The sequence below is a fragment of the Variovorax sp. PAMC28562 genome, assembly GCF_014303735.1.
In the GTDB taxonomy this organism is placed as follows: Bacteria; Pseudomonadota; Gammaproteobacteria; order Burkholderiales; family Burkholderiaceae_C; genus Variovorax.
Map to the genome: position 1 here is coordinate 3879307 of NZ_CP060296.1, position 230686 is coordinate 4109992.

206 protein-coding genes, 5 tRNA genes, 5 pseudogenes and 1 riboswitch (2 of these 217 running past the window's edge) are annotated in these 230686 nt (G+C 63.3%); of the genes and pseudogenes, 80 read left to right on the forward strand and 136 right to left on the reverse strand.

Annotation, left to right across the window (positions count from 1 at the left end):
* From H7F36_RS18200 to H7F36_RS18210, 3 genes are all read left to right on the forward strand, one after another.
* On the forward strand, window positions 1-1757 hold the 3' portion of the coding sequence (locus H7F36_RS18200) for an ABC-F family ATP-binding cassette domain-containing protein (RefSeq protein ID WP_187052124.1). 178 nt of this gene lie to the left of the window's left edge; 1757 of the gene's 1935 nt are visible here — the last part of the coding sequence; its start codon lies beyond the left edge, outside the window; its stop codon occupies window positions 1755-1757.
* A 37-nt stretch (window positions 1758-1794) separates the two neighbouring features.
* Window positions 1795-2322: a hypothetical protein gene (locus H7F36_RS18205; RefSeq protein WP_187052125.1), complete on the forward strand. Its 528-nt coding sequence runs from the start codon at window positions 1795-1797 to the stop codon at window positions 2320-2322.
* A gap of 268 nt (window positions 2323-2590) precedes the next feature.
* Window positions 2591-2818 carry a hypothetical protein gene (locus tag H7F36_RS18210; RefSeq protein WP_187052126.1) on the forward strand — a complete coding sequence of 76 codons (228 nt, stop codon included), beginning with the start codon at window positions 2591-2593 and terminating at the stop codon, window positions 2816-2818.
* Between the two features lie 115 nt (window positions 2819-2933).
* Here the strand turns inward: H7F36_RS18210 and H7F36_RS18215 are convergent.
* The 5 genes from H7F36_RS18215 to tolB form a co-directional block, all read right to left on the reverse strand.
* Window positions 2934-3009: transfer RNA gene (locus tag H7F36_RS18215), tRNA-Lys, on the reverse strand.
* 47 nt (window positions 3010-3056) lie between these two features.
* Entirely contained in the window at window positions 3057-3896 is an 840-nt protein-coding gene (locus H7F36_RS18220) for a tRNA threonylcarbamoyladenosine dehydratase (RefSeq protein WP_261802679.1), read from the reverse strand.
* Window positions 3897-3944: 48 nt separating this feature from the next.
* The gene (gene ybgF / locus H7F36_RS18225) at window positions 3945-4703 is read right to left on the reverse strand and encodes a tol-pal system protein YbgF (protein WP_187052128.1); all 759 of its coding nucleotides are present in this window, start codon (window positions 4701-4703) and stop codon (window positions 3945-3947) included.
* A gap of 2 nt (window positions 4704-4705) precedes the next feature.
* Window positions 4706-5218 carry a peptidoglycan-associated lipoprotein Pal gene (pal, locus tag H7F36_RS18230; RefSeq protein WP_187052129.1) on the reverse strand — a complete coding sequence of 171 codons (513 nt, stop codon included), beginning with the start codon at window positions 5216-5218 and terminating at the stop codon, window positions 4706-4708.
* 20 nt (window positions 5219-5238) lie between these two features.
* Complete coding sequence (gene tolB / locus H7F36_RS18235; protein ID WP_187055062.1) at window positions 5239-6492, reverse strand: Tol-Pal system beta propeller repeat protein TolB; 1254 nt, start codon at window positions 6490-6492, stop codon at window positions 5239-5241.
* A gap of 269 nt (window positions 6493-6761) precedes the next feature.
* On the opposite strand from tolB, the gene msbA reads away from it, so the two are divergent.
* Entirely contained in the window at window positions 6762-8546 is a 1785-nt protein-coding gene (gene msbA, locus H7F36_RS18240; protein WP_187052130.1) for a lipid A export permease/ATP-binding protein MsbA, read from the forward strand.
* A 109-nt stretch (window positions 8547-8655) separates the two neighbouring features.
* Here the strand turns inward: msbA and rng are convergent, their stop codons facing one another.
* From rng to H7F36_RS18280, 8 genes are read right to left on the reverse strand one after another with little or no spacing between them, the layout of a single operon-like run.
* Window positions 8656-10182 (reverse strand): ribonuclease G, encoded by a 1527-nt coding sequence (gene rng / locus H7F36_RS18245; RefSeq protein ID WP_187052131.1) that lies wholly within the window; start codon window positions 10180-10182, stop codon window positions 8656-8658.
* Window positions 10183-10190: 8 nt separating this feature from the next.
* Entirely contained in the window at window positions 10191-10790 is a 600-nt protein-coding gene (locus tag H7F36_RS18250; protein WP_187052132.1) for a Maf family protein, read from the reverse strand.
* A 30-nt stretch (window positions 10791-10820) separates the two neighbouring features.
* Window positions 10821-11288, reverse strand: coding sequence for a 23S rRNA (pseudouridine(1915)-N(3))-methyltransferase RlmH (rlmH, locus tag H7F36_RS18255; RefSeq protein ID WP_187052133.1), 468 nt, complete (start codon window positions 11286-11288; stop codon window positions 10821-10823).
* Window positions 11285-11983 carry a ribosome silencing factor gene (rsfS, locus tag H7F36_RS18260; protein ID WP_187052134.1) on the reverse strand — a complete coding sequence of 233 codons (699 nt, stop codon included), beginning with the start codon at window positions 11981-11983 and terminating at the stop codon, window positions 11285-11287. Before rsfS ends, rlmH begins: the two co-directional genes overlap by 4 nt.
* Entirely contained in the window at window positions 11983-12630 is a 648-nt protein-coding gene (gene nadD, locus H7F36_RS18265) for a nicotinate (nicotinamide) nucleotide adenylyltransferase (RefSeq protein ID WP_261802371.1), read from the reverse strand. Before nadD ends, rsfS begins: the two co-directional genes overlap by 1 nt.
* Entirely contained in the window at window positions 12621-13556 is a 936-nt protein-coding gene (hemF, locus tag H7F36_RS18270; protein ID WP_187052135.1) for an oxygen-dependent coproporphyrinogen oxidase, read from the reverse strand. The genes nadD and hemF overlap by 10 nt, the downstream gene beginning before the upstream one ends.
* The gene (purD, locus tag H7F36_RS18275) at window positions 13556-14890 is read right to left on the reverse strand and encodes a phosphoribosylamine--glycine ligase (RefSeq protein ID WP_187055064.1); all 1335 of its coding nucleotides are present in this window, start codon (window positions 14888-14890) and stop codon (window positions 13556-13558) included. The genes hemF and purD overlap by 1 nt, the downstream gene beginning before the upstream one ends.
* A 25-nt stretch (window positions 14891-14915) precedes the next feature.
* Window positions 14916-15641, reverse strand: a complete 726-nt coding sequence (locus tag H7F36_RS18280; protein WP_187052136.1) for a YebC/PmpR family DNA-binding transcriptional regulator — start codon at window positions 15639-15641, stop codon at window positions 14916-14918.
* 155 nt (window positions 15642-15796) lie between these two features.
* On the opposite strand from H7F36_RS18280, the gene H7F36_RS18285 reads away from it, so the two are divergent.
* From H7F36_RS18285 to H7F36_RS18315, 7 genes are read left to right on the forward strand one after another with little or no spacing between them, the layout of a single operon-like run.
* On the forward strand, window positions 15797-17164 hold the full coding sequence (locus H7F36_RS18285) for an NAD(P)/FAD-dependent oxidoreductase (RefSeq protein WP_187055065.1): 1368 nt from the start codon (window positions 15797-15799) through the stop codon (window positions 17162-17164).
* Window positions 17161-18318, forward strand: a complete 1158-nt coding sequence (locus H7F36_RS18290; RefSeq protein WP_315971426.1) for a Rid family hydrolase — start codon at window positions 17161-17163, stop codon at window positions 18316-18318. Before H7F36_RS18285 ends, H7F36_RS18290 begins: the two co-directional genes overlap by 4 nt.
* Before the next feature lie 15 nt (window positions 18319-18333).
* Window positions 18334-19131 carry a lysophospholipid acyltransferase family protein gene (locus H7F36_RS18295; RefSeq protein ID WP_187052137.1) on the forward strand — a complete coding sequence of 266 codons (798 nt, stop codon included), beginning with the start codon at window positions 18334-18336 and terminating at the stop codon, window positions 19129-19131.
* The gene (locus H7F36_RS18300; RefSeq protein ID WP_187052138.1) at window positions 19104-19880 is read left to right on the forward strand and encodes a glycosyltransferase family 2 protein; all 777 of its coding nucleotides are present in this window, start codon (window positions 19104-19106) and stop codon (window positions 19878-19880) included. Before H7F36_RS18295 ends, H7F36_RS18300 begins: the two co-directional genes overlap by 28 nt.
* A complete protein-coding gene (locus H7F36_RS18305) occupies window positions 19877-20602 on the forward strand; it encodes a phosphatase PAP2 family protein (protein WP_187052139.1) in 726 nt (241 codons plus the stop codon). The genes H7F36_RS18300 and H7F36_RS18305 overlap by 4 nt, the downstream gene beginning before the upstream one ends.
* 21 nt (window positions 20603-20623) lie before the next feature.
* The gene (locus H7F36_RS18310) at window positions 20624-20878 is read left to right on the forward strand and encodes an acyl carrier protein (RefSeq protein WP_187052140.1); all 255 of its coding nucleotides are present in this window, start codon (window positions 20624-20626) and stop codon (window positions 20876-20878) included.
* Window positions 20875-22101, forward strand: a complete 1227-nt coding sequence (locus H7F36_RS18315; RefSeq protein ID WP_261802372.1) for a beta-ketoacyl-[acyl-carrier-protein] synthase family protein — start codon at window positions 20875-20877, stop codon at window positions 22099-22101. Before H7F36_RS18310 ends, H7F36_RS18315 begins: the two co-directional genes overlap by 4 nt.
* Before the next feature lie 125 nt (window positions 22102-22226).
* Here the strand turns inward: H7F36_RS18315 and fabG are convergent, their stop codons facing one another.
* From fabG to H7F36_RS18365, 10 genes are read right to left on the reverse strand one after another with little or no spacing between them, the layout of a single operon-like run.
* The gene (gene fabG / locus H7F36_RS18320; protein WP_187052141.1) at window positions 22227-22973 is read right to left on the reverse strand and encodes a 3-oxoacyl-ACP reductase FabG; all 747 of its coding nucleotides are present in this window, start codon (window positions 22971-22973) and stop codon (window positions 22227-22229) included.
* Complete coding sequence (locus tag H7F36_RS18325) at window positions 22970-23434, reverse strand: hydroxymyristoyl-ACP dehydratase (RefSeq protein ID WP_187052142.1); 465 nt, start codon at window positions 23432-23434, stop codon at window positions 22970-22972. Before H7F36_RS18325 ends, fabG begins: the two co-directional genes overlap by 4 nt.
* Window positions 23431-24198 carry a class I SAM-dependent methyltransferase gene (locus H7F36_RS18330; RefSeq protein WP_187052143.1) on the reverse strand — a complete coding sequence of 256 codons (768 nt, stop codon included), beginning with the start codon at window positions 24196-24198 and terminating at the stop codon, window positions 23431-23433. The genes H7F36_RS18325 and H7F36_RS18330 overlap by 4 nt, the downstream gene beginning before the upstream one ends.
* On the reverse strand, window positions 24195-25031 hold the full coding sequence (locus tag H7F36_RS18335) for a polysaccharide deacetylase family protein (protein WP_261802373.1): 837 nt from the start codon (window positions 25029-25031) through the stop codon (window positions 24195-24197). Before H7F36_RS18335 ends, H7F36_RS18330 begins: the two co-directional genes overlap by 4 nt.
* Before the next feature lie 16 nt (window positions 25032-25047).
* Window positions 25048-27477 (reverse strand): MMPL family transporter, encoded by a 2430-nt coding sequence (locus H7F36_RS18340; protein ID WP_261802375.1) that lies wholly within the window; start codon window positions 27475-27477, stop codon window positions 25048-25050.
* Window positions 27474-28103 (reverse strand): LolA-related protein, encoded by a 630-nt coding sequence (locus H7F36_RS18345; RefSeq protein ID WP_222620398.1) that lies wholly within the window; start codon window positions 28101-28103, stop codon window positions 27474-27476. Before H7F36_RS18345 ends, H7F36_RS18340 begins: the two co-directional genes overlap by 4 nt.
* Window positions 28075-29070, reverse strand: coding sequence for an acyl-CoA synthetase (locus H7F36_RS18350; RefSeq protein WP_187052144.1), 996 nt, complete (start codon window positions 29068-29070; stop codon window positions 28075-28077). The genes H7F36_RS18345 and H7F36_RS18350 overlap by 29 nt, the downstream gene beginning before the upstream one ends.
* A complete protein-coding gene (locus tag H7F36_RS18355; RefSeq protein ID WP_261802376.1) occupies window positions 29067-30818 on the reverse strand; it encodes an AMP-binding protein in 1752 nt (583 codons plus the stop codon). Before H7F36_RS18355 ends, H7F36_RS18350 begins: the two co-directional genes overlap by 4 nt.
* Window positions 30815-31453 (reverse strand): hypothetical protein, encoded by a 639-nt coding sequence (locus H7F36_RS18360; RefSeq protein ID WP_187052145.1) that lies wholly within the window; start codon window positions 31451-31453, stop codon window positions 30815-30817. The genes H7F36_RS18355 and H7F36_RS18360 overlap by 4 nt, the downstream gene beginning before the upstream one ends.
* A 5-nt stretch (window positions 31454-31458) precedes the next feature.
* On the reverse strand, window positions 31459-31773 hold the full coding sequence (locus H7F36_RS18365) for a phosphopantetheine-binding protein (protein ID WP_187052146.1): 315 nt from the start codon (window positions 31771-31773) through the stop codon (window positions 31459-31461).
* Between the two features lie 100 nt (window positions 31774-31873).
* Between H7F36_RS18365 and H7F36_RS18370 the strand changes: the two genes are divergently transcribed.
* The 5 genes and pseudogenes from H7F36_RS18370 (at window position 31874) to H7F36_RS18390 (ending at window position 37214) form a co-directional block, all read left to right on the forward strand.
* On the forward strand, window positions 31874-33412 hold the full coding sequence (locus H7F36_RS18370) for a helicase HerA-like domain-containing protein (RefSeq protein ID WP_187052147.1): 1539 nt from the start codon (window positions 31874-31876) through the stop codon (window positions 33410-33412).
* Window positions 33413-33594: 182 nt separating this feature from the next.
* Window positions 33595-33795 (forward strand): annotated as a pseudogene (locus H7F36_RS18375) (DNA helicase II); the annotation flags it as partial.
* A 58-nt stretch (window positions 33796-33853) separates the two neighbouring features.
* Window positions 33854-34795 (forward strand): hypothetical protein, encoded by a 942-nt coding sequence (locus tag H7F36_RS18380; protein WP_187052148.1) that lies wholly within the window; start codon window positions 33854-33856, stop codon window positions 34793-34795.
* A gap of 2 nt (window positions 34796-34797) precedes the next feature.
* Window positions 34798-36534, forward strand: a complete 1737-nt coding sequence (locus H7F36_RS18385) for an RNA-directed DNA polymerase (protein WP_187052149.1) — start codon at window positions 34798-34800, stop codon at window positions 36532-36534.
* Between the two features lie 170 nt (window positions 36535-36704).
* Window positions 36705-37214 (forward strand): DUF1993 family protein, encoded by a 510-nt coding sequence (locus H7F36_RS18390; RefSeq protein ID WP_187052150.1) that lies wholly within the window; start codon window positions 36705-36707, stop codon window positions 37212-37214.
* A 67-nt stretch (window positions 37215-37281) separates the two neighbouring features.
* Here the strand turns inward: H7F36_RS18390 and H7F36_RS18395 are convergent, their stop codons facing one another.
* The 5 genes from H7F36_RS18395 to H7F36_RS18415 all read right to left on the reverse strand — a co-directional run bounded on the left by H7F36_RS18395 (window position 37282) and on the right by H7F36_RS18415 (window position 44566).
* Window positions 37282-38457, reverse strand: coding sequence for an ATP-binding protein (locus tag H7F36_RS18395; protein WP_187052151.1), 1176 nt, complete (start codon window positions 38455-38457; stop codon window positions 37282-37284).
* Between the two features lie 89 nt (window positions 38458-38546).
* Window positions 38547-42014, reverse strand: coding sequence for an AAA family ATPase (locus tag H7F36_RS18400; RefSeq protein WP_187052152.1), 3468 nt, complete (start codon window positions 42012-42014; stop codon window positions 38547-38549).
* Window positions 42011-43246, reverse strand: a complete 1236-nt coding sequence (sbcD, locus tag H7F36_RS18405; RefSeq protein WP_187052153.1) for an exonuclease subunit SbcD — start codon at window positions 43244-43246, stop codon at window positions 42011-42013. The genes H7F36_RS18400 and sbcD overlap by 4 nt, the downstream gene beginning before the upstream one ends.
* Before the next feature lie 85 nt (window positions 43247-43331).
* A complete protein-coding gene (locus tag H7F36_RS18410; protein ID WP_187052154.1) occupies window positions 43332-43973 on the reverse strand; it encodes a DUF1109 domain-containing protein in 642 nt (213 codons plus the stop codon).
* Entirely contained in the window at window positions 43970-44566 is a 597-nt protein-coding gene (locus H7F36_RS18415; protein ID WP_187052155.1) for a sigma-70 family RNA polymerase sigma factor, read from the reverse strand. The genes H7F36_RS18410 and H7F36_RS18415 overlap by 4 nt, the downstream gene beginning before the upstream one ends.
* Before the next feature lie 110 nt (window positions 44567-44676).
* On the opposite strand from H7F36_RS18415, the gene H7F36_RS18420 reads away from it, so the two are divergent.
* The 7 genes from H7F36_RS18420 to H7F36_RS18450 all read left to right on the forward strand — a co-directional run bounded on the left by H7F36_RS18420 (window position 44677) and on the right by H7F36_RS18450 (window position 51221).
* Window positions 44677-46077: a GTP cyclohydrolase II gene (locus tag H7F36_RS18420; protein ID WP_222620399.1), complete on the forward strand. Its 1401-nt coding sequence runs from the start codon at window positions 44677-44679 to the stop codon at window positions 46075-46077.
* Complete coding sequence (locus tag H7F36_RS18425) at window positions 46074-47498, forward strand: URC4/urg3 family protein (protein WP_187052156.1); 1425 nt, start codon at window positions 46074-46076, stop codon at window positions 47496-47498. Before H7F36_RS18420 ends, H7F36_RS18425 begins: the two co-directional genes overlap by 4 nt.
* 90 nt (window positions 47499-47588) lie before the next feature.
* Window positions 47589-48632 carry an SAM-dependent methyltransferase gene (locus tag H7F36_RS18430; protein WP_187052157.1) on the forward strand — a complete coding sequence of 348 codons (1044 nt, stop codon included), beginning with the start codon at window positions 47589-47591 and terminating at the stop codon, window positions 48630-48632.
* 29 nt (window positions 48633-48661) lie between these two features.
* On the forward strand, window positions 48662-49216 hold the full coding sequence (locus tag H7F36_RS18435) for a DUF2878 domain-containing protein (protein WP_187052158.1): 555 nt from the start codon (window positions 48662-48664) through the stop codon (window positions 49214-49216).
* Entirely contained in the window at window positions 49209-50036 is an 828-nt protein-coding gene (locus H7F36_RS18440; protein WP_222620400.1) for a DUF1295 domain-containing protein, read from the forward strand. Before H7F36_RS18435 ends, H7F36_RS18440 begins: the two co-directional genes overlap by 8 nt.
* Window positions 50033-50719 (forward strand): DUF6134 family protein, encoded by a 687-nt coding sequence (locus H7F36_RS18445; protein WP_187052159.1) that lies wholly within the window; start codon window positions 50033-50035, stop codon window positions 50717-50719. The genes H7F36_RS18440 and H7F36_RS18445 overlap by 4 nt, the downstream gene beginning before the upstream one ends.
* Before the next feature lie 76 nt (window positions 50720-50795).
* Window positions 50796-51221 (forward strand): DUF2177 family protein, encoded by a 426-nt coding sequence (locus tag H7F36_RS18450; RefSeq protein WP_222620401.1) that lies wholly within the window; start codon window positions 50796-50798, stop codon window positions 51219-51221.
* Window positions 51222-51264: 43 nt separating this feature from the next.
* On the opposite strand, the gene H7F36_RS18455 is transcribed toward H7F36_RS18450, so the two are convergent.
* Together H7F36_RS18455 and H7F36_RS18460 are read right to left on the reverse strand one after the other, a co-directional pair.
* Window positions 51265-51921 carry a ChrR family anti-sigma-E factor gene (locus tag H7F36_RS18455; protein WP_187052160.1) on the reverse strand — a complete coding sequence of 219 codons (657 nt, stop codon included), beginning with the start codon at window positions 51919-51921 and terminating at the stop codon, window positions 51265-51267.
* Window positions 51918-52577, reverse strand: a complete 660-nt coding sequence (locus H7F36_RS18460; RefSeq protein WP_261802377.1) for a sigma-70 family RNA polymerase sigma factor — start codon at window positions 52575-52577, stop codon at window positions 51918-51920. Before H7F36_RS18460 ends, H7F36_RS18455 begins: the two co-directional genes overlap by 4 nt.
* Before the next feature lie 134 nt (window positions 52578-52711).
* Between H7F36_RS18460 and H7F36_RS18465 the strand changes: the two genes are divergently transcribed.
* From H7F36_RS18465 to H7F36_RS18485, 5 genes are all read left to right on the forward strand, one after another.
* Complete coding sequence (locus H7F36_RS18465; RefSeq protein ID WP_410003043.1) at window positions 52712-54133, forward strand: NAD(P)/FAD-dependent oxidoreductase; 1422 nt, start codon at window positions 52712-52714, stop codon at window positions 54131-54133.
* Window positions 54130-54960: a DUF1365 domain-containing protein gene (locus H7F36_RS18470; protein WP_187052161.1), complete on the forward strand. Its 831-nt coding sequence runs from the start codon at window positions 54130-54132 to the stop codon at window positions 54958-54960. Before H7F36_RS18465 ends, H7F36_RS18470 begins: the two co-directional genes overlap by 4 nt.
* Window positions 54957-56261, forward strand: coding sequence for an SAM-dependent methyltransferase (locus tag H7F36_RS18475; protein WP_187052162.1), 1305 nt, complete (start codon window positions 54957-54959; stop codon window positions 56259-56261). The genes H7F36_RS18470 and H7F36_RS18475 overlap by 4 nt, the downstream gene beginning before the upstream one ends.
* 162 nt (window positions 56262-56423) lie before the next feature.
* On the forward strand, window positions 56424-57053 hold the full coding sequence (upp, locus tag H7F36_RS18480; RefSeq protein ID WP_187052163.1) for a uracil phosphoribosyltransferase: 630 nt from the start codon (window positions 56424-56426) through the stop codon (window positions 57051-57053).
* A 33-nt stretch (window positions 57054-57086) separates the two neighbouring features.
* On the forward strand, window positions 57087-58370 hold the full coding sequence (locus H7F36_RS18485) for an amidohydrolase family protein (RefSeq protein WP_187052164.1): 1284 nt from the start codon (window positions 57087-57089) through the stop codon (window positions 58368-58370).
* Here H7F36_RS18485 and H7F36_RS18490 read toward each other — a convergent pair.
* The 3 genes from H7F36_RS18490 to H7F36_RS18500 all read right to left on the reverse strand — a co-directional run bounded on the left by H7F36_RS18490 (window position 58348) and on the right by H7F36_RS18500 (window position 60769).
* Window positions 58348-59211: an NAD-dependent protein deacetylase gene (locus tag H7F36_RS18490; protein WP_222620402.1), complete on the reverse strand. Its 864-nt coding sequence runs from the start codon at window positions 59209-59211 to the stop codon at window positions 58348-58350. The two genes, H7F36_RS18485 and H7F36_RS18490, sit on opposite strands and share 23 nt — an antisense overlap.
* A gap of 80 nt (window positions 59212-59291) precedes the next feature.
* Window positions 59292-60011: a hypothetical protein gene (locus tag H7F36_RS18495; RefSeq protein WP_187052166.1), complete on the reverse strand. Its 720-nt coding sequence runs from the start codon at window positions 60009-60011 to the stop codon at window positions 59292-59294.
* A complete protein-coding gene (locus H7F36_RS18500; RefSeq protein WP_187052167.1) occupies window positions 60008-60769 on the reverse strand; it encodes a winged helix-turn-helix domain-containing protein in 762 nt (253 codons plus the stop codon). Before H7F36_RS18500 ends, H7F36_RS18495 begins: the two co-directional genes overlap by 4 nt.
* Before the next feature lie 198 nt (window positions 60770-60967).
* On the opposite strand from H7F36_RS18500, the gene H7F36_RS18505 reads away from it, so the two are divergent.
* Window positions 60968-61699: a response regulator transcription factor gene (locus H7F36_RS18505; protein ID WP_187052168.1), complete on the forward strand. Its 732-nt coding sequence runs from the start codon at window positions 60968-60970 to the stop codon at window positions 61697-61699.
* Between the two features lie 47 nt (window positions 61700-61746).
* Here the strand turns inward: H7F36_RS18505 and H7F36_RS18510 are convergent, their stop codons facing one another.
* From H7F36_RS18510 to clpS, 5 genes are all read right to left on the reverse strand, one after another.
* Window positions 61747-62079, reverse strand: coding sequence for an FHA domain-containing protein (locus H7F36_RS18510; RefSeq protein WP_187052169.1), 333 nt, complete (start codon window positions 62077-62079; stop codon window positions 61747-61749).
* Window positions 62080-62427: 348 nt separating this feature from the next.
* A complete protein-coding gene (gene sbcB, locus H7F36_RS18515) occupies window positions 62428-63867 on the reverse strand; it encodes an exodeoxyribonuclease I (protein ID WP_187052170.1) in 1440 nt (479 codons plus the stop codon).
* A 1-nt stretch (window position 63868) separates the two neighbouring features.
* Window positions 63869-65314 carry a cardiolipin synthase gene (gene cls / locus H7F36_RS18520; RefSeq protein WP_187052171.1) on the reverse strand — a complete coding sequence of 482 codons (1446 nt, stop codon included), beginning with the start codon at window positions 65312-65314 and terminating at the stop codon, window positions 63869-63871.
* Between the two features lie 177 nt (window positions 65315-65491).
* Window positions 65492-67813 (reverse strand): ATP-dependent Clp protease ATP-binding subunit ClpA, encoded by a 2322-nt coding sequence (clpA, locus tag H7F36_RS18525; protein ID WP_187052172.1) that lies wholly within the window; start codon window positions 67811-67813, stop codon window positions 65492-65494.
* A gap of 76 nt (window positions 67814-67889) precedes the next feature.
* A complete protein-coding gene (clpS, locus tag H7F36_RS18530; protein WP_187052173.1) occupies window positions 67890-68249 on the reverse strand; it encodes an ATP-dependent Clp protease adapter ClpS in 360 nt (119 codons plus the stop codon).
* 365 nt (window positions 68250-68614) lie between these two features.
* On the opposite strand from clpS, the gene H7F36_RS18535 reads away from it, so the two are divergent.
* The 3 genes from H7F36_RS18535 to H7F36_RS18545 all read left to right on the forward strand — a co-directional run bounded on the left by H7F36_RS18535 (window position 68615) and on the right by H7F36_RS18545 (window position 69835).
* Window positions 68615-68932: a cell envelope biogenesis protein TolA gene (locus H7F36_RS18535; RefSeq protein ID WP_187052174.1), complete on the forward strand. Its 318-nt coding sequence runs from the start codon at window positions 68615-68617 to the stop codon at window positions 68930-68932.
* Between the two features lie 155 nt (window positions 68933-69087).
* Complete coding sequence (locus H7F36_RS18540; protein ID WP_187055160.1) at window positions 69088-69282, forward strand: hypothetical protein; 195 nt, start codon at window positions 69088-69090, stop codon at window positions 69280-69282.
* A gap of 130 nt (window positions 69283-69412) precedes the next feature.
* The gene (locus H7F36_RS18545) at window positions 69413-69835 is read left to right on the forward strand and encodes a DUF192 domain-containing protein (protein ID WP_261802680.1); all 423 of its coding nucleotides are present in this window, start codon (window positions 69413-69415) and stop codon (window positions 69833-69835) included.
* Window positions 69836-69915: 80 nt separating this feature from the next.
* Here the strand turns inward: H7F36_RS18545 and H7F36_RS22315 are convergent, their stop codons facing one another.
* Window positions 69916-70497, reverse strand: a complete 582-nt coding sequence (locus H7F36_RS22315) for a superoxide dismutase (RefSeq protein WP_261802378.1) — start codon at window positions 70495-70497, stop codon at window positions 69916-69918.
* Between the two features lie 48 nt (window positions 70498-70545).
* Window positions 70546-71859, reverse strand: a complete 1314-nt coding sequence (gene xseA, locus H7F36_RS18550; protein ID WP_261802379.1) for an exodeoxyribonuclease VII large subunit — start codon at window positions 71857-71859, stop codon at window positions 70546-70548.
* Window positions 71860-72169: 310 nt separating this feature from the next.
* Between xseA and H7F36_RS18555 the strand changes: the two genes are divergently transcribed.
* From H7F36_RS18555 to adk, 6 genes are all read left to right on the forward strand, one after another.
* Complete coding sequence (locus H7F36_RS18555) at window positions 72170-72802, forward strand: MotA/TolQ/ExbB proton channel family protein (protein WP_187055077.1); 633 nt, start codon at window positions 72170-72172, stop codon at window positions 72800-72802.
* Window positions 72803-72820: 18 nt separating this feature from the next.
* Window positions 72821-73246 (forward strand): ExbD/TolR family protein, encoded by a 426-nt coding sequence (locus H7F36_RS18560; RefSeq protein WP_187052176.1) that lies wholly within the window; start codon window positions 72821-72823, stop codon window positions 73244-73246.
* A 2-nt stretch (window positions 73247-73248) separates the two neighbouring features.
* Entirely contained in the window at window positions 73249-74241 is a 993-nt protein-coding gene (gene lpxK, locus H7F36_RS18565) for a tetraacyldisaccharide 4'-kinase (protein ID WP_187052177.1), read from the forward strand.
* A complete protein-coding gene (locus H7F36_RS18570) occupies window positions 74222-74404 on the forward strand; it encodes a Trm112 family protein (RefSeq protein ID WP_187052178.1) in 183 nt (60 codons plus the stop codon). The genes lpxK and H7F36_RS18570 overlap by 20 nt, the downstream gene beginning before the upstream one ends.
* Window positions 74405-74484: 80 nt before the next feature.
* Complete coding sequence (gene kdsB / locus H7F36_RS18575; protein ID WP_187055078.1) at window positions 74485-75285, forward strand: 3-deoxy-manno-octulosonate cytidylyltransferase; 801 nt, start codon at window positions 74485-74487, stop codon at window positions 75283-75285.
* A gap of 148 nt (window positions 75286-75433) precedes the next feature.
* Window positions 75434-76090, forward strand: coding sequence for an adenylate kinase (gene adk, locus H7F36_RS18580; protein WP_187052179.1), 657 nt, complete (start codon window positions 75434-75436; stop codon window positions 76088-76090).
* A 77-nt stretch (window positions 76091-76167) separates the two neighbouring features.
* Here adk and H7F36_RS18585 read toward each other — a convergent pair whose 3' ends face one another.
* Window positions 76168-77187 carry an asparaginase gene (locus H7F36_RS18585; RefSeq protein WP_187052180.1) on the reverse strand — a complete coding sequence of 340 codons (1020 nt, stop codon included), beginning with the start codon at window positions 77185-77187 and terminating at the stop codon, window positions 76168-76170.
* Between the two features lie 72 nt (window positions 77188-77259).
* On the opposite strand from H7F36_RS18585, the gene lexA reads away from it, so the two are divergent.
* From lexA to H7F36_RS18605, 4 genes are all read left to right on the forward strand, one after another.
* Complete coding sequence (gene lexA / locus H7F36_RS18590) at window positions 77260-77934, forward strand: transcriptional repressor LexA (protein ID WP_187055079.1); 675 nt, start codon at window positions 77260-77262, stop codon at window positions 77932-77934.
* A 140-nt stretch (window positions 77935-78074) separates the two neighbouring features.
* Entirely contained in the window at window positions 78075-78440 is a 366-nt protein-coding gene (locus H7F36_RS18595; RefSeq protein WP_187052181.1) for a hypothetical protein, read from the forward strand.
* 83 nt (window positions 78441-78523) lie between these two features.
* Entirely contained in the window at window positions 78524-79531 is a 1008-nt protein-coding gene (locus tag H7F36_RS18600) for a D-2-hydroxyacid dehydrogenase family protein (RefSeq protein ID WP_187052182.1), read from the forward strand.
* On the forward strand, window positions 79528-80703 hold the full coding sequence (locus H7F36_RS18605) for an MFS transporter (RefSeq protein WP_261802381.1): 1176 nt from the start codon (window positions 79528-79530) through the stop codon (window positions 80701-80703). Before H7F36_RS18600 ends, H7F36_RS18605 begins: the two co-directional genes overlap by 4 nt.
* A gap of 24 nt (window positions 80704-80727) precedes the next feature.
* Here the strand turns inward: H7F36_RS18605 and H7F36_RS18610 are convergent, their stop codons facing one another.
* A complete protein-coding gene (locus H7F36_RS18610) occupies window positions 80728-82953 on the reverse strand; it encodes a hypothetical protein (RefSeq protein ID WP_187052183.1) in 2226 nt (741 codons plus the stop codon).
* A gap of 145 nt (window positions 82954-83098) precedes the next feature.
* On the opposite strand from H7F36_RS18610, the gene H7F36_RS18615 reads away from it, so the two are divergent.
* From H7F36_RS18615 to H7F36_RS18635, 5 genes are read left to right on the forward strand one after another with little or no spacing between them, the layout of a single operon-like run.
* Window positions 83099-84619 (forward strand): 3-hydroxyacyl-CoA dehydrogenase, encoded by a 1521-nt coding sequence (locus H7F36_RS18615; protein WP_187055081.1) that lies wholly within the window; start codon window positions 83099-83101, stop codon window positions 84617-84619.
* A gap of 11 nt (window positions 84620-84630) precedes the next feature.
* Complete coding sequence (locus tag H7F36_RS18620) at window positions 84631-85410, forward strand: oxepin-CoA hydrolase, alternative type (protein WP_187052184.1); 780 nt, start codon at window positions 84631-84633, stop codon at window positions 85408-85410.
* A gap of 59 nt (window positions 85411-85469) precedes the next feature.
* The gene (locus tag H7F36_RS18625; protein ID WP_187052185.1) at window positions 85470-86189 is read left to right on the forward strand and encodes a Crp/Fnr family transcriptional regulator; all 720 of its coding nucleotides are present in this window, start codon (window positions 85470-85472) and stop codon (window positions 86187-86189) included.
* 7 nt (window positions 86190-86196) lie between these two features.
* The gene (locus tag H7F36_RS18630; RefSeq protein WP_187052186.1) at window positions 86197-87303 is read left to right on the forward strand and encodes a phosphotransferase; all 1107 of its coding nucleotides are present in this window, start codon (window positions 86197-86199) and stop codon (window positions 87301-87303) included.
* Window positions 87304-87331: 28 nt separating this feature from the next.
* Entirely contained in the window at window positions 87332-88603 is a 1272-nt protein-coding gene (locus H7F36_RS18635) for an acyl-CoA dehydrogenase family protein (protein WP_187052187.1), read from the forward strand.
* A gap of 56 nt (window positions 88604-88659) precedes the next feature.
* On the opposite strand, the gene H7F36_RS18640 is transcribed toward H7F36_RS18635, so the two are convergent.
* The 6 genes from H7F36_RS18640 to H7F36_RS18665 all read right to left on the reverse strand — a co-directional run bounded on the left by H7F36_RS18640 (window position 88660) and on the right by H7F36_RS18665 (window position 94754).
* Complete coding sequence (locus tag H7F36_RS18640) at window positions 88660-89139, reverse strand: GNAT family N-acetyltransferase (protein ID WP_187052188.1); 480 nt, start codon at window positions 89137-89139, stop codon at window positions 88660-88662.
* Window positions 89136-89678 carry an MOSC domain-containing protein gene (locus H7F36_RS18645; protein ID WP_222620492.1) on the reverse strand — a complete coding sequence of 181 codons (543 nt, stop codon included), beginning with the start codon at window positions 89676-89678 and terminating at the stop codon, window positions 89136-89138. Before H7F36_RS18645 ends, H7F36_RS18640 begins: the two co-directional genes overlap by 4 nt.
* A gap of 8 nt (window positions 89679-89686) precedes the next feature.
* Entirely contained in the window at window positions 89687-91024 is a 1338-nt protein-coding gene (glmM, locus tag H7F36_RS18650; protein WP_187052189.1) for a phosphoglucosamine mutase, read from the reverse strand.
* Complete coding sequence (gene folP, locus H7F36_RS18655; protein WP_261802382.1) at window positions 91021-91914, reverse strand: dihydropteroate synthase; 894 nt, start codon at window positions 91912-91914, stop codon at window positions 91021-91023. Before folP ends, glmM begins: the two co-directional genes overlap by 4 nt.
* 75 nt (window positions 91915-91989) lie before the next feature.
* Window positions 91990-93909, reverse strand: a complete 1920-nt coding sequence (gene ftsH / locus H7F36_RS18660; RefSeq protein WP_187052190.1) for an ATP-dependent zinc metalloprotease FtsH — start codon at window positions 93907-93909, stop codon at window positions 91990-91992.
* A gap of 176 nt (window positions 93910-94085) precedes the next feature.
* Complete coding sequence (locus tag H7F36_RS18665; RefSeq protein WP_187052191.1) at window positions 94086-94754, reverse strand: RlmE family RNA methyltransferase; 669 nt, start codon at window positions 94752-94754, stop codon at window positions 94086-94088.
* A gap of 20 nt (window positions 94755-94774) precedes the next feature.
* On the opposite strand from H7F36_RS18665, the gene H7F36_RS18670 reads away from it, so the two are divergent.
* Together H7F36_RS18670 and H7F36_RS18675 are read left to right on the forward strand one after the other, a co-directional pair.
* A complete protein-coding gene (locus H7F36_RS18670) occupies window positions 94775-95254 on the forward strand; it encodes a YhbY family RNA-binding protein (RefSeq protein WP_187052192.1) in 480 nt (159 codons plus the stop codon).
* A 62-nt stretch (window positions 95255-95316) separates the two neighbouring features.
* Complete coding sequence (locus H7F36_RS18675) at window positions 95317-96036, forward strand: glycosyltransferase (RefSeq protein ID WP_261802681.1); 720 nt, start codon at window positions 95317-95319, stop codon at window positions 96034-96036.
* A gap of 59 nt (window positions 96037-96095) precedes the next feature.
* Here H7F36_RS18675 and H7F36_RS18680 read toward each other — a convergent pair whose 3' ends face one another.
* The 21 genes from H7F36_RS18680 to rpsB form a co-directional block, all read right to left on the reverse strand.
* Complete coding sequence (locus H7F36_RS18680) at window positions 96096-96521, reverse strand: DUF4149 domain-containing protein (protein ID WP_187052193.1); 426 nt, start codon at window positions 96519-96521, stop codon at window positions 96096-96098.
* Window positions 96522-96556: 35 nt separating this feature from the next.
* Complete coding sequence (greA, locus tag H7F36_RS18685; RefSeq protein WP_187052194.1) at window positions 96557-97045, reverse strand: transcription elongation factor GreA; 489 nt, start codon at window positions 97043-97045, stop codon at window positions 96557-96559.
* Between the two features lie 62 nt (window positions 97046-97107).
* On the reverse strand, window positions 97108-97977 hold the full coding sequence (locus H7F36_RS18690) for a Kdo hydroxylase family protein (protein ID WP_187052195.1): 870 nt from the start codon (window positions 97975-97977) through the stop codon (window positions 97108-97110).
* Window positions 97978-98006: 29 nt separating this feature from the next.
* Complete coding sequence (carB, locus tag H7F36_RS18695; protein WP_187052196.1) at window positions 98007-101234, reverse strand: carbamoyl-phosphate synthase large subunit; 3228 nt, start codon at window positions 101232-101234, stop codon at window positions 98007-98009.
* Complete coding sequence (gene carA, locus H7F36_RS18700) at window positions 101227-102411, reverse strand: glutamine-hydrolyzing carbamoyl-phosphate synthase small subunit (protein WP_187052197.1); 1185 nt, start codon at window positions 102409-102411, stop codon at window positions 101227-101229. Before carA ends, carB begins: the two co-directional genes overlap by 8 nt.
* A 148-nt stretch (window positions 102412-102559) precedes the next feature.
* Window positions 102560-103339, reverse strand: a complete 780-nt coding sequence (locus H7F36_RS18705; protein ID WP_261802383.1) for a TrmH family RNA methyltransferase — start codon at window positions 103337-103339, stop codon at window positions 102560-102562.
* Window positions 103336-104055, reverse strand: a complete 720-nt coding sequence (gene rnhB / locus H7F36_RS18710) for a ribonuclease HII (RefSeq protein WP_261802384.1) — start codon at window positions 104053-104055, stop codon at window positions 103336-103338. The genes H7F36_RS18705 and rnhB overlap by 4 nt, the downstream gene beginning before the upstream one ends.
* A complete protein-coding gene (lpxB, locus tag H7F36_RS18715; RefSeq protein WP_261802385.1) occupies window positions 104027-105178 on the reverse strand; it encodes a lipid-A-disaccharide synthase in 1152 nt (383 codons plus the stop codon). The genes rnhB and lpxB overlap by 29 nt, the downstream gene beginning before the upstream one ends.
* A 41-nt stretch (window positions 105179-105219) precedes the next feature.
* The gene (gene lpxA / locus H7F36_RS18720; RefSeq protein WP_187052199.1) at window positions 105220-106008 is read right to left on the reverse strand and encodes an acyl-ACP--UDP-N-acetylglucosamine O-acyltransferase; all 789 of its coding nucleotides are present in this window, start codon (window positions 106006-106008) and stop codon (window positions 105220-105222) included.
* Window positions 106009-106021: 13 nt separating this feature from the next.
* Window positions 106022-106504, reverse strand: coding sequence for a 3-hydroxyacyl-ACP dehydratase FabZ (gene fabZ / locus H7F36_RS18725; protein WP_187052200.1), 483 nt, complete (start codon window positions 106502-106504; stop codon window positions 106022-106024).
* Window positions 106501-107490: a UDP-3-O-(3-hydroxymyristoyl)glucosamine N-acyltransferase gene (lpxD, locus tag H7F36_RS18730; protein WP_187052201.1), complete on the reverse strand. Its 990-nt coding sequence runs from the start codon at window positions 107488-107490 to the stop codon at window positions 106501-106503. The genes fabZ and lpxD overlap by 4 nt, the downstream gene beginning before the upstream one ends.
* A 13-nt stretch (window positions 107491-107503) precedes the next feature.
* The gene (locus tag H7F36_RS18735) at window positions 107504-108046 is read right to left on the reverse strand and encodes an OmpH family outer membrane protein (protein ID WP_187052202.1); all 543 of its coding nucleotides are present in this window, start codon (window positions 108044-108046) and stop codon (window positions 107504-107506) included.
* The gene (bamA, locus tag H7F36_RS18740) at window positions 108046-110484 is read right to left on the reverse strand and encodes an outer membrane protein assembly factor BamA (RefSeq protein WP_187055086.1); all 2439 of its coding nucleotides are present in this window, start codon (window positions 110482-110484) and stop codon (window positions 108046-108048) included. Before bamA ends, H7F36_RS18735 begins: the two co-directional genes overlap by 1 nt.
* 38 nt (window positions 110485-110522) lie before the next feature.
* Window positions 110523-111893 (reverse strand): RIP metalloprotease RseP, encoded by a 1371-nt coding sequence (rseP, locus tag H7F36_RS18745; protein WP_187052203.1) that lies wholly within the window; start codon window positions 111891-111893, stop codon window positions 110523-110525.
* Between the two features lie 23 nt (window positions 111894-111916).
* On the reverse strand, window positions 111917-113107 hold the full coding sequence (ispC, locus tag H7F36_RS18750) for a 1-deoxy-D-xylulose-5-phosphate reductoisomerase (protein WP_187052204.1): 1191 nt from the start codon (window positions 113105-113107) through the stop codon (window positions 111917-111919).
* On the reverse strand, window positions 113094-113978 hold the full coding sequence (locus H7F36_RS18755) for a phosphatidate cytidylyltransferase (RefSeq protein ID WP_187052205.1): 885 nt from the start codon (window positions 113976-113978) through the stop codon (window positions 113094-113096). The genes ispC and H7F36_RS18755 overlap by 14 nt, the downstream gene beginning before the upstream one ends.
* Window positions 113979-113993: 15 nt before the next feature.
* A complete protein-coding gene (gene uppS, locus H7F36_RS18760) occupies window positions 113994-114728 on the reverse strand; it encodes a polyprenyl diphosphate synthase (RefSeq protein ID WP_187052206.1) in 735 nt (244 codons plus the stop codon).
* Between the two features lies 1 nt (window position 114729).
* Window positions 114730-115290 carry a ribosome recycling factor gene (frr, locus tag H7F36_RS18765; RefSeq protein WP_187052207.1) on the reverse strand — a complete coding sequence of 187 codons (561 nt, stop codon included), beginning with the start codon at window positions 115288-115290 and terminating at the stop codon, window positions 114730-114732.
* A gap of 13 nt (window positions 115291-115303) precedes the next feature.
* Window positions 115304-116026 (reverse strand): UMP kinase, encoded by a 723-nt coding sequence (gene pyrH, locus H7F36_RS18770; protein WP_187052208.1) that lies wholly within the window; start codon window positions 116024-116026, stop codon window positions 115304-115306.
* 44 nt (window positions 116027-116070) lie between these two features.
* Window positions 116071-116994, reverse strand: coding sequence for a translation elongation factor Ts (gene tsf / locus H7F36_RS18775; protein ID WP_187052209.1), 924 nt, complete (start codon window positions 116992-116994; stop codon window positions 116071-116073).
* 81 nt (window positions 116995-117075) lie between these two features.
* Entirely contained in the window at window positions 117076-117834 is a 759-nt protein-coding gene (rpsB, locus tag H7F36_RS18780) for a 30S ribosomal protein S2 (RefSeq protein WP_187052210.1), read from the reverse strand.
* A 301-nt stretch (window positions 117835-118135) separates the two neighbouring features.
* On the opposite strand from rpsB, the gene H7F36_RS18785 reads away from it, so the two are divergent.
* From H7F36_RS18785 to H7F36_RS18795, 3 genes are all read left to right on the forward strand, one after another.
* The gene (locus tag H7F36_RS18785; RefSeq protein ID WP_187052211.1) at window positions 118136-119461 is read left to right on the forward strand and encodes an amidase; all 1326 of its coding nucleotides are present in this window, start codon (window positions 118136-118138) and stop codon (window positions 119459-119461) included.
* An 85-nt stretch (window positions 119462-119546) separates the two neighbouring features.
* Window positions 119547-120803 carry a D-amino acid dehydrogenase gene (locus H7F36_RS18790; RefSeq protein ID WP_187052212.1) on the forward strand — a complete coding sequence of 419 codons (1257 nt, stop codon included), beginning with the start codon at window positions 119547-119549 and terminating at the stop codon, window positions 120801-120803.
* Window positions 120804-120817: 14 nt separating this feature from the next.
* A complete protein-coding gene (locus tag H7F36_RS18795) occupies window positions 120818-122323 on the forward strand; it encodes an NAD(P)H-hydrate dehydratase (RefSeq protein WP_187052213.1) in 1506 nt (501 codons plus the stop codon).
* A gap of 18 nt (window positions 122324-122341) precedes the next feature.
* Here H7F36_RS18795 and H7F36_RS18800 read toward each other — a convergent pair whose 3' ends face one another.
* Both H7F36_RS18800 and rnr read right to left on the reverse strand, forming a co-directional pair.
* Entirely contained in the window at window positions 122342-123103 is a 762-nt protein-coding gene (locus tag H7F36_RS18800; protein ID WP_187052214.1) for an SDR family oxidoreductase, read from the reverse strand.
* Between the two features lie 47 nt (window positions 123104-123150).
* Window positions 123151-125442 (reverse strand): ribonuclease R, encoded by a 2292-nt coding sequence (gene rnr / locus H7F36_RS18805; RefSeq protein ID WP_261802386.1) that lies wholly within the window; start codon window positions 125440-125442, stop codon window positions 123151-123153.
* 81 nt (window positions 125443-125523) lie between these two features.
* On the opposite strand from rnr, the gene H7F36_RS18810 reads away from it, so the two are divergent.
* Window positions 125524-125608 (forward strand) — tRNA-Leu (locus tag H7F36_RS18810).
* 90 nt (window positions 125609-125698) lie between these two features.
* On the opposite strand, the gene rimO is transcribed toward H7F36_RS18810, so the two are convergent.
* The 8 genes from rimO to H7F36_RS18850 all read right to left on the reverse strand — a co-directional run bounded on the left by rimO (window position 125699) and on the right by H7F36_RS18850 (window position 132984).
* Window positions 125699-127108 (reverse strand): 30S ribosomal protein S12 methylthiotransferase RimO, encoded by a 1410-nt coding sequence (gene rimO, locus H7F36_RS18815; protein WP_187052215.1) that lies wholly within the window; start codon window positions 127106-127108, stop codon window positions 125699-125701.
* A gap of 40 nt (window positions 127109-127148) precedes the next feature.
* Entirely contained in the window at window positions 127149-127697 is a 549-nt protein-coding gene (phaR, locus tag H7F36_RS18820; RefSeq protein ID WP_261802387.1) for a polyhydroxyalkanoate synthesis repressor PhaR, read from the reverse strand.
* A gap of 103 nt (window positions 127698-127800) precedes the next feature.
* Entirely contained in the window at window positions 127801-128196 is a 396-nt protein-coding gene (locus H7F36_RS18825; RefSeq protein ID WP_261802388.1) for a hypothetical protein, read from the reverse strand.
* Window positions 128197-128366: 170 nt separating this feature from the next.
* Window positions 128367-128443: transfer RNA gene (locus H7F36_RS18830), tRNA-Val, on the reverse strand.
* 46 nt (window positions 128444-128489) lie between these two features.
* A complete protein-coding gene (locus H7F36_RS18835) occupies window positions 128490-130694 on the reverse strand; it encodes a RelA/SpoT family protein (RefSeq protein ID WP_187052217.1) in 2205 nt (734 codons plus the stop codon).
* Between the two features lie 57 nt (window positions 130695-130751).
* The gene (locus tag H7F36_RS18840; protein ID WP_187052218.1) at window positions 130752-131699 is read right to left on the reverse strand and encodes an alpha/beta fold hydrolase; all 948 of its coding nucleotides are present in this window, start codon (window positions 131697-131699) and stop codon (window positions 130752-130754) included.
* Window positions 131700-131804: 105 nt separating this feature from the next.
* The gene (locus H7F36_RS18845) at window positions 131805-132494 is read right to left on the reverse strand and encodes an SIMPL domain-containing protein (RefSeq protein WP_410003090.1); all 690 of its coding nucleotides are present in this window, start codon (window positions 132492-132494) and stop codon (window positions 131805-131807) included.
* A gap of 106 nt (window positions 132495-132600) precedes the next feature.
* On the reverse strand, window positions 132601-132984 hold the full coding sequence (locus H7F36_RS18850) for a hypothetical protein (protein WP_187052220.1): 384 nt from the start codon (window positions 132982-132984) through the stop codon (window positions 132601-132603).
* Window positions 132985-133140: 156 nt separating this feature from the next.
* Here H7F36_RS18850 and ompR point away from each other — a divergent pair, with 156 nt between their 5' ends.
* Both ompR and H7F36_RS18860 read left to right on the forward strand, forming a co-directional pair.
* Complete coding sequence (ompR, locus tag H7F36_RS18855; RefSeq protein WP_068632698.1) at window positions 133141-133872, forward strand: two-component system response regulator OmpR; 732 nt, start codon at window positions 133141-133143, stop codon at window positions 133870-133872.
* A gap of 71 nt (window positions 133873-133943) precedes the next feature.
* A complete protein-coding gene (locus H7F36_RS18860) occupies window positions 133944-135380 on the forward strand; it encodes a sensor histidine kinase (RefSeq protein WP_261802682.1) in 1437 nt (478 codons plus the stop codon).
* Between the two features lie 54 nt (window positions 135381-135434).
* Here the strand turns inward: H7F36_RS18860 and ispF are convergent, their stop codons facing one another.
* The gene (ispF, locus tag H7F36_RS18865; RefSeq protein ID WP_187052221.1) at window positions 135435-135923 is read right to left on the reverse strand and encodes a 2-C-methyl-D-erythritol 2,4-cyclodiphosphate synthase; all 489 of its coding nucleotides are present in this window, start codon (window positions 135921-135923) and stop codon (window positions 135435-135437) included.
* A complete protein-coding gene (gene ispD, locus H7F36_RS18870; RefSeq protein WP_187052222.1) occupies window positions 135920-136645 on the reverse strand; it encodes a 2-C-methyl-D-erythritol 4-phosphate cytidylyltransferase in 726 nt (241 codons plus the stop codon). Before ispD ends, ispF begins: the two co-directional genes overlap by 4 nt.
* Window positions 136646-136791: 146 nt before the next feature.
* Between ispD and mfd the strand changes: the two genes are divergently transcribed.
* Window positions 136792-140271: a transcription-repair coupling factor gene (mfd, locus tag H7F36_RS18875; protein WP_187052223.1), complete on the forward strand. Its 3480-nt coding sequence runs from the start codon at window positions 136792-136794 to the stop codon at window positions 140269-140271.
* Entirely contained in the window at window positions 140268-140981 is a 714-nt protein-coding gene (gene serB / locus H7F36_RS18880) for a phosphoserine phosphatase SerB (protein WP_187052224.1), read from the forward strand. The genes mfd and serB overlap by 4 nt, the downstream gene beginning before the upstream one ends.
* Window positions 140982-141003: 22 nt before the next feature.
* Here the strand turns inward: serB and H7F36_RS18885 are convergent, their stop codons facing one another.
* Together H7F36_RS18885 and H7F36_RS18890 are read right to left on the reverse strand one after the other, a co-directional pair.
* Window positions 141004-141546 (reverse strand): Dps family protein, encoded by a 543-nt coding sequence (locus tag H7F36_RS18885; protein ID WP_187052225.1) that lies wholly within the window; start codon window positions 141544-141546, stop codon window positions 141004-141006.
* A gap of 31 nt (window positions 141547-141577) precedes the next feature.
* Window positions 141578-141916, reverse strand: coding sequence for a DUF6172 family protein (locus tag H7F36_RS18890; protein WP_187052226.1), 339 nt, complete (start codon window positions 141914-141916; stop codon window positions 141578-141580).
* 88 nt (window positions 141917-142004) lie between these two features.
* Between H7F36_RS18890 and H7F36_RS18895 the strand changes: the two genes are divergently transcribed.
* Window positions 142005-142232: a hypothetical protein gene (locus H7F36_RS18895; protein WP_187052227.1), complete on the forward strand. Its 228-nt coding sequence runs from the start codon at window positions 142005-142007 to the stop codon at window positions 142230-142232.
* A 3-nt stretch (window positions 142233-142235) separates the two neighbouring features.
* On the opposite strand, the gene H7F36_RS18900 is transcribed toward H7F36_RS18895, so the two are convergent.
* Window positions 142236-143423, reverse strand: a complete 1188-nt coding sequence (locus tag H7F36_RS18900; RefSeq protein WP_187052228.1) for a PLP-dependent aminotransferase family protein — start codon at window positions 143421-143423, stop codon at window positions 142236-142238.
* A 130-nt stretch (window positions 143424-143553) separates the two neighbouring features.
* Here H7F36_RS18900 and H7F36_RS18905 point away from each other — a divergent pair, with 130 nt between their 5' ends.
* The 3 genes from H7F36_RS18905 to nth are packed head-to-tail and all read left to right on the forward strand — an operon-like array spanning window position 143554 to window position 145875.
* Window positions 143554-143814 carry a helix-turn-helix domain-containing protein gene (locus H7F36_RS18905; protein ID WP_187052229.1) on the forward strand — a complete coding sequence of 87 codons (261 nt, stop codon included), beginning with the start codon at window positions 143554-143556 and terminating at the stop codon, window positions 143812-143814.
* On the forward strand, window positions 143808-145193 hold the full coding sequence (locus H7F36_RS18910) for a type II toxin-antitoxin system HipA family toxin (protein WP_187052230.1): 1386 nt from the start codon (window positions 143808-143810) through the stop codon (window positions 145191-145193). Before H7F36_RS18905 ends, H7F36_RS18910 begins: the two co-directional genes overlap by 7 nt.
* 37 nt (window positions 145194-145230) lie before the next feature.
* On the forward strand, window positions 145231-145875 hold the full coding sequence (gene nth / locus H7F36_RS18915; RefSeq protein ID WP_187052231.1) for an endonuclease III: 645 nt from the start codon (window positions 145231-145233) through the stop codon (window positions 145873-145875).
* A 36-nt stretch (window positions 145876-145911) separates the two neighbouring features.
* On the opposite strand, the gene H7F36_RS18920 is transcribed toward nth, so the two are convergent.
* The 11 genes from H7F36_RS18920 to H7F36_RS18970 all read right to left on the reverse strand — a co-directional run bounded on the left by H7F36_RS18920 (window position 145912) and on the right by H7F36_RS18970 (window position 159712).
* Entirely contained in the window at window positions 145912-146475 is a 564-nt protein-coding gene (locus H7F36_RS18920) for a histidine phosphatase family protein (protein WP_187052232.1), read from the reverse strand.
* A gap of 14 nt (window positions 146476-146489) precedes the next feature.
* Window positions 146490-147329 (reverse strand): adenosylcobinamide-GDP ribazoletransferase, encoded by an 840-nt coding sequence (locus H7F36_RS18925; RefSeq protein ID WP_187052233.1) that lies wholly within the window; start codon window positions 147327-147329, stop codon window positions 146490-146492.
* A complete protein-coding gene (gene cobT / locus H7F36_RS18930) occupies window positions 147326-148378 on the reverse strand; it encodes a nicotinate-nucleotide--dimethylbenzimidazole phosphoribosyltransferase (protein ID WP_187052234.1) in 1053 nt (350 codons plus the stop codon). The genes H7F36_RS18925 and cobT overlap by 4 nt, the downstream gene beginning before the upstream one ends.
* A gap of 21 nt (window positions 148379-148399) precedes the next feature.
* A complete protein-coding gene (locus H7F36_RS18935) occupies window positions 148400-149857 on the reverse strand; it encodes a cobyric acid synthase (RefSeq protein WP_187052235.1) in 1458 nt (485 codons plus the stop codon).
* A gap of 97 nt (window positions 149858-149954) precedes the next feature.
* Complete coding sequence (locus H7F36_RS18940) at window positions 149955-151196, reverse strand: hypothetical protein (protein WP_187052236.1); 1242 nt, start codon at window positions 151194-151196, stop codon at window positions 149955-149957.
* A gap of 110 nt (window positions 151197-151306) precedes the next feature.
* On the reverse strand, window positions 151307-151570 hold the full coding sequence (locus H7F36_RS18945; RefSeq protein WP_410003091.1) for a hypothetical protein: 264 nt from the start codon (window positions 151568-151570) through the stop codon (window positions 151307-151309).
* A 214-nt stretch (window positions 151571-151784) separates the two neighbouring features.
* On the reverse strand, window positions 151785-152588 hold the full coding sequence (locus tag H7F36_RS18950) for a class I SAM-dependent methyltransferase (protein ID WP_187052237.1): 804 nt from the start codon (window positions 152586-152588) through the stop codon (window positions 151785-151787).
* Between the two features lie 76 nt (window positions 152589-152664).
* Entirely contained in the window at window positions 152665-154116 is a 1452-nt protein-coding gene (locus H7F36_RS18955; protein WP_187052238.1) for an efflux transporter outer membrane subunit, read from the reverse strand.
* Window positions 154117-154150: 34 nt separating this feature from the next.
* Window positions 154151-157402, reverse strand: coding sequence for an efflux RND transporter permease subunit (locus H7F36_RS18960; RefSeq protein WP_187052239.1), 3252 nt, complete (start codon window positions 157400-157402; stop codon window positions 154151-154153).
* 22 nt (window positions 157403-157424) lie between these two features.
* A complete protein-coding gene (locus H7F36_RS18965; protein ID WP_187052240.1) occupies window positions 157425-158693 on the reverse strand; it encodes an efflux RND transporter periplasmic adaptor subunit in 1269 nt (422 codons plus the stop codon).
* Window positions 158694-158824: 131 nt separating this feature from the next.
* Window positions 158825-159712: an alpha/beta hydrolase gene (locus H7F36_RS18970; protein WP_410003044.1), complete on the reverse strand. Its 888-nt coding sequence runs from the start codon at window positions 159710-159712 to the stop codon at window positions 158825-158827.
* Window positions 159713-159920: 208 nt separating this feature from the next.
* On the opposite strand from H7F36_RS18970, the gene H7F36_RS18975 reads away from it, so the two are divergent.
* Window positions 159921-160838 (forward strand): LysR family transcriptional regulator, encoded by a 918-nt coding sequence (locus H7F36_RS18975; RefSeq protein WP_187052242.1) that lies wholly within the window; start codon window positions 159921-159923, stop codon window positions 160836-160838.
* A gap of 28 nt (window positions 160839-160866) precedes the next feature.
* Here the strand turns inward: H7F36_RS18975 and H7F36_RS18980 are convergent, their stop codons facing one another.
* The 3 genes and pseudogenes from H7F36_RS18980 to H7F36_RS22500 form a co-directional block, all read right to left on the reverse strand.
* Window positions 160867-165378, reverse strand: coding sequence for a beta strand repeat-containing protein (locus H7F36_RS18980; RefSeq protein ID WP_187052243.1), 4512 nt, complete (start codon window positions 165376-165378; stop codon window positions 160867-160869).
* 162 nt (window positions 165379-165540) lie between these two features.
* Complete coding sequence (locus H7F36_RS18985; protein ID WP_187052244.1) at window positions 165541-170073, reverse strand: beta strand repeat-containing protein; 4533 nt, start codon at window positions 170071-170073, stop codon at window positions 165541-165543.
* A 129-nt stretch (window positions 170074-170202) separates the two neighbouring features.
* Window positions 170203-170619 (reverse strand): annotated as a pseudogene (locus H7F36_RS22500) (hypothetical protein); the annotation flags it as partial.
* A gap of 142 nt (window positions 170620-170761) precedes the next feature.
* On the opposite strand from H7F36_RS22500, the gene H7F36_RS22325 reads away from it, so the two are divergent.
* A complete protein-coding gene (locus H7F36_RS22325) occupies window positions 170762-171067 on the forward strand; it encodes a hypothetical protein (RefSeq protein WP_261802393.1) in 306 nt (101 codons plus the stop codon).
* Window positions 171068-171932: 865 nt separating this feature from the next.
* Here the strand turns inward: H7F36_RS22325 and H7F36_RS19000 are convergent.
* From H7F36_RS19000 to H7F36_RS19055, 12 genes are all read right to left on the reverse strand, one after another.
* On the reverse strand, window positions 171933-179615 hold the full coding sequence (locus H7F36_RS19000) for an OmpA family protein (protein WP_187052247.1): 7683 nt from the start codon (window positions 179613-179615) through the stop codon (window positions 171933-171935).
* Window positions 179616-179809: 194 nt separating this feature from the next.
* Window positions 179810-182731 carry a beta strand repeat-containing protein gene (locus H7F36_RS19005; protein WP_187052248.1) on the reverse strand — a complete coding sequence of 974 codons (2922 nt, stop codon included), beginning with the start codon at window positions 182729-182731 and terminating at the stop codon, window positions 179810-179812.
* A 145-nt stretch (window positions 182732-182876) separates the two neighbouring features.
* A complete protein-coding gene (locus H7F36_RS19010) occupies window positions 182877-183524 on the reverse strand; it encodes a hypothetical protein (protein WP_261802394.1) in 648 nt (215 codons plus the stop codon).
* Between the two features lie 658 nt (window positions 183525-184182).
* Window positions 184183-185178, reverse strand: coding sequence for an aminotransferase class I/II-fold pyridoxal phosphate-dependent enzyme (locus H7F36_RS19015; RefSeq protein WP_187052249.1), 996 nt, complete (start codon window positions 185176-185178; stop codon window positions 184183-184185).
* A complete protein-coding gene (gene cbiB, locus H7F36_RS19020; protein ID WP_261802395.1) occupies window positions 185175-186140 on the reverse strand; it encodes an adenosylcobinamide-phosphate synthase CbiB in 966 nt (321 codons plus the stop codon). The genes H7F36_RS19015 and cbiB overlap by 4 nt, the downstream gene beginning before the upstream one ends.
* Before the next feature lie 8 nt (window positions 186141-186148).
* A complete protein-coding gene (gene bluB / locus H7F36_RS19025) occupies window positions 186149-186850 on the reverse strand; it encodes a 5,6-dimethylbenzimidazole synthase (RefSeq protein ID WP_187052250.1) in 702 nt (233 codons plus the stop codon).
* A 2-nt stretch (window positions 186851-186852) separates the two neighbouring features.
* A complete protein-coding gene (cobO, locus tag H7F36_RS19030) occupies window positions 186853-187422 on the reverse strand; it encodes a cob(I)yrinic acid a,c-diamide adenosyltransferase (RefSeq protein WP_187052251.1) in 570 nt (189 codons plus the stop codon).
* A 47-nt stretch (window positions 187423-187469) separates the two neighbouring features.
* Window positions 187470-188252: an ABC transporter ATP-binding protein gene (locus H7F36_RS19035; protein WP_187052252.1), complete on the reverse strand. Its 783-nt coding sequence runs from the start codon at window positions 188250-188252 to the stop codon at window positions 187470-187472.
* Entirely contained in the window at window positions 188249-189268 is a 1020-nt protein-coding gene (locus H7F36_RS19040; protein ID WP_187052253.1) for a FecCD family ABC transporter permease, read from the reverse strand. The genes H7F36_RS19035 and H7F36_RS19040 overlap by 4 nt, the downstream gene beginning before the upstream one ends.
* A 10-nt stretch (window positions 189269-189278) precedes the next feature.
* On the reverse strand, window positions 189279-190115 hold the full coding sequence (locus tag H7F36_RS19045; RefSeq protein WP_261802683.1) for an ABC transporter substrate-binding protein: 837 nt from the start codon (window positions 190113-190115) through the stop codon (window positions 189279-189281).
* A gap of 47 nt (window positions 190116-190162) precedes the next feature.
* Window positions 190163-190801, reverse strand: a complete 639-nt coding sequence (locus H7F36_RS19050; RefSeq protein WP_187055092.1) for a bifunctional adenosylcobinamide kinase/adenosylcobinamide-phosphate guanylyltransferase — start codon at window positions 190799-190801, stop codon at window positions 190163-190165.
* Window positions 190802-190841: 40 nt separating this feature from the next.
* Window positions 190842-192683 (reverse strand): TonB-dependent receptor domain-containing protein, encoded by a 1842-nt coding sequence (locus H7F36_RS19055; protein WP_187052255.1) that lies wholly within the window; start codon window positions 192681-192683, stop codon window positions 190842-190844.
* 93 nt (window positions 192684-192776) lie between these two features.
* Window positions 192777-193032: riboswitch (cobalamin riboswitch) on the reverse strand.
* A gap of 41 nt (window positions 193033-193073) precedes the next feature.
* Here H7F36_RS19055 and H7F36_RS19060 point away from each other — a divergent pair.
* Together H7F36_RS19060 and H7F36_RS19065 are read left to right on the forward strand one after the other, a co-directional pair.
* The gene (locus H7F36_RS19060) at window positions 193074-193301 is read left to right on the forward strand and encodes a cell division protein ZapB (protein WP_187052256.1); all 228 of its coding nucleotides are present in this window, start codon (window positions 193074-193076) and stop codon (window positions 193299-193301) included.
* On the forward strand, window positions 193298-193687 hold the full coding sequence (locus H7F36_RS19065; protein ID WP_187052257.1) for a cell division protein ZapA: 390 nt from the start codon (window positions 193298-193300) through the stop codon (window positions 193685-193687). The genes H7F36_RS19060 and H7F36_RS19065 overlap by 4 nt, the downstream gene beginning before the upstream one ends.
* A gap of 499 nt (window positions 193688-194186) precedes the next feature.
* Here the strand turns inward: H7F36_RS19065 and H7F36_RS19070 are convergent, their stop codons facing one another.
* From H7F36_RS19070 to H7F36_RS19080, 4 genes and pseudogenes are all read right to left on the reverse strand, one after another.
* Window positions 194187-194960, reverse strand: coding sequence for an enoyl-CoA hydratase/isomerase family protein (locus H7F36_RS19070; protein ID WP_410003045.1), 774 nt, complete (start codon window positions 194958-194960; stop codon window positions 194187-194189).
* A gap of 8 nt (window positions 194961-194968) precedes the next feature.
* Window positions 194969-195073: pseudogene (locus H7F36_RS22330) on the reverse strand (tripartite tricarboxylate transporter substrate binding protein); the annotation flags it as partial.
* Window positions 195074-195091: 18 nt separating this feature from the next.
* Window positions 195092-195922, reverse strand: a complete 831-nt coding sequence (gene lgt, locus H7F36_RS19075; RefSeq protein WP_187052259.1) for a prolipoprotein diacylglyceryl transferase — start codon at window positions 195920-195922, stop codon at window positions 195092-195094.
* A gap of 66 nt (window positions 195923-195988) precedes the next feature.
* Window positions 195989-196927: a LysR family transcriptional regulator gene (locus tag H7F36_RS19080; protein WP_187052260.1), complete on the reverse strand. Its 939-nt coding sequence runs from the start codon at window positions 196925-196927 to the stop codon at window positions 195989-195991.
* 97 nt (window positions 196928-197024) lie between these two features.
* On the opposite strand from H7F36_RS19080, the gene ilvD reads away from it, so the two are divergent.
* A complete protein-coding gene (ilvD, locus tag H7F36_RS19085) occupies window positions 197025-198719 on the forward strand; it encodes a dihydroxy-acid dehydratase (protein WP_187052261.1) in 1695 nt (564 codons plus the stop codon).
* A 33-nt stretch (window positions 198720-198752) separates the two neighbouring features.
* Here ilvD and H7F36_RS19090 read toward each other — a convergent pair whose 3' ends face one another.
* On the reverse strand, window positions 198753-199010 hold the full coding sequence (locus H7F36_RS19090) for a TIGR04438 family Trp-rich protein (protein WP_187052262.1): 258 nt from the start codon (window positions 199008-199010) through the stop codon (window positions 198753-198755).
* A 102-nt stretch (window positions 199011-199112) separates the two neighbouring features.
* Here H7F36_RS19090 and H7F36_RS19095 point away from each other — a divergent pair, with 102 nt between their 5' ends.
* Entirely contained in the window at window positions 199113-199427 is a 315-nt protein-coding gene (locus H7F36_RS19095; RefSeq protein ID WP_187052263.1) for a c-type cytochrome, read from the forward strand.
* A 25-nt stretch (window positions 199428-199452) separates the two neighbouring features.
* Here H7F36_RS19095 and H7F36_RS19100 read toward each other — a convergent pair whose 3' ends face one another.
* The gene (locus H7F36_RS19100; RefSeq protein WP_187052264.1) at window positions 199453-199923 is read right to left on the reverse strand and encodes a LapA family protein; all 471 of its coding nucleotides are present in this window, start codon (window positions 199921-199923) and stop codon (window positions 199453-199455) included.
* Window positions 199924-199947: 24 nt separating this feature from the next.
* Window positions 199948-201942, reverse strand: a complete 1995-nt coding sequence (gene acs / locus H7F36_RS19105) for an acetate--CoA ligase (RefSeq protein ID WP_187052265.1) — start codon at window positions 201940-201942, stop codon at window positions 199948-199950.
* 159 nt (window positions 201943-202101) lie between these two features.
* On the opposite strand from acs, the gene H7F36_RS19110 reads away from it, so the two are divergent.
* Complete coding sequence (locus H7F36_RS19110) at window positions 202102-202716, forward strand: YqhA family protein (RefSeq protein WP_187052266.1); 615 nt, start codon at window positions 202102-202104, stop codon at window positions 202714-202716.
* Window positions 202717-202765: 49 nt separating this feature from the next.
* On the opposite strand, the gene fumC is transcribed toward H7F36_RS19110, so the two are convergent.
* Entirely contained in the window at window positions 202766-204151 is a 1386-nt protein-coding gene (gene fumC / locus H7F36_RS19115; RefSeq protein WP_187052267.1) for a class II fumarate hydratase, read from the reverse strand.
* A gap of 205 nt (window positions 204152-204356) precedes the next feature.
* On the opposite strand from fumC, the gene H7F36_RS19120 reads away from it, so the two are divergent.
* From H7F36_RS19120 to H7F36_RS19135, 4 genes are all read left to right on the forward strand, one after another.
* The gene (locus H7F36_RS19120) at window positions 204357-205613 is read left to right on the forward strand and encodes a branched-chain amino acid ABC transporter substrate-binding protein (protein ID WP_187052268.1); all 1257 of its coding nucleotides are present in this window, start codon (window positions 204357-204359) and stop codon (window positions 205611-205613) included.
* Between the two features lie 67 nt (window positions 205614-205680).
* Window positions 205681-207234, forward strand: coding sequence for a fumarate hydratase (locus H7F36_RS19125; RefSeq protein ID WP_187052269.1), 1554 nt, complete (start codon window positions 205681-205683; stop codon window positions 207232-207234).
* A complete protein-coding gene (gene murI, locus H7F36_RS19130) occupies window positions 207231-208103 on the forward strand; it encodes a glutamate racemase (RefSeq protein WP_410003046.1) in 873 nt (290 codons plus the stop codon). Before H7F36_RS19125 ends, murI begins: the two co-directional genes overlap by 4 nt.
* Before the next feature lie 5 nt (window positions 208104-208108).
* Window positions 208109-208942 carry a hypothetical protein gene (locus H7F36_RS19135; RefSeq protein ID WP_187052271.1) on the forward strand — a complete coding sequence of 278 codons (834 nt, stop codon included), beginning with the start codon at window positions 208109-208111 and terminating at the stop codon, window positions 208940-208942.
* An 18-nt stretch (window positions 208943-208960) separates the two neighbouring features.
* Here the strand turns inward: H7F36_RS19135 and H7F36_RS19140 are convergent, their stop codons facing one another.
* Together H7F36_RS19140 and H7F36_RS19145 are read right to left on the reverse strand one after the other, a co-directional pair.
* Complete coding sequence (locus tag H7F36_RS19140; protein ID WP_187052272.1) at window positions 208961-209602, reverse strand: DUF6806 family protein; 642 nt, start codon at window positions 209600-209602, stop codon at window positions 208961-208963.
* Window positions 209603-209624: 22 nt separating this feature from the next.
* Window positions 209625-209707, reverse strand: a tRNA-OTHER gene (locus H7F36_RS19145).
* A gap of 137 nt (window positions 209708-209844) precedes the next feature.
* Between H7F36_RS19145 and H7F36_RS19150 the strand changes: the two genes are divergently transcribed.
* Window positions 209845-209931 (forward strand) — tRNA-Leu (locus H7F36_RS19150).
* Window positions 209932-210157: 226 nt separating this feature from the next.
* Here H7F36_RS19150 and H7F36_RS19155 read toward each other — a convergent pair.
* On the reverse strand, window positions 210158-211369 hold the full coding sequence (locus H7F36_RS19155; protein WP_187052273.1) for an MFS transporter: 1212 nt from the start codon (window positions 211367-211369) through the stop codon (window positions 210158-210160).
* A 94-nt stretch (window positions 211370-211463) separates the two neighbouring features.
* On the opposite strand from H7F36_RS19155, the gene H7F36_RS19160 reads away from it, so the two are divergent.
* Both H7F36_RS19160 and H7F36_RS19165 read left to right on the forward strand, forming a co-directional pair.
* Window positions 211464-212072 carry a TetR/AcrR family transcriptional regulator gene (locus tag H7F36_RS19160; protein WP_187052274.1) on the forward strand — a complete coding sequence of 203 codons (609 nt, stop codon included), beginning with the start codon at window positions 211464-211466 and terminating at the stop codon, window positions 212070-212072.
* 115 nt (window positions 212073-212187) lie between these two features.
* A pseudogene (locus H7F36_RS19165) lies at window positions 212188-212574 on the forward strand (transposase); the annotation flags it as partial.
* 149 nt (window positions 212575-212723) lie between these two features.
* On the opposite strand, the gene H7F36_RS19170 reads toward H7F36_RS19165, so the two are convergent.
* From H7F36_RS19170 to H7F36_RS19210, 10 genes and pseudogenes are all read right to left on the reverse strand, one after another.
* Complete coding sequence (locus tag H7F36_RS19170; RefSeq protein WP_187052275.1) at window positions 212724-212990, reverse strand: BrnA antitoxin family protein; 267 nt, start codon at window positions 212988-212990, stop codon at window positions 212724-212726.
* Window positions 212974-213273 carry a BrnT family toxin gene (locus H7F36_RS19175; protein WP_187052276.1) on the reverse strand — a complete coding sequence of 100 codons (300 nt, stop codon included), beginning with the start codon at window positions 213271-213273 and terminating at the stop codon, window positions 212974-212976. Before H7F36_RS19175 ends, H7F36_RS19170 begins: the two co-directional genes overlap by 17 nt.
* A gap of 61 nt (window positions 213274-213334) precedes the next feature.
* A pseudogene (locus H7F36_RS22335) lies at window positions 213335-213472 on the reverse strand (integrase); the annotation flags it as partial.
* Between the two features lie 7 nt (window positions 213473-213479).
* A complete protein-coding gene (locus tag H7F36_RS19180) occupies window positions 213480-213617 on the reverse strand; it encodes a hypothetical protein (RefSeq protein ID WP_187052277.1) in 138 nt (45 codons plus the stop codon).
* Between the two features lie 61 nt (window positions 213618-213678).
* Window positions 213679-214263, reverse strand: coding sequence for a hemerythrin domain-containing protein (locus H7F36_RS19185; protein ID WP_187052278.1), 585 nt, complete (start codon window positions 214261-214263; stop codon window positions 213679-213681).
* A 95-nt stretch (window positions 214264-214358) separates the two neighbouring features.
* Window positions 214359-214721, reverse strand: a complete 363-nt coding sequence (locus H7F36_RS19190; RefSeq protein ID WP_187052279.1) for a hypothetical protein — start codon at window positions 214719-214721, stop codon at window positions 214359-214361.
* A gap of 59 nt (window positions 214722-214780) precedes the next feature.
* The gene (locus H7F36_RS19195) at window positions 214781-216136 is read right to left on the reverse strand and encodes an FAD-binding oxidoreductase (RefSeq protein WP_261802397.1); all 1356 of its coding nucleotides are present in this window, start codon (window positions 216134-216136) and stop codon (window positions 214781-214783) included.
* Window positions 216126-217346 carry an SAM-dependent methyltransferase gene (locus tag H7F36_RS19200; protein ID WP_187052281.1) on the reverse strand — a complete coding sequence of 407 codons (1221 nt, stop codon included), beginning with the start codon at window positions 217344-217346 and terminating at the stop codon, window positions 216126-216128. Before H7F36_RS19200 ends, H7F36_RS19195 begins: the two co-directional genes overlap by 11 nt.
* Window positions 217343-218959, reverse strand: a complete 1617-nt coding sequence (locus tag H7F36_RS19205) for an AAA family ATPase (protein WP_187052282.1) — start codon at window positions 218957-218959, stop codon at window positions 217343-217345. Before H7F36_RS19205 ends, H7F36_RS19200 begins: the two co-directional genes overlap by 4 nt.
* A complete protein-coding gene (locus tag H7F36_RS19210) occupies window positions 218959-219336 on the reverse strand; it encodes a hypothetical protein (RefSeq protein ID WP_187052283.1) in 378 nt (125 codons plus the stop codon). The genes H7F36_RS19205 and H7F36_RS19210 overlap by 1 nt, the downstream gene beginning before the upstream one ends.
* A 237-nt stretch (window positions 219337-219573) precedes the next feature.
* Here H7F36_RS19210 and H7F36_RS19215 point away from each other — a divergent pair, with 237 nt between their 5' ends.
* Window positions 219574-221010, forward strand: a complete 1437-nt coding sequence (locus H7F36_RS19215; RefSeq protein WP_261802398.1) for a trypsin-like peptidase domain-containing protein — start codon at window positions 219574-219576, stop codon at window positions 221008-221010.
* Window positions 221007-222098, forward strand: a complete 1092-nt coding sequence (locus H7F36_RS19220) for a hypothetical protein (protein ID WP_187052284.1) — start codon at window positions 221007-221009, stop codon at window positions 222096-222098. The genes H7F36_RS19215 and H7F36_RS19220 overlap by 4 nt, the downstream gene beginning before the upstream one ends.
* Window positions 222099-222106: 8 nt before the next feature.
* Here the strand turns inward: H7F36_RS19220 and H7F36_RS19225 are convergent, their stop codons facing one another.
* From H7F36_RS19225 to H7F36_RS19240, 4 genes are all read right to left on the reverse strand, one after another.
* On the reverse strand, window positions 222107-222802 hold the full coding sequence (locus H7F36_RS19225; protein ID WP_187052285.1) for an ABC transporter ATP-binding protein: 696 nt from the start codon (window positions 222800-222802) through the stop codon (window positions 222107-222109).
* Window positions 222795-224033, reverse strand: coding sequence for an FtsX-like permease family protein (locus H7F36_RS19230; RefSeq protein WP_187052286.1), 1239 nt, complete (start codon window positions 224031-224033; stop codon window positions 222795-222797). Before H7F36_RS19230 ends, H7F36_RS19225 begins: the two co-directional genes overlap by 8 nt.
* Entirely contained in the window at window positions 224030-225409 is a 1380-nt protein-coding gene (locus H7F36_RS19235) for an efflux RND transporter periplasmic adaptor subunit (protein WP_261802399.1), read from the reverse strand. The genes H7F36_RS19230 and H7F36_RS19235 overlap by 4 nt, the downstream gene beginning before the upstream one ends.
* A 156-nt stretch (window positions 225410-225565) precedes the next feature.
* Window positions 225566-226204, reverse strand: coding sequence for an NAD(P)H-dependent oxidoreductase (locus H7F36_RS19240; RefSeq protein ID WP_261802400.1), 639 nt, complete (start codon window positions 226202-226204; stop codon window positions 225566-225568).
* 141 nt (window positions 226205-226345) lie between these two features.
* On the opposite strand from H7F36_RS19240, the gene H7F36_RS19245 reads away from it, so the two are divergent.
* Complete coding sequence (locus H7F36_RS19245) at window positions 226346-226714, forward strand: TraR/DksA family transcriptional regulator (protein WP_187052287.1); 369 nt, start codon at window positions 226346-226348, stop codon at window positions 226712-226714.
* A 9-nt stretch (window positions 226715-226723) separates the two neighbouring features.
* Here H7F36_RS19245 and H7F36_RS19250 read toward each other — a convergent pair whose 3' ends face one another.
* Entirely contained in the window at window positions 226724-229297 is a 2574-nt protein-coding gene (locus tag H7F36_RS19250; protein WP_410003092.1) for a cation-translocating P-type ATPase, read from the reverse strand.
* A gap of 162 nt (window positions 229298-229459) precedes the next feature.
* Between H7F36_RS19250 and H7F36_RS19255 the strand changes: the two genes are divergently transcribed.
* Both H7F36_RS19255 and mgtA read left to right on the forward strand, forming a co-directional pair.
* Entirely contained in the window at window positions 229460-230089 is a 630-nt protein-coding gene (locus tag H7F36_RS19255) for a hypothetical protein (RefSeq protein ID WP_261802401.1), read from the forward strand.
* A gap of 35 nt (window positions 230090-230124) precedes the next feature.
* A protein-coding gene (mgtA, locus tag H7F36_RS19260; RefSeq protein ID WP_187052288.1) for a magnesium-translocating P-type ATPase crosses the window boundary here: on the forward strand, window positions 230125-230686 show its start. It continues 1976 nt past the right edge of the window; the window shows 562 of its 2538 coding nt (coding positions 1-562); its start codon is at window positions 230125-230127; the stop codon falls past the right edge of the window.

Below are 230686 nucleotides of genomic sequence, written 5' to 3' on the forward strand. Positions count from 1 at the left end.
TGCCCAAGCAATGGCGCATGGCACAGGTAGCGCAGGACATGCCCGAGACCGACGAGTCGGCCACGGAGTTCGTGGTCGGCGGCGACACGCGGCTGGTCGAAGTGCGCAACACCCTGGCCGCCATCGAGGCCGCATATGAAGCCAATCCGGACGATGCCGACATCGGCATGGAACTGGCACACGCCTACACCGACCTGGCGGACGCCGGCGAGCACGACGCGGTGCCGCGCGCGCAGGCGCTCATTCAGGGCCTGGGTTTCAAGACCCATGAGCTCGACGGGCCGGTCAACAGCTTTTCGGGCGGCTGGCGCATGCGCCTGCAACTCGCGCGGGCCCTCATGTGCCCGAGCGATTTGCTGCTGCTCGACGAACCGACCAATCACCTGGACCTCGACGCCTTGGTCTGGCTCGAAGCCTGGTTGCAGCGCTACCAGGGCACGATGATCGTCATCAGCCACGACCGCGAATTCCTCGATGCGGTGACCGACGTGACGCTGCACATCGCCAACGCACAGCTCACACGTTACGGCGGCAACTACAGCGCCTTCGAGACGCTGCGCGCCGAGCAAATGGCACTTCAGCAAACGGCATTCGGAAAGCAACAGGACAAGATCGCGCACTTGCAGAAGTTCATCGACCGCTTCAAGGCGAAGGCCAGCAAGGCCAAGCAGGCGCAAAGCCGGGTGAAAGCCCTGGAGCGAATGGAAAAGATCGCACCACTGCTGGCTGAAGCCGACTTCACATTCGAATTCAAGGAGCCGGGCAACATCCCGAATCCGATGCTGTCGATCAGCAAGGCGAGCTTCGGCTATGTGGTGGACGACGTTCCCAAGACCATCCTGACGGATGTAAGCCGTTCTGTGCAGGCTGGCCAGCGCATCGGCATCCTGGGCGCCAACGGCCAGGGCAAGTCGACGTTGGTCAAGACCATCGCGCGCGAAATGGGCGCGCTGGCCGGCGAAGTGACCGAAGGAAAGGGCCTCAACATCGGCTACTTCGCACAGCAAGAGCTCGACGTGCTGCGCCCGCAAGACAATCCGCTAGAACACATGATGCGCATGGCGCGCGAGCTCGGCAGCGCGGTCAAGGAGCGCACCGGCGAACAAGACCTGCGCAGCTTTCTGGGCAGCTTCAACTTCAGCGGCGACATGGTCAAGCAGGCGGTCGGCACCATGAGCGGCGGCGAAAAAGCGCGACTGGTGCTGGCGATGATGGTGTGGCAACGCCCTAACCTGCTGCTGCTCGATGAGCCTACAAATCACCTGGACCTGGCAACGCGCGAAGCACTGGCCGTCGCCCTCAACGAATTCGAGGGCACGCTGATGCTGGTGAGCCATGACCGCGCACTGCTGCGTTCGGTCTGCGACGAGTTCTGGCTGGTCGGGCGTGGCGCCGTTGCCGACTTCGACGGAGACCTGGACGACTATCAGCGTTACCTCTTCGAAGAAGCCAAGCGACAGCGCGAAGAAGCCAAGGTCGCCACGCGCGAGGCGGCGGTTGCCGTCAAGCCGATCGTTGCAGCGCCGGCGCGTGTCGACCAGACCAAGCCGATCCGCAAGGAGCTGGCGCAAGTCGACGAGAAGCTGGCGACAGCCGGCGCCGAGAAGACTTCGCTCGAAGCAAAAATGGCGAAGCAGGGCAAAGCCGCGGACATGGCGGACGCCGGCAAGCGTCTGAAAGCGGTCAACGAAGAGATCACCAAGCTCGAAGAGCGGTGGCTGTCGCTGTCGGATCAACTCGAGGGGCTGTTAGCCTGATCGGCATCACGACGGCCACGACGAAGGAACAGCATCCATGCCCTCCGCCCTCGAACTCGCCAAAGGCAACGCCGACCTGATCGCGGCGGTACAGCGCAGCCGCCGCCTGCTGGCACGCAAGGCGCTGCTCGCCGCAGCGGCGAGCGCTGTGCCGCTGCCAGGCGTCGATTGGGTCGCCGACGCCGCGCTGCTGTCACGACTGGTACCGCAGATCAGCGCGGAGTTCGGCCTGTCGGTCACGCAGATCGAAAACCTGGCGCCGCACAAGCGCGAGCGCATTCAAAAGGCGGCCGCCGCCGTCGGCGCGTTGCTGATCGGACGACTCGTCACGCGCGATCTGCTGCTCTTGCTAGCGCGCCATGCCGGGATGCGGCTGACGATCAAGCAGGCGACCAAATACGTGCCGCTGGCCGGCCAGATCGTGTCGGCTGCGCTGGGCTACGCAGCCTTGCGCGCGCTCGGCGAGCAGCACATCAAGGATTGCGTGAAGGTAGCGTTGTCGGTGCAGCACCTGTTGCCGCCGTCGTCGCGCGGCACGCTTGGGTCGACGATCAACCTGCACTGAACTCGCGTGGGCGGATGCGCGTGCAAGCGATTACGCCTGCAGAACTTTCGTACTCAAATCCTTGCGTGGCTTATCCTGCAAGCGTAGCGGTCGCCAACGTGCGGGCCTGACAACGGGAACTGGTGTGAAATACACCCTTGTGTATGCGGTATATCCGCGACAGACTCACTTGCGTCAGTCAGGTACTGGTCAACTCGATAACTAGAAAAGTAACCAGAGACAAAATTGTTCCTCCTGCGCAGCTCAATCGGAGGAACGGGAAAAGCCAATGAATGAATCGGACCTTGCAGCATCGGTCGAGCGTCTCATGGAGCGGGTGGACTACTACCTGCACTGCGAGCTCGACGACGAATACGACCATGAACAGCCAGAGACTGCTCGCAGCGTGCTCGAAGCGGCACTCAGGTCGGAGTTGCTGCGTGCCAGTGCCATCGGGATCATTTCGGCCATTGCTTCTCCGACGCATTCCTCGAAGGATGATGACCAGGTCGCTTGATCCTTCACCATCAGGCGAGCCAACGGACTCGTTGGTGTTTCTTTGCTCTTCGAACCCAAAGAAAAAGCCTGCTATCGATTAAATAGCAGGCTTTAGCGCCCCGATACGGGGAAATTGGTGGGACGTGCGGGGGTCGAACCCACGACAAACGGATTAAAAGTCCGCTGCTCTACCAACTGAGCTAACGTCCCGGACTGAGCTTTTCTGTTTTGCCGGCGGGGTCCAGCAAAGCCTCTGATTATAGCTTGCCGCCGCTGGCAATTTCGTCGAGAACCCACCCAGCAGCACATTGACCGAAAGTTGCAGTGACGGTCACGACGGAACCGTATCCATGACAGTTGAGAGTGCCGTCGCTGTCGGCACCTTGGTCTATCGCGCAGGAGGCGTCGGGTGGCGCCACGCTCTCGCGGCTGAACACGCAGGTCACGCCCATTTTCTTGCCTTCGCGAGGCGCGCCATGCTCTTTGCGAAGTCGCTGGCGCAACTGAGCCAGCAACGGGTCGTGCGTGACGAGTGACAAATCTTCGATGTCGACCCGGTGTGCCATGCGCTTGCCGCCTGCAGCGCCGACCGTGACGAAGCGTGCGCCGGCCTCGTTGAACTCTCTGCTGTCACGACGCCGTGCCCACGCCGCCATCGCCACCTTGGCGCGGACCTGATCGCAAGCATCGATCAGTGCCGTCACCGGTCCCTGTGCCGTCTGTGCTGCATCGAAAAGCGCAAGCCAGTTGTCGGGCTCGACGAAGTCATCGACCGTGTACACCTTGCATTCGGGATTGATGCTGGCAATGCGGTCCCGCATCGCTTCGACCTTGGCCTGTCCCAGCGTGCCGGTCAGCGCATGAATCTGCCGATTGATGTTCGACTCGGAGATGTGATCGAGATCGATGAGTGTCAGCCGTCCGACGCCGCTGCGCGCCAGCGCCTCGACAGCCCACGAACCGACGCCACCAATGCCGGTGACGACGACATGCGCATTGCGAAGTCGCGCGGCGCCAGTGACGCCATAAAGTCGGTCGAGCCCGCCGAATCGACGTACCAGATCAGGCTTGTCCTCAACCGAGGCCTTGGGCACGATCTGGACTGCAACGTCGAGTGGAGTCGGAGCGCCCAACGGCAAGCCTGCCTACTTCAAGCGCGCCAGGCGCTCGCGTCCAGCCTGAGCGGCTTCGGACTGCGGATAGGCTTTGGTCAAGTCTTCCAGCGTGCGACGAGCCGCGCGGGTGTCTTTGAGCTCGATCTGGCAATTGGCGATCGACAGCACGGCTTCCGGCGCCTTCGCGTGATCGGGCGCCAGAGACAGCATCGACCGGAAATTAGCAATCGCTTCGTTGTAGTTGCGCGTCGCGTATTGCGCATTGCCCAACCAGAACAAGGCCGACGGGTTGTAGCCGCTTTGCGGATGGGCCTTCACGAAGCCGGCGAAAGCCGTTTGGGCCTGCGCAAACTGACCACCGCGAAAGACGCCGAGTGCAGCATCGAACTCCGCTTTTTCTTTAGGGTCAGCGGTGAACTCGCGTCCGTCGACGGCAACGGTCGAGGGTTCACTCTTCTTCAAACGATCGTCGACATCCGTCTGCTTTTGCTGCATGTCGGACACGGTGCGGGTCAGCTGTTCGTTCTGGCCGGTCATGCGAGCGAGGTCGCCGCGCATGGCCTCGATCTGACTCTGCAGATCGAGCAGACTGCGCCGCAATTGACCGTTTTCGTCAGTGAGCCGTTGGTTGGTGGCCTCGCGCATCGCTTCGACACGCTGCCGCAAGTCCAGGATGGCACGGCGCGCCTCGTCATCCTCGAACAGCGCAGCATGCGCGCCGACCGATGCAAGCGACGCGCATGCCAACGCCGCAGCGGCGAGCGCGTGCCGCATGACAACACTGCGCATGATCACTTGTAGAAGATTTCAGCGCGGCGGTTTTGCGCGTACACCGCTTCGCCGGCGCCAGTTGCAGCAGGCTTCTCTTTGCCGAAGCTCACGGCTTCGATCTGGGCATCATTCACTCCCAGGAGCACCAGCGAGCGACGCACGGCTTCTGAGCGCTTTTGACCCAGCGCCAAGTTGTACTCGCGACCACCGCGCTCGTCGGTGTGACCTTCAATGGAAACGCGACGCTGTGCGTTCGCCTTCAGGAAGCGTGCGTGACCATCGATGAGCGCCTGGTACTCGGGCTTCACCGTGTAGCTGTCGTAATCGAAGTAGATGATCCGTGCGACTCCGACCGGGCCTTGCGCGTTCTGCGCGTTCGGATCGATCGTGACAGGTGCCACGCCGCTCGCCGAGCCCTGTCCCATGCCGCCACCAGTGCGGTCGACAACGGGTGCGTCGTTCAGCTTGGTGCCAGACGAGCAGCCTGCGATCAAAGCCACGATGGCCAGCGAATAAATCGTACGTTTCAACATTTTCGAACTCCTCAAGTTAATCATTGCTTTTGAAACGGACCCCAGTCCGGTTCTCTGATGTCGCCCGCTTGCCCCGCAAGGCGTGCCTTAATTTTTCCGTCCAGCGTGGTGGTCATCAGTGCCTCGCGGCCCTGAAGCTGCGTTGCGTAGACGATCAGCTTGCTGTTCGGAGCAAAACTCGGGCTCTCGTCGGCTGCGGTGTCGGTAATCGCGTTGACCGTGCTGGTCGACAGCTCCATCACGTGGAGTTTGAACGCACCACCCACCCTGGAGATGTAGGCCAACCACCGGCCATCGGCGCTGATGGACGGAGAAATGTTGTAGGTGCCGCTGAAAGTGACCCGTGTCGGGTTTCCGCCGCTGGCACCCATCTTGTAGATCTGCGGTGCGCCGCCGCGGTCGCTGACGAAGTAAATGGTACTGCCGTCGGCCGAATACACGGGCTCGGTATCGATGCTGTTGCTCTGCGTCAGCCGGCGCGGCTCGCCACCGCTCGCAGCAATTGTGTAGAGCTGCGAGCCGCCGTCACGGCTCAGCGTCACCGCCAGCGAATTGCCATCGGGCGCCCATGCCGGGGCGCTGTTCGAGCCGCGGAAGTTGGCCAGCAGTCGCCGCTGCCCGCTCGCCACGTTGTGCACGTAGACCACCGGCTTGCGCGACTCGAACGAAACGTAGGCGAGCTGTTGTCCATTGGACGACCAACACGGCGAAATGATGGGCTCGGGGCTTGCGAGCGCTGCCTGGGAGTTCTCGCCGTCGGCGTCTGCCACCCACAAGGTGTAGCGGCTGCCGCCCTTGGTCACGTAGGCGATGCGCGTCGAGAAAATGCCTTTTTCGCCGGTCAGCTTTTCGTAGACATAGTCGGCGATACGGTGCGATGCGAGGCGCAAGTCGCCCTGTGGCACGGTATAGCTCTGGCCGCCGAGGTCCGCGCCGCGTACCACGTCCCAAAGACGGAATTTGATGTCGTAGCGGCCATCGGCAAGCTTGGTCACGCCACCGGCCACGAGCGAATCGGCCGTACGTTGGCGCCACAGAGTGAGGTCAGGACGCGATGTTTCGTCGAGCGCCTGGCCCGACGCATCGACGCCGCGGAACTGGCCGCTGCGCTCGAGATCGGCCTGAACGATGGCGGAGATTTTTTGCGGGGAGGCGTCTTGTCCTTTGAAAGGGACGAGCGCAATGGGCAGCTGCGTCAGGCCGACGCCCGACACCTCCACCCGGAACTGGGCAAGAGCGGAAAGCGCGGGAGATGCAGCGAGGGCCGCAATCAAGGTGCGGCGTGCGGTGAACGAGGAAGAAGAAGTCGAAATAAGAGCTGGCAACGGCTTGTTCATGCAGTTCGGAGAAGTTTTCGGGGCAAAAGTTTCCCCGATCTGAAGCGAGGCTCAATGGTACACATAGCTCCGAAGGGGTCGTCACAAAACGTGAGCGCCTCTTGTGGACGTGGCAAAAGGGCGAATGTCAACGGGAAAAACGTCAATGAGGACCCATGGAGGAACTCATAAAGAGTCAACAGTCCACGCCCGTAGAATCCGCCGCCATGCCTTCCGCCCCCTCAGACGCCCCCGTGCGTGCCCCCTTGATGCGCCGTCTTTCGCGGCTCATGACCTGGTTCGGGCAGTCTCGTCGCTGGTGGACCATAGGGGTCGTCGCAGCCATGATCGCGGCACTCACCGAGCCGTTGATGCCGGCGCTTTTGAAGCCGCTGCTGGACCGCGGTTTTTCGCGCGGCCAGCTCGCGTTGTGGACCGTTCCGGTCGTGCTCATTTCGCTGTTCGCGGTGCGCGGACTGGCGCAGTTCGTCTCGCAGTACGCCCTGGCACGTATCGCCAACGAGGGGATGCAGCGGTTGCGCCGTGTGCTGTTCGACCGGGTGCTGGCGGCAGAGCTGGCATTGTTCTCTCGGCAGTCGGCTAGCGCACTGTCGAACACGGTCGTGTACGAGGTGCAGACTGGCGCCATGCTGCTGGTGCAAGCGCTGCTGGGACTGTCGCGCGACGGCTTCACGCTGGTCGCCCTGCTCTTTTACCTTGTCTACCTGAACTGGAAACTGACGCTCATCGTCGGTGTGCTGGTGCCCGGCGTCGCATTCATCATGAAGGTGTTTTCCAAGCGCCTTTACCACCTGACGCGCCTCGGTCAGCAGGCTACAGACGACTTGGCCTACGTCGTCGAAGAAAACGTGCTTGCCCACCGCATGGTGCGTCTGCACGGCGCGGAAGCCGGCCAGGCGCAGCGCTTCGAGGCCCTGAGCCAGAAGCTGAACCGGCTTGCCGTGAAGTCCACCATCGCATCGGCCGCGATGACGCCGTTGACCCAATTGCTCGCGTCCGTCGCGCTGTCCGTGGTGCTCATGATCGCGCTCTGGCAAAGCGGCGAGCAAGGTTTGACTGTCGGCGGCTTCGTCGCCTACATCACGGCCATGCTGATGCTGATCGCGCCGATCCGCCGGCTTGCCGACATGGCCAACCCGATCACGCGCGGCCTCGCCGCACTGGAGCGCGGGCTGGCGCTGATCGACGACATCGCCTCGGAGACGCAAGGCAGCTACACCGCCGACCGCGCGCGCGGCCGCATCGAACTGAAAGACGTGCGAGTGAGCTACCGCGGCGACGACGAAGCCTCTGCCATCGACCGGCTCAGCCTGACGATCGAGCCGGGCGAGGTCGTGGCCTTCGTCGGGCCGTCAGGGTCGGGCAAGACAACGCTCGTCAATTTGTTGCCCCGCTTCGTGCTGCCCAGTGCGGGCAAGGTGCTGCTGGACGACCACGACATCGGCGAATGGCAGCTGTCGAGCCTGCGCGCGCAGTTCGCGATGGTGAGTCAGGATGTCGTCATGCTGAACGACACGCTGGCCGCGAACGTCGCGTTAGGCGGCGACATCGACCGAGACAAGGTTCAGCGCTGCATCGTCGCGGCGAACCTGCAGTCGCACATCGACAGCCTCAGCCAGGGCATCGATACCGTGCTCGGCCACAACGCGGCGCAACTGTCGGGCGGTCAACGCCAGCGACTGGCCATTGCACGCGCACTCTACAAAGACGCGCCGATTCTGCTGCTCGACGAAGCCACCTCGGCCCTCGACACCGAGTCGGAGCGCCTGGTGCAAGACGCCCTTCAGCGCTTGATGCAAGGCCGCACCACACTCATCGTGGCGCACCGCCTCTCCACGATCCAGCACGCCGATCGCATCGTCGTCATGGAGCGCGGCCGCGTGTCCGAGCAAGGCAGCCACGCACAACTGATGGCGCTCGATGGCCTGTACGCCCGCCTGCAAAACAACGCCATTCGCACAGCCCCTCCAGAAAAAGAGCCCACGATCTGACCCTCGATTCCAGAAACATCGCGGAACCGGCTCTGCCGCGCCGCTGATGTTGCTCCGGGTCCAGGGAGTGGGAGTCGCGACACGAAGTGCGCAGCGACCTGGGAGCGAGCTAGAGCAACACGATGTCGTACTGTCCCTGGCCGATCGCAGCTTCGGCCTGCAGGGAAATCGGCTTTCCGATGAAGTCGCTGAGGCCGGCGAGATGCTGGCTCTCTTCGTCCAGAAACAGCTCGATGACCTGCGGCGATGACACGATCCGGAACTCGCGCGGCGTGAACTGCCGCGCCTCGCGCAGGATCTCTCGCATGACGTCGTAGGCCACGCTGCGGGCCGTCTTGACGATGCCCTGACCTTTGCACGCCAGGCACGGCTCGCACAGCATGTGAGCCAGCGATTCGCGGGTGCGCTTGCGCGTCATCTCGACCAGACCCAACTGCGAGAAACCGCCGGCTGTCGTCTTGACGCGATCGCGCATGAGTTGCTTCCTGAACTCCGCCAGCACCTGCTCGCGATGGTCGTCTCGCACCATGTCGATGAAGTCCACGATGATGATGCCGCCCAGATTGCGCAACCTGAGTTGTCGCGCGATGGCCTGCGCGGCTTCGAGGTTGGTCTTGAAGATCGTGTCGTCGAAATTTCGCGCGCCGACGAAACCACCGGTGTTGACGTCGACGGTGGTCAACGCCTCGGTCTGATCGACCACCAGATAACCACCTGACTTGAGTTCGACGCGTCGACCTAGCGCCTTGGCGATCTCTTCATCGACCGCATACAGGTCGAAAATCGGACGCTCGCCTTTGTAGTGCTGCAGCTTGCCAGCCGCCTGTGGCATGAACTCGGCACCGAACTTGTGCAGCACATCGAACTGCTCGCGCGAATCGATGCGAATGGTCTGCGTGTCTTCGCTGGTCATGTCGCGCAACACGCGTTGCAGCAGGCTCAGGTCTTGATGCAGCAACGACATCGCCGGCATGCGAGAAGACGATTCGCGAATGCGCGACCAAGTCTTGCGCAGGTACGCGATGTCTTCGGCGAGTTCGGCGTCGGACGAGTCTTCGCCGTTGGTACGCAGGATGAAGCCACCGGTGGCGGCCGGCACCACACCGCCGCTGTCGGCTGCTGCTGCCGCCTCGATCAGCACCTGCATGCGGGCGCGCAAGGCATCCCGCTGGTCCGACGGAATCTTCTGCGACACGCCGATATGGTTGTCTTGCGGCAAGAACACCAGCAGCCGCCCTGCGATGCTGATCTGCGTCGACAGGCGCGCGCCCTTGGTGCCGATCGGGTCCTTGATCACCTGAACGAGCAACGACTGTCCTTCGAACACCTGCTTTTCGATGGGCACGATCGGCCCGCTGCCGCGATGGTCGCGCTCGGGCACCTGCGTGCTGGCACGTGAGCCCGGCGTGAAGGGAGAAACGATGTCGGCGACGTGAAGGAACGCTGTGCGCTCGAGACCGATGTCGATAAAAGCCGACTGCATGCCAGGCAGCACGCGCGACACTTTGCCGAGATAGACGTTGCCGACCAACCCCCGCTCCAGCGTGCGTTCGACATGCAGCTCTTGCACTGCGCCGTGCTCCACCAGCGCGACGCGGGTCTCTTGCGGGGACCAGTTGATCAGGATGTCTTGCATGGGTTCTTCTAGATCTTGAAACCGGCGCGCCGCAGCAGCTGCGCGGTCTCGAACATCGGAAGACCCATGATGCCCGAATAGGACCCGCCGATGTATTCGACGAAGGCTGCCGCAGCACCCTGCACTGCGTAGGCGCCGGCTTTGCCGAGCGGCTCGCCGCCCTCTACATAGCGCGCGATCTGCGGCCGAGTCAGGGTCGCGAAGCGCACACGCGAGACGCTGAGCGCGGCATCGCGGCGGCGCCCGTGATGTACGGCCACGGCCGTCAGCACGCGATGCGTCGTACCCGACAGGAGACCCAGCATGCGACGCGCGTCGGCAGCATCATCGGGCTTGCCGAAGATGGTGCGGCCGAGCGCCACGGTGGTGTCGGCACACAGCACCGGCGCGTCGGGCAGCCCATGGCGCTTGCGGCGCTCGACCGCGGCGTCGAGTTTGAGCCCCGTCACTCGCTGTACGTAGGCAGCCGGACTCTCGGCACCATGCACGGCCTCGAGCGCTTCGGCGTCCTCGTCGTCATCGGCCAACAGCAGCTCATGGCGCACGCCGAGTTGTCCCAACAACTGGGCACGGCGCGGACTCTGCGAGGCAAGGTAGATGAAGCGCATCGGCGCAGGCAAAAGCAAGTGGTCCAGGCGCTATTCGCGGTGGTACGGATGGCCGGCGTTGACCGACCAGGCGCGATACAGCTGTTCGACCAGCAGCACGCGCGCCATGGCATGAGGCAATGTCAGATCGGACAAACGAATGCGCTCGTGCGCAGCGGCCTTGAAGGCAGGGTCGAGCCCGTCGGGGCCGCCGATGACCAGTGCCACGTCGTCGCCCTCGCCCTGCCAGGCCTGCAGTCGGGCCGCCAGGGCCTTTGTCGTGAGCGAGGTGCCACGTTCGTCCAGCGCGACGATGTGCATGCCGCGGGCGATCGCTGCCTCAATGCGTTCGCGCTCGGCGGCATAGATCGTGTCGAGTGATTTCGAACTGCGTGGCTCTGTCTTGACAGCCCGCAGTTCGAGTTTGAGCTCCGGCGGGAAGCGCTTGGCGTAATCGTCCCAGGCGGTCTGTGCCCAGTCGGGCATGCGTTGCCCGACCGCGACCACCAGGAGCTTCATGCGTTCTTCGGAGCAGCCTTGCGCGCGGGCTTCTTGACCGCGGCGGCGGTCTTGGAGGCAGGTCGGGCTGCAGGCTTCGCGGCCGACCTCGGCGCCGATTTGGCAGCCGCCTTCTTGGCGGCCGGCTTGCCGAACACTTTGACAGGCGTGTTGGCAGAAGCCTTGCGAGCCGGCGCCCTGCGCGATGATGGGCCCTTGGCTGCTTTGGCCTCGAGCTCAGCGGCGCGAATGGCGGTCTTGGCAGCGCTGGACCGGCGCAACGTCGTCGGTTGCTTGACGGCCGGCTTCTTCTCTTCGACGACCTTGGCCGGCGACGCCGGCTTGCTCGATCCGAGCTTGGTACGAACCGGCTTGTCGCCCCAGATTTCTTCGAGGTGGTAATACTGGCGGATGGCCGGCTGCATGATGTGCGCGACCGCCGCGCCGCAGTCCACGATGATCCATTCGCCGTTTTCTTCGCCTTCGATGCGCGGCTTGCCAAAGCCGGCTTCACGCACGGCATCGCGCACGCTCGAAGCCAGCGCCTTGGTCTGTCGATTCGATGTGCCCGAGGCGATGATCACGCGCTCGAAAAGCGGTGAAAGATGCTCAGTGTCGAATACCGCAATGTCCTGCGCCTTGACGTCTTCAAGTCCATCGATGATGGCTCGCTGAAGTTTCTGGGTGTCTTTCTTGGCGGCGGCTTCAGTTGTCATCAGGCAGGTCGGTAGAGGAGATGTTGATCAATATAGCGTGCAACGGCGGGCGGAACCAGTGCGGAAAGGTCTCTGCCACGGGCAGCGCGCTCGCGAATGTCGGTGGCGCTGATGTCCATGGCCGGCAGCTCAAGTCTCTCGAACCGGGCGCCAGCCGGTAGGCCGGGCAAGGCAGATGGATCGAACCGGGCTGCATCGCCCGTCTGTATTGCTCGATGCGCTACAGAAACGATAGCAAGCGCGAGTATACTCTGCCAGCCGTTCCAGGTCGGCAAGGCGCGGGCCTGGTCTTCGCCCATGACCAGCACCCATTGCACGTCGGGCAATTCGTCGTGCAGCTCTTGCAAGGTATTGAGCGTGTAAGTGGGGCCGGGCCGCAACACTTCGCGCGTGTCGACGACAGCGCCGGGCAAGTCCTGAAACGCAAGACGCGTCATGGCGAGCCGGTCTTCGGCACGGGTTAACGCCCTCGCCTTGTGCCAGGCCTGCCCGGTCGGAAAGATGCGTAGCTCCTGCAAACCGAGCTGCGCCAGGGCCGCTGCAGCCAGCGCGACGTGTGCGTTGTGCGGCGGATCGAACGCGCCGCCGAATACGCCGATGCGGATCGACGGCCGACCACTGCCGTTGCCCTGCGCGCTCAAAGCCACTCGCGCCGCACGATGAAGTCGCTGTACAGACTCGCCTCGGGCGTACCGACGTCAGGCATGCGCTGATAAGCCCAACTCGCGAGCGGCGGCATCGACAACAAGATCGATTCGGTGCGACCGCCGGACTGCAGACCGAAGTGCGTTCCACGATCCCACACGAGATTGAACTCGACGTAGCGGCCGCGGCGGTACAACTGGAATTCGCGCTCGCGCTCGCCATACGGTGTTTCGCGGCGGCGCTCGACGATCGGCATGTAAGCAGGCAAGAACGCATCGCCGACGGAGCGCAACATCGCGAAGCTCTGTTCGAAACCGAGCTCCGAGAAATCGTCGAAAAAGATGCCGCCGATGCCGCGCTGCTCGTTGCGGTGCTTCAAGAAAAAGTACTCGTCGCACCACTGCTTGAAGCGCTGATATTTGTCGTCGCCGAAGGGCGCTAGCGCATCGCGGCAAGTCGCATGAAAGTGCACCGCGTCCTCGACAAAACCGTAGTACGGCGTCAAGTCCATGCCGCCGCCAAACCAGCAGACCGGCTCGCCACCTTCGGGCAGCGCAGCCAGCATGCGGATGTTCATGTGCACTGTCGGCACATACGGATTGCGGGGATGAAAAACCAACGACACGCCCATCGCCTCGAAGGGCGCGCCCGACAGTTCGGGCCGATGTTGCGTGGCCGAAGGCGGCAGCCTGGGGCCACGAACCTGAGAGAAGCCGCAGCCTGCGCGTTCGAACAATTTGCCGCCTTCGAGGATGCAGGTGAGCCCGCTGCCTTGAAGCAATTCTTCCGGCGCTTTCTGCCAGGCATCGCTGGCGCACGCACCGCCATCGGCCGCCTCGATCGACGAGACGATGCGTTGCTGCAATCCGCGCAGGTAGGCGGCGACTTCTGCCGGTGTCGTCGTGACCGTTGCAGACGCAACCGCCATCAGCCGCCCTGCCCCCGGCCTTGCGTATTCCCCTGCGTGTGCGCATGCAAGGCGCGATACCCGATGTCGCGCCGGTATTGCGCCCCGTCGAATTGAATGCGCGAAGCCACTGCGTAAGCGCGCTGCTGCGCCAGCTTGACGCTGTCCGCCAGCACGGTGACGCACAACACCCGGCCGCCACTGGTCTGCAATTCCTTGCCCTTGAGCGCGGTACCAGCATGGAACACGACAGCATCGGCCGTCTCCGCCGGCACCCCGGCGATACGGTCGCCTTTTCGCGGATCGAGCGGATAACCGTGCGCCGCCATCACGACGCCCAAGGCGACACGCCGGTCCCATTGCAGTTCGACTTGGTCGAGCGTCCCATCAGTGGCGTGCAAGAACACTTCGAACAGATCCGACTTGAGCCGCATCATGATCGGCTGCGTTTCCGGGTCGCCCATGCGGCAGTTGAATTCCAGTGTTTTCGGGTGACCGGTGCCGTCGATCATCAGACCCGCATACAAGAAACCGGTGAATGGAATGCCGTCTTTTTCCATGCCGCGGATGGTCGGCAGGATGATCTCTCGCATAGCCCGCGCATGCACTTCGGCGGTGACGACCGGAGCCGGCGAATAGGCACCCATGCCCCCGGTGTTGGGGCCTTCATCGCCGTCGAGCAGGCGCTTGTGATCCTGGCTCGTGGCGAGCGCCAGCACGTTCTTGCCGTCGCACATAACGATGAAACTTGCCTCCTCGCCCTGCAAAAACTCTTCGATCACGACGCGCGGAACCGCCTTGCCGTCGCCGATGTCGTTGTGGGCGACGCCGAACTTGTTGTCGACCAGCATGAAGTCGATCGCCTCGTGCGCCTCGGCCGCCGTCATGGCAACCACGACGCCTTTGCCTGCCGCCAGCCCGTCGGCCTTGACGACGATCGGTGCGCCCTTGGCTTCGATGTACGCATGCGCGGCGACAGGGTCGGTGAAGGCCTCGTATTCCGCCGTCGGAATCTTGTGGCGCTTCATGAAGGCCTTCGAAAAAGCTTTGGAGCTCTCGAGCTGCGCGGCCGCTTTCGTCGGACCGAAGATGCGCAAGCCGTGTGCGCGAAATTCGTCGACCACGCCGGCAGCGAGCGGACCTTCAGGGCCGACCACGGTCAGCGCGATCTTTTCCTTGGCCGCCCACTCGCGCAGCGCGACCGGGTCGGTGATGTCGACTCCGATTAATCGCGAATCGGTCGCCGTACCGCCGTTGCCCGGCGCCACATAAATCTTGCTGACGCGCGTCGCCTGTGCAAGGCGCCAGGCCAACGCGTGCTCGCGACCACCGCCGCCAATCACCAGAACCTTCATTCGCCAGCTTTCATTCGAGGATTTTTCATTCCGACAGTGCAGCGTTGTGATAGACCTCCTGGACGTCGTCCAGGTCTTCAAGAATGTCGAGCAGCCGCTGCATTTTTGCAGCGTCGTCGCCAGTGACATCGACCGTGTTTTCGGCCCGCATCGTGACCTCGGCCACTTCGGGCATGAGGCCGGCGGCGTCGAGCGCGTTCTTGACCGCTTCAAAGTCGCCGACCGCCGACAGCACTTCGATGGCGCCGTCTTCGCCCGTCACAACGTCTTCGGCGCCGGCCTCCAGGGCGACTTCCATCACCTTGTCTTCGTCGGTGCCGGGCGCAAAGACGAACTGGCCGCAATGCTTGAACTGGAAGGAGACCGAATTCTCGGTGCCCATATTGCCGCCGTATTTAGAGAAGGCGTGCCGCACTTCGGCCACCGTGCGCACCCGGTTGTCGGTCATGGTGTCGACGATGATCGCCGCGCCGCCGATGCCGTAGCCCTCATAGCGGATTTCTTCGTAGTTGACGCCTTCGAGATTGCCGGTGGCCTTGTCGATGTTGCGTTTGACCGTGTCGATCGGCAGGTTGACGGCTTTGGCCTTTTCAACCGCCAGCCGCAGCCGCGGGTTGGTGCCCAAGTCACCGCCGCCGAGGCGCGCAGCGACCATGATTTCGCGGATCACCCGGGTCCATGCCTTGCCGCGCTTCTCGTCCTGCCGGCCTTTCCTGTGCTGAATGTTTGCCCATTTGCTGTGTCCGGCCATGGCTTCGCTCTCGCTGTCTAGTAGATGTCGAGTTTACTGTCCGTCGCACGCAACGGCCTGCGCCGCACGGCGGGAGCCGCAGTGCTTTTCTGGATAATCCAATGCTCAAACGCCGCTTTCCCGCTGCGGCGCCTGAATTCAACCTGACACTGCGCATGAACATTCTTGACCCGACACCTGTCCAAAGTCATGTCGTCACGACAGACGTCGAGGCTTGCGACGTACTCGTCATCGGCGGCGGCCCCGCGGGCTCCACCGCGGCCGCACTGCTCGCGCAGCAGGGCCGCAAGGTCGTGCTGCTCGAGAAAGCGCACCACCCGCGCTTTCACATCGGCGAATCGCTGTTGCCCGCCAACGTCGCTCTGTTCGACCGACTGGGCCTGCGCGAACAGATCGAGGCGATCGGCATGCCCAAGTACGGCGTCGAATTCGTCTCGCCCGACCACGATCACACGGTGGCGCTCGAATTTGCCGAGGCTTGGGACAAGTCGATGCCATACGCCTGGCAGGTGCGCCGCTCCGAAATGGACGAGATGCTGTTTCGCAATGCAACCGCGCACGGCGCCGACACGCGCGAAGGCTGGCGCGTGCGGAATGTCGACTTCGACGCCGACGGCGCCACCGTGCAGGCCACGCACGACGATGGCGAAAAGCGCACATGGCGCGCCCGCTTCGTCATCGATGCATCGGGCCGCGACACCTTCCTGTCGAACAAGTTCAAGGCCAAGCAGAAAAACCCGAAGCACAACAGCTCGGCTTTGTTCGGCCACTTCGCCAACGCCTTGCGCGGTGAAGGCAAGCTCGAAGGCAACATCACCATCTTCTGGTTCGCGCACGGCTGGTTCTGGTACATACCGCTGGCCGACGGCACCACCAGCATTGGCGCAGTTTGCTGGCCGCACTACCTGAAGTCACGCACCGAGCCGGTCAAGGACTTCTTTGCCGACACCATCGCGCTCTGCCCGCAACTGGTCGAGCGGCTGAAAGACGCCACGCTGGTCGACGACGCGGTGTACGCCACCGGCAACTACTCGTACACCAGCACGCATTGCAGCGGCGAGCGATATCTGATGCTCGGCGACGCGTTCACCTTCGTCGACCCGGTGTTTTCGTCGGGCGTCTATCTGGCGATGCACAGCGCCTTCGAAAGCGTCGATGTCGTGACCGCCGCGCTCGAGCGTCCTGCGCAGGCGGCGGCGCTGATGCAGCGCTTCGAGCGCTACATGCGCAAGGGGCCACGCGAGTTTTCGTGGTTCATCTTTCGGGTCACCAACCCGACCATGCGCGACTTTTTCATGTACCCACAAAACCCCATGCGGGTGAAGGAAGCGCTCATGTCCTTGCTGGCGGGCGACATCTACGGCAAGACGCCGATCTGGCGCTCGCTGCGCATCATCAAGTCGATGTACTGGTTGGTTTCGGCCGGCCATCCCAGGCGGACCTGGCTGGCGTGGACGCGGCGGCGGCGCAACATTCGCGACCTCGGTCCGCTGGTCGGCGAGAACGTGGTGGAGGCCAAGTGAGCGCGCCACTTGCCGACAACTCGGGCTCCTCGGGCTTTCCGTCCCGTCTGCGGGTCGAACGGATGTCGCTGGCCGACAGCCTCGACCTCAGCGCCACCGGCGACGCACCCTTCGGCGCCTTGGGCTACGGCACGCCTGCGCATCTGCACTGGATGCCGACGGTCGACGCGCAGGTGCTGTCGCTGCGCGGTGCCATGGCCGACGTCTGGCATGCGGGCGAGCGCATCGATTCGGGCGCGACCGGCTCGGCCCGTTGGCGCAGCGATGGCGAGTGGCTGCTCGGCGCCATCGATCTTTCCGAAGCGACCGACAAGGCCGATGACGAGGGCTTGTCCGACATGTCGCACCGCGCTTACAGCGATCTCTTCAAGGCGCTCGACGAAGCAGGTACGCCTCACCTGCTGCGCATCTGGAACTATCTGCCGCGCATCAACGGCTTCAACGATTCCGACGACAGCGCCGCGGGGCAAGGCACCGGAGGCACCGGCCTGGAGCGCTACCGCCAATTCAACTTCGGCCGCCAGCAGGCCTTTATCGATGCCGCTCGCCCCGCTTTCGACGGCGCCCCGGCAGCCTGCGCGCTGGGCATCCGGCAAGGCGCATTGAGCATCCGCTTTCTGGCAGGCCGCAAGGCGCCGGTGCCGGTCGAAAATCCGCGCCAGGTATCAGCCTACCGCTACCCGCCGACCTACGGGCCGCGCGCGCCGACTTTCTCACGCGCGGCACTCGCCGAAATGGGCGGCGGCGATGTCGCACTTTTTATCTCCGGCACCGCCAGCATCATCGGCCACGAGACCGTTCACCCCGGTGACGTGCGCGAGCAGACACGCGAGACGCTGCGCAACCTCGCTGCGGTGGTCGCCGCCGCGAACGACGCAGCAGGCAAGCTCGAAGCACCGTACGACGCCGCACACTTCACGGTGCCGGCGCTCGATTGCGTGATCTATGTACGGCATGTCGACGATGTCGTCGCCATCCGCCAAGTGATCGACGAGGTACTGGGCGCGGGCTCGCACTTCGCTGCGCACGCGGTGGTGCTCGAAGCCGACATCTGCCGCAGCGACTTGCTGGTCGAGATCGAGGCACATGCGGTTGCGTCCGGTGTGCAAGGCGCTCGGCACGATGCCTTGCCGGTCGGCTCACTCGATGCGTGAACCGGCGCCCACGCCATGATTCGCGCCCTGCGCTTACTCGCAACGATTCCGCTGGCGCTGCTGCTCTACACGCTGCTGCTGTTCCTCGGCGCCATGTCGCTCGGCTGGAACCTCGTTGCCATGGTGCTGCATCCGGTGTTGCCGGCGCGGCAAGGCTTGCGCATCGGCCGTGCGGGCATCTCGTGGGGCTATCGGCTGTTCTGGAACGTAGCGTCGGCCTGCAGGATGATGCGCATCGACGCGAGCTGCCTCGACGCGCTGCGCGACGAGCCGGGCGTGATCTTCGTGGCCAACCATCCCACCATGCTCGATGCCTTGCTGCTGGTGGCGCATTTGCCCAGAAGCGCCTGCATCATGAAGGCGTCGCTCATGAAGAACGTCTTTCTGGGTGCCGGCGCGCGGCTCGCACAATACATCCGCAACGACTCGGCGCGCACGATGGTCCGGCTCGCCGTCAACGATCTGCGCGACGGCGGCCAGCTGGTCATCTTTCCGGAGGGCACGCGCACCGTCTCGCCGCCGCTTAATGCGTTTCGCCCCGGCGTGACGCTGATCGCAAAGCTCGCGCAGGCGCCGATTCAAACGGTCTTTATCGACACCGACTCGCCCTACCTCGGCAAGGGCTGGCCGCTGTGGCGGGTGCCGCCGCTACCGGTCGTTTTCAAGCTGCGTTTGGGTCACCGCTTTTTGCCGCGACAAGACAGTGCCGCGTTGCTGACGCAGCTCGATCAGTATTTTCGACACCATGTAGAACAACAACAGCGCGACGACACCGCGCCTGCCGAATGCCAGACGTCTCCCCTACACACCTAGTTCTGATCCCTAGCTACAACACGGGCGAGCGCCTTTTCTCGACAGTGAGTGCAGCGCGAGCGCAATGGAGTCCCGTGTGGGTCGTCGTCGATGGCAGCACCGATGGCACCGGCGAGCGGCTGCGGCAGATGGCCGAGGCCGATCCGGGCCTGCGGGTCTGGCTGCTGCCGGCCAACCAGGGCAAGGGTGCTGCAGTGCTGCACGGCTTGCAAGCCGCGCAAGAAGCGGGCTACACGCACGTACTCACCATGGACTCCGATGGTCAACATCCGGCAGACCTCATACCGGCTTTCATGCACGCATCGCTCGCCCGCCCGGAGACCATGGTTCTGGGCCGCCCGATTTTCGATTCCAGCGCCCCCTTGTTGCGCGTGCGCGGCCGCAAGCTGTCGAACGGTTGGACGCATCTCGAAACCCTGTTCGCAGGCATCGGCGATTCGCTCTACGGCTTTCGCGTGTACCCCGTCGCCGGCCTGATCGCTGTCATGAAGAGCCAGCCCTGGATGCGCCGCTTCGACTTCGACACGGAAGCGGTCGTGCGACTCGCCTGGCGGGGCGTCAAACCAGTCAATATCGATGCACCGGTGAAGTACCTCACAGCTGAAGAAGGTGGCGTCTCGCACTTCCGGTATGTGCGCGACAACGTGCTCTTGTCGTGGATGCACACCCGGCTCATGTTCGAGTTCGTTCTTCGCTTGCCGGCCCTCCTGTGGCGGCGTTTTCGAGGTCTGCCACCGTTCCAGCCATGACCGCGACCGCGTCGAATCAGGCCCGTCCCTGGACCGCCGAGATCGCGCTGCGCATGCGCCGTCTTTTCTTGTTGAAGCTGGGCGGCACCATCGCTTTCACCTGGATCTTTTTCATCGGCTACTTTCAGCTGCTGCGGCACCCGACGCAGCAGCCGATCACGATGCCGCTGACCGCGCTCGACCTGCTGATCCCGTTCCAGCCTTACACGTTGGTGGCGTACCTGTCGCTCTGGTTCTACATCGGCTTTGCGCCGGGTTTGCAGCGCAATTTTGCCGAACTCGTCGTCTTCGGGCTGTGGGAAGCTGCGCTGTGCCTTTCGGGACTGGCTGTGTTCTATGTATTTCCGACGGCGGTGCCGGCCCTGACGTTCGACGTGTCGGGCTTTCCCGGCTTCGCAATGCTGCAAGGCGTAGACGCCACCGGCAACGCCTTCCCGTCGATGCACGTGGCGGTCGCCATTTTCACTGCGATGCACGTGGAAGACGTGCTGCGCCGTGCACGCGTACCCTGGACGCTCCGCCTGCTCAACGTGCTCTGGTTTCTCGCCATTGCCTGGTCGACCCTGGCCGTTCGACAACACGTGGTGCTGGACGTGATCGGTGGCGCTATGCTGGGAATGGCTTTTGCAGTGCCGTCGCTGCGCTGGCGACCGCGATCCGATGTGCCGATGGCCCGCGCCGACCCCTTGCCTGCCGCATTTGCCAACCGCACCAACCTCTAACAACACCAAGTTCACCTCACCATGAGTTCGCTGAAAGAGTTGCAGGACCTGATCCAGGAAAAGTACGACATCCCGCCTGAAAAGCTCGCGCCCGATGCGTCGATGCGAGAGACCGGGCTCGATTCGCTCTCGATCGCCGAATTCGTGTTCGCAATCGAAGATCACTTTCACATCGAGCTGCCGGACGACGATCCGAACATCGACACCCTTGGTGAATTGGCCGCGCTGGTCGACCGTGTTCGCGCTGCAAAAGACGAAGTGAAAAAAGCAGCGTGAATTCTTACGCCGTCGTCGTCACCGGCATGGGCGTCGTGGCACCGCACGGCGACAGCATCACTTCGCTGTTCGAAGCGCTGATGCTCGGCCGTTCGGCCATTCGACCCGTATTTCCGGAGCTGCCCAAGCCGGCGGCCGCAGCGACCGTCATCTTCGACGCTTCGCGTTGGTTCACCAAGCTACAGCTGGCCGGGGTCGACCGCGTGAGCCAGTTGGCCGTCGCTGCGGCAGAGCTCGCCATGAAGGATGCTGGCGCCGCGGGAACGGTCGAGGCCGAGCGCATCGGCGTCTTCGTGGGCTGCGGCATGGGCGGTGCGGCGGCTCTCGAGGCCGCGTACCGAAGCGGCAACACGCAGAGCGGCGGCTCCGGCCGCGTGCCGCCGTTGACCATCCCCGCTTTCATGCCCAACGCTCCGGCAGCGCATGTCGCCATGCGTCAGGGCGTTCACGGCCCGGTGCTCACCTATTCGGTCGCGTGCGCATCGTCGTCAATGGCCATCGCCGAAGCCGCCAAGGCAGTGCAGCGCGGCGATGTCGACCTTGCAATCGCCGGCGGCAGCGAAGCGCTCATCGTCCCCGGCGTGGTCATGGCGTGGCAGGCGATGCAGACGCTGGCCTCGTTTGCGCCCGGCGAGGCCGCCGACGCGGTGCGCCCCTTCGCCGCCGATCGCAGCGGCTTCGCGCTGGGCGAAGGTGCGGCTTTCATCGTGCTCGAATCGGCAGAGCGTGCAAAGGCGCGTGGTGCCAAACACTACGCGACGCTCGCAGGCTGGGGCAGCAGCTGCGACGCCACGCACCTCACCAAGCCCGACGCGCCTGGCCAGGCGCGCGCGCTGCGCCAGGCCCTGAAGATGGCCGACCTGGAGCCTCACGACATCGGCTACTGCAACGCACACGGCACCGCGACACGCATCGGCGACGAAGTCGAAGCCAAGGCGCTTGCCGAGGTATGGGGCGCTGATCTCGACCGGCTGCGAGTGAGCTCGACCAAGGCGCTGCACGGCCACTTGCTCGGCGCAGCCGGTGCGATCGAAGCCGTGATTACCGTGATGGCGCTCTACGAGCAACGGCTGCCGCCCAATGCGCACTGCGTCACGCCCGACCCGGCTTGCGCGCTGAATCTGGTGCTCGAACCCGGCTACAGCGCTGCCAATACGCAGGCCGCCATCAGCAACTCATTCGCCTTCGGCGGAAGCAACTCAGTCTTGCTATTCAAGCGCTGAAGCAAACGCGCCTTGTTGGCCGCACTGCGACCCACCGGCCATCGCGACGCTGCCCCCTTCCAGAAACATCGCGGAACCGCCTTCGCCGGGCCGCTGGTGTTGCCCCCGGTCAGGGGTGGGGCGAGCTAAATCATCCCGCCGTTGATCGAGATGACCTGCCCCGTGATGTAGGCGGCTTCGGGGCTCGCCAGAAAACCGGCCAGCGCCGCCACCTCGTCCGGCGTCCCGGCCCGCTTGGCCGGCACCATCTGATTGATCATCGCCGGGTCGAACACTGCATCCGCCATTGGGGACGCGATGATCCCCGGCGCGATGGCGTTGACGGTGACGCCGCGCGCTGCCACTTCGAGCGACAGCGCCTTGGTCGCGCTGTTGAGCGCGCCCTTGGCGGCCGCGTAGTTGACCTGCCCGCGGTTGCCGGTGAGCGACGCGACCGACGAGATGTTCAGGATGCGGCCCCAGCGCGTGCGCAGCATCGGCAGCAACAGCGGCTGCGTCACCCGAAAGAAGCCGTTGAGCGACACGTCGATGACCTTGTGCCACTGCTCGGGCCGCATGCCGGGCATGACCGCGTCGTCGTGCACGCCGGCGTTGTTCACGACGATCTGCACCGGGCCGGCTTCGAGCATGCGCTCGCAGGCCAGGCGCGCTGCCTCGTCGCTGCGCAGATCGAACACCACGCTCTCGGCTTTGCCACCGGCGGCGATGATCGTCGCGGCCAGTTGCTCAACGGCCTCGGGCCTTGAATTGGCATGCAGCAACACAGTGGCGCCGTCGCGCGCCAGCCGCGTCGCGATGGCCGCACCGAGCGAGCCGCTCGCGCCGGTGATGAGGGCGCGTTTTCCTGCGAGAGTGTTGCCTTCGAGAGTCATTGGGGAGCTTCCATCGCCAGTGGCGTGTTGAGGACGACCACGGCGCGGCCTTCGGCGACCGCCCGGCCCTCGCTGTCGGTCAAGTCGAATTCATAGAGCACCTGCCGCGCATCGCCTGACAGCCGACGGGCGCGCACATGCAGCAAACCGGCGATGTCGTCGAGCCGCTCGACAGCCATCCTCACGTTACGTGCGCTCGCCAGAAACCCGGCCGACGGCACGCTGCCCTCGACCGCCAGCACGCCGCCATGCAAGGCCATGGCCTGCGCCGCATATTCGATGGCGTTGGGCGCGAGCAACCCGCTCGCGGTGCGCAACGGGTTGTCGGGCGCCGTGTGGGTGGCGGTAGTGCAGTGGATGGCCTCGGCCGACCAGCTTTCAAGGCGGTCCAGCAGACACATGGTGCCGCTGTGCGGAATGCGTCGGGCGATGGCGGCGCGGTCGAGTGTTTGGGGCGTCATTCTTTGCTTTCAGACAGACAGAGATCGGCGACCAGCAGCACGTTCGCGAACGGCGTGCCCTGGCTCATCGGCACGCTCTGCACTTTGAAGCCGAAGCCTTCGAGCGTGGCGATCCATGCGGCCAGCGGCCGGCCCCAGGTCGGCGAAACCTTGTGGCCGCGAATGCGAGTGACCATCCGGTCGACCCACTGGCTCACTGCAAAGCCGCGTCGGTCAGACGCATCGCCGACACGCAACAACAGGCGCCCTTCCGGCTGCAGCGCATCGCGCACGCGCCGCAGAATATTGTCCTGCGCGGCGATGCCGACGTAGTGCAGCACGTCGAGGATCACGACCAGATCGCACGCCGGCAAATCTGCGTTGCACATGTCTGCACAGAGCAGTCGGGGCGCCGGCCGCAGATGGCCGATCGACGCTTGGGCACGTGCGATGTCCTTGGGCATCAGCTCGATGCCGGTGTACTGCGCAGCTGCAGTGGTGGCGGGCCACGACGCTGGCCATCGGCCCTTGACCTGCATCGCGCTCATCGATGCCAGCAGGCTCGCGAACAGGCCCTGGCCGCAACCGATGTCGACCACGCGCGCATGCCGCGCATCGATCAACCGGCGTTCGATCAGGCCGCGAAAAACCGGGTCGCGCCCCAGCTTGCCGCGCGCGAAACGCCAGGCGAAGTTACCGGCCGTTTTGTAGGGCAGCGTGGCTGCCTCGTGCAGTTCGCGCCATGCGGTGTCGGGCTGCGGAAGCGGCGCGGTGTCGGCATTCATGTGTGGAGCCCTTGAAGTCCTTGCGGCAACGTAACGGACTGCAGCCCTTCGGCGCGCAGGCGGTCGAGCAATGGGGGCAACACGTCGAGCAGCACCGGGCGGCCCGCGGACGTATGCGCGGCATTGCCGTCGTGCAGCAAGAGGATGTCACGCGCCTGCAAGCCACGCGTCAATCGCGCCAGCACCTTGGCCGCATCGCCTTCGCGGGTGTCGAAACCGCGGCGAGTCCAGCTCACGAGCCGCAGCCCGAGCCGATGCAGCACCGGCTCCAGAAACGGATTGCGCAGCCCGGCGGGCGCACGAAAACAGGTCGGTTTATGCCCGATCACATCGGCGAGCATGTCTTGCGCCTGAGCGATCTCGGTGGCAAAACCGCGCGGACCCAGGAAGGAAAAGTTATGCCGATGCTGCGTCGTGTGGTTCTGGATGCTGTGACCACGCGCCACGATCTCGCGTGCCAACGCCGGCTGTGCGCGCACGCGCTCGGCGATGCAGAAGAAGGTTGCGCGCTGGCCGTGCGCATCGAGCAGGTCTAGCACCTGCGGCGTGACGTCAGGCTCGGGCCCGTCGTCGATGGTGATGGCGACCTCACGCCGCGCGGCCGCTGCTTCGGGCAAACGCGTGACGTTAGGGCCGAGCAAACTGCTGCGTGGCGTCAGGCCGGCGCCGGTGATCAGCGCATGGTTCAGTACGATGGCGCCGACCGCCCAGGGCAGTGCGCCCGGGACCAGCACACCAGCGCCGATCGCGGCCACATGCCAGCCGACACTGGCCCGCAGAATGGGCGGCCAGGGCCATGCAGTCCCACGCGTCGAGTCGATAAGTGGTGTCACTTTTAATATTTTCCCATCAGCGGCGACCGCTCGACACCGGCGGCGCTGGCGGCGCGCCCCGTACGAAGGCAGCAGACAACAGCAATGCCAGCATCGCCCCCGGCGCCACCACGCGGCCGATGGCAGACAGCGACGGAATGTTCGAGATCGCGATCAAGCCGAACGACACCACCGTCGTGAGATTGGCCAGCATCAGCGACGCCAGCGTGTCTTCGTCGGCGCGGCCGGTCTCGCGCAACTGATCGAAGAACAGCGCGTAGTTGGACCCCACTGCCACCACGAGCAACATGCCCACGAGATGCAGGATGCCGAGCTGCACCTGCAGCACCGCGAGGCCGCCCAGCGTGAGCACGACAGCAAACACCAACGGCTGGCACACCGCGAGCAGCCGGCGCGGCGATCGCAGATACAGGCCGAGCAGCACCACGACCGCGAGCGCGCCGAGCAGCACCTGAACGAAGGCTTCATGCAAATAGCGATCGTAGAGCGCACCGAGTTCGCGGCCGACGTCGACCACCTGCACATCCGGCACGCCGGCGAGCGCCGATTCGAGCCGAGCCTGATCGAACTTCGTGCCCGGGTGCAGCGCGATCAACGCACCCCATCCGCCGCCCGGCCGCTGGTACATCAACGAGCTGACGATCGGCCCGAGCGGCCCGCTCGCGAGGTCTTCGCGCTGCACCATGGGCTGGTTGCGCGCGGTCTCGACATCGGCAAGAAACGGCTCGAGCCGCGCGACCGGCAGTGGCAGATCTTTCATCGCCTCGTTGAGCCGGGTACGCAGCGTGGCGCTGTCGGGCAGGCTCGCGACGCGTGCTTGCTGCGCCGCTTCGCTCGGCAGAAAGCGCGTGACGGTTTCAAAGCCGGTGAGCTCGCCGCTGTCGACCATCTTTTCGAGGCGGACGCTGGCGGCTTCGGCGTTGCGCAACACGGTTTGCACATCGGCACCTTGCGCGACCACCAGCAAGCCGCCGTCGCTGGCACCGATGTCCGCACGCAGCGATTCGTCGAGTGCCTGCGCTTCCTTGGGCAGCGGGCTCATCGCGCTCAGGTTGGCGCGCCACAGGTCGGCACCGCGCCACGCCAGCAAAGCCAGCGCGGCAAGGCCGAGCGCGAACAGGCCCAGACGCAGCCGCGGCAGTCCGCGCACGATGGCACCGGCGACCTTGGCCATGGTGCGGCGCATGCCCATGCCGGTGGCGCCATCGGGCGCCAGCACCGGGAGCACGTAGCGTGTGGCGAGGGCCGCGGCGACCAGGCCGGCAATCGAGAAAACACCGAGCTGCGCGAGCCCCGGGAAGCCGGAGAAAAGCAGGGCTGCGAAGCCGCACACCGAGGTCAACAGACCGAGGCGCACGGTCGGCCAGTTGAGGTCGCGCCAGCGTTGCCAGCCGGTGCCCGGCACCGCAGCGCCGCGCGCCTGGATCAGGTAATAGATGGCGTAGTCGATGGTCTCGCCGATGAGCGTGCTGCCGAATCCCATCGTCAGTCCGTGCACGTTGCCGAACACCAGGCTGACGGTGGCGGTGCCCGCGACCACGCCGGTCGCGACCGGCAGGAAAGCGATGAGCAAGGCCTTGGGCGATGCGAAGGCCAGCAGCAACAAACAGCCCATCACGATGCCGCCAACGATGGACAGGTGGATCGCCTCGCCCTTGATCTGATCGCGGCTCTGCACGGAGAACACTGGCGCGCCGCTGAGCCGCAGCCGTGGCTTGGCGCCAGTCATGTCACGCGTGGCCGCATCGAAAGCCGACTGCACTTTGGCGATGGCGATGGTCAGCGCGTCGAGGTCGCTGCCGGATGCGTGCGTGGTCGCGAGCAACACCGCGCGTGGTGCCGAGCGCGAGGCCCACACGCCGGCTTCGGTGCGCGGCGCATTGGCGGGGATGAGGCTTTCGGCCACGCCTTGCGTCTCGCCGGTCGGATCGCGGTCGAGCAGCGGCTTGACCAGGTTGCCAGCCGGCGTGCCGAGCAACGACAGCGTGTCGGCGATGGCATCGTGCAGACCAGCAGCGGTGAAGCGCTCGGGCGTAACGGATGTCGACAGTCGATAGCGGTGATCGAACAGCCAGGTACCGGCCGCCTTCCAGTCAGAGGCGTCACCGTTCTGCACCTGGTCGAACAGGCCGCTTTCGCGCATGGCGCCAGCGACCGCGCGCGAGACGACCGCGCGCTGCGTTGCATCGGTGCCGTCCTCGATGCCGATCAACAAGGTGCGCGACGCCACGCCGGTTTGCAGTTGCTCGATGAGCACGCGCTGGCGCGCATCGGGGCTCTGGGGCAGGAAGGCCGACAGGTCGGCGCTGAAATGTGTGCGTGTGATCAAGACCACGCCGGCCGCGACGATGGCAAGCCAGACCAGCAGTACCACGATGCGACGCTGGCGGCTGAGCCCGGACGCACCCGTGGCCGCAGAGGTCGCAACCGGCTGGCGCGATGTCACGGCGCAGGCCGGGTCGGAACGATCGTCATGACAGAGCGGTCGCCACCGACGAACTCCATTTCGAGGCCGAGCACTTCGCTGCCACGGCCGCTCATTCGCACGCTGCGGACTTGCGCGGCGAGGCGGTTGTCGAGCGGTTGCAGGTCGAGCGTCCAGCCGTCCACCGAGCCACCGACGACACTCTTGAAATAGCGGGTGAGCGCGGCCGTGTCGCCGCTCAAGGTGCCACGCATGGCTTCGACCAGGCCTTGCAGTTCGGGCACGCTGTCGAGCGTCATGGTGCGTGTGCGCTCGCCGCGCGACAGCACCATGTTGTTGCCGTCGACGACCATGCTTTCAGGCCGCGGCGTGAGCGTGCGACGCGAGAGTTTGTCGGGCGCAGTGAAGCTCAGCGTACCGCTGGCATTGAGCGGGCCTTCGAGACCGCGCACGAAGCGCTGCTCGGTGAAACGTGCCTCGCCGCTCTTCTGTTTGGCCAGCAGGCCCATCAGGTCTGGCAGCTCGAATGCCCAGGCCGACGACGCGCTGAAAGCCAGCAGAAGCAGGAGCGTGCGGCATACGTCGCGCCATTGCACTGCGCCTGCGCTCCCGCCCAACTCACCGCGAATCTTCGAGCCAGAAATCATGAAAATTGAACCAGTTGTAGGGGTACTTGCGGCACAGCGCTTCGAGCCGCATCACATAGGCTTCGACTGCCTCGCGGATCGCGCGTTCCCGCTCGGCCGGGTCGCGAATGCGTTCGCTGAAATCGGCCAGCGGCTCAAACAGCACATCGTAGCGGGCGCCGCCCACATACAAACCCGCCATGAAGAAGACGCGGCGGCGCAGCAGCGCAGCCAGACGAAACGGCCCGTCGTTGAACAGCGCCGGCTGCCCCAGAAACGGAAGCTCGATGCTGTTGCCGCGCTGACCGGCCTGCTCGACTTGGCCCGGCAGCGTGCGGTCGGCCAGCAGCCCCGCCATGCCGCCAGTGTCGAGCCAGTCACGCAGCTCGAGCATCGAATGTGGCCGGCCCAGCGCGATCACGTGCGGCCGCAGTTCCGGCAGGCTGATCGCATCCAGCATGGCGTTGATCTGCCGCGCGTTGTCCGGGAACATGAGCATCGCCGGACGTAGTTTTGGCGAGTCGGGGCTGAGCCCCTTGCAGGCACCTAGCGCCTCGAAGCTGCCGACATGCGCACCCAGCAAAAAGGCGCCGCGGCCCGCCAGTGCTTCGCTCTCGACCGGCTCTTTGCCGACGACCCGCACATCGAACAGGTCCATGCGGCCGCGCAGAAAGTAGACACGGTCGAGCACGGTGGAGGCGAAGGCGTGCAGCAGCTTGTAGCCGTCGCCCCACCCTGCGTTTGGACCGATCACGCGAAACAGGTACCGCTTGATGTGGCGACGCGGCGCTGGCGAAAAGAGCAGGAAATACAGCGTGACCGGATGCAGTACCAGCCGCGCGGCGCGGCGTCCCATCGTCAATGCGATCCAGCAGATCACCTGAAGTGCCACCTTGTTGGCGCGCTCCGGCGTGGTCGACCAATCGGCTGCAGCGGCCGGCCGATCGGTTTCGGACGCGGGTCTTGTCACGGTCGGATCGGCGCTCATGCAGCCGTGTCTGTACCCGGCATCCAGCGGCCGCTGACCGCGATCTGCGCATTGCAGCGCACCTCGAAGCGCACGCCTCTGGCTGCGCCCGGCTCGGGTTGAAGCTCGATCGTCAACGTGGCGCCGGGCCGTACCGGCGACAGGAACTTGCACGCCGCCAGGGTCGGTTGCCGGCCCAGTCGCGCGACCAATGCCGGCACACCGTGCGCGGCTTCGAGCACCTCGGCCAGCAGCAATGCGCCGGGCACCAACGGCTGGCCGGGGAAGTGGCCGGCAAAGGCAGGGTGGTCGACCGGCACGTCGCGCGTGACCTGCACCGCGGTGCTGTCGTCGGCCAGTTGCGCCAGCGCGAATTCCCGCAACGCACGCACCGTGAGCTTACCGGTGCCCTCCCGCGGCAGCGACGCGACATGCACCACGCGGCGCGGCACGAAGACCGGCTCCAGCCGCTGCCGCAACGCCGCGATGAGGTCACCCGACTTCAACTCCGGCGCGACCACGAAGGCCACCGGCCGCACCACGCCGTCGGCCACTTCGTCGGGCAGCCAGAACGCGCCATCCACCACGCCAGCGACGCTGTTCAGGTGATAGTTCAGATGCCCGAGCGAACTGCGCCGACCGGCCACGTGAATCAGGTCGTTGGCCCGGCCTAACAGGCGAAAGTGCTGCGAATCGATCAACTCCAGCACGTCGGCCATCGGCGTCGGGCGGGGCACGAAATCGCCGCTGAAAACGAAGCGCTCTGCCCCGTCTTCGGTCGGCTCGGCCGTCACCTGGATTTCGCCGAAGGTGTGCCAGACCTCGCTCTCGGTGGTGCGCCGCGTTGCGACCTGGCCCGACTCGGTGCTGCCGTAGATTTCGATCAGCGCGCCGCACATCGCCTGCTCGGCCTGCACGGCGAGTTGCGGCGACAGCGGGGCCGTGGCCGACAGGATCAGGTCGACCGCTGGCAGCGGCACGCCGGCCACCAACAGGGTCTTCAGATGAAACGGCGTGGTGATGAGCGCACGCGGTCGCGGCGACGCCTCGAGCGTGGCTGTGACATCCGCCGGAAAGAACGGCCGGCCACTGTCGAACGATGCGCCGCCGAGCATGGCGAGCAAGGCCGACGATTCGAGCCCGTAGCTGTGCTGTACCGGCACCGTCGTCACCAGCGTCAAGCCGTCGAGCGACGACAGCTTCAGCAAATCGGCGAGCCGCGGCACCGCAGCGCCGACGTCGTCGACCAGCGTGCGCCAACTCTTGGCGTGCGGCTGCGGCACGCCCGTCGAACCCGAAGTCAACAGGCTGACGGCATGGCCTTCGGCGTCGATCATCGGCATCTCTATCGATGCACCGTCGCGCACGGCGACATGCACGCGTGGATCGGTCCAGACCACCGTGATGCCTTGCGGATCGAGGTGCTTGTCGTCGGCGATTGCGAAGAGATTCGGGTTGCCTTCGCGCAGTCGCGACAGCGTCTCGGGCCGGGCGTCTGGCGGCAGCAAACTGGGCAGTCGGCGCACCAGCGCAGCGCCGAGACCGACGGCAAAGGAATAGCGGTCGACGCACAGATTGACCACCGGACCTTGGGCCGGCAACTGCTCGGCGAGAGCGGTGACGTCGGCCAGATACTGCCGTGACGAAATCGGGACGCCGGCGCGCCAGGCGAGCGGCGCGTCGAGGTCGCGTGCGCCCAGCAGCGGAAGGAACTTAGGAAGATCGGACTTCATTTGCGTGGTGTTCGCGGTACCAGACGTACTGTTCATCGCGGCGCACCGTTGTCGACAGGCGCGCCATAAAAGGCTCGCACCGCATCGATCATGCGGGTGCGTTCGAACTCGGGATGCAGCCGATAGCGCATGAAATGTTCGCCGACGAACAGGCACACCACGCTCACCGGCGTCAACACGTTGGCCAGCAACGACCAGGCTGAAAACGGCAGCGTGAGGTAGACGACGACCGAGGCGACAACCATCAACGCGAAGTACACCGTCCACACCAAGGTGACTTGATCGGTGTAGCGCTTCATGCCGGGCACGATCGCATGCACGCGTTGTGCGAATTGCCCGATGAGCGACAAGCCATCACCGCGCAGGGTGCTGCCGAACCAGATGCACAGCACGAAGTTGATGCCCGCGTGCTGCAGCACGTAGAGCCGGTTGGGGTCGCCCGCCTCGCCGCGCAACACCAGCACGAACAATGCGGCGCCGGCCGCGGCGACGATGAGCAGCGCCCACTTGCCGACGCGTGCCGCGGCGAGGCCAAGCGCGGTCAGCCACAGCGGCACGAGCAGCACCACCACGGCCCACGGTTCGGCCGCATGAAAAAGCATCATCCAGTGCGACAACCCTGCGTAAGCAGCGCCCGCCAACAGCAGGAGCGCCAGCCGCCACCTCGACATCGGCTTCAGGTAGCGCTGCGATTCTGTGCGACGTGGGTCGCAAGAGTGCGCAGCGACGTAAAGATCTGCTGGTTGCGCTCGTCGTCGGAACGCAGCTGAAAGCCGTACTTCCGCGAGACTTCCAGCGCGACTTCGAGGATGTCGATCGAGTCGAGTCCCAGGCCTTCACCGTACAGCGGCGCGTCGGGCGCCACGTCGGCCGGCGCGATCTCCAGATTCAGGGATTCGACAAGCAACACGGCCAGCTCGGCTTCGAGCGGCGTTTGTTCCGAAGAAGCATCGCCAACGGCGGGAATGGGGGTTTGTGCAATCGATGACAAAAGGGAGCTCCGGAACTGTTCTACAAAGGCGACAAAGTGCCACTAATTATAGGAGGCGGCCTTCGCTAGACTGTCGCATCGATACGACCCCGGAGTGCCTATGGCCGACCCTCTTTTGATTGCCCGCCACGACACCATCGAGTGCGCCCTGCTCCCTGCGCTCGCCAATCGACACGGCCTCATCACCGGCGCCACCGGCACCGGCAAGACGGTCACGTTGCAGACCATCGCGCAAAAGCTCTCGGGCATCGGCGTGCCGGTGTTCATGGCCGACGTCAAGGGCGACCTCACAGGCATCAGCCAGCCAGGCCATATCGGCGACAAGATGGCGGCCACCTTGAAGGAGCGCGGGCTCGATGCGCCCACGCCGCTGGCCTGCCCGGTCACGCTGTGGGACGTGTTCGGCGAGCAGGGCCACCCGGTGCGCGCCACGGTGTCCGACATGGGGCCGCTGCTGCTCGGCCGCATGCTCGACCTCAACGAGACGCAGGCCGGCGTGCTGAACATCGTCTTTAAGATCGCCGACGACAACGGCTTGCTGCTGCTCGACCTGAAGGACCTGCGCGCGATGCTTCAGCACGTCGGCGAGAACGCCAGCCAGTTCACCACCGAGTACGGCAACATCAGCGCGGCCAGCGTGGGCGCCATCCAGCGCGGCCTGCTGCAGATCGAAACGCAGGGTGGCGGCAAGTTCTTCGGCGAGCCGATGCTGAACATCGCCGACTTCATGCAGACCGTCGATGGCAAGGGCGTGGTCAACATCTTGGCGGCCGACAAGCTCATGAATTCGCCGCGGCTCTATGCGACCTTTCTGTTGTGGATGCTGTCGGAACTCTTCGAGCAGCTGCCCGAAATCGGCGACCCCGATCAGCCCAAGCTGGTCTTCTTTTTCGACGAGGCACATCTGTTGTTCAACGAAGCGCCGAAGGCGCTCGTGGAGCGCATCGAGCTCGTCGTGCGGCTGGTGCGCTCCAAGGGCGTCGGTGTCTATTTCGTGACCCAGAACCCGCTGGACATTCCGGATTCAGTGTTGGCGCAGCTCGGCAACCGGGTCCAGCACGCACTGCGCGCCTTCACGCCGCGCGACCAGAAAGCCGTCAAGGCCACCGCGACGACGATGCGGCAAAAGCCAGGCCTCGACATCGAGAAAGCCATCACCGAATTGGCGGTGGGTGAAGCGCTGGTGAGCCTGCTCGACGACAAGGGCCGGCCCAGCATCACCGAGCGCGTCTACGTGCTGCCACCGGCCAGCCAGCTCGGGCCGATCACACCCGCGCAGCGGCAGGCGCTGCTGGCCAATTCTCTGGTGGCGGGTGTGTACGAGAAGACGGTCGACAGGGAATCGGCTTACGAGAAGCTGAAAGGTCGTACAGAGACGGCGCCGGGTGCGCCAGCGACAACCGGCACGGCGACGATTCCGGGTGCCAGAGGCGACGCGTCAACACCCGACGCTGCAGGCGGTGGCTTGATGGGCGGGCTGAATGAACTGTTGTTCGGGTCGACCGGGCCCCGCGGCGGCAAGCGCGACGGCCTGGCGCAAACCATGGCGCGCTCTGCGGTGCGCACCATGGGCACATCGGTCGGCAAGGAAATCCTGCGTGGCGTGCTGGGCGGTATCTTCGGCGCGAAGAAGCGCTGAGCTTTAGATCGCTATCAATTCGGTAGCAAATCGCGCCTGCAGAACGCGCGCTGCTGGCGCCTTGGCTCCAAAAATGCCACACAAACCCTCATCCGACCGCCTCTTCGGTTTGTAGGTGGCCGCCTACGCGTTTAACTGATGCATGATGTTTGTAAATCATTGCAACAGAGCGCGGAGCACCGATGGCAACACTTATTCCGGCGATAAGCAGCTTCGCATCGCGCATGACAGGCGGCGAAAAGCGCTTGGCAGAGCGGCTTGAGCGAAAGCTCGAAGACGACTACCTGCTTTGGTACGACGTGCTCATCGGACACAGGCACCTGCATCCTGACTTCGTGATGCATCCGCATCTTGATTTCCGACTGTGGAAACAAAGCACCATTCCATCAAGAAATAAATTTCAAAGTTTGGTGATTCTCATGTTATTTGCTCGTCATCACGATGAAAATTAAATACATTTCACCAAATATATGGAATGACGAAATACTTTCCATATCCGCAAATTTGAGCGATTCACATCGGAGTTTTTTGAGCGAGAAGGGCTGGACTGAAAGTTATCAACCAAATTTACCCGGAATAATAGGCGGTGAGATTTCGACCCATGCCCGAGATCACGTCATCAATAGATTTCTAAATTCTGCCGCAAGGATGCAATATGTTTGCACTGACCCCAACAAAGAGCAGCCACATATAAGGCAAATGATTTTGGACCAACTTGCGTTGGGCGAAATTTTCATACTGGATGTCGCCGCCGGAAACGGCGCTGGAACGCTCTCGATACTCTCGTCAATTTGCGAGCTTCGCGAACATAGTATTATTCCAACTCTGCCTCTAAATGTAAGCATTTTTGGCCTTGATATTTCACCAGACGCACTTAGTTTCTATGCAGCCATATTGGGAAAAATTACTCCAAGACTTAAGTCTTGCGGAATTCAAGTTGCAATAGATCTTTGTGTATGCAATCTAAAGATTAGCGGCGAAATTGATCAAGTACTTGATACATTTTTTGATGCGGCCAAAGGGAAAACTTGCAAGAGATTTTTATGTACCATTTCTGCACTATCCGGCGTTAAAAAAGAAGGGATGGCGGAAATGATGGACTCCTTAAAATTAATCGCCGCAAGACTAAGCCACAAGACACGGAGCAGTTCTTGGCTGTGGGTTGAACCAAAGGTTGAAAAAACCTGGCTGAGCGTTTTCGCGAGTGCTGTTAAATTAACTTTCAAACAGCTTATTGGCGCACTAAACATTGCTGCAGAGAAGTCGAACTCAAACGGAATGTCAGGCAAGGCCGAAACTGCTAGAACCTTCAGATGGATCGACCCACTTAACGGCCACCTTACAACAAGTCACGTAATTGTTGTGGAATTCAGGAACTCTTAAATATGCGAGCCAAAGATCAAACTTTGCTCGTTCGGGCATTGAATTCGACCAAACAGAGCTATTTTCCGACGTACGTCGCCCTTCGCCTAATCGGGAAAAATCTGGCCACCGGGACACCAGATTACCTTCAAAATCTTATAGATCGGCGGATTAACGCTGGCGAGACTTGGCGCTACAAGAATTTTAAGCTATATAAAGGCACCAATTCATCGAGCGGCGCACCAGTTCACGAATATCGAGATTGTCTGGCACCCAATCCGTCGACCGCCCTTGCAGGGGCCGCGATTCTCGGTGAGCTCTCCAAAAATCCGGCCTTTGCTTGCTCACAACAGGTATACAGCTACCGTTGGCCGGCAACACAAAATTCAGGTTCGAGTTACCGGTTCTTTGCTGAAGGCTACAAAGAGCGCAATGGTGCGATATTCAACGCCCTTGACAAAGGCGAAAGAATCGCAGTCGTGACCGACATAAAGCGATTCTATCCGTCCGTGCAAGTTGATCAGATACGGGAGAATTTGAATACGCTTTTTCGTACAACACCAAACAGCGAGAAAATTGAAGGAATTTCAGATTTTTTTGTGCAGCTTCTTTCCGCGGGAAAAGGTGGAATTCCGATAGGACCTGCACCAGGACACTTGCTCGGCCATGTAGCGCTCTCAAAAGTTGATCAAGAACTTACCCTTAAGTTCGGATCGAACTATTTTCGCTATGTGGACGACATTGTTGTTGTGTGTGAGCGAAGTGAAAAAGACTTTGTTTTGACACAAATCGAGACATGCGTTCAAAACAGCAACTTCAGTCTAAATACAACAAAGACAGAGTTTTTGAATGGCGACGAGTGGCAAGAAAGCGCCATGAAATCAGACATTCCGGAAGGAGATGACTTCCGATCATTTACTCGAGATCTGAGCATTTATTTGGCAATGTATCCTGATCGCACACAATCTTTGGCCGTGCAATTTTTAGACGCGGGCCTCAGCATCCCAATTACTCGACTTGAGACTCTGGCCAGTTATTCGCCGTTTAAATATTTTATACTCCAATGTAAAAATACCGTCAGAGCAATGCACGCTTTGCGCGTTCTAACATTCGATCTTAAATATTTTACGCAAAGAGCGTTGCGTTTAAAAAATAAGTATGAAGAGTCATTGCGCGACATATGCCAGGAAGCCGATTTATCCCCGCATTTGCGTCGATGGAAAATTCAGCGAGCCCGCAGGATCGTCAATGTACTTTTCTATTTGCGCACTTTTTCTGAATGGAAGACATCGGATCCAGTCTTTTCTAAATTTCCTGAATTGGTTGAACAGGCTGCTTTAGCCTCATCACTACGTAGCGGAGAAGTAAATCACATACTTCCATTTTTTGGCCAAGGTCCTGCAGCTTTTGCTGAGCTCTGGAACGATCACGGACGAGGAAAAGCAGTTCTGAAACCCGAAGAAAATTTGGATGACCCAAAAATAAATTCTTTGATCTTGCTGAAATTGCATGGTGTGGTGACGCAGTCCGAGCTGCCTGCACCAGATGGAAATTTCGATGGAAGACTTCTAAATGCGACATCAGACCTGCCGCCGCTCTCAAGAACTTCTGAAGACCTTTCTTTTGAAGACGAATTCGAGTCTTTGCGGCTCGGGACAACGAGCGAAGAAATATCCAAGCTGGCGCGGACAAGACATTCAGTCTCCGAGGACGCGCCTTTTGAAGTGCTTTCACTGGTGGGCTCCGAGTACATGAGCTAACACGTTGTGCGGGTAAGGGTTACAGTGCCCGCCGGCGCCATCGCAATCGCGAACCAGGCGCCTCATCCCAAGCTGTCCGAACCAAGGCACACGAGCCTCAAAGCGCTTGGCCCCTGGGCGCGGCTGCCCTCACCGTCTTCCACCTCCGCATATCCGCAGAAGCACCCCCCATGACCAGCTCCATGTACACCCACTCCGTCCCCGTCTTCAAGCAGATGCTCACCGCGCTGAAAACCATCCTCGCCCAGGCCAGCGAGCACGCCACCAGCAAGTCGATCGAGCCTGACGCTTACTTGCAAGCGCGGCTGGCGCCCGACATGTTTCCGCTGCTCAAGCAAGTACAGATTGCTGCCGATTTTTCGCGTGGTGTTTCGGCGCGTCTGGCCGGGGTGGAGGTGCCGACCTTTGCAGGCCAGGAGAAGAGCTTTGCCGATCTGGATGTGCTTTTGACCCAAACCTTGGCGTTCTTGGACAGCGTTGACGCGTCGCAGTTTGAAGGCAAGGAAAGCGCCGAAATCGTCTTGCGCCCCGGCACGCCAAAAGAGAAGAAGCTCAGTGGGCAGACCTACCTGGCGAACTACGGTTTGCCGCAGTTCTTCTTTCATGTGACAACGAGCTACGACATCCTGCGCCACAACGGCTTGCCGATTGGCAAGCGTGATTTCATGGGCGCTTACTGAGGAACACCCCCAATGCGCCCTGCGGCGCTGGCGATTGCTGGATGCGCGCCGCAGGCCTATTTGACGTTCAAACGCGCCCCAAAATCTCCACCAGTTCCCCCAACCCCATTCCCACCGCCCCATGCCGCAGCGGTATCCGCTCCTCCCCCGGGTACACCACATAACGCTGCGTGATCTGCAGGTCTTCACACGCAATGGCAAAGCCTTTTTCGGGGCTGGGGGCCATGGAGCGTTTGATCTCTATGGCGATTTCGGGCTGGCCGCCTTTTTCCAGCACCAGGTCGATTTCTGCGCCGACCTGGGTGCGGTAGAAGTTGGGCACGCGGCGGGTGCCGGCGGCTTGCAGCAGGTTCTCGATGCAGTGGCCCTCGTAGCTCAGGCCACACACGGGGTGGCCCAGCAGGTCGTTCACGGTTTCCAGCTCCAGCAGGCCGTGCAGCAGGCCGCTGTCGCGCACGTAGACCTTGGGTGACTTGACGAGGCGTTTTCCCAGATTGCCACCCCATGGCCGCAGACGGCGCACCAGTTGCAGGTCTACCAGCAGGTCGATGTAGCGGTCGATGGTGGGGTTGGCCACGCCCAGCGCGCTGGCGATGCGTGACTGGTTCAGCACACTGCCCTGGTTGTGCGCCAGCATGGTCCACAGACGGCCAATGGTCTCGGCAGGCAGGCGGGGCGCAAACATGGGCACGTCGCGTTCCAGATAGCTGCGGATGAAGTCGCGCCGCCAGTCCAGGCTCTGGGTGTCGTCGGCCGCCAGCAGGCTGTCGGGGAAGCCGCCGCGCAGCCACAGGGTGCTGTCGGTGATGCCCGCCGCAGCGGCCTCAAAGGTGTTGATGGGGGCAATGTCGAGGTAGGCGACGCGCCCGGCCAGCGTCTCGCTGGACTGTCGCATCAGGTCCAGCGCCGCCGAGCCCAGCAGCAGGAACTGCCCGCTGCGCAGCCCGGCCTGCCGGTTGTCGTCAATGATGCCGCGCAAGACTTCAAACACGCCGGGCGCGCGGTGGATTTCGTCCAGGATGACCAGCTTGCCCTGCTGGGCGCGCAAGTACGTGTCGGCGTCTTCCAGCCGCAGGCGGTCTGCGGGGCGTTCCAGGTCGAGGTAGACCGAGCCGCCGGGCCAGTCTTTGGCAAGGGTGCGGGCCAGCGTGGTTTTGCCCACCTGGCGCGGGCCCAGCAGCACGACGGCGGGGGTTTGGGCAAGTTTTTGGCGGACGGTGGCTTCGAATTGGCGGCTTATCATTATTGATATTTTAACTGTTGAAGTTAATTTTTCAATGACAATAGATTCCGTGGAGGCGCTGTGGCTGCATCCGGGGTAAACCCAATGCACTACACCATCAATCTCGAATGCCCAATCCCCCCGCCCTTCTCCACCCGGATCTGCGCGGGGATTCGCTCTTTCAGCGCCTCCACGTGGCTGATGATTCCGATCATCTTGCCGCTGGCGTTCAGTGAATCCAGCGCCGTCAGAGCGATCTCCAGCGTGTCGCCGTCGAGCGAGCCAAAGCCTTCGTCGAGGAACAGCGAATCGATGGACGTTTTGTGGCTCACCAGGTCCGACAGCGCCAGGGCCAGCGCGAGGCTGACCAGGAAGCCTTCGCCGCCCGACAGGGTGCGCGTGTCGCGCGTGACGTCGCCCTGCCACGCATCCACGATGTCCAGCTCCAGTTCCCCGGTGGACTTGAGGCGCAGCAGGTAGCGGCCATGCAGGCGCGCCAAGTGCCGGTTGGCAAGGTGCAGCAAATGGTCGAGCGTGAGCCCCTGGGCAAACTTGCGGAACTTGTCGCCTTTGGCAGAGCCGATCAATCCATCCAGCCGTTGCCAGATATCGGCCTCTGCGGTTTGCGCGCTGATTTGCGCAAACAGGGCTTGCTGGTTTTGGCGGTGCTGCGCATCGCTCGAAAGCAATGCGCGCTGCGCGCCCATTTGCTCACTGAGGGTGCTGCGCTGCGACTCCAGCGTCTCCAGTTGCGCAACGATTTCTTCGGCGGCGAGTGGCGTCATTGCTTGTGCCTCCAACCCCGCTTGTTTCTCGCGTGCGGCCTGCAGCAGTGCGCTGGCCCGCTGTTGCGCAGCGTTCAGTGAATCTTTCAGCGCACTCAAGCGCTGGCGTTCGGGCTCCGACAAAAGTGCGACCTCGAACGCTACCGCGTCGGCGAAAGGGCTGGCGTTCAGGGCGGTGTGCCACGCGCCTTCGGCATCCAGCAAGCCAGTGCGCTGCTGCGCGAGGGCAGCCTCTGCCTGCGCGTATCGGCCCGCCAGGGCGGCGATGGTTTGGGTCAGGATGGCGATGTCGTGAGTGCAAGCGGCGAGCGCGGCCGGCAGTTCATCGGCCGCCACTTCCTTGTGCGCGGGCAATGCCAACGCGGGTTCATCCGCGTGGGCCTGCAGGTCGGTCCATCGTTGCGCCCACAGGTTGGCTTCTGCCTGTGTCGCGTCGCACTGGGCTTGCTGGCGGATGATGGCTTGGGCCAGCGCCTGAAGTTGGCGCTGGGTTTGCTGCCAGTGCTGCCACTCACCGTCTCGCTCTTGTAGCCACGGCTTCGGATCGACTGGCAGCGCGTAGCCGGCCTCGGCCAGTGTGGCTTGCAGGCTCGCCTCCAGGGTCGCGAGCTCTTCCTGATGTGTTCGGCCGGTTTGCATCAGTGCGGCCTGGCGCAACTGCGACTCCTCGGCCGCCTGTTGCAGCAGGGCCAACTGGCCCTGTGCCGCCTGCAACGCCTGAGCGCTTTGGTTGGCGGCTGCCTGCGCGCGCTGAATCGTCTGTTCGCCCATGTCGGCGGCTTGCAGGTCGTTGGTGAGTTGGACGAGTGCCTGCGCAACGGCCTGATGCCCGCCGGCCAAGTGCTCGGCGCTGTGCCAATCGTCTCCGGTCAGTGCGGGCGTGGTTTTCACCTGGCTGATGGACGCGGCCCAATCGGTTTGCCACTGGCTGATGTGCTGGGCGGCTTTCTCTTGACTGTGCAGCCGCTCCGTTTGGCGTGCGTTGCTCGCAGCCAAAGCGGCGGCGGCGATTTCCCCCTGTGTTTTCAGTTTCTCGAGCGCATCTTGTTTGAGCTTCAAGGTGGCGGCGGTGGCTGAAACATCGAGCGCCTGGTAAGCATCGATTGCGGGGTGTTCCACGGCACCGCACAAGGGGCAAGCCTCCCCGGGCTGCAATGCCAGGCGGTGCGCATCCAGGCTTTGAATGCGGCGCTCCTGGTCGAGCAGTTTTTGCTTGTCTGCAACCTGCTCTTTCACCGTTTTGTATTCTTCCCGCAGCGCTGACACCGCAGCAGTTTGCGTCCCTATCGTGGCGTTGCCTTGCTGCACGTCCGCCGCCAGCGTGCCCTGCTGGGTCGCGAGTTCACGACGCTGTGTTGCCAGAGCTTCCAGCTGTTGCCAGCGGTTCAGTTGGCCCTGCTCGGCCTGCCACAGTGAACGCAAACCCACGGGCGTCTGCCCGGCCAATCGCTGGTCCTGTGCGGCCTGCGCCGACTGCTGCGCGGACGCCGATGCGGTTTTTGCCAGCAGCGCTGTATCCACCAGGGCGCTCTGTGCCGTGAGCTTGCGGCTGCGGGCCGCTTGCTCTTCTTGCAGCACCTGCAGAGCCTGTCGCTGTGTGGCAAGACTTTGTTGCAGCCGATGGCGCTGTTCTAACTGCTGCCGCCAGCTGCCCAGGCGCTCGCCCAAGGCGGCGCGTTGTGGGTGGGCGGCGCAAAAGTCGGTGAGCTGCTGGTGCTCGCCCTTCGTCAGCGTCAGTTGGTCTTGCGCATGCTGCGCGATTCGGCTGGCCAGCGTTTGGGCAAGGTGGTGCTGCCGGTAGTGAGCAGTGGTCTCGCGTTGCCGATCGACGCGGAGCGTTGCCAGCACGGTTTCGCTATGGCCGCAAGCGGCTTGCGCTTGTTGCCAAGCGAGGTGCATCGGCTTGAGCGCTTGCGCTGGTTCGCTGTCGGCAAGGCGGCGAAGTTCGGGTGCGGCGGTTTCCCGCGCGGCTGCCGCTGCAGTGCCTTGCGCGTCCGTGGTCTGCACGTCTTGCACACTTTGCGCCAGGTTCATTTGCCATTGGCGTTGCGTTTGGGCGACCTGCTGGGCTGCTTGCACGCCAAGCAGCTCGTCGCCCCAGCGCTTCACATCGCCTTGCATGGCCTCACGCTTGTCTGCGGTCAACAGTTCCACGCCGTCTGCGCGGGCTTTGAGTTGCTCCAGTTGCTGCTTGGCATGCCGCGCTTCGTCGAACACTTTCTTGGAGATCTCGCCGTAGATTTCGGTGCCCGTCAGCTCCTCCAGCAACTCGGCCCGGTCGTTGGCGCTGGCGTTCAAGAATGCAGCAAAGCCGCCTTGGGCCAGCAGCATGGACTTGGTGAAACGGGGGAAGTCGAGGCCGGTGATCTCGGCCATGCGTTTGAGCTTGTCATTGCTTTGGCTGGTAAGGATCGTCCCTGCGCCGCTGGTCCGGTCGACGCTGGCCAGTTCCACCTTGGGAGCCTGCAACGCACCATCGATTTTGTCGCGGGCGCGGCGCTGGCTCCAGAAGGCGCGGTACACAGCGCCCTTCACTTCAAACTCCACCTCGGCCAGGCAATCGGCGGTGTGGCGCGTCATGATGTCGTTGGCCGACGCGGAGATGCTCTTCAGGCGCGGCGTCTCGTGGTACAGCGCCAGACAGATCGCGTCGAGCAAAGTCGACTTGCCCGCGCCGGTGGGCCCGGTGATGGCAAACAGGCTGTTGTCGGTAAAGGGGGATTTGGTGAAGTCGATCGCCCACTCACCTTTGAGTGAGTTGAGGTTCTTCAGGCGCAGACTCAGAATTTTCATGCTGCACCTTCCGTGAGACCGGTCACGATGGCGCGGTAACGCTGGTTCAAGGCCAACTGCAAGTCCGGCGTCAGTTCTTCTTGCGCCAACCTGCGCGCAAATACATCGTGGGGGCTGAGTTCATCCAGAGTCTCGGTCACCTCGCCAGCCATGCTGGCTGCCGCATTGCCACGCTGGCGCCGCACGCGCAAGACCTCCACGGGCAAGCCTTGCGTCATGACCTCGATGCGCGCGGGAAGGTCGGACAAATAGTCGTCTTCCGCGACGGTGACTTCCAGCCAAACCGGTTGCGCAGCAGACCCTTCAAGAGCGGCTGCGGTGATGGCACTGGCCAGCGCCACCAAGTTGCCGCCGACCGAGATCAACGGCTGAAACCGCGGCACCATCAGCGGCGTGATGGCCGTCAGCCCGTCCGCGCCCAGGTCCACCAGCAACATCTCTTTTTGCTGGCGCGCTTCGTCGAACCCCAGAGGGATGGGCGAGCCGCAGTAGCGAATGTGATCGAATCCACCGACCTTTTGCGGCTTGTGAATGTGCCCCAACGCGATGTAGTCCACCGGCGGAAACGCCGACGTGGGATAGGCATCGAGGGAGCCCACATAGATCTCACGGACCGACTCATTGCTGGTGGCGCCCACGGTGGTGAGATGCCCGGTGGCGATCAGCGGAACGACGCGGCCCAATTCGCTTTTCAGTTCCGCTTGCCGCGCACGGCCCGCCTCGTAGACCACTTGGTAATAGGCCTGAATGGCGGCTCGCATGGACTGCTGTTTTTCGTCGGCGCTCTGCCCGGCCTGGCTCTGCAATACGTCGCGCGGGCGTATGAAGGGAATCGCACAGACGATGCCGCCCGGCTCACCCTTTCCGCCCCGCAGCGGCAGCACGACGACTTGGCTTGCGGGATCGTCCACCGTCGCGACCACGGTGGAGCTCAGGCAGGCGAGCAATCCGCGGCTTTCGCCCAGTGTCGCAACCGAATCATGGTTGCCCCCGAGCAGCAGCAGCGCAACACCTGCGCCGTGCAGTCGAACCACCAATTGGCTGTACAGCTCGCGCGCATAACTTGGGGGAGATCCGGTGTCAAAGATGTCGCCGGCGATGAGCACCGCATCCACCGCATGCTCATCGACTTGAAGCAGCAGCCAGTCGATCAGGCATTGATGCTCGGCCTGGCGGCTCTTGCCCATGAAATGCTGGCCCAGATGCCAGTCGGAGGTGTGAAGAATTCGCATCAGCTCTTGTTCCCTGTCGATCTGTGGCTCATTTTCACCAACTCATCTTTTGTACTCCTCCCGCCCCCCACCAACTCCTGCAGCATCACCAGCGCAGCAAGCGCGGCCCCGCGACAGCCCCGATCGCAATCGCCAGGACGATACCGCCCACGTACCAGACCGCCAGGAACGGCGCGGCCAGCTCCATGCAGTGCAGCGCATAGACGCTGCCGCCGATGCCACCCGCCAGTGCACCGGCTGCGGCGCCCGCAAGCGCAGGGCGGGTCGGCGCCAGGCTTCGCAGCGCGACGATCGCCGCGACGAACACCGGCAAGCCGATCAGACAGATGCTCAATGCGCAGGTCTTCCAGGTCTGCCCCATCAGCATCGGCATGCGTGCATCGGCGGGCGCGCCAAGCCAGGCGACGGTCGCCAGCAGCCACACACCCACCGCCGGGAGCACCGCAGCCCACCAGGCACTCCCCACCGGAACGCCGGGCCGCGCCAGCCTCTGCAGCATCACGAAACCGGCGACAGCGATGCAGGCCGGGAAAAGCAGCTTGAACCAGAACATCGGCCAGAACATGACCTCGACAAGATCACGCCGGAGGCCGTATTCGGCAAACAGGATCACCAGCGACAGCGGCAAGCCGACGGCCACCGCCCAGGTCATGCGCCGCGACGCCGCATGCCGTGGCACGGGCGCCACGCCATTGGCGAGCATCGTCACGAGATCGTCGGTCTTCATGGCGCGCTCCTGAATCGTGCAGCCAGCGCCTTCAGGCCGCGGTGCACGTTGACCTTGACGGCCGACTCCGACATGCCGATGAGCCGCGAGGTCTCGGCGACCGACAGCCCTTCGAGCTTGACGTGGACGATCGGCAGGCGTTGCCGGTCGGGCAGCGTGGCGAGCAGGCCGCCGAGGTCGCGCCGGGCATCGCTGGCATCGGTGGCCGAGGCTGCGAACACCTCGATCTCGTCGTCGAGCGGAACGTGCAAGGCCTCGCGGCCCGACTTGGCGCGCAGCAAGTCGATCATCTTGTAGCGGGCAATGGCGTGAACCCAGGCCGTCAGGGGCTGGTCGGACTGGTACGTGTGACGCTGGTTGTGCATTGCGAGCAGGCATTCCTGTACGAGGTCTTCGACCTCATCGGGCCAGCCGAACAGGCGCTTGCCCAAAAACGCGCGAAGGTGCGCGCCGAGTTTCGACAGGAACGCGTGGTACGCCGCGGCGTCTCCGGCAAGTCCACGAAGGAACAAGTCACGAAGGACGGTCTCGACCGTTTCGCCGGCATTGGCGCCGCGCACACCCGTCGCGCTGTCCCTTGTTATTCGTGGCATGGGGTGGAACGGTTACGGCACTGGCGAAAAAAGAGGTCTAAGAATTGTGCCGTGCGCTGGCTTGCCAGTTCACAAGGGGGTCGCTACATTGATGTTTTTGAGGGCTTGCAATGTCTGTTGATGCCGTTTCGATTCCTTCTCTTGTTCCCGCTGCGTCCGCTGTTTCCGGTCCTCCGTCGCTGATGTTTTCTCTTTCGCCCGACATTGCAGTTTCCGTCGACATCCCCGTTGGCGGCGCCTTGCCCTCACCGCTGCCGGCCGTCCCTGCAGCACCAGCTCAACGCCACATCCGGCTCACCTCGCACAGTGGCGGCTTCGGCGCGCTGCCCATCCATTGGGCAGCGGCCAGCGCGGCCGAACGCGGTCCGGTCGTCGGCACCACGACCTCGCGCGCGCACCGCAACGTCATCGGCACCCACAGCGGCTCGTACAGCGTGTATCGCGCGCTCGCCGTCGCGGCCGGCGCACTCAAGCGCGAGCATCGCGCCGACCTGACCAACACCGCGCCGACAGACCTCATCGGCCCCTACCCGCAGTGGAGCGAGCCCGGCAAGATCGTCTCGCTTGACCCTTGGGGCGCGCTGGTGGCCGATGTGTTTTCGGGCGAGCTCGCGGCCGGCTACGACATTCGTCCGACCATCGCGATCACGCAGGCCCACGTCATCCTGCCGGAGGTAATCGAGGCGCTGCAAAGCGGACGCCTCAAGGCCGACGGCAAGTTCCTGACCGCCGGCGGTGCCGCGATGGTGACCAAGGCGGCGATCGAGCCCGTCTGGTTTTTGCCAGACGTTGCCAGGCGCTTCGGTTGCAGCGAAACCGATCTGCGCCGCACGCTGTTCGAAGAGACCGGCGGCATGTACCCCGAGCTGGTCACGCGCTCCGATCTTGAAGTGTTCTTGCCACCCATCGGCGGACAGACGCTCTACATCTTCGGCAACCCGCGCGACCTGGCGAATCCGGAGGTCGAACTCACCGCGCGCATCCACGACGAGTGCAACGGCTCCGACGTGTTCGGCTCCGACATCTGCACCTGCCGACCGTATTTGACCCATGCCATCGAGGAATGCATTCAGGGCGCGCAACGGGGCGGCGTCGGGCTGGTGGCGTACTCACGCAAGGAGGGCCGGGCATTGGGCGAGGTCACCAAGTTCTTGGTCTACAACGCGCGCAAGCGCCAGGTCGGCGGCGACACGGCAGACCAGTATTTCGCGCGGACGGAATGCGTGGCCGGCGTACAGGACATGCGCTTTCAGGAGCTGATGCCCGATGTCTTCCACTGGCTCGGCATCCGGAAGATTCACCGGCTGGTTTCGATGAGCAATCTCAAGTACGACGCCATCACCGGCTCCGGCATCGAGATCGGCGAGCGAGTCAACATTCCGGACGACCTGATCCCGGCCGACGCGAAGGTCGAGATGGACGCCAAGAAAGCCGCCGGCTACTTCACACCAGGCCATGTGCCCAATGCCGATGAGCTGAAGCAGGCCAAAGGTCGGGGGCTCGCGCAATGAGCCGCGACAACTATGGCGTCGACCCCGAGCGGCCGACACACAACGCAGCCGTTCGAAGTGCGGACGCGGAAGGCCATGTCGATCCGATCGTCGAGCTGACCGACGACAGCAGTCATGCGGCGGGCGCTGCGGCGCTGTTGCGCACCACGGCGGCTGTCCGCGAACGCTCGGCCGCCTTGTTGGCACGCGCGCGGCGCGGCGAGTCGGCGTGGTTCACCATCGGCAACGACAGCACCATCGAAGATGCGGCACGGGCCGTGGCAGAAGTAACGCTCGAACGATACCCGTGGGACACGATTCCGTACCACAGCCGCTGGCGCCATTTCGAGGCCGGTGGCGTCGACCGGCTGGCCGAGTTGAACACCCTGTTGGGCGAAGCCGCGACATCCCGTGAACGTGCCCGCGCGCAGATCGATCTGGCGTTGGTCAGCGTGTTGCTCGACGCCGGCGCCGGGCCCGATTGGCGCTATATCGAAACGGCCTTCGGCGACGAAGAAGGGCAGAGCTTCTCGCGCTCAGAGGGCTTGGCCGTGGCGAGCTTTCATGCGTTCACCAGCGGCCTGTTTTCATCGGATCCCGACCGTCCGCTGCAGGCCGACGCGGCCGGTCTGAAGGCACTCGTCACAGACCGTCTCGGCGACGCATTGCAAGTGAGCGAAGCAAATCCGCTGATCGGCCTTGCCGGGCGCGCGATGCTGTTGCGCAGGCTCGGCGAGGCGATGACCGAGCAGCCCGAGGTGTTCGGCGATAGCGGCCGGCCCGGTGGACTGTTCGACGCGCTGGTCGGCCCGTACGGCCCCGCCGCGCCACCGACGGCCGAGGTCACGGCGCACGAGATTCTGTCGCTGTTGCTCGATTCGTTGTCGGGCATCTGGCCGGCATCCAACGCCATCGACAGCCTGGCCGCCGACGGCAGCGACAACGTCGGCGGCTTTGCCTCCAGCGACCGGGCATTGGCGCTCGGCGATTGCTGGCGCCACAGCGCAGTGATCGGCCCCGGCTTGACCAATGGATGGATGCCGTTTCACAAGCTTTCGCAATGGCTGACCTATTCATTGCTGGAGCCGTTTGCGTGGGCCGGCGTCAAGGTGCGGCATCTGGAGACGCTGACCGCACTGCCCGAATACCGCAACGGCGGCCTGCTGATCGACAGTCAGGTCATCGTGCCGAAGGATCCGGCGTTTCTCGAACGCAGCTGGAAGGTCGGCGACGAGTTCATCGTGGAGTGGCGCGCGCTCACGGTGGCGCTGCTCGATGAACTGGCACCGCGTATGCGCAAGTTGCTGAACCGCACGGAAGAAGATATGCCGCTGGCGTGCGTGCTCGAAGGCGGCACGTGGGCAGCGGGCCGCGCATCGGCGCAGCGCCTGCGCAACGGCGCACCGCCACTGATGATCGAGAGCGACGGCACCGTCTTCTAGGGACGAATTCGACCTGCAGATCCAAACGGCATCGGGCTGCGTAACAGCTCTGGAATCACACACATCGTGTGCCCGGAGAAAAAAGCGCACATGTCGCAAAACACTGCCACCGCGATCCATTGGGTCGAACAGGGCTACGTGCCAGACCGAGTCGTGCGGGCAGGCATCCGCCGCCTATTGAAAGCGCGGGTGGTCGAGCTGGAAAGCGCCGACACCGAATCCACGTCTGACCAGACCAACGATTTTCTCGCAACAATGCGCAGTGCTGAACTGGCGCCTCTGCCCGAAAAGGCCAACGAGCAGCACTACGAAGTGCCGGCCGCGTTCTTCGGCGCCGTACTCGGCAAGCATCGTAAATACAGCGGTTGCTATTGGCCCGACGGCGTCGACACGCTCGAAGCGGCCGAGGCGGCCTCGCTCAACGCAACATGCGAACGCGCTGGCCTGAAAGATGGGCAGCAGGTGCTGGAACTCGGTTGCGGCTGGGGTTCGCTGACGCTCTTCATGGCCCAGCGCTATCCCGGCAGCCAGATCACCGCACTGTCGAATTCCAGCTCCCAGCGCGAGTACATCGAATCCGAAGCGACGCGGCGCGGGCTGACCAACGTTCGAGTGCTCACCCGCGACTTCAACGTCTTCAGCAGCGACGAGCAGTTCGACCGCATCGTGTCGATCGAGATGTTCGAGCATCTGCGGAACTGGCCGCGCGCATTCGCCAACGTCGCCTCATGGTTGAGGCCAGGCGGCCGCTTCTTCATGCACGTGTTCGCGCACCGCGACGCGCCCTATCCCTTCGTCGAGCGCGATGCCAGCGACTGGATGAGCAAGCACTTTTTCTCTGGCGGCATGATGCCCAGCGACGACCTTGCATTGCACTGCCAGGACGACTTGCGCCTGCTGCGACGCTGGCGCTGGAACGGCACGCACTACCAGCGCACGTCGGCAGCGTGGCTGCGCAACATGGACGCTCACCGCAGCGAACTGATGCCGCTGTTCGAGAGCACCTATGGTGGTGAAGCCAACGTGTGGTGGACGCGGTGGCGCCTGTTCTTCATGTCGGTCGAAGAGCTGTTCGGTTACGACGACGGCCAGCGGTGGTGGGTCAGCCACTATCTGTTCGAGAAGCGCGCGTGACAGTCGCTCCCGCGCAACCAACGCGCCTCATGCAACTCGCGAACGTGGTGTTGGCGCAGATCGGCTGGTTCGCGGCAGTACTCGGTGCCGCGCACGACCGGCCGCTCTGGGGATTGGCATGCGGGCTCGCGGTGATCGCATGGCACATCGCTGTTTCCTCGCGACCTGCGCAGGAGGCTGCACTCGTTGCGCTGGTTTGCCTGATCGGCTTTGCATCGGAGACGATTCATGTCGCGCTGGGCAACATCGGCTATCCGTCGGGACAACCGTTGGCCCATCTGCCGCCCTATTGGATGATCGGTCTTTGGGGCTTGTTCGCGATCCAGTTGAACGTGACGTTGCGCTGGCTGCGCCCGCGTTTGTGGTTGGCCGCCGTGCTCGGCGCTATTGCCGGCCCAGCCTCTTTTGCGTCGGGCGTGCGGCTTGGCGGCGCATCGTTCATTCATGCCACGCCGGCCGTGGCCGAACTGGTCATTGGCTGGGCCTTGCTGATGCCACTGCTGGTCTGGTTGTCGATGCGATTCGATGGCGTGATCGTCGAGGCCGTCGTACACACCGATATTCCGGAGACTGCTCATGCGTGATGTGATTGCAATGTGGCCGATAGCCTTGACTGGATTGGGCGTTACCGCCGTGCTGGCAGTGTTGACCTGGCTGGTGAGCCTGTCGCGCACCGACGTGAGTCTGGTCGACCGCATGTGGCCGATCTTGATCGCAGGCGCGGGGTGCGTTTACTTCGTGCTGACGCCGGCGCCGGGCGTTCGAAGCGTTTGCATGATCGCCGTCGCGGTCGCGTGGGCATTGCGCCTCAGTCTGTTCATCACGGTACGCAATTGGGGGCACGGGGAAGATCGCCGCTATCAGGAAATCCGCGCCCGCAACCAGCCGAACTTCGGGTTCAAAAGCCTGTACCTCATCTTCGCTTTGCAGGTGGTGCTCGCGTGGATCGTCTCGGCTCCGTTGTTCGTGGGCGTAGTCGCGGGAACGACCGTTGGCGTTGTTGCATCGAACCCGCTCGGCTTGCTCGATGGGGCGGGCATGGCGATCGCGATCTTCGGCGTCGTTTTCGAGGCCATCGGTGACCAGCAGATGGCCACGTTCAAGTCCGACCCCGCCCACAAAGGACAGGTCATGGACCGCGGCCTGTGGCGCTATACCAGACACCCCAACTACTTCGGCGAGGCATGCGTCTGGTGGGGACTGTGGCTGATGGCGCTGTCCGCTGCAGGTTGGGGCGGCGCGTGGAGCGTCGTTTCGCCGCTGCTCATGACGGTACTGCTGCTCAAGGTGTCCGGCGTGACGCTGCTCGAAAAAGACATTGCTGAGCGCCGACCTAAGTACCGTGAATACGTCGAGCGGACCAACGCATTCGTGCCGGGCCCGCCGCGCAAAGGTACGCCATGAAAGCGCTGCATGCTGCCCATGCCGGCAAAACGCTGGCGCTGTCGCTGTCGTTCGGACTGCTGGCAACGGCACCGAGCCATGCGGCGACAGCACCGACCGGCGAATGGAATTTCGTTGCCTCGCTGAACGACAAACCCATTGGGGAACACCGCTTCAATGTGACCGGTTCCGGCGATGAGCGGCGAGTTGTCGGAGAGGCGAACTTCGACGTCAGATTCATCGGCATATCGGCTTACCGCTACCAGCACAAAGTCGTCGAGAAATGGCGCGGCAACTGCTTGACCGACCTCGTCTCGAAGACCGATGACGATGGCAAGATCATGCGCGTGCGCACTCAAACCGAAGGGGATGGCAGCTCTGGAAGCGAAGGGCTCATGGTCTTCGCGGATAACGCGACGGGCCTGCCCGTGCCGGGCTGCGTGATGAGCTTCGCCTATTGGAATCCGGCCCTGCAGACGCAGACACGACTGCTCAACGCGCAGACCGGCAAGCCTGAAAAAGTGCAGATCACACGCGTCGGTAGCGGCGAGATCGATGTGCGCGGGCAATCGACCATGGCGACGCGGTGGCGCATCACGGGCGCAACGAATCCGATCGACGTCTGGTACTCAGCCGCCGGCGACTGGATCGGTCTCGACTCGACTGTCGACGGCGGCCGCAAGCTCAGCTACCGGCTGAAGTAAAAGTGGCGCAAGCATTGCGTCTGGAGTGATCCATGGTCGGCCAGGCGTCGTAACGGTTGCAGGAGAACCACCCACCATGTCCATTCGAAACTTCCTCATCGCCTACCCCATCACGGCCATCATCTTTCTGGGGCTCGATGCCATCTGGCTCACCACCATGGCCGACCGGCTCTATCGGCCGGCTCTCGGCAACATGATGCTGGAGCGCTTTTCACCGGCACCGGCGGTTGCGTTCTACCTGATCTACATCGTGGGTGTCGTGTTCTTCTGCGTGGCGCCATCGGTCAACGGCCGGGCTTGGCTGTCGGCGCTCGGCTCGGGCGCCTTGCTTGGGCTGGTGGCCTATGCGACCTACGACCTCACCAACCAGGCGACGCTGAAAAACTGGCCCGTACAGGTCACCATGGCCGACCTGTGCTGGGGGACTTTCGTGACTGCCGTGTCGGCCGCAGCAGCCTGCTGGATTACCGGGTGGATCAGCGATTTCATCGGCCGCCGCTGATTTCGCTGGAGCTAAAAAAAACCGCTGCAACGCAGCGGTTTTTTTACATCCCGACCAGCCCGCCGAACCAGCGGGCGATCGCACCTTCGAACATCACCTTGCCGCGCACCGATGCCAGGCAGATGCACTCGCCATCGGCGAGAACCACCGGCTGATGAAGGATGGACCCATCGGCCTCGTCGAAATCACCCGGCCCGAACAGTGCCCGGCCATCATGGAAGGTGCCGTACAGCACCTGCGTCAATTCGACTTCACTGTGGCTGTGCATCGGCAGTTTTTTACCTGCGCCTATGCGCAACAAGAACACGTTGGCAGCCCGGTCGTAAGGCAGGGTCACGCGGCTCCAGCGCATGCCGGGGCCAAGCCAACGCCAGCGGGTGGTCGTGCAGCCGTGGAGTGACCGTGGCCACTTCATGCCAACTGGCAATTCGGCGCGAAGCCCCACCGCTGTCGGCGGTTGGAACGCCGGCGGCGATGGTGCGTCGATGGCAGCCAGGGCCTTCGTCAGCGCGTCGGTTGCAAGCACTGCAGGGTCAAGCGCCTCGAGCATGTCGCCGCCGATCGTTTCGAGCACGCGAATGCGCTCCTGGCAGTGCACGCAGCCCTCGACGTGGCTGGACACGACCAGCGAAGGGCCGTTATCGAGATTGCCCGCCGCAAGGGCCAGCAAGAAGTCATCGTCCGGGTGGTGGTTCATCATGGTTCGAGGCCGTCGAGCAATCGACGCAGGTGGTTGACGGCAAGCCGCACGCGCGACTTGACGGTGCCGAGTGGAATGCCCAGCTCGAGCGCAATGCGGGAATGAGGATGCTCTTCGTAGAACGACAGGCGCACGATTTGCGCCTGCTCTGGCGACAATTTGCACATCGCCTCGCGAACGCCCTTTTCGCGCCGGCCGGTCCGCACCTGGTCTTCAAGTGCGGGGGCCGTGTCGGGCATGTCGTCGGCTTCGGTGCCGTCGCCTTGCACCTCGCGCTGACCTTGGCGCCGGAAGTGGTCGACTCGCAGGTTGCGCGCTATGGTGAAGATCCAGGTCGACACCGCAGCCTGAGCCGGATTGAACATGGCGGCCTTGCGCCACACCGAAATCATGGTCTCCTGCACCAGCTCTTCTGCCAGACCCTCTGCCGTACCCGACCGCATCAGGAATGCCTTCACGCGCGGCGCGAAATGCTTGAACAGGGCAGCAAAAGCTTGCCGGTCGCCCGCGGCCGCTATGGCCTGCACCAGGGCGTTCAGTTCTTCGCTTGTCGGCATCGCTCCCCGTGGTTGTTTCAACGTAACGACCGACAGGCGGGCAGCCGTGGCTGGCTGGGCCAGCAAGGCGGCTGCCGTGGACTGTGGTGCGGGGCTCATATCACTCCATACGGCCCGGCCGGGGAATTAGATCACGTCGAATTACAAATGCCGTGATCCAAATGGCCAACTGCCGCGTATTGCCTTCAAGCCCTGTCCTCAGACCTGGCCTCAGGCATTCCAGGAGCCCCAGTATGCAAACGATGTCGATCGCCGCTGCGCCTACGATGCGCGCGCCGCCCCCCGCCCACACAGGTGCGGCACTCGATATCGCTGTCATCGGCAGTGGCATCTCGGGTCTGTCCGCGGCGTGGCTGCTGTCGCAAAAGCACCGCGTGACCGTCTTCGAGGCCGACACCCGGCCCGGCGGGCACAGCAATACGGTCGATGTGCAATCCACGCAAGGTGGTGCTGGCGCGATGATCGCTGTCGACACGGGATTCATCGTCTACAACGAGCCGGCCTACCCCAACCTGACGGCGCTGTTCGCGCACCTCGGCGTCGAGACCAAACCCTCAGAGATGTCTTTCGCGGTGAGCCTGGACGACGGTGCGCTCGAGTACTCGGGCACCGGCCTGGGCGGCGTGTTCGCGCAAAAGCGCAACCTGGTCAGCCTGCGCTTCTGGTCGATGCTGCGCGACCTGGTGCGGTTCTATCGTCAGGCACCGGCGCACGCCGCCAGCGCCGGTTTGATGCCGCTCGACCAGTACCTCGACATGCAGGGCTACGGCAGGGCGTTTCGCGACGACCATCTGTATCCGATGGCGGCCGCTATCTGGTCGACGTCGGCCGCACGCATCGGCGAATATCCGACCGAGGCTTTCGTGCGGTTCTGCGAAAACCATCATCTGCTCAAGCTCACCAACCGGCCGGCCTGGCGCACCGTAGAAGGCGGCAGCCGCCGCTACGTCGAGCAGCTCACCAAGGGAATGGGCGATCGTTTGCGACTGGACAACGCCGCCATCGAAATCCGGCGCAGCGCCGAGGGCGTGCATGTCTGCACCGAAGCCGGCTGGGCGCCCGAGCGTTTCGACCAGGTCGTGATCGCCACGCACGCCGACCAGGCGCTGCGACTGCTGCCGGATGCGCACGCCGAGGAATCGCGTGTACTCGGTGCTTTCGGCTACAGCCGCAACCGCGCCGTGTTGCACAGCGACCCAGCCCTGATGCCGCAACGCCGCGCAGTGTGGTCGAGCTGGAATTACGCGGCCGATCGCACCCGCCCCGATGCCTTGTGCGTGACCTACTGGATGAACCGGCTGCAGGGGATCCCAGACCACACGCCGCTGTTCCTGACACTCAATCCCATGCAAGAGCCCCGCCCCGAACACCTGATTCGCAGCGAGACCTACGAGCATCCGATGTTCGATGCCGCCGCGATCCGCGCGCAAGACCAGCTGTGGTCGCTTCAGGGTCACAACCGCACCTGGTTCTGCGGTGCGTACTTTGGCTCGGGGTTCCACGAAGACGGGCTGCAGTCCGGCTTGGCGGTGGCCGAGGCGATAGGCGGCGTGCGTCGGCCATGGACGGTCGCCAACGAGTCCGATCGCATCCGGCTGAAGACTGTGCTTCGACCTGCGATGGCCGAAGCAGCAACGGATGGTCAAACCGCATGAACACGACACTGCAGCAGTCCGCGCTCTACCCTGGACGCGTCATGCACCAACGGATGCGACCCGCGCGCCACCGGCTTGCCTACCGTGTTTTCTCGCTGTTGATCGACCTCGACGAACTGCCGGAGCTGGCGCAACGGCTGCGCTTTTTTTCCCTGAATCGTTTCAACCTGTTCAGCCTGCATGAAGCCGACTATGGCGCGCGCAAGGGCAAGGACGGCAACGGCCACAACCTGCGCCAGCGGGTCGATGAGCAGTTGACCGCCGCGGGCCTGCTCGCGGGTGGCCCCATCCGCCTTCTGAGCATGCCGCGCATCCTCGGGTACGCCTTCAACCCGCTCAGCGTTTACTTCTGCCACCTACCCGATGGCGAGTTGCAAGCGATCCTCTACGAAGTGAACAACACGTTCGGCGAACGCCACAGTTACCTGATCGAGGTGGACAAGGACCAGCGCGCCCTGAGCACCCAGGGCGTGCCGATCGACCAGCACTGCGCCAAGGAGTTTCACGTCTCGCCCTTCCTCGGCTTGCAGATGGACTACGGCTTTCGCGTGCAAGCGCCTCACGTCGACCAGCCTGAAATGCGCCTTGACATCACCGCGAGCGATGCCGACGGCCCGATGTTGTTCGCACGGCTCGACGCACATCGCCGCGTACTGAACGATGCCGCCTTGTTGCTGGCATTCTTTTCGCATCCCTTGCTCACGCTGAAGGTCGTGGGCGCCATCCACTGGGAGGCATTGCGCCTCTGGGTCAAGGGCGTGCGGTTGCACGTTCGGCCGCCCGCACCGACCCGGTCGGTGACCGTTACCAAAGCCGAAGAATCATGAGCACACCTTCTTCTCCGCCAAACAGCCTCCAAACCGAAGAACCGCGCAGCGGCGTTGCCTCTACCCTGTCGTCGCTCGGAGGCTGGCCGATGCGCCGGCTGCTGACACGACTGTTGCGCGACGTGCGCTGTGGCACGCTCAGCGTCGAGCTACCCGGTGGCGAGCGCATCGAAGGCCGGGGAACTGTGCCGGGCCCGCAAGCTTCGATACGACTGCATCGCTGGCGCCCACTGGTGCGTTTGCTGCTGCAGGGCGACCTGGGCCTGGCCGAGTCGTACCGCGATGGCGACTGGTCGACCACAGACCTCACCGCGCTGCTCGAATTCGGGATTTGCAACGAGGCAAATTGGGGTCGTGCGCTCGAGGCCTCGCTGCCGGCGCGTTGGCTCACGCGGCTGTTTCACCTGATGCACGCCAACTCGCGGCGGGGCAGCCGCCAAAACATCTCGTTCCACTACGACATGGGCAACGACTTTTACGCCCAGTGGCTCGATCCTGACATGCTCTATTCCAGCGCCCTGTACGCCACGGGCGACGAATCGCTCGAAGAAGCGCAGGCTGCAAAGCTGGACCACATCGTGTCGCTGCTCGACGTGCCCGACGATGGCAAGGTGCTCGAAATCGGCTGCGGTTGGGGCGCGCTGGCTTTGGCGCTGGCCCGCAAGCATCGCGCCAGCGTGACCGGCCTGACCCTTTCCACCGAGCAACTGGCCCACGCCAACAAACGAGTCGCCGACGAAGGTTTGACGCAGGCCGTCGACCTGCGGCTGCAGGACTATCGCGATGTGCAAGGCGAATACGACCGCATCGTTTCCATCGAGATGCTCGAAGCCGTTGGCGAGCGTTACTGGCCTGTTTACTTCGAGACGCTGCGCCAGCGACTACGGCCCGCCGGTTCGGCAGTGCTGCAGGTCATCACCATTGCCGACGACTACTTCGATCACTACCGGCGCGGTACCGATTTCATCCAGCGTTTCATCTTTCCAGGCGGCATGTTGCCCTCGGTCAGTGCCATGAAGACACAGGCGGCGCAAGTCGGCATGCGGCTTGAAACAGCAGTGTCTTTCGGCGCCAGCTACGGCACCACGCTGGCGGAGTGGCGCACCCGGTTCCTTCGGGCGTGGCCGTCGATCGAGGCGCTGGGCTTCGACGCCTCGTTCAAGCGCCTCTGGGAGTACTACCTGTGCTACTGCGAAGCCGGATTTAGAACCGGCCGCGTGGACGTGGGCCTGTTCACCGTGGTGCATGCCGATCACGGCGGCCAAACTGGGCACACTGGCATAAGCGCCGCCGCAGCATAAGCGACGCAACGACAAGCCTGACCCTGCCAACAAACGACCGAGTGGCAGCGGTCTGGGGTCGACCGGGCGTTGGCTTGGCTCTTGCTTGACACCTGCTAAAAGAAGGGCGATCTTCAGCCCTCTCTTTTGCAACGCAAGAACACGGAAAGCCTCCGCCCCTCCATGAGCAACGTTCACCTCGTCGACCATCCCCTCGTCCAGCACAAGCTCTCTTTGATGCGTCGCAAAGACGCTTCGACCAACAGCTTTCGCCGCCTGCTCAACGAGCTGAGCATGCTGATGGCCTACGAGGTGACGCGCGACATGCCGATGCAGGACATCGAGATCGAGACGCCGCTCGAAACCATGACGACCAAGGTCATCGACGGCAAGAAGCTCGTGCTGGTGTCGATCCTGCGAGCCGGAAACGGCATCCTCGAAGGCATGCTCACCGTGGTGCCTGGCGCACGTGTCGGCCACATCGGCTTGTACCGCGACCCCAAGACACTGACCGCCGTCGAGTACTACTTCAAGATGCCGAGCGAAATGCAGGACCGCGACATCATCGTGGTCGACCCGATGCTGGCCACCGGCAACTCCGCGATCGCCGCCGTCGATCGACTGAAGGAACTGAGCCCGAAGTCGATCAAATTTGTTTGCCTGCTGACTTGCCCGGAAGGCGTCAAGGCGCTGCAGACCGCACACCCTGACGTGCCGATCTACACCGCAGCGATCGACCGCGAGCTCAACGACCACGGCTACATCCTGCCGGGCCTGGGTGACGCGGGCGACAGAATTTTTGGCACGAAATAAGGCTCGCCCCTCGACTCAGCGGGTTCGCCGACCATGCTCGACCTTATCGTCACCCACGCCACCCTGCCCGACGGTCGCACCGACATGTCGATCGCCGTGCAGCACGGCCGCATCGTTGAAGTGACTAAGGGGTTCGATGCGCCTGCGCACGAAACCATAGACGCCCAGGGGATGCTCGTCGCACCGCACTTCGTCGATCCGCACTTCCATATGGATGCCACGCTCAGCTACGGCTTGCCGCGCGTCAACGAAAGCGGCATGCTGCTTGAAGGTATCGCGTTGTGGGGTGAGCTCAAGCCGTTGCTCAAGGCCGAAGCCTTGATCGAACGTGCCCTCGCCTATTGCGACTGGGCCATCGCCAAGGGCTTGCTCGCGATTCGTACGCATGTCGACACGAGCGACCCGAGCCTGCTCGCAGTCGACGCGCTGCTCGAAGTGAAGCGCCTGGTCGCGCCGTACATCGACTTGCAGCTCGTGGCGTTCCCGCAGGACGGTGTGCTGCGTGCGGCCGGCGGCGTCGACAGCCTGAAGCGTGCGCTCGACAAGGGCGTCGACGTGGTCGGCGGCATTCCGCATTTCGAGCGAACGATGGCCGAAGGCGCTGCGAGCGTGAAGCTGCTGTGCGAGATCGCAGCCGAGCGCGGCAAGCTGGTCGACATGCATTGCGACGAATCGGACGACCCGCTGTCGCGCCATATCGAGACGCTAGCGTATGAGGCGCAACGACTGGGCCTGCAAGGCCGCGTCAACGGATCGCACTGCACGTCGATGCACAGCATGGACAACTACTACGTCAGCAAGCTGCTCCCGTTGATCGCCGGGAGCGGCGTCAGCGTGATCGCCAACCCGCTCATCAACATCACGCTCCAGGGCCGCCACGACACCTACCCCAAGCGCCGCGGCATGACACGCGTGCCGGAGCTGATGGCTGCGGGCGTCAACGTCGCCTTCGGCCACGACTGCGTGATGGACCCGTGGTACGGCATGGGCTCGGGCGACATGCTCGAGGTCGCGCACATGGGCCTGCACGTGGCGCAGATGACGAGCCAGGCCGGCATTCGCGCGTGCTTCGAAGCGGTGACCACCAACGCTGCGAAGGTGATGCACCTCGACGGCTACGGGCTCGATGCCGGTTGCGATGCCAGCTTCGTGTTGCTGCAGGCCCGAGATGCTGTCGAAGCGATAAGGCTGCGCGCCACGCGGCTCAAAGTGTTCAAGAAAGGCAAGCTGCTGGCGGAGACGCCAGCATCGACTGCACGTCTGCATGTGAAAGGTCGCGCGGAGGCGACATCTTTCATGCCGTCGCGCGGTGCCTGAGTGCCTGAACCAGTGCCGAAAGCGTTTCCCCGACCGGTAACTCGACCTTCAGCGTAAAAAAATCGTCCGCGCGGGTACGACCAAGATTGACCGCTGCTACCGGCTTGCCGGCAGCCACCGCCGCCTGCACGAACCTGAAGCCCGAATACACCATCAGCGACGATCCGGTGACGAGCATGGCGTCGGCTTTGCTTAGGGCTGCGAAAGCCGCGGTGACACGATCGCGAGGGACGCCCTCACCGAAGAACACCACATCGGGTTTGAGCATGCCGCCGCAGACGGAACACGGCGGCACGTCGAACGATGAGAAGTCGTGGCCTTCGATGTCGGCGTCGCCATCGGGTGCGGCGCGCGCTTCGAGCGTTGCCCATGCAGGGTTGCGACGGCGTAGTTCGATCTGGAGTTCGGAGCGTGGCGAGCGCGTCTCGCAAGCCATGCAGCGAACGGTGTCGATACGGCCGTGCAGGTCAATGATGTTGCGGGTGCCCGCCGCGTCGTGCAGCCCATCGACGTTTTGCGTGAGGAGGAGTTCGACGCGACCGGATGCTTCGAGTTGCGCCAGTGCACGATGGGCTGGTCCAGGCGTGGCCAGCGCCATGGTTGGCCAGCCGATCAAGCTGCGCGCCCAGTAGCGTTTGCGCGTCGCCTCTTCGCCCATGAAGGCCTGATAGGTGACGGGCGAGGGCCGCTTCCAGTCGCCCTTCTCGTCGCGGTAGTCGGGAATGCCCGATTCGGTGCTGCAACCGGCGCCGCTCAACACGAAGAGCCGACGGTGACGCGTGGCGAAATCAGCAAGTGCGGCAAGTGCAGATACCGGGGCTGCGGCGGCGATGTCATCCATGCGGCGGAGCATACGAGGACGCGCAAGTGCTCACAGCGGCGGGGCTGTTCAGCGACCGCCCCGCGAACCTCGGTGAACCCTCAGTGGGCAGCTGTTCTTTGCGGCGCTCGACCTTGCCCGGAGGTCAGCACATAGCCCGATCGCAAAAGACTCTGCAGGTTGAAGCCGTGCCGGCCATCGAGTTCGAGATGCTTGCGCAGGTGATCCGTCATGGTCTCGGGCGGGCCACCCATCAGCGCAGGGATTTCATCCCAGGAAGACATGTCGAGACGCGCCTCGGACAACGGGGTGTTCTGGTTGCGAAAGAACGTGAGCGCGACGCTGAAGGCGCTGTCGCTCAGGGACTTCAATTCGTTCTCGACGAAGACCTGACCGGGCGGCCGAAACTCGTAGTTGCCGAACGACAGCGGCGAGGGAGCGATGCTGCCGCCTGCCCTGACCTTGGCCAGCACTTGCTTGACCTTGGCCTGAATGGCTTTTTCATCCAGCACGCGCAATGCCGGGTTTTGCGCGAACCCGCCCGAGGGCAAATAACTCGCCTTGTTGACCACCATCAACGCTGTCCGCGGATTGACGAGTAGCCGGATGCGATCGGCGCTTTCAGACGCACCGGCAAGGGTTTCCCCGATGACAATCATCGACAACGCCTTGCCGCTCGCAAGCAATTTCAGGAGGCCCGCCGCCGAGTCGTAGGCCAGCGATGCACAGCAATTTGCTGCAAGCAAGCGTCGCAGCCGGGCGCGTTCCAATGCGTTTTCACTCCATACTGCCGCCACCGGGCCAGCGCCTTTTTCAATCATTGTGCAGCCTCCGCATAGGACGTGCCAATCAACGGCTGGACGTATATTCTGTCGCTCGCGGGTGGTTTCCAGAGTTGTGTTTTATCGATCAGGCAATAGCCTGTTCCGTGTACCGATCGAAGAACGAAACCATGCTCGCCTTTGAGTTCCAGTGCGCTACGCAATTGAGCAATGGCTGTATCGACCACACGTGAATTGGTCATTCGTGGCCATATCGCCTCGTAAATTTCACGACGCGATACCGTGCGGCCAATTCGACTGAACAACAGACGCGCTAGCCGAAATCGCTTTGGTTGGAGATGAACTTCGTGGTGGCCCATATGAATGGTGAACACCGAAGCATCGAATCGGTAGGGCCCGACTTCCAGTGCATCTTCTATTTCGTCGCCTTTGCGACTAAAGACCAACCTGCTGTAAAGCAATTGAATACGGGCCACCAATTCCTCATCGGAAAAAGGTCGCACCAGAAAATCGAAGAACTCTTTGTGGTCGCTTCGTTGTATGTCGTTTATTGCGTTGGGCATGACCACTGCAAGCAGTGGAATGCTGGCGCCGAGGCTGTCGTGCGCCATTTCGACTTCCTCAATCGACGTAGCCTGCTCGCCAAGGCCTAGTACGACGAGGTCGACCACGGCGCCCCACTTCATGGCTTTCGACAGATCTGCGAGCGAAGAAAAAATCTCGGCTTCGCTTGATACTTTCGACAACATTTCTTGAATGATTGCTGAAGGGCGGGGTCCAACGATAGCGATGTTCATGCACCGGATGATTCCTTTGGTTTGCTTTTTCCGCATTGCAAACGCGAGGATTCGAAAGTATTGAACAGTTGTTTTTTACATTTTGTTTAAAAGGTCACAGATCATGAACAGGCTTACCAGAACTCTTACCGCGTTGGGAGATTTTGGTAGATTTGGATGTTGCAATTCGACAAGAATCTAGAGAGAAACTTGGGAGAAATGATGCGTATCGCCTTGCTTGAAGATGAATTGCCGCAAATGCAATTGCTGGTCGCCACCCTGGAGACGATGACTGTGGCCGGTTACGAAAACACGAGCTGCGAGCAGTTCACCGACGGCGAGATGCTCCGGACGGCGCTGCGAACCGATTCGTTCGACCTGCTGATCCTCGACTGGAACGTGCCGGGGCTGGATGGGCTGGAACTCTTGCGATGGCTGCGCGACTACCGCCGATTGACCGTACCGGTCATCATGCTCAGCGCCCGCGGTGCCGAGCGGGATGTGGCCGAGGCACTCAGCGCAGGCGCCAATGACTATGTGATCAAACCTTTCAGGCCGATCGAGTTGGTCGCGCGCGTCAAACGTTTTCGCACGCCGCAGGAAACCGCAAAAGGCTGGGTGGAAACGATCGGCGAATGGAAGTTTTTCCACGAGAGCGCTACCGTAATCCGTGCCGGTTTGCCTCCGCAGCTTTTTACGTTGAGCGAACGTGAATTCAGTTTGGCGATCGCCCTGTTTCGCAACCTGGGACGGGTCGTCTCGCGCTTCTATTTGCTGGAGGCGACCAACCAGGACGCGCGCTCCAGCAGCACGCGAATTCTGGACAATCAGATCTTCAAGGTGCGCCGCAAACTTTCGCTGGAAACCAACGGGTTGCAGCTCCAGACCATCTATGGGCAGGGTTACCGGCTGGCGCCCAGCCATGCGGCCGAGCCCGATGCGGACAGCTGAAAGAGAGACGCCAAGGCCATCCCGCAGATCACTCCGGCAAGTGATCGTCAGGTGCTTTGCATCAACGCCAGCGCGGAGTCTGGTCCGACCGGCGCAGTCTCGAAGAACCTGAAGCGCGTGTTGCCAATCCGGATGACATCGAGATGCCGCAGCTGACCGGCCTTGACCTTGAAGCCGTTCACGTACAAGCCGTTGCGGCTCGACAGATCGAGGATGCCGGACGTGTACCGCGACATGGCGATGCGCACATGCTGACGACTGACGCGCTCGTCGTACACGACCACGTCACACACAGAGTCGCGGCCGATCACCACGTTATTGGATGGAAGTATGGTCAGCTTGGAAAGACCGTGGTCGAGTTGAATCAGGCTGCGTTTCATGGAGCACCTCTGGAGATGGAGACAGGCACGGACGTCAGGCGACCATCACGCACAACGTGAAAGTCATCGCGACGAGCAGCAGAACGATGTGGACTAAGGTTGTCATGCCGCCATCGTCGAACGCCGGGCCGAAATCAGAGATGCGAAAAAAAGGTTCCGATAGGTTTCAAGTAACACAAAGGCACGCGTCGCGCAGAATGTCACGCAGCCAAATGCTCTACTTCTGAAGCGGGGCCCAAAGGTCTAGCCACATGTGAATCTTCGACACAAACGTGCAGACTGGTAGTGAAGGCGTCGGACTGCTGCGTGTAGCGGGCGACGGATCGACACCACTACGTTCCCTGTTGACTAACGCTCCGGCACGATCGCCTCGGCGTACTCGTACAACGCACCGAGCAGTTCTTCGCCACGCTCGTCTGCACTTTCCGACAAGGCATCGATCTCGGTAAAGAGCATGTCGACGCTGCGGGCGCCGCCCTCGCCTTCGAGCAACCGCGCCGCGCGATGCGCTTCCCAACGCTCGGTTTCTTCGGCTGTCAGTGTCTCGGGCCAGTTGCGCGCGCGGTAGCGGAACACGATCTCTTCGAGCCGCGCGTCGTCGAAGCCGACGCGCTCGCGCGCGAGGTCGGCCGGAGACAGGCCGCGCACGCGCAGCAAACGACGACGGTCCGCATCGCCAACAAAGCCGCCGTACAGGTCTTCATCGACGTCAGGAGTCGCCTCTTTGGGCCGCGCATAGACCTGTGGCCAGATCGCGCTCATGTCGGGCAAGCCGCGTGCGATCTCGGCGTTGCGCGAAGCCGCTTCGAGGTCGATGCCCCAGCGTTCGGCCATCGCAGGTGACAGTGTGCGAATCGCGCCCACGACCATCGGCGACTTGTTGAGATGGATGCCCTTGACCGGCAGTCTCACCACGCCTTCCGGCAAGTCTGCAGTGCGCGTGAACAGGCGCAATCGCAACGTTTCGACATCCAGATCGCGCAACTCGGCAGGATCGTATGCAAGATCCCAGGCGATCAGTTCGTTCTTGTTCGTCGGATGGCTCGCGAGCGGCCACATGACGGCCAGGCATCCGCGCTCGGTTGGGAACATGCCCGACACGTGCAGGAAGGGCTTTGCCGTATCACGCGTAGACGGCAGGCCGAGCTCACGCGCGACGCGGTCCTTCTTGTGCAGGCTGAAGGCGAACTCGAAGAGCTTGGGCTGCTTGTCGCGAATCAGGCGCGCCAGCGCGATGGTCGCCCGCACGTCGGACAGCGCATCGTGCGCAGCCTCGTGCAGCAGCCCGTTAGCGCGTGCCAGGTCGCCCAGCTTGAAGCTGGGCTTGCCGTCTTCTTTCTTCGGCCACTCGATGCCGTCCGGGCGCAACGCCCAGGTAAGGCGAACCACGTCGAGCAAATCCCATCTGCCGCAGTCGTTTTGCCACTCGCGGGCGTACGGATCGATCAGGTTCCGCCAGAACATGAAGCGGGTGACTTCGTCGTCGAAGCGGATGGTGTTGTAGCCGACGCCAACGGTACCGGGTTGCGCAAAGGCACGTTCGATCTGCGCCGCAAATTCGTGCTCGGCAATGCCGCGCTCGAGGCACAACTGCGGCGTGATGCCGGTGATCAGGCAGGCCTCGGGACTCGGCAAATAGTCGGGCGCCGGCTTGCAATAGATCATGAGCGGCTCGCCAATTTCATTCAGCTCCGCGTCGGTGCGAATCGCTGCAAACTGCGATGGCCGGTCGCGCCGTGGTACGGCACCGAAAGTTTCGTAGTCGTGCCAAAGAAAGGTGTGGGACATGTCAGAGCAACGGTGAAAAAAGACGAGCGACAGCTTCCCAGAGGCGGCCATGGAAAGTCTGATGGCGGCGGGCACGCACCGCAGCAGAACTGTGCAGATCGGTTTCGAACTGCGCAGCCAGCGGCTTGGCGAGCGCCGGGCCATAGACCACGGCCATCACTTCGAAGTTGAGGCGAAAGCTGCGATTGTCGAAGTTGGCGGTGCCGATCATCGCGCAGTTGTCGTCGACCAGAAGGGTCTTCGAGTGCAGCATGCGCGCCTTGTACTCCCACACCTTGACGCCGGCGGCGATCAACTCGTCGAAGTACGAGCGCGCCGCCGCGCTGACCACCAAACTATCGCTGCGCCGAGGCACCAGCAGGCGCACATCGACACCGCGCAGCGCAGCGCTCGTCAACGCCATGAGCGCCGGCTCGCCCGGCACGAAGTACGGCGTCGTAAGCCATGCGCGCTCGTTTGCCGAATTAATCGCAGACACATGCATGCGATGGATCGCCTCCAATGGGCTGTCGGGCCCACTGGTCACGATTTGCACCGGAATATCGCCTGCCTCGGCGCGCGGTAGCAAGTGCGGCAGGGTGTCGTCCATGTCACGCGGATCTTCGCCGGTCGCGTAGGTCCAGTCTTCGAGAAACGTGGTTTGCAGCCAGCGCACCGCACTGCCCTCGATACGCAAATGCACGTCGTGGTATGCGTCTGCGCGGGTACGCTTGTCTTCCTCGTCGGTGATATTCACGCCGCCGGTGAAACCGGTAAAGCCGTCGCAGACGACGATTTTGCGGTGGGTGCGGTAGTTGATTACCGGACGCAAACGTCGGCCGATGCGCGTGTCATGAAAGAGCGCGACCTTGACGCCCGCCGCGTGCATCGGTGCCATGAACTTGTGGCCGATGCGCTTGGAGCCCAAAGCGTCGAGCAACAGCCGCACCACGACACCTTGCTGCGCCTTGTGCACGAGGAGATCGCGCAGGGCGGTGCCGATGGTGTCGGGCTCGAAGATGTAGTACTCGAGGTGCACATGATCGCGCGCGTTGCGAATGGCTTCGAAGATGGCATCGAAGGTGCGCGCACCGCCAGACAGCAACTCGACATCGGTGGCGCTCGACACCGGCAGGCCGCATGTCGCCGTGCCCAGTCCGGCCATTTGCCGTAACGCAGGCGGGGCGTGCTGGCGTGCTTCGCGAAGCAAGGCGAGGTCGGCCGTGGCGTTGGCACTGGCACGGATTCGCAGACGCTTGAGGCGTTGCTTCTTGAGCCGCTGCGGCCCGAGAAAGTAATAGATGACGAAGCCCGCGAACGGCAGCAGTGCGAGCGACAGTATCCAGCTCATCGTCGACACCGGCGCGCGCTTTTGCATCACGATCCAGATCGACAACACCGCGATGTAGCCGCTCCATGCGAAAGAGAGGCCGGTTTTCCATTCCTGGCTGAGTTCGGGGAGGATCAAAAGATGCGGGCCAAGAACGAGCGGTCAAAAAATGGAGCCGGAAGAACACAAACGAAGAAGGGACCAAGGCAGAAACCGCAAAGGCAGAAACGACAAAGGCCGGGAGCGCATGCTACCGGCCTTTGGAGGCGACGCGACCACGAGGGCCGCGTACAACGTCAAGTCAACGTGTCAGAGTCAACCCGCTGCAGTCTCTTCCGCTTCGGGCTTGGATTTGCCTTCCTTCTTCGACAACGGCTGAATGTCGAGCAGCACTTCGCCCTTGTCATCGACGTCGACCGACAGACGGCCGCCGTCGATCAGGCGTCCGAAGAGCAATTCGTCGGCCAGCGCGCGACGGATCGTGTCCTGGATCAAGCGCTGCATGGGGCGAGCGCCCATCAACGGATCGAAGCCCTTCTTCGCGAGGTGCTTGCGCAACGCATCGCTGAAAGTGACGTCGACCTTCTTCTCGGTCAGCTGCTGCTCGAGTTGCAGCAAGAACTTGTCCACTACGCGCAGGATGACGATTTCATCCAGGGCCTTGAAGCTGACGGTCGCATCCAGACGATTGCGGAACTCCGGCGTGAACAGTCGCTTGATGTCGGCCATCTCATCTCCCGCTTGACGCGGGTTGGTGAAGCCGATGGTCGCCTTGTTCATGGTCTCTGCGCCCGCATTGGTGGTCATCACGATGATCACGTTGCGGAAGTCGGCCTTGCGCCCGTTGTTGTCGGTCAGCGTGCCATGGTCCATGACCTGCAGCAGCACGTTGTAGATGTCCGGATGGGCTTTCTCGATTTCGTCGAGCAACAGCACAGAGTGCGGCTTCTTGGTAACAGCTTCGGTCAGCAGACCGCCTTGGTCGAACCCGACATAGCCCGGAGGCGCACCGATCAGGCGGCTCACCGCATGACGTTCCATGTACTCCGACATGTCGAAGCGAATCAGCTCGATGCCCATGATGTAGGCGAGCTGCTTGGCGGCTTCGGTTTTGCCGACGCCGGTGGGACCGCTGAACAGGAACGAGCCGATCGGCTTGTCTGCACGGCCGAGGCCGGAGCGCGCCATCTTGACCGCGGATGCCAGCACTTCTAGTGCCTTGTCCTGACCGAACACGACACTCTTCAGGTCGCGCTCGATGGTCTGCAGCTTGCCGCGATCGTCATTGCTGACATTGGCAGGCGGAATGCGCGCAATCTTCGCGACGATGTCTTCGACTTCGGTCTTGGTGATGGTCTTCTTGCGCTTGCTCGGCGGCAAGATGCGCTGGGCCGCGCCCGCTTCATCGATGACGTCGATCGCCTTGTCAGGCAAATGACGGTCGTTGATGTACTTCGCGCTCAATTCAGCCGCAGCTTGCAGAGCCGCCACCGCGTACTTGACGCCGTGATGCTCTTCGAAGCGAGATTTCAAGCCCTTCAGGATGTCGACTGTTTCCTGCACGGTCGGCTCGACCACGTCGACCTTCTGGAAGCGCCGCGACAGGGCCGCGTCCTTCTCGAAGATGCCACGGTATTCGGTGAAGGTGGTTGCACCAATGCACTTCAGCTGGCCGCTCGAAAGCGCCGGCTTCAGCAGGTTGGAGGCATCAAGCGTGCCGCCCGACGCAGCGCCTGCACCGATGAGGGTGTGGATCTCGTCGATGAAGAGAATCGCATTTGGCTTGTCCTTGAGCGACTTGAGCACGCCCTTCAGGCGTTGCTCGAAGTCACCGCGGTACTTGGTGCCCGCCAACAATGCACCCATGTCGAGCGAATAAACCTGAGCTTCGGCCAGGATCTCTGGCACTTCGTTCTGGGTAATGCGCCAGGCGAGGCCTTCGGCAATCGCGGTCTTGCCGACGCCGGCTTCACCGACCAACAGCGGATTGTTCTTGCGCCGGCGGCACAGGATCTGGATCACGCGCTCGACCTCGTACTCGCGGCCGATCAGCGGATCGATCTTGCCTTCCTTGGCCAACTGATTCAGATTCTGAGTGAACTGTTCGAGTGGCGAAGCCTTCTCGTTCTTTTCACTCCCGCCCTCTTCGCTCTCGCTCGAAGACGATTCGCCCGCGCCCTTGGCGGCTTCCGGCGGATCGCTCTTTTTAATGCCATGAGCGATGAAATTCACGACGTCGAGGCGCGTGACGCCTTGCTGGTGCAAGTAGTACACGGCGTGCGAATCCTTCTCGCCGAAGATCGCAACCAGCACGTTGGCGCCGGTGACTTCCTTCTTGCCGTTGCCGGTGGATTGCACGTGCATGATCGCGCGCTGAATCACGCGTTGGAAACCCAGTGTGGGCTGCGTGTCGACATCGTCGGTACCAGCCACCTGCGGGGTGTTGTCCTTGATGAAGTTGGTGAGCGACGCGCGCAGGTCGTCGACGTTTGCCGAGCAGGCTCGCAAAACTTCTGCGGCGCTCGGGTTGTCCAGCAAAGCGAGCAACAAGTGCTCTACGGTGATGAACTCGTGGCGCTGCTGCCGTGCCTCGACAAAGGCCATGTGCAAGCTGACTTCCAGTTCCTGGGCAATCATGTGATTTCCTTTTGCCTTGCTGTAAATAAAAACTCAGATGGGTTGGAGCGTACCGAAATCAACAGGTTCATTGCGTTCATTCGATAGGCTCACTCACACATTGCAACGGATGGCCGGCCTGATGGGCCGCCTCCATTACCTGATTTACTTTGGTGGCCGCCATGTCGCGGGAATAAACCCCGCAAACGCCGCGGCCGTCCAAATGGATCTTCAGCATGATCTGGGTGGCCGTTTCGCGGTCCTTGCTGAAGAACTCCTGAATCACGACGATGACGAACTCCATCGGGGTGTAGTCGTCGTTCAGCATGACCACCTGGTACATCTGAGGAGGTGCTGTTTTCTGCGGTCGACGCTCGAGGACGACCGAGTCGCCATCGTCCCGCCGCGGCTTCTGGGCCGGCGGTGTCTTGGGGGTCGAGGGAATTCTGGTTGCCATGAAAAATGATTCTATAGAGCGTGCAAGCGGCGTGCCGGGGTGAGAGGAATTGGTGGCAGCTTGCCGACAAATCAAGGCTTCGGTAGCGTGAACGCTTCAGGGTCACTACAAAAAAGCCCGGAGCCATACGCCGAGACGGTGTCGCGAAGGTGAGAGTTGGATGAAGGCGCACTACACGGTGACCTTTCGGCAAGAAGTGGCGACGTAGCGACAGTGCGTTTTCGGCCGGCTGAATAGCCTTAGAATTTTAGATGCAACCGGAGGAGGCGCGGGTCGCTGTCAACCGCATGCCCAACGGCATCGTTGTTGACTGACCTTCTGCTGGCCGGGAGGCGTTTTAAAATCAATCCACTGAGGAATCCGTAATGAGCAAAGTTCTCGCAGTCATGATCGCCGGCCTGTTCGCAGCCGGTGCCTACGCCCAAGCCACGAAGCCAGGCGAACTCGACCCCACGGCCCAGGGCAAGTCTGCTGCCAAAGCAGAAGCCAAGGTCGCTGCGCGTCCTGCTGGCATGGTCAAGGCGCCAGGCGGCGACGAACCCAAGACGGCCGAAGGCGGCGCCATCGGTACCGGCAAGGCAGCCGCTGCAGGTGAAGCCCGCGCCGAAACGCGCGATGCACGTCGTCGCAACAAGGACGGCAGCCTGAAGCGCCGCAGCACGCAGGGCGGCACGCCCAACTAATTCGGCACCCCGCCGGATTGAAAGAAGCGCTCCTAGGGCGCTTTTTTTTCGCGTGGGCTGTGAGCAAACGTGTCAACCGCTACGCATGGCATTCGTTGAACGTGGGTCCTTCCACAGGGGGAGGGTTCTTAAATCAACGATTCACAGGATTTCTCATGAACAAGCTGCTTGCCGTTCTCGTCGCCGGTCTCTTTTCTGCTGGCGCATTTGCCCAGGCTCCCGCTCACGTCACCGTTCCGATGGCGCATGTCCACACAGTGGCGCACGCGCCGGTGCATCACATGAAGAAGCACAAGGTGATGGCTCGTCATTACCACCACCGCAAGGCCGTTCGCCGCCACGCGATGTAAGCCTCACCGCTTGCCGACGATGCCCGCGCCTGCGGGCATTTTTGTTTGCGCCGAGAATTGCGCCTTCGCGTTTTGAAAGTCCCTGTTCATGTTCCAGCGTTTCGTCGCCTTGCCCGCGCTGTCTGCCTTCATGGCGCTGTTCTTTGCTCTGCCTGCCCAGGCACAAGAGCCGCAACTGGACCTCCGGCGCGTCAAGCTCACGGCCGGCATGTACCAGATAGACACACAGTTGGCGATGACGCCTCAACAGCGCGAGGTCGGCCTGATGTTCCGCAAGGAAATGCCCCAGGCGGAAGGCATGCTGTTCATTTTCGAGCAACCAGCGACGCAGTGCTTCTGGATGAAGAACACGATCTTGCCGCTGACCGCGGCATTCGTTGCCGATGACGGGCGCATCGTCAACCTGGCGGACATGAAGCCGCAGACCGAAGACTCGCATTGCTCAGAAGAACCGGTCCGATACGTTCTTGAGATGAACCAAGGCTGGTTCGTCAAAAAGAACCTGAAGAAAGGAAACAAGCTCGCTGGAGCACCGTTCGAAATGCAGCGTTGATCGGCGGTGCCACCAACTCGACGCCCAAAAAAAAAGCCGACCCGCGAGTCGGCTTTTTACTGTCTCCGCAGAGTACCGGCTTAGCCGAAGTTCTTTGCTGCGAAGTCCCAGTTCGCCAGCTTTGCCAGGAACGTCTCGACGAATTTTGGGCGCAGGTTGCGGTAGTCGATGTAATAGGCATGTTCCCATACATCGACCGTCAGAAGAGCCGTGTCCGCAGTGGTCAGCGGTGTGCCGGCAGCGCCGGTATTGACGATGTCGACCGAGCCATCAGGCTTTTTCACAAGCCACGTCCAGCCTGAACCGAAGTTGCCGACAGCTGACTTCACGAAGGCTTCCTTGAAAGCGTCGTAGCCGCCCCACTTGGCATCGATGGCTTTTGCCAAAGCGCCGGTGGGGGTGCCGCCGCCCTGTGGCTTCATGCAGCTCCAGAAAAACGTGTGGTTCCAGACCTGGGCCGAGTTGTTGTAGACGCCGCCGCTCGACTTCTTGATGATCTCTTCGAGCGTCATGCTCTCGAATTCGGTGCCCTTTTGCAGGTTGTTCAGGTTCACGACGTAGGCGTTGTGATGCTTGCCGTAGTGATACTCGAACGTTTCTTTTGAGTATTCCGGAGCCAATGCGTCCATTGGGTACGGCAGGGGTGGCAGAACGTGTTCCATGTTTTTTTCTCGCGGGTTGGTTGTGGGATAAAGCATTCTAGAAAGGAATTACAACGGTGGTGTCGGACGCGTTCCCGTTGCCCGCACGCCCGTCACGGCAAGGTCGACGGCGCCATCGGCAAGTCGTGCCTCAACCGCGTCCTCCACGTGGAGCTGCGAGACGCTCGTGACGGCGCGGCCATCCGTGTCGGTGAGCCATGCATAGCCGCGCTGCAGCACCAGCGCCGGGTCCAGCAGGCGCAACCGTGAGGCCACGCGCTCCAGCCGCTCACGCCGCTGCGCCTGACTGCGCTTGAGCTGTTGCGGGAAATCCGCCCGCAGCCGAGTTTGAGCCTCTCCCGCCCGCTGCGTTTTAGACAGCACCGCATAGTGCAAACGCTGCGCCTGGTAAGTCAGCCGCAACCTTTGCCGAGCGACAAGGGTCGAAGGACGTGCGAGACGACCGGCCGCCAAATCGAGACGCTGGCTCAAGACATCGATGCGACTGCCCAGCGCACCGACGAGCCGCTCCTCGATCAACCCGAGCGCACCGAGCCACAGCTCCTGCGATGCGGCGACGAGTTCTGCGGCGGCAGTAGGTGTCGGCGCACGAAGGTCGGCACAAAAGTCCGCAATGGTGAAATCGGTTTCATGACCGACGCCGCAGATGATCGGCACCGGGCTTTGCACGATGGTGCGCGCCAGCGTTTCATCGTTGAAGGCCCACAGATCTTCGATCGAACCGCCACCTCGCACCATCAGGATGACATCGACCGGCGGCTGCATTGCGTAGAGCGCCTGCAACGCGCGAACCAGTTCGGCGGGCGCATTCGCTCCCTGCACTGCGGCTGGCGACAGCACGACCGGTATGTGCGGTACCCGACGGCGCAGTGCGGTCACGACATCGTGCAAGGCCGCAGCGCCCGTCGACGTAACCAACCCGATGGCGCGGGGCATCGATGGCAGCGGTCGTTTGCGCGCCGGATCGAAAAGGCCTTCATGTTCGAGCTTGGCTTTGCGCTGCAAAAATTGCTCAAAGAGCGCACCCTGCCCCGCACGCCGCAGACTTTCGACCACCAGTTGAAGGTCGCCGCGCGGTTCGTAAACGGTAAGCCGGCCGCGCACTTCGACCTGATCACCGTCGCGCGGCACGAAGTCGAGCAGGCTCGCAGCGCGGCGGAACATGGCGCTGCGCAGTTGCCCAGATTCGTCCTTCAAGGAAAAATAGCAGTGACCGCTCGACGCCTTGGAGAAACCGGAAATTTCACCGCGCACGGTCACCGGGTTGAAGCGCGCTTCGAGCGCGTCGCCCACGGCGTGGCACAGCGCGCCAACGGCCCATACCCGACCGCTTGGTGCCGAAAAAAGTCCGCTGTCACTCATCACTGTTCACCGTGCCGCTTGTCGACTCGTCCACATTCCACATTGCGATCAACAAACGGGCCTGACAGGCCAGCAAGCCGCCCGAGTTGCGGTGCAACTCGTTGATTCGATTGGAAAAACAGCTGCTCAAAATTCAATCGATCCAGTGGAAGCCACGGCGGGCGTGGTTTCGCATCGGTTGCTCATGGTGTTACTCACAAAGTTATCCACAGAATCTGTGCGTCGGCGCCTACAGCAGGACATTGCACTTTGTGAAGCGGGCTCGGTGGATAATCGCCGCGCATTTGCAATCCACGGGCCGGAGGGTTCTTTGTTTTCGATCATAGTTGCTGCGGGCTGGCCAATCTGGCCGCTGCTCGCCTGTTCAATACTGGCGCTCGCGCTTGTCATTGAACGATTCACCAGCCTGAAAACCGCCCGTGTGCTGCCCCCAAAGCTGCTCGACGAAGCCATTACCGTGTCGCAGACCTCGATCCCGGGGCCCGACGTGGTGACAAAGCTGGAGAACAATTCGTTCCTCGGCCAGGTACTGGCTGCCGGCTTTCGTGCGCTGAACGCGAATCCACGTTGTACTGAAGACGATCTTCGGGGAGCGATGGAGGCGTCCGGTCGCACGGTTGCTCACAAGCTCGAACGCTGGTTGCCGGCACTGGCGACAATCGCTTCGGCAGCGCCGCTGCTCGGGCTGCTCGGTACGGTCATCGGCATGATCGAAATCTTCGGCTCGCAATCGCCGGCCGGCGGGGCGGTCGGGGCGGGCAATCCGGCACAGCTGGCCCACGGCATCTCGATCGCTCTGTACAACACTGCCTTCGGTCTGATCGTGGCCATTCCGACACTGATTTTCTGGCGCTACTTTCGCACCCGGGTCGACGAGTATTTGCTGAATCTCGAACTTGCCGGCGAGCGTTTTGCGCGGCACCTCAACGCGCTGCGCAAGTAAGCGATGAAGCCCGGACGCATGCACTTTCGACACGGCGCGCGCGACGAGCCGGAGATCAACCTGATTCCGTTCATCGACGTATTGCTGGTGGTGCTGATTTTTCTGATGCTGTCGACCACGTACAGCAAGTTCACCGAGATGCAACTCAAGTTGCCGGTGGCGGATGCGGATGCGCAACGCGACTATCCAAAAGAAGTGATCGTTGCGGTGTCGGCCGATGGTCGCTATTCGATCAACAAGAATGTCCTGCCCGACCGCAGCGTGGAAAGCGTAGCGGCTGCGCTGGCTGCTGCGAGTAACGGAGCCAAGGACAACGTCATCATCATCAGCGCGGACGCGATGTCGCCGCACCAGGCGGTCATCACTGTCATGGAAGCAGCACGGCGCGTTGGCCTTATGCAGATCACCTTCGCAACCCAATCGGCCGCGCAGGCGGGGCGCTAGCCTTGCAGACTGGCCTGCAGCTGCAGCGCGAGTGGCTGCGACGCGGCGCATTGGTGCGGCTGCTGCTCCCGCTGGCCGCGCTTTACGGTTTACTCACCGGCTTTCGGTGCCTGCTCTTTCGCTTCGGGATTTTGAAGACCACGCGCGTTGGCGTTCCGGTGATCGTTGTCGGTAACGTGATCGCCGGCGGCTCGGGCAAAACGCCTGTTGTGATGGCAATCGTCAGACATCTGCAAAGCCAGGGCTTGTGCGTCGGCGTGGTGTCGCGCGGCTACGGTCGGACTACGACCGATTGCCTCGAAGTCTCGAACGACTCCGATCCTGCCGAAGTGGGCGACGAACCCGCGTTAATACGGCGTTCGACCGGCGCGCCAGTGGTCGTGGCAACACGACGCGTCGTAGCGGCACAGACGCTGCTGGCGCGCCATCCCGACATACAGGTGATCGTCAGCGACGATGGCCTGCAGCATTTGGCGCTCGCACGCGACATCGAAATCTGCGTGTTCGACGATCGCGGTGTGGGCAACGGCTGGCTGCTGCCCGCAGGCCCACTGCGGGAAACGTGGCCGCGGCGATGCGACCTGGTGCTGCATACGGGAACGCGTCCTGCATTTGCCGGCTTCACGGCCACCCGCGAATTGGGAGGCGACGTAGTGCAGGGCAACGAAATGCGCACGCCGCTCGCCGACCTCGCCGGTCCGGAGGTCGATGCCGTAGCGGCCATCGCCCGCCCCGACGCGTTCTTCGACATGCTGGCAGCCCGTGGCGTGCGGATCGCGCGGCGGATCGCGCTGCCCGACCATCACGACTTCAATGGCTGGGTCTGGCCGCAGCCGCGTGCAACCCGGCTCCTTTGCACGGAAAAAGACGCATTGAAACTTTGGCGCTCAACGCCGGAAGCGGTTGCCGTGCCGCTGGTCTTCACGCCTGAACCCGGCTTCTTCGCAGCGCTCGATGCAAAGCTATCATCGGTCGATGGATACCAAGCTGCTTGAATTGCTCGTTTGCCCCGTGACCAAGGGCCCGCTGACATGGAACGCCGACAAGCAGGAGCTTTCGTCGCGCAGCGCGCGTCTGGCCTACCCTGTGCGCGACGGGATTCCCGTGCTGCTCGAAGACGAAGCCAGAACCTTGTCGGATGAAGAGCTTGGGCTTTGATTCATCCGGCCGATCAGTCGCCTCTTGAGCCTGTTATTGCGCCTGTTATTGCGCCGGTGATTGAGCCCGTTGCTGAGCCGGTGCCCGCGCCAACGCCCAACGCCGCTTTCATAGTCTTGATCCCGGCGCGCCTTGGCTCCAGCCGCCTGCCAGACAAACCCCTGGCCGACATCGCCGGTTTGCCGATGGTCGTGCGGGTCGCGCAGCAAGCGCGATCGTCGCGCGCCGATCGCGTGGTGGTCGCAGCCGATCATCCGAGCATCGTGGCCGCCTGCAAAGCCCACGGCATCCACGCGCTGCTGACGCGCGCCGACCACCCCAGCGGAAGCGACCGGCTGGCCGAGGCCTGCATTCAACTCGGGCTCGCAGACGACGCGATCGTGGTCAACGTGCAAGGTGACGAACCGCTAATCGATCCATCGTTGATCGATGCGGTGGCAGAAACGCTCGCCGCCAACCCTGATGCGCCGATGAGCACTGCGGTGCACGCGATTGATGACCCTGCAGATTTCGTGAATCCCAACGTCGTGAAGGCGGTGCTCGACGCCAAGGGGTTCGCGATGTACTTCAGCCGCGCGCCGATTCCTTGGTGGCGAGACGGCGCCGGCCAGGGCGGCCAAAAAAGCCAGGTCACCACCCCTGCGTTGCCGACGCCACCGCCTCTGCGGCACATCGGCATCTATGGCTACCGGGCCGGTTTCGTGAAACGCTTTCCAAGCCTGCCTCCAGCGCCGATCGAGGCCATCGAGGCACTCGAACAACTGCGCGTTCTGTGGCACGGGTACCGGATCGCCGTTCATGTCTCGCAGCACGCGCCGGGTCCCGGCGTCGACACGCCTGAAGACCTGCAGCGCGTACGCGCGATCTTCGAAAAAGCCTGATCGCGACCGCGACCGCAAGCGGGATTTGCCGGCATTTCAGCACGAAGTCGCATGCTATCCTCGATGCGACTCCGCCCGGCATTGCCCGTAGATCGACGCTTCGGCAGGCTTGGCGCGACACAAATTCCAAGAACCTTCCGAGGACACCATGAGACTGATTTTGTTGGGCGCCCCCGGGGCAGGCAAAGGCACGCAAGCCGCCTTCCTCTGCCAGAAGTACGCCATTCCGCAAATCTCGACCGGCGACATGCTGCGGGCTGCCGTCAAGGCAGGCACGCCGCTCGGTTTGCAGGCCAAGGCGGTCATGGCTTCGGGTGCGTTGGTGAGCGACGACCTCATCATCAATCTGGTGAAGGAACGGCTGGCATTGCCCGACTGCGCCAACGGTTTTTTGTTCGACGGCTTCCCGCGGACGATTCCGCAAGCAGATTCGATGCGTGCAGCGGGCGTCAAGCTCGACTACGTCCTTGAAATCGACGTGCCTTTCTCGGACATCATCGATCGCATGAGCGGCCGCCGCTCGCACCCGGCCTCAGGCCGCACCTACCACGTCAAGTTCAACCCGCCGAAGCGCGTTGGGCACGACGACGTCACGGGTGACGAACTTATCCAGCGCGACGACGACAAGGAAGAAACCGTCCGCAAGCGGCTCGACGTCTACAGCGAGCAAACGCGACCGCTGGTGGACTATTACGCGACTTGGGCCAAATCTGATCCGACGGCAGCGCCAAAATACCGCGCCATCAGTGGCGTGGGCACGGTTGACGAAATCACGCAACGCGCGCTGACGGCTTTGAGCAGCTGAGGTGGCCTTCGGGGCGAACGAAGAAGTCGCTGCGGCGGCTTTTTTTGCGCCTTCGATGGCTTGAAGCCCAGGCCACCTCAGGCCGAGACAGGCGGCGAAGCCAACATCAACTCAAGCATCAACGCGATGCGTGCTTTGACCGGGGACAAGCCGCCGGCGTCGGGCCACGTGTCGTCACCGCGCGGCAGGATGCGGCCGTTGACGCAGCGTGTTGCACGGCGAATTTCGATGCCGGCCGCGTGCGCTCGAGCCGCGGCCGCTTCGATCGCGTGGTGAAGCGTACCGTTGCCCGTCGCAGCGAGGATGAGGCCGCGGACCGGACCGGCCGTCTCCTCCGCGCCATACGCCATCAGCGCATCGATGACTGCACCGGTCGCACCCGCGTGGCTCATGATGATCTCCACGCGCGGCCATTCGACGTCCGCGCTGATCACTTTGAGTTCGATTGCTGCGTCGAGGCCGGCAGCGCTGACATTGGCGGCAGGGGCGGCAGGCCAGTCACGGACGCGGCGCACCGCCCCTTCTTCCACATAGCCAAGCGGCCCGGCATCCCCGGACGCGAAGGCATCGAGCCGGTAGGTATGAACCTTCTGGACATCGATGGCGCTGTGAATGGTGCCTGCACACACCACGGTCACGCCGTGGGCGCCCGCGGTCGCTGCTACGGCAATCGCATCGCGCACGTTTTGCGGACCATCGGGTGCGAGTGCGGAGGCCGGGCGCATGGCGCAAGTCAGCACTACGGGCTTCTCCGCAGGCAACACAGAGTGCAAGAAAAACGCTGTCTCTTCAAGCGTGTCGGTGCCGTGCGTGATGACGATGCCGATCACATCGGGCACGTTCGACCAATGCATGCATCGTTCCGCCAGCTGGCGCCACAGATCGAAGCTCATGTCCTTGCTGTCGAGCTGCGCGACCTGTTCGGCAACTAGCGTCACGCCAGATGGCGCTCCAATCCCAGCGAGCAGATCTGCGACGCCCACCTCGCCCGCGGTGTAGCCGACGTTGTCTCCAGCCGATGCCGCACGGCCGGCGATCGTGCCCCCGGTGCCCAGCACCACAAGGCGACGCACTTCCGATTGCTCTGACTTCATCATCGCTTGCAAACTTTGAAAAACTGTTTAAAAATACAGCTACTGGATATTCAACCAGTGCCGCAAGGAGTTCCCATGCAATTCGCAGTGAAGCTTACCGCCCGCCAGCAACAAATTCTGGACCTTATCCAGAGCGCCATCGCGAGCACTGGTGCGCCGCCCACCCGTGCAGAAATAGCCACCGAACTCGGCTTTAAATCGGCCAATGCGGCAGAAGAACATTTACAGGCCTTGGCACGCAAGGGCGTCATCGACCTCATCAGTGGCACGTCGCGCGGCATCCGGCTTCGGGGCGATGCGCTCCGTTCGCTCAACGAGTCGCGCAACAACCAGTTTTCGCTTTCACTGCCGGGCATGGCTCAACTGGCGCTGCCGCTGATTGGTCGCGTAGCGGCCGGTTCGCCCATCCTCGCGCAAGAGCATGTCGATCGAACCTACTACGTCGAAAACACGCTGTTCCAGCGGCAGCCCGACTATTTGCTCAAGGTCCGCGGCATGTCTATGCGCGACGCCGGGATCATGGATGGCGACCTGCTGGCTGTGCAGTCCACCAAGGAGGCGCGCAACGGGCAGATCGTGGTGGCGCGACTGGGTGATGAAGTGACCGTCAAGCGTTTGCGCCGAAACAAACAAGTCATCGAGCTGCACGCCGAGAATCCGGACTATCCGTCCATCATCGTGCAGCCTGGCGAACCTTTCGAAATCGAAGGTCTCGCCGTTGGCCTCATCCGCAACACGATGCTGATGTGAGGTAGCACCTTTCTTGCGCGCACTCAGCGCGCAAAAACCGGCTGCGACAGGTGGCGGGCGTATGGCGAAGAGCCATCACCCTGGCACAGCCGTTCAAGCAATCCTGCCTGTGTTCAACCTCTGACCTATTTGGAGATCGCATGGGACTCGCTTCGCTTACTTTTTCAGACCTCTTCGCCGACCTATGGATGCCGATGCAATTGTTGGCCGATCGCTGGTTGCCCAACAGAGGGCTCGCCGCATCGCCGCGCAGAAACGCGACCGGCTTGCGCTATGTCGCGGTCAGACCGCCATGTGGTTTGCGGTTATCGGAGCCGGGTTGCGCAAGCGCCGTTTCGCCGTCGCGTCCGCTGCGCGTGGTGCGTGTCGTTGACCCGCAGGAGCCCGGTCGTCGCACGGGCCGCGTGGTGATTTCGGGTCGCATAGCGGACGTGTGCGCCGAACTCGATCGATTGGCCGCACTCGAGGCTGCCGAGACACTCGACGGTCGCCATCGATTTCACTGACGAACATTTCGTTGCCGCCTTCCGTGGCGACAACGACGTCGACTGCCTGTTAAGGCCAATGACGCGAGGCACAATGGCACGCCATGAACATTGTGATCCTCGACGACTACCAGGACGCGGTGCGCAAGCTGCGCTGCGCCGCCAAACTCGACGCCTATGCAGCCAAGGTTTATACAAACACCGTCAAAGGTATCGGACAACTTTCGGTGCGCTTGAAAGACGCCGATGTGATCGTGCTCATTCGCGAGCGGACGCAGATATCGCGGCAGTTGGTCGAGAAGCTTCCCAAGCTCAAACTGATTTCGCAAACCGGCCGCGTCGGCAGTCACATTGACGTCACCGCGTGCAGTGAGCAAGGTATTGCGGTGGCAGAAGGTTCCGGCTCGCCACAGGCCCCAGCCGAGCTGACGTGGGCGCTCATCATGTCGGCGATGCGCCGTCTGCCACAGTACATCAGCAATCTGAAGCACGGCGCGTGGCAGCAGTCAGGCCTTAAATCGGCGTCGATGCCGGCCAATTTCGGCCTCGGCTCGGTGTTGAAGGGCAAGACGCTCGGCATCTGGGGCTACGGCCGTATCGGTCAACTGGTCGCGCGCTACGGCCAGGCATTCGGTATGCAGGTGGTGATTTGGGGCCGTGAGGCCAGCTGCGCCAAGGCGCGCTCCGATGGCTTTCAGGTCGCGCCGAGCCGGGAGGCCTTCTTCATGGCCGCAGACGTGCTGTCGGTCCACCTTCGGCTCAACGAAGAGACGCGCGGCGCCGTCAAGCTGGAGGACTTGTCTCGCATGAAGCCGACCGCCCTCTTCGTCAACACCTCGCGCGCTGAACTGGTCGAGCCCGACGCCTTGCTGGCTGCGCTCAATCGCGGTCGTCCCGGGCTTGCCGCTATCGACGTTTTCGAGAGCGAGCCACCGCTGCAAGGACATGCTCTGCTGCGACTCGAGAACTGCATCTGCACGCCGCACATCGGATATGTCGAGCAAGACAGCTACGAGCTCTATTTCGGTCAGGCTTTCGACAACGTTGTGAGCTTTATCAAGGGCAATCCGACCAACATCGTCAATCCGGGCGCGCTACAGGTTCGACGTTGACATCGGCGGTGCGCCCGCCGCTTCCAGGCGCACTGTGGGCTCTGCTTGCCGGTAACTTCGTCATCGGCACCGGGGTCATGGTGGTGCCCGGCACGCTCAACGAGATCAGCGCGTCGCTGGCGGTTAGCGCAGCGACGGCCGGGCAGCTCATCACGGTGGCGGCCATCGTGATGTGCCTCGGCGCACCGTTGCTGGCAGCCGTGTTCGCCGGGTGGGACCGCCGCGTGCTCCTCGCCTGCACCATGCTCTGGTATGCGGCTGGCCATGCCGTCGGCGCGCTGACGAGCGACCTCGGTGGTTTGTTGCTGGTGCGCACACTGACGGTGATCGCGCCTGCGATTTTCACTGCGCAGTCGGCTGCCTGCGCTGGGCTGCTCGTGCAGCCCGAACAGCGCGGCAGGGCCGTCACCTTCGTTTTTCTCGGCTGGTCGATGGCGTCCGTGCTGGGCCTTCCCATCGGCGCGCTCATTGGAGGTCACTTTGGTTGGCGCAGCGCCTTCATGGTCATCTCGGCACTCTCGGTCGCAAGCGCGATCGGCATCTGGTTCACTCTGCCGGCCCACATTCGTCCGGCTGCCTTGTCACGCGCAGCCTGGGGGCGCGTCTTGAAGAGTCCGATCCTCATGGGCGTGGTGTCGGTCACCGCATTGCAGGGCGTCGGGCAATTCGTGTTGTCGAGCTACTTCGCCCCGATCTTGAAGCAGATGCTGAACGCGGACTCGACATCGCTCAGCCTGATGTGGGCATGGTTCGGCGCGTGCGGTCTCATCGGCAACGTGTTGGTCAGCCGGAACATCGATCGGATGGGCGCGGGGCGCATGGTCATGCTCACCACAGCCATGATCGCTGTGAGCATGCTGCTCTGGCCGCTCGGGATGACCATGGCATCGATGGCCCTGGTTCTGGTGCCTTGGGGTCTGGGCTGCTTTGCTGCCAACTCAGCGCAGCAAGCGCGCTTGGTAGGCTTGGCACCGACACTCGCGTCCGGTTCTGTCGCCCTCAACAGCTCCGGCATCTACATCGGTCAGGCAGTGGGTGCTGGCGCTGGCGGCTGGATGCTTGCACATGACGCGATTGGTGCCATGCATTGGGTGGGCCTCGCGACGGTGCTGGCCGCGATGCTACTGAGCTTTTTGGTCGATCGCGCTCAGAGGGCTGTCGTCACGGCGTAAAACGCCGACGCCTCGAGCCTGACCTCAGCGTTTCGTGTCTGGGGACTTCTTCGGCGCGATTTCGGCTTCGGTTACCGGATCGAAAAGATCAAAGTCGATGATGTGCGGATCTTTCTCGCGCTCCGCCGTGGGAGCGAGTGCCTCGATGGGTGCCGGCATCGTTTCGTAGGCCGTCTTGTCGAACTCGGCCAGGTCCAGATCGACACCCGGTCGATGCGGAGCGCGTGGACGCGCCGCTGGCGGAACGGCAGCAGGGGGCAAAGTGGTGGGCGCCTGAACATACGCCGTGTTGTGCTGCAACCCGTCGTCGATGTCGCCATAGATCGAATCCGGCAACGTCGGCGCACCCTCGATAGCATCGGGTGGCGGCCCCGATTCGAGAGTCTCGAGTGGCATCTCGCGGGTTGGAATTTCGCGATCGATCGGTGCCGGCATCGTCGGCTCGAGCTCGTGGCCGAAGGTATCGACGAACGACAGCGGAGTGACGGGCGCTGGCGGCGCGCTGTCAGGGTCGATAACTTCCTTTGCCACCGAATACAGCAACAGAAGCTCTTGATAGGCGGCCAGGTCGAATGCTTCGTCGCCGTGCGTTCCGGGTTTGCGGAACACGAGCTCTTCGATCAATGCCAGCGTACCAGGTGCCGGCCACTGCGACTCGATGCGTGCCAGCGTGCTGCGATAGTGTTCGAGGCCGCGTCCCGCTTCCGAGAATTTGTCGAATTCCGGCACGTCGGCATTGAAAGCGCGCTCAAACTCGTGGCGCAGGCGCGCGTAGTCATCGCGCCGTCCGAGCGAGTGGAAGATGCGCAGCAAATCGAGGTACGCCAATGCGCTGGTGCCCGGGTTGTCGGCGATGTGTTCGCTCAATACGGCGATGGCTTGGTCGTGCTGCCCTAATGACAAAAAGAAGTCCGACTGCTGCTGCACGTCGAACAACTCCTCGGTGTTGACTGGGCGGACTGGCGCACCATCAGGCGTGCGAACCACTGTGTTTTCCAGCGAGCCGTAGCCGCTGAGATAGGCGGGCTCGATGTCGTCGAGCGGCGCGGGGCGTGACACCGCGGCAACCTGACGCGTCGGAAATGCGCGTGGCTCTGGCAACCGACCAGCGCTGCGAGGCATGCCGCCTGCACCCGGTTCGTCGGGTGCGCGTCCGCCAGCGGCCGGCGCTTCGCCCCACCATGCAGGCGCTGCGGCTCGTTTGGCTAGGCGCCACAGCAACAACATGCCGATCAGTGCCAGCAGCAACAAAGCGATCAACGCGTAGACAAGCGGGTTGCGGTAGCGGCTGTCGCGGGCAGCCGCAAGCTCCTGGCGCATTTCGAGCAGCGTGCGCTGGTTTTGAGCGGTCTGCTCGCGCAAGGCAGCCAACGTCGCTTCGAGCGTTTGCATGCGCTGAGCATCGCGTTGGGCATCTTCGGAAGGCGTACCAACGGCCTTCCAAAGCGCGGCAGCTTCGGCACGCTTGGCAGTATCTTCAACGGGCGCTGCCATCAGTTCGGGAGAAGCCTTCAGGCCCGGGTCGCGTGCCGCTGTCGGCTCCATCGCGTCGAGTTGCAGGCGCGGGCCAACGCTCGCGGCAGGTCTTGCATCAGCAGCAGCAGCGGTTGCGGCTGCTGCAGGCGTGCGAGGCGCGACGGGTGATGCCGCGGGGGGTGCAACAGGTGCGGCAGCGACCACGACGCGACGTGAAGGCGCCGGCGGTTTGGCCGGTGCGGGCCGACGCGGTGCTGCAGCCACGGCGTCAGGATCGCGAGGACGGACGACGCGTGGCGCGGCACTGCGGCGCGCTGTTGCTGCACCGGATGTCGCCCCGTTGAACGATCCATTCGAGTCGCCGCCGAATCTGCTGTCCGAGGAGGAGAACGCTGGACTTCCGGTCGAGCCATCGCTCGACGAGCGCCCGCCGGGTGAAGTCGTTACGCCAGGCACCGCGATATCCGCAGGCACATCGGCAAGCAGCACGTAGCGGCGCGTGGAGCGGGTGGCGCACCCTGCGCTCACTGCAACCGTCACGACCGGCTCGTCGACGATCACCGTCGATCTGACATGCATACGAGGCGTAGCGGCGCTGCTGCCCGGTTCGAGGGATACAGTTACGCGTTTGTCGTCTATCCGCGTGTCGCCTTGCAGAACCTCTGCTCCCAGGCACAGCGAATCCCCGCCATCGCCCTCTTCGAGGGTGAGCGGAATGACGAGATCTACGGGCTTGCCGATCCAGGTCGACCCTTGCGGACGACCGATCGTCAAAGCGAATGATGGGAGCGCAACCCCGATAGAGATCAGAGCGGCTGCGATGCGTCGGAGTTGCAAAATGAGCCCAAAAGCAATCGAAAGTAGACACATTCTGACACGTGCGTCAGAGTCGAAAATTCCCTATGGAGACAATTATCAAATGAGCGTGAATTTTTCCAAGATCGGCGTGGTCGGCGCCGGCGCGATGGGCCGGGGCATTGCACAAATCGCGGCGCAAGCCGGAAGCCAAGTGCTCGTGCTGGACAGTTTCGATGGCGCAGCAGCGCGCGCGAAGGAGGCGCTTGTCGCCCAATGGCAAAAATTGCACGAAAAAGGGAAACTCGACGAAGCCACACGCGATGCCCTCATCGCAAGGGTTCATCCTGTGTCGTCGATGCAACAACTTGCCGATTGCGACCTGGTGATTGAAGCCATCGTCGAAGACCTGGGCCTCAAGCGAGCGCTCTTCAAGGATCTCGAAGCGGTGGTGGCACCTGGCGCAACGCTGGCGACCAACACCTCGTCGTTGTCGGTGACGGCTATCGCTGCGGTGATGGCACACCCGCAGCGCATGGCGGGCTTCCACTTTTTCAATCCGGTGCCACTGATGAAGGTGGTCGAAGTCATTGCAGGCTTCAAGACCGACCCCGCAATTTGCGATCGCCTGGCCGGTTATGCCGTGCAGATGGGCCACAGCGCGGTGCGGGCGAACGACACGCCGGGCTTTATCGTCAACCATGCCGGCCGCGGTTTCGGCACCGAGGCCCTGCGCATCGCCGGGGAAGGCGTCACCGATTTCGCGACCATCGACCGGATCCTGAAAGACCAGGCTGGATTTCGTCTCGGGCCGTTCGAACTGATGGATTTGACCGCGCTCGACGTCTCGCATCCGGTCATGGAATCGATCTACCGCCAGTACTACGAGGAGCCGCGCTTTCGCCCGAGCGTGATCACTGCGCAGCGTCTTGCGGCCGGCGCGCTCGGCCGCAAGACCGGCGAGGGCTTCTATCGCTATGTCGATGGCGTCATGCAGCAAGCAGCGGAACCGCCCGTACCGGTGATCGATGCGACGCCGGCCGTCTGGGTGTCGCCCCGCGCCGCACGCCGCGCCGACCTGCTCAAGCTCATTCATGCGCTCGGCGCCCAACTCGAAAGCGGTGCGACGCCTTCCTCAGCAGCGCTCATCGTGGTCGCGCCGCTGGGCTTCGACGTGACCACCGTCGCAGCGGTGGAACGCCTCGACGCCACCCGCACCATCGGCATCGACCTGATGATCGAAGACGCTGCCACCAAGCGTCGCGTGATTGCGACCAACCCCGCCACGCGGCGCGACATGCGCGACACGGCGCACGCGCTCTTCTCACGCGATAGCAAGCCGGTGAGCGTGATCCGCGACAGCGGCGGCTTCGTGACGCAACGCGTGATCGGCACCATCGTCAACATCGCTGCAGACATGTGCCAGCAGCGCGTCTGCTCGCCAACCGATCTTGAGACAGCGGTGAAGCTCGGTCTGGGCTATCCGCAAGGTCCCCTGGCCATGGGCAATCTGTACGGCCCGACGAACATGCTCGAAGTGCTGTTCAACCTGCAGACGGTCTACGGCGATCCGCGTTATCGACCGAGCCCGTGGCTGCGTCGCCGCGGCGCACTCGGCCTAAGCCTGCTCCATGAAGAAGAGTGAGAACTGACCCGATGACCGCTGAACTCAAGAGCACGAGCGAAGGCCGCACCATGGTGCTGACGCTCTCGAATCCGTCGCAACGCAACGCGCTCGGTCCGGAGATCTATGCCGCAGGTATCGAAGCACTCAACGGCGCCGAAAGCAGCGATGAAATCCGCAGCGTCGTGATCGTCGGCGAGGGCGCATGGTTCTGCGCCGGCGGCTCGCTGCAGCGCCTGTCTGCCAACCGCGATCGAGAACCTTCGGTGCAGGCGGAAAGCATAGAAGGCTTGCACAACTGGATCGACTCGATCCGCACGTTTCCCAAGCCGGTGATCGCCGCGGTGGAAGGCGCGGCCGCCGGAGCCGGGTTCTCGCTGGCGCTGGCATGCGACTTCGTCGTCGCTGCACGCGACGCGGTGTTCGCAGCGTCGTACAGCAACATCGGCTTGTCTCCCGACGGCGGCTTGAGCTGGCATCTTGCCCAACTGTTGCCTCGGCAATTGGCGAGCGAATGGTTGATGGGTGGCCAACGCATCGCAGCCGAACGCCTCCACGAACTCGGCCTGGTGAACGAACTCGCTGGAAGCGGCCAGGCGTTGGCTGCGGCCCTGGCGCTAGCAGAACGTTTGAACTCGCGGGCGCCAAATGCGTTGGCCAGCATCAAGGAGCTGCTCAGCGATGGACGCGGAGCGACTTTGTCGTCACAGCTTTCTGCCGAGCGCGATCAGTTCGTGCGCAACCTGCATCATCCGAACGCCGGCATCGGCATCGCCGCCTTCCTTGCCAAAGAGACGCCGCAGTACCCTTGATCGGGTCCGGTCACTCCCGTGACAACCCTCAGCCTTTCAGTCGCCGACAGGACAGACCAATGGACGACCCCATTCTTACCATCGAAGAACGTGAAGCGATCAACAACGGTCGCTGGTTCTCCTCCCTTTCCCCCTCTCTACGCCACGACATCCTCCGATGCGCTTTCGTCAAACGCTACAAAGACGGCGAACTGCTTGCTGCACGCGGGGATCCGCCAGAGCAGTGGATCGCCTGCGCCAAGGGCGCGGTGCGCGTCAGCTCGACAGCGGTGTCTGGCAAGCAAGTCACGCTGACCTACGTCGAGCCGGGCATCTGGTTCGGCGACGTGGCGATGTTCGACGGGGACCGGCGCACGCACGATGCGTACGCGCATGGCGACACCACGACGCTCAATGTTGCGCGCGCCGACTTCCAGAAGATCCTCGCGGCGCACGTCGAGCTGTACGAAGCCTTGATGCGGCTGCAGGCGCGGCGCATTCGCCAGCTGTTCGGCCTGGTGGAAGACCTGAACACCCTGCCCTTGCGTGCGCGGCTGGCCAAGCAGCTCATTCACCTCGTGCGCAGCTATGGGGTCGCAAGCTTGTCGGACGGCAACCAGATGCGCATCGGTCTTCACCTCGCACAGGAAGAGCTCGCGCAATTGCTCGGTGCATCGCGTCAGCGCGTCAATCAGGAGCTGAAGGCGATGGAGCGCGAGGACGTCATCCGGATCGAGCCCGGTGGCCTCGTGGTGCTCGACCGTCCCGCGCTAATGCGCATTTCCGAAGCCGACGTTTGAGTGCGCCATGACCCAGGACTTCAGTAACTTCATCGGCACCCGCGCGGTGTCCTCACAACATGCCCTCGACATCGATGCACTTTCTGCATGGCTCGAGAAGAACCTCGACGGCTTCAAAGGCCCACTGACCATCGAGATGTTCAAGGGCGGGCAGTCCAACCCGACGTACAAACTATTGACGCCGTCCCAGAGCTACGTGATGCGCGCCAAGCCGGGCCCGGTCGCCAAGTTGCTGCCTTCGGCGCACGCGGTCGAACGCGAATACAAAGTCATGAGCGGTTTGCAAGGCACCGATGTGCCGGTGCCACGCATGTACTGCCTGTGCGAAGACGAAGGCGTGATCGGTCGCGCTTTCTATGTCATGGAGTTCATGGCCGGACGCGTGCTGTGGGATCAATCTTTGCCCGGTATGAGCAACGCCGATCGCAGCGCAATCTACGACGAGATGAACCGCGTGATCTCCGCTTTGCACACCGTCAACTTCGCCGAGCGTGGGCTGGCTGGCTACGGCAAGCCAGGCAATTACTTCGAGCGTCAGATCGGCCGCTGGAGCAAGCAGTACGTGGCTTCCGCTGATGGCAAGGGCGAGATGTCGCAACCTATCGATGCCATGGCGCGCCTGATGGATTGGCTCCCGACGCATATCCCCGCAAGCGCGCGCGACGAAAAGATGATCTCGATCGTGCATGGCGACTACCGGCTCGACAACCTCATGTTCGACGCCAAGGAGCCCCGCGCCATTGCCGTGCTCGATTGGGAGCTTTCGACGCTGGGCCATCCTCTTGCCGACTTCAGCTACCACTGCATGTCCTGGCATATTTCGCCGGGCTCGTTCCGCGGTATCGGCGGGCTGGACCATAAGAGCATGGGCATTCCGACCGAGGAAGAGTACATCGCGAGTTATTGCAAGCGCACGCGGTTCACTACACCCGAGGCGCTCGCAGAGGACTGGAACTTCTACCAGGCCTACAACCTGTTCCGCATGGCGGCCATTCTGCAAGGCATCGCCAAGCGGGTCGAGGCCGGCACCGCGTCGAGCGAGCAGGCCGTAGCGTCTGCCCGCGGCGCCCGCCCCATGGCCGAGATGGCCTGGGACTTCGCACAGCGCGCCTGACCACCCTATTTACCCAAGGAGACAAAAGATGGACTTCGAGTATTCCTCCAAAACCAAGGAACTGCAAAAGCGCGTCAGCGCGTTCATGCAGGAACACATCTACCCTGCCGAGTCCGAGTACACCGCCGAACTGGCCGCTAACACCGCAGCCGGCAAGCGATGGACGGCTCTCAAAACGGTGGAAAAGGTGAAGGAAAAAGCCAAGGCCCAAGGCCTTTGGAACCTGTTCCTGCCAGTCGACAGCGCGTCGGCTTCTGGCTATGACGGCGCGGGCCTGACCAATCAGGAATACGCACCGCTGGCCGAAATAATGGGCGCGGTGCCATGGGCGAGCGAAGCTTTCAATTGCTCGGCACCCGACACCGGCAACATGGAAACCATTGCGCGCTACGGCTCGACAGATATCAAGGCACGCTGGCTCAAGCCACTGCTCGAAGGTCAGATCCGTTCGGCCTTTGCAATGACCGAACCCGACGTCGCGTCAAGCGATGCCACGAACATCGCAACCCGCATCGAGCGCGATGGCAATGACTACGTCATCAACGGCCGCAAGTGGTGGATTTCCGGCGCGGCCGATCCGCGCTGCGCCGTGTTCATCACCATGGGCAAAACCGATCCCGAAGCCGCGAAGCATTCGCAGCAGAGCATGGTGATCGTGCCGGCCGACGCCAAGGGCATCAAGATCGTTCGACCGCTCAACGTGATGGGTTACGACGATGCGCCACACGGCCACGTCGAGATGACGTTCGAGAACGTGCGTGTTCCGATCGACAATATTCTGCTCGGTGAAGGCCGAGGCTTCGAGATCGCCCAGGGTCGCCTTGGCCCCGGACGCATTCACCACTGCATGCGGCTGATCGGCCTGGCGGAACGCGCGCTCGAGCTGATGTGCAAGCGCGCTTCTTCGCGTGTGGCTTTTGGCAAGACCGTTGCGTCGCAAACCGTCACGCAGGAACGCATCGCCGAAGCGCGTTGCAAGATCGACATGGCCCGGCTGCTCACGCTGAAGGCCGCCTGGCTGATGGACACGGCAGGCAACAAGGTCGCCCGCAACGAGATCGCGATGATCAAGGTCGTGGCACCGACGATGGCGTGCCAAGTCATCGACTGGGCCATGCAGGTTCATGGCGGCGGCGGCATGAGCGACGACTTTCCTCTCGCCTACGCCTATGCTGGCGCGCGTACGCTGCGCTTTGCGGACGGTCCGGACGAAGTGCACCGCAATGCAATCGCGAAGTGGGAGTTGGGCAAGTACGCGGTGGAAAAGCGCGACATCGAAGCGCCGGTCACGCGCTTCTAACCTTGAGTTCTGAATCGATACCGCTTTAATTTTCGGTACGACGAGCGGCCACTTTTTTACAGCTTCTTTTGTAGAAAAAGTGCCGTACCGAAGGACGGATCGAGCTGAAACGCAGCAAAGCCCTCACGCTCGTACGCGCGCAGGGCTGGCCGGTTGCCCGATAGCACCTCGAGCGTGAGTTTGCAGGCGCCACGCGTGCGCGCCTCGGCCTCTACGCAAGCGAACATGCGATGCACGAGGTGGTGTCCGCGATGGCTCTCCAACACGACGACGTCGTGAACGTTGACCAATGGTTTGCATGCAAAGGTTGAGAAACCTTCGATGCAGTTGACCAGCCCGATCGGTTCACCGTCGGCAAAAGCCAGCACATTGAACATCTGCGGCCGCTCGGCCAAGGCTGCAGGAAGGTCCTGCTTGATGTCTTCGGCTAATCCAACGCTACCTCCCGCAGGATCGCGTGCGTAGCTGTCCAACAGGCTGACGACTGCGGCGATCTGCGCCGGAATGCGGTAGTCCGCAATGAAAACTTCGATCACACCGGCTCCATTCGTTTCAGTTTGCCTGCGGGCAGCTCGATGCCGATCGGATCGCCTGCGCGCACTTCGCCGCCCGCCACGACGATCGACATCACACCCGCCTTGCGGACCAGACGACCGTCGGCATCCTTGCCCAACGTCGCAGTCATGAGCCCCGGCTGAAATCGATTAAGTTGACTGCATGGATTGCGCAGCCCGGTGACTTGAACCACCGCGCTGCGCCCGATCGCCAGGCGTGCGCCGGTCGGCAGTGCCAGCAGATCGATCCCGCGCGTCGTGATGTTCTCTCCGAGGTCGCCCGGAAACACCGCGAATCCCGCTTCGATCAACTCATCGAACAACTCGGCGTGCAGCAGATGAACCTGCCGCAAGTTGACCGCATGTGGATCTCTGGCAACGCGCGAGCGATGCTTGACGGTCAGGCCGGCATGCGCATCTCCGGCCACTCCGATTCCCGCTATGAGCGTGATCGACGGCTCTGTAAATTTGGAGAAGCTGTGCCCGTCACTTGCGTGCACGGCATTCACCAACGGCACGATCTGCGTGCTCAATCGGCCGTTTCCAGTGTGGCGGCAATGCGCCGCGCAAAGCCCTCGGCGTCTTGCGCGTTGCGCGCCTCGACCATCACGCGCACGACGGGCTCGGTACCACTGGCGCGAATCAGTACACGACCGGCGTCGCCCAACTTCGCTTCAGCGCGTTCGCTTTCTTTCGCGAGCGCCGCATTGGTCTGCCAGTCCTGCCCGGGAGCGACCCGCACGTTGATCAGCGTCTGCGGAAAGAGCGTCACACCCTCCAGCAACTGTGCGACCGTCTTTCCGCTACGCACGCAGGCTTGCAGCACCTGCAGCGCGCTGACGATGCCGTCGCCTGTCGTATGCCGATCGAGGGCGAGCAAATGGCCCGAGCCTTCCCCACCCAGCAACCAGCCGCGCTTTTCGAGTTCTTCCAGCACATAGCGATCGCCGACCTTGGCGCGCACGAATTCGACGCCAAGTTTGCGCAGGGCGACTTCGACGGCTTTGTTGGTCATGAGCGTGCCGACTACCCCCACTGGTTTCTCGCCCCGTCCGATGCGTTCCGCCACCATCAGATACAGCAGTTCGTCGCCGTTGAAAAGACGACCGGTCGAGTCGACGAGTTGCAGTCGGTCGGCGTCACCGTCGAGCGCAATACCGTAATCGGCGCCACGGTCCTTCACCGCCTGGATCAGCGCTTGCGGGTGCGTCGCACCGACGTCCTTGTTGATGTTGAGCCCATCGGGCGCGCAGCCGATGCTGGTGACATCGGCGCCCAACTCATGGAAGACCTGAGGTGCGACTTGATATGCAGCGCCGTGGGCGCCATCGACCACGAGCTTCATGTTGCGCAGCGTCAGGTCATAGGCGAAAGTGCTCTTGCAAAACTCGGTGTACCGCCCCGCCGCATCGCCGAGACGCCGGGCCTTGCCAAGTTGCGCCGAGTCGGCCCACACGGGCGCTTCTTCGAGCGCGGCCTCGACCGCCAGCTCCCACTCATCGTCCAGCTTTGTGCCCTGTGCGCTGAAAAACTTGATGCCGTTGTCGGGAAAAGCATTGTGGCTGGCGCTAATCACCACGCCCAGGCTGGCGCGCTGGGCGCGTGTCAGGTAAGCCACGCCAGGCGTTGGCAACGGCCCTAAAAGCACCACATCGACGCCTGCCGAATTGAAACCCGACTCGAGTGCCGACTCGAGCATGTAACCCGAGATTCGCGTGTCTTTGCCGATAAGCACTCGCGGACGCGATTCGGTTTTCTTAAGCACGCGGCCGACGGCGTGCGCAAGACGCAAGACGAAATCCGGCGTGATCGGCGGCTGGCCGACCGTACCGCGAATGCCATCGGTTCCGAAGTATTTTCTGGTCATGTCGACTGCTCCTGTACTGGTTGTTTTTCTGCTTTCATCGCGCGCCAGACGGCGAGTGCCGCGACGGTTTCGCGCACATCGTGCACGCGCAGGACCGAAGCGCCACGCTCGGCCGCCAGTACCGCCGCAGCGACGCTCGGCACCATGCGCGCCACTGCCGATTCGATGCCCGCTACTGCGCCGAGCGAAGATTTGCGCGACCAACCAACGAGCAGCGGACGACCCACCGCAATCAACTCGCGCTGACGCGCAAGCAATGAAAAATTCTGCGCAACGGTCTTGCCGAAACCGATGCCTGGATCCAGCACGATACGCTCCGCTGCGACCCCCAGCGCCCGAAGCGCCGCTGTCTGCTGCGCCCAAAACGACAGTACCGGCGCGACAACGTCGCCCTCCATCGGCAATGCCTGCATCGTCTGCGGATCGCGGTGCATGTGCATCAGGCAAACACCGCACGACGGATGCGCAGCGATCACTTCCAGCGCACCAGGCTGTCGCAGAGCCCACACGTCGTTGACGATGTCGACGCCCAGATCGAGCGCGGCGCGCATCACTTCGGGCTTGTACGTATCGATCGACACCGGTAGTCCTAACTTCAGCGCCTCGCGCAGCACAGGAAGCACGCGATTAAGCTCTTCTTGCAGCCCAATCGCGGGACTGCCGGGCCGTGTCGACTCGCCGCCAATGTCGAGAATGTCCACGCCCTCTTCGATCAAGTGCTCGCAGTGCCGCAACGCCGCTTCGGTCGAAGCGTGTTGTCCGCCATCGGAAAACGAATCGGGAGTCACGTTGACGATGCCCATCACGCGCGGCTGCCTGAGGTCGACCTTGAAGCGCGTGGTCTGCCAATACGGCCTCGACGACAACGGCTGTTCAGCGAGCGCCGTCATTGGGTCGCCACCCAATGCTTCGCCCCATAAAAAACGGGGCCAGAGGCCCCGTTCATCGCTGCTGCGAATTTCACCTCAGGCCGCGGTCGGCGCCGGATCGGGTTGAACCGTCGGCGCGCCGCCGCTGCCACCACCGCTGCCTGAAGGTGGTACGCGTGGCGTCCAGTCTTTCGGTGGGCGCGGTGCCTTACCGGCCATGATGTCGTCCAGTTGCTCCGTGTCGATGGTTTCCCATTCGAGCAAGGCCTTTGCCATCGCATGCATCTTGTCGCTGTTATCTTCGATCAGCCGGCGCGCCATGGCGTACTGGTCGTCGATGATGCGGCGAACCTCGGCGTCGACCTTTTCCATGGTCTGCTCGCTCATGGTAGTCGTCTTGGTAACCGAGCGGCCCAGGAACACTTCGCCTTCGTTCTCGGCATAGACCATCGGGCCAAGCGACTCGGTCATACCGTAGCGGGTGACCATGTCACGCGCGATTTGAGTCGCGCGTTCGAAGTCGTTGCTCGCCCCAGTTGTCATCTGGTGCATGAACACCTCTTCAGCAATGCGGCCACCAAATAGCATGCTGATCTGATTCAGCATGTACTCACGGTCATAGCTATAGCGGTCTTGGGCGGGCAGGCTCATCGTCACGCCCAGGGCACGGCCCCGCGGAATGATGGTGACTTTGTGCACCGGGTCGCACTTGGGAAGGAGCTTGCCGAGAAGCGCATGACCCGACTCGTGGTACGCCGTGTTGCGACGTTCTTCTTCGGGCATGACCATGCTCTTGCGCTCGGGGCCCATGAAGATCTTGTCTTTGGCCTTCTCGAAGTCCTGCATTTCGACTACGCGCGCATTGCGGCGGGCAGCCATCAAGGCGGCTTCGTTGCAGAGATTAGCCAAGTCGGCGCCAGACATGCCGGGCGTGCCACGTGCAATAACGTTAGGGTTCACGTCCTGGCCGAGAGGCACTTTGCGCATGTGCACGGCAAGAATCTGCTCGCGGCCGCGGATGTCCGGCAGCGTCACATACACCTGACGGTCGAAACGACCCGGGCGGAGCAAAGCAGCGTCCAGAATGTCCGGGCGGTTCGTCGCCGCCACGACAATCACGCCGAGGTTGGTTTCAAAACCGTCCATCTCGACCAACATCTGATTCAAGGTCTGTTCGCGCTCGTCGTTGCCACCCCCAAGACCGGCGCCACGCTGGCGACCAACCGCGTCGATTTCATCGATGAAGATGATACAAGGCGCGTTCTTTTTGGCGTTCTCGAACATATCGCGCACCCGTGCTGCGCCCACACCGACAAACATTTCAACGAAGTCGGAACCGGAAATGGAGAAGAACGGAACCTTCGCTTCGCCAGCGATCGACTTGGCAAGCAGTGTCTTGCCAGTGCCCGGAGGGCCGACCAGCAACAAGCCGCGCGGAATGCGGCCACCGAGTTTCTGGAATCGTGCGGGGTCTTTCAGGAAGTCGACGACTTCCTTCACTTCTTCCTTGGCTTCGTCGCAACCCGCGACGTCGGCGAAGGTAACCGTGTTGGTGTTCTCGTCCAGCATGCGAGCCTTGCTCTTGCCGAAGCTGAATGCACCCCCCTTGCCGCCGCCCTGCATCTGTCGCATGAAATAGACCCATACGCCGATCAGCAGAAGCATGGGCCCCCAGCTGACCAGCAGAGTCATGAGAAGCGAGCCTTCTTCACGCGGCTTGACGTCGAACTTGACGTTGTTGGCGATCAAGTCGCCGACCAAACCACGATCTAGGTAGGTCGCGGTGGTGCGGATCTTTCGGTCATCGTTGGTGACCGCCACGATCTCGCTGCCGCCCTGTCCTTCTTGAATGGTTGCGCTCTTGATGCGGTTACCGCGTACTTCTTCCAGGAAGTCCGAATAACCGACATTGTTGGCGCCTGCCGCGCCGCGTGTGTCGAACTGTTTGAAAACAGTGAACAGCACCATCGCAATGACGAGCCAGACGGCAACTTTTGAAAACCACTGATTGTTCAAACAAAACTCCAGTCAGAAGCGCGTGACAGAAAAATGAAAACGCGCGGTAGACAACGCAATTGCAGCTTATTTTAGGCTTTTCAAGCTGCGAAACCTCGGAAATTACCTATAGCAGCCATAGGGCCGGCACGGGTTTGAGGCAAATTCAAGGGCAATGCCCGAAACAGTGCGCGCCATCACTCCGTACGTGCGCCCAGCAAACCCATGCCGACCAAAAACGTCTCGGAAGATTTGTCCCTCGACGCCTTGGGTTTGATGGGCTTGACCGTTCTGAAGTTCGCTTTAAACAGCTTGACCAGCGTGTCGTAACCTCCGCTGTGAAATACCTTGGCGACCAAGACCCCTTCCGGCTTCATGTGGTGCTGTGCAAACTCGATTGCAAGCTCGACCAGGTGCTCGATTCGAGCGGTGTCGGCCGAAGCAATGCCGGACAGGTTGGGCGCCATATCGGACACGACCACATCTGCCAGTCGCCCGCCCATGGCGATTTTCAATTGGTCGACCACCGCATCTTCCCGAAAATCACCGAGAAGAAAAGTGACGCCCTCGATCGGCTCCATCGGCAGCAAGTCGAGCGCGATGATCGTGCCCTGCAACGCCCCGGCCGCTGCGCCGCCCGGAGACATGCGCCGCCGGACATACTGGCTCCAAGCGCCCGGCGTGGAACCGAGGTCGACCACCAACTGCCCCGCTTTGATCAGCCCCAGCGTCTCGTCAATCTCCTTGAGCTTGTACGCCGCCCGGGCACGATAGCCCTCCCGGGTTGCGAGCTTGACGTACGGATCGTTGATGTGATCGTGCAGCCAAGCCTTGTTGACCTTCTTGCCCGTGGTTTTGGTATTCATCTACGCTCGATAATACGAGGATGCCTGCCATTCAACTTTCCCCCGCACAACGCAAGGTGCATCGCGCCGAAGCGCATCACCTCGATCCGATCGTCATGGTCGGTGGCGACGGGCTCACCCCTGCCGTCTTAAAGGAGGCCGACGCCGCCCTGAAAGCGCACGGCCTTATCAAAGTGCGTGTTTTCTCGGACGACCGCGTCGCTCGCGAAGCCATGATGCAAACGCTGGCCGACGAGCTCAGCGCCGCGCCTATCCAGCACATCGGCAAGCTGCTGGTGCTCTGGCGCCCCAAGGTCGAGAAAGAACGTGAAGTCGACGAAGACCGCATGCCCGGCCCGAGGGACGTCAAGATCGTCAAGTACAGCAAGCGTTTCGGTCAGCGCCCCGAGATCAAGACGCTTCGCGTGCTCGGCAACCAGCGCCTGACCCCCGGCGGCACCATCAAGCGGGCCAAGGCCAAGCGGCCACTGTCCGCCAAGAAGCGCCGCCAGGCAGACTGAGCGTGCTCGCGAGCCCGTCGCTGTCGCCTGCGAAGTCGGGTGGCCAGCGCCACATCCTCTGCATGAAGTGGGGAACGAAGTACGGCCCTGAATACGTCAACCGGCTCTATGCGATGGTGCGGCGCCACCTGAGCGGCGACTTCAAATTTGTCTGTTTGACGGACGATGGCGCCGGCATACGGCCCGAAGTCTTGTGCCTGCCGATCCCTCCGTTGGACCTGAGCCTCGCGCCCGGCCAGCGTGATGGCGCCTGGAAAAAGCTGACCACCTTCTCTGCCGACCTGCACGGTCTGAGCGGTACGGCGCTTTTTCTGGATGTCGACGTGGTCGTCGTGGGCGGTCTCGATGCGTTCTTCGAGCAGCCCGGTGAATTCCTGATCATTCATGACTACGCGCGACCCTGGCGGCGCGAGCGCATCACCGGCAATTCGTCGGTGTATAGATTCGAGTTGGGTGCCCACGCCGATGTGCTCGACTACTTTCGTGCCAATACAGAGAAGGTTCAGGCCGAGTTTCGAAACGAACAGCGCTATCTGTCGGATTTTTTGTACCGACAGCACAAGCTCAACTACTGGCCGACGCAGTGGTGCCCTAGCTTCAAGTACCACGGGATCCCGCCATTCCCGGCCAACTTGTGGCGTGAACCCTTCGTGCCCGACGGCTCGCGGATCATGATTTTTCATGGTGAATGCAATCCGCCCGATGCGCTTGCGGGACGACGCAACCGGCTGTTTCGCTACATCCGGCCCGCGAACTGGGTTGCGCGTTACTGGAAAGAGTAGCGGCTGCGCAGCCGCTCGCGGTCGCTCGGGCTGCAATGGCTCAGCAATGACCCAGCTTTTCAGGCAGCGCGTTTTTGAGCTGAGGGCGCCATACGCCAGAGCAGGACTGCTGTAAGAGCCCATTGCGCCAGATACATGCCGCTGCCGACGGCGTGCCAGAGCTTGAGGTTGTTGCGCGCCAGGATGCGGGGCGAAACGGCGTACTCCTGCATCAGGGCAAGCAAGAGCGCAACAACGATCAAAGAGATCGCGATTCGAACTGCCGGCGCCACGCCATCGACCATCTTCGAACGAAAGTAAGTCAGCAGTGCAATGCCGCAACCCAACGCTACCCAAGTCTGCGCAGCAAACAACTGACCTGCAAAATTGCCGGCGACCACCGGGCTGCCAAGCTTGGCGAATGCCATCGGCACCACCAGAAAGCCAGTCGTCGTCAGGCTACCCCACCAGAAGGAGGCGAGCAGCAGTGCGAAGCGGTCTTTCATTGCGGCAAAAGCCTCGGTTCTCGGAGTCTTCAGAATCAGACGTAGCTGACGCCCATGATCTCGTAGCGCTTCAGCCCGCCAGGCGCTTGCACCTCCGCAGTGTCGCCCTCTTCCTTGCCGATAAGCGCACGCGCAATCGGGCTGGAGATGTTGATGAGCCCGAGCTTCAGGTCGGCTTCGTCTTCGCCAACGATCTGGTACTTGACGACTTCGCCGGATGTTTCTTCTTCTAACTCGACCGTCGAGCCAAAGACGACTTTCCCACCAGCATCGACCTCGGTCGGATCGATGATCTGTGCAGCCGACAGCTTGCCTTCGACCTCCTGGATGCGGCCTTCGATAAAGCCCTGGCGGTCTTTGGCGACTTCGTATTCGGCGTTCTCGCTGAGATCGCCTTGCGCACGCGCCTCCGAGATCGCGTTGATGACCCAAGGCCGTTCAACCGTCTTCAGGCGATGCAGTTCTTCGCGCAGCTTCTCGGCGCCGCGCTTGGTGATGGGGATGGTTGTCGAAAGAGTAGCCACGTTTGTTGCTCCAGAAAACGAAACCGCCGAACGATGCCGTTCGGCGGTCGGTTGGGGACAGGTCAGACGAGATTGCGTCCGGTCAGCCGGCTCAGTATGGCGAGCGGGCTCGAGTTTGGATTGTATTGCTTGGCTGCGGCAAGGTGCAGCGTCTGCTCCAACATGTACTGGCCTGACATGACCGCATGAGATGTCTGGTCCGAAAAGCAGACCCATACCGACCCCGCAGGGAACGACACGGTTTGCTGCGGCGAGGTCTTCTGGTATTCCAGATCGGACTTCATGCCGTCGTGCAACTGCAGCATCAGGTGGTCATATTCGCTGCGCAGCGACTTGGTCACGCGCAAAGCCCGCATCAGCTTGGCCTGCCATCCCACATAGGGCTTGGCCCGCGGCAAGAAGCGGGCAGCCACTGCCTCGAATGGTTCACCCACCCGCCAGACCCGCGGCAGTCCGTCTGGGTTGGCGTTGGTGAACACACGCAGGATGCGCTCGCCATAGTTGGGCCGAGAGGGAAACGAATCGACGTGCAGCCGCTTGTCGTCGGCGCGCCAGGACTGCACTCGCGTCTCCACCTGCGCTGGCCGGTAGCTCGTGGGCGCGAGTCGCAGCGCGGGCGTGTAATGGGGCAACAGCCCGTTGATGAGCTGCTGCGCCTGCTCACGAAATCGCGACACCATAGCGGCGACGGCGCGTTGTACCGCATCGTCGCCGGCTGCGCCCTTGAGCTTGCCATCGGCATTCAGGCTGATATTGCGCACATCGGGCGAAAGAACGGCCGGCGTCAACAAGCCCCGCTCTTCCGGTAGTAACTCGAATGCGAGGCGCGGAAAATAAAGCACCTTGCCCGCTTCCAACGCCGCGATCCACGCACCGTTCGCCTTGGCCGCAGTCCAGTCGGCTAGATCGAGCTCTACGAGCTGCGTGTCCATGGCGCACTCCCTTCGCTCTGCTACAGGCATCAAGCCGCAGCGAGCTGCGCGTGCATTTCCTGAATCGAAATGACACCCAGCTCATCCATGTGCTGCATGCCTTCGACCGCGGCTTCTGCACCGAAAATCGTAGTGAAGGTGGTCACGCGGGCCAGCAGCGCCGACGTGCGGATCTGGCGCGAATCGGTGATCGCATTGCGACGCTCTTCGACCGTGTTGATGACCAACGCGATCTCCTTGTTCTTGATCATGTCGACGATGTGCGGGCGGCCTTCGGTCACCTTGTTCACGACCGCGCAAGTGACGCCTGCTGCCGAAATCGCAGCCGCGGTGCCCTTGGTCGCAATCAACTCGAAGCCCAGCTTGGCAAGGCCACGTGCCACGTCCACGGCGCGCGGCTTGTCGTTGTTCTTGACCGAGATGAACACCTTGCCGGACTTGGGCAAGATCGTGCCTGCGCCGATCTGCGACTTCACGAAAGCCTCGCCGAAGGTCTTGCCCACGCCCATCACTTCACCGGTCGACTTCATCTCAGGACCCAGGATCGTATCCACGCCCGGGAACTTGACGAACGGGAACACCGCCTCTTTCACGCTGAAATATGGCGGCGTCACTTCTTTAGTCATGCCTTGCGACTTGAGCGATTGGCCGGCCATGCAGCGCGCCGCCACCTTGGCGAGTTGAATGCCCGTCGCCTTGCTGACGAAAGGCACCGTGCGCGACGCTCGCGGATTCACTTCGAGCACATAGATGACGTCTTTGCCGTCCCTCTGTTGAATCGCGAACTGCACATTCATCAAGCCCACGACGTGAAGCGCTTCGGCCATCGCGGCGGTTTGCCGCTTGAGTTCGGTGATCGTATCGGCGTTCAGGCTGTAAGGCGGCAACGAGCACGCCGAGTCCCCCGAATGCACGCCCGCCTGTTCGATGTGCTCCATCACGCCGCCGATCAGCGTCGTACCGTCGGCGTCGCGGATGCAATCGACATCGCACTCGACAGCGTCGTTCAAGAAACGGTCGAGCAGCACTGGTGAGTCGTGGCTCACCTTGACGGCCTCACGCATGTAGCGTTCGAGGTCGCGCTGCTCGTGCACGATTTCCATTGCGCGTCCGCCGAGCACATAGCTCGGGCGCACCACCAGCGGATAACCCAAGGATGCTGCTTTTTCAAGGGCTTCAGGCTCAGTGCGCGCCGTTGCGTTCGGCGGCTGACGCAAGCCGAGTTCGTGCAGCAGCTTCTGGAAGCGCTCGCGGTCTTCGGCCGCATCGATCATGTCGGGCGAGGTGCCGATGATCGGCACGCCGTTGGCTTCGAGGTCGAGCGCCAGCTTGAGCGGTGTCTGGCCGCCGTACTGAACGATCACGCCGATCGGTTTTTCTTTATCGACGATTTCCAGCACGTCTTCGAGCGTGAGCGGTTCGAAGTAGAGGCGGTCGCTCGTGTCGTAGTCGGTCGATACGGTTTCCGGATTGCAGTTGACCATGATGGTCTCGTAGCCGTCTTCGCGCATTGCCAACGCAGCGTGCACGCAGCAGTAGTCGAACTCGATGCCCTGGCCGATGCGGTTGGGACCGCCGCCAAGCACCATGATCTTCTTCTTGTTCGTCGGCGCAGCCTCGCACTCGTCTTCGTACGTCGAGTACATGTAGGCGGTGTTCGTCGAAAACTCGGCTGCGCAAGTGTCGACGCGCTTGTAGACCGGGCGCACGCCGAGTGCGCGGCGCTTCTCGCGGACCGCGGTGTCGGTGGTCTTCAACTGGAACGCCAGTCGACGGTCCGAAAAACCCTTCTTCTTCAGCGCCAGCAGAGTGTCTTTGTCGATGTCGTCGAGCGACTTCGTTTCAAGTTCTAGTTCGATCTTCACGATCTCTTCGATCTGCACCAAAAACCACGGATCTATCTTGGTCAGCGCAAACACTTCGTCCACGCTCAGGCCCATCGCGAAAGCATCGCCGACGTACCAGATGCGCTCGGGGCCGGGCTCGCCCAGTTCCTTCTCGAGCACTTCGCGGTCCTGCGTTTTCTCGTTCATTCCATCGACGCCGACTTCGAGACCGCGCAATGCTTTCTGGAACGACTCCTGGAAGGTGCGGCCCATGGCCATCACTTCGCCCACCGACTTCATCTGCGTCGTCAAACGCGAATCGGCCTGAGGAAACTTTTCGAAGGCGAAGCGCGGAATCTTGACGACCACGTAGTCGATGCTGGGCTCGAAACTGGCGGGCGTTGCGCCGCCCGTGATCTCGTTGCGCAATTCATCGAGCGTGTAGCCGACTGCCAGCTTGGCGGCGACCTTGGCAATCGGGAAACCGGTAGCTTTGGATGCGAGTGCCGACGAACGCGACACGCGCGGGTTCATCTCGATCACGACCATGCGCCCGTCCTTGGGGTTGATCGAAAACTGGACGTTGGAACCACCTGTGTCGACGCCGATTTCACGGAGCACGGCGAGCGACGCGTTACGTAGGATTTGATATTCCTTGTCGCTCAAGGTCTGCGCCGGCGCGACCGTGATCGAGTCGCCTGTGTGCACGCCCATCGGGTCCAAATTTTCAATCGAGCACACGATGATGCAGTTGTCGGCTTTGTCGCGCACAACCTCCATCTCGTACTCTTTCCAGCCGAGCAGCGACTCTTCGATCAGCAGTTCGTTGGTGGGCGATGCTTCGAGGCCGCGCTTGCAGATGGTCTCGAATTCGTCGGGGTTGTAGGCGATGCCACCGCCGGTACCACCGAGCGTGAAACTGGGGCGGATCACGGTCGGAAAGCCCAACGTCTTCTGCACGACCCACGCTTCGTCCATCGAATGCGCAATGCCCGAGCGCGCCGACCCGAGACCGATCTTGGTCATCGCGTCTTTGAACTTCAGACGGTCTTCTGCCTTGTCAATGGCCTCCGGCGTAGCGCCGATAAGTTCGACCTTGTACTTGTCGAGAATGCCGTTGCGCCAAAGGTCGAGAGCGCAGTTGAGCGCAGTCTGGCCACCCATGGTCGGCAGGATCGCATCGGGGCGCTCCTTGGCGATGATCTTCTCGACTGTCTGCCAGGTAATCGGCTCGATGTAGATCACGTCGGCCGTGGCCGGGTCGGTCATGATCGTCGCTGGATTGCTGTTGATGAGGATGGTCTTGTAGCCCTCCTCGCGCAGCGCCTTGCAGGCCTGAACGCCCGAGTAATCGAACTCGCAGGCTTGGCCGATGATGATCGGGCCGGCGCCGATGATGAGGACGCTTTTTAGATCGGTGCGCTTAGGCATTGCTGTTCCCTGCTTTGTGCTTTTCCATCAATGCCGTGAAGCGATCGAACAAATAGCCGATGTCGTGCGGACCCGGCGACGCTTCCGGATGACCCTGGAAACAAAACGCGGGCTTGTCGGTACGCGCCAGGCCTTGCAGCGTGTTGTCGAACAGGCTGATGTGCGTCGGTCGCAAGGTGGGTGGCAACGATTTCTCGTCCACCGCGAAGCCATGGTTCTGACTCGTGATGCTCACGCGGCCGTTATCGAGGTCTTTCACCGGATGGTTCGCGCCATGATGGCCGAACTTCATCTTGAAGGTCTTGGCACCGGAGGCCAGCGCCATGATCTGGTGGCCGAGGCAAATACCGAAAACCGGAATACCGGTGTCGATCAACGCACGTGTCGATTCGATCGCGTAGTCGCAGGGCTCCGGGTCGCCCGGGCCATTGGCCAAAAAGATGCCGTCCGGCTTGAGCTTGAGCACGTCGGCCGCCGGGGTTTGCGCCGGCACGACGGTGATGCGCGCACCACGTTGCGCGATCATGCGCAGGATGTTTTTCTTGACGCCGTAGTCGTAGGCGACGACATGGAATTTCGGCGTGATCTGCACGCCGTAGCCGGAGCCGAGCTTCCACTCGGTCTGGTTCCACTCGTAGGCATGCTGCACCGACACCACCTTGGCCAGATCGAGCCCGGCCATATTGGGGGCGCCCTTCGCGGCGGCGATCGCCTTGTCAATGAGCGCCTGCGTCACGGCTTCTCCTTCGGCCAAACCCAGGATGCAGCCGTTTTGCGCGCCGTGGGTCCGCAGATGGCGGGTGAGCTTGCGCGTGTCGATGTTGGCAATGGCGACGGTCTTGCCCGCCACGAGGTATTCGCTCAGCGTAGCGGTCTTGCGGAAGTTGGACGCGATGAGCGGCAAGTCTTTGATGATCAAGCCTGCCGCATGAATCTTGTCGGCCTCGACGTCTTCCTCATTGACACCGTAGTTGCCGATGTGCGGATACGTGAGCGTCACGATCTGCTGGCAATAGCTGGGATCGGTCAGGATTTCCTGATAGCCGGACATGGCGGTGTTGAACACCACTTCGCCGGTCGTGGCGCCGGCGGCGCCAATCGAGTTGCCTTGAAAGACTGTGCCGTCTGCAAGCGCCAGGATGGCGGGTGGGAAAGCTCCCTTTAGAGACAAAAGCACTGGGGTTCTCCGGATGGATGACGCCCAAAACGAACCCTGATTTGACTCGAAGGGTCGCGACTTTCGTCGAGGAGTTGGCTAGCGTTCGCTGTGGGCGGGGTGTGAGCGGGAAAGCCTTTGATTATAGCCGCGAGCTGCTGCCTCGAACTTACAAAACGGACGTCGCAGCGCTCGCATGAAGGCAAATTGCGGCGGCCGCGGCCACGTTCAACGACTCTTCGCCACCCGGTTGCGCGATGCGCACGTGCGTTGTTGCGCGCGCAGCGAGTGCGGCGGACACGCCCTGCCCCTCGTGGCCCATCAGCCAGGCACAGGGATTCGGCAAGCGGAGCTGGTGCAGCCATTCGCCTTGGTGCGAGCTGGTGGCGATGAGCGGCACCTTTAGGGTGTCGAGAACGTCGACCTCGGCGCCTTCGATCAGACGCAAGCCGAAGTGCGCACCCATCCCCGCACGCAGCACCTTCGGCGCCCAAAGCGCCGCAGTGCCCTTGAGCGCTATCACTTGCGTGAAGCCGAAGGCCGATGCGCTGCGCAAAATCGAGCCCACATTGCCCGCGTCCTGCAAACGATCGAGGATGACGGTGGGCGCGTTCGGCAAGAGTACGAGCGGCTCGGGCAGATCGATCACGAAACCCATCGGCGTCGGCGACTCGAGCGCGCTCACTGCGGCCAGCAACGCATCCTCGATCACGATTGTTTTGACTGCCGCGCCGGACCATTCCACCTTGGCCTGCGGCCAGTACGTTTCAGAAAACACGGCGATGGCCGGCCGCACACCACGTTCCAACGCCGCTCGGCAAAGATGATCGCCCTCCAGCCAGAGGCGGCCGAGTCTGCGATAGGCGCCTGCGTCGTGCGACAGCTTGCGCAGGTCTTTCAGGAGCGGGTTGTCGCGCGAGCTGACATGGCTGACGTCGGGCGACGTCACTGCCCGAATCCGAGCATCGAAGGCGTTGTGGGTAAGACGCGCAATTCGATTTGTGTCGGCGTCGTTTCGACCCGAACGCCGATAGCGACAGCGCCCATCCGCACCAACGCCGCCGCGACAGGACTGAATGAACGCCGGTGGTGAATGCATGCACCGTGACGCAGCAATGCCTCTAGGTGTTCGGGCGTGCCGTAGCCCTTGTGGCCGGCAAAGCCGTACTGCGGAAACTCATCGTGCAACTGTTGACAAAGCTTATCGCGATGCACCTTGGCAATGATCGATGCGGCCGAGATCGACTTGATGAATGCATCGCCCTGAATGACCGCTTCGGCCAGCACATCGAGCGTCGGCAACCGGTTGCCGTCGACCAGCACCTTGGCAGGCTTCAGGCGCAGCCCCTCGACGGCGCGACGCATGGCGATCATCGTCGCCTGAAGGATGTTGTGAGTGTCGATCTCTTCGACAGTTGCGTGCGCGATGGAGCAACACAACGCCTTCGCCAGAATCTGCTCGTTGAGCCGCTCCCGCTGCAACGCCGTCAGCGTCTTGGAATCGGCCAGGCCGCGAATGGGTCGCGAATCGTCGAGGATGACCGCGGCAGCGACGACAGGGCCAGCGAGGGGACCACGGCCGGCCTCGTCCACGCCCGCAAGCAGACCTGGCGCGTCCCACACCAGGCGCGCCTGTTCAGCCTTCAAGAACTTTTTGGATCGCATCGGCACACAGTGTCGGCGTATCTCGCTGCAGTTGCTGATGCAGCGTCGTAAAACGTTGTTCGAGCGTACGCACCTTGTCGGGGGCTTGCAGCCATGCCAGCGTAGCCTCGGCCAGAGCCTCGGGTGTGGCAGCGTCTTGCAGCAACTCGGGTACGACGAACTCACCGCAAAGGATGTTCGGCAATCCGACCCAAGGTTGCAACTGCTTCTTTTGCATGATGCGCCACGAGATGCCGTTCATGTTGTACGCGATGACCATCGGACGCTTGAAAAGCGCGGCCTCGAGCGTGGCAGTGCCGCTGGCGATCAAGGTCGCATCGCAGGCAGCGAGTGCCGCATGAGATCGGCCATCGAGCAGCGTTATCTGGTCGGCCATGCCGCTGGCTTGAAGCGCGGCAGCGACATCGGAGCGCAGGCTGGGAATGACCGGCACCACAAATTGCATGTTCGGTTTTGCGCGCTTCATGAGCGCCGCCGCTGCGAAGAATCGTGATGCCAGGTAACGCACTTCGGAGCGGCGACTGCCCGGCAGCAGCGCGACGACCGGCGCATTCGCATCTAGGCCCAACGCCACGCGGGCTGCGGCGCGATCGGGCTTCATCGGAATGACATCGGCCAACGGATGACCCACGTAGCTTGCCGACACGCCGTGCTCGGCCAACAGCGCGGGTTCGAACGGAAAGATGCACAGCACATGATCGGCTGCTGCGCGGATCTTTTCGACGCGGTCTGCACGCCACGCCCAGATCGACGGACAAACGAAGTGCACGGTCTTGATGCCGCGACCTCGCAGGCTTGCCTCGAGGTCGAGATTGAAATCAGGCGCATCGACGCCGATGAAAAGATCGGGCCATTCGCGCAGCAGGCGGGCCTTCAGCTGTCGGCGAATGCCGGAGATCTCAGCGTAGTGGCGCAGTACTTCCACATAGCCGCGCACCGCCAGTTTCTCTTGCGGCCACCAGGTCTCGAAGCCGCGGGCAAGCATGCGGGGACCGCCGATGCCGACCATCTTGAGAGCAGGCCAGCGAGCCCGCAACCCGTCGAGCAGCAGTCCGGACAGCAGGTCGCCAGATGGCTCGCCCGCCACCATCGCGAATTGCCGCGGACCGACCTTGCTGTCCATGCCCGCTTCAGCGGTTCGGGTTTCTGAATGCCTCACCCGGCTCAACGCGCGATACCGCGCGTGACGCTGGACAGAAAGTCGCTCATGAGCGCGGCCTCGGCCGCCGCTTCGGGCAGCTCGGCCGTCAACTCGCTGATGCCGGCACGCGCCTCGTCGAGCGTCTTACCTTGCCGATACAGCAGACGATGCATCTGCTTGACCGCGGCGAGTCGCTCCGGCGAGAAACCGCGCCTCCGCAGGCCCACCAGGTTGAAGCCGCGCACCGCCATCGGATTGCCATCGACCAGCATGAAAGGCGGTACGTCCTGCGACACGGCGGTGGCGAAACCGACCATCGCATGTGCACCGATCTTCACGAACTGGTGGATGCCGACGAGCCCGCCGATCGTCACCCAGTCGCCGAGCTCGACATGGCCCGCGAGCGTCGTGTTGTTCGCCAACGTGGTGTGGTCGCCGACCAAGCAGTCGTGCGCGATGTGGGTGTAGGCCATGATCCAGTTGTCATGGCCCACGCGCGTAACGCCGCCCGCGCCGGGCACACCAAGGTTGAAGGTGCAAAACTCGCGGATCGTGTTGCGATCACCGATGACCAATTTGGTCGGCTCGCCCGCGTACTTTTTGTCTTGCGGCACTGCACCGAGCGACGAGAACTGAAAAATGCGGTTGTCCTGGCCGATCGTCGTGCAGCCCTCGATCACGCAGTGCGCACCGACCGTGGTGTTCGCGCCGATCTTCACGTGAGGGCCGATGACCGTGTAAGGGCCGACCGCGACGGAACCGTCGAGTTCGGCTTTGGGGTCGACGATCGCCGTCGAATGAACCTGCGTCATGCGCCGTTCAGGATCAGTTGATCTGGCGCATGGCGCACATCAGGGTCGCTTCGCATGCGAGTTCGGAGCCTACGAGCGCACGACCCTTGAACTTGGAAATGCCAGCCTTCATGCGCTCGATTTCAACTTCGAGCGTGAGTTGATCGCCGGGCTCCACAGGCCGCTTGAAACGCGCGCCATCGATCGCGGCAAAGTAATAGATGGTGTTCTCGTCCGGCACCATGTCTAGCGAACGGAACGACAGCAACGCGGCGGCCTGCGCCATGGCTTCGAGCATCAGCACACCCGGCATCACCGGCCGGTGCGGAAAGTGTCCGTTGAAAAAGGGCTCGTTCATCGTCACGTTCTTGATCGCCGTGATCCGCTTGCCTTTTTCCATCGACAGCACGCGGTCTACCAGCAAAAACGGGTAGCGATGCGGCAGCAGCTTGAGGATTTGATGGATGTCGAGCGATGTGTCGAGCGCTGAATCGAGCGTGGAGTCGGGCGTTGTCATGGTGCTTTATGGTCTTGCGTAGCCGCTTTTTCAAGCGCCCTGAGTCGATCGCGCAGAGTGTGTAGCTGCCTGACCGTCGCGGCGTTTTTCTGCCAGGAAGCATTGTCGTCGATGGGGAACACACCAGTGTAGTGGCCCGGCTTGAGGATCGACCCCATGACCGTTGTGCCCGCCGAGATATGCACCCCGTCGGCGATGGTCACGTGTCCGATGATGATCCCCTGCCCGCCGATGGTGCAATGCGCGCCGATGCTGGTGCTGCCCGCGACGCCGGTGCAACCGGCCATCGCCGTATGCTTGCCGATTCGGACGTTGTGACCGATCTGGATAAGGTTGTCGAGCTTGACGCCGTCTTCGATCACGGTGTCATCGAGCGCTCCACGATCAATGCACGTATTGGCGCCGATGTCGACATCGTCGCCAATGCGTACCGCGCCAAGCTGCTCGATCTTGACCCACTTCCCTTCGTGCAGTGCATTTCCGAAGCCATCGGCACCGATCACCACGCCCGGATAGAGGTTGCAACGCGCACCAATGATGCAGTCTTCGCTCACCGTCACGTTCGACTTGAGGACAGTGTCTGCGCCGATCCGCACGCCACGCTCGATCACGCAGAGCGCGCCGATACGGGCCGTCGAGTCGATGTCTGCACCGGGATCGATGATGGCGCTGGGGTGGATGCGCGGCGTGTCAGGTCGTGCAAGGTGTGCCTTCCACAACTGCGTGAGCAGTGCGAAGTAATAGTGCGGGTCACTTGCAACGATAAAGGCGCCGCGTGCTGCGGCGAGTTCGCGCATGGCGGGAGCAACGATCACGCAAGCCGCCTTCGATACGACGAGGTCGTCGTTGAATTTGGAGCTGCTGAGAAAAGTGAGCGCGTCTGCCTGCGCGCTTTTCAATGGCGCGAGCCGCTCGATCGAAACCGCGCGGTCGCCATGGAGTTCGCCACCCAGGGCGTCGACGATGGCGCCAAGCGACAGTGACACGGCGCTCGTCCTCTTATTTGCTGGCGGCCGGCGAAAGCGCCGACGAAGGAGCGTTCAACGCCTTGATCACCTTGTCGGTGATGTCGTGCTTGGGGTTGATGTAGATCGCTTCCTGCAGGATCGCGTCGTACTTCTCCGCCTCGGCAACTTGCTTCACGACGCGGTTGGCGCGCTCGTAGACCTGTTGCAGCTCTTCGTTCTTCCGGGCATTCAGGTCTTCCTGAAACTCGCGTCGCTTGCGCTGAAAGTCGCGGTCCTGGTCGACCAGCGTGCGCTGTCGCGACACACGCTGGGCTTCAGACAATGTCGGCGCTTCCCGCTCGAACTTTTCAGAGGCGCTTTTCAAGGCATCGCCCTGCCCCGCCAGGTCTTTTTCACGCTTCGAGAACTCTGCTTCGAGTTTGGCCTGCGCTGCCTTGGCAGGTTGTGCCTCGCGCAGCACACGATCCGGGTTGACGAAGCCGACGCGGAACGTTTCCTGCGCTTGCGACGGCGCACAAACAAGTGCCAGTAAAGAGATCAGCAGCGTACCGGCCGCACGAACCAAATTGCTCATCAGAACGAAGTTCCAATCTGAAATTGCAGGCGTTGAACGCGATCGGCAGGCACCAATTCGATCAGCGCATTATTCGGATCAACGACCTGCTTCTGCTGACGAATCGGGAACGCATAGGCAAGACGCAGCGGTCCGAGCGGCGAAACCCAACTGATGCCCAAACCAACCGAGGCGCGGATCTTTTGCTGGGCTTTCCATTGCGCATCGGTAATGCCGGAAGCGCGACTGGCGAACACATTGCCGGCGTCGAAGAACGAGTACAGACGCAGCGTCCGGTCGTTGCCTGCGCCGGGGAACGGCGTGCTCAACTCGGCGTTGAAGATTGCCTTTTTCGTGCCGCCGAGCGAAGCGCCCGTAACGAAGTCGCGCGGGCCCAAAGAGTTTTGCTCGAAGCCTCGCACCGAACCCAGGCCACCGGCATAGAAATTCTTGAAGATCGGGTACGCCTTGTCGCCATAAGGCCGGGCGTAGCCCAGTTCTCCGTTGACCGAGAAGGTGTACTGCTTGGTGATCGGGAAAAACTGCTGGTACTGGTAGCTCGATTTGAGGTACTTCATGTCGCCGCCAACGCCGACTTCCAGGTTGGCGCGTTGCAGGCGACCACGGGTCGGAACCAGAGCACTGTCGCGATCATCACGCGACCAGCCGATGGTCAAAGGGATGCCGAACACGGATGAATTGGTGCAACTCGTGACGATGCCAGCAGCGCCCGTGGCGCATTTGAAGTAGTCGCGGTACGCCTGCGGCGATGCGCTGTACACATACTGCCCGTTGACCAGGGTGTAGGTGCCGTTCGAGCCCGGATCGAAACGATAGCGCTCGAGCCCGATGCCGAAGAACACCGTGTCGACTTCACTGAACGGCACGCCAAAACTGATCGAGCCTCCTTCGTGCACGAGTTTGTAGTCACCGTCCGCCGCATAGTAGGGACGCGTCGTGGCGGAATACAGGCTGAAGGTCCGAGAGATGCCGTCTGCCGTGAAGTACGGGTCGGTCGCCGTGATGGATACCGTGCGGTTGTACTTACTGGTGTTGACCTGCAAGCCTAAGTAGTTGCCCGAACCGAAAACATTTTCTTGCGTGATGCCGAACGTGAGGGACACCTTCTCTGCGCTAGAGAACCCGGCACCCAGTTGCAGCGTACCCGTCGGTTTTTCAACAACGCTCACCGTCAGGTCGACCTGATCGGGTGTGCCGGGGATTTCGACCGTGTCGACATTAACCTCGGTGAAAAAGCCGAGACGGTCCACGCGATCGCGCGACAGCTTGATCTTGTCGCCGTCGTACCACGACGCCTCGTATTGACGGAACTCGCGACGGACGACTTCGTCACGCGTGCGATTGTTGCCGCCGATGTTCACGCGGCGAACATACACGCGACGCGAAGGTTCGGCCTGCAGCGTCAGGTTGACGCGGTTGTTGACGCGGTCGACTTCGGGCTGTGCCTGCACGCGTGCAAAGGCATAGCCGAAGGTACCGAAATAGTCTGTGAAAGCCTTGGTGGTAGCCGTGACGTCTTCGCCGTTGTAGGCCTCGCCCGGCTTGATGGTGACGAGCGACTTGAACTCTTCATCACGGCCAAGATAGTTACCCGCGAGCTTGACGCCAGCCACGACAAACTTCTCGCCTTCTGTCACGTTGACGGTGACCGACAGATCCTGCCGGTCGGGCGAAATGGCGACCTGGGTCGAGTCGATGCGGAACTCGAGGTAGCCGCGCGTGAGATAGTACGAGCGCAGCGTCTCGAGGTCGGCATTGAGCTTGGCGCGCGAATACTGGTTGGACTTGGTGTACCAGCTCATGAAGCCGCCGCTGTCCTGATCGAACAAGTCGAGCAAGGTCGACTCGCTAAAGGCCTTGTTGCCGACGACCCGGATTTCGCGGATGCGGGCGGAATCGCCTTCGTTCACCGTGAAGGTCAGGTTGACGCGATTACGTTCCGTCGGCGTCACGGTGGTCACGACGGTGGCGTTGTACAGGCTCTTGCTGATGTACTGGCGCTTGAGTTCTTGCTCGGCCTTGTCGGCCAGTGCTTTGTCGTAGGGGCGCCCTTCGGCCAGCCCGACTTCGCGCAGCGCCTTTTGCAGAACGGCTTTGTCGAACTCCTTGGTGCCGGCGAAATCGACATCGGCAATCGTCGGACGCTCTTCGACGATGACTACCAGCACGTTGCCGCTCACGTCGATTCGAACGTCCTTGAACAGCCCCAGATCGAACAGTGCTCGAATCGCAGCAGAGCCACGATCGTCGCTGTAGGTGTCGCCGACACGGAGCGGCAACGACGCGAAGATCGTTCCAGGCTCCACGCGTTGCAGGCCTTCGACCCGGATGTCGCGAACCGTGAATGGCTCGACAGCCCATGCGGCTGTTGCAGCCAGTGCACCGGCGACTACCGCTGCCACGCTACGCAAGCGAAAGCGACTGAAGTGTTTGTTCATCTGTGAAATGGGCCGGCTCGGAAAGAGACGACCGAAAGTTAACCAAGGAGCCGATTTACGTCGTTGAACAGTGCGATCGACATCATGACGAGAAGCAACGCGACGCCGCCGCGCTGAAAGCGTTCCATCCATGCGTCGGATACGCTTTTGCCTGTCAGGCCCTCCCAAAGATAATACATCAGGTGCCCCCCGTCGAGGACAGGCAAAGGCATGAGATTCAGCACCCCCAAACTAACGCTGATAAGCGCCAGAAATATGAGGTATTGGGTGAGCCCCATGCTCGCTGATTTGCCTGCGTAGTCAGCGATGGTGAGAGGTCCGCTGAGATTCTTGAGCGACGCCTCACCGATAACCATCTTGCCCATCATGCGCACCGTCAGAGCAGACACTTCCCATGTGCGAACGACGCCGCGCCAGAGGCCCGTGACCGGACCTTGGCGCACAGTCACCATCTCCGGCGGCGCGCCAACGTAGGCGCCGATGCGACCTACTTTGGCGGTGCCTTCGTCGCGAACGTCGGGAACGACATCGATGCTTATCGAGCGCCCGCCGCGCTCGATTGCCCAAACCTGCATTTTCGGCTTGCCGTCATCCACCGAAGAGCGGATGACCTCGCGCAGTTGCTGCCCGTCCACGATGACCGCCGCACCGATAGATCGCACGAGGTCGCCTTTCTTCAAGCCGGCGCGGTCGCCTGCGCTGCCCACAACGACATCACCGATCTCAGGGCGGGTCAGCGGTGCGATGACGCCTATCTTGCGAAACATCTGCGCGTCGGCATCCTTGGCCTCGACGCGGCTGAGTGGCAGCACCAGCTCGCGCGCAGGCTTACCACCCTCGTCTGCGATTTCGAGCGTCAAGTCGCGACGATCGAGCGCTGCCCGTGTCATGCGCCAGCGCAAGTCTTCGAACGAATCGACCGTGTCGAGCTCGCCGTCGAAGCCGGCACGCGTGATGTGCTCGCCGCCGCGCAGGCCGGCCTGTTCAGCTAAAGATGCTGGCACCGGCCGTGCCAGCGTCGCCACCGGCTCCTGCACGCCGATCCAGTTAACGACGGTATACAGCGCGACCGCCAGAAGCAAATTTGCAATCGGACCCGCCGCCACGATGGCCGCGCGCGAACGGAGCGGCTGGACGTTGAAAGCGCGATGCCGCTCTTCAGGCGCCACCACACCTTCGCGCTCGTCCAGCATCTTCACGTAGCCGCCGAGCGGAAACATACCGATGACGAACTCGGTTTGCTGACCCGGGCGCTGGCTCTTCGGCTGCCACCGGTAGAGCGTCTTTCCAAACCCGACCGAGAAGCGCAACACCTTGACGCCGCAGGCCACCGCGACGCGATAGTGGCCGTACTCATGAACAGCGATGAGTACACCCAGCGCGACGATAAAAGCAACGACTGTGAGCATCGGAATTCTCTCTGTTTGAAACGTCAGGCCGCGGCGAATCGTAGCGCGGCGGCGTTGGCAGCCCGTCGCGCTACCGCGTCGAGCGCCAGCAGATCGGCGAGCGACGACGGTTTGGAGGAAGCAACCACCTCCAAAGTTTCCACGTTCACTGCGTGTATGAGGTCGAAGCGCAGACGTCGATCCAGGAAAGCTTGAACGGCAACTTCATTGGCCGCGTTCAGTACGGCCGTCGTGCCCGGCGCAGCGCGCAATGCCTGCCATGCCAGATCGAGACCTGGGAAAAGCGCCGCATCAGGCGTCTCGAACGTCAAGGCACCCATCGCCCGGAAGTCGAGCCGCGCCGCACCGCTCTCGATGCGCTCAGGCCATGCAAGGCCAACGGCGATGGGCACGCGCATGTCGGGCGTGCCCAATTGCGCGACGACCGATGCATCGGTGAACTGCACCATCGAATGCACCACGCTCTGAGGGTGGATAACCACCTCGATCTGTTCGGGCAAAACACCGAACAGATGACGCGCTTCGATGACCTCGAGCGCCTTGTTCATCATCGTCGCGGAGTCGACCGAGATCTTGCGGCCCATCACCCAGTTGGGATGGGCACAGGCTTGCTCCGGCGTGACCTGGCTCAAGCTGCCGGCCGCGCGTGTGCGGAACGGACCACCCGAAGCGGTGAGGATGATCTTGTCGATGCGTCGACCCCAGGTCGCCGGGTCTTCAGGCAGTGATTGGAAAATGGCCGAATGCTCGCTGTCGATCGGCAGCAATGTCGCGCCTCCCTCGCGCACGGTGTGCATGAAGAGTTCGCCGCCGACCACGAGCGCTTCCTTGTTGGCCAGCAATAGCCGCTTGCCGGCGCGCGCAGCAGCAAGGCAAGCGCCAAGCCCCGCCGCGCCCACGATGGCGGCCATGACTGCGTCTACTTCGTCGTGCGAGGCTATCGCTTCGATTGCGTCCGGCGCCGTCAGCACGCGCGTGGCACTGCCGTTTTGCTTCAGCTTGTCGGCCAGCAGGTCAGCGTGTGGCGCGCTGACCATCACAGCGAAGCGCGGCTTGAAACGCATGCATTGGGCGAGCAGTTCGTCGACCTTTGTCGCGGCCGACAACGCGAAAACCTCGAAGCGATCGAGATGGCGCGAAATCACATCGAGCGTGTTGACGCCGACCGAACCGGTCGAGCCCAACACGGTGATGCGCTGCTTAAGCGTATTCACAGAATGACCACAACATCATCGCGATCGGCAAAGCCGGAAGCAGTGCGTCGACCCGATCGAGCACCCCTCCATGGCCGGGCAGCAGATTGCTGCTGTCTTTGGCGCCAGCGCTGCGCTTGATGAGCGACTCGACAAGATCGCCGACCACGCTCATCGCCGCCATGAACACCACGCCGATCAGCAGCAACCACCAGCCCCGTTGCGCCAGCCGCGTGTAGAGGCTCGCAACCGTTGCCTGCGCCGACGCGTCGGCCCAAACCCACGCAAGCGCCAGCACCAGAACACCGGCCATACCGCCCCAAACCCCTTCCCAACTCTTGCCTGGACTGATCGACGGTGCCAGTTTGTTGCGCGTGAATTTGAGGCCAAAGGCGCGTCCGGCGAAATAAGCGAACACGTCGGCCACCCACACAAGCAGCAAGATCGACAGCAAAAAATTAATGCCGATCATGCGAGCCTGCACTGCGGCCATCCACGCCACCCACAACGCCAGCAAGCCGCCCACCACGCGCAGCGGTTTGGGAATGCGCGGCCAGCCGGGCACTGCGGCACGCAGCAAAAAGGCCCCGCCCAACACCCAGGCCGCACTGGCGATGATCCACACGATGGAAAGCGACTGATTGGAAAGCGACTGATCTAGCAAACCTAGCGCCCAGGACAAAAGGCAAAGACAAAGGATCTCGGCCCCGAAAAGCAGCGAGATGCCCTGCCCGTAGCCATTTAGCTTGCCCCACTCCCAACCCGCCGCGGCAATCAACGCCAGCATCACACAGGCGAAAGGAATGGGAACGGTGCCGTTGGAAGGATAGAAGAGAGCCGGCAACAAGATCGCCAGAAGGACGATCGCCGTGATGATTCTTTGCTTGAGCATTTGACCTAAGTTGCGTCAGGCCGGCTGTCTGGCGCGCTCGGCGCCCGACGAAAGCTGCGCAGAGGTCTTTCCGAAACGACGCTCGCGACGCTGGAAGGCACCGATCGCCTCATCCAGCGCGGCCTCGTCGAACTCCGGCCAGAGCTTGTCGCTGAAGAACAGCTCCGCATAAGCGCTCTGCCAAAGCAGGAAGTTCGACAACCGCTGCTCTCCACCGGTGCGAATAAAAAGATCGGGGTCCGACACATGGGAAAGCGCCATCTCGCGGTCGAGGCTGACTTCGGTGATCGGATCGCCGCGCTCGGCCAATGCAGCTGCGGCACGGGCGATGTCCCATCGACCACCGTAGTTGAAGCACACGTTGAAAATGAGGTGCGTGTTGTGCGCCGTCGCTGCCTCGGCCTGCACCAATCCAGCAGATATCTTTTCGGACAGACCGCCACGCTCACCGACGAAATGCAAACGCACACCGTCTTTGCTCAGTCGGGGCACTTCACGCGTCAATGCACCCACCATCAGGTCCATAAGGCCCGAGACTTCCTCGACTGGACGATTCCAGTTCTCGGAAGAAAACGCGAACACAGTCAGGACGCCGACACCACGATCAACGCAGGCCTTGACGCAGCGACGGAGCGATTCGACACCCTGCTTATGACCGGCAACACGCGGCAAAAACCGTCGCGTGGCCCAGCGGCCATTGCCATCCATGACAATGGCTATGTGATTGGGCACGGCAGGTGTTTGCCCCATGCTAGACGGCCATGATCTCCGCCTCTTTGGCGGCGACGAGGCGGTCGACTTCCGAGATATGACGGTCGGTCACTTTCTGGATTTCAGCCTCGGCACGCTTTTGGTCATCTTCCGAAGCCAGCTTGTCTTTCACGAGTTTCTTTACCGATTCGTTGGCATCGCGTCGGAGATTGCGCGTAGCGATCTTGGCGCTCTCGCCCTCGTTGCGGACCAGTTTGGTCATCTCGCGCCGACGCTCTTCGCTCATGGCTGGCAACGGCACACGAATGAGGTCGCCCATCGACGCCGGGTTGAGCCCCAGATCGCTTTCGCGAATCGCCTTTTCGATCTTGGCGCCCATGCCTTTTTCCCAAGGCTGGACGCTGATCGTGCGCGAGTCGAGCACCGAGACATTGGCGACCTGGCTCAGCGGCACCGACGATCCGTAGTAGTCGACGTGGATCGAATCGAGCAACGCCGAGTTGGCGCGGCCGGTGCGGATCTTGGTGAGGTTGTTCTGGAATGCGGCGAGCGACTGGTTCATCTTGACGTCGGTCGCACTGCGAATGTCTGCAATGGTCATCTATAAGTACTCCTCAAGCGTGCACCAAAGTGCCTTCGTCTTCACCCAGCACGACGCGTTTGAGCGCACCGTTCTTGAAGATCGAAAACACCTTGATCGGCAGCTTTTGATCCCGGCACAGCGCAAATGCCGTGGCGTCCATGATCCCGAGATTGCGCGAAATCGCCTCGTCGAAGGTCAGGCTCGTGTAGCGAGTCGCGTTCGGGTCTTTCTTGGGGTCAGCGCTGTACACGCCGTCCACCTTTGTCGCCTTCAGCACCAATTCGGCGCCGATCTCGGCACCGCGCAACGCGGCAGCCGTGTCGGTCGTAAAAAATGGGTTGCCGGTACCGGCAGCGAAGATGACGACCTTGCCCTCTTCGAGGTACTGAAGCGCCTTTGGCCGCACGTAAGGCTCGACCACCTGCTCAATGGCGATGGCCGACATCACGCGGGCCACGAGCCCCTGCTTGTTCATGGCGTCGGCAAGTGCCAGTGCGTTCATGACAGTGGCGAGCATGCCCATGTAGTCGGCAGTGGCCCGGTCCATTCCGACCGAACCGCCGGCCACGCCGCGAAAAATGTTGCCGCCCCCGATCACGACCGCCAGTTCGACGCCCATGTTGACCACCTCAGCCACCTCTTCGACCATGCGGACGATGGTCGCGCGATTGATGCCGAAAGCGTCGTCGCCCATAAGCGCCTCCCCGGACAGCTTCAACAAGATTCGCTTGTGGGCTGGGCGGGGTTCGGACATGGGCATTTTCCTTCGGTGTTTGCGGGGCGAGTGTAGAGCGGGAATTACGCCGCCGCCTTGGCTGCGGCCACTTGGGCAGCAACTTCTGCGGCAAAGTCATCGACCTTTTTCTCGATACCCTCGCCGACCACGTAAAGGGTGAAGCCCTTGACGCTCGTACTAGCGGCCTTGAGCATGGCTTCGACAGTCTGCTTGTCGTTCTTCACGAAGGCCTGGTTGTGCAGCGAAACCTCTTTCAGGTATTTCTGCACGCCGCCTTCGATGCGCTTGGCGACAATGTCCGCCGGCTGGGTTTTCTTGCCCTCGGCTTCAGCGGTCTTGCGGTCTTCCTCAGCTTTGCCGGCAGCCACAGCGCGCTCTTTTTCGATGAGTTCCGCAGGCACATCGGTGCTCGAAATAGACACGGGTTTCATCGCTGCAATATGCATTGCCACGTCTTTGGCTGCAGTGTCGTCACCTTCGAACTCGACCATTACGCCAATGCGCGTGCCGTGCAGGTACGACGCCAGCTTGCCGTTGCCAGCAAAATGCTTGAAGCGGCGAAAACTCATGTTCTCGCCGATCTTCCCGATCAGGCCCCGGCGCACGTCTTCGAGCGTCGGGCCAAAGCCATCTTGCTCATACGAAAGCGCGCCAAGTCCAGCAATATCGGCCGGGCTGTGTTTCGCCACGAGCATCGCGGCGGCGTTGGCAAAAGCCAGGAAGCTGTCGTTCTTGGTAACGAAGTCGGTTTCGCAATTTATTTCGATCATGCCGCCCGCATCGCCATCGACAAACGCCGTGACCACGCCTTCGGCGGTGATACGGCCCGACGCCTTGCCGGCCTTGTTGCCGAGCTTGATGCGCAGCAACTCTTCGGCCTTTTCCATGTTGCCCTCGGCCTCCGTCAGGGCCTTTTTGCATTCCATCATCGGCGCGTCGGTCTTTGCGCGCAGTTCGCCGACCATGCTTGCGGTGATTGCAGCCATTTTTCTATCTCCGTAACTTCAAAAATCAGTATAAAAAAAAGGGGCAACGAAGCCCCTTCTTCAGGCTCGCGAGAGCGTGGATCAGGCCGAAGCACCTTCTTCGACTTCGACGAATTCGTCGCTGCCGCCGCCTTCGGCGATGGCCTTGACGACGTCACCGGCGGCGTTGTTGCGGCCTTCGATGATCGCGTCGGCGATGCCACGGGCGTACAACAAGACGGCCTTCGAAGAGTCGTCGTTACCAGGAATCACGTAGTCGATGCCTTCAGGCGAATGGTTGGAGTCGACCACACCGATCATCGGAATGCCGAGCTTCTTGGCCTCAAGCACTGCAATCTTGTGGAAACCCACGTCGATCACGAAGATGGCATCGGGCAGAGCGGCCATGTCCTGGATGCCACCGATATCCTTCTCGAGCTTGGCGATTTCACGTGAAAAGGTCAGCTGCTCTTTCTTGCTCAGGCTTTCAAGGCCAACTTCTTGCTGCGCCTTCATATCCTTCAAGCGCTTGATCGACGTCTTGACGGTCTTGAAGTTGGTCAGCATACCGCCGAGCCAGCGCGTGTCCACAAAAGGAACGCCGGCGCGGCGAGCTTCCGAAGCCACAATTTCACGGGCCTGGCGCTTGGTGCCGACCATCAAAATCGTGCCGCGGTTGGCGGTGAGTTGCTTGGCGTACTTCATCGCGTCCTGGAACATCGGGAGCGACTTTTCCAGGTTGATGATGTGAATCTTGTTGCGATGGCCGAAGATGAACGGGGCCATCTTGGGGTTCCAGAAGCGGGTTTGGTGACCGAAATGGACACCGGCTTCCAGCATTTCGCGCATGGTGGTCGACATAGAAATAACTCCAAAGGTTGGGTCTAAAATCCAGCCCGTTTTGAGTCTGTTTCGAACATCTTCGGAACAGGACACAACACCTTGATTGGGCTGGTTTGCGGATGCGTTTCAACAGGCACAGTAACAAGTAACTTGGGAGGAATTTGCCAGAAAGCAAGTTCACCAAACATCGTCACCGCATGACCAGCGAAACCCTACGAGTATAGCACTGCCCGCTCTCGTTTTACCTCCGTCACTCCTCCTTGTCGCGTCCCGCTTCGCGCTCCTGCCCACCCCTTCCGCGCTTACGCTTTTAATCCCCATGAACGACCTCCAAGCCACACGCTTTGCACTGCTCGCGGGCCAGACCGATGCGGCCACAGCCATGGAGGAAGCGATCCTCATCGCCGCGTCTGCGGCATGCGCCCATGCCTTCACCCGCACCATGTTTGATGAAGCGCGATCCGCGGCTGCCCTTGCGCCCTCGCAAAGTCCTTTGAGCGGGTTCGCGTTTTCAGCCAAAGACCTGTTCGACATTGCCGGCCAGCCGACCCCCGCCGGATCGGTCGTGCTCGCACATTCAACGGCGGCCAGGGCCGACGCGACCGCCGTTACCCGCCTGCGTCAGGCCGGCGGCATCAATATCGGTCGGACCAACATGACGGAGTTCGCTTTCTCGGGCGTCGGCGTCAATCCGCACTACGGCACGCCGGCCAACGCATGCGACACGGCCACGCCGCGCATTCCGGGTGGCTCGTCGTCCGGCGCCGCGGTGTCCGTCGCGACCGGCGCGGTCTTCATCGGACTGGGCTCCGACACGGGCGGCTCGATCCGAATTCCGGCCGCTCTGAATGGCATCGTCGGCTTCAAGAGCTCGGCACGGCTGGTGCCGACCGATGGCGCAGTGCCGCTCTCCACCACGCTCGATACGGTCTGCGCGATGACGCGATCGGTGCGCGACGCGGTCACTGCGCACGAAATTCTGGCAGCACGACGCGTCGTCGCTGGCACGGCATCGCTTTCGGCTTACCGACTCGCCGTCGTGAAGAACGTTTTTCTCGACGGCCTAGAGCCGACCGTGGCCATCGCTTTCGACCGAGGTCTCAAGTCTCTGCGAGCTGCCGGTGCGTATATCCAGGAGATTGAACTGCCCGAGCTGGCCGAACTCGCCAACCTCAACGCGACCGGGGGTTTTTCGGCCCCCGAGGCTTATGCGTGGCACCGGTTGTTGCTGGAGCGCAGCGGTGCCGGCTACGACTCTCGTGTTGCACAGCGCATCCTGAAGGGTGCTGCCATGACGGCTTACCAGTACATCGATCTGGTTGCCGCGCGCCGGGACTGGATTACTCGCGTCGAGCGCAGCCTCGCGCCCTTCGATGCTGTGCTGTCACCGACGGTGCCGATCACGGCGCCCACGATCGAGAGTGTGGCGCCGGGCGAAGAACGCGACGACATGTTCTTCCGCATAAACAGCCTGCTCTTGCGCAACCCGTCGATCGTCAACATGCTCGATGGTTGCGCCATTTCACTCCCTTGCCACGCAAAGGGCGAGCTACCCGTTGGCCTCATGATCTGGCACGGCGCCCTGCACGATGACGCGGTGCTTGCCATCGCTTTGCAAATCGAGCGGACACTACAAGAACGGTAGCTTGCCAGGACATTTGCTTCTCGCGGCTTTCAAACGCTGTCTTGCACAGGCAAGCAGCGGACCCCTCATTGATTAAAGAGTTCGAATGAAAATCGCGATCGTTGGCGCCGGCATCATCGGCGTCACAACCGCTTGGGAGTTGGCGGCCGACGGCCATGAGGTGACTGTCTTCGAACGCCGCGGCGCAGCCGCTGAAGAGGCCAGCTTTGCCAACGCTGGCGTGGTCGCACCCGGCTACGTCACGCCTTGGGCAGCGCCAGGTATGCGCGGCAAGGTGCTTCGGTCGCTGCTTTCTACGCACGGCGCCATCAAGCTTCGCTGGCCGATCAGTGCGCGCGATGTCGGGTGGATGTCACGCTGGCAAAAGGCCTGCAAACTGGAAACGTACCTGGCCAACCGAAGCCGCATGCAGCGCCTGGCGTTCTACAGTCGCACGCGCCTCCACGAGATCACCGAGGCCCGCGAGCTGAGCTACGAGCGAAGCGATGGCTACCTGGTTTTGCTGCGCTCGAAACGCGAGCAGAAACTGGTGCAGCCTGGCCTCGACGTATTGCGCGAAGCGGGTACGAATTTCCGGGAAGTCGATGCCAACGAAGCCCGGCGCATCGAGCCGGCACTGAGCACCGACACAGACCTGGCGGGCGCCATTCATTTGCCGGACGACGAGGTCGCCAATTGCCGCCAATTCGCGTTGCTCCTGAAGTGGGAGGCCGAGGCACTTGGGGCTCAATTTCATTTCAATTGCGATATCGCGCCCCTGAATCGATCGGCACCTACTTCCCTGTCGTTGGCTGCCGGTTCGCCCGCCCTTCCCTTCGATGCGGTCGTTGTGTGTGCCGGCTTGGCTTCTGCGCGTCTTCTGCGGCCGCTGGGCCTGCGGATTCCGCTGGCGCCGGTGTACGGCCACTCGATCAGCGCAAACATCCGCGAGCCGCTGAACGCGCCGCACAGCGCGGTAATGGACGAGCGCTACAAAGTCGCCATCTCTCGCCTTGGCCAACGCGTTCGCGTAGCCGGCAGCGCAGAACTCGGTGGATCACTCGACACCATGAACCCCGCTGCACTTCAGACGCTTTACAAGGTGTTGCAAGACTGGTTTCCGGGCGCAGCCACGCTTCAGTCGGGCGTGCAGCAATGGAAGGGTGCGCGGCCGATGCTGCCCGACGGTCCGCCGGTGCTCGGCGCCAGCGGAGTGACAGGTATCTGGCTCAACCTCGGGCACGGCTCGAGCGGCTGGGCGTTGTCTTGCGGAAGCGCGCGCGTATTGGCCGACTTGGTCGGAGGGCGACGACCCGAGATCGATCTCGAAGGTCTGGGCGTCGAACGATTGATGTTGGCCTGAAAATATCGAGCGTCATGCAACGCATCACATCCGAAACGATTTGCGATCTATTCGACATCGCGGCCACGCGCCGCATCGAAATTGCACATGCCGCCGGCCTTCCTGCGCACACGCTCATGCAGCGCGCCGGCATGGCGACCGCGCGGCTTGCGATGGCGATCACGCCGCACGCCCGCACCATCTGGATCGCCTGCGGTCCGGGAAACAACGGTGGTGACGGCTTCGAAGCTGCGTGCGAGTTGCAGCGTCGCGGCTTCGCGCCCGTAGTCACTTTTTGTGGCGATGCAGCGCGTTTGCCCGCGGACGCAATGGCATCTCTGCGGCGGGCCCGCGACGCAGGCGTCGTCATCGTCCACGAGCCACCCGCACGACATGACCTCGCGATCGACGCCCTGCTCGGCATCGGCTCGACACGCGCGCCTGAAGGCAAGATGGCGGATTGGCTGCAGCTTATGCGCGCGGCCGAAGCGCCGCTGTTGAGCATCGACGTGCCGTCGGGCCTGAATGCCGACACTGGCGTGCTTGTGGCGAATTCCGCGAACGCCGTTGATGGCGCTAATGCGTTCTCCGACGACCCACAGCCGAACAACAAAACAACGACTGCCGCCACACGCTACTGCCTGAGCCTTCTGACGTTGAAGCCCGGCCTTTTTACCGCGCAAGGCCGCGACGCCGCTGGCGAAGTCTGGTTCGACGACTTGGGATGCGCTACCGCGGTCGAAACATCGACTGCAAAGCTGGCAGGCAAACCCCTGATAACCCAGCGGGCGCATGCGTCGCACAAAGGCAGCTACGGCGACGTCGCCGTGATCGGTGGCGCGCCCGGAATGGTGGGCGCAGCGCTACTCGCGGCGTCTGCTGCCCTTCACGCCGGCGCCGGGCGCGTGCTTGTCGGCTTGCTCGATCCGCATGCCGCGGCGGTCGACACCCAACAACCCGAGTTGATGTTGCGCAAGGTCGAGCCGCTCGACCTGTCCGCGCTTACCGTGGTCTGCGGCTGCGGCGGCGGAAACGCAGTACGCGCCCTGCTGCCGCGCGTCATCTCGACGGCAAAAGCACTGGTGCTCGACGCCGACGCCCTGAACGCGATCGCCCTCGACATGAGCTTGCAGCAATTGCTCGAAGCGCGCGTGCGACGCGGTCGCGCTACGGTGTTGACGCCACATCCGCTCGAAGCAGCACGCCTGCTCGAAGCATCGGTGACTGAAGTGCAATCGGACCGCCTTGCCGCTGCCCGAAGTTTGGCCGCGCGTTTCGGTGTCGTGGTGCTGAAAGGGTCAGGCTCGGTCATTGCCGCAGGCACTACCGCACCGGTCATCAACCTCACCGGTAATGCGCGCCTGGCCACTGCAGGCACCGGTGACGTGCTGGCCGGAATGGTGGGTGCAGCGTTGGCCGGTGGACGATCGGCAATAGACGCAGCGCGCGAAACGGTGTGGCGGCACGGTGCCCTCGCCGACCGTTGGCCCGAAGACCGGCCGCTTACGGCTGGCGGCTTGGCCCGCCAACGACCGGATTAACTCCAGCCCTGCTTCAGGTCAGCCGCGCCCCACAAATGGCATCTTGGTTGCCATGATCGTGTGGAACAAGACGTTGGCCTCAAGCGGCAGGTTCGCCATGTACAACACCGACTGACCGACGATCTTCACGTCGATCAATGGCTCGATGCCCATTTCGCCATTGGCCTGCGGCACGCCCTTGGCCATGCGTGAAGCGAGCTCGGTCATGGCGTTGCCGACATCGACCTGCCCCACGGCGATGTCGTACTTGCGGCCATCGAGGGACGCTGTCTTGGTCAGCCCCTTAACCGCGTGCTTGGTCGCCGTATAAGCGATCGAATTCGGGCGCGGCGTCGTTGCCGAGATCGAACCATTGTTGATGATGCGACCACCGCGCGGCGTCTGCGCCTTCATCGTGCGAAACGCCTGCTGGATGCAATAGAACATGCCGCTCAGGTTGATGTCGACGACGCCCTTCCATTGCGCTTCGGTCCAATCTTCAAACGGACCTGCGGGGTTACCGACGCCAGCGTTGTTGAACAGCAAGTCGACACGGCCAAAGCGATCGACAGCGGCAGCGAACAATGCCTGGACCGACTCGGGACGTGCCACATCGGTCGGCACGGCAAGCACGCGTACACCAGCGCCCGATTCTTCGGCCACAGCTTCGAGTGGCTCGAGCCGGCGGCCAGCGAGAACGACATTCCACCCATCGCCCAGCAATGCGAGTGCCGCCGCACGGCCGATGCCGGAACCGGCACCCGTGACAACCGCGACGCGGCCCTTGTTCTCGACGCTCATGTCTGTTTTCTCCTGGTGTTCAAAGTGAAACTCGTTCGAAGATGAAATCAACGGCGCGGCTTGCGCCCCTTCATCTTGTTTGCGGCGTTCTTCACGGCCGACTTGAAAGCCTGCATGGCCGATTGCGGCGCCGCCGCTGCCATCGCTACGTTGCCGCCTGCACTTGCAGCAGCAATGACTCGATCGTGTCCGCGCTCGGCAACGGCTTCAGACTTGTGCCGCGACCCGCGCTTCGCCGAAGCCTTGACGGGTGCGCCGTTCGACGACACGCCCTTGTCCTTCATAGCGCGCGAGGTGAGGTCTTCGCCTTCGCGCACCAGCCGGAAATCGATCTTGCGACCATCCAGATCGACGCGACTCACCTGCACACGAACACGCGTGCCGATCGCATACCGCATACCGGTGCGTTCGCCACGAAGTTCCTGCCGCATCTCGTCGAACTTGAAGTACTCGCCACCCAGTTCGGTGATGTGCACCAGCCCTTCGACGTACATCGCGTCGAGCGTGACGAAGATGCCGAAGGTCGTCGCCGAACTGACGACGCCACCATATTCTTCACCGAGATGCTCGCGCATGTACTTGCACTTGAGCCACGCCTCGACGTCGCGGCTGGCTTCGTCGGCACGGCGCTCGTTGGCACTGCAATGCAAGCCGGCGGCCTGCCAGGCCTGGACTTCCTTGGTGGGCGCAACGGCAGCCTTCTCGGGCTTGGTGGTCGGCGCCTTGACGCGCGATGCCAGCCGCTTTGCGAGCTTGGCATGCGCCTCGCCAGGCGTCGGCAACATCGGCAGCGTGTACTTCTGCTTGTTGAGAATCGCCTTGATGACGCGGTGAACAAGCAGATCAGGGTAACGGCGAATCGGGCTGGTGAAGTGCGTGTAAGCCTCGTAAGCCAAACCGAAGTGACCGCTGTTGATCGGCGTGTAGATCGCTTGCTGCATCGAGCGCAACAACATCGTGGATATCTGCTGCGCGTCGGGCCGCTCCTTCGTCGCTAACGCGATCGCCTGGAACTCGCCGGGCTTTGGATCATCGGTGATCGACAAGCCGACGCCCATTGCTTTCAGGTAGCCCCGAAGGATTTCCTTCTTCTCGGGCGTCGGGCCTTCGTGCACACGATAGAGACCGGGGTGCTTGCCTTCGGCGATGAAGTCGGCGCTGCATACGTTGGCCGCGAGCATGGCTTCTTCGATCAACCGGTGCGCCTCGTTGCGCGTACGCGGGACGATCTTTTCGATGCGCCCGGCGTCGTCGCAAATGATCTGCGTCTCGGTGGTTTCGAAGTCGACCGCGCCACGCTTGCCGCGTTGCTTCAGCAGTGCCTTGTACACGTCGGACAGGTTCAGCAAGTCCTTCACGCGGTCTTTCCGCTTGGCCGCTTCAGGGCCACGCGTGTTGACCAGAATCGCCGCGACTTCGGTGTACGTGAAGCGCGCATGACTGAACATCACGGCCGGGTAGAACTGGTACGCGTAGATCTCACCGTCGGCTGCAACCAGCATGTCGCACACCATGCACAGGCGCTCGACTTCGGGGTTGAGCGAGCACAAGCCGTTGCTCAACTTTTCCGGCAGCATCGGAATGACACGGCGAGGAAAATAGACGCTGGTGGCGCGGTCGTACGCGTCGATGTCGATGCCCGAGCCGGTCTGCACGTACGAGCTCACATCGGCAATGGCAACGAGCAATCGCCAGCCCTTGCCACGTCCGACCTTGGCCGGCTCGCAGTACACGGCATCGTCGAAGTCGCGCGCGTCCTCGCCGTCGATGGTGACAAGCGGCACGTCGGTCAGGTCGATGCGCCCCTTCTTGTCGGCGGGGCGCACCGCGTCGGGCAATGCTCTGGCTTCGGCCAGACACGCCTCCGAGAACTCATGCGGCACACCGTACTTGCGCACCGCGATTTCGATTTCCATTCCGGGATCGTCGATCTCGCCCAATACCTCTTTGACGCGACCGACCGGCTGACCGAACAGTGCAGGCGGCTCGGTGAGCTGCACCACCACGACTTGGCCGACCTTGGCGGTGCCGGTAGCGCCTTTCGGAATCAGCACGTCTTGCCCGTAGCGCTTGTCTTCGGGAGCGACAAGCCAGATGCCGCCCTCATGCAACAGCCGGCCGATGATGGGTTGCTCGGGGCGCTCGACGATCTCTACGACACGGCCTTCAGGCCTGCCGCGACGGTCTTGTCGCACCACGCGCGCCTTGACGCGGTCTTTGTGCAGTACCGCACGCATCTCATTGGGCGGCAAGTAAATGTCGGCTTCACCATCGTCGCGTTGTACGAAGCCGTGCCCATCGCGATGCCCTTGAACCGAGCCTTCGATCTCATCCAGCAAGCCGCTGGGATGGCCATTATTTTTGATACAATCTCTCTCTTTCCTGAAATTCAAAACACGTTGCACTTGTGCAGCATGTGGGCCCAGGTGGCGGAATTGGTAGACGCACTAGTTTCAGGTACTAGCGAGTAACATCGTGGGGGTTCGAGTCCCTTCCTGGGCACCAAGTTTAAATAAAACCATTCAAGGTTTATACGAATCAAGCCACCGGTCTCCGGTGGCTTTTTTGTCGCCTGATCGAAATGCGCGTGCGCCATCAAATCGGCAGCGCGATCAGGTCGTGGCCTTCGGCGCCGACGATGCGAGCGCGGGTGAATTCACCCACCTTCATGGTCTTGCTGATCTTCTCTGGCGGCAGCAACCGAACAGTGCCATCGATCTCGGGCGCGTCGGCATAACTCCGGCCCACACCGCCCTTTCGGCCCAGACCCGGCGCTGAATCCACAAGCACTTGCATCGCGGCGCCAATGCGCTTTTTCAGCTTCTCGATCGAAACCGCTTCGGCCACTTCCATGAAGCGGCCACGACGGGCTTCGCGCTCTTCGATGGGCAACATCCCGGGGATGTCGTTGGCAGTCGCGCCCTCGACCGAACTGTAGGCAAAACAACCGGCCCGATCGATCTGCGCTTCTCGAATGAAGTCCAGCAAATGCTCGAACTCGGCTTCTGTCTCGCCCGGAAAGCCGGCAATGAACGTACTCCGGATAACCAGTTCAGGACAGCCTTCGCGCCACCTTGCGATGCGCTCCAGATTCTTCTCGCCGCTGGCCGGCCGCTTCATGCGCTTGAGCACATCCGGATGGCTGTGTTGAAGCGGCACATCGAGGTACGGCAATACCTGCCCGCTCGCCATCAACGGAATAATTTCGTCAACGCTAGGGTATGGATACACGTAATGCAATCGAACCCATGCGCCGTAAGGCTCTGCGATTTCGCCGAGCGTCTTCACCAAATCGAGCATGCGCGTCTTGACCGGCTTGCCGTCCCAAAAACCGGTGCGGTACTTGACGTCGACACCATAGGCCGAGGTGTCCTGGCTGATGACCAGCAGCTCCTTCACGCCGCCTTCAAACAAAGCTTTGGCTTCGCTCAGCACGTCGCCGACGGGTCGTGACACGAGGTCACCGCGCATCGACGGGATGATGCAGAAGGTGCAACGATGATTGCAGCCTTCGCTGATCTTCAGGTACGCGTAGTGGCGCGGCGTGAGCTTGAGCCCGGCGATGCCGAAAGCGCCCGGCACGAGATCGATGAACGGATCGTGCGGCTTGGGCAAGTTCAGATGCACCGCATCCATGACCTCCTGCGTCGCATGGGGGCCGGTGACGGCGAGCACGCTCGGATGCATCTGGCGCACGAGGTTGCCGCCAAGCTCGCCGGTCTTTGCGCCGAGGCATCCGGTCACGATCACGCGGCCGTTTGCAGCCAGCGCGTCCCCGATGGCGTCGAGACTTTCTCTGACGGCATCGTCGATGAAGCCGCAGGTGTTGACGATCACCAGATCGGCGCCTTCGAATGTTTTGGAGGTTTGATAGCCCTCGGCACTGAGGCGCGTAAGGATCAGCTCTGAATCGGTCAGTGCTTTGGGGCAGCCAAGGCTGACAAAGCCGACTTTAGGGGCGGCGACCACAGGGGCCGTTCGTTCGGGGGAAACAACTTCGCTCATATCCCCGTATTGTCCCAGCTATCGTCGGGCAATACCGCTTTCAGGGGCGCTTCAGACCGAACGCGCCGAGCACCTGCTCCGTGTTCTTCTGCATCTGCTCCTGCATCTGCAGAAAGACGTTCTTCGATTGCTCGACGTAGTTGCCCATCAGGCCTTGCAACATCGGGGACTGCGTCGTCATAAAGTGCGACCACATCTCCGGCGACAAACTTTCGGCTTTCTCGGAGAGTTGGGCTTGCACCTCGGTCATGGCCTGGATGTTCTTTTCCAGATACGGGCCCATGTAGCTTTGCATGGTCTGCCCGTAGAACCGGATGAGACTGGACAGCACCTGCTCGGTAAACATCGGTGCGCCACCCGCTTCTTCTTCGAGAATGACCTGCAGCAGGATGCTGCGCGTCAGGTCGTCGCCGGACTTGGCATCCCGCACCACGAAAGGCGCGCTCTGCATCACGAGTTGCTTGATGTCGGTCAACGTGATGTAGGTGGAGGTTTCCGTGTCGTAGAGCCTTCGATTCGGGTACTTTTTGATGACGCGTTGTCCCGGCTTGCTACCGGACTTCTTGCTCTGCACTGGGAACTCCTTCATGTGTTCGCGCCGTCGCGTCGAAGGCATTCTAGGGAGCGGGTTCGCAGCGTCGCGCCAAGGTTTACCCTGACCGGCACCCGTGCTGCGCGTCGAGGCTGTTGCGTCAGTCCAGCGCGGTGGCGTATTCAGCGCCGCAGACCTTGCATGCAGCGGATTCAGGGCGCGTGTCGGTCGGCTCACGGTAGTGAAGCGGACTCTTGATACCGTTGAAGATCCAGCAGCGCGGGCAATGCTCCTGCCCCGCGACGGGCAGGTAAGCCCGGGCCCGCTGCTCGGCACGCTCTCGCGTCACCGGTGAGCCTTGGCGCACCGTACGCGCAACCTCTTCGGCCGCCATGGTGCCGGCACGGCCATTGGCACGGTCGTTCAGCCCATAGACGACGCGCGCGAACTCGAGTGGCGCCTGGCGCAGCAATGCGGCAAGCCGCATCTCTTCGAGTGCGGACTCGATCGCGGTGTGCGACGAAGCGGAAGTCGGAACTGTGGTGGTCGAGGACATCTGGTTACGTAGTATGTCCAAAATACCGCGGTCGGTGGTGAGAGTTGACCCGCTTGCTGCAAAAAACCTGAGCCGAGCGGATCGACGAGGCGAATTGCGCAACGATCCACAGTGCTGGACCGGCCTGAATTGAACAGTGATGCCGGAACTGTGATCTGAAAACGGGAAATTGGTAGGCGCGATTGGACTCGAACCAACGACCCCCACCATGTCAAGGTGGTGCTCTAACCAGCTGAGCTACGCGCCTAAGGATGCATCCGAGAACGCGATTATAGCCCGAGAAATCGAGCTATTCAGCGCCGACGTGCAGAACGCACACCAGCAACTCCAGCAACGACCTTCAAAACATGCGCCAGCCGCGCCGCATCGGTGATCTCGACAGTGAACGTCATCCACGCCGTTCCCTTGATCGACTGAGTCAGCACGCCGATGACGTTCATCTTTTCGCGCGTGAGCACTTCTGAAATATCGCGCAGCAAGCCCTGCCGGTCCGATGCCTCAACCGCCACGTCGACCGCATACACGGCGCCGTCCTCAGGCTTGGACGCGCCCCACGCCACATCGATGACGCGCTCTGCATTGCGGCTCGCCATTTGACGAAAGTTGCTGCAGTCCGCGCGATGGATGCTCACGCCGTGGCCGCGCGTGACAAACCCACCAATCACGTCGGGCGGCGCCGGTTTGCAGCACTTGGCAAGCTGCGTCATGAGCGATGAAACGCCGACCACCAACACGCCGCCCTTGGCCGACTTCTCGCTGCCGCGCGACTTGCGAATCAGCGCGCCGTCATCCGCACCCGGCGCGGGCTCTGTCGGACGCAACAACATTTCGATGTTGCGCAACGAGAACTCGTCCTTGCCGACCACCTCGAAAAGGTTGTCGGCGGACTTGAAGCCGAGCTGCGATGCCAAGTCGTCGAGCTTGATCGACGTCTTGCCTTCGCGCTGCAGTACCTTTTCGACTGCCTCGCGACCGCGCGCCACCGTTTCGTGCGTAATCTGCGCGTTGAACCACGCACGCACCTTCGCGCGTGCGCGGTGGCTCGCCAGATAGCCGAGTTCGCCGTTGAGCCAATCGCGCGACGGGCCACCTTCTTTCGCCGCGACGATCTCGACCGTCTGGCCGTTTTGCAGCGGCGTGTTCAGCGGAACGATCGCGCCGTCGATGCGCGCGCCGCGGCAACGGTGGCCGAGACTCGTGTGCACCGTGTAAGCAAAGTCGACTGCGGTCGCGCCCTGTGGCAATTCGACGATGGCCGCATCCGGCGTCAGCACATAGATGCGATCGTCGAACAGCCCCTGGCCTTGTGAACCGCCCGACAGATCCCGTTCCCACGCCAGCAATTGACGCAGCACAGCGATCTTGGCGTCGTATTCGCCGCTCGCCCAAACCCCCGCATAACCTTTGTGGCCGGCCTCTTTGTAGGCCCAGTGTGCGGCCACGCCGTGCTCGGCATGGTCGTGCATTTCTTCGGTGCGTATCTGGATCTCGATCGGCTTGCTGGCCTGCCCATCGACGACCGCCCGCACCACGGTATGCAGCGACTGATACCCATTCGGCTTGGGGCGCGCGATGTAGTCGTCGAACTCTTCGTCGATCGGCTGAAAGTGCGAGTGCACCCATGCCAGCGCCGCATAGCAGTCCTTGACGTCGGGCACCACCACGCGCAGCGCAAGGATGTCGAAAACCTGCGCGAAGTCGAGCGACTTGCCGCGCATTTTCTTGACGATGCTGTAGATGTTCTTCGGCCGCCCCTGAACCTTGGCCTGCACGCCTTGTTCGTTCAGCTCCTGCTCGAGCGTCGAGCGCAGTTGCTCGACATAGCCTTCGCGCTCGATGCGCTTTTCATCGAGCAAGCGGGCGATGAGCTTGTACGTTTCCGGCTCGAGGAATCGGAAGGAAAGATCCTCGATCTCCCACTTGACTTGCCAGATACCGAGTCGGTTGGCCAGCGGCGCAAAGACCTGCAGCGACTCGCGCGCCACGTTCTCGGCCACCGGCACTTTGCAGGCGGCCGCATGCCGCAAAGTCTGCAGCCGCGAGGCAAGTCGCAACATCACGACACGCAGGTCGCGAGAAAACGCCAGCAGCATTTTGCGGACGTTCTCGGTCTGCGAGCCGAGGCCATCGGACGCTTGCGTGCTGGCCGTGGCAGAACGCGCCTGCTTTTGCACATGAACCAGCTTGGTCGTCTCGACGGCCAGCGCCGCGAAGTTGTCGCCGAAGACCTTGGCGATCACCTCTTGCGGGCGGTTCAGGTGCTGGCACGAATAGACCAGATAGCTCGCCGCCTGCATCGCCTCCGAACCGCCCATGTGCGCCACGATCTTGGCCACGGCATCGGCATGCGCCAGCGTGTTCTCGCCGGTGTCCAGTGTCTCGTCCGCAATCAACGGTTCGGCGAACGCTCGCGCACGCGACAGCATCTGGTCGATGACAGGCGCGCGATCAGCCGTGGCGGCAGACAGTGGGTAGTCGACGACGAGATGCTCAGGCATGGACACAGACACAGGAAAGACCAGCGGACAAAAGTAAAAAGGAGGACGACCGACCTGTCAGTCGATCAGGAACGACGCAACGGCGGCAATCTGATCCGCCGCCACGAATGTCGGCGCATGACCGACACCGGTGAATTCCACGAGGCGCGCGTGCGGGCCCCGTGCGGTCATGGCAGAGGCCGTTTCACGCCCAAGCAAATCCGACTGCGCCCCACGCGTAAGCAAAGTCGTGGCGCTGATGGCGTCGTACAACGCCCACAGCACCGTCTCGCCTTGCGTGGCGGCCTCAATGCTCATTGCACGCAGAGGCAGTGCGATCGCCGGGTCGTAGTGAAGCACGTAGGGGCCGACATCGCCACCGCCTGCAACCTTGGCGTCTCCGGCCTCGGTGCGCGACGCGGCAGGAACCACCATGTGCCGCGACAGTTCCAGCCACTGCGCCGAAGAGTGCGGACCGAAGGTGCTCGACAGCGCCCAGAGTGCGTCGGCCGCTGAATCGAGGGTTTCATATGTCCCGCCATGCCCAATATAAGCGCCGATGCGCTTGAGCGCCGCGGGATCGAGCGTCGGGCCGACGTCGTTGAGGACCAACCGACGGATTGGCAATGGCAAGGGGACGCCCGGGCTGCCGGCGAGCGCGATGCCGATCAAACCGCCCATGCTGGTGCCGACATAGTCGAGCGTTCCGATCGCTTGCTCCGAATGCAGCTGCGAAATCAGCGCAATGACGTCGGCTGCGTATTGCGGCAGCTGGTAGCCATCCGGATTGGCGAGCCAGTCGCTTTCGCCGCGTCCGACGATGTCAGGGCACACCACCCGAAGATCGCTGCCGGCCCGCGCCAATAGCGAAAGAGTCAAAGCATCGAAATCGCGACCCTGGCGAGTGAGCCCATGGACGCACAACACCACATGCGCGCTGCGCGGATCGCCCCACTGCCAGTAAGCCATGCGGTGACCGCCGGAGGCGTCGTGGCAAGCCACATGATGCAGGGTCGGTTCGGTCATGAAAGCGGGCTTCGGGAATGCAAACAATTGTCTCAGCGCATCGTAAGTCATCCGGTGAACGGCCCTTGCGGAGCAGACCATCCATGGACATTCGAAAAGCCCCGACTACTTCAGTTGTACCGAGCCCGACACGTTGACCACCACGCTGGTCTTGCCAGCCTCGACAGGAACGGCCGAATCGGACGCCATCGACTTGGCTTCCATCGCCATCATGCGCGGACGCATCGGGCTGGCCTGGTTGGCGTTGACCGACACCTCGCGCAAGCTGTAGCCAGCGAAACCGAAGTCCTTGGCAAGCTCGCCGGCCTTCTGTTTGAAGTTGTCGATGGCGAGCGTTTGCGCCTCCGCCTCGACCTTGGTTCGTTGCTCACGACTCAAACCGAAGCCGACATTGCCGACGCTCAGCGTCGTGATGCGGCCGGCCGTCTGCGTTATGCGCGGAAAGTCGCGCCCTTCGAGGATCAGTTCGGCCGAACCCTGCCAACCGCTGATCTTGCCGTCTCGCGTGTAGCGTGGCGACAGGCTGAAGTTGCCGGTGCGCACGTCGAGTTGGCCAGGCTGCGCGGCCTTGCGCGCCTCGGTCAGGGCGGCGTCGACGGCGGTCTTCAACTGCGTCTGCACGATTGCCGCGTCGGCGTTGTCTCGCGAGGTGACGAGCGCCATGCTGAGCAAGTCTTGCTGGACTTCGACCGTGCCGTTGGCCGACAACTGCAGTACGTTCTGCGGCGGCGCCGAGGTCGTGGTCTGAGCGAAGCCCGTGGCAGCCGCGGAAAGAACGGCGCATGCCACTGTCAATTTAATAGCGTTCAAAACAAGGGACTTCCATTTTTAAAAGAGAGAGGGAGCAAGCCGGCGCGCGGCATAGCTCGCGTGCGTCGCATTTCGGCGCCGGGATCAGGGGTCAGGGCCGCTGAAAACGCGGCGCCGGGATCTGTACGGCACGCGACTCCGGAGCGCTGACCATACGCTCGACAGGTTGCGATTCCGCAGATCGGATCAGGTCGGTCCGCGCTGCCCATTGTTGCCGCACTTGGTCACGCAACTCCGCAAGTTCTGCAGCCGTCAGGCGACGGCCGGCGGTGGCTTCCTCGCGCCGCACTTCCTCGCGTTGCGAAGCACGATGCGCGTCCACTGCAGTGCGCAGCTCGCTGCGGCGCTGTTGACGCGCCAGCGTCGGCCCGTCTTGCGCGGCGACTGCAGGCACCAAGAGCAGCACGGGCACGCACAGCGAAGCAACGACCAAAGGCAGCGTCTGACGTAGAAAGATGATGTGGCGAAACGGCAAGATGGTGGCACTGTGCCACCGGCGTGCAACGCGCAAACGTCTGGACCGCGTGCGTCCGCAAGTTTTGTAACTTAGTGTCAAAGCACTGTGAAAACCGGCTCAATGGCCTGCTAACGCATTCAGAATCGGCTCTGTTACAAATTCAGTGTTGTAGAAATGAATCAAAACCCTGCTCGCACCGACAAGATCGTGATCGTCGACGACGACGCCCGCATCCGCGACCTGCTGCGTCGCTACCTGACGCAAGAGGGCTTCGAAGTCATCGTGGCCGAAGACGGCAAGGCGCTGAACCGCATCCTGCTGCGCGACACGGTCGATCTGATCGTGCTCGACCTGATGATGCCCGGCGAAGACGGCCTTTCGGTGTGCCGCCGCCTGCGTGCCGCCAACGACCGCACGCCCATCATCATGCTGACGGCCAAGGGCGAAGACGTCGACCGTATCGTCGGTCTCGAGGTCGGTGCCGACGACTACCTCGGCAAGCCTTTCAACCCGCGCGAATTGCTGGCACGGGTGCATGCGGTGCTGCGCCGCCGTCCGCCACTCGAGGCGCCAGGGGCGCCGTCGACCGACAACGAAACCGTGAACTTCGGCCCGTTCAGTTTCGACCTCGGTTCGCGGACGTTGAAGAAAGACGGCGAGGAGCTGTCTCTCACCACCGGTGAATTCGCGATGTTGAAGGCGCTCGTGCGCCATCCGCGCCAGCCGCTGTCGCGCGAAAAGCTCGCGCAGCTGGCACGCGGCCGCGAGTTCGAACCCTTCGACCGCAGCCTCGACGTGCAGATTTCACGCCTGCGCAAGCTGGTCGAATCCGACGCCGCGGCGCCGCGCTATATCCAGACCGTCTGGGGCGTCGGCTACGTGTTCGTGCCGGACGGCACCACCTGATTTCCGTGGCGGCCACCGGCCCCAAATCGACGTTGCCGAACCCGCTTGGTGAGGACACCGGCGCGGTCACGCTGCCAAGCCCGCTCGAAGGGTTGCCGCAGCGCGGTCGCGCGCGCCTGAAGCTCGGCTTCAACCTGTTCTGGCGTACCTTTTTCCTGTTGGCGCTGTTGCTGTTCGGCTGCACTTTTGCCTGGCTGCAGACCTTTCGCGCCCTCGAATACGAACCGCGCGCCATCCAAACCGCACATCAGATTGCGTCGCTGGTCAACCTGACGCGCGCGGCGCTGGTGTATTCCGATGCGATCACGCGCGTGTCGCTCATCAAGACGCTGGCCGACCAGGAAGGCGTGCGGATCCTGCCGCGCGAACCGAACGACCGCGTCGAGGCTTACACCAGTGGCTCGCTCGACCAGCGCGTGACTGAAGAGTTGATCGATCAGCTCGGCGAAGGCACCAATGTGGCGAGGCGCGTCAACGACGAGCCGGGCCTGTGGATCGGCTTCACTATCGAAAGCGACAACTACTGGCTCTTGCTGGACCCGACGCGTTTCAGCCGGGTCGGAGGACGCACGTGGCTGGTCTGGCTGGCGACGGCCGTCGTGCTGTCGCTGGCCGGCGCCGCGCTGATCACGCGCTTCATCAACCGGCCGCTGAAGCAGCTGTCGCGCGCCACACGCCAGGTGCGCGAAGGCGAATACGAGGCGCACCGGCTCGACGAAGGCGCGCGCACCAGCGAGATTCGCGCCGTCAACATCGGCTTCAACCGCATGGCCGACCAACTTGCCAAGATCGAGCAAGATCGCGCGGTGATGCTGGCCGGCATTTCGCACGACCTGCGCACGCCGCTGGCACGCCTGCGGCTCGAAACCGAATTGAGCGTGGCGGACGAAGATGCGCGCAACCACATGGCTGCCGACATTGCCCAACTAGACTCGATCATCGACAAGTTCCTCGACTACGCCCGGCCCGACCATGTCGACTTCAAACCCGTGTTGCTGCGCGACGTGGTCGATGCCTGCATCTATGCCGTGCAGGACCACGACGACATGAAGATCAAGGTCGACGTCGCGCCCGATTTGCGCGTGATGGCGGACGAGGTCGAGCTGCAGCGCGTGATGTCCAACCTGGTCGAGAACGCGCGGCGCTACGGCAAGACGCCTGCGACCGGCGTGGCCGATATCAACATCCAGGCTCAGGCCCACAACGATGCGGTGCTGATCAAGGTGCGCGACCATGGCCCCGGCGTGGCGCCCGCCCTGCTCTCGCAATTGACCAAGCCGTTCTTTCGAGGCGATGCGGCGCGCACGTCGGCGGCCGGCGCGGGCCTCGGGCTGTCGATCGTGGCGAAGAACATCGAGCGCATGGGGGGCACCTTCGCGCTGACCAGCACGCCCGGTCGCGGCCTGGCGGCGCACATTCGCATGCCACGGGGTCCGTCGATCAAGCTGGACGGCCCACCGGGCAAAAAGGGGGAAGCCTCAGCAAAAGGCGGTGACGCCAATGCCTAGGCCAGCAGTTCGACGGTCGCTTTAATGCGGCCATCGCGGGACATCAGAGCGATCTCAGCGAAATAAAAGCACAACGGCCCGCGCTTCCATCGCGCGTCCTTCGCCGACCGGCCCGAGTTTTTCAGCCGTCTTGGCCTTCACGTTCACCCGATCGACCGTGATGCCTAAAACAGTTGCGATGCGCCCGCACATCGCGGGAATGTGCGGTGCGAGCTTTGGCGCTTGAGCGATCACGGTGCTGTCGACATTGCCGATTGCCCAGCCAGCCGCACGCACGCGCACCGCTGCTTCGGCCAGCAGCACGGCAGAGTCGGCGCCACGAAACTTATCGTCGGTGTCCGGAAAATGTCGTCCGATATCGCCCAGCCCCGCAGCGCCCAGCAGCGCATCGGTGATGGCGTGCAACAGCACGTCGGCATCGGAATGTCCGAGCAGGCCCGCGATGTGCGGCACCTCGATGCCACCCAGCATCAGCTTGCGACCGGCAACCAGCTGATGCACGTCCCAGCCTTCGCCGACGCGAATGTCGAAGGGCATCGTCATGGTTTGTCGGTCCGCTCAATACGGCGCCGGCTGTTCAGCACGGCCTCGGCCAGTTCGAAGTCTTCTGCATAGGTCACCTTGAAATTTTGTGTGCTGCCCGGCACCAGCAGGGGTGCCAGCCCCAGCGCCTCGATGGCGCTCGCCTCGTCCGTCACGCTGTCGCCGGCTCGCTCCAGGGCGTCTATCAGCATGCCGATGCGAAACATCTGAGGTGTCTGCGCGAGCCACTTGTCGGCACGGGTCAGGGTCGCTGCCACACGGCCTTCGGGTGACGCGACCTTGAGCGTGTCGGGCAACCGCTGCGCCAGCAGGCCACCGACGGCATCGTGCTCACAGGCAGCAATCAGCGCTTCGACTTGCGTCGGCGTGACGAGGCATCGCGCGGCGTCGTGCACGAGCACCCAGTCGTGCGGACCCGCGCCTTGCCCGCGAAGCGCCTGCAACCCATTGCGCACGCTGGCCGCGCGGTTCGCGCCGCCGACCTTGAACAAATGCTCGTCGGTCCCCGGAAAGTCCGGAAGCACCGTCGCGATGTCGCGGTCACCCTCGGCCACGACCAAGGCCAATCCGGTGAAGCGACCCGTCAGCGCCCGAAAAGCATCGATCGTGTGCGCCACCATCGGCCGACCGGCGATCTGCTGGTATTGCTTGGGCAGCGTGCCGCCCGCGCGATGGCCGGAGCCTGCGCAAGGAATGAGCACATAGAAACGCGAAGACGACATGCAATTCCTGTAGATCGGCGCGGTGAGAGCATCGAATGGTGAATGAGCCAGCGCGCCAGCAACAATGAGGCCACCATTCTAGAATTGCTCGGTCTTACACCCCTCGCCATCCGGCGCGGGGTGTTCTGCATTTTTCGAAGCGATTCATGGACCTCCCCCATCTCACGGCGGGCAAGCGATTCACGCTGCCGCGCCCCCCGTTGTCGGCCGACGCGCTCATGCTGGCGCAGCTCGCGACACGCGAAAAAACCGCTGGTCGTGCGACTGCAGTGTTCACCGCTGACGCCAACGACGCGCAGCGACTGATCGACGAAATCGCCTTCTTTGCACCGGAGCTTCGCTGTGCGCTGTTTCCCGACTGGGAGACGCTGCCCTACGACAGCTTCTCGCCGCACCAGGACTTGATCAGCGAGCGGCTGGCCACCCTCTGGCGCATCAGCCAGAAAGAGGCGGACGTCGTCCTCGTGCCCGCCACCACTGCGCTGTACCGGCTGGCGCCGCCATCGTTTCTGGCGGGCTACACCTTTCACTTCAAGACCAAGCAAAAGCTGCAGGACACCAAGCTCAAGGCGCAGCTCACCCTCGCCGGCTACACGCACGTCACGCAGGTCGTGAGCCCGGGCGAATACGCGGTGCGCGGCGGCCTGATCGACCTGTTCCCCATGGGTTCGCTCGTGCCCTTTCGGGTCGACCTGTTCGACGACGAAATCGACTCGATCCGCACCTTCGATCCCGACACGCAGCGCAGCCTCTATCCCGTGCCCGAAGTGCGGTTGCTGCCTGGACGAGAGTTCCCGATGGACGACGACGCCCGCGCACGCTTTCGCAGCCGCTGGCGCGAAATGCTCGAAGGCGATCCGACCAGGAGCCGCATCTACAAGGACATGGGCAACGGCGTCGCGACCGCCGGCATCGAATACTACCTGCCGCTCTTTTTCGAAGAGACGGCGACGGTGTTCGACTATCTCGGTGCCGACACCACCGTTGTCTTGCACGGCGACCTGGAGCCGGCGTTCCAGCATTTCTGGCAGGACACCGGCGAGCGCTACCGGCTGGTGCGCGGCGACCCTGAGCGGCCCGCGCTGCCACCGGAAACGCTGTTCCTGAGTGCCGAACAGTTCTACCTGCGGGCCAAGCCGCATGCGCAGCTGGCCATCCGCTCGGTCGATGACAGCGTGCCTTACGCCGAGTTCGACAAGCTACCGCCCTTCGCCGTCGTTCGCGGCGCAGACGATCCGCTGGTCGGCCTCAAGCTGCACATCGACGCCACGCCGCACCGCGTGCTGCTCATCGCCGAGAGCGACGGCCGGCGCGAGAGCCTGCTCGACTTCCTGCGGGCCAGCGGCGTCAATCCGCCTTCGTTCGATTCGCTCGCCGAGTTCGAGGCGTCGCCCGACGAGAAGATCGGCATCGCCACCGCAGCGCTGGTCGCCGGTTTCGCATGGCGCGAGACAGGCATCGACTTCGTCACTGAAACCGAGCTGTTCGCGACCACGCCGACCACGCGCCGCCGCAACAAAAAGCAGGAACAGGTCAGCGATGTCGAGGCGCTGATCAAGGATCTGTCGGAACTCAAGGTCGGTGACCCGGTGGTGCATTCCGCGCATGGCATCGGACGCTACCGTGGCCTCGTGCACATGGACCTCGGTCAGGGCGTCGACGCCGAAGGCAAGCCGCTGCTGCAGGAGATGCTGCACCTCGAGTACGCCGACAAGGCGACGCTCTATGTGCCGGTGAGCCAATTGCACCAGATCAGCCGCTACACCGGCGTCAGTGCGGACGAGGCGCCGCTGCACAAGCTGGGCTCCGGTCAGTGGGAGAAGGCCAAGCGCCGCGCCGCAGAACAAGTACGCGATTCGGCGGCCGAACTGCTCAACATCTACGCGCGGCGGGCGACTCGCCAGGGCCACGCGTTCCGCTATTCAGCCGCCGACTACGAAGTGTTTGCCAATGACTTCGGCTTCGAGGAAACGGCTGACCAGAAGGGCGCGATCCACGCCGTCATTCAGGACATGATCTCGCCGCAACCGATGGACCGGCTGGTGTGCGGCGACGTCGGCTTCGGCAAGACCGAGGTGGCCTTGCGCGCCGCTTTCATATCGGTCACGGGTGGCAAGCAGGTCGCGATTCTGGCGCCGACCACCCTTTTGGCCGAGCAGCACTACCAGACGTTGGTCGACCGCTTTGCCAAGTGGCCGGTCAAGGTGGCCGAGATGAGCCGCTTTCGTTCCGCGAAAGAGATCACCGCCGCCGCCAAGGGGCTGGCAGAAGGCACGGTCGACATCGTCGTCGGCACGCACAAGCTGCTTTCAGCATCGGTCAAGTTCAAGAACCTCGGCCTGCTCATCATCGACGAGGAGCATCGTTTCGGCGTGCGCCACAAGGAGGCCATGAAGGCGATGCGCGCCGAGGTCGACGTGCTCACGCTGACTGCCACGCCGATTCCGCGCACGCTCGGCATGGCGCTCGAAGGGCTGCGCGACCTGAGCGTGATCGCGACCGCGCCGCAGCGCCGGCTCGCCATCAAGACCTTCGTGCGCAACGAAGGCACCGGCGTGATTCGCGAAGCCGTGCTGCGCGAGCTGAAGCGCGGCGGGCAGGTCTACTTTTTGCACAACGAAGTCGACACCATCCAGAACCGACGCCAAAAGCTCGAAGAAATCTTGCCCGAGGCTCGCATCGCCGTGGCCCACGGCCAGATGCCGGAGCGTGAGCTTGAACGTGTGATGCGCGACTTCGTGGCGCAGCGCTACAACCTGCTGTTGTGCTCGACCATCATCGAGACCGGCATCGACGTGCCGACCGCCAACACCATCGTCATGAGCCGCGCCGACAAGTTCGGCCTGGCGCAACTGCACCAGCTGCGTGGCCGCGTCGGGCGCAGTCACCACCAGGCCTATGCCTACCTGATGGTCCCCGACATCGAAGGCCTGACCAAGCACGCCGCACAGCGGCTCGAAGCCATCCAGCAGATGGAAGAGCTCGGCTCGGGCTTCTACCTGGCGATGCACGACTTGGAGATTCGCGGCGCGGGCGAAGTGCTCGGCGACAACCAGAGCGGCAACATGATGGAGATCGGTTTCCAGCTCTACAACGAGATGCTGAGCGAAGCCGTCCGATCGCTCAAGGCGGGTGAAGAACCGGACTTGCTGTCGCCGCTCAGCGTCACGACCGAGATCAACCTGCACGCCCCTGCGCTGCTGCCGGACACCTACTGCGGCGACGTGCATTTGCGCCTGTCGTTCTACAAGAAGCTGGCGACCGCGAAGACCTCCGACCAAATCGACATCCTGTTGGAAGAGATCGTCGACCGCTTCGGCAAGTTGCCGCCGCAGGCGCAGACACTCATCGACACGCACCGCCTGCGCGTGCTCGCGCGGCCTTACGGCGTCATCAAGGTCGACGCTGCGCCGGGCGTGATTCACATCACTTTCAAGAAAGACCCGCCGGTCGATTCGATGGCGATCATTCACCTGATCCAGAAGAACAAGCACATCAAGCTGGCCGGCAACGAAAAGCTGCGCATCGAACGCGAGTTGAGGGAGCCGAAAGAGCGGGCGCAGATGGTGCGGGATGTGCTGCGGAGCCTGGGACAGCCGATCGTCAAGGAAGCGGTCGTTGCATGAGCGAACTTAAAGAACCGTCACCCGGCTTGGTCATCCAGCGCCTCACGCCCCCGCTGCGCCTCGCCGACTTCAAACTCATCGCCTTCGACATGGATTCGACGCTGATCAACATTGAGTGCATCGACGAGATCGCAGACGCAGTCGGCAAAAAGGCCGAGGTCGCGGCCATCACCGAAGCCACCATGCGGGGCGAAATCAAGGACTTCAAGGAGAGCCTGCGCCGCCGCGTCGCCCTGTTGCGAGGCGTGCCGGTGGCTGCGCTACAGCAGGTCTACGACGAGCGCTTGCGCCTCAACCCTGGCGCCACCGAACTCGTCACGGCGTGCAAGTCAGCAGGACTCAAGGTGCTGCTGGTTTCGGGCGGGTTCACCTTCTTCGCGAACCGTGTGAAGGACCGGCTCGGCATCGACTTCGCCCGCTCCAACCTGCTCGAAGAGGCCGACGGCAAGCTCACCGGCGCGGTCGCACAGCAAAGCTGGGGCGATATCTGCGACGGCGTCGAGAAGCGCCGCACGCTGCTCGAAGTGGCTTCTTTGCTCGGCATCTCGCCGGCCGAAACCATCGCCGTCGGCGACGGTGCCAACGACCTTCCGATGATGGCTGAAGCCGGCGTGTCGGTCGCCTATCACGCCAAGCCGAAGGTTCGCGAACAGGCCATGGTGGCAATCAACGAAGGTGGCCTCGACCGGCTGCTGGAGATCCTGCGGTAAACGACGCTAATGCGTCGACGGATCAGGCCGGTGTACCGCGCCGGCTGGATTCGAACAGGAACCAGGTGCGCCGCTCGGTTTCGTCGATCCAGTTTTCGAGCAGGCTCGACGACGCGATGTCGCGATGCTCGTCGGTCACGTTGTGGGCTTCGCGCAGGCGGGCCGCCAGCGTCGCATTGTCTTCGCGCAGCTCAGACAGCATGTCGAGCGGATCGACATAGTCGCTGTCGTTGTCGCTGATGCGCTGCATGCGCGCGATGTGGCCGATGGAACGCAGGGTCGTTCCGCCCGTCTTCCGGATTCGCTCGGCGATCGGGTCGGTCATGGCGTACAGCTGGTCGCCCTGTTCGTCGAGCAGCAAGTGATAGTCGCGAAAGTGCGGGCCGCTCATGTGCCAGTGGAAATTCTTGGTCTTCAGATAAAGCGCGAACACATCGGCCAGAACGCCGTTGAGCGCCGCCGCGATATCGACCGTGGCCTCGGCTGCCAAGTCGCTCGGCGTCGCGAGCGGAGCCTTGCGACGTGTCTTGAGGTCAGCAGTTTTGCTGGCGGTGGGTTTTGCCATGGTGAGCCCTTTCGTTTGAGGAAAATGAACTTTAAGCCTTTGCTTGGGGCAGCGCATTCCCCTCAAGTGCGGGTGTGCCCGATGCTGGTTTGGCCGTGCGATGACCCGGCTTGCCGAGGATCTCAACGTAAAACTGCGGGCCGGCTTCTTTGGCAACGCCGTCCATCAGTGCGGTCAACGCCGACAGGTGCACCGCTTCAGCCGTTTCAGCGGTCGTGCCGAACTTGCAATCGAAGTCGAGAAAATCAGTGTCTGCCTGCATCGGGCGCCGACGCTCCCGCTTGATGTATTTGCGGACCTCATGCTTGATCGCCTCGAGAACGCGGTCGGGTTGCTTGCCTTCGGGGCGCAGCTGGAAAGTCTTTTTCATGGGTCATCGTACCGTGCGCCCCCGCGCCAATGACAATGACTGCAGACCGCGGCTACATTCGGCACTCAACGCGCATCAGGGAAATTTCATGGCACGGGCAAACGATTGGGCAAGCAAGGTGATGTCGCTCATCAACGGCGGCAACGCAGGCGCGGCGATCGCGCAGATCAAGGTAGCACCCAGCGTCAAGGATCTGAAGGCGCTGCAAACGATCATGACGCTGTCGCGTCTGTCGGGCCGCTGGCCCAATGTCGACGCTGCCATCGCGGACAACCTCGTGGCGCTCGGAGCGCCGCGGCTGCACCGCTCGCCGTAACTTTCAGAGCGCCTTGCCCAGCCGCGCGATGCCTTCTTCGATCTTCTCGACGTTGGCCGTCGCGAAGCTCAGGCGCAAGGTTGCCATGTCGGGCTTCTCCGCATAGAACGGCGCGCCGGGCACGAAGGCCACGCGCTGTTCGATGGCCCGTTTAGCGAACGCAGCCGCATCCGACGACCTGCCGTTCGCGCCCGTGAGTCGGGCCCAGAAAAACAGTCCGCCATCCGGCTGCTCGAAGGCAATGGCATCGCCCAGCGCACGTTTCAGCGCTGCAGCCATCGCCTTGGCACGCTCGCCGTAGACCTTGCGCACGTTGTCCAGCGTTGCCGGCATACGGCCGCTCTTCAGGTACTGGCCGGCGGTCGCCTGCGCGAAGGTGCTGGTGTGCGCATCGCTGAACTGCTTGCACATGGTGGCTTTGGCCAGCAGTTCGGCCGGCGCGATCATCCAGCCGATGCGCAGGCCCGGGCTCAGCACTTTGCTCATGCTGCCGCAGTGCGCAAGCAGCTCGCGGCTGCCGGGCACGTCTTTGCTCAAAGCCATGATCGACGGCGGTGGCGGCTCGTTGAAGTACAGATCGCCGTACGGGTCGTCTTCGACGATCAGCGTCTGGTACTTCACTGCAAGTTCGAGCACCTTCTTGCGCCGCTCCAGCGTCAGCAGCGCGCCGCTCGGGTTGCCGAAGGTCGGAATCAGGTAGACGAACTTGGGCTTGTGCTCGGCGATGAGCGCCTCGAGCTCGTCGGTCTTCACGCCGTGCGCGTCGATCGGTGCGCTGATGAGCTGCGCGCCATACAGCCGGAAGCACTGGATGGTCGCGAGGAATGTCGGCCCTTCGACGATGACCTTGTCGCCAGGCGAGATCATCGTCTTGCCGAGCAGATCGAGCGCCTGCTGGCTGCCGGTCGTCACGATCAGGCCGCTCGGATCGACATCGACGCCTTTGCTCTTCATGAAGGCGCTCAGTTGCATGCGCAGCGGCTCATAGCCTTCGGTGGCGCCGTATTGCAGGGCTCCGGACGCCTCTTCGTTCAAGGCCCTGGCGCTGGCTTCTTTCAGGCCCTCGACGTCGAACATGGCGCTGTCCGGAAAGCCCCCTGCAAAGCTGATGATGCCGGGTGTGCCGAGCAGCTTGAAGAGTTCGCGAATGGCGGAGGTTTCGACGTTGTCGAGGCGGGAGGCGAATTGCATGGTGATTTCACTTTCTGACCGCCATTGTCGAACCAAGAAGGCCGCTGCGCATTACCAGTCCAAGGTAGTTTATTGACTTTACTATTTTTGAGTAGTAAATTCCCTTCACCACTTTAAGGTAGTAAGCCGCATGCGGTATCCGCTCGAAACCAGCCAGCAACTCAGCGCCGTGCTGAAGGCATTGCGCCAGTCTCGCCACCTCACCCAAGCCGAGCTCGGCGAACAGTTGGGCGTGAACCAGAAACGCGTGGCCCGAATCGAAGCAGCGCCAGGCGTGACCAGCTTCGACCAGATCTCGCGACTGGTCGCACTCATGGGCCACCGTCTGGTGCTGGAAGCATTGCCGTCGGCCGAAGCGCCGATCACCGACAAGGGAGACACATCATGGTGAACCGTTCCAAACGAGGCCGCGGCCCCCGGCACCCGCACCCGCTGACGGTCTGGATCAATGGTCAGACGGTCGGCGAATGGACGGTTCGCGAAGGCGAGCACCGTTTTCAGTACGTCGACGAATGGACCGCTTCGCCCGCGGCACGCCGACTTTCGCTGTCGCTGCCGATGACGCCGGGTAACGCGCCGCAGCGCGGGCCGGTGGTGCAGAACTATTTCGACAACCTTCTGCCCGACAGCGACGCGATTCGCACGCGCCTGCAAGGCAAGTTCGCGACGCCGAGCACCGACGCGTTCGACCTGCTGACAGCCATCGGCCGCGAGTGCGTCGGCGCCGTGCAATTGCTGCCGCCCGGCGTGCTGCCCACCGGCTTCGACCGGATCGAAGCCGAGGCGCTGGATGATGCGGGCGTCGAACGCGCCATCAACGCGTCGCTGTCGGCGGGCCGCGTGCTCGGCCAGCGCGACGACGAGGACTTCCGCATTTCGATCGCCGGCGCCCAGGAAAAGACGGCCTTGCTGCAACGCGAAGGCCAGTGGTTTCGCCCGCTGAGCGCCACACCGACAACCCACATTTTCAAACTGCCGCTCGGCCTCGTCGGCAACATGCAGGCCGACATGAAGGAGTCCGTCGAAAACGAATGGCTCTGCTCCCGCATCATGACGGCCTTCGGACTGCCGACGGCGCATTGCGACATCGCGACCTTCGGCGAGCGCAAGGTGCTCGTGGTGCAACGCTTCGACCGCGCGCTGCAAAACGCCGGCAGTGCGCGCGGCGACGACAGCGACCACCGCGATCCGGAATGGATCGCCCGTTTGCCGCAGGAAGATTTCTGCCAGGCACTCGGCGTGCCGGGCTCGCAGAAGTACGAGACCGACGGCGGCCCCGGCATGCGCGACATCCTGCGCGTACTCGATGCCAGCAGCAACGCCACGGCCGACAAGCTCGCCTTCGTCAAGGCGCAGATGGTGTTCTGGCTGCTTGCAGCAACCGACGGCCATGCCAAGAACTTCTCGATCTTTCTGGAGCGTGGCGGCGGCTACCGGCTTACGCCGTTCTACGACGTGCTGTCGGCCTGGCCTGTCATTGGCAGCGGCGCCAACCAGCTTGCTTTTCAAAAGGCCAAGCTGGCGATGGCACTGCGCAGCAAGAGCTCGCACTGGGCATTGCAGGATCTGCGCGCGCGCCACTGGGACGGCGTCGCCAAACTCGCGGGGCTCGGCGATGCACACGCCCTCTGCGATGAACTCCTCGCGCAGTTGCCGGGGGCGCTCGATGCAGTCGAAACCCAGCTGCCGTCCGGTTTTCCGGAGCATGTGGCGCGCACGATCTTCGAGGGTGTCCGCAACACCGCAAAGCGCCTGACCGAAGCCGATTGAATCCGCCGCCAGCCAAGCCGAAGAACCGACCTACATCATGAAAAAAGACGACATCGTCCCCTTCTTCGCGACGCTGCAGGCGGCCAATCCGAATCCCGAAACCGAGCTGGAATACACCACGCCTTTCGAGCTGCTGGCGGCCGTCCTGCTCTCGGCACAAGCGACCGATGTGGGCGTGAACAAGGCCACACGCAAGCTCTATCCGGTGGCCAACACACCGCAGGCGATCTTCGACCTGGGTATCGAAGGACTCGAGAGTTACATCAAGACCATCGGGCTGTACCGCAGCAAGGCGAAGCATCTCATCGAGACATGTCGCATGCTGATCGAACTGCATGGCAGCGAGGTGCCGAGGACGCGCGCCGAACTCGAAGCGTTGCCCGGCGTCGGGCGCAAGACTGCCAACGTGGTGCTCAACGTGGCGTTCGGCGAGCCGACGATCGCGGTCGACACGCACATCTTTCGTATCGGCAACCGCACGGGCCTGGCCCCCGGCAAGACGCCGCTCGCGGTCGAGCTCAAGCTGGAGAAGCGCGTGCCGATGGCGTTTCGATTGCACGCGCATCACTGGCTGATATTGCATGGCCGCTATATCTGCGTGGCGCGTAAACCGAAGTGCTGGGAGTGCGCGGTGCACACGATGTGCGACTACAAACCGAAGACGCCAGCGCCTAAGACTTGAGCGGTGGGAGCAGGCAGCGACTGAGCACCGCTGCGCTCAGACTTCAATCTTCACGCACTCGCCGAAAGCGATCGGATGCGCTGGCCAATCGGCTGCGGTGACCGGCACGCGCACACCGCGCTGCAACAGCGTCACGGCCCGCATCACGCCTGCATGCGTCACCCAGAGTGCGTCGGTGCCCGAGACAAGCCACGTGTCCCATGCAATCCCCACGCGCTGCATGAAAAGGCGCGTGCTTTCCCCGGTACTACCGGCGCGCCCATCGGCGAAGTCGGCCATCCATGCATCGAACTCGGTGCGCGCTACGTCTCGCCACGGGCTGCCTTCCCATACGCCGAAATCCATCTCGGCCAGGTTGGGGTCGTAGCGGCACAGCGGCAGATCGGTGCGCAGCACGGCGACCTCTTTCGCCAACGCGGCACAACGCTGCAACGGCGAACTGACGAACGCCATGCCATCGAGAAGCCGCGTGCCGATGGCGACAGATACGGCAACTGCAGCGGCCAGCGTGCCGTCGTGATGTGCAGCCAGGTCGGTCACGCCATAGCAAAGGCCGGCCTCGGCAATAACCGGCGCGTGTCGGACCATCCAGAGCTTCATCGCCTTCCTCGGCTTCAGCGCAGCGCGGCCGGCGTCATCGCGAACGCCAGAGCCAGATAGATTGCCAGTTCGCAGACCTGCTGCGTGGCGCCGAGTCCATCGCCGGTAAAACCTTGCAAGCGCCGCCAGAACAAACGTGCCATGACCGCGGCCGCGGCGGCACAGGCCGCCAGCGCGGTGACCGTCGTCGTTCCACCCTGCATCCACGCAAGCAACGCCACCGCAGGCACCGCCCACAGCATGCCGACGCTCAATGCACCGTTGCCAATCGCGTCCGCCAGCGGCTTGGACTTGCTCGCACCGCTGTCGCCGACGTAAGGCATCCAGCGAATCAGAAATAACGGCGCCAGTCGTGACAGGACATGCGAGAAGACGATCGCGCTCAGCGCGACGGATGCGCCCCGTTCACCGCTGACACCACCGCCACCGCCACCGGCCAGCATCGCCAGCAACGCAAACTTGAGCCCCAGCGCCAGCACCAAAGCGATGGCACCGAAGGCGCCGATGCGCGAGTCCTTCATGATCTCCAGGGCACGCGATCGATCGGCCGAACCGCCGAGTCCATCTGCTACGTCGGCCAGCCCGTCCTCATGAAACGCGCCCGTCAGCAACACGGTGGCGATGGTGCTCAGCACTGCCGCGACCCAGGCTCCGCCAGCGCCCGGCAAGCCACGCTCGACCACGAAGAAAACCGCCGCACCCAGCGCGCCGACGATCCAGCCGACACCGGGGAAATGCGCCGCGCTGGCACGCAGCATCTGCGGGCTGAAACCGACCCATTGCGCCAGCCGACCGGTGACCGGCACGCGCGTGAAGAACTGAAGCGCCAGCAGGTAGTGGCGTATGCCGTTCATGCGCCGTCTTGCCGCGACACACCCGCCGCCTCGAAGCTCGCCATCTCGCGCAGGATGCGCGTTGCCGATTCGAGCAACGGCCAAGCCAACGCGGCGCCCGAGCCTTCACCCAGTCGCAGATCGAGTCGCAGCAGCGGCTGCAGTCCGAGGCGCGCAAGCAGCAGTGCATGACCAGGTTCGGCGGACACATGCGCAGCAACGCAACGCTGAACCACATGCGGCTGCAACGTGTATGCGATCAGCACCGCGGCACCGGTGATGAAGCCGTCGACGACGATCACACGGCGTTCTTCGGCCGCCTGCAGCACGGCACCGACCAGCGTGGCAACCTCGAATCCACCGAACGCAGCGAGCGCATCCATTGGCGCGACAGCATCTCGATGCAACGCCATCACCTCTGCGAGTACGCTGCGTTTGCGCGCCAGCCCTGCCGCATCGAGTCCCGTGCCGATGCCGACGCAATCGTCGAGTGACAGGCCGGCCAGGCGTGACAGCAACATCGACGCGGCGGACGTGTTGCCGATGCCCATCTCGCCGAGCAATAGCGCGTTGCCTGGCAACAGGCGCACCACATCGCGTCCGTTGGCGATGGCCTGTGCGCATTGCGACGGAGTCATCGCCGGGCCGGTCGATGCGTCGGCCGTGCCCGCAGCGATCTTGCGAACGACCAGGCCCGGCATCGGCGCGAAGTCGTGCCGTACGCCGCAATCGACCACCGTCAACGCCAGTCCATGCTGGCGCGCGAGCACGCTCACCGCCGCGCCGCCGCCCAGAAAGTTCTGCACCATCTGCCAAGTGACGTCGCTCGGATAGGCCGACACGCCGCGTGCCGCCAGCCCGTGATCGCCGGCGCACACCAGCAGTTGTGGATGCTGCAACGTCGGCGACTCACTGCGGAGGATGGTGCCCAGGCGAATGGCCAGCGCTTCCAGTTGGCCTAGAGCGCCGATGGGCTTGGTCTTGTTGTCGATGAGGTGCTGCAGGCGTGCAGTGAGCGCGGCGTCATGCAGGTCGGCGATATGCAAGTCGGCAATGTGCGGGATGTTCATTCGAGTTCGTTTTGTTTTGAATCAGTCGATCAGCGAGCGCAGGACGCCCGCATCGAAATGCGTGTCGATGTAGTCGGCCAGTCCATCGAACACCGAGTCCAGCGTCGGCACTGTCGCACCGAACAGCGCATGCAGCACGGCCGGGTCTTCGAACATGCCGTGCAGGTAGATACCCAGCACATTGCCCGCGCCGTTCTGCCAAGCCAAGCCGTCGTTCATCACCGGCAATGCGTGGTCGCCGGCTGCCGCCATGGCGCTGTGCTCGGCAGTACGGCCGTGGTGAATCTCGTAGCCGTGCATCGCCACGCCGGACAGCGCGGCCCACGCCCCACCGACCGCGCCAAAACACGCATCCCGATGCCGCACGGTCTTGTCGGGATCGAACACGGTGACCACCGGCAGCAAGCCCAGGCCTGGCGCGTTGCCGTCGATGCCATGCGGATCGATCAGCGCCTCACCGAGCATCTGCAGGCCGCCGCAGATTCCGAGCACGGCACCACCCTGCGCTGCATGCGCCGCGATCTCGTGGTCGAGCCCCTGCGCACGCAGCCAAGCCAGGTCACCGCTCGTGTGCTTTGAACCCGGCAGCACGATCCAGTGGGCATCGACCAGTTCGCTGGGCGTGCGTGCCCACCGCAGTCGAATGCCCGGCACGTTCTTCAGCGGCTGGAATTCGTCGAGGTTGCTGATGCGTGGGTAAGCGACAACCGCAACCGTCTTGCCTGCGCCGAACTCCGCCGTATCGAACACGCCATCTTCTTCAGGCAAGCCATGCGACCACCACATCGGCAACGTCGCGACCGTCGGCACACCTGTCATCTTCTGCAACTGCTCCGGCGCGGGCGCCAACAACGACGCATCACCGCGAAACTTGTTCAGCACGAAGCCGCTCAACAGCGCCCGGTCGGCGTCCGGCATCAACGCCCAGGTGCCGTACAGATGCGCGAAAGCGCCACCGCGATCGATGTCCGTCACCAGCAGGCAGCGCGCGTTCGCGTGGCGCGCTACGCGCAGGTTGACGATGTCCGATGCCATCAGGTTGATCTCGGCTGGCGAGCCGGCGCCTTCGATCACCACCACGTCGTTCTCGGCACGCAGTGCATCGAGAGCGTCGACGATGGTCGGCCACACGCGCTCGCTACGGCCCCGCCACGGCAAGGCCGACAGCGCTTCGCTCACCTGCCCCATCAGCACGACCTGGCTGTGCGTATCGCGCTCGGGCTTGAGCAGCAAGGGGTTCATGCGCACGTCGGGTATCGCGCGGGCGGCCAGTGCCTGAAAGTATTGCGCGCTGCCGATCTCGCCGCCCTCGTTCTCGGCCGTGGCGCCCACGACGCGCGCGTTGTTGCTCATGTTCTGCGCCTTGAACGGCGCGACCTTGAGCCCTTGTCGTGCATACCAGCGGCACAACGCGGTGGCGAGCCAGCTCTTGCCGGCACCGCTGGTGGTGCCGAGGACCATGACGCAGCGTGCGGTCACGGGCTCGAAAACGAGGTGGAAGACAAGGCGTAAATCGAGGCGTTCATACCCTCGATTGTGGCGCGCTGCGGTGCCCGCACCGAGCGCGCCTTGCGGCTCACTCTTTCTTGTGTTCCGGCTTTGGCCGCTCGCCCGGATGGCTCCCTGTCGATGGCCGGATGGCTTGCCTTTGGGGCGGCTGCGCGTGTCCGGCAAAACGCTCGGGCGGCCGCTGCGCATGATGGGCTGCTTGCTGGACATTCGACTGCCTGGCGGCTTCGATCCGCTCATCGCTGACGCGCGACATGCGAGGAGCCTCCGGCGACGCCGCTGGACTCAAAGCCGCTTGACGATGCTCCGGTTCCGGGCGCTGCACGGAGGCTGCCGACGGTGCCGATAGCGTGCCGATTGAAGGTGCAGACCGAACCACCTGCGCTGCCGGCAGGGCGACGGGTGTCCGGCCGGACATGAAGGCAGCAACCGGTTTCGTGCTCACCGGAACCGGTGCTTCGAGGCGCATCACCGGCGGCAGCGCAGCCGCGAGATGCGCAGCCGCCGGCACTGCGGCTTCAAAAGGTTTTCCGCTCGCCGTGACGCCCGCCGGCGCCGTCACCGTGAAATTGCGTGTGTTGGCAATGTTCGTGACGTTGTTGGTGATGTTGTTGTTGTTGTTGTTGATCGTCGTGTTTTGAATCCGCATGCCGACGTTGGTGACCGGCGGTGCGCTCGTCACCACGGCCGGCGGCGTACCGATAGGCGCGGGCACGATGAGACCTGGCCTCGAACCGGGCGGCGGCGGCACGAACACGCCCTGTGGACCGATTGGAGGTAGCCCCGCGACGACACCGACCCCGGGCGCGGCAAAGGCAATGGAAATACCGAGAGGCGGAGGTACGAACCGCAATCCTGGCGCGGACCAATAGCCGGAAACGAACAGGACCGCGTTGTCGCGATGCTCGTAGTACGGCTGGACCCATCCATAGCCCAATTGCGGCGGTGCCATCCAGCGCCCGGCAGACCAGACCCAACGGTCGTGCCAATCCCAGTAACCACCGGTCCACACCGCCAGCGGAAACGGCGAAAGCGGGGGCACTTCGACCAGCATTGCCGGCGGCGCCCAGCGGACGGCGATCGGTTCCGGCTGCACCATCGGAGGGTCGATGTAGACGCTGATCACTGGCATCACGACAGGCGACGAATACGCTACTGCAGCCGTTGGAAGCGGACTCATGTAGACCGGCGGCGGCCGAACGACGACGTAGCGCGGCGGTGGCGGAGGCGGCGCGACGCAGCCGGCGACCAGGGTCGCGAGGCACATGGCAGCCAAAGAGGCGGACGGCGAGACGATGTTTTTTTTCATGAGAACGTGGCACTCGGAAAGCAGCGGTTGGGCCGTGGAAGCCAAAGGGCTACGTCATGGAAGGACGCGCCTTTGAGGTCGGGTGCCCGGTCCGCCGGGCGCCTCTCGACTCACTTGCCGATCTGGGCGCTGACGCCGTTCTCTTGCTGGTTCAGGGCACGTTGGTCCAGCTTCGTGATGTGGCCGCCATCCTGCCGCGCCATGGCATGTTCTTCGCGGCGAATCTGCCGATCTTCTTTGTGCAGCGTGGCTGCTTGGCCCTTGCTGATCTCGCCACTTTTCACTTCGTTGTTGATGCGCCGGTCCTGGTGATTCAGGCGCGCGTTGACTTCGGTACGGCGCGGGTGGGCATGCTGCCACGGTGTCTCTGCCATCGCGCCGACAGTGAAGGTGGCGGCGCCGAAGGCGACCACAGCGAAGGCGAACGTAGTGCGATTGAACATTGGAAGTCCTGAAAGGTTGCATGAAACCGAGCGGTCTCATGCGCTTACAACGTCGATCGAAAATGGCCTGTTGACGTGTCGGGAAATCTATTTCGTAAAAGTCGACGGCCATTGAAAGCCGATTGCAAGGCAATGATTGCCCCGGTCAAATCGCGTGCGCCCTAGTCAGCACATAGTCCTGGTGCACGACGTTGTCGTAGTAGTAAGGCTCGGCCATCGCATCGAACTCGCTGCGCAGGGCGGCGAGCTTCTCCGGCTCGCTCACAAGTCGTTCGACCAGCTTCTGCAACGGGCCAATCGTGCGTTCCATGGACAGCCGGTAGTGCGAAAGGCTGAGCGACGGATATGCCATGACGCCTCGCTCGAAGAAAGGCGAGTCGAAGCGAGCACCGAGTCGCTCGGCGATCACCGCCAGATTTCCCCATTGCGGTGGCGGCGCTGAACCCGAAGGCAGTGGCGGCGAATTGCGTCCGACGAACGCGAACATGCGGCCCACCATGTGCTCCGGCGGCCAGGTCGCAAAGGCGATGCGGCCGCCAGGCTTCAGCACGCGACGCATCTCGGCGATGGCGACCTCTGGCCTTGGCGCGAACATGTGCCCGAACTGGCTCAGCACCACATCGAAGCTCGCATCGGCATAGGGCAACTGTTCCGCATCGCCCTCGGTCCATTCGATCTCTTCGTGGCCAGCGATGCGTGCATTTTCATGCGCCTGTGCGAGCAGTTCAGGCGTCAGGTCGAGCGCCTTGACGCGCGCACCCGCGCGAGCCGCGGTGATGGCTGCAACACCGGTGCCGGTGGCGACATCCAGCACCGTATCGCCGGGGGCAATGGCCGCGAACTTGACGAGGTGCGCTGCCACCGGCGTGGTGCTCGTGGCGGTCGGACCGAACGATGCCCACAACTCGCGCTGGCGTTTTTTGAGTTCGGCAAAAGGGTCGTGGTCCATGCGGTGCTCCGTGCAATTAAGACGGGCAGACTGTATGCCTAGCGGGCGCGAAGGCAAGCCCCTTAAAGGCCTATGCCTATCCGTTTACTGCGAGCACCGCCGGCGCATCCCACCCACCGCCCAACGCGCGAATTAAATTTACCGTCGCCTGGTATTGCGCCGACTTCACCTGCAGCGCGAGCCGCCGATTGCGCAGCTCGCTGCGCCGCGCGTCGAGCAGATCGAGCTGGCTCACATAGCCGTTGCGATAGCGCGAATCCGAGAGCACCGTGGCGCGGCGCGCCGATGCAACCGCCCTCGCCTGCACGTCCGATTGCTCCTGCAATAGCCGCAGCGAGGCGAGCTGGTCTTCGACTTCCCTGAAAGCCACGAGCACCTGTTCGCGGTAGCTTGCCAGCGCACCGTCGAGTTGCGCCGATGCGCCCTGCACGCCGGCCTCGCGGCGACCCCCGTCGAGCAACGGCAACGACAGCAATGCACCAATACCCCACGAGCGTGCCGACCACTTGAAGAGGTCGCTCAGGTCCGAAGAGGCGTAGCCACCACCACCCGTCAGCGCGATGGTGGGGAACCACGCAGTCTTCGCGACGCCGAGGCGTGCCTGCGCGGCTTCCATGCTGCGCTGCGCGGCGGCGATGTCGGGGCGCCGTTCGAGCACGGTCGACGGCAAGCCGGCCGGGATCGATGGCAAAGCGGTCGACCACTCGCCGCTGTTCATGGCGAAGTTGGATGCGACGTCGCCGGTCAGCACGGCCAGAGCGTGTTCGAGCAAGGCGCGTTGGCGGTCGAGTGCCAGCGCGTCGGACTCGGTTGCGGCCACTTCGGTCTGCACGCGGGCGACATCGAGCTCGGCCAGATCACCGGCCTTGAAGCGCCGCTCGGTCAGCCTCAGGGTGTCGGCGTAGGCATCGACCTGCTCGCGCACCAGGGCACGTTCGGCATCGAGCGCGCGCACGGACAGATAGGTCTGCGCGGTCTCGGCCTGCACCAGCAAGCGAGCGCTTTGCAACAACGACTCGCGCGATTGCGCATCGAGCGACGCCGCATTGCTGGCACCCGACAACTTGCCGAACAGATCGACTTCGTACGACACGCTGACCCCGGCGTTCAACAGCGTGGAGGGCTTGTTGCTCAGGTTGCGGTCGATGCCGGCCTGTCGGCTCGCACCGGCACCCAGGCCGACCTGCACCGATCGGTCGGCATCGACGGTGCGTGCCAGTGCGCGTGCCTCGCCGAGCCGCGCAGCCGCTTGCTGCACGCTGGTGTTGTTGACGGCAGCGCGCTCGACGAGCTCGTTGAGCACCGGGTCATTGAACGCGACCCACCAATTGCCTGCGGCCTGCGCAGACGCAGCGTTGGTTGTCGCCGCAGCGGCGCCCTTGGCGGTCTGTTCCTTGAACTGCACCGGCGTCGTGATGCCGGTCGACACCTCGCCGGTCGACGCGCAGCCAGCGAGCACCAATGCAGCCACGAGCGGCAGCAAGGCGGTGCGCAGCGGGCGCGCGAAATACGAGAAATTGCTTGTCATGATGAATCTCCTTCTGGTCGCAGTAACGCGGCCCTTATTCGTGCGACCGATGCGGCGCAGCGGGCTGCGCATGCAGGCTGCCTCCACCACCAAGCGCTGCAGGCGCTGCCTGTGAAGGCGACGGCGACATCGTTCCTTCGCCGTGTTGCGTCAACGGCCTGTTGCCCGCCAGCCGGCGCAGCGCCACATAGAAGACAGGCGTCAGGAACAGGCCGAAGGCCGTCACGCCGATCATTCCGGCGAACACCGCCACGCCCATTGCCTTGCGCATTTCGGAGCCGGCACCGGTCGACAGCACCAGCGGCAGCACACCCATCACGAAGGCCAGCGAGGTCATCAGGATCGGGCGCAGACGCAGACGGCTGGCCTCGATCGCGGCCTGGATCGGTGATCTGCCGGCGAACTCCAGCTCGCGTGCGAACTCCACGATCAGGATGGCGTTCTTGGCGCTCAGCCCGACCAGCACAATCAGCCCGATCTGCGTGAAGACGTTGTTGTCACCTCCCGATATCCAGACGCCGGTCATGGCGGCGAGCAGGCCCATCGGCACGATCAGGATGATCGCGATCGGCAGCGTCAGGCTCTCGTACTGCGCGGCGAGCACCAGGAACACCAGCAGGATCGACAGCGGAAACACGAGGAACGCAGAGTTGCCGGCCAGGATCTCCTGGTACGTCAGCTCGGTCCACTCGAAGCTGATGCCCTTGGGCAGCGTCTCGGCCGCGATGCGCGCGACGGTGTCTTGCGCCTGGCCCGACGAATAGCCGGGCGCCGGTCCGCCGTTGACGTCTGCAGCAAGGTAGCCGTTGTAGCGCATCGCGCGCTCGGGTCCGAAGCTCGAGTTGACCTTCATCAACGCCGACAACGGCACCATCTCGCCCGAGTTGGAGCGCACCTTCAACAGTCCCACGTCTTCGGCACGGGCGCGGTACGGCGCGTCGGCCTGCACCCGCACGCTGTAAGTACGGCCGAACTTGTTGAAGTCGTTCGCATACAGGCTGCCGAGGTAGATCTGCATCGTGTCGAAGATGTCCGTCACCGGCACGCCGAGCTGGCGCGCCTTGGTGCGGTCGATGTCCGCGTACAGCTGCGGCACGTTGACCTGCCAGCTGGTGAACATGCCGGCGAGTTCAGGTGCTTGCGAGGCCTTGCCCATGAACGCCTTCACGGCCTTGTCCATCTCGTCGTAGCCGAGCGATGCGCGGTCTTCGATCTGCATCTTGAAGCCGCCCGTGGTGCCGAGGCCCGCCACCGGTGGCGGCGGAAACATCACGATGAAGGCATCCTGGATGCTGGCGAACTGCTGGTTGAGCTGACCCGCGACGGCACCGCCGCTCTGGTCCGGGCGCTTGCGTTGGTCGAAAGGCTTGAGCGTGACGAACACCACGCCCGAGTTCGAGCTGTTGGTAAAGCCGTTGATCGAAAGGCCCGGAAACGAAATGGCGTCTTCTACGTTCGGGTTCTTCTTCACGATGTCGCCCATGCGATGGATCACGTCTTCGGTGCGGTCCAGCGTGGCACCGTCGGGCAGCTGCGCGAAACCGATCAGGTACTGCTTGTCTTGCGCCGGAACGAAGCCGCTTGGCACCGCCTTGAACAAGCCGAAGGTCACGCCGATCAGCGCCAGGTAGATCACCAGCATGATCGTCTTGCGTGAGATCACGCCCTTGACGCCACCGCTGTAGGCCTCCGAGCCGCGATGAAACAGCTTGTTGAAGCCGCGGAACAGCCAGCCGAGGTAGCGGTCCATGCCGCGCGTCAGCGCGTCCTTCGGCTGGTCGTGGCCGCGCAGCAGCAGGGCCGCGAGGGCCGGCGACAGCGTCAGCGAGTTGATGGCGGAAATCACCGTCGAGATCGCGATGGTCACCGCGAACTGGCGATAGAACTGGCCGGTCAGGCCGCTGATGAAAGCCAGCGGTACGAACACCGCGACCAGCACCAGCGCGATGGCGATGATGGGCCCCGACACTTCGCGCATCGCCTTGTAAGTCGCTTCGCGCGGGCTCAGGCCGGCCTCGATGTTTCGCTCGACGTTTTCCACAACCACGATGGCGTCGTCCACCACGATGCCGATCGCCAGCACCAGCCCGAACAGACTCAGCGCGTTGATCGAGAAGCCCAGCACATGCAGCACGGCGAAGGTGCCGATGACCGACACCGGCACCGCCAGCAAAGGGATGATCGACGCGCGCCATGTCTGCAGGAACAGGATCACCACAAGCACCACCAGCGCGATGGCTTCGAGCAGCGTGTGGATGACCGATTCGATGGAAGCGCGCACGAACTGCGTCGGGTCGTAGGCGATGCGGTACTCGACGCCTTCGGGCATCGCCTTGGCGATGTCGTCCATCGTCTTGCGCACGTTGGAGGAGATGTCGAGTGCGTTGGAACCCGGCGCCTGGAACACGCCCATGCCGACCGCCGCATCGTTGTTGAGCAGCGAGCGCAGCGAGTAGTCGGCCGCGCCCATCTCGAGGCGACCGATATCGCGCAAGCGGGTCACGGCGCCATCGGCACCGCTCTTCACGATGATGTCGCCGAACTCTTCTTCGCTTTGCAGGCGGCCTTGTGCGTTGATCGACAACTGCATATCGACGCCAGACAAGCCCGGCGATGCACCGACCACGCCGGCCGCGGCCTGGATGTTCTGGCTGCGGATGGCGGCTACCACGTCGCTGGCCGACAGGTTGCGCTGCGCGACCTTTTGCGGGTCGAGCCAGACGCGCATCGAGTACTCCCCACCACCGAAGATCTGCACCTGGCCGACACCGTCGATGCGGGCCAAGCGGTCTTTGACGTTCAGCACCGCGTAGTTGCGCAGGTAGTTGATGTCGTAGCGGTTGTTCGGCGACACGAGGTGGACCACCATCGTCAGGTCGGGGGCGCTCTTGATCGTGGTGATGCCGAGTCGGCGCACCTCTTCAGGCAACCGCGGTTCGGCTTGCGAGACGCGGTTCTGCACCAGTTGCTGTGCCTTGTCCGGGTCGGTACCGAGCTTGAAGGTGACCGTCAGCGTCATCACGCCATCGGTCGTGGCCTGGCTGCCCATGTAGAGCATGCCATCGACGCCGTTGATCGATTCCTCGAGCGGCGTGGCCACGGTTTCAGCAATCACCTTCGGATTGGCACCGGGGTATTGCGCTCGCACCACGACCGAGGGTGGCGCGACTTCAGGGTATTCGGAGATGGGCAGACCGCGTAGCGCGATCAGCCCGGCGATGACCATCAACACCGACAGAACGCCGGCGAAGATCGGTCGATCGATAAAGAACTTCGATAGATTCATGGTGCTTCTCCTCCGTCCTGGATCAGGACTTTTCAGCCTGTGCGACACGTTCGTGCTCGGGCTCCGGCTTGGCCTGCGAAGGCGCTTCGTTCTTGGCGTCCATCGTCACTGTCTGCGGCGTGACCAACGCGCCGGGGCGAATGTGCTGCAGGCCGTTGACGACCACGCGTTCGCCGGGCTTCAGGCCCTTGCTCACGACGCGCAGGCCGTTGTTCGACGCGCCCAGCGTCACTTCGCGGTACTCGGCCTTGTTGTCGGCGCCGATCACCATCACGAACTTCTTGCTCTGGTCGGTACCGATCGCGCGCTCGCTGACAAGCATCGCCTTGTCGGTACGCGCCTGACCCATCCGGATGCGGGCGAACTGGCCCGGCATCAACGCGCCGTCGGCGTTGTCGAAGGCAGCACGCACGCGCACAGTCCCGCTCTTCGCATCGACCTGGTTGTCGATGAGTTGCAGCTTGCCGAGCCACGGTGTGCCGTCGCTGGCGGCCGTGCCCATCTCCACCGGAATTTTCTCGATCGACCCGCGCGCGCTGCTGCCCGCGGTAGCGACGTCTTTGAGCGCTCGCACGATCACGCCTTCATCGGCGTCGAAGCTCGCATAGATCGGGCTGACCGACACCAGCGTGGTGAGCACCGGCGCACCCGGGCCTGCAGCCACGAGGTTGCCGACAGTCACTTCGAGCTTGCCGATGCGGCCGGACACCGGTGCGCGCACTTGCGTGTAGCCCAGGCTCAGCTTGGCGGTCTGCAGCGAGGCTTGCGCCGCGCGCAGGTTGGCATCGGCTTCATTGCGGGTGTTGGCACGCTCTTCGAACTCACGTTGCGCGATGGCCTGTTCGTCCCACAGGCGTTTGGCGCGGGCCTGCTCGCTGGCAGCCTGCGATACGCGGGCCTGCGCCGCTGCGACTTGCGCCGCCGCACGCTCCACGTCGGCGGCGTACGGTGCAGGGTCGATGGTGATGAGCAGATCGCCTGCCTTCACCAATGCGCCTTCGCGGAAATGCGAGGCCTGCACGGCGCCGGCTACACGCGAGCGCACGTCGACACGCTCGACCGCTTCGAGGCGGCCCGAGAACTCGTTCCAGCCGGCTACGTCGCTCTCGGCCACGGTCGCGACCGACACCGGAATGCCCTGCGGCGCAGCGGCCACCGGCACGTTGCCGGCCTCTGCCTTCAGGTACGGCAGCCCGAGCGCCGCGCCAGCGATGGCGAGCAACGCCGTGAGACCCGTGACAGTGGGCCAGAGACCCTTTCGGGCCAGCGAAGAAAGTTCGGTTTTAGACATGATGGATTCGTCCTCGTGATGACTTCAGGAAATTTTGGAAAAGGCGTAGCCACCCGGTGCTCTGGTACCGGGAAGCGGATCGGCGACCGGGGTTGCCGGCTACCGAAAAATGCGGGAAGTGGGAACCGGCGTCAGCCGGTCTTGGAGGCCTGCGGCTTGGCAGGCTCGGTCAAGTGCGGCGCTGAAGCACTGAAAAACTCGCGAAAGTGCTGCTTCACGGTGACGCTGCAAACGCACTCCCCAGCCGCTGGATCCGACAACGCATCGGGCCAGTTGGTCGCCGAGGGCAGCACGCTGCTCGTAACCGGGTTGCCGGCTTCGCGCAGGCGTCGCGCAAAGGTCAGCGCCTCGTCGCGCATCGGATCGTCGTCGCCGACCAGCACCAGCGTCGGCGCGATCTGGCCGAGCCGCATCGATGCGCTCGGCACCGCATACGGATGCACCGCGTCTTTCGGGCTGCTCAAAAATTGCTGCCAGCCTGCGGCCCACTTGCACTGCGTCGCGTCACCGGTGGTTTCACGCAGCGATGCGGTACCGGCACACGGGTCGAGCATTGGCGACAGCAGGATTTGCCCTGCCAGCGGCGGATGGCCGCGGTCGCGTGCGATCAATGCCACCGCGGCTGCCAGGTTACCGCCGGCTTCCTCGCCGGCCAGGAACACGGGTGCGCCCTTGCCCGCCAGCTTGACGCGCTGGCCGTACAACCATTCGAGCACCGCGTAGGCGACTTCGATCGGCTCGGGGAACGGGTACTTGGGTGCCAAGGGATACGCGAGCGACACGACGACCGCCCCCGCGCCTTGCAGCAGCCCCGCCACCATGCGCCCGGTGTCGAGGCCACCGCATGTGAAGGTACCGCCATGAAAGTGCAGCACCAGCGGCGAGGTAATACCGCGTTGCTTCAGGCCGTAGGTACGGGCCTGCACCGGCTCGCGGCCGGGCAGCGCAATCGTGATGTCGGCCACGTCGACGGCGTTCTCTGTCACGGCAGAAGCAGCAGCGTCAGCGGACTTGGACATGGAACGGGGTGACATGGTGAACCTGAAGGTGGGAGTTGCGGAGTCAGTGGAGGAAACCAGCGATGGATTGAATATAAGTCGCCGGGGGCATCAGAAAAGGGCCTCTTGATCCTTACTCTGTTTCCATTAGAAGAACAATCAGTGCAAATCCACATGTGAGAATTCAGTTCGCCGGCAAGCCATGCCGCGCGCTGCCAGGAGCACCTCTATGGACCAGATCCAGGCAATGCGGGTTTTCGTTCGCGTTGTAGAAGCAGGCACGTTCACCCGTGCCGCAGATTCCCTCGGCCTGCCCAAAGGCACAGTCACCAAACAGATTCAGGGGCTGGAGGCGCACCTGCGCGTGAAGCTGCTGAACCGCACCACGCGCCGCGTCACCGTCACGCCAGACGGCGCTGCTTACTTCGAGCGCGCTGCGCGTCTGCTCAACGACTTCGACGATATCGAGGCCAGCATGACCAACGCGCAGGCCAACCCGACCGGGCGGCTGCGCATCGACGTCGGCACCTCTGTGGCGCGGCTCATCATCCTTCCGGCGCTGCAAGGGTTTCTCGATCGGTATCCGGACATTCAGGTAGACCTGGGTGTCAGCGACCGCCCGGTCGACCTCATCAGCGACAACGTCGATTGCGTCATTCGCGGCGGCGAGCTGACCGACCAGTCGCTGGTCGCGCGCCGCATCGGCAACCTGGCCTGGGTCACCGTCGCATCACCGGCCTACATCAAGCGCTACGGAACGCCAACGCACCCGAACGACATTGAAAAGCGGCATTTGCTGGTCGGCTTTTTTTCGGGGAGCACGCGCCGCCTGTACCCGCACGAGTTCCAGAAAGGTGATGAGCTGGTCGAGCTCACCGGGCCTTACCGCGTGTCGGTGAACGAAGGCAACGCACACCTCGGCGCGGTCCTGGGCGGCTTCGGAATTTCGCAGTGCATCACTTACGTGGCCGAGCCCTACCTGGCGAGCGGCGAGCTGGTGCGGGTGCTGCCGGATTGGACCGTGCCGCCGTTACCGGTGCATGTGGTCTATCCGCCCAACCGGCACTTGAGCGCCAAAGTCCGTGCCTTCGTCGACTGGGCGGCCGATCTGTTTGCGAAGAACCCGAAGCTGCAAGGGCACGGCTGAAGGTCGGAAGGCATCGACCGCGCTGGCCTCAGTTGACCTTCACCTGGAACAGCACGGTGCCGGTTCCGCCCGGTGCCAGCGAGCCGGTAAACGTCCAATCGAGGGGGCCGGTGCCACCAGTGGCTTGCGCTGTCGGGCATGTGACGGTCGCTGCGGGCAGCGGGTTGGCTGGCGTGGTCTTCACGCAGGCCGTCAGCGTGCTCGGCGTGCTACCGGCCAGGGCGCTCACGAAGCTCGAGTAGGCGGGCGTCGTATCGTTGATCGCCAGGGTGCTGATCGATGCGGCAGCGTTGTTGGTGTAGGTGATGCGATATTCCAGCGTCTCACCCGACTTGGCCTGGTTGTTGATGCCGAAGACGCCGGCCTGCGTCACGTTGCGCACTTCCTTTTTAAGATCGAGCGCGGCGCTGCTGACCGTGGTCACATCCGTCACCTGGTAACTGGCCGACAGCGCCGGGGCGGCGTTGGTGAAGGCGAAGCCTGCCTGCACCGTGACGGTATCGATGTAGCCGCTCTGCGCCGTCGCCGGGATGAACTCCTGCATCACGATACAGACCTGCTGGCCTGCCACCACTGTCGTCGGAGCCGCTGGCGGGTACAACACTGCAGCGCCTGCTTGCAGCGTGCCGGTGCAACCAACATCGGTAAGAACCCTCTCGTTCCAGCCATTGAGGGCCGGGGTCGCCACCGACGACGCAATCGAGAAACTCACCACGCCGCCGGTCTGCGCAGTAAAGGTGTGGGCATAGACCACCGTGTTGCCGGGCAGACCGGTCTTGACACCATCGGCAGCAAACGTATTGGCGTCGACGTCTCCGAAGTTCAGTCCGCTGTGCCCGGCGCCGTTGAATGCGAAGGCGATGCGGTCGGGCGCGCCGGTGCGCGCGTAGGTGTAGCTGGTGCCGCCGACCGTCACGGCGAAGCCCGAGGGCAAGGCCGTGGCGCTGACCGAAGCGCCGGTGGAAACGCGCACGCCCGGGTTGGTTTCTTCCACGCACAGTGGCGCCCCGGCTGCGACGCTGCCGGGCACGATCAAGGCGTAGCTGCCACTTCCGCTCGTGAGACCCTGCGCATAAGCCGTGCCGGAACAATTGGTCAGCCTGACACTGACGCCGGCCATGCCCGCTTCGCTGCCGTTCATGACCCCGTCGTTCGGCGTCCCACTGCCCACGCCGTTGTCGGTGAAGACGCGGCCCGTGACGCTGAAGCCGAAGGCGTTGATGAAGGTGCAGCTGAACACCGCGCCGTTGACCATGTTGGCCGCCGGAATGCTCAGCACATTGCCGGACAGCGTACCTAGCGGCCCGCTCGGGTTGCCGCTCGTGGCGGTCTGCGAATCGACGCAGCTGGCGCTGACCGGGTTGGCTGGCCAGCCGGCGGGCGGGGTTTCAGCCATGCTCACCGCCGTGGCCGCCGTGCCGGTGATCGTCGCCGCGCCGCTGGCCGTGCCGGCGCCCACCACCGTGATGCTGTCGCCGGGCTGGCTCAGTCCGCCCAGCGCAAAGCTGAAGACGTTGCTGCCCGTGCCGCTCACTGTTGTCTTGACGATCTGCACCCGGGGGCTGGGCGATGCGGTGTTGGTGAAGGTGCAGGTATAGGACGCACCGGCGCGCATGTTGGCTGCGGGAATCGTCGCGGTCGTGTTGGTCGAACTGATTGCTACCGTGTTGCCGGTAACGGCGCTGTTGCCGTCCACGCAGCTGCTGCTGGTGGTGTAGCCCGCAACAGCTGTTTCAGTGGCGCTTGCCGCTGCGCCCACCGTGCCGGTGTGGTTGGCGGCGGAGGTCACCGTGGCGCCTGACGTCACGGTCGTGATGCTATCGCTGGTATTGCTGACGCCGACCAGGGTGAAGGCGAACGAGCCGGTGCCGCCCACCGAGTTCTTGGCCAGCGTGACCGTTGGCGCGGCCGCCACGACGTCGGTGTCCGTGGCCGAGCACGCGCCGGTGCCGGCGTTGAATGTGCCGCCCGCTGCCGCACAGCTGCTGCCGGTACTGGTCGCCACCGTGGCAGTGGCGACGTTGCTGACCGAGGCGCCCACGGCCGCCGTGACCGTGGCGTTGACCGTCAGCTGGTAGCTGCCGCCAGCCGGAATGCTCGGCGTGGTGAAGCCGGCCTGCAAGGCTGCGACCGAGGGCGGTGTGGTGCATACGCCTGGCACGGCACCGCAGGCGACTGTCGTCTTGTTCAAGCCCGTTGCCACCGGGTCGACCAGCGCGACGGTGGACGCCACCGCTCCGCTGTTGGTCACGGTGACCACATAGGCTGTGCTCGCGCCCGACATGACGCTGCTCACCCCGTCGGACTTCGTCACCGACATATCGGGGCGGGCCGTGTTGGTGAAGGTGCAGGTGATCACTGCACTGCCGCGCATGGCCGTAGCGGGCAGGCTGGCCGTGTTGCCGCTCAGCGTGGCCAGGTTGGTCGTGACGTTGCCGCTGGCCGCGGTATTGGCGTCGAGGCAGCTCACACCGGTGGGGTTGGTCGGCCAGCCCGTGGGCACGCTCGATTCCTGCATCGTGACGGCCGTGCCGACGGAGCCGACCTGCGTGGTACCAGAGGCCACCGTCGCTGCGCCCGTTACCGCCACGGTGTCGCTCGTGCTGCCCAGGCCGGTCAACGTGTACCCAAAGCTGTTGCTGCCCGCGCCGTTGGTGGTCGTCTTGGCGAGCTTGACAGTGGGCGCAGGCGCCACCATGAGGCACTGGGCCGTGACGCCGTTGAAGAAGTTGGCCGAGAGACCGGTGACGTTGGTGGTGGTGTTGGTGAATGCGGCGGGGTTGGTGGTGCAACTGGCGTTGGTGGCGCCTGCAAGATTGGTCACGGCGACGGTCACCGTGCAACTGCTCGTTCCCGCAGGAACGGCCGCATTGGTGACCGTGATGGCCGTACCGCCCGCCGCTGCGGCCGTTGCCGTACTGGCGTTGGTGCAGGTTCCTCCGATGGCAGGCACGGCCGCAATACGCAGGCTCGACGGCAGGGTGTCGGTAAAGCTTGCCGTCGTGGCCGCTCCGTTGGCGGGATTCGTCAACGTGAACGTCAGGGTGGTGCTGCCGCCCGGAACGATCGAAGGTGCTGCGAAGGCCTTGGTCAGGGTGCGTTGTGCATTGACGAAAGTACAGCTGATGTCCGCCCCGTTTCGCATGGCGGTTGCCGGGATGCTAAGGCTGGTGACGTCCGCCACCCCGCTTTGCGCGACCGGATTGGAGTTGCCGGTGATCGCCGTATTGGTGTCGTTGCAAACGATGCCGGTCACGAAAAAGCTGGCGGGAATGGTCGACTCGGCCACGCTCTGGCTGGTATTCAAGGTGCCCATGCGCTGCGCACCGATCACGGTCGCGGCATCGACGACGCTGATGGCCGTGGTGCCGGCCGCAATCCCGGCCGTGGTCGTGAGGCCAGCGTGGGTGAAATTGAAGGCATTGGTGCCCGTGCTGCCGGCCGTCGTTGTCTTGACCATCTTGACCAGTGGCGCATTCCATTGCACCACCACGCGACCGTTGCCCCCCTGAGCGCCAGACCCATTGCCTACCGCCGTGGGCTGCGCTGCGGCGCCACCGTAATAGGTGTCGCCGCTATTGGGGGCCCCGCCGCTACTCGGCGCTTGCACCCAAGGGGCGGTGGCAAAAGAACCGGAACCGCCGAGGATGTAGGCCGACAGGAAGCTCGAGCCCCCGCCGCCCGCCGTGTCGTCGCACCGGTTGGTGGCAGAGCCGCCACCGCCGCCGTAATAGCCAGCGCCGCCACCCGAACTGTCGCCCCCGCCGCCCATGCCTGCCGCTGACGAGGAGCCAAGCCCGCCGTACCATTTGCTGCCGTTGGTGGAATTGCTGCCGGCAAGAACCGCCGTGCCGATGCCCTTGGACCCGCCCCCAGACTGGGTGCCGCCCCCTGCAGGGGTGTAAACGGTGGCGATGCACGTCGCACCGCCTCCGGGATTCATGCCACTGGTGCCGCCAGTCCACCCTGTCAGGCCTCCGCCGGAGCCCGGACTGTCACCCCACGATGAGGCATCCGCACCGCCGCCGCCGCCCGCCACGATGATGGGATCAGCGCTGCCGTTGACGCTCCCATACAGTGCGCCGAAAGGCGATGCGCCGTAGAAAATACCGGACAAACCGCCGCCCTGCGAGTGAAAAAACACGGCACCCGTAGTGGGATTGCGCGTGCCACCGCCCCCATAGGGCGTGGTCAATGCTGCCCCATTGGGAAAGTATCGGCCCCCATCGCCCACCACGACGTACAGGGTCGTGCCATTGGCAACAAAGCCGCCTTTGGCAAAGGCGCCAGCGCCACCGTAACCTCCGTAGCCGCTGTTTCCAAACTCACTGACGTTGACCCAATAGCCCGTCGCTCCCGCCGCGCCCCAGACGCGGGACTCGACGTAATTCCCCGCCGGGACGGCGAGGGTCTGGTCACCGCCGGAATTGGTCACCACCCTGCAGTTGTTGTAGGCAGCGCCCGCCCCCGGTTGCCCTGCCGGCACCGTGCCGCTCGGCGTGCAGGACGTGACCGCCGCCTGTGCCGGCAGCGCAAACATGGCGGAAGCCGCTACCGTCCAAGCAACCGCAACCAGCCGGCGCCGCATTGCCGCGGCGACATGCGGGCTACGCGACACGCGACTGGTTAACGACCTGAAGCCGGTAACCAGCTTCCTTGGATTTGGAGTGCGTTCGCATCCGGCGCTCTACCTTGGTCAAGATCAGTTGACCTTCACCTGGAACAGCACCGCACCGGTACCGCCCGGCGCGAGCGACCCGGTGAACTTCCAGTCGAGAGGGCCGGTGCCACCCACGGCCTGCGCCGTGGGGCATGCGACGGTCGCTGCCGGCAGCGGGTTGGCAGGTGTGTTCTTTGCGCAGGCCGTCAGCGTGGCCGGCGTGCTCTCCAGCAGGGCGCTCACGAAGGTCGAGTAGGCGGGCGTCGTGTCGTTGATCGCCAGGGTGCTGATCGGTGCAGCGGCGTTGTTGGTATAGGAGATGCGGTACTCCAGCGTCTCCCCCGACTTGGCCTGGTTGTTGACGCCGAACACACCGCCTTGGGTGACGTTGCGCACTTCCTTTTTCAAGTCCAGTGCACTGCTTCCGACCGTGGTCACGTCGGTTACCTGGTAGCTGGCAGAAAGCGTGGGTGCTGCATTGGTGAAGTTGAAATCAGCTTCCAATTTGACCGTATTGACGTAGCCGTTTTGCGCCGTCGCCGGGATGAACTCCTGCATCACGATGCAGACTTGCTGGCCTGCCACCACTGTCGTCGGCGCCGCGGGCGGATACAGCACCGCAGCGCCTGCCTGAAGCGTGCCGGTGCAACCGACATCGGCAAAGACCTTCTCGTTCCAGCCGGCGAGGGTCGGCGCTGCGACTGCGGATGCAATGGTGAAGCTCACCGAGCCGCCCGTCTGCGCGGTGAAGGTGTGGGAGTAGCTGACGGTGTTGCCGGGCTGACCGCTCTTAGCGCCATCGGCGGCAAAATTGTTGGGGTCGACATCGCCGAAGTTCAACCCGGCATGGCCGGTGCCGTTCCACGCGAAGGCGATGCGGTCAGGCGTGCCGGTGCGGGTGTAGGTGTAGCTGGTTCCGCTCGTGGTCACGGCCGCACCGGACGGTAGCGCCGTGCTGCCGTAAGAGGCGCCGGTCGAGACCCGCGTGGCCGGGTTGGTTTCCTCCACGCACAGTGGGCTGCCCACTGGCAGGGACGAGTTGACCCCTATCTTGAAGCCGCCGGTTCCATCGGTGATGGTCGTGCCGTAGATGATCGCCGCGCAGTTGGTCAGCTTGATGCCGACGCGTGCCACGCCGACCTCCGCGCCGTTGATAAGCCCGTCGTTAGCTGTGCCTCCGCCCGCGCCGTTGTCGGTGAAAACTCGCCCCGACACATCCAAGTTAGTCCCCGGCGTGGTCACGGTACAGGCGCTGCAGGTACCTACCGAGGTCGTCACGGTATTGACGATCGTCGTGGTGCCCACCGGCAGCGGGTTGAGAACCGTCACGGTGAAGGGCGTCGTGACACTGCCAGGGGCTGTGGTGATGCTCAAGGTGCAAACGATGCCGGCGGCCGAGCCGGTGGCGCATGACCACCCTTCGCCCGACCCGGTGTAGTTGGTATGGTCCGGTACGGTCTCGCTCAACACGGTTGTACTGCTGCTGCCGCCCGTATTGCGGACAACGATGTTGTAGAGGAAGACATCTCCGCCCGCCACCGTGGCGGTGCCGGTCGTCACCGTGCCGTTGACCTTGACGAGCGCCTTGGACGTATCGAGAACCGCCACGGTCGGGTTGCTCACGCTGCAACTGCTGCAGGTGCCGGTGGAGGCAGTGACGCTGTTGGCGATGCTCGCCGTGCCCACCGGGAGCGGATTGAACACGGTGACGCGGTAGCCCAGCAACGTGGTGGCACCTGCTGCCACGGTCACTGTCTGGGTGCACGCCGTGCCGCTTGCCGCGCCATTGGCACAGGACCAGCCCACGCTCGGGGCCGCGGTGCTGAAGACGGTGTTGGCCGGAACGGTGTCGGTCAGAGTAGTCGGGCCTGACGAGCCGCCGGTGTTGGTCACGCTGATCTGATAGTCCAGGATGTCGCCCGCCTTCACAGAGGCACCCGGCGTGGCCGCAACGCCGTTAATGCCCTGCAGCACTTTAGTGGTGTTGAGAATCGCAGGAGGGGCGGCCACGGGGGTGTTGGTGTAAGTGCAGGTAATCGACGGCTCCACCGACGACACCGTGAAGTTCACTGGCGGCGTGGCATTGGTCACCGGCGATGTCGTGTTATTGCAACTCACCGTCGTCGTGTAGTTGGCCTGGCTGCCGGTGGTGAAGTTCTCCGCCAGCAGTCTGATGGTGTTCCCCTGGGTGACAAAGACCGATGCGCCAGTGGTCGGCGTGCTTCCACCCAGGGCGTCCGCAGTGAGCGTGGGATTGGACGGGCTGCCTGAGAAAGTGCCGCCGGTGGTGGTCGCCGTAATGGCGTCGTTGGGGGTGATGTTGCCGGCAAATACCTTCCTCAACCGCAGCCTGAAGATATTGAGAGGCTTGGGGGTGTTTGTGTACGTACAAACAATCGGCTTGCCGGTGTCGACCGCGCCTATCGCCAAGGTGTTGCCCGCCTGGCCATCGGTACCACTCAAGGTACCCGCCGTACAAGCCAGCGACGTGGTGTAGTTGGCGGCACTGGTCGACGGGGTGAAAGTCTCGGCCGGTAAGTTGATGGTGTTGCCCACCGCCACCGTGGCAGGTAGGCCGGTCGTCGTGGTCGGCGTAGTGGCGGCAGTCGCGGTCGACGACAGCGTTGGGTTGGTGCTGCCGCCGGTGGTGGTCACCGTGATCTGGTCGCCCGCAGTCGAGTTGGCTGCCCATGTCTTGTTCAATTGGAGCGTGGTCGGGGCCGTGTTGGTGATGTCACAGCGGATGAACTCACTGTTGCCCGAGACGAAGCCGCTGGGCACCGTCAGCGTCCAGCTGCCCGCTGCGCCGGCCGTCGTGGCGTACGCCAGATTGTTGCCGTCCTTGCAGCTGATGGTGGGGGTGTAGTTGGACAGCGAGGTTCCTGAGCCCGCCGTCTCGCTCAATGTCACTGTCTGACCGGCGTTGACCACCACAAAGGGAGTGCCGCCCCCGCCACTGGCGTAGGTGGCAGGCGCTGTCACGTCGGCATTGCCTGGCTGGCTGTTGACGCCGCTGATGCGCAAGGTGAAGTTGCCCGAATCGCGCGCCACACCAACGAATATCTTGTTCAGTGTGATTTGCGGCTGCTCGTTGGTGAAGACGCACTGGATGTTGGCGCCCAGCACCATGTTGGCGGCCGGGACGGTGTAGGTGGCGGTGGCGGTGTTGGAAACGATCGGAATCGTCGCCGGGTTGCCCGAGTTGGCTGCGTTCAGATCGGTACACACCGCCGATGCCGGCGCGCTGGGCCAGTTGGCGGTAGTCGCCTCGGTGATGGTCACCGCCGTACCCACGGTGCCGCGATGCTCCTGCGCCGCATATTGAGTGACCACCGAGTTGTTCGGGGTGAACGAGAGCGCCGCGCTGCCATTGGTGGCGCCGCTCACGGTGAAGTTGAAGGTCGGTGACTGTGAACCAGGACGCGCCGCCTTGGCCAACACCACCACCGGCAGTGCGGCATTCGTCAGTGTGCAGGTCAGCGTGCCAGTGGCACTGCTGGCAGGCACGGTCACGGTGCCGCCCTGGGCGATGTTGTTGACGGTGGTCGTGCCGTCGGTGCAGGAGTAGACAGGCGCGCCGGCGCCAGTACCAAAGCGTGCTGCGCCCGCTCCCAGGGTTTCGACGGGAAGCGTGAGCGTGGCGCCCACCGCCGCGGTACCCGGCGTGCTGCTGGTGCTGTTGTTGCTCGGCGGCGTTGCGCCCGACGTCGAATTCACCACGCCGGTCGCCGTGATCATTCCCGCGCTGAGGGCCGGAATGGTGGCTGTGCTGGTGGTGCCGTTGTTGTCGGTACCGTTGCGCCAGGTCTTTTGTAAAATTATGGAAGCCGGCTTGAGCGTGTTGGTGTAGGTGCAAACGATCGCTTTGCCGTCGTCAGCTGCGCCTATCACCAGCGAGTTGCTGTTCTGGCCATTCGCCGGAACATTGGTGCCGTTCAAGAAATTGGCCGTGGCACCGCCATCGGCCGTACAGACCAGAACGGTGGTGTATTTGGCGGCACTGCCCGCCGAGACGAAGGTCTCTGCCGGGAAGATCAGACTGTTGTTAACGCTCACAGTAACGGCTGCGCCGCTGGTACCCGCTGTGCCACCTGCCCTGCTGAACGCCGGGGCATTGCCGGGCGTGCCGCCGGTGGTGGCGGCAATGTTGGCCGTGTCGCTGGCCAGGCTGCCTGTGCCCCAGGACTTGGCGGTTTGCAATGTGGCCGTCTTCACCGTGTTGGTGTAGGTGCAAGTGATCATTGCTGCAGCGCCAACAGCCGGGTTCTGCGGTGCCGCGACTACGTTGGAGTAGGTCCCGCCTGCGATCGGGCCGCCCGGGTAGGTCCACCCGCTTGGGGGAAAGGACGCATTGTTCCCGTCGATGCAAGTCAGGTTTGGTTTGTAGTAGGCAAGCGTCGTCGTGTTGCCGGCGGTTTCAGCCACCGTCACGGTAGACCAGGCAATCCCTGAGTCCGTCGCATCGATCATTACCCAACCGGTAGTGCCCCCATTGCCCTGGTTATTTTGTGGGTTGGTACCGCCGCCGGGAAATGCTGTGGTGGCATTGGCCCCGACGAACGAAAGGTTGAACAATCCGCTGTCCCCCGGGGGCGGGGTACCGACGACGGAGTCATTCAATCGAATAATGGGATTGATGAAGGTCGTGACTGAAGAAGTGTTATTTGCCGTGTTGGTGTCCGTGCCGCCCGTGGGAGTCGTGGTGACCGTAGCGGTGTTGACAACCCCTGTAGACGGGCTGGTAAGCGTATTGGCTGTAACGGAGTAAACGATCGTACAGGTGCCACCGGCCGGCAACGTCACTCCACTGCCACTCAACGTGTTGCCGCCGAACGTCGGCACCGGGCACGTGACTCCAGCCGAAGGCGTCGCACTCACCACTGCTGGCGAGACGAAGTTCGAAGGTACCGCATCGCTGTATGTGACGTTGCTGGCGGTGGGCCTGCCAGCAGCGTTGGCAATCACCAACTGGTATTGAACCGTGCCCGAAACGGGCGCTTTAACGTTAGTGCCCGGTCCGATGAAAGTACCCGTCGTGCCGAGCCGCTGACTTTTCACGATGGACAGGTCAGGCACTAACGAGTTGGTGAAAGTACACGTGATGTCGGCACCGCCTCGCATGGCTGTGACGGGCACCGTAGCCGCGTTTCCTGACAAAGTGCCAAGGTTCCCCCCACCGTTGCCCGTGCTCGCACCGTTGGCGTCTATGCACGAGACACCAGTCGGATTTGCAGGCCAACCTGTTGGCACGCTCGACTCGGTGATGGTGACCGCAGTGATTGATCCTGCAGTCGCCGTGTGTGCCGCAGGCGCTGCCGGACTTGTGCTGGGACTGGTAAACGAAATGTTTTCGGTGGTGGGCGATACACCGGACAAGGTAAAACCAAATGCCGTAGTTCCCGAACCGTTAGTCGTTGTTTTTTTAACTCTGACGATAGGCAGCGCCGCGTTGGTGATAGTGCAGCTAGCCATCCCGGTTAGCCCAGTGATGGAAAACGATCCGTTGCCCGAAGGATTGGCGGTAGCGGTTCCGCCTCCACCAGTACACACTGCTTGCTGGAAAGCGTAAGCCGCGGGAATACTTGTCTGCGTCACATTCGCTGAACTGCCCACAACCCTCATGGCCTGATTGCCGACTTGGAGTGTCGTGCCATCCATTTCCACAAAAGTGTTGCCGCCCACTGCCTGAGTTTTGGATGCATCCACCCCTACTGTGTTAACGACGTAGTCGATATTTGTGCCTCCGAGCACGAAATTACCGCCTGCGCCGCCAATCGTTTTCTCGATCAGGCAAATGGAGGGGCCCATTTCGACAACAACGTTGTCAATTGAGACGTCGTCCACAACACCACCATTGAGCTGCACTGCGCTGAAGGACAAATTGGCCGTCGATGTAGACCCAGCTGGCAGCCGGAAAGAGTAGTTGTTAAAAACATTTCGTGGGTTGGCACCACAGCCACTGACGCAAGTCGCGCCACCGCCCATCCCTGGGGGGCTACTGGCACCTGAGCCACCGCCATTGTTCGTATTGATCGCCATGTACAGGACGCCGTTGTAAAGAATGTCCAACCGCGAGTTAACCGGGCCGCCACCACCGCCGTGCTGCATCGAAAACGACACCAGAGCGCCAGGCTTCGCATTGGTGACTAAGACTGTTGCGGCCTGCGTGCCCAGGTTGTCGATTGTTGTGCCGATGTTTCCAGCCGCGCCGTTGTAGCCCCAACCTGCTCCCATGGTCCATCCACCCGAACCGAGTGGGAAGTCGCCGTTGACAACAGCAGGGGTACATGCTGCGATCGCTGACTGCGCCAACAGCACACTGCTCAACAGCCCGGCCGCTGCACGCAGTGCAGTTCTTGGGACTTGTCTTCCGATGCGATGAATCAGATCTGACACCATGGACTTACGGTCACTTTTGCTCGTCATGTTGTTTTTCAATGTCGACTCGTCGGCTCTGGCGGTTGCCCACTCTGCTGTTTTTCCTGACCGAGAACTTCGATCTCGACCCGACGGTTCTGCGCCCGGCCCTGCGCCGTTGCATTCGATGCGATGGGCTCTTTCTCACCTTTGCCTTCGCTGCGTATGCGCGCAGCGTCCACACCATGGGCAATGAGGTAGGCGCGCACGGCGTTGGCGCGCTGCTCGCTGAGGCTCTGGTTGAAGTCCTGGGAACCCGCCGAATCGGTGTGTCCGATAGTGATCACCACGTCGTAGTCGGTGGCCTTGATCTGCGAGGCCAGCGCGTGGAGAGCCTGCTGCGATTCAGCCTTGATCGCCGACTTGCCGAAGTCGAACAGCGTCTCGGCCTGCAGCGTGGTCTTGGCCGGCAACGCAAGCGTCAACGGTGCCGGCGCGATCACCGGCATGGCGCGGGCCGCTTCGTTGGCCGCGGTAATGGCATCCACAGGCTTGGCCGCTGCCGGCTCCCCGCCCGCCGACGCAAAGCCCAGCCCCGTCTCGTCGAACTTGAAGCGCAGTCGTACATAAGCGCCTTTGCTCGTGTACTCGTTGGCGGTCAGATCGCGGTCTTTCAGTCCGACGACGTTGTAGCCGGCCGACACCCACGTGTTCTTGTACGCCTGGTACCCCACCTCGACGCCGGCGGTCTTTTGAAGTCCGCCGCCCTTGCCGTACAACACGCCCGCCTGCACGCCGACGTCCCAGTCAGGGGTCAGGTCCTTGGTCCAACGTCCCTGCATCAGGTGCGCCCAGTAGGTGCTGGCAAGCACCCCGTCGTCGGCGCGGCTGACCTTGGCGGCGTAGCGCGCGGTGATGACGGTGCCGCGTTCAGGATTGAAGTTCAGATGGGCTGAAACGATGTCGGCACTAGTGGTACCCGGCAGGTTGGCATTGCCGAAGTCGCTGCCAAAAGCGCTGCCGCCGCTGAGGGCGCCGGCCGAGTTGCCGCCGCCCACGATCTTCTCGGAGCGATGCTCGTAGCGCGCCAGTGCGTTCCATGTGTCGGTGTCCACCGGGCGATAGGCCAGGCCCAGCTGGTGGCGCTGCAAGTGGCGCTCGTTGCCGGCGTTGGCGCCCTGCCCCTCACTGTCGCTGATCACGCTGCGAGCCAGCAGGCTCACCGCCGGGCTGAGCTTGTAGCCGGCGCCCGCACTGAAGAGGCGCGTGTTGGCGTCGTCACCGTTGCGCGCTTCGAGTACACCGCTGGCCTTGAAGGCGCCATTGCTGTATTCGGCACCGCCCGTGATGGCGGTGGATTCGCCCAGGCCGGTGGACGTGTAGCCGTTGCCGCTGTTCACGCTGTTGCTGGCACCGCTCAAGCTGCGGGTATGTTCAACCCCGGCCGTCAGGCGCAGATGATCGGTCACCTTGAAGGTGTTGCGCACACCCAAAGCGGCTTGCGCCGATCGGCCGTCGATGCTGTCCGCCAAGCGGTACTCGTTGTACACACGGCCGCCCTCCATGTAGGCGCTCTCGATGCCGACGATGCCCACGTTGTGGGTCTGCGTGCTGGTCGCGTCATAGGGCCCGTTCAGCGACGAGACCAGTTCATAGCGGGCGTAGGCGCGCGTCTTGTCGGTGATCGCGTAATTGCCACCGACCGCAACCGTATGGCGACTGCCGTCTTTCACGTCTTGCTCGCCTTCGACGAACACCTGTGCCTGTGGCAGACCGGGCACCGCCGATGAGAGGCGCGCGCGCACCGTGGTGAGGCTCTCGTTCTGCGTGCTGGCGGAAGTGGCTGCCGAGCCGAGTGCGGTCACGTTGCCGGCACCGACGCTGCCGCCGAGCTGGCCGTTGTAGGTGGAGATCTGCCCGTAGTCGAAGCCCGAGCTGGAGCCGAGGCCCGTCGTGCTTTGCCCCTGTCGCAGACCGACCTCTGCCACGAGCGTGTCGCTCAGTTTCTTCTGTGCGCTCACCGTCGCACCCTTGGTGCCGCCAGTCAGCAGTGCGTCTTTGCTGTAGAGCGCTTCAGCGCGCACAGCAGTGGTTGGATCGACCCTGTATTCAGCGCGGGCGGAGACTTCGGTGCGTCCGGCCATGATGGAGGCGCCGGGGTTGTCGAAACCTTCGCTGGTCTTGCTGGCCAACGCAACGACGGCGAGTTTTTCGTCCTGATAGCGCGCTTCGACCCGGCCTGCGTTCCCCTTGCCCTTTGCGTCGGATTCGGTATGGACAAGCTCGGCCGCCACGGTCGTGTTGTCGCCGATACGGGCAATGCCGGTCACGGCCTCGAGCTTGCGTTTGTTTTGCGGGTTCTGGTCGGTGCTGGCGACCACGCCGAGCTGCACGCGCTCACTCACCTTGACCTGGACATCGGTGCCGGCCACGGTGAACTTGGGCCCGCCGCTGTCGACCTCATAGGTGACGCGGATCGACTGCGGGTTCAGGTTCGCATCGACCGAAGAGATCGGATGCGTGAACAGAATGCGGCGCGTCAACGGCTCGACCGTGTAGTCGACAAAGCGCGCCACCGGCGTGCGCAGCAGCACGATGTTCGGCTGGTTGCGGTCGCGCACCATGACTTCGATCTGTTCGCTGTTGTCGACGAAATCACCGCCCGTGGCGCTCAGGTAATAAGGACCCGAGGTACCGACGGCGCGAAACTCTTCGACTTGCTGGACCTGCGCGGTCCGGCTCACATAGCTGGTGGCGCGCACCGTGTCGTCCTCGTACACGTGCTTCATGCCGGTGAGCGAACGATTGCTCTGGCTCAGGTTTCGCACTTCAGTGCTGCTGGCCGTTGTGAAGTCGCCGTACAGCAGGTAGCTGCGATTTTTGTCGATGCGCACATAGAGCTTCTGCGTGCTTTGCGCGTCGAAACCTTTAACAGCCGAATCGCCATAGACCGGATAGAACTCGTCTGGACGGATGTCGCGGAACAAGCGGTCTTTTTGTGTTTTGTCGGAATCGAAAGACGCGGTCAGTAGGTAGTCGCCCTTGACGGTGCCCTTGAAGAAGAACGCGGCACGGCCGGAGGCGCGCTTGTCGCCACTCTGGTCTTTCAAACCCGTCAGCTCGGCCTCGAAGGCGGCGCCTGCGGGCATCGCGCCCAGAGTCAAACCGCCGCGCTTGGTGAAGTCGAGCACGCCTTCGACGATGCCGACACCGATCATCGGACGCATCTCGGGCAACAGGGCCAGCCGCACCTCCTTGACGAGGTCGGCTGCCGTGACGCGGATGCGCGCATCACCCGGCTCGCCGGGCGGCAGCAGACGGAACTCCGCCGTGCCGCCTTCCATGAACACCTGCGTGCCGGGTTCGGCCGGGTTCAGGTCTTCGTCCAGCCAGCGGCCGCGGTCGCTTTCGAGCGTGAGCTGGGTTCGGGCCGTGACCGCGACGCCGGCTGCATCGACCAGGCGCACTTTGACGATGACGGGCGTACGCAGGTCGGCGCGTGCCACTTCGGGTAGATCGATCTGGATGGCTGCAAGCTTGTCGGGCGCGACGATGCTGATTTGCGCTGGCTCACCATGGGCGTTACCAAAATCGTCCATCGCCTCGACCTTCAAGAGGTTGACACCTGGCTTGAGCAGCACGCCGATGTATTCCCAGGCACTGATCTTCTTGGCGGCGAGTTGCGTCTTCTTGCCTACGCGCTTGCCGTCGATCGCGGTGCCGTTAACGGTCAAGCGCAGAGACACGTTCAATTCGCCTTTGACCCGCACGTTGATCGACTGGCTGGGAACGGTATCGCCGTCCTTCAGGCCGATGAAGCCGAGTGCGTTGCTGTCGATTTGCGGCAGCAGCACTTCGAGGTCGATGGCGCCCGGCACGGCCTGCACCAGCAGCGGCTGGCTCCGCGGCTCCAGCATGGCACCGGTGGTGTCGATCGGTCGATCGGCAAAAGCGCCCACGCCGGTGGCACGGCTGCTGATGGTCGACGAAGGCAGGCCGTTGGTCGGCAAGCCATTCAGCGCGCTGAAGAGGCTGCCAGCCGGCGTCGATGCCGCGGCGCCCGCCGTTCCCAGCGTGCCACCGCCCGTGCCGCCCCCGGCACTCACGAAGGTGCTGGCCTTGCCGGTGGGCACAGGCAGCGCGATCAGCGGCGCGGAAGTGGCCTGCACGGTGCCTGAACTACCGCCCGCGAGCGACTGCCCACTGGCCGGCAGCGAGCGCGTATCGCCCACCGGAATGATCTTGCCCTCGGGGTCCAGACGCAGTCGGACCTGCGCTTCGGCTTCGGTGTCGGGCAGTGCCGCAATGGCGGCGCGACGGGCGGCCACCTCGTCGATCACGCCCCTGTCTTCGCAGTTGGTGATGATGAAGTTGGCTTTGTGGAACTCGCCCTTCTTCAAGTCGACGAAGCGGCTTTCTGGTGTGCCCGCGTTGCGGTTGTCGAGCACTTCGAGCCGCGCACCGCGAGGCAAGGTGGTCTGGTCCAGCCGGAGCACATGCGTGATCGGCTTCAAGCCATACAGGCTCCACTTGCCTTCCACATCGGTCACGACGTTGGTCCCGTTTTCCAGGTACAGACGGACGCCGGGCACGCCTAGTTCTTCGAGACCCTCTTGCTTGCCGTCGCGCTTGCAATCCAGATACACCTTGCCAAAGGCGAATGCGTCGTCCGAGAAAACGCCGCCGGTGACGCGCACGGTCCAACTGGCCAGGTTCGAAGTGATCGGACCGGAGAAGGCACGCGCCCGGTTGATGGCATCGCCATTGGTGGGCGCACCGACCCCGATGCGCACGCGATACCGCACCATGGCCGATTGGTCCACGCCGAGCGCCAACGCTGGAAAGCTGAAGCGGAGCGAAGGCCCCGCGCCCCCTGCCGGGTTGGCCGACACGGCACCGTTCAGCCGCGCGCTGTTGGCCACGAAAGCAAAGCCGGGTGGCAGGCTGTCGCTGAAGTTCACCCCAGTGATAGGAAAGCCCGTCTTGTTGGTAACGGTCAGCGCGTAGTCGATGAAGTCGCCGAACTCGGCCTGGCGCTTGCTGCCGTCCTTGCGCAGCAGCAGGCCCAGCACGTTGCCGGGGTCCAGCGGAATGTGGTTGTGCACCACGTCGCAGGCCGTCCCGTCAGGATTGACACCGGACACGACCGCAAAAAAGTAGGTCGTCGGATCGGCAGATTGCGGCGCCGCGCTGTTGGGCACGATGGCGCCGCAACTCGTATATCTGCCGGGCGTCGGTGGAATGAGCACCGACGGGTAGACATAGCCACTGCCCGCCGGAGGTGTCACGGAAAGGCCGTAGGTGCACAAGCCGGTGATGGGTGGCGACTGCAGGTAGAACTGGTAGGCGCCATCGGCCCCCGTCGTCATCGACAAACTGCCGCTGGCGTTGAAGGTGTACGTGCCTGAATCGGCGCCCGAGATTTCAGCGGTGGTGATGGGCGTGACAGGGCCGCTATTGCATGACTGACGCGTGTAGGTAACGAGTGCGCCGGCCACCGGCTGGCGCGTGACCGCGTTGTAAACGGTGCCCTGCGGGTCGATTAGAAGCGACTGCACCGAATTCGAGGTCGCCGCGACCAGCATGGCCGGCGTGACGTTGATCGTGTTTTGCTCGAACGCGGCCGCCCATGCCTTGTTGATTACTGTCACGCGGTTGCCGATGGCAATAGCCTTTACGGTGACGCGCACCGTGAAGACGATCTGCTCGCTCTGGCCGGGTGCCAGGGCGCGACTGCCATCGGTCGTGCTCAGTGCCGCTTCAGTGGGCAGGCTGAAAGGGTCCGCGCTGTTGATCTGGGTGCGGTTGCAGGTTGCCCGGCCAGTGAAATTGGCCGCCGGATTCAGCAACCCATTGGCTGTCTTGGGCGCACCCATCAGCGCCCAGGAAGCGATCAAGCCTTCCGGCTTGTCCATGTCGAATGTGCAGTTGAGGTTGTCGATGACGCGCACGTTCGGTGCAGCGGCGACGCCGGTATTGGTGATCTTCAGCGTGTAGTCGATGTCGAATACGCCGGAAGCGACACGACGTGGCAGCGACGCGCTCTTCACCAGCGACAACGAAGGCAGCTGCGTCGACACCGGTGTCGGCGAACTGTTGTTGTTCGGGTTGCCGTCGCCATCAGGATCCGGGTCGGCACCGTCGACGGAGTCGTCGAAGATCGTCGGAGATCCGCCGGCAGCCAGTGCACTCGATACCTTGACGCTGTTGTAGAGCGTGCCCGCGCGGCCGGTGAAATTGACGCGTACGTCGAACTGCACGCTCACCTGCGCGCCGACCGGCAACACGGCACCGGGGGACAGCAGGTTGGACGCGGTCGCCGTACCGGAGAAGCTCGTATTGGCGACAGCGAGCGTGCCGCTCACGTTGTTGCCTTGATTGCCACCGATCGACACCGACCCGGGCACGATGGCGTACTGGTTGGCCGCCGGAACAGCCGCGGCGGTGAAGGTGCCGAACTGGCTGGCGCCGAGGCCTTCGAGCACGTCGGGCGCCAGCACATCGTAGAGCGGCACGGTGCCGTAGTTACGGATGTTGACGCTGAAACGCACTGTAGCGGTGCCATCGAGTTGACCGTCAGCGCCACGATTGACCTTGGGCGAAGAAGCCGCCTTGGCGACGCCGATGCGTGCCTGCATGGACGCGATGACGACCGTGTTGGACGTCGCTGCCGTCGGGCTTATCGCATCGTTGTAGTAACTCTGCGCGGTGTTGCGGATGTCGCCTGTCAGGCTGGCGTTGACCTTGACGCCGAACTGCATGACGAAGGACGCGTTGCGCACCACCGGCGTCGCAATACCGATGGCAACTTCGATAGCAGAGGCGTCTTCGGCCGTGCGATAGCTGAACGGTGCGTCACCCGACAATCGGTAGAGCTTGGTTGAGTTCGCCGCGGCGCTTTGCAGCGAGCCGACGATGTACTGCGTACCGGCGGGCACCAGGTCGCGCACCAAGACCAGCGCGGTGGGTGCACCGTTGACGAGCACGGGCGTATTGGTGGGCGCCGCGACACTGCTGGGCTGCGCATCTTGCGAACCGATGTTCGCGCCCGATACGGCGAAGTCGATCCGGGTCGTACCCGGAATCACCAACCCAGGATAGGCCGCGCTCTTGGTGATCGAGATGACCGCCACGTTGCCGACCGTTACGACGTCGTGGTTGACGGCGCTCAGCCTTTGCAGCGTTGTGGTGACCACCAGTGCGAGACATGCATTGCCGACACCGACCGTAGGCACGGTGCCTTGAACCAGAAGCGCAACTGTCTGGCCGGGCTGCAAGAGAAGTGCACCGGTGCTGTTCAGCGCGATGACCGGATCGCTGCTGTCGACGACGCCGTTGTTGTTGCTGTCGCGCACGATGCGCAGCGAAGACAGGTCGAGCGTGTCCGGGGTACAACCCACGCCGTCGTTGCTTAAGTTGAGCGCGTAGCTGGACGCCACATTGCCGGTGTTGGTGAGCAGGTGGCTCAGCGTGACAACAGCTGCGGGAGGTCGTGTGACCGACTGGTCTTGTGTCAGCGTCAATGCCTCCACCGACAGCACGGTAGCAATAACGGCATTGGAAGAAATGGTCTCGGTCTGTGCAAACCCGGTCGGCACATAGGTGCCGGTAGCGACGTTGCGAATGACGGCGCCGCCCGGTGCCGGCGCCGCCTGCACCAACGCACTGCCGATCAGCAGTGCAGCGCCGGCAATGAGCGCTGCACCGACCTTGCGCCATCGCAACGAGCTGCAGTTCGCCTTGTCAAAATGGAAATACACGCTATCGACCTTCCGCAGTCCGACGCTTGCGCGGAGACTTTCAATATTTGGAAACTTTTTCCGCTGTGGCTTGGGCGTGCTTGTGGCGTTGAGCCCGTTCAAGCCGCAGAGGAAAAAGGCGAAACACCTCCGCCGAGGTGGTGCTTCGCAAAAAAGTCCGGCGGGCTGGAGACCCGCCGGACGTCAGACGCAGATCAGAAATTGACCTTGACGTTGAACATCAGCGTGGCGCTGCCGCCGGGCTGGACGGTGGTGGCCGGGCCACAGCTCACCGTCGAGGCGGTCGATGCGTAGTTCGCATTGACAAGCACCGGGGTCGTGTTGACGGAGCTGCACCGCGTACCCGGTTGCGTGGCACCGGTGAGGCTGGTGTAGGCCGGCACTGCGTCGTTGATCGACATCTGCGTGACCGGGGCTGCACCCTGGTTGGTCGCGACGATCTTGTAGACGATGCATTCGCCTGGCTTGGCAACCAGGGCAGTGGCTGCAACTGGCGTGACCAAACCGGTGCAAGCCGTGTCGAGCGCTTGCAGCTTGTCAAGGCGCATCTGGCCGGTCACGACGGTGCTCAGGTCGGTAGCCGATGGCGTACCGCAGGAGGTTGCGCCAGCCGGGAATGTCACCGTCACGGTGGCCGTGTCGGTCGCGCCTGCTGTGGCGCCGCCCGGTGCGAACACCTTGACCAGCAGCTTTTGCGTGCCACTTGCCAACAGCGGGCCGGCAATGGAGCCCGAGATCAGCGTGTCACCAGCATCGATCATGCCGTCACCGTTGTTGTCGATGTACAGCGCGGTCGTCCAACCGGCGCTGACGTCTGCAGGCGGCAGGGCTGCAGCAACCGTGTACGGTCCTGCGCAGCTCTGGGCACCGGTGTTGGTCAGCGTGTGGGCATACACAACGGAGCCGCCAGGAGCGACTTGACCATTGTTGTTTGGCGTCAGCGTGGCGCTGTACGTTGCAGCGATGGTTACCGTCACGGCGTCCGTCTTGGTGTCCATGGCGATGGCGCCCGTCGACGTTGCGAGGGTCGAGCGAATCTGGAAGTAGATGAACTGCGCGGTCACTGCCACTTGCGATGCGGGCGGCGTCACGCAGGCTTCGACTTGCATCTGGCCACCGTTGGCCGGCACGGCAACCGTGGTGATGGTCGCAACCGTGGCACAGGTGCCTCCGGACGCCACGAACTTGACCGTCCATCCAGCGGGCAGGCTGCCTGGGAAGGACGTCGTCTGGCTCGCAGCAAGGCTGTAGGTGTTGGCAACCGTGTCGTTGTTCTTTACGAACAACGCGAAGACCGTGCCGGTACCGGCAGCGGTGCTGTTGGTCGTCGTAGGGCTGGGGCTTGGGCCCGTACCGACGTCGCCGTTGCTGGTCGTGCCGGCAATGCCGTTGCCGCTGGTGGTATTGGTCAGGTCGACCAGCACGCCGACGATGGCGGTGATGGTGTCGCGCGTCGTTTCAGACTTCGTGCTGTCGCCAGCCGAAGTACCCGTCACGATGGCGCTGAACGGACCGGCGGGTATGACTGCTGGCGAAGGCAACGTGGCCGCAACCACGATCGTCGCACTCAAGCCGGACGCGATCGGACCCGTGTCCACGACGCCATCGCTGTTGTTGTCGATCAACGGCGTCAGGCCGTCGGCGGCGAAGAACTTGAAGGTCGTGCCCGCAGGGAAGCTACCCAAGGCGGCCGTCAGATTGACGATGTCGCTCGAGTTGCCGGTGTTGAACACCGTCTGCGTGAACTTCACCGTGCTGCCGGCAACGGCGTTTGCCAGGGTGGTGGTGTCGTTGGCGGTTGCATTGGGCACGCCAGCGCTGGTGTCGATCGCTGTCGTTGAGCTACCGGCAGCAGAACCCAGGACGATGCCGAAGGTGCCCGTGACGGTGAACGGCGACGGGTTGGTCGGCGAAGTCACACCGATCGGGCTGGTCGAGGTCGAACCTGCCGCGTCGATTGGGTTGTACGTCGCCGTGTTGGTGGTGGTCGACGTGCCGATGGCGGCCGTGCTGTTCACCATCACCACGAAGCTGATCGTCTGCGAAACGTTGGCGCCCAACGAACTCACCACGGCGGTCACGACGTTGCCAGATGCCTGGAAGTCGATGCCAGTCGAGTCACCCAGGGCTGCGTCGGTCAGGGCGACGCCAGGAGCATTGCTCCAGACGGCAGACCCAGGAACGTACGTGAAGCCTGCAGGCAAGGTGTCCTTGATCGCGAACATGCCGGCAGCAGCGCCAGTGTTGCTGAAATTCAAGGTGTACACGGTGTACACGCAACCGGTGGCCGGTGCCGAAGCCCCTGCAACCGTCGCCGCGCAGCTCGCCGCCGAACGGGGGCCGCTGGCCGATGCCGTAGGCCACACGCCGCTATTGGCCGACCATGGAACAGCCGGGACGTTCAAGCCCTTCGTGGAGTTGAAAGCCGCACCGGTCGTGAGGTTCACGTGGTCGACGTCGGCCGCCGACGTATTGCCAACGGCGTAAAGCGCCGTGGTCGTCGGTGTGGCAGTGATCGTGGCCGAGACAGGCGATGTGAACGTCGAGGACGTCGCGCTGCCTGGAATCGAATAAGCCACCACGAACTGGAACACGCCGTTGTTGCCGGCGACTGTCTGTGCGGTGACGTTACAGGCGGCAGTGGGCACGGCCGTACACAACGGTGTCGTGCTGTCCGGCAAACCGTCGCCATTGACATCGGCAAAGACCTGGACCTGCGTGAAGCCGTTCGGGCTCGCAGGTGCGGCGATCGACAGGCTGAAAGTGTCGGTGCCGTTACCGGTGTTGGTCAGGACGTGAGGCGCATAGACGGTCGAACCTGCCGCGCCGGTCTTGGTGTTGATGACGGTCGTGGTCACCGATGAAACGGTGTCCAGCGTGAAGGAGCCGACTTGCTGAACCGTGGTCTGCACCAGGTTAGAGGTCGCCAGTTGACTGGCTCCATTCGGATCGAGGTACGTGGCCGAGGCCTGGTTCCCGATGATGGTGTTGGCGGGCGGCGCTGCGGCCATGACTCCGGAACTTCCAAACAGGAAGCCCAGCGTCAGGATTGCGGCGCCAGCCCATGTCTTGCGCGGCTGGAAGCCTGCGCGACGGGTTGGCAAATTGGAAAGCACTTGATTTCTCCTGGGGATGATCAAAAAGGGAACAAAAAAACCCGGCCGATGCTTCTTCGTGGGGAAAAAGCAATGACCGGGGTGCACGTCAAACAGAAATAGGGAAATGGGGAGAAATCGCGTGGGCGTCGCTGGGCGTCGGCAATCAGCGCGGCGTGGCGTTGGCAGCAGGCTGCACGACCACCGGGGGAGCCTGCGGCGCGGCTGCGGACGTCTTCGGCGCGGGCGGCACGACGATCTGCACCTTCGCGCGGGCCGACACGGCAGTCACGCCATTGGCAGGCAACTGCCCCAGCGTCCAGCGCAACGACCGGTAGTCACCGTACGCAACCGGTTCGGTCTTGCCAGCCACAGTGTGGGTAAGAGGTTCGGCGGCGAAGACGCCATCCTTGGCAGCAGCCTTGACCAGCGTGGCGCCGGGTTTGGCGCTTTTTGGCAGGTACTCGAGGCCTTCTGGAATCGGCAGGTTTGCGACCAGTCCGGTCACGGCTTTGCCGGTGTTGTTGGTGTAGGTCGCCTTGTATTCGACGATGTCACCAGGCTTGACCGAAGCTGCGTCTTGCAACTGTTCGGTGCCGTCGGCGGCCTTGACCACCTTCGACTGCGTCAGCACGACAGCGACGACTTTTTTCTCAGCAAGGGCTGCAGCGTCTTTGGCAACGACAGTCTGTGCGAATGCCGGCACAGCCATGAAAGTCATCAGCACGACGCCGGCGTTGATTCGAGCAGCCAGACGCGCAAGGATTTTTCCTGCGGGTCGACGAGTGCCGGCAGACAAGTTGGTAATTGACATGAAAACTCCAGTTCAAAGGTCAGTTAAAAGGGATAAAGACAATTCATTAACAATTGCAGTGAATTGATAATTCGGAAAAAGCTTTTCGCTCATGGGCTCCGAATGCCGCGAACTTTATTTGTAAACGTCAAAAACGAAGGTGAACAAAATCACGAAATCACACGGTTACGACAGTATTTACTTTATTAATTTCTTAATTACATTTAATTCACTTTTGTAAAATATGAAGAAACTTTTGTATTCAATATTTATGAAACCTATTGATGTAGCAAAGTGTGTTTTTGATTGTTCATGCAACGTTTTAGACGTACCAATCCACCACAAAAACGGATGGGTGTGCGCAAACAACAACTTCCGAAGTAATCGGATGAGCAAGGCGTTCGTCAGGTCGTCCTGCGAAGCCGCCCGCATTTGCAAAAAGAGTCAGCAGTGGCTATTTGCCGACGCTGAAATAGTGAGCGAGGCAGGTTTGCCGGCGAGTGGGCACGTTGGCGCGCAGTGGCCCATTCAACCGGGACCGCGCGGCAATCAATAGAAGAGATTCACCACGCGAAGATGTCGATTCATTGCCGAAGGCACATCAATTGCGGGGAATTCGATATGTTCGATGCGCAGCCGGACGGTTGCATCCGTGGCTTCGATGAAAGCCAGGGTGAACTTATATAGCCGACAGCAGCGCCTGCAAACTTGCCGGTGGCAACACCGCCATGCGCAGGTAACCGGGCAACCCGAACGAGGTGCAGTCGCGCAACTTGACTCCGGAGGAGCGCAATCGTGTAAGCAAGGGTGTCAGCGGCACACGGGGTTCGACGCAGAAGAAATTAGCATCACTGGACAGGAGCCGCCAGTCCGTCGCGTCCTGAAGCAATTCCCGTTGCACGGTCTTCCACACTTTCAGCGTGTGTCGGCTCTCTGCGAGCCACGCCTGGGTGTCCGCATGCGTCCAGCAGTCCAGCAGCGCGGCGCCGTGGGCGCCGACCGGCCACGACGGCGCGAGTGCATCCACACGCTCACGCAAGCGTTGGGCGCCCGTCGCAGGCGCGATGCCGTAGGCCGCGCGGATGCCGGTGCATCCGAGCGCCTTGTTCGGCGTCCACAGTTGCCATATGCGGTCACGCTGTGCTTCGGTCAGCGCGGGATCGCCTGTCAGTCGGAGGGGCGCATAGGCGAAGTCGACGATGACCGGTACGGCCCGCGCCTCCATCGCATCGAGCAGTGCAGGTAGTTGGGTCGGGGTTTGCCCGAGCGGACTCGACGGATCGCAAGACCACGCCAGGTCGACGACGCTCCAGTCAGATGGCTCGCGCACGATATCGAAAGACCAGCCCCGCGCGGCGCGGGCGTAGTCGCCGTAACTGTGTGCCGGGAGCGAGACGCATCGGCCACCGCCCTGCGCCACGGCAGCTGTGATGCGGTGGATGAATTCGCTCGCGCTCGCCGCGATCACGATGCGCGCTGAATCGACGCCGTGAAACGCAGCGAGTCGCTCGCGCAACCTGGTCGAGCGCGGGTCGGGATAGCGGCTCGCATCGACCGACCGCAGCGCCTTCAGTACGGTCGGACAGGGACCGCAGCCATTGCCGTTGCTGGAAAAGTCGTGCGGTACGGCACCGGCAGCATCGGGGCCACCGTGCTCGTCCGATGAGTCGTTCACCACGCCAGCGCGGTGGCGGCAGCGACGGCTGCCACCGCCAGCACGACCCGGTGGCCGAGTACCACGGCGCGCGCCGTGTCGGCCGCAACCGGTGGCCGCGCCGTCGCGTTGAGCGCGTACACACCCGGCTTACCGAGCCGCACCCCGAGCGCCAAAGCCATGGCGGCCATGGGCCAGCCGCTGTTCGGCGACGGCGTTCGGGGCGCCTCGCGGCGCATTTCGCACCAGGCCCGAAGCGATGCGTGCGACAGGTGCACCGACACCATCAGCAGCACTGCAGTGATGCGGGCCGGCACCCACGACAGCACGTCATCTGCCCGCGCCGCCCACTTGCCGGCCCATGTCCAGTCGCGCCCGCCACGTGTGCCGCGGTAGCCCCACATCGCATCGGCGGTGTTCGCAAAGCGATAGACGGCGGCGCCGGGCAGACCGAACAACATGAACCAGAAGATCGGCGCGACCACCGAATCATTGAGATTCTCGGCCAGCGATTCGATGGCGCTTTCGCGCACTTCGCTTTCGGTCAGTGCGGCGACGTCGCGACTGACCAGCCTTGCGAGTTGCGCGCGCCCCGCGTCGAGCGACGCACCCAGGGCAACCTCCACCGCGACGACTTCGCGATGCAACATGCGCCATGAGAGCAGCGGCTTGAGCAGCAACGCCAACGACGCGATGGTCGCCCACGCGGGCAGTTCGAGCAGCGACCTCTGCAGCACGACGGCAACGACGAAGACGACGCCGGCGCCACCGCACCACGCCACAGCGCCCGCCGCAAAAGCTGGCGCCGGCGGCGTCGGAATGCACCGCCGGATCCGGTCGAGGTAGTTGCCCATCCACACCACCGGATGCCAGCGCACCGGAGGCTCGCCGAACCAGTGATCGATCGCGAGGGCCAACCAGAGCGCGCCGCTCAAGACGCCCGCGCTGGCGACCCACGGCAACGCGTCGAAGGCAGTCGTCACGCGGCCACTCAGTCCGTGTTGCAGGTACCGACCTGCGGCGCGTCGAACAAGGCCGAGGGCCGACCCCAGCGATCGTCGAAGACCATCGACGACAAGGGCGCGCGTTGCGCCCAACGCTCGCGCTGCAGCATCGGCTCGTCGTAGAAACCATGCACGGGACCCATGCACAGCAAGGCGATGGGCTCCGCGCCTTCCGGCAGACCGAGCAACGCGCCGACCGCGACAGGATCGAACAGCGACACCCACCCCATGCCCATCCCTTCGGCCCGTGCCGCGAGCCACAGGTTCTGGATGGCGCAAGCGGCCGAGGCAAGGTCCATTTGTGGCAAGGTGCGGCGGCCGAACACATGGCGCTCGCGTCCGTCGGTGAGCGTTACGGCCAGCACTTCGGCTGCTTCGAGCAAGCCCTCCACCTTGAGCCGCATGAACGCGTCTTCGCGCTCGCCGAGCGCCTGCGCCGTCTGCACGCGCTCCTGCTCGACAAGGCCGTGAAGTCGCTGGCGCAGCGCTGCATCGCGGATGCGGATGAATCGCCACGGCTGCATGAAGCCGACGCTGGGCGCGTGGTGCGCAGCGTCGAGCAGCCGGCGCAACAACGCGGGGGCCACCTCGCCGCCGGCAAAGTGCCGCATGTCGCGACGCTCATGGATGGCGCGGTACACGGCGCGCTGATCGGCTGCTGCGAAGGCGTCTGGCGTCGGCTGCGACATGGTCAGTCCTCGATGCCGCGTTGCGTCGGGATGCCGGCGGTGAACGCGTGCTTGACCATCTGCATCTCCGTGACCGTATCGGCGAGTTCGATCAACTCCGGCGGGCAGCGCCGACCGGTGAGCACGACGTGCACCTGCTTGGGCCTTTCGCGCAACGTCACCAGCACGTCGTCGAGCGGCAACCAGCCGCAGATGAGCGGGCAGGTGATCTCGTCGAGCACCACCAAGAAATAGTCGCCCGACAGGATCGACGTCTTGGCCTTCAACCAGCCATCGCGCGCAAGCTGGCCCGACTGTTCGAGGTCCTGGTCTTTCCCGCTGAAGCCGTCGCCGAGGCCTTCGATCGGGATGCCGAGTTGCTCGAACATGCGGTGTTCACCTGAGAGCGCGCTCGGCGCTTTCAGGAATTGCCAGACCTTCACTGGCTTACCGCGCCCATGCGCGCGCAAGGCGAGACCGAAAGCCGCAGTGCTTTTTCCCTTGCCATCGCCGGTGTTGACGATGACGATGCCGCGGCGCTCCCCTTCGGGCTTTTCATACGGCTTGGCCGAAGGTGGTGTTTCAATTTCCATGAGAGTCGGTCGTGCGCTTGTGCGCTTGTGCGGTTGATTCGGCGGGTTCAGCGAGGCAGAGCGATCCATTGCTCCGCCACGCGGTGGATGCGAATGCGGCGATCGAACACTTCTTCGAGCGCTGCATGGGTCGCGGGATCGCTGCATGCGCCGTGATGCAGCACCCGACCACCCGCCATGACGACAAGCGCATCGGCGGCCAGCGCCATCGAGAGTTCGTGCAGCACGCTCACCACCGTGCGCCCTTCGGCGACGAGCGCGCGCGTGGTCGTCATCCAGTCGGCCTGGTGCGGTGGGTCGAGATTGGCGAGCGGCTCGTCCATGAGCAGCAGTTGCGCTTCGACCGCCAACGCGCGGGCCAACAACACGCGCTGCCGTTCGCCGCCGGAGAGCTGGCCGAGCGGCCGCATGCGCCAGTCCCACGCCTGGGTGCTGCGCAGCGCCCGCTCGACGGCTGCGCGGTCGCGTTCGCTTGGCGCAGCGAGCCAGCGCTGGTGCGGCAGGCGACCGAGCATCGCGACGTCGTAGACCATCAGGTCGTCGGCGCTGCCCTCGCCTGCTCCGCCCTGCCCGAGCCACGAGAGCTGCTGGGCGCGCGTGCGACCCGAAAGTTTTGCCATCGGTTCGCCGAAGAGCTGTACCTCGCCCCGGTGCGGCAGCAGGCCGGCGAGCGCCTTCAGCAGCGTCGACTTGCCGGCGCCGTTCGGTCCGACGATGCTCGTCCATCGGCCCGCCTCGATCGCCAGGTCGATGCCGTGCAGCACTTCCGCGCTCCCGAGCACGGCACTCAACGCTTTGCATTCGACGGCGGCGCGCTTTGTGAGCGTCATGAAAGGCCGCCCCTCGAACTGCGCCGGTGCATGAGCCACAGCAAATACGAGCCGCCGAGCACTCCCGTCAGCACGCCGACGGGCAACTCCTGCGGCGCCACGAGCCAGCGCGCCAGCAGGTCGGCCGCCAGCAGCAGCAGCCCGCCCATCAACGACGACAGCACGATCAACCGCGCGTGCGTGGTCTTGACGGCAGAGCGCACCAAATGCGGCGCGGCGAGGCCGACGAACGCGATCAATCCGGTCTGCGCGACCGCGGCGCCAGTGGCCATCGACAGCACCGCGACCAGCGCCATGCGCATCGCGCCGAGCGGCAAGCCGAGGCTGCGAGCCGTGGCCTCGCCGAGCGCAAGGCCATCGAGCACCGGCGCCAACGCCCATGCGCACACAAGGCACACCACCGCCAACACAGCCATCACCCCGCAAGCGCTCCAGCCGATGAGGCCGGTGCTACCGAGCATGAAGGCCTGAATGGCCTGGAGCAGGTCGGCCGAGGCAATGGTGATGAGATCCTTGGCCGCGCCGAGCACCACGCCGACGATCACGCCGGCCAGCAACAGCCGCAACGTTTGCTGCACGCCGCGCGCCAGCAGCAGCGTGAGCAGCACCGCCAGCACAGCGCCGACGAAGGCCGCACCGGTGAGGCCGAGCCGGACCACCCAATGCGTACTGGCCGGCGAGGCCCCGAACACGACCAGCGCGACGGCCACGCCGAGCGATGCGCCCGAGGCGCTGCCAAGCAGGTAAGGGTCGGCCAACGGATTGCGAAAGAGCCCTTGCGCAACGGCGCCGGCCAGGCCGAGCAAAGCGCCTGCGAGCCACGCACCGAGCGTGCGCGGCAGCCGGATCTCGCGGACGATCTGCAATGCGACCGGATCTCGCCAGGCGGCGACCACACTCTCGAAACCGGTGCTGCCGATGCCGATGCCGACCACCACGAGCACAAGACCCAACGCGAGCAGAACAACGCCCAGCGTGAGGGCGCGGCGGTGCTGATCGACTTGAGTGATGCTCATCGTTGTTGCGTCATTTCGACGGGTCCACGATGCACTGCGCCATCAAACGGGCTGCCTCGCCCATGCGCGGGCCGGGCCGCACCAGCACGTCGGACTGCGCCGCAGTGAAGCGGCAAATGTGCCTGTCGCGCACGGCACGAATCAGCGACCAGCCGGGCCGTTGTTCCAGCACTTGCGCGCTGCGCTCGCCGACCATGATGAGGTCCGGATTGGCGCGAACGACGTACTCCGGGTTGAGCTTGGGAAACGGCCCGAGCGCCGCCGGGACGATGTTCTGCACGCCCAGCCGCGTCAGCGTCTCGCCGATGAAAGAGCTTTCACCGGCTGCATACGGCGTGCTTTCGATCTCGAAGTAAACGCGCGTCCGCCTGGCTTCGGGCGGTAGCGACTGCGCCGCAGCCGACACGCTGAAATCGATGGCACGCCACACGCGCTGCGCATCGTCGGCGCCGAGCATCTGGCCGAGCGCATCGAGCACACGCCGCACGCCGGCATGGTTCTTCGGCTCCAGCACCAGCACCTTGAGCCCGAGTTGCTCCAGCCGCTGTGTGACGCGCGACGACTTGGCGAGCAGCACCACGTCGGGCTTGAGCGCGACGATGGCTTCGACGTTCGGGTCGAGGCCACCGCCCACTTGCGGCAACGCGCGCACCAGCTCGGGTGAATTCGAATAGCGATCGACACCGACGAGTCGGCTGCATGCGCCGAGTGCGCAGACCGATTCGGTGAGCGATGGCAGCAGCGCGACGATGCGTTGCGGCGGCTGCGGAAAGTCGACGGCGACGCCGCGTTCGTCGGTGACGACGACGGCATGCGCCGGCAGCGATGCCACAAACATCAGCGCCATCGGCACGCAGATGGTCCAGAGCGCCGTGATGATCTTGTTCATGTCCGTCAAACCGGCCGCGCCGGTGCCTTCAACGTCAGCGGCAAGCCGGCCACCATCAGCGTGACGCGATCGCATGCTGCGGCCATTTCCTGGTTGAGCCGGCCCAACGCATCGACGAAAGCACGCGTTTCACCGCCCAATGGGATGACGCCGAGGCCGATCTCGTTGCCGACCAGCACGATCGGGCCGCGCGCGCCGCGCAAGGCAGCGACGAGCATTGCAATACGCTGGGTCGCGTCGATTGCTAAGGCCATGTCCGCCCCCGGACCGCCCGACGTGTACGGCATGTGGGGCGTGTGGGGCATCAGCAGGTGGGTAAGCCACAGCGTAAGACAGTCGACCACCACCATCGTATCGGCAGCGGAATGCGCAACGATGGCCTCGGCCAGTGCGGAAGACTCTTCGACAGTTGACATCGCTGGCAAGCGAAGAGCGCGGTCCTGCCGGTGTCGCAGGATGCGCGCGCGCATCTCGTCGTCGTGCGCCTGCGCCGTCGCCACCATCACCGCGCGGTGATCGGATGACGCAGCGAGCCAGTCGACCGCCCGCTGCTCGGCGAGTCGCGACTTGCCGCTCCTCTGGCCGCCGAGAATGAACTCGCGCGGCCGGTCTGCGCGTTCGTCGGGGTACGAGGAATGCGGCATCGTCAGCGGCAAGCCATTGCGCAGACCGTCGTCATGGCGTTCAGTGTGGCTGCCACTTGACACCCACATAGACAGCACGGCCCGGAGTTGCGTAGCCATCGACCAGCTGGTAGTTTTTGTCACCCAAGTTGTCGACGCGCGCCAAAAGCGTCACGTCGCGAACAATCTCGGTGCTCGCACTGAGATTGAACAGCGTGTAACCACCGAGCGTCTTTTTGTTGGCCGCATCCGCATAGCGAAAGCCCGAGGCCTGAACTTCGGCACCCAAGGTCCATCCGGCAACACGCCAGTCAGCACCCAGCGTGGCATGCCGACGCGAGCGCAGGGCCAGCAGCTTGTCTGTCTCGGCGTCCTTCGGGTCCTGGAAGTCGAGCGAACCGCGCAGCGTCACGTCGCCGATGTGATGGCTGCCTGCAAGGGTAACGCCCCGCAGCACGGCGCGGGCGGTGTTCGCGTAGCAACCGAAGCCGGAGCTGCACGCGGTCGAGTCATTGTCGAAAGTGATGAGATTTCGCACGCGATTGCGGTAGGCCACGATGCTGCCTGTTGTCGCGGCATCGGCGTATCGCAATCCGATCTCGGCGTTGAGCGAAGTCTCGGGCTGCAGGCCCGCGTTGCCGTATTCGCTGAAGCGCTGGTACAGGGTGGGTGCGCGGAATGCCGTGCCAGCGGAAGCGGTCGCACGCCAGTTCTGCGCAAACGAATAGCCGTAGGCTGCGCTGCCGGTGGTCTTGCCACCGAACTCGCTGTCGTTGTCATGACGCACGTTAAGTTGCAGCGAATGAGCGCCCTGATTGAAACCGTAGCCGAGCGCCAGCGCGTCTTGTGAGCGCTTCCTGAAGATGGTGGTGCTGAAGCTGTCCAGTGCCGGGTTGAAGAGCTTGTCTTCACGACGCTCCAGCGCCGCGGTGAACAGGCTGGCGCCGAGGCGGTACTCGTTTTGGAACAGGTAGTTGCGCAGCTGCGTTTGCGTGATGTAAGCCGACGGCGTCGTTTCGTATCGCGAGTTTGAGTCGGTCACCGAAAGCTTGGTGCTGTAGGCCTCTGTCCACTGCGCCGACCAACTCAGGCCGGCGGTGCGCAAATGGTAGAGGTTGCGGTCGTTCACCGGCTGCTTCGGGTCGTAGCCATAGTTGTCGTAGCCCGAATTGGTTTCGCTTTCGAGCACCGTGGCGTCGATCCGCTGCTGCGCGTTGATCTGGTAGCCGAGTCGCACGTTAGCCGAGCTCGCATGGTAGTAGTCCTTGTCCGGATCATGGCTGGCGACCGATCGCGTGCGTACGTCGAACCCAGCGTTTTCCTGGTACGCCGCGCCGATCGAATAGTCGAAAGCGCCGGCCGAACCACTGACGCCGGCCTGCGATGTACGCAAGCCCTTGCTGCCGAAACCGAAGCCGACATACGGACTGGCAACCCCTTCGCCGCGCCGCGTGAAGAGCTGGATCACGCCGCCAATGGCGTCCGAGCCGTAGACCGCAGCGGCCGGGCCTCGCAGCACTTCAATGCGGTCGATCTGCGCCAGTGGAATGCTTTCCCACGTGGCACCGCCGGTCGACTGCGAATCGACACGCACGCCATCGACATACACAGCCGTGAAACGCGTGTCGGCGCCGCGAAGGAACACGCTGGTTGCGTTGCCGACACCACCGTTGCGCGTGATCTCGACGCCGGGCAAACGTGCCAACACGTCGGCAACGCCGACGGCGCCGCTGCGCTCGATCGTTTCGCGGTCGACGATCGACACATCAGCGACCAATTTAGACAGGGGCTGCGGTACGCGGGTCGCGGTGACCACCGTTTCGCTGAGCGATGGCGGGCTTTGTGCGAGCGCAAGGAGTGGCACTTGCAGCAAGGCGGCAAGCAGGAGAACACTGGTTTTCATTTGAGAGGACCGGATAGCAATGCCCGTCACCGGCTTCCCCGCCGGTGGTTGAGCGTAATGGCCGGCTGCGCGCACCACCCAACGTTGACGCGCGCGGCTTGCCGCTTCGTTGGCCGGTATCCGGGCTGACAGAGTGCTCGACCCGCCTTCCCAGGCGCCTGTTTCAGGGCGCCCAGTGGCTGCTGGGGAAAGTGATGTCGGCGCGTGAACGCCGGCATCGTCTGTTTGACCGTTGCGGGGGCAGCGCAGGTGGCTTCGGTCTTCGTTGTGGTGAAGACCGCGACTCCTGCTTCCCGTTGAACTGCGCCGCGTGAACCACGGCGCGAGCACCAACGGGCCGGATTCTAAATTGAAAGAACTTGCAATCGCGGGAACCTACAATCCAGACCCATGTCCGCCGCCAGTCCCATTGACCAGATCGCCGACCGAGTCGAGCGCCTCCTGGTTCGCCACGAAGAGGTGCAACGCACCAATGCGCTGTTGCAGGAACAGGTCGATGCGCTGACGCGGGAGCGCGACGCGCTCAAATCGCGGCTCGCGGCTGCCCGAACGCGTATCGACGCGCTGCTAGATCGGCTGCCGGCCGACCCACCCTCTCCTGAAGATTCCGCCGCATGAAGCAGATAGAAGTACAGATCATGGGCCAGAGCTACTTGCTCGGCTGCCCCGCAGACGGCGAGTCGCAATTGCGCAGCGCGGTCGACCACGTCGACGCTGCCATGTGCAAGATTCGCGATGCCGGCAAGGTGAAGGCGCGCGACCGCATCGCCGTGCTGGCCTCGCTGAATATCGCATTCGATTTGATTCAGGCGCAGGCCGCATCCGCATCTGCTGCCGAGGTCGCGGTCGCCCCCGTCGCCGCAGCCGCGAGCCCGGTCGCACCGCTCTTGCCGATGGCCACGCCCTCAGATACAGCGAATCACGCCGAGCTGGACGACCCACGCCTGCCGCAACTTTTGCAGCGCCTCGACAATGCCCTCGCGGGCGATGGACATTTGCTCTGATGGCCTACACAGCGAGCGTGGAGCTGGCGTAGACTCTTCCTCGTCTGCGGTGTTGTCGAACTTAATATTTCCTTGTTCCAATGCTCTCCGGAGCCGGGCTTGGTACATCGCTAGGTAGGCGTGATCATCTCGCGTTAGATGAACCCGAAGCCCTGCTGCCCTCGCCCACCTGAACCCTGGTTCAGGATGCGGGTTCGGCTCCATTCGCAGACACCTATTCGAAGCAACGGCCCCGAGATCCTTAGGATCCCGGGGCCGTTTTTTTGGGTGCGGGTCTGTTCTCGAGGTCAGCGCGAGAACAACGCCTTGTGCTGCTCCCGCAGCAGCGCCTTCTGAACCTTGCCCATGGCGTTTCGCGGCAGTTCGGCGACGACGCCTCGACCGATTTTTCGACCTGCACTGCGGTACGCGCGCCGGGCTCCAGATCGAGCGCATCGAGCAGGTTGGCGATCATGGCGCTGGCGCGTTCGAGATCCCGCCACGACCAGAACAAGCCGCGTCAAAAATCGGGAGCGCGTTTGGCGAGAAAGGCGGCAATGCCTTCGCGGTGCTCGGGAGAATCAGCGTAGTCGTACGCGCCCCGCAGCAGGCCCTGAACCTCGCTCGATACCGACTCGTTCAAGGCAGCGAAAGTGCGCTTGTTGAATCGCGCGGCCTGTGGTGCCAGCGCCGCGATTCGCAGCGCATGGTCGCGCGCGGCGACGGGCACCTCCGCGTCGGGCAGTACATGCAGCAAAAAGCCGGCGTCGTACAAGCGTGCGGCGCTGTGCACGCCGGCCGCCAGCAGCATGTCGCGCGCGAGCACGTCACCCATCGAACCGTGTACCAACGCGGCTTCGCGCGGCGCCATCGGGAAGCCCAGCTTGGCGATCGGTGCGCCGAACTTCGCGGAGACGCCTGCGATGCGGATGTCGCAGCAGCTCGCGATCTCCAGGCCGGCGCCCATACAAGCGCCTTCGATCTGCGCGACCAATGGCACGCGGCAGTCGAGCATCGCCTGCAGCGCGGTCCACACCTCGTCCTCGTGGAAAGCGCGGAGCCGCTCGGTGTCGAATCGAAACGACGGGTACTCCGAGATGTCGCCACCCGCGCAAAAGGCGCTGCCGGCACCGCGCACGACGATGCACCGCAAGCCTTCGTCGATGCCGACAACGGCGAACACGTCCCGCAGTTCGCGCCACATGGCACGCGTCATCGCATTCAGCCTGGATGCGTTCGTGAGCGTGACCCATGCGACGCGGCCCTCGCGCTGTAGAGAGACCGAGGCGCTCACCGCAACCGTCATTCGAGCTTGGCCCCCGAGGCTTTCACGACGCCAGCCCAGCGCTTGATTTCGCTGCTGACGAAAGCGCCGTATTGCGGCCCGACCAGGTTCGGAAACTGCGCCATGTCCACGTCCCTCTCCTATGACGTCGTGACCCGTGCCGGCACCGGGCGCCGCGCGGCCCACAACCAGAGGCCGATGCCGAAGAGCACCATCGGCACGCAGAGCCATTGGCCCTGGCTCAGGTTGAGCGCCCGCAGGCCGAGAAAGTCGTCCGGCTCGCGAAAGAACTCGGCGATGAAACGGAAGATGCCGTAGCCGATCAGGAACATCGCCGCCACCTGGCCTTGCTTGCGTTCCTTGCGCGCATAGAGCCACAGCAGCACGAACAGCAGAATGCCTTCGAGCAGGAACTGATACACCTGCGACGGATGCCGCGGGAGCATCGAGCCGCTCTGCGGAAACACCATGCCCCACGGCAGATCGGGGCTGCTGAAGCGGCCCCACAGCTCGCCGTTGATGAAGTTGCCGACGCGCCCCGCCGCCAGCCCCAACGGCACGCACGGCGCGATGAAATCCATCACCTGCCAGAACGGACGTGCCCGCGAATGGGAATACCAGATCATGGAAGCGATGACGCCGAGCATGCCGCCGTGAAAGCTCATCCCACCCTGCCAAACGAAGAAGATTTCGAGCGGATGCGTCAGGTAGTAGCCGGGTTTGTAGAAGAGGCAATAACCCAGCCGGCCGCCGACGATGACACCCATCACACCGAGAAACAGCATGTCCTCGATGTCTTTGCGCGCCCATGCCGCTGCGCTATCGAGCGATCGGTATGGCTCGTGACGCAGGCGCCGCGTCGCCAGAAAAAAGAAGAGCGCGAATGCGGCCAGATAGGTCAGGCCATACCAGTGGATGGCGATCGGTCCGAGCTGGAGGGCAACGGGGTTGATCTGCGGATACATGAGCATGCGGACATTGTGCCGCGCCCTGCCGCCATGTTCGAGTCGGCGTCGGGCGTATCGCTGCGGTCGAACTCAGCCGCCGCCCCGCTGCCGCACGAACGCCACGAAGCGCGCCAGCGCCGCGTTGGTATTTTGCGCAGGCCACACCAGGCTCGTCTCGCAGCCCGGCAACACAGGTGACGACTTGCGCCGCGTTGCGGATGCCAGTTCCTCTGCTTTCCTATAAACCACGCCGGCACGACGGAATTGCGTCACGCTCTGCGGCACCCACGCCACGCCGATGGCGCCCCACACGAGGTTCACGATGGTCTGCATCTGGATCGCCTCTTGCGCGATGGCAGGTGCAAGACCGGCCGCGTGATACAGACCGACGATGGCATCGTGCAGGGAAGGCAGGATGCGCCGCGGAAAGATCACGAGCGGTTGCGCCAGCACGTCGCTCAGCGCTGGTCGATTTACGCGGGCCAGCGGGTGCCGTGCCGGCAACGCGAGCACCAGCGGCTCTTCGGACACCGGCAGGCGCTCCAGCCCCGGCGGTGCGAAGCCTGGCGAATGCAGCATGAGGCCGGCGTCGATGTCGCCGCGCGCAAAGGCTTCGAGCTGCGCATCGCCGGTCGCCTCGACGAGTTCGAGCGCGACCTCCGGGCATAGCGCACGAAATTCACGCACCCAGGCCGGCAGTGTCTCGAAGCCGATGGTCGAAACGAACGCGAGCCGCACACGGCCCACTTCACCTGCGGCAGCAGCCCGAGCACGGGCGGGGAGCGCCTGCGCTCGGGCCAACAGTTCGCGCACGTCCGGCAACAACGTTTCGCCCGCCGGGGTCAGCGCAACGCGGCGTCGCGTTCGGTCGAACAGCATCACGCCGAGGGTCTTCTCGAGCTGCGCGATCGCCTGCGTCACCGGCGGCTGCGTCATGTGCAGTCGCACTGCCGCGCGACCAAAGTGCAGTTCTTCTGCGACAGCGACGAACTGCCGCCAGGCACGCAGATCCACCATGGCTTCTTTCATACGCGCAGCATATCAATGCCTCCAAAAATAGGATTGGAAGCAATCAATCGTTCGGCCGATACTGGGCGTCCCACAAGATCACTCAACGAGAGACACCATGGCCAACGAACCCCTCCAGATCAACCGCCGCAGCGCCAACATCGTCGAAGGCAAAGCGCGCGCGCCCAACCGTTCGATGTTCTATGCCATGGGCTACGAGGAGGCCGACTTCAAGAAGCCGATGGTCGGCGTGGCCAACGGCCACAGCACCATCACACCGTGCAACTCGGGCCTGCAGAAACTGGCCGACGCGGCCATCGAAGGGATCGAGGAAGCCGGCGGCAATGCGCAGGTGTTCGGCACGCCGACCATCAGCGACGGCATGGCGATGGGCACCGAAGGCATGAAGTACTCGCTGGTTAGCCGTGAAGTCATCAGCGACTGCATCGAGACCTGCGTTGGTGGTCAGTGGATGGACGGCGTGCTGGTGGTCGGCGGCTGCGACAAGAACATGCCGGGCGGCATGATGGGCATGCTGCGCGCCAACGTGCCGGCGATCTACGTCTACGGCGGCACCATCCTGCCGGGCCGCTACAAGGGGCAAGACCTGAACATCGTCAGCGTGTTCGAAGCGGTCGGCCAGAACGCCGCCGGCAACATGAGCGACGAAGACCTGCGCGAGATCGAGATGCGCGCCATTCCCGGTCCCGGCTCGTGCGGCGGCATGTACACCGCGAACACGATGTCGAGCGCGTTCGAAGCACTCGGCATGTCGCTGCCCTACTCGTCGACCATGGCCAATCCGCACGACGAAAAGCAGAACTCGGCCAAGGAGTCGGCCAAGGTGCTGATCGAGGCGATCAAGAAAGACCTGAAGCCGCGCGACATCGTGACCAAGAAGGCGATCGAGAACGCAGTGGCTGTGATCATGGCGACCGGTGGCTCGACCAACGCGGTGCTGCACTTCCTGGCGATCGCGCACACGGCCGACGTCGAATGGACCATCGACGACTTCGAGCGCATGCGCAAGAAAGTGCCGGTGCTGTGCGACCTGAAGCCGAGCGGCAAATACCTGGCGGTCGACCTGCACAAGGCCGGTGGCATTCCACAAGTGATGAAGGTGTTGCTGAAGGCCGGCCTGTTGCACGGTGACTGCATCACCATCACCGGCGAGACCATTGCCGAAGTGCTGAAAGACGTGCCTGACGTCCCGCGCGCCGACCAGGACGTGATCCGCCCGATCGACAAGCCGATGTATGCCCAGGGTCACCTCGCCATCCTCAAGGGCAACCTGTCCCCTGAAGGCGCTGTTGCCAAGATCACCGGCCTGAAGAACCCCGTCATCACCGGCCCGGCGCGCGTGTTCGACGACGAACAGTCGGCCTTGGTTGCCATCCTTGCCGGCAAGATCGTCGCTGGCGACGTGATGGTGCTGCGCTACCTCGGCCCCAAGGGCGGACCGGGCATGCCGGAGATGTTGGCCCCGACCGGCGCGCTCATCGGTGCCGGCCTGGGTGAAACTGTCGGACTGATCACCGACGGCCGCTTTTCCGGCGGCACCTGGGGCATGGTCGTGGGCCACGTCGCTCCTGAAGCCTATGCCGGCGGCACCATCGCGTTCGTCGAAGAAGGCGACTCGATCACCATCGACGCGCACAAGCTGGTGCTCGAATTGAACGTGCCCGAAGCCGAGATCGACAAGCGCCGCAAAGCGTGGAAGGCGCCGGCGCCGCGCTACACGCGCGGCGTGCAGGCCAAGTTCGCGTTCAATGCGTCGAGCGCGAGTTCGGGTGCGGTGCTGGACAAGTACTGATCGACGCCAGGCGGTCGCTCGATCGCCCTGCGCTTACTTGCGCCGCTTCTGCGCCGACCGGCTGTTCAACATGCCCAGCGCGCTGCGCTGGCGGTCGATGCGGTTTTGCTTGCGCAGGTTTTCTTTCTCGACGACGCGGCGCTTGGTGTAGCCCGACGCATCGGCGTAGGCCCACCATGCCACCGCGAGCGCGAAGGGAATCAGCACGATCCACCAGCTCCATTGAGCGATGAAGCCGACCTCGAGGTACTTCAACACCGCGCCCAGCACACCGATCAGCAAAAACAACATGGCGCATCCTTCAGGGGGAATCGATCAAGCATTGGGCGCCGGAACACCGGCTGCCTACAATGCCTGTTACCAGAATGTAACCTGCCCTTCGAAGCACGATCCATGAAAAAAGCACTGTTCTCCGTCGTTTGCTGCCTCTTCGTGACGGGCACCGCCATCGCCGATCCGGCTGATTTGGCGTTGGCGACATCGAAGAACTGCATGAGCTGCCACGCGGTCGAGCGCAAGGTACTGGGACCGTCTTTCAAGGACGTGGCCGCCAAATACAAGGACGACAAGGGTGCGGTCGACATGCTGGCGACCAAGATCAAGAGGGGCGGCTCCGGTGTTTGGGGGCCGGTGCCAATGCCGGCGAACACGCAGGTCAGCGATGCCGACGCCCGGAAGCTGGCTGCCTGGGTCCTTTCGGCCAAGTAACCGACAGCGCTGACGGTGCGCCGAATCAGGCGCCCGGCGGTGGCGTGATGATGGTCGCCGAGCGGCGGTCCAGCCGGTCTTCCAGTTGCCCGATGTGTGCAGCCATCGTGTTGTCCGACTGATCTACCCGGGCCAGCACAGCGCGCTCCATATCGGCGGCACGTGTCGCCTGTTTCTGCTCCTGCGCCTCGATGAAGGCCCGCAACTCCGTAAAGCGCGAGGCCTCGGCCTTGTCGGCCAATTCACGCTGCGCTTGCAGCTCTTTGGTGTGGCGACGCGTGTCGAGCATCAACGTGCTCTGCAGATAGAACACGTAGACCAGGAACATCAGCCCGAGCAAGGCGGTCAGCCCCAGCATGATGAGCCCGAGCGGCGCCGTCACCTGCATCACGCCGATCGACATGATCGTCGGCGCCGACAGCCCGCCCCAGTTGAGCGCAGCCAATGCCGCGATCAACACCACTACCAATACCAACGCTCCGGTTCTGACACCCATGATTCACTCCCGATAAACGACCCGTCAGTATGCTTGACCGAGTTGCTCGAGGATCGCGGGATTTTCCAGCGTCGAGGTGTCCTGCGTAATGGCCTCGCCCTTGGCGATGCTGCGCAACAGGCGCCGCATGATCTTGCCGCTGCGCGTCTTGGGCAGGTTGTCGGCAAATCGAATGTCCTTGGGCTTGGCGATCGGTCCGATCTCTTTCGCCACCCACGCTCGCAGTTCGTTGGCGATCTGCTTGGCCTCGTCGCCGGTCGGTCGACCGCGCTTGAGGACGACGAAGGCGCACACCGCCTCGCCCGTCACATCGTCCGGACGGCCGACCACTGCAGCCTCGGCCACGATGTCGGTCTTGGAGACCAGCGCTGATTCGATTTCCATCGTGCCGAGTCGGTGACCCGACACGTTGAGTACGTCGTCGATACGCCCGGTGATGCGAAAGTAGCCGCGATCGGTGCTGCGCACGGCGCCGTCGCCCGCCAGATAAATCGTGCCTCCCATCTCTTCCGGGAAGTAGCTCTTCTTGAAGCGCTCCGGGTCGTTCCAGATGGTGCGGATCATCGAAGGCCACGGCCGCTTGATGACCAGCATGCCACCGGCGCCGTTGGGCAAATCCTTGCCGGTTTCATCGACGATGGCGGCCATGATTCCTGGCAGCGGCAAGGTGCACGAACCCGGCACCAGCGGCGTCGCGCCAGGCAACGGCGTGATCACGTGGCCGCCCGTTTCGGTCTGCCAGAAAGTGTCGACGATCGGACATTTCTCGTGGCCGATGTTCCGGTGGTACCACATCCAAGCCTCCGGATTGATCGGCTCGCCGACCGAACCGAGGATGCGCAGGCTCGACAGATCCCAGTTCTTCGGATGCACCTTTTCGTCGGATTCGGCCGCCTTGATGAGCGAGCGGATAGCCGTTGGTGCGGTGTAGAAAATCGAGACCTTGTGCTTCTCGATCATTTGCCAGAAGCGACCGGCGTGCGGGAACGTCGGCACGCCTTCAAACACCACTTGCGTGGCGCCGGCCGCCAGCGGACCGTAGGCGACGTAGGTGTGGCCGGTGATCCAACCGATGTCGGCCGTGCACCAGAAGACGTCTTCAGGCCGGATATCGAAGGTCCAGTCCATCGTGAGCTTGGCCCACAGCAAATAGCCGCCAGTCGCGTGTTGCACGCCCTTGGGCTTGCCGGTCGAGCCCGAGGTGTAGAGGATGAAGAGCGGGTGTTCGGCATTGACCGGCGTGGCCGGGCAGTCGGTGCTTTGGCCGTGCATCAACTGCTCGAAGGTCTTGTCGCGGCCCACGATCATGTTGCAGGCGGTTTTCGTGCGCTCGTACACCAGCACGTTCTTGATCGACTCGCAGCCGCCGAGCGCAATGCCGTCGTCGACGATTGCCTTCAGCGGCAGTTCCTTGCCGCCGCGCATCTGGTAGTTGGAGGTGATCACCGCCACGGCACCGGCATCGATGATGCGTTCCTGCAGCGCCTTGGCCGAGAAGCCGCCGAACACGACGCTGTGCGTTGCACCGATGCGGGCGCAGGCCTGCATCGCGATGACACCCTCGACCGTCATCGGCATGTAGACGATGACGCGGTCGCCCTTCTGGATGCCTGCTGCCTTCAGCCCGTTGGCAAACTGGCTCACGCGTGCCAGCAACTCCTTGTAAGTGACATGGGTGACCGCCCCGTCGTCGGCTTCGAAGATGACCGCCGTCTTGTTCTCGACAGGCGTGCCCATGTGCTTGTCGAGGCAGTTGGCGCTGGCGTTGAGTTCGCCGTCGCCGAACCATTGATAGAAGGGCGCGTTCGACTCGTCGAGCGTGCGCGTGAAGGGGGTCGTCCAGGTCAGGTTCTCTTTGGCGAGGCGCGTCCAGAAGCCCTCGGGATCGGTCTGGGCTTCCTTGCACAGCGCGTCGTACGCAGCCATGCTGGCGATGCGCGCGCCGTTTTGCGCACGTTCGTCCGGAGGAAAAACACGGTTCTCGACAAGAACCGATTCAATCGTGGATGCGCTGCTCATGGTTGTCTCCTGAACCTGCTTGTAATGACGGGGTCGCCTGTGGCCGGTAATGTCGACGGACGCACTTACGGGCCACTGACGGGTCCATATTAGCCACACGCGACGGCGTAGCAACCCATTTCCGCCCCCTAAAATTGCCTTTTCCACCCTTCACGCCCGATGTCCATTCCCGACCCGCAATTTCCCACACAAGGCAAGGTTTCGCCATTGCGCCCCCTGCCCAAGTTGATCTTCGCGAGCCGCTGGCTGCAATTGCCGCTGTACCTCGGGCTGATCGTCGCTCAGGGCGTGTACGTGGTGCACTTCCTGGTCGAACTGTTGCATCTGGTCGAGGCGGCGTTCGGCAGCCAGACGGCGCTGCAGGCACTGATCAGCAGCATCGGCTACAAGACCGCGGCGCCGATCGTCACGCTCAACGAGACGGTCATCATGCTGGTGGTGCTGGCGCTGATCGACGTGGTCATGATCAGCAACCTGCTCATCATGGTGATCGTGGGCGGCTACGAAACTTTCGTGAGCCGGATGGACCTCGAAGGCCACCGGGACCAGCCCGAGTGGCTGAGCCACGTGAACGCCTCTGTGCTCAAGGTGAAGCTGGCCACCGCCATCATCGGCATCAGCTCGATTCATCTGCTCAAGACCTTCATCAACGCCGACAACTACACCGACCGGGTGCTGATCGCGCAGACGGTGATCCACATCACCTTCCTGATGTCGGCCATGGCGATTGCGTACACCGACAAGCTGATGGCGCGCGCGCCGGGCGAGCACTGACTCAACGCAAATTCCGGGCGCTCCGCCGGGCGCCCCGGCTTGACAGCTCTCAGCGGCCGGTCATGTTTTCAGGAATGACCCAGGCATCGAATTGCTCACCTGTGAGATGCCCTGAAGCCACGGCCGCCTCGCGCAGGCTGCTGCCTTCCTTGTGCGCCTTTTTGGCGATGTAGGCCGCCTTGTCATAGCCGATGTGCGTGTTCAGCGCCGTCACCAGCATCAGCGAGCGTTGCACCAGTTCGGCGATGCGCTCGCGGTTCGGCTCGATGCCGACGGCGCAATGGTCGTTGAAGCTCACCATGCCATCGGCCAGCAGCCGCGCGCTCTGCAGGAAGTTGTGCGCCACCATCGGGCGGAACACGTTGAGCTCGAAGTTGCCCGACGCACCGCCGATGTTGATGGCGACGTCGTTGCCCATCACCTGCGCGGCCAGCATGGTGACCGCCTCACTCTGCGTCGGGTTGACCTTGCCCGGCATGATCGACGAGCCCGGCTCGTTCTCCGGAATACTCAATTCGCCGATGCCGCTGCGCGGGCCACTGGCGAGCCAGCGCACGTCGTTGGCGATCTTGTTCATGCTGGCGGCCAATGTCTTGAGCGCGCCGTGCGCATGCACCAGCGCATCGACCGAAGCCATCGACTCGAACTTGTTCGGCGCGGTAATGAAAGGCAGCCCCGTGAGGCGCGCCAGTTCGGTCGCCACCTGCTCGGCATAGCCCTTGGGCGCATTGAGCCCGGTGCCGACCGCCGTGCCGCCGAGCGCCAGCTCGCACAGGTGCGGCAGCGCGGCGCGCACATGCGTTTCACCGTGTTTCAGCTGCGCCGCGTAGCCCGAAAATTCCTGGCCCAGCGTCAGCGGTGTCGCGTCTTGCAGATGGGTGCGCCCGATCTTCACGATGTCGATGAAGTCAGTCGACTTCTGCTCCAGCGTGCCGCGCAGCTTGGCGATGGCGGGCAGCAGCTTGTGGGTGAGCGCCTCGACCGCGGCCACGTGCATGGCGGTCGGAAACACGTCGTTGCTCGACTGGCTGCGGTTGACGTCGTCGTTCGGATGCACCAGCCGCCCTTCGCCGCGCTCGCCGCCGAGCAACTCGCTCGCGCGGTTTGCCAGCACCTCGTTCACGTTCATGTTGGTCTGCGTGCCGGAGCCGGTCTGCCACACCACCAGCGGGAACTCGTCCGGGTGTTTCCCGGCGATGACTTCATCGGCCGCGGCGACGATGGCCTGAGTCTTTTTTTCGTCCTGCAGGCCGAGCGCGTGGTTGACCACCGCCGATGCCCGCTTGACCTGCGCCAGCGCCGTGATGATTTCACGCGGCTGGCGCTCGCCCGAGATGTCGAAGTTCTGCAGAGAGCGCTGCGTTTGGGCGCCCCAGAGCTTGTCCGATGGAACGTCGATGGGGCCGAAAGTGTCGCGCTCGGTGCGTGTGGTCATGAGGAGAAGCTGTAGTCGCAGTGATGAAACGGAGCGTCAGTATGGGCCGAACAAGAAAGGTTCTCACTGGCAGGGATTTCAAAAGCGCCCGCGGTCAGAGGCATCTAAGGGATAGTCCCTGCGCAGAAATGTCGCGTGGGAGACGTTAGCGCCGCGACGCGCGCCCTACTGTCCTTCTCCATAACAAAACCCATTGGAGACACGCATGCAGCGCTTAGGTTTCATCCGCCCGGTCCGGTCGTTGCTGTGCGTTGCAGCGCTCGCCGCATGCGGCGTAGCGTCGGCCGCAGAGACGGTCAAGATCGCCTTCATCGAGGTGCTTTCCGGCGCCTTCGCATTCACAGGCCAGAGCTCGCTCAACCAACTGCGCGAAGTCGTCGCGCAACTCAACGCGAATGCCACGCCGACCGACCCGAAACTTGAAATCGTGCCGTTCGACGGCAAGGGTTCACCGCAGGAAAGCACCGTGGCGCTGAAGGCTGCTTCCGACCAGGGCATCCGTTACGCGACCCAGGGCGGTGGCTCGGGCGTGGCGTTTGCGCTGGTCGACGCGATCAACAAGCAGGCCGATCGCGACCCGAACAACGCGATGGTCTACCTCAACTATTCGGCGATGGACCCGGGGTTGACCAACGACAAGTGCAGCTTCTGGCACTTCCGTTTCTATCCCTCAAGCGAGATGCAGATCGAAGGCCTGACGACCTATCTGCAGAAGAAGCCGGACGTGAAAAAGGTGTTCCTGTTCAACCAGAACTACACGCACGGCCAGCAGGTCGCAAAGGCCTCGCGCGCCTACCTCGCCAGAAAGCGGCCCGACATCCAGATCGTCGGCGAGGACTACGTGCCGATCGCCACGGTGCGCGACTTCGCGCCCTACGTCGCCAAGATCGCCGCGTCGGGCGCCGACACGGTCATCACCTCCAACTGGGGCACTGACCTCGGCCTCCTCTTCAAGGCCGCCAAGGACTACAACCTCAACATCAATTTCTACACCTTCAACGCCAACAATCCGGGCATCCCGGCGCAGATGGGTTCGTGGGGCGTCGAGAAAGTCAACGTGATGTGGAACTGGGGCAGCAACGCACCGACGCCCGCGCTCGAAAAGATCGCCATGGCATACAAGAAGAAATCGCCGGAAGACGACTTCATCTACGCGTCGCACTGGTACACCATGAACATGCTGCGCGCTGCCATGCGGCAGGCCAAATCGACCGACCCGAAGAAGGTCGCATTCGCCCTGGAAGGTATGAAGTACGAGAGCCCGGTCGGCGAAGTCGAGATGCGCAAGGTCGATCACCAGATGCTCGCGCCCATCTACCTCGGCGTGTGGGCCAAGCAGGGCAGCCCCGGCGTGAAACACGACGCCGACAACACGGGTTACGGCTTCCGCTCCGAAGTGGTGTGGGATTCGTATGTGAGCGCGCAGCCAACGTCCTGCCAGATGAAGCGCCCGCCGGCCTGACGCCAGGTACATCGCGGGGCGGTGGGGGATAATTTCGGCTCCCCACCGCACAACAAAAGACCGCACGATGACCACCACCATCCAGCAGGCCGACCTGATCGAATCGGTCGCCGCCGCGCTGCAGTACATCAGCTACTACCACCCGACCGACTACATCGCGCATCTGGCCAAAGCGTACGACCGCGAACAGAGCCCAGCCGCCAAGGACGCGATCGCGCAGATCCTGACCAACAGCAAGATGAGCGCGACCGGCCACCGGCCGATCTGCCAGGACACCGGCATCGTCAACGTGTTCCTGAAAGTCGGCATGGATGTGCGCTGGGGCGGCTTCACCGGCAGTCTGGACGACGCCATCAACGAAGGCGTGCGGCAGGGCTACAACCATCCCGACAACACGTTGCGCGCATCGGTCGTGGCCGACCCGGAGTTCGATCGCAAGAACACCAAGGACAACACACCGGCGGTGATATTTACCGAGATCGTTCCCGGCAACACGCTGGAAGTGACGGTCGCGGCCAAGGGCGGCGGCAGCGAGAACAAGAGCAAGCTGGTGATGCTCAACCCCGGCGACAGCGTGGTCGACTGGGTGCTCAAGACGGTTCCGACGATGGGCGCGGGCTGGTGCCCGCCCGGCATGCTCGGCATCGGCATCGGCGGCACCGCAGAGAAAGCCGCGCTGATGGCCAAGGAAAGCCTGATGGACGACCTGGACATGCACGAGCTGCAGGCCAAGAAGGGATCGGGCGCCGAGCTGACCAAGGTCGAGGCACTGCGCATCGAGCTGTACGAAAAGGTCAACGCGCTCGGCATCGGGGCCCAGGGCCTGGGCGGCCTGTCGACGGTGCTCGACATCAAGATCAAAATGTACCCGACACACGCTGCCAGCAAGCCCGTCGCGATGATCCCCAACTGCGCGGCCACGCGGCACGCCCATTTCGTGATGGACGGCAGCGGCGCGGTGTATCTCACGCCGCCTTCGCTCGACCTGTGGCCCGATGTCGACTGGGCGCCCGACTACAAGAAGAGCAAACGCGTCGACCTCGACACGTTGACGCCCGCCGAAGTGGCGAGCTGGAAGCCGGGCGATACGCTGCTGCTCAACGGCAAGATGCTCACGGGCCGCGATGCCGCGCACAAGCGAATCGCCGACATGCTGGCCAAGGGCGAGAAGCTGCCGGTCGACTTCACCAACCGCGTCATCTACTACGTCGGCCCGGTCGATCCGATGAAGGGTGAAGCCGTCGGCCCGGCCGGCCCGACCACCGCCACGCGGATGGACGGTTTCACCGAAATGATGCTGGCGCAAACCGGCCTGATCGCGATGATCGGCAAGGCCGAACGCGGCCCGGTCGCCATCGAGGCGATCAAGAAGCACAAGAGCGCCTACCTGATGGCGGTCGGCGGCGCGGCCTATCTGGTGAGCAAGGCGATCAAGACGGCGAAGGTCGTCGGCTTCGCTGACCTCGGCATGGAGGCGATCTACGAGTTCGACGTGGTCGACATGCCGGTGACGGTGGCGGTCGATGCGGGCGGCACCAGCGTTCACATCACCGGCCCGGCCGAATGGCAAAAGCGCATCGCGTCCGGCGCGCTCAAGACCATCGTGCTGGAAGCGGTTTGAGCGATCGACCCGTTGGTGTGTTCGACAGCGGCATCGGTGGCTTCAGCGTGCTCAACGCGCTGCAGGCCGAGCTGCCCGACGAGCGCTTCGTCTACTTCGCCGACACCGCCCACGCGCCGTACGGCGAGCGCGGCGACGACTACGTGGCGGCACGCACTCGCGCGGTAACGCGCCACCTGGTCGACGCGCACGACATCAAGGCGATGGTGGTCGCATGCAACACCGCCACGGCCGCCGCGATCCACGTGTTGCGGGTCGACCATGCTGCACTGCCCCTCGTGGGCGTCGAGCCTGCCTTGAAGCCGGCGGTGGCGATCAGCCGCACGCGCCGCATCGCCGTGCTCGCGACGCGCGGCACCCTGGCGAGTGCCAAGTTCAACGCCTTGCTTGCATCGCTCGCCGCGCAGGCCGACTTCAGTCTGGTGCCATGCGACGGGCTCGCGGCGGCCATCGAGGCGAACGACGCCGCCGGCATCGCGTCGCTGTGCGCCAGGTACGCCGCGGCTGCGGGCACGTTCGGCATCGCGGCCGGCGAGGTCGATACGCTGGTCCTCGGCTGCACGCACTATCCGTTCGTCGCGGAGCAGCTTCGAGCAAGCACCGGCGCCGAGGTGCACTACATCGACACGGGTGCGCCCGTGGCGCAGCAGACACGGCGGTTGCTCGCTGCGTCACAGCAGCTTGCCGTGAGCGCGACCCGACAAGAAGATACGGCCGACGCAACCGATACGACACGCGATAGAACCCGCACGACCTTGCTCTTGACCAGCGGTGACCCGTCGCAACTCGACGCGGCAGCGAGCCGGTGGTTGCTTCGATCGGCGGCGCCGGCCGCCGTGTTTTCAGCCACGGCTATGGCAGCGGCCTGATCGAGGTGCTCGACGCGCTGCGCCCGCCCTGCACGACGTACCTGACCCGCATGACGCATTGGTTCCACATGATCAGCCGCCTGCGACTGCCGCTCGTGGCCGCCGTCCTGGCAGGCTACGGCATCGCAGGCCACGCATCCTGCGACAGCGGCCTTGCAGAGCGGATGCACGAGAAACTGCATCCCAAGCGACAGCTCGACCACGAGCGGGCCGTCTGCCAGCCGTGGCGCGGCGTGCCGGGGCGTTTTATCGTCGTGCTGCCACTGGTCCGGGCAGGCTCTGAAGCGGACATGGCCGATTTCGACCTCGATGTCATGGTCGTGCAGCAGGCCGACAACGGCAATACCGAGCGGGCCAAAGTCGTCAGCCGGACCTTCGAAGAGTCGGCGCTCTCCGAAGACGCGGTGCGCATCGCCGACATCAAGGTCGACACCGCGCGCTACACGCTCGCGCCGGAAACGCGCGCGTTCGGCTTGCGCATCGTCCGTCAGGGCAGCTCACGCGCCAATCCGTTCTCGAACGAGACGCTGACCCTCTACCTGCCGCACGGCCCCAAGCTGCTGAAGGTGCTGGACAAGCTCGAGACGACGGTCGAGCGCGGCGAATGGGACACCAACTGCAACGGCAACTTCGAGACGGTGCAGGGCAGCCTGTCGATCGCGCGGACGATCAGCAATGGTTATGCCGATCTCGTGCTGCATCAAACGCGGTCGGGAACGCGGTCGGTTGCCCAGGGAGACGAATGCACGACGCAGGAACGGCCGACTAAGTTCGGCTCGAAAACGCTGCGCTTCGATGGCACGGCATATCGCGCATCGGAAATCAGCGCGGGATACTGACGCGCTGGGAAGGACGACTCAGTGAAGGTGGCGCGGCCGGCGGCCACCGCCGTGTCCGCCACCGCCCGAACCACCGCTGCCACCCGTGCCACGCGGGCGCTTGCCGATTTCCAGCGAATTGACGAGCGCGTCGAAGCGCTCGCCGAAGAGCTTGTCTATTTCTGCGACCACGCCGCTCAATTCGGCACCGTCGAAGTGGCGCTCCATCAGGTTCACCACGTCTTCGACCAACAGGTCGCGCTGCACCTGCATGATCGCGGCCGGATTGGGGCCGACGAACAGCATGATGAAGTCGTCGCGCGATTCGTCTTCAGGGTCGCCGTCTTCTTCTTCGTCGAACTCGGTGTCGTAGAAGGTGATTTCGATGGCGGCGCCGCGGTCGGAGAGTTCGTTGAGCGCCATGGCCATCTCGTCGAGCGCTTGGCGAAAATCTTCATCGCCCGCCACGGTCCAGCACATCTGGAGCACATGCTCCTTTTGCTCGAACCGGATGCCGGGCTCTTCTTCATAAACGCTGGTGGCGCCGTCGGCGAGCGACTTGGCACCTGCGTATTGCCAGAGCGGCGTCAGCGCCTCCTGGATCTGCGCAAAGGTCACATCGGCGCGCAACGGTACATCGCCGTGCACATGAATTTCGAACGGAGCGTTGTAGCGAGGCATGAAGTGCTCCCTTGTGTCTGGTTGGTGCCCGGAGCCGGAATCGAACCGGCATGCTCCTTATTCAGGAAGCGGCGGATTTTAAGTCAAGCCTAAACACATCCGAGCACAGATCAATGATTGTCCACCACAAGGGAAACCGGTCCTTTGTGGTGCAGCTTGGTGGTCGCTGCGTGCTGGATTGTGTCGCGCTGTGGTGGTTTGCTACGCACGCTTTACGCACCGTCTATCATGGTGTCTGTGCTGCGTGGGTGACGGAATAGGTAGACGTAGCGGGCTTAAAACCCGCCGCCTTCACGGGCGTACGGGTTCGATTCCCGTCCCGCGCACCACCTTCATGCTGCTCATATTCCTGGTGGGCAATGTGGCCAGCCCGATCCTGAGATCCTGATGCGTTTTCCGATTCAGATTTACCCGGGCGTTCAGCCTACCCCGCTGTTTTTTCAAGCAGTGGGGTACGAGGAGTGATCACCATGGCCATGATTGGCAAGGTCATGTAGATGCACCACCGCGACAAGAAATCGGTCCGCGAGATCGTTTGGGCACCGAGCCTGGTGCTCACACGGCACTTCCGCGCCGTGCCATCCTTATCAGCGCCAGACATCCCAGTGCGACCAACAGCAAACCGTAGCCCACCGAAGCGGCCTGCAGTCCGATCACGCCGGCCAGCAGGCCGGCCGCGATGGCGGGCAGGCTGAACGCCAGATAGCTCAACACGAAAAACGTCGACATGAGTCCCGCGCGTTCGTGCGCCTTGGCCAACGGCACCAGAGTGCGCATCGTCGCGTTGAAGCCCGATCCGAACCCCACGCCGGCGATGACCGATCCAGCGAAGAACGCGATGGTCGAGTGCACCTGCACGCCTGTCAGCGTCACGCCCACGCCGATGACCAGCGCGACCGCCCCGCCCGCCAGCACAGTTCGCGCCGGGCGCGTGCGCACGGCCAGCACCGCGATCGCGCCGCTCAGCACCAGCGTCGCGACCACCGCGCCGCCGAGTAGCGGCGAGTGGAGCCCCGTGACGATGCGGGCCAGTGACGGACCCAGCGAGGCCTGGAAACCGCCGAGCGCCCAAAGCGCTGTGTTCACGGGCAGCACCTGCCACAGCGCCGGCCACGCGCGCGCCGGCACTACAAGGTGCGGCTTCATCGAGGCCAGCGCGCCGGGTTGCCGGGCCACCGTTTCGGGCAGCCAGAACGACGCCAGCGCCTGCACCGCCACGAGAACCAGCAGGATGTCGAACACCAGGCGCGTGGGGGAAGGCGCAAACTCGGCCAACGCACCCGCACCCAGCGCGCCGAGGCCCATGCCGAACAGCGGCGCCACGCTGTTCAGCAACGATCCACGCTCGCGGTGGATGTCCAGCATGCCGGCGCTCAACGCGCTGGTGGCAATGCCCGTGGCCAAGCCCTGTATTGCGCGCGCCGCCAGCAGCCACCCCACCGACTCGGCATGCCGGAAGACGAGCAGGGACACGAACTCCAGCACCAGCGCGCCAATGATGACTTCACGCCGCCCCCGGTGGTCGGACATCGAACCGAAGAACAGCAGCCCGCCCAGCAGCGCGAACGCGTAGATCGAGAACACAAGGGTCAGCGTCAACGCGCTGAAGCCCCAGGCCTCGCGGTACAGCGCATAGAGGGGCGATGGCACGGTAGACGCTGCCAGGTACGTGACGAAGATCGAAGCGATCAGCCACAGCGCGCCCGTGCGGCTCAGACGGCCTGCGCCGCTGGCTGCGGTGACGAAAGGGACAGCGGCTCGAGACATGGCAGCTCCTGTACTTGTTAACGCAAAGGTTTTGCGTTAGAGCATTGTGCTCGCACGGCAGGCCTAACGCAAAACCTTTGCGTTAGCATGGGGGATGGCGATAACGAACACCACGACCCCGCGCCCTGGCGGCCGCAGCGCCCGCGTTCAAGCAGCAGTGCACCAGGCAGCGAGCGACTTGATGGCCTTGGGCGGCCGGGCGGGGCTCACGGTGCCCCTGATCGCCGCGCGCGCCGGCGTCACGCCGTCGACGATCTACCGACGCTGGGGAGAGTTGTCCGACCTTCTGGCCGATGTCGCCGTGCAGCGCATGCGCCCCGACAGCGAACCGGCCGACACCGGCAGCGTCGCGGGTGATCTGATTGCGTGGGCAGAGCAATACAGGGACGAGATGTCGTCGGAGGTCGGGGTCGGCATGATGCTGGACGTGCTGTCATCGCGCAACGGTGTTTCGGTTGAAGGCCGATTGCCGGTCCCTTGCCAGTGCGCCGCATTCACCGCATCGCAAATTCGGACCATCGTCGAGCGCGGCGTCGAGCGTGGCGAACCCGTACCCGTAGTCGACACCGTGATGGACACCGTGGTCGCGCCCATCATCTATCGCTCGCTGTTCGGATCGGCGCCGATCACATCGGCGCAAACTCAGACGTTGGTTGGGGCATGCATGAAAACAGCACGGCTGTCGGCGCCGGTTGAACTTTGACCCACCGGGGGTGCAGCGGATTTCTTGGACTATCTGAAAGTAGTTCATGTATTCATACGACGATCGCGTACGGGCCGTCGAGCTCTACGTCACGCTGGGGCAGCGCACCGGCGCGACGATCGGCACGCGACCGGACGCTGAGCTCGTGAACACGATGGTGGACGCAGCCATCGAGACGATCCCCGCCGACAGCGAAGGCCCTGTCGTGCACTCCGGTCGCGGAGCCCACTACCGCTGGCCTGGATGGCAGTCGCGCATCGCGGATGCCAAGCTGATTCGGTCGATGTCACGCAAGGGCTGCTCGCCTGACAACGCAGCCTGCAAAGGCTTCTTCGGTCAATTGAAAACGGAGATGTTCTATCGTCGCGACTGGCGGGCAACAAGCATTGACCAGTTCACCCAAGCTCTGGACTCATACATTCGCTGGTACAACGAGAAGCAGATCAAGATCTCCCTCGGCGGTCTCAGTCCAGTTGAATACCGCACAAGCCTGCTGATCGCGACGCAACCCGATCCAAGAAATCCGCCGCATCCCCAACAGGCTGGGTCAGCATCACCTGACAACTCTTCGGTCGGGCGTCCGCTTGTCCGCCGCTGATCAGGCCCCAGACCGTTCGAGTGCGCTAACGCCCAAAATAGCCGGCCGTCTGCTCAGTGAGTGCGAAGTTTTTCTTGCAGCCAGACCTTGATCAGCGACTGGTAGGGCACATCGCGGGCGTTCGCCGCGACCTTGATCGAGTCCAGCAGGTGCTGGGGCAAGCGCAGCGAAATTGTCTTGGTCGTTGGTTTCAAGTTGGGCAGCGTCACCTTCTTGGCTTTCGACCAGTCAAGATAGTCCGCGGAATCGTGCTTTTCCCAGTACGCACGCTCCTGCGCCTCAGTAGCAAACTTCGGGATCGCTTTAATCTGCTTGGTCATAGATGGCTCGCTCCTTTCGGTGCATGTCCCTGGCTGAAATCACGCGAATCAACAAGTTGGCCTGGCGCAAAGTGAACGTGATGTGCAATGTGCGTCCTTCACCGGTTCTGGCCAAGGCGTGGAGGCGGAGTTCCTGACGGCTGTGAGCCCCATCTTCCAAGAGCAGCAGGGGCGCATTGAAGAACACTTGCTCCGATTCAGCCGTGGAAACACCATGCTTTTCATTCTTGCGGGCATTGCCTTCGTCCCAGTCGAACCCCGTCACACGGCTCAGGTCTACCATGGTTTGTATATTACCATCATGTACATTCCTGTCGAATGGCGTGTGCGAAGACAGTGAAGTTCATGGCCATGGTCTCGGGCAGCGAGATGTTCTGACGCCCGGCCTCTGTCGCGAAGCAGGCTCTCAGCGAATGCGCGCTGAAATCTCCCTCAACTCCGGCAAGTGCGCATCTAGCCTTCACGATGTCCCGCACCGTCGCGTCCCGGTCAAGTTATTTCGGACACACCGGTAGGTCCATTGATTACCGATTTCTGCTCGAAGGCATTGGGTGGCAAGTTGCCCAGTGTGGAGTGCAGCCGCACACCGTTGTAGAAGCTGACGATGTAGTCGGCAATGTCGCTCATGGCTTCGGCATGATTGGCGTAATCTCGCCCCGGATTCAGGCACGGCCGCTACGCCCTCCACTCACACCTCCGCTCCCAGGCCGATCGGCGCCGGCACCATGTTGACGATGCGAGTGAAGAGCGCCTGGTACGGCGCGTCGGGCGTGCAACCGGTGAGCGGATCGCGATTGGCGCTGAAGGCCGCGTCGAGCTCGCGCCAGTCTTCCGGCGTGAGCACCCTTTCGGCCAGCGGCAGGATCTCGCGCTCTTCGAGAGCCATGTGTTCCAGATAGAAATCGGTATACCGCTCCAGCGCGGACTCGAAGTCCATCCGGTGCGACTCGCCCATCATCTCGAAGCCGAGCAATGCATGCTCCACGTTGCGGATCTTTCTTTCGCCACGCGCGTGGTCGTCGTCGAGCCGGTCCAGCAGTTCGCGCGATATCGGGGTCCTGGCGCGCAATCTGGGAAACAGCAACTCCGTCTCCTTGCGGTGATGGCGCTGTTCCGGAAACTCGTCGACGTAGAACAGCATCGCGCGCAGCACCGCAAAGTCGGGCAGCGTGCCCTTGCGGCGGTGCTGCGCCAGCAGCATGACCGCGGAGCGCAACATGGCAGCAAGTGCTGCGTGTTCCTGGCGAATGATTCGGGCGGCGAGATGTGGCATGCGCTTCTTTCGTTGCAAGCCGAAAGGATCACTCGTTCAGCGGACGAGCCGTTTGTCGCAGATCAAATGTTCTGCCTGTCGGTGAGCGACAAACCTCAATGCGAACTGCTGGCGGTCGATGACTCTGGCGGTCGGCTGCCGACCGCGTTCGACGCCGGATAGTTGTAATACAGATCATTTAAATAGCGCGTCACTTCGATGATGTCGTCGTCGCGCCAGCCGAGCGATGCGACGTCCTGCCAACGTCGCACCTGTTCTCGCAGTGAGCCCCAATCGGTCGCCAGCTTCTTGTCGCGCCAATGCACTTGAGTGCTGTGACACGCGATGCAATTGGTCGAATAAAGCAACTCGCCGCGTGGCTGACTCGCTGCAACCTCGTACAAGGACAGCACGCCGACAACCAGGAATCCGGCGAAGCGCAGTCGCCTTGCAACGACTTTTAAAAAAACGTTTTTCATTCGAATAGCCTCGTGCAAATGGCAATAAGGGACATTGCGGTAGATCAACTCGTTGAACGTCAACGACCCATCACGCATTTGTCGTACAGATGCGGCGCCAGACGCTTTGGGTCATATCTCTGCTTTAGCGCCTCGTACCGCGGCATGCCGTAGGTGTGCCCGAATTCGTCACGGGTGAAGTAGCAGTCGGAGTACAAAGACTTGATGCCGCCGAGCCGCAGCACTTCCTGCTCGATCAGGCGGTTGAAATACCCGGGCTCGTGCACCTGGCGTGTTTTCACCACATCCCAAAACCCAAAGTTGACATACAGCTGCCCGGCCCGCAGCGGATACAACGAGAAGTTTGCGCTGGGGTCGGGCGCATGCACCGGACAAATCCATACGGGATGAATACCGATCTCGCGCTGCAGGAAGTCCAGAAACTCACCCGCCGATGCAATGGGGATATCGACATCCTGAATCACGGACTCGGCGAACATGCCACTCAAACGCGCGAGGCGCTGGGTCAATCCCACCCGTGCACCCATCCGCATCAGGCGCGCGTAGGTCTTTGAATTCAGGTGCGACCGGCCGAACAGGCGGCGCACTACCGGGTTCTGCGCGCCAAAGTTCTTGGAGCACCAGAACCAGTCGGTGTCCCAGCGCCAGAGATAGTCCTTAACACTCAGATGATCCACCGGCTTTGCGAGCAGGGACCGGTAATAGATCTTCTCGAAGTCATAACGGCTGAGTGGTCCTCCGACCTCTTCGAATCGTGCGATGTTCAGCACGAATGTCGCAGGACTGAACACCACGCCATCGACGAAATCCGCGTCTCCCTCGCACGCCTCGGAGAGCGCGACGAAAAAGTCAGCCGCGGATTCAAACGGAATGTGCTCCACCCTCACGCACGGTTTGACCGGCAGGATTCGAAGCACGAGGCGCAGTGCGTAGCCCAGCGATCCATAGGAGTTCGGAAAGCCGAAGAACAGATCCTGGTGCGCATTGGTGGGCGTGCACGTCACGATCTCGCCACCCGGCAACAACACGTCGAACTCGACCAGCGTGTGATGAACCAGCCCCTGCCTGAACGATGTCGCCTCGATGCCAACGCCCGCTACCGCACCGCCTGCCGTGATCGTCTTGAGCTGCGGCACCACGGCAGGCATGGCGCCATAGGGCAATGTGCCTGCGACGATGTCTTCGTAGGTCGCCAGGCCTTCGACCTGCACTGTGCCTGCCATCCGGTCGACGCCCAGGACATGATTGAAGCCACTGAGGTCCAAGCGATGTTTGGTGCCTTCCCGGCGAGCCCGGAAAAGATTGGAGGTCTGCTTGCTCAGACCGATGCGAGCGCCTTCCGGCACGGGATCGCTATGCAATGTCCTGAGCAGCCGTTGCCGACGTTCGCCATAGCTCGCCGCTTCAGCGCTCATACACATGCTCCCGTCCCATCGGGTAGCTGTCGGCTGTCACGTTGCCCTTGCTGAAGACAATCTGAAAGAGGTGGGTGTATCCGCCGGGCGAGCGAAACATCTCCGCGCAGCCAGTGAGATAAGTGCGCCAGACACGTCGGAATCGTTCATCGAACCGCGCCGGGTCGAGCTCATGGACAGCGGGCCAGCGCTGCTCGAAACGTTCGGCCCAGGCATCGAGCGTGGGGGCGTAGTGACGCCGCAGATTCTCTATGTCGAGCACCTCGAGTCCGTTGCGCTCCATCTCGACGATCACGTCCGCAAGACTTGGAATCCAGCCACCCGGAAAGACATGCTTGCGAATGAACAGCTCGGTTTCGTAGTGCCCCACATGCCCGATGAAGTGAAGGATGCCGATCCCGCCGGGCTTCAGAAAGGCGGCATGCGCGCGAATGACCTCGGGCAACTGGTCGCGCCCGGCGTGCTCGAGCGTGCCGATGGAAACCACCTTGTCGTACTGCTGGTCGACCTCCCGAAAGTCCGCTTCGCGCACGCTCAGCGCGTCGGCCAGGCCGCGCCGGGTGATCTCGTCGCGCAGCCACACCACTTGCTCGGTGGTCGTGTTCACGCCCACGCCCGATGCACCGGTCGTTTCGTGAGCGCGAAACATGAAGCCGCCGAATCCGCAGCCGATGTCGACGAAGCTGTCGTCGCGCTGCAGACGGATCTTTCGGCAGACATGATCGATCTTGTTGCGTTGTGCCTGCTCCAGCGTCTCAGTACCTGCGGGCCAGTAGCCGAATGTGTACATCAGCAACGGCTCATCCAGCCAGAGCCGGTAGAAGTCGGTCCCGAGTCCGTAGTGCGCACGTGCGTTGCACTTCGCTTTGGCCGGGTCGCGGTTCGAATGACGCAATTCGAGCAGTTCGTTCTCCATACCGTTGACCGCACCCGACTTCCGGTCGAAGCCGGATGCCATACCGGCTGCCAACGCCGCACCGAAATCACCCTCCACGTCGACCGCTTGGTCAAAGTACGCCTCCATCAGCCCCATATGGCCACGGGTGGCTGTCGAGAAGAGGGCGGCGTCGGTATGGAAGACGACAGTGAACGCAGGGTTCGCGCCACCGACATGGAAGGCGATGCCGTCTGGCAGCCGCACGGCAAAAGACGTCGCCGCACGCTCACCGAGGCCATCGAGCATGTCGCGCAGAGTTGAGGGCAGCTTCATTGAAAGTTCCGGCTGCGCCGGCTATCGGCGTCGGCGTCGATGTCGATGTCGGTGTCGATGTCGATGTCGATGTCGGTGCAAACATCGAACGTCAGTGCACGTTCTTCGGCACTCAGTGGCTCGTGGGTCGCGAGCTGGCGCTCCAGCACGTCGAGGTCTGCATCGGACGCATCGTTGTCCAGCGCGGTCCGGCGTGCGACGCGCTGCCGCAATGTCGCTTCAGCCGCGCGGCAATGCAGGATCGCGAATGGCACGCCGAGCGACGAGGCCAGCGCACGAAACGCACGCCTCTCTTCGCCCCCGAGAAATGCCGCGTCGACGATCACCAGGTACCCCGCTCGCAACACCTCTGCGGCACTCGCCCTCAGATGGTCGAAGGTGCGGCGCGTCGCTTCGGTGGCGTAGAGATCGATGCCGTGCCCGGACGAGCGCGCGAGCGCATCCAGGCCGAACAGGCGTTTGCGTTCCACGTCGGATCGGATGCGCACGGCGCCCGCTTGCTGCACCAGCTTCATGGCGACGCTCGACTTGCCGGAGCCCGAGAAGCCATAAGTGATGAGCAGGCGTGGGCCACCGGGAGCGGCGTGCGTCAAGCGCTCCGCCGTGGCGATGTAGTCGGGCACGTCTTGCGTGCCGCCATGCCCTGCAGCAAGCGAAGACGCCAGCGCCCGCACCAGCGACCGATACACCTCGTAGAAACGAAACACGGCCATGCCGGCGTAGTCGCCACTGAGCTGCAGCCATGCGTCCAGGAAGCGGAAGGCAAGCCGCGGCCGATGGTGCGCTGCCAGGTCCATCGTCAGGAAGGCTACGTCGCTCATCACGTCGATCCAGCGCAGGGCCGGATCGAACTCGATGCAATCGAAGGCGGTGAGCTCGCCGCCGAGCCGCACGATGTTGGCCAGATGAAGGTCGCCATGGCATTCGCGTACGGCACCGGCGAGTCGGCGCGCTTGCCACGCTGGCTGCAACGCCTGCGCGCGGTCCTGCGTCCAGGATCGGAGCTTTTCAAGTCGATCTGCGGTTGCGCCTTCAGCATCGGTCGGCAATGCGTTAAGGACCCCGTGCATTGCTCGCATGATCTGCGCAGGCTCGCCGAAGGCAGAGTCCGCTGCAGCGCGCTCGGCACGGGCGTGGAACGACGCGAGTCGTTGGGCGAAGCTGTCGAGCATTCCGGCCGCGCCGACCACGACGTCGTTCACCACGAGATCGCGCAGCAGCGCCGAATCAGGAAAGCGCCGCATGCACACGACGTGATCGATCGGCTCTCCTCCGCCCCCGATACGAGGTTGTGCAGGCGTGCCGCGAACCGAGAGAACCCGCAGATACAACGACGGCGCCAGGCGCTTGTTGAGCCGCAGCTCTTCGTCGCAAAAGTGCTTTCGTGCCTGCAGCGTACTGAAGTCGACGAACGACAGCCGCACCGGCTTCTTGAGCTTGAAAGCCAGCCGGGGCGTCAGCAGCACCCACGAGATGTGCGTCTCCACCATGTCGACGTTTTGACCGGTGGCGTCGGCCAGCCAGGCGCGCAAGGCTTGCACGGAAACATTGGCCGACGGAGGCCCGCCATCGCCAGAGCGAGACGGTTCCGGGCGTGAGCCGACCGTATTCATCAAGTCTTCATCGGCGCGGCCATTCCCGCATGCTTCGTGAAGTAGCGCCTCGCCAGGGCGACGAGCGCGTGGGCGCTCAAGTGCCCCGTCGTCTCCCACCCGGCGATGCGAAGTCCCACCTCGGGGCGGTGCTTCTCGACGTAGTGCCGGAAGTCCGCCTGCGCGGTATGGGAGCCGGCGATCAGCACCTCGGTGATGCCCTGCATCGCATCGCACACGGCACCGAAGAACTCATGCTCGCTACGGACCTCGCTGCCATGCTGGCGCGTGTAGTGCTCGTGCGCCTTGACCTGCTTTTCGAGCACTTGCGCAGCGTCGAACTGCAGGACTTGCGCGGTGTGGTGGTCGACCCAGACGACGGCATGAAAAAGCGACATGGATTTGCCTTTTTGTTGAGTGCGGTGCCCGAAGACATCGCCGGTTGAGGAGCAGCTCCTGAAGCGCACAGCATCCTCCGGATGCACGAAGAAGCACTTGATCTGGCGCAAGTCCCGGGTGCTCGAGGTCCTCTAGCCTTGGGCTTCCCGTCAGGTCTGCAAAACGCACAAACCATGTTCCGCTCCGCTCTCCCGAAGTCGCGGCTTGCTACAACCGCTCGCTGCGCGATACAGGCCTTGACCTGCATTGCAATGTCGAGTGCGTGCATCGCTATCGACGCGCAGCCGATGGCGCCATCTGTCGCGGCAATCCCCGTTGCGGTCTCTCCGCCCTCCTTCGCCGAAGTCTTCGCGACGCGAAGCGCAGCGGTCGTCGACATCACAACGCTGAGCTTTGCCAGTAACTCGACCACCGACGACGGCGAACTCGAAGTCGAACCCGGCAGCGACTTTGCCGACCGCCTGCCCAGGCCACTTCCTGCGAGCTTGCCTGCCGGTGGCTTTCGGGACACCGCAACAGGTGTCGTGATGGACCGCAACGGCCTGATCCTGACCAGTGCGCACGTCATCACCGGCATCGACGAAGTGCAGGTCTACCTGAGCGACGGTCGCCGCTTCGTCGGGCGCGTGCTCGGCGTCGACAAGGCCACCGACACCGGCTTGCTGCGCATCGACGCCACCGACCTGCCCGTCGCAGTGTTCGGCGATTCGTCGGCGCTGGCCGTGGGCGACTGGGTCGCCGCCATCGGCTCCCCTTTCGGCTTTCACAACACGGTGACCGCGGGGGTGGTGAGCGCCACCGGGCGCTACCTGCCGGGTGCGAACGATCTGCCTTTCGTGCAGACCGATGTCGCCATCAACCCCGGTAGCTCAGGCAGCCCGTTGTTCAACGAACGCGGTGAAGTCGTCGCCATCAATTCGATGATCCTGAGCGGCAGCGGTGGCTACATGGGATTGTCTTTTGCAGTCCCCATCAACCTGGCACTCGAAGTGGCGGCGCAATTACGCGACCACGGGTCGGTACGCCGCGCGCGAATCGGCGCGGCCTTTCAGGAAGTCACCGCGGGGCTGGCACGTTCGTTCGGCCTCGACGAAGCGGCGGGCGCCGTGGTGATTCAGGTCGACGCTACCGGCCCGGCCGCCACCGCGGGCCTGTTGCGTGGCGATATCGTGCGCACCGTCGACGGCACACGCATGCCGCACTACACCGACCTGCGCCGCAATCTCGCGCAACGCCCGCCCGGCTCCAGAGTGCGGCTCGAACTGTGGCGCGGCGCACGCTCGATGACACTCTCGGTCACGTTGGCCGAGGAGCCGAAGCCGGGAAACGGGACCGCAGGCAAAGGAGCGACGGCGCCGGCGCCACCGGCGTGGAACGACGGGCTCGGACTGCGGCTCGCCGAGCTGTCGCCTGCGCAACGGATCCGACTCGGCGAAGTGAACGGCTTGCTGGTCCGCGAAGCTGCCGGCGCTGCGCGCAGCGAAGGGGTTCGGACCGGCGATGTCATCGTCGCCGTCAACGAGACCGCGGTCGATCGCATCGACGCCTACGTGTACATCCTTTCGCGCTTGCCGCCCGGCCGCACGGCCGCCTTGTTGGTGCGGCGCGACAAGGGCCTGGCCTACATACCGGTTCGGCTGCCCGAGCGTGCGGCCAGGAGCGACCTCCGATGAACGATATCGAAACCGACCTGTTCGCTGCGACCGGGAGGCCCGATGCGCAGTTGCACCCCCAGTTTCTGGTGCTCCGCGACTCGCCCTTACTGGCGCCTGCGCGCAACATGCTCCGCGATCTGCATGTGCTGTGTCATCGGGAGAGTCGCGACTTTCAGGATTACTTCCAGACCAACGGATTCGACACTGCGATGTGTGACATCTACCTGCTCGCCATGTTTCGCGACGCCGGCCACACCGTCGACATGAGCCGTCACAGCCCTAACTTCATGCTGCGCCGTGACGGCATCGTTGCCGCTGTGGAGGCGACCACCGCGCTCGACGCAGGCAGTCGTCGTCGAGTCCTTTCGACACGCGTCCCGCACGACGTTTCCATCGGGTCAGGTGGCGCCCTCATTCGCAAACTGCTGCAGGCGCCATGGCACTCGCCGGGCGTTGCCGACACGCCGCTGGTCATTGCGATCCACGATCTGCACAGGGGCGAAGCCTCGGGCAACAAGCTGCCCATGGCATTGCTCCACTTCCTGTTCGGTTCGCGGCATCACGACTATGTCGACTTCGAGAGCCACTTGGAGATTCATGGGTCCGCCGCACAGTCCAGAGAAATCGACTGCATGTTCCCAGCCGGCTTCTTTGCACAACCCGGCGCCGAGAACATCGCGGCCATATTGCTGTGCAGCGACGGCGCCATGGTTTCCAAATTCAACCGCATGGGCCAGGAAGGCGTGCACCACAGCGACGCCGTGCGAATCCTGCGTCACGGCCGCTGCCGCCCGCACCATCGAGCTGCCGGCAGCGCCACCTGCTTTGCCTACGAAGTCGGTTCGCGCGGCGCCGAGCACGAGTGCTGGAACGAAGGCACGTTGCTGGTTCACAACCCACGCGCTATCCATCCGTTGCCCCGGAACTGGCTGGGCGCATCGGCGGAAGTGGCGCTGCGGGACGGTCATCTCGTGGCGACCTTCTTGCGAGACTTCCACCCCTTCACCTCGGTGACCGAAACGCTGACGGGCGCGACGCCTGGCTGGTGGGTCGAAGCCCGCAAGGCACGACTGGCGAGAGACCTGCTCGATCACGCATCACGATGACGCGCTGGTCAAGCGGAGACGGCTGGCTGCAACATCCCGTCGACGACGGTGATCGTGCGGTCGCAACGACGGGCCAGGTCGGGGTTGTGCGTCACGAACAGCACCGCCATCCCTTCCTTGCGATTGGCCTCGCGCAGCAGATCGAACACCGCATCGGCAGCCTTCGTGTCCAGATTGCCGGTCGGTTCATCGGCCAGCAGCAGCGGCGGATTCATCGCCAGCGAGCGCGCCACCGCCACGCGCTGCTGCTGCCCTCCGCTCAGTTCGGTGACACGGCTGTCGCGCCACTTGGCAAGCCCCACGCTGTCGAGCAGATTCGCGGCACGGCTGGCCATGCCCTGATTAAAGAATCCGGCATCGCCCAGCATCGGCATCATCACGTTCTCGATCGCGCTGAAGCCCGAAAGCAGGTTGTGATATTGGAAGACGAAGCCGATGTTGTGCCCGCGCAGCCGCGTGAGCGCACGGTCGTCGAGGGTCGCGGTGTCTTCGCCGCAGATGCTGACGGCGCCACGGGTCGGACGGTCGAGCAGGCCGATGATGTTGAGCAGCGTGCTCTTACCCGAGCCCGATGGCCCCATGACCGCGCAGAACTCGCCGCGTGAAAGCTGCAGATCGATGCCGTGCAGCACTTCGCTCTCATTGGCCAGGCCGACGTTGAAGGCCTTGTGCACGGCGCGCAGGCTAACGACAGTTTCAACCACGGATCGCCACCACCGGGTCGAGCCGTGCGGCACGCAATGCCGGCGCAAAAGCCGCGACGAGGCCGGTGAGCGTGGCGAGCAGCAACGAAGCGATGAAGAGCGACGGTTCGGCGGCCAGCGGAAACAGCGGCGTTCCGTCGGGGTTGCGCGCATAGCGTTGCCACAGCATCAGTGCCGCCCAGCCAAGGCCCGATCCGACAACGGAACCGAGCAGGCCGAGCAGGCCGCCCTGCACCAGAAAGACACGCAACACCTGGCCGCGTGAAATGCCCATGGCGCGCAGGATGCCGATCTCCCGCGACTTCTGCACCACCGACACCACCAGCACGCTGGCAATGCCGAATGCGACCGACAAGCCGACGAAAAAGCGGATCGTCGTGTTGGATGTTTTCTGTGCCTGTACGGCGGTAAAAAACTGCGCGTTGGTCGCAATCCAGCTGTCGGCTTCGACACCGGTGGTCGCCGTGATGCGCTGCGCGATGACTTCGGCCGCATAGATGTCCCTGACCGTCACTTCGATATCGGAGACGCCGCCGACCAGCCCGAGCAGGCTCTGCGCAGTGCGCACCGCGACATAGGTGGTGCGCTGATTGGCGGGCTTGCTGCCCAGGTCGAAGATGCCTGTCACCGTGAGCGTCTGGACCACACCGTCGGCCGACGACACGCGCAGCTTGTCCCCCACGTCGACGCCCAGGTCGGTCGCCAGGTCGGTGCCAATGAGCATGTCGGTCGATGTCAGACGCGTGCTGCCGCGAACCATCTTCTCCGGCACGGTGACGATGCGAAAGTACAGCGCCGGATCGACGCCGATGACGGAGATGGCGCGGCTCGCGCTCCCCCGAGTGACCAGTGCCGAACCACTGGCCGTCGGAGCGACTACCAGCACGCCGGGCATCGCTCGCACCTCAGTCGCCACGGCTTGCCACTGGTCGATGGATTTAACGCGCTGCAACGGCGGCTGCACGATCGGGGCTTCGCGCACGACACCCGCGGCGTCACGCTGCGAACCCAGCACGCGCGCCGTGTCCTTCGGCGGCAGCAGCTGAATGTGCGCCTGCGCCGTCAGCACCCGGCGTATGAAATTGCCCTGCAAGCCGGTGAGCAGCGCCGACATGAACACGATCACCGCTACGCCGATCGCGATGCCGGCGACGATAAAGAGTGTCTGCAGGCGGCCTTCGCGCAGAAAGCGCAGCGCGACGATCCACTCGAAGGGCAGCCAGCGGCTCATGTCGGAGATGCGGAGGATGCGGGAGGCGCCTGTTTCGCCGGTGCGGTGGTCCGCAGTCGCGAGCCGTCCGAAATGCCGACAGCGCCGACCGGCACCACGCGGTCGCCGGCATGCAGCCCTTGCAGCACTTCACTGACACCACCGCTGCGCAACCCCAGCGTAACCGCCTGCCGGCGCACCCTGCGCCCATCGACTTTCAGCACCCAAGGCTGCGCCAGATCGGCATCGTGCACCGCGTCCGACGACACCAGCACCGCCTGCTTGCGCGAAGCTACGTGAATGTCGACCGACACGGTCATGTCCTGCCGGAGATACGCTGGTGGCCGCGCCACGTCGAACTTCACCTCGACCGAGCCGCGCTGCACATCGACACCGGGATTGATGTAGGCCAGTTCAGCGTCGAAGCGCTGGTCCGGGTAGGCATCGGCCGAGGCCTGCGCCGCCTCGCCGACCGCCAGCATCTGAAGATTCTTTTCGTCGATCTGCACCACGAGCTGGGTGCTTCCCTCAGGCGACAGCACCATCAGGGCCTTGCCTGGCTGCACCACGTCACCCGGCTCGACGGCGCGGTCGATAAGCGTGCCTGCAACCGGAGCCAGCACGGTCGCATACAGCAGTCGCGAACGTGCAGCCGCCGCACCCGCGCGCGCCTGATCGAGCGCCGTCGTCGCCACCGCTTCGTCGCTGCCGCCGGGTCGCGTGCCGGCAAGCTGACTCCGTACCGAATCGAGTTGCGACTCGCCGACGGCAACGACCTTGGCTGCGTCGTCGAGCGCCGCCTGGCCAACGAAGCCCATCGCGGAAAGCTCCTTGCTTCGAAGCCACTGCGCACGCGCGTTGTCGACATTCACTTGCGCCTGCCGCAGCGCCTGCTGTGCCATCGGCGCCTGCACCTCGCGCAGCTGTCGCAGTCGCGCCTGGGCTTGCAGCACGGCCGCATCGGCCTGCGCCAATGCCGCATTCGATTCTTTCGCCTCCAGCTCGATCAGGATCTGCCCTGCACGCACGGACTGACCTTCGCTGACCGGCACGCGGGCGACGGTACCCACGATCTGCGTGCCGAGACTCACGCGGTGCGGTGTCTCGACATGCCCGCTCGCCACGACCGTGCGTACGAAGTCGCGCTGCACCACCGTGTCGACCGCAATGCGCGGTCCGAAGATCAGCCCCGGCCCCTGCCAGACCGCAAGGGCTGCGAGGAGTGCAACCACCAGAGCACCCATGCCGAAACGTTTGAACGTGTCGCGCAGGTGGGCCGGTACCGCGCCATGGCTTTCGGGCAATGCGACCGTTGCCGTTGCCGGTGCCAGTGCCGGCGCCGCGACTTCGACAGGCCCCAAACGCGGCCCGACTGGCTCAAGCTTTGGCACTGGCATGGCAAACAGTCGTTCCGCGCGCGATGTGGTGCTGCCGTCGAGTGGCGACAAAAAAGCGTTGGTGCATGGCGAGTCCGGCGGAAGTACGAGGGTGACGAAGGAGACGAAGGGCAACCCCAGTCTCGACGCAGAGTCGCCCCGCGGGCTTGACCTGCATCAACCCAATCGACGCCCCCAGTGGTGCATGCGAGCAAGCCAGCGGGCACGCTGCGACTCGGTCAAGGTCTCGACCGAACCGACCACGGCATCGCCCACGGTCTTGATGCCGACGAGTCCGAAGACATTGCGCTTGAGGAGCCGCAGGCTGTGAGCCCGGTAGTACAGGCGATAGAAAAACGCCGGCATGCCCATGGTGACCACAATGCGCGCGGTGCAGCCCGCCAGAGGCTTCGACTTGAAGCTCTCCGCTTTTGGGACCGCGAAACCGGGACGCATCACCTGTTCCAGAAATCCCTTGAAGAGCGCCGGCATGTCGCCGAGCCACAGCGGAAAAACGACCATGAGATGCTGTGCATGCCCGATGGCGTTTTGCGCTGCCTGCAGCGAAGGCGGAAGTGGCTCCGACTCCCATTCGTGCCGGCTTCGCAGCAGCGGAAAGTCGAGCACACGCACATCGATGCGCGCAACCTCGTGCCCGGCGGCACGCGCACCGTCGGCATAAGCATCGGCCAGCGCGTCGCATAGGTGCGAAGCTTTCGGGTCGGGATGTCCGTTGATGATCAGCACGCGCATAGAGCGCGCATCTTCAGTCAGGCGGGGATGCTGCGCCTTGATCCAGCGCAACACCTCCTTCACGACAGGCTTCTAGAGTGAATGCTTTCACGGTCGCGCAGACCCCGCCGGCCCTTTACTCCCCCTCCCTCTCCCCCTCCCCCTCCCTCTCCCTCTCCCTCTCCCTCTCCCTCTCCCTCTCCCTCTCCCTCAAGGATTCGCTACATGACCCAACTCACTGCCCAGGACATTCAGGTTCTCTCGCGGCAACTTCATGCGATGAAACAAAGCGCACAAGGCGAAATACGTCTTGCCAACGACGACCTCAGGCAGGCACGGCAGGCTGGCGCAAGCGAGGTTCACAACTTCAGCGACGACGCCGAAACGCTGCAGGCGCAAAACGTTCGGGTCGAAGAGATCGAGATCGACCAGACCCGGCTGGCCGAGATCGAGCTCGCGGAAAAACTGATCGCCGATGGCCGTTACGGGAAGTGCATCGACTGCGGCTGCGACATCGCGCTGCAGCGTTTGACGGCGATGCCGACCGCCGTGCGCTGCGCTGCATGCCAGACCGCTGCGGAACAAAGTCTCTGAGCCGATCGATCAGTCGACATGGCGGCTCCGCACACGGATGCGCCATTTCACGCCTTCGAACCAAAGCAGGCTCAAGGCCGCCATGCCGAGTCCACACAGCAGCATGAATGGCGGCGGCATCGTGAAGGCGAACAGCCGACCGATCGCGGGCACGCTCAACACCACCCCCAACATGGCCAGCGTTGCCAGAACGATCCAGCCGAACTGACCCCCCGTCACCGCACGGCCCCACCAGACAGTGCGGCTCCACGATCGGTTGGTGTGGATCGACGCGAGATTGGCCAGCACCAGCACGACGAAGGTGAGCGCCCGCGCCATGTTGTCCCGGCCCGCATCCGATGGCGCCATGAGCCGGGCCCCGGCATAGGTTGCCAGCAGCAGCAGCAGCAAGCCCAGGCCCTGCCACAAACCACGCATCAGCACCACGCTGTCGAACAGGCGCTGGTCGGGCCGGCGCGGCGGCACGGTCATCGCATCCGGCTCCAGCGGCTCGGCCTCGAACACGATCGAGCAGGCCGGGTCGATGATCAGTTGCAAGAACACGATGTGCACCGGCATCAGCAGCATCGGCCAGCCGAACAGCACCGGAAGGATCGACAGGCCGATGATCGGCACGTGCACCGCCACCACGAAAACAATGGCCTTGCGCAGGTTGGCGAACACGCGCCGACCGTAGCGAACCGCGGTCACGAGCGATGCGAAGTCGTCGTTCAGCAAGACCAGCGCCGCAGCCTGGCGCGCCACCTCTGTGCCGCGCGCGCCCATCGCCACGCCGATGTCGGCCGCCTTGAGCGCAGGCGCGTCGTTGACACCGTCGCCGGTCATCGCGACCACGTCGCCGCGCGCACGAAAGGCGCGCACGAGCCGCAGCTTCTGCTCGGGCCGCACGCGACAGAAGATGTGCGTCGCGGCCAGGCGCGCATCGAGTTCGGCATCGCTCAAATTGGAAAGCTCGGTGCCGGTGATGACCGGTGCATCGGTGCCCAGGCCTGCCTGCTTGGCCACCGACAGCGCCGTGGCCGGATGGTCGCCGGTCATCATCACCACGCGGATGCCGGCGGCCCGGCATTCGGCGATGGCCTGCGGCACGTCCGGGCGCACCGGGTCTTCGAGCCCGACCAGCCCGAGAAACTGGAAGTCGAAGTCGTGCTGCAGACCGGGCAGCACACCGGCAGCGAAGGTCGCCTGGGCCACGCCCAGCACGCGCAATCCGTCTGCCGCCATCGCGACGACCTGCTCGGCGACCGACGCACTGCGACGGGCGTCCAGATGGCATAGATCGACGATGGCCTCGGGGGCGCCCTTCGCGGCGATGAGGAAGGCCCGCAGATCCGGCGATTGCCAGACCCGCGACATCGCCAGCATCTCGGGTGACAGGGGATAGTCGTCGATCAAGGTCCAGTCGGTGTGCAGGTGTTCGGTGTGCGCCAGCAGGTGTTGACCAGCCTCGCCGATGGCCGATTCCATCGGATCGAAAGCGCGACGGTGGCTGGCAAGCACCGCGTACTCCAGCACCCCATGGAGTTCTTCCTGCAGCGGCGTGGCATCCGCCTTCTCGCTGTCGCGTAGCGTGTCGCGCCCCATGTCGTGCACCGCCGCTTCGGACCACAGGCGCCTGACGGTCATGCGGTTGGCCGTCAGCGTGCCGGTCTTGTCCACGCACAGCACGGTGGTGGCGCCGAGCAGTTCGACCGCGGGGATGCTGCGGGCCAACACCTTTTCGCGGGAGAGGCGCCATGCACCGAGGCCTAGAAACAGCGTCAGCACCATCGGCAGCTCTTCCGGCAACAACGCCATGGCCAGCGTCAGGCCGGCGAGCAGCCCTTGCAACCAGTCGCCACGCAGCAAGCCGAAAACAATGGCCAGTGCAGCCGCCAACGCCAGGCCGACGATGGCAACGCGCGTGACCACACGTCGCGTCTCCTGCTGGATCGGTGTGGACTCGGTCTTGATCGCAGCAAGCGACTGGCCGATGCGGCCCAGCGCGCTATGCACGCCCGTGGCAGTGACCCGGCCTTGCGCCGTGCCGCGTGTGACAAGGGTGCCGGCAAACACCGCGCCTGCGAGCGACGCCGCCTGCTTGGCCACAGGCACCGACTCCCCGGTCAGCAGGGACTCGTCGACCGCAAGATTGACGCAAACGATGAGCGACAGATCGGCCGGCACACGATCGCCCTCGGCCAGCATCACGATGTCGCTCACCACCAGATCGCGGGCTGCGACGGTGCGCTCCTTTCCATCGCGGACGACGCGAGCCTGAGGACTCGACAGATCGCGCAAGGCATCGAGCGAGCGTTCGCTGCGCCGCTGCTGGACGAAGCTGATGGCCATCACGACGAAGACGAAGCCCAGCAGCATCAGCGCCTCCTGAAGGTCGCCCAGGGTCAGGTAGAGGGCGCCGCACGCCACCAGCAACAGGAACATCGGCTCGAACGCCACCTCGCGCGCCAGCCGCAACATGCTGCGTGGGCGGGAGATCGGCAACTCGTTCGCGCCGTCACGCACCAGTCGGCGTTGTGCTTCGGCCTCTTTCAACCCGACGGGGGGTGCCGGTGCTGGCGCGGCGAGCGGCCCACCGGTGATGAGGTTCTGGTGCTCCGTCGGGCTTGGGGATCGCAATGTGTTGTCTCGAAGGGTGCATTGGTGCTGCAGTTCATCACGCGCCGCAGCGTCCCGCCTTGATCTGGCGCAAGCCCCGCCGGACGCGCCAGCCGAAGAATCGCCGCACCGAACAAGGACACCGCCATGAAACCGACCCCACGACTTCCGAGACTCATCGCGCTCACTGCCGCCGCAGTCGCTGCTGCGGCTGTCGCCGCCGCCATCGTGATGTTGCTCAGCACGCCCGCGATGGCCGCCGGTGCTGCGGCACCGAGCCAGTCGAGCGCGCCGCCGGGGGTGGCGTCGAGCGCCAAAAGCGCAGCCATCAAGGCAGCGCACGAAGCGGAAAGCGCAGCGCGTGAAGCCGCCCATGCGGCGCGACTCGCCGCACGGCAGGGCTTGGCGACAACGGGCAAGGTGTCCAGGTCGATTGCCGAAGGGGTCCGGCGCGCGGCGCAAAAGGCCGCCGAAGCCGCCACTCGCCTCGAGGCCAAGGCCTCCGCTTCGTCAGGCCGGGCGCTAGAAGGAACCCGGGAGGCCGCCAGGGCCACGGAGGCAGAAAGCAAAAAGGCTACCGCCGCCACCAGGGAGGCGCTGGCCAAGGCCGAGGACTCGCTGCAGCGCGCGACGCAAACCAGCAAAGAGGAAGCAGAAAAAGCAGCGCAAGCCACACGCGACGCACTGAACACGGCAGTGACCGCAACGGGCGCCGCTGCACGCTCGGCCAAGGAAGCCGTCGAGCGAACGGTCGAAGCCGCACGACACAAGACTTAACCCGGATCTGACCGGTCTCTGATCTCCGTCGCGCCATGGTCGAAGCCCAGCCTCTGGATGCGCCCGCCCAATGGTGGCTCGAAGCACCTGCGGCCACGAGCGGCCTGACGCAAACGCAAGCCGAAGCCGCCCTCGCACAGTACGGTGCGAACCGCTTCGAGTCCCGACAGGCCAAGCCGTTGCTGGTGCAGTTCGCTGCACGCTTTCGCAATCCGCTCGTCCTGATCCTGCTGGTCGCCAGCGCCGTTTCGGCCATGACCGGCGACCTGTCGAACTTCGCCATCATCATCACGATGGTCGTGCTGAGCGTGGCAATGGACTTCTTCCAGGAGCACCGCGCCGGACGCGCCGCTGACCAGCTGCGCGACTCGGTCGCGCTGCGCACCCAGGTCGAACGCGATGGCAAGGCGCAAGCGGTCGCGGTCGTGGTCGCCGATGTCGTGCCGGGCGACATCGTCCGGCTGTCCGCAGGCGACCGTGTGCCCGCCGACGGCGTGCTGCTCGACGCACGGGACTTCTTCGTCAATCAGGCGCTGCTCACCGGCGAGTCGTACCCGGTCGAAAAGCGACCGGGCATCGACAGTGCGCACGAAGCGG

Excerpts from the sequence above, each read along its gene's own strand:
- H7F36_RS18205 (WP_187052125.1), top strand. The coding sequence starts at position 1,795 with ATGCCCTCCGCCCTCGAACTCGCCAAAGGCAACGCCGACCTGATCGCG.
- H7F36_RS18210 (WP_187052126.1), top strand. The coding sequence starts at position 2,591 with ATGAATGAATCGGACCTTGCAGCATCGGTCGAGCGTCTCATGGAGCGG.
- ybgF (WP_187052128.1), bottom strand. The coding sequence starts at position 4,703 with ATGCGCAGTGTTGTCATGCGGCACGCGCTCGCCGCTGCGGCGTTGGCA.
- pal (WP_187052129.1), bottom strand. The coding sequence starts at position 5,218 with ATGTTGAAACGTACGATTTATTCGCTGGCCATCGTGGCTTTGATCGCA.
- msbA (WP_187052130.1), top strand. The coding sequence starts at position 6,762 with ATGCCTTCCGCCCCCTCAGACGCCCCCGTGCGTGCCCCCTTGATGCGC.
- rng (WP_187052131.1), bottom strand. The coding sequence starts at position 10,182 with ATGCAAGACATCCTGATCAACTGGTCCCCGCAAGAGACCCGCGTCGCG.
- H7F36_RS18250 (WP_187052132.1), bottom strand. The coding sequence starts at position 10,790 with ATGCGCTTCATCTACCTTGCCTCGCAGAGTCCGCGCCGTGCCCAGTTG.
- rlmH (WP_187052133.1), bottom strand. The coding sequence starts at position 11,288 with ATGAAGCTCCTGGTGGTCGCGGTCGGGCAACGCATGCCCGACTGGGCA.
- rsfS (WP_187052134.1), bottom strand. The coding sequence starts at position 11,983 with ATGACAACTGAAGCCGCCGCCAAGAAAGACACCCAGAAACTTCAGCGA.
- hemF (WP_187052135.1), bottom strand. The coding sequence starts at position 13,556 with ATGGCGGTTGCGTCTGCAACGGTCACGACGACACCGGCAGAAGTCGCC.
- purD (WP_187055064.1), bottom strand. The coding sequence starts at position 14,890 with ATGAAGGTTCTGGTGATTGGCGGCGGTGGTCGCGAGCACGCGTTGGCC.
- H7F36_RS18280 (WP_187052136.1), bottom strand. The coding sequence starts at position 15,641 with ATGGCCGGACACAGCAAATGGGCAAACATTCAGCACAGGAAAGGCCGG.
- H7F36_RS18285 (WP_187055065.1), top strand. The coding sequence starts at position 15,797 with ATGAACATTCTTGACCCGACACCTGTCCAAAGTCATGTCGTCACGACA.
- H7F36_RS18295 (WP_187052137.1), top strand. The coding sequence starts at position 18,334 with ATGATTCGCGCCCTGCGCTTACTCGCAACGATTCCGCTGGCGCTGCTG.
- H7F36_RS18300 (WP_187052138.1), top strand. The coding sequence starts at position 19,104 with ATGCCAGACGTCTCCCCTACACACCTAGTTCTGATCCCTAGCTACAAC.
- H7F36_RS18305 (WP_187052139.1), top strand. The coding sequence starts at position 19,877 with ATGACCGCGACCGCGTCGAATCAGGCCCGTCCCTGGACCGCCGAGATC.
- H7F36_RS18310 (WP_187052140.1), top strand. The coding sequence starts at position 20,624 with ATGAGTTCGCTGAAAGAGTTGCAGGACCTGATCCAGGAAAAGTACGAC.
- fabG (WP_187052141.1), bottom strand. The coding sequence starts at position 22,973 with ATGACTCTCGAAGGCAACACTCTCGCAGGAAAACGCGCCCTCATCACC.
- H7F36_RS18325 (WP_187052142.1), bottom strand. The coding sequence starts at position 23,434 with ATGACGCCCCAAACACTCGACCGCGCCGCCATCGCCCGACGCATTCCG.
- H7F36_RS18330 (WP_187052143.1), bottom strand. The coding sequence starts at position 24,198 with ATGAATGCCGACACCGCGCCGCTTCCGCAGCCCGACACCGCATGGCGC.
- H7F36_RS18345 (WP_222620398.1), bottom strand. The coding sequence starts at position 28,103 with ATGATTTCTGGCTCGAAGATTCGCGGTGAGTTGGGCGGGAGCGCAGGC.
- H7F36_RS18350 (WP_187052144.1), bottom strand. The coding sequence starts at position 29,070 with ATGAGCGCCGATCCGACCGTGACAAGACCCGCGTCCGAAACCGATCGG.
- H7F36_RS18355 (WP_261802376.1), bottom strand. The coding sequence starts at position 30,818 with ATGAACAGTACGTCTGGTACCGCGAACACCACGCAAATGAAGTCCGAT.
- H7F36_RS18360 (WP_187052145.1), bottom strand. The coding sequence starts at position 31,453 with ATGTCGAGGTGGCGGCTGGCGCTCCTGCTGTTGGCGGGCGCTGCTTAC.
- H7F36_RS18370 (WP_187052147.1), top strand. The coding sequence starts at position 31,874 with ATGGCCGACCCTCTTTTGATTGCCCGCCACGACACCATCGAGTGCGCC.
- H7F36_RS18380 (WP_187052148.1), top strand. The coding sequence starts at position 33,854 with ATGAAAATTAAATACATTTCACCAAATATATGGAATGACGAAATACTT.
- H7F36_RS18385 (WP_187052149.1), top strand. The coding sequence starts at position 34,798 with ATGCGAGCCAAAGATCAAACTTTGCTCGTTCGGGCATTGAATTCGACC.
- H7F36_RS18390 (WP_187052150.1), top strand. The coding sequence starts at position 36,705 with ATGACCAGCTCCATGTACACCCACTCCGTCCCCGTCTTCAAGCAGATG.
- H7F36_RS18395 (WP_187052151.1), bottom strand. The coding sequence starts at position 38,457 with ATGATAAGCCGCCAATTCGAAGCCACCGTCCGCCAAAAACTTGCCCAA.
- H7F36_RS18400 (WP_187052152.1), bottom strand. The coding sequence starts at position 42,014 with ATGAAAATTCTGAGTCTGCGCCTGAAGAACCTCAACTCACTCAAAGGT.
- sbcD (WP_187052153.1), bottom strand. The coding sequence starts at position 43,246 with ATGCGAATTCTTCACACCTCCGACTGGCATCTGGGCCAGCATTTCATG.
- H7F36_RS18410 (WP_187052154.1), bottom strand. The coding sequence starts at position 43,973 with ATGAAGACCGACGATCTCGTGACGATGCTCGCCAATGGCGTGGCGCCC.
- H7F36_RS18415 (WP_187052155.1), bottom strand. The coding sequence starts at position 44,566 with ATGCCACGAATAACAAGGGACAGCGCGACGGGTGTGCGCGGCGCCAAT.
- H7F36_RS18420 (WP_222620399.1), top strand. The coding sequence starts at position 44,677 with ATGTCTGTTGATGCCGTTTCGATTCCTTCTCTTGTTCCCGCTGCGTCC.
- H7F36_RS18425 (WP_187052156.1), top strand. The coding sequence starts at position 46,074 with ATGAGCCGCGACAACTATGGCGTCGACCCCGAGCGGCCGACACACAAC.
- H7F36_RS18430 (WP_187052157.1), top strand. The coding sequence starts at position 47,589 with ATGTCGCAAAACACTGCCACCGCGATCCATTGGGTCGAACAGGGCTAC.
- H7F36_RS18435 (WP_187052158.1), top strand. The coding sequence starts at position 48,662 with ATGCAACTCGCGAACGTGGTGTTGGCGCAGATCGGCTGGTTCGCGGCA.
- H7F36_RS18440 (WP_222620400.1), top strand. The coding sequence starts at position 49,209 with ATGCGTGATGTGATTGCAATGTGGCCGATAGCCTTGACTGGATTGGGC.
- H7F36_RS18445 (WP_187052159.1), top strand. The coding sequence starts at position 50,033 with ATGAAAGCGCTGCATGCTGCCCATGCCGGCAAAACGCTGGCGCTGTCG.
- H7F36_RS18450 (WP_222620401.1), top strand. The coding sequence starts at position 50,796 with ATGTCCATTCGAAACTTCCTCATCGCCTACCCCATCACGGCCATCATC.
- H7F36_RS18455 (WP_187052160.1), bottom strand. The coding sequence starts at position 51,921 with ATGATGAACCACCACCCGGACGATGACTTCTTGCTGGCCCTTGCGGCG.
- H7F36_RS18460 (WP_261802377.1), bottom strand. The coding sequence starts at position 52,577 with ATGAGCCCCGCACCACAGTCCACGGCAGCCGCCTTGCTGGCCCAGCCA.
- H7F36_RS18465 (WP_410003043.1), top strand. The coding sequence starts at position 52,712 with ATGCAAACGATGTCGATCGCCGCTGCGCCTACGATGCGCGCGCCGCCC.
- H7F36_RS18470 (WP_187052161.1), top strand. The coding sequence starts at position 54,130 with ATGAACACGACACTGCAGCAGTCCGCGCTCTACCCTGGACGCGTCATG.
- H7F36_RS18475 (WP_187052162.1), top strand. The coding sequence starts at position 54,957 with ATGAGCACACCTTCTTCTCCGCCAAACAGCCTCCAAACCGAAGAACCG.
- upp (WP_187052163.1), top strand. The coding sequence starts at position 56,424 with ATGAGCAACGTTCACCTCGTCGACCATCCCCTCGTCCAGCACAAGCTC.
- H7F36_RS18485 (WP_187052164.1), top strand. The coding sequence starts at position 57,087 with ATGCTCGACCTTATCGTCACCCACGCCACCCTGCCCGACGGTCGCACC.
- H7F36_RS18490 (WP_222620402.1), bottom strand. The coding sequence starts at position 59,211 with ATGGATGACATCGCCGCCGCAGCCCCGGTATCTGCACTTGCCGCACTT.
- H7F36_RS18495 (WP_187052166.1), bottom strand. The coding sequence starts at position 60,011 with ATGATTGAAAAAGGCGCTGGCCCGGTGGCGGCAGTATGGAGTGAAAAC.
- H7F36_RS18500 (WP_187052167.1), bottom strand. The coding sequence starts at position 60,769 with ATGAACATCGCTATCGTTGGACCCCGCCCTTCAGCAATCATTCAAGAA.
- H7F36_RS18505 (WP_187052168.1), top strand. The coding sequence starts at position 60,968 with ATGATGCGTATCGCCTTGCTTGAAGATGAATTGCCGCAAATGCAATTG.
- H7F36_RS18510 (WP_187052169.1), bottom strand. The coding sequence starts at position 62,079 with ATGAAACGCAGCCTGATTCAACTCGACCACGGTCTTTCCAAGCTGACC.
- sbcB (WP_187052170.1), bottom strand. The coding sequence starts at position 63,867 with ATGTCCCACACCTTTCTTTGGCACGACTACGAAACTTTCGGTGCCGTA.
- clpA (WP_187052172.1), bottom strand. The coding sequence starts at position 67,813 with ATGATTGCCCAGGAACTGGAAGTCAGCTTGCACATGGCCTTTGTCGAG.
- clpS (WP_187052173.1), bottom strand. The coding sequence starts at position 68,249 with ATGGCAACCAGAATTCCCTCGACCCCCAAGACACCGCCGGCCCAGAAG.
- H7F36_RS18535 (WP_187052174.1), top strand. The coding sequence starts at position 68,615 with ATGAGCAAAGTTCTCGCAGTCATGATCGCCGGCCTGTTCGCAGCCGGT.
- H7F36_RS18540 (WP_187055160.1), top strand. The coding sequence starts at position 69,088 with ATGAACAAGCTGCTTGCCGTTCTCGTCGCCGGTCTCTTTTCTGCTGGC.
- H7F36_RS18545 (WP_261802680.1), top strand. The coding sequence starts at position 69,413 with ATGGCGCTGTTCTTTGCTCTGCCTGCCCAGGCACAAGAGCCGCAACTG.
- H7F36_RS22315 (WP_261802378.1), bottom strand. The coding sequence starts at position 70,497 with ATGGAACACGTTCTGCCACCCCTGCCGTACCCAATGGACGCATTGGCT.
- xseA (WP_261802379.1), bottom strand. The coding sequence starts at position 71,859 with ATGAGTGACAGCGGACTTTTTTCGGCACCAAGCGGTCGGGTATGGGCC.
- H7F36_RS18560 (WP_187052176.1), top strand. The coding sequence starts at position 72,821 with ATGCACTTTCGACACGGCGCGCGCGACGAGCCGGAGATCAACCTGATT.
- H7F36_RS18570 (WP_187052178.1), top strand. The coding sequence starts at position 74,222 with ATGGATACCAAGCTGCTTGAATTGCTCGTTTGCCCCGTGACCAAGGGC.
- adk (WP_187052179.1), top strand. The coding sequence starts at position 75,434 with ATGAGACTGATTTTGTTGGGCGCCCCCGGGGCAGGCAAAGGCACGCAA.
- H7F36_RS18585 (WP_187052180.1), bottom strand. The coding sequence starts at position 77,187 with ATGATGAAGTCAGAGCAATCGGAAGTGCGTCGCCTTGTGGTGCTGGGC.
- lexA (WP_187055079.1), top strand. The coding sequence starts at position 77,260 with ATGCAATTCGCAGTGAAGCTTACCGCCCGCCAGCAACAAATTCTGGAC.
- H7F36_RS18595 (WP_187052181.1), top strand. The coding sequence starts at position 78,075 with ATGGGACTCGCTTCGCTTACTTTTTCAGACCTCTTCGCCGACCTATGG.
- H7F36_RS18600 (WP_187052182.1), top strand. The coding sequence starts at position 78,524 with ATGAACATTGTGATCCTCGACGACTACCAGGACGCGGTGCGCAAGCTG.
- H7F36_RS18615 (WP_187055081.1), top strand. The coding sequence starts at position 83,099 with ATGAGCGTGAATTTTTCCAAGATCGGCGTGGTCGGCGCCGGCGCGATG.
- H7F36_RS18620 (WP_187052184.1), top strand. The coding sequence starts at position 84,631 with ATGACCGCTGAACTCAAGAGCACGAGCGAAGGCCGCACCATGGTGCTG.
- H7F36_RS18625 (WP_187052185.1), top strand. The coding sequence starts at position 85,470 with ATGGACGACCCCATTCTTACCATCGAAGAACGTGAAGCGATCAACAAC.
- H7F36_RS18630 (WP_187052186.1), top strand. The coding sequence starts at position 86,197 with ATGACCCAGGACTTCAGTAACTTCATCGGCACCCGCGCGGTGTCCTCA.
- H7F36_RS18635 (WP_187052187.1), top strand. The coding sequence starts at position 87,332 with ATGGACTTCGAGTATTCCTCCAAAACCAAGGAACTGCAAAAGCGCGTC.
- glmM (WP_187052189.1), bottom strand. The coding sequence starts at position 91,024 with ATGACCAGAAAATACTTCGGAACCGATGGCATTCGCGGTACGGTCGGC.
- folP (WP_261802382.1), bottom strand. The coding sequence starts at position 91,914 with ATGACGGCGCTCGCTGAACAGCCGTTGTCGTCGAGGCCGTATTGGCAG.
- H7F36_RS18665 (WP_187052191.1), bottom strand. The coding sequence starts at position 94,754 with ATGAATACCAAAACCACGGGCAAGAAGGTCAACAAGGCTTGGCTGCAC.
- H7F36_RS18670 (WP_187052192.1), top strand. The coding sequence starts at position 94,775 with ATGCCTGCCATTCAACTTTCCCCCGCACAACGCAAGGTGCATCGCGCC.
- H7F36_RS18675 (WP_261802681.1), top strand. The coding sequence starts at position 95,317 with ATGAAGTGGGGAACGAAGTACGGCCCTGAATACGTCAACCGGCTCTAT.
- H7F36_RS18680 (WP_187052193.1), bottom strand. The coding sequence starts at position 96,521 with ATGAAAGACCGCTTCGCACTGCTGCTCGCCTCCTTCTGGTGGGGTAGC.
- H7F36_RS18690 (WP_187052195.1), bottom strand. The coding sequence starts at position 97,977 with ATGGACACGCAGCTCGTAGAGCTCGATCTAGCCGACTGGACTGCGGCC.
- carB (WP_187052196.1), bottom strand. The coding sequence starts at position 101,234 with ATGCCTAAGCGCACCGATCTAAAAAGCGTCCTCATCATCGGCGCCGGC.
- rnhB (WP_261802384.1), bottom strand. The coding sequence starts at position 104,055 with ATGCGATCCAAAAAGTTCTTGAAGGCTGAACAGGCGCGCCTGGTGTGG.
- lpxB (WP_261802385.1), bottom strand. The coding sequence starts at position 105,178 with ATGGACAGCAAGGTCGGTCCGCGGCAATTCGCGATGGTGGCGGGCGAG.
- lpxA (WP_187052199.1), bottom strand. The coding sequence starts at position 106,008 with ATGACGCAGGTTCATTCGACGGCGATCGTCGACCCCAAAGCCGAACTC.
- fabZ (WP_187052200.1), bottom strand. The coding sequence starts at position 106,504 with ATGACAACGCCCGACTCCACGCTCGATTCAGCGCTCGACACATCGCTC.
- H7F36_RS18735 (WP_187052202.1), bottom strand. The coding sequence starts at position 108,046 with ATGAGCAATTTGGTTCGTGCGGCCGGTACGCTGCTGATCTCTTTACTG.
- bamA (WP_187055086.1), bottom strand. The coding sequence starts at position 110,484 with ATGAACAAACACTTCAGTCGCTTTCGCTTGCGTAGCGTGGCAGCGGTA.
- rseP (WP_187052203.1), bottom strand. The coding sequence starts at position 111,893 with ATGCTCACAGTCGTTGCTTTTATCGTCGCGCTGGGTGTACTCATCGCT.
- H7F36_RS18755 (WP_187052205.1), bottom strand. The coding sequence starts at position 113,978 with ATGCTCAAGCAAAGAATCATCACGGCGATCGTCCTTCTGGCGATCTTG.
- uppS (WP_187052206.1), bottom strand. The coding sequence starts at position 114,728 with ATGGGGCAAACACCTGCCGTGCCCAATCACATAGCCATTGTCATGGAT.
- frr (WP_187052207.1), bottom strand. The coding sequence starts at position 115,290 with ATGACCATTGCAGACATTCGCAGTGCGACCGACGTCAAGATGAACCAG.
- pyrH (WP_187052208.1), bottom strand. The coding sequence starts at position 116,026 with ATGTCCGAACCCCGCCCAGCCCACAAGCGAATCTTGTTGAAGCTGTCC.
- tsf (WP_187052209.1), bottom strand. The coding sequence starts at position 116,994 with ATGGCTGCAATCACCGCAAGCATGGTCGGCGAACTGCGCGCAAAGACC.
- rpsB (WP_187052210.1), bottom strand. The coding sequence starts at position 117,834 with ATGTCGACCACCATGCGCGAAATGCTGGAAGCCGGTGTCCATTTCGGT.
- H7F36_RS18785 (WP_187052211.1), top strand. The coding sequence starts at position 118,136 with ATGAACGACCTCCAAGCCACACGCTTTGCACTGCTCGCGGGCCAGACC.
- H7F36_RS18790 (WP_187052212.1), top strand. The coding sequence starts at position 119,547 with ATGAAAATCGCGATCGTTGGCGCCGGCATCATCGGCGTCACAACCGCT.
- H7F36_RS18795 (WP_187052213.1), top strand. The coding sequence starts at position 120,818 with ATGCAACGCATCACATCCGAAACGATTTGCGATCTATTCGACATCGCG.
- H7F36_RS18800 (WP_187052214.1), bottom strand. The coding sequence starts at position 123,103 with ATGAGCGTCGAGAACAAGGGCCGCGTCGCGGTTGTCACGGGTGCCGGT.
- rimO (WP_187052215.1), bottom strand. The coding sequence starts at position 127,108 with ATGAGCGAAGTTGTTTCCCCCGAACGAACGGCCCCTGTGGTCGCCGCC.
- phaR (WP_261802387.1), bottom strand. The coding sequence starts at position 127,697 with ATGAAGGAGTTCCCAGTGCAGAGCAAGAAGTCCGGTAGCAAGCCGGGA.
- H7F36_RS18825 (WP_261802388.1), bottom strand. The coding sequence starts at position 128,196 with ATGTCCTCGACCACCACAGTTCCGACTTCCGCTTCGTCGCACACCGCG.
- H7F36_RS18835 (WP_187052217.1), bottom strand. The coding sequence starts at position 130,694 with ATGCCTGAGCATCTCGTCGTCGACTACCCACTGTCTGCCGCCACGGCT.
- H7F36_RS18840 (WP_187052218.1), bottom strand. The coding sequence starts at position 131,699 with ATGACCGAACCGACCCTGCATCATGTGGCTTGCCACGACGCCTCCGGC.
- ompR (WP_068632698.1), top strand. The coding sequence starts at position 133,141 with ATGAATCAAAACCCTGCTCGCACCGACAAGATCGTGATCGTCGACGAC.
- ispF (WP_187052221.1), bottom strand. The coding sequence starts at position 135,923 with ATGACGATGCCCTTCGACATTCGCGTCGGCGAAGGCTGGGACGTGCAT.
- ispD (WP_187052222.1), bottom strand. The coding sequence starts at position 136,645 with ATGTCGTCTTCGCGTTTCTATGTGCTCATTCCTTGCGCAGGCTCCGGC.
- mfd (WP_187052223.1), top strand. The coding sequence starts at position 136,792 with ATGGACCTCCCCCATCTCACGGCGGGCAAGCGATTCACGCTGCCGCGC.
- serB (WP_187052224.1), top strand. The coding sequence starts at position 140,268 with ATGAGCGAACTTAAAGAACCGTCACCCGGCTTGGTCATCCAGCGCCTC.
- H7F36_RS18885 (WP_187052225.1), bottom strand. The coding sequence starts at position 141,546 with ATGGCAAAACCCACCGCCAGCAAAACTGCTGACCTCAAGACACGTCGC.
- H7F36_RS18890 (WP_187052226.1), bottom strand. The coding sequence starts at position 141,916 with ATGAAAAAGACTTTCCAGCTGCGCCCCGAAGGCAAGCAACCCGACCGC.
- H7F36_RS18895 (WP_187052227.1), top strand. The coding sequence starts at position 142,005 with ATGGCACGGGCAAACGATTGGGCAAGCAAGGTGATGTCGCTCATCAAC.
- H7F36_RS18900 (WP_187052228.1), bottom strand. The coding sequence starts at position 143,423 with ATGCAATTCGCCTCCCGCCTCGACAACGTCGAAACCTCCGCCATTCGC.
- H7F36_RS18905 (WP_187052229.1), top strand. The coding sequence starts at position 143,554 with ATGCGGTATCCGCTCGAAACCAGCCAGCAACTCAGCGCCGTGCTGAAG.
- H7F36_RS18910 (WP_187052230.1), top strand. The coding sequence starts at position 143,808 with ATGGTGAACCGTTCCAAACGAGGCCGCGGCCCCCGGCACCCGCACCCG.
- nth (WP_187052231.1), top strand. The coding sequence starts at position 145,231 with ATGAAAAAAGACGACATCGTCCCCTTCTTCGCGACGCTGCAGGCGGCC.
- H7F36_RS18920 (WP_187052232.1), bottom strand. The coding sequence starts at position 146,475 with ATGAAGCTCTGGATGGTCCGACACGCGCCGGTTATTGCCGAGGCCGGC.
- H7F36_RS18925 (WP_187052233.1), bottom strand. The coding sequence starts at position 147,329 with ATGAACGGCATACGCCACTACCTGCTGGCGCTTCAGTTCTTCACGCGC.
- cobT (WP_187052234.1), bottom strand. The coding sequence starts at position 148,378 with ATGAACATCCCGCACATTGCCGACTTGCATATCGCCGACCTGCATGAC.
- H7F36_RS18940 (WP_187052236.1), bottom strand. The coding sequence starts at position 151,196 with ATGAAAAAAAACATCGTCTCGCCGTCCGCCTCTTTGGCTGCCATGTGC.
- H7F36_RS18945 (WP_410003091.1), bottom strand. The coding sequence starts at position 151,570 with ATGGCAGAGACACCGTGGCAGCATGCCCACCCGCGCCGTACCGAAGTC.
- H7F36_RS18950 (WP_187052237.1), bottom strand. The coding sequence starts at position 152,588 with ATGGACCACGACCCTTTTGCCGAACTCAAAAAACGCCAGCGCGAGTTG.
- H7F36_RS18955 (WP_187052238.1), bottom strand. The coding sequence starts at position 154,116 with ATGACAAGCAATTTCTCGTATTTCGCGCGCCCGCTGCGCACCGCCTTG.
- H7F36_RS18960 (WP_187052239.1), bottom strand. The coding sequence starts at position 157,402 with ATGAATCTATCGAAGTTCTTTATCGATCGACCGATCTTCGCCGGCGTT.
- H7F36_RS18965 (WP_187052240.1), bottom strand. The coding sequence starts at position 158,693 with ATGTCTAAAACCGAACTTTCTTCGCTGGCCCGAAAGGGTCTCTGGCCC.
- H7F36_RS18970 (WP_410003044.1), bottom strand. The coding sequence starts at position 159,712 with ATGTCCAAGTCCGCTGACGCTGCTGCTTCTGCCGTGACAGAGAACGCC.
- H7F36_RS18975 (WP_187052242.1), top strand. The coding sequence starts at position 159,921 with ATGGACCAGATCCAGGCAATGCGGGTTTTCGTTCGCGTTGTAGAAGCA.
- H7F36_RS18980 (WP_187052243.1), bottom strand. The coding sequence starts at position 165,378 with ATGTTTGCGCTGCCGGCACAGGCGGCGGTCACGTCCTGCACGCCGAGC.
- H7F36_RS22325 (WP_261802393.1), top strand. The coding sequence starts at position 170,762 with ATGGTGACCGCAGTGATTGATCCTGCAGTCGCCGTGTGTGCCGCAGGC.
- H7F36_RS19010 (WP_261802394.1), bottom strand. The coding sequence starts at position 183,524 with ATGTCAATTACCAACTTGTCTGCCGGCACTCGTCGACCCGCAGGAAAA.
- bluB (WP_187052250.1), bottom strand. The coding sequence starts at position 186,850 with ATGTCGCAGCCGACGCCAGACGCCTTCGCAGCAGCCGATCAGCGCGCC.
- cobO (WP_187052251.1), bottom strand. The coding sequence starts at position 187,422 with ATGGAAATTGAAACACCACCTTCGGCCAAGCCGTATGAAAAGCCCGAA.
- H7F36_RS19035 (WP_187052252.1), bottom strand. The coding sequence starts at position 188,252 with ATGACGCTCACAAAGCGCGCCGCCGTCGAATGCAAAGCGTTGAGTGCC.
- H7F36_RS19040 (WP_187052253.1), bottom strand. The coding sequence starts at position 189,268 with ATGAGCATCACTCAAGTCGATCAGCACCGCCGCGCCCTCACGCTGGGC.
- H7F36_RS19045 (WP_261802683.1), bottom strand. The coding sequence starts at position 190,115 with ATGGCGCTGATGTTTGTGGCATCGCTGCCGGCGCATGCCGTCGTCGTC.
- H7F36_RS19050 (WP_187055092.1), bottom strand. The coding sequence starts at position 190,801 with ATGCCGCATTCCTCGTACCCCGACGAACGCGCAGACCGGCCGCGCGAG.
- H7F36_RS19055 (WP_187052255.1), bottom strand. The coding sequence starts at position 192,683 with ATGAAAACCAGTGTTCTCCTGCTTGCCGCCTTGCTGCAAGTGCCACTC.
- H7F36_RS19060 (WP_187052256.1), top strand. The coding sequence starts at position 193,074 with ATGTCCGCCGCCAGTCCCATTGACCAGATCGCCGACCGAGTCGAGCGC.
- H7F36_RS19065 (WP_187052257.1), top strand. The coding sequence starts at position 193,298 with ATGAAGCAGATAGAAGTACAGATCATGGGCCAGAGCTACTTGCTCGGC.
- lgt (WP_187052259.1), bottom strand. The coding sequence starts at position 195,922 with ATGCTCATGTATCCGCAGATCAACCCCGTTGCCCTCCAGCTCGGACCG.
- H7F36_RS19080 (WP_187052260.1), bottom strand. The coding sequence starts at position 196,927 with ATGAAAGAAGCCATGGTGGATCTGCGTGCCTGGCGGCAGTTCGTCGCT.
- ilvD (WP_187052261.1), top strand. The coding sequence starts at position 197,025 with ATGGCCAACGAACCCCTCCAGATCAACCGCCGCAGCGCCAACATCGTC.
- H7F36_RS19090 (WP_187052262.1), bottom strand. The coding sequence starts at position 199,010 with ATGTTGTTTTTGCTGATCGGTGTGCTGGGCGCGGTGTTGAAGTACCTC.
- H7F36_RS19095 (WP_187052263.1), top strand. The coding sequence starts at position 199,113 with ATGAAAAAAGCACTGTTCTCCGTCGTTTGCTGCCTCTTCGTGACGGGC.
- H7F36_RS19100 (WP_187052264.1), bottom strand. The coding sequence starts at position 199,923 with ATGGGTGTCAGAACCGGAGCGTTGGTATTGGTAGTGGTGTTGATCGCG.
- acs (WP_187052265.1), bottom strand. The coding sequence starts at position 201,942 with ATGAGCAGCGCATCCACGATTGAATCGGTTCTTGTCGAGAACCGTGTT.
- H7F36_RS19110 (WP_187052266.1), top strand. The coding sequence starts at position 202,102 with ATGTCCATTCCCGACCCGCAATTTCCCACACAAGGCAAGGTTTCGCCA.
- fumC (WP_187052267.1), bottom strand. The coding sequence starts at position 204,151 with ATGACCACACGCACCGAGCGCGACACTTTCGGCCCCATCGACGTTCCA.
- H7F36_RS19120 (WP_187052268.1), top strand. The coding sequence starts at position 204,357 with ATGCAGCGCTTAGGTTTCATCCGCCCGGTCCGGTCGTTGCTGTGCGTT.
- H7F36_RS19125 (WP_187052269.1), top strand. The coding sequence starts at position 205,681 with ATGACCACCACCATCCAGCAGGCCGACCTGATCGAATCGGTCGCCGCC.
- H7F36_RS19140 (WP_187052272.1), bottom strand. The coding sequence starts at position 209,602 with ATGCCTCGCTACAACGCTCCGTTCGAAATTCATGTGCACGGCGATGTA.
- H7F36_RS19155 (WP_187052273.1), bottom strand. The coding sequence starts at position 211,369 with ATGTCTCGAGCCGCTGTCCCTTTCGTCACCGCAGCCAGCGGCGCAGGC.
- H7F36_RS19160 (WP_187052274.1), top strand. The coding sequence starts at position 211,464 with ATGGCGATAACGAACACCACGACCCCGCGCCCTGGCGGCCGCAGCGCC.
- H7F36_RS19170 (WP_187052275.1), bottom strand. The coding sequence starts at position 212,990 with ATGACCAAGCAGATTAAAGCGATCCCGAAGTTTGCTACTGAGGCGCAG.
- H7F36_RS19175 (WP_187052276.1), bottom strand. The coding sequence starts at position 213,273 with ATGGTAGACCTGAGCCGTGTGACGGGGTTCGACTGGGACGAAGGCAAT.
- H7F36_RS19180 (WP_187052277.1), bottom strand. The coding sequence starts at position 213,617 with ATGAGCGACATTGCCGACTACATCGTCAGCTTCTACAACGGTGTGCGG.
- H7F36_RS19185 (WP_187052278.1), bottom strand. The coding sequence starts at position 214,263 with ATGCCACATCTCGCCGCCCGAATCATTCGCCAGGAACACGCAGCACTT.
- H7F36_RS19190 (WP_187052279.1), bottom strand. The coding sequence starts at position 214,721 with ATGAAAAACGTTTTTTTAAAAGTCGTTGCAAGGCGACTGCGCTTCGCC.
- H7F36_RS19195 (WP_261802397.1), bottom strand. The coding sequence starts at position 216,136 with ATGAGCGCTGAAGCGGCGAGCTATGGCGAACGTCGGCAACGGCTGCTC.
- H7F36_RS19200 (WP_187052281.1), bottom strand. The coding sequence starts at position 217,346 with ATGAAGCTGCCCTCAACTCTGCGCGACATGCTCGATGGCCTCGGTGAG.
- H7F36_RS19205 (WP_187052282.1), bottom strand. The coding sequence starts at position 218,959 with ATGAATACGGTCGGCTCACGCCCGGAACCGTCTCGCTCTGGCGATGGC.
- H7F36_RS19210 (WP_187052283.1), bottom strand. The coding sequence starts at position 219,336 with ATGTCGCTTTTTCATGCCGTCGTCTGGGTCGACCACCACACCGCGCAA.
- H7F36_RS19220 (WP_187052284.1), top strand. The coding sequence starts at position 221,007 with ATGAACGATATCGAAACCGACCTGTTCGCTGCGACCGGGAGGCCCGAT.
- H7F36_RS19230 (WP_187052286.1), bottom strand. The coding sequence starts at position 224,033 with ATGAGCCGCTGGCTGCCCTTCGAGTGGATCGTCGCGCTGCGCTTTCTG.
- H7F36_RS19235 (WP_261802399.1), bottom strand. The coding sequence starts at position 225,409 with ATGCCAGTGCCAAAGCTTGAGCCAGTCGGGCCGCGTTTGGGGCCTGTC.
- H7F36_RS19245 (WP_187052287.1), top strand. The coding sequence starts at position 226,346 with ATGACCCAACTCACTGCCCAGGACATTCAGGTTCTCTCGCGGCAACTT.
- H7F36_RS19255 (WP_261802401.1), top strand. The coding sequence starts at position 229,460 with ATGAAACCGACCCCACGACTTCCGAGACTCATCGCGCTCACTGCCGCC.